This is a genomic window from Bacillus sp. FSL M8-0350 (assembly GCF_038593345.1).
GTDB lineage: Bacteria > Bacillota > Bacilli > Bacillales > Bacillaceae > Bacillus > Bacillus safensis.
On record NZ_CP151985.1, the window covers coordinates 2,470,609 to 2,701,294 of the forward strand.

At 41.7% G+C, this 230,686-nt stretch carries 241 protein-coding genes, 1 tRNA gene, 1 other RNA gene, 2 pseudogenes, 2 riboswitches and 7 other annotated features (1 of these 254 cut by a window edge); of the genes and pseudogenes, 41 read left to right on the top strand and 204 right to left on the bottom strand.

What is annotated here, in order from left to right:
* The first annotated feature begins 454 nt into the window (after positions 1-454).
* Entirely contained in the window at positions 455-934 is a 480-nt protein-coding gene (locus tag NSS80_RS12940; RefSeq protein WP_317221929.1) for a DinB family protein, read from the top strand.
* 22 nt (positions 935-956) lie between these two features.
* Here NSS80_RS12940 and NSS80_RS12945 read toward each other — a convergent pair whose 3' ends face one another.
* The 7 genes from NSS80_RS12945 to NSS80_RS12975 form a co-directional block, all read right to left on the bottom strand.
* Positions 957-1,247, bottom strand: coding sequence for a DUF3986 family protein (locus NSS80_RS12945; RefSeq protein WP_342498324.1), 291 nt, complete (start codon positions 1,245-1,247; stop codon positions 957-959).
* 15 nt (positions 1,248-1,262) lie between these two features.
* Positions 1,263-1,679: a hypothetical protein gene (locus tag NSS80_RS12950; protein ID WP_317221927.1), complete on the bottom strand. Its 417-nt coding sequence runs from the start codon at positions 1,677-1,679 to the stop codon at positions 1,263-1,265.
* 35 nt (positions 1,680-1,714) lie between these two features.
* Positions 1,715-2,140 (bottom strand): NUDIX hydrolase, encoded by a 426-nt coding sequence (locus NSS80_RS12955; RefSeq protein WP_024423061.1) that lies wholly within the window; start codon positions 2,138-2,140, stop codon positions 1,715-1,717.
* A 284-nt stretch (positions 2,141-2,424) separates the two neighbouring features.
* Positions 2,425-2,616, bottom strand: coding sequence for a hypothetical protein (locus NSS80_RS12960; protein WP_034280052.1), 192 nt, complete (start codon positions 2,614-2,616; stop codon positions 2,425-2,427).
* A 107-nt stretch (positions 2,617-2,723) separates the two neighbouring features.
* Positions 2,724-4,127, bottom strand: a complete 1,404-nt coding sequence (locus NSS80_RS12965) for a polysaccharide deacetylase family protein (RefSeq protein WP_046311848.1) — start codon at positions 4,125-4,127, stop codon at positions 2,724-2,726.
* A 159-nt stretch (positions 4,128-4,286) separates the two neighbouring features.
* Positions 4,287-4,841, bottom strand: a complete 555-nt coding sequence (locus tag NSS80_RS12970) for a hypothetical protein (RefSeq protein WP_034280049.1) — start codon at positions 4,839-4,841, stop codon at positions 4,287-4,289.
* Positions 4,842-4,857: 16 nt separating this feature from the next.
* Positions 4,858-5,424, bottom strand: coding sequence for a GNAT family N-acetyltransferase (locus tag NSS80_RS12975; RefSeq protein ID WP_231122780.1), 567 nt, complete (start codon positions 5,422-5,424; stop codon positions 4,858-4,860).
* A 261-nt stretch (positions 5,425-5,685) separates the two neighbouring features.
* Between NSS80_RS12975 and NSS80_RS12980 the strand changes: the two genes are divergently transcribed.
* The 5 genes from NSS80_RS12980 (at position 5,686) to NSS80_RS13000 (ending at position 9,581) form a co-directional block, all read left to right on the top strand.
* On the top strand, positions 5,686-6,012 hold the full coding sequence (locus NSS80_RS12980) for an uberolysin/carnocyclin family circular bacteriocin (RefSeq protein ID WP_342498325.1): 327 nt from the start codon (positions 5,686-5,688) through the stop codon (positions 6,010-6,012).
* A gap of 528 nt (positions 6,013-6,540) precedes the next feature.
* Positions 6,541-7,851 (top strand): hypothetical protein, encoded by a 1,311-nt coding sequence (locus NSS80_RS12985; RefSeq protein ID WP_342498326.1) that lies wholly within the window; start codon positions 6,541-6,543, stop codon positions 7,849-7,851.
* Positions 7,814-8,353, top strand: coding sequence for a stage II sporulation protein M (locus tag NSS80_RS12990; protein WP_241770699.1), 540 nt, complete (start codon positions 7,814-7,816; stop codon positions 8,351-8,353). Before NSS80_RS12985 ends, NSS80_RS12990 begins: the two co-directional genes overlap by 38 nt.
* Positions 8,354-8,374: 21 nt before the next feature.
* Positions 8,375-8,920 (top strand): hypothetical protein, encoded by a 546-nt coding sequence (locus NSS80_RS12995; protein ID WP_034280043.1) that lies wholly within the window; start codon positions 8,375-8,377, stop codon positions 8,918-8,920.
* On the top strand, positions 8,913-9,581 hold the full coding sequence (locus NSS80_RS13000) for an ABC transporter ATP-binding protein (RefSeq protein WP_041118047.1): 669 nt from the start codon (positions 8,913-8,915) through the stop codon (positions 9,579-9,581). The genes NSS80_RS12995 and NSS80_RS13000 overlap by 8 nt, the downstream gene beginning before the upstream one ends.
* A 37-nt stretch (positions 9,582-9,618) precedes the next feature.
* Here NSS80_RS13000 and NSS80_RS13005 read toward each other — a convergent pair whose 3' ends face one another.
* Positions 9,619-9,912 carry a spore coat protein gene (locus NSS80_RS13005; protein ID WP_024423071.1) on the bottom strand — a complete coding sequence of 98 codons (294 nt, stop codon included), beginning with the start codon at positions 9,910-9,912 and terminating at the stop codon, positions 9,619-9,621.
* A gap of 249 nt (positions 9,913-10,161) precedes the next feature.
* Here NSS80_RS13005 and NSS80_RS13010 point away from each other — a divergent pair, with 249 nt between their 5' ends.
* Entirely contained in the window at positions 10,162-10,374 is a 213-nt protein-coding gene (locus tag NSS80_RS13010) for a hypothetical protein (protein ID WP_024427922.1), read from the top strand.
* 40 nt (positions 10,375-10,414) lie between these two features.
* Here the strand turns inward: NSS80_RS13010 and NSS80_RS13015 are convergent, their stop codons facing one another.
* The 4 genes from NSS80_RS13015 to NSS80_RS13030 form a co-directional block, all read right to left on the bottom strand.
* Complete coding sequence (locus tag NSS80_RS13015; protein WP_041118049.1) at positions 10,415-11,755, bottom strand: sugar porter family MFS transporter; 1,341 nt, start codon at positions 11,753-11,755, stop codon at positions 10,415-10,417.
* A gap of 81 nt (positions 11,756-11,836) precedes the next feature.
* On the bottom strand, positions 11,837-13,258 hold the full coding sequence (araA, locus tag NSS80_RS13020; protein WP_317221925.1) for an L-arabinose isomerase: 1,422 nt from the start codon (positions 13,256-13,258) through the stop codon (positions 11,837-11,839).
* A gap of 17 nt (positions 13,259-13,275) precedes the next feature.
* Positions 13,276-13,980, bottom strand: a complete 705-nt coding sequence (locus NSS80_RS13025) for an L-ribulose-5-phosphate 4-epimerase (protein WP_039180113.1) — start codon at positions 13,978-13,980, stop codon at positions 13,276-13,278.
* Positions 13,974-15,599 carry an FGGY-family carbohydrate kinase gene (locus NSS80_RS13030; protein WP_317221924.1) on the bottom strand — a complete coding sequence of 542 codons (1,626 nt, stop codon included), beginning with the start codon at positions 15,597-15,599 and terminating at the stop codon, positions 13,974-13,976. The genes NSS80_RS13025 and NSS80_RS13030 overlap by 7 nt, the downstream gene beginning before the upstream one ends.
* A gap of 273 nt (positions 15,600-15,872) precedes the next feature.
* Between NSS80_RS13030 and NSS80_RS13035 the strand changes: the two genes are divergently transcribed.
* Positions 15,873-16,961 carry a GntR family transcriptional regulator gene (locus tag NSS80_RS13035; RefSeq protein WP_025092855.1) on the top strand — a complete coding sequence of 363 codons (1,089 nt, stop codon included), beginning with the start codon at positions 15,873-15,875 and terminating at the stop codon, positions 16,959-16,961.
* An 18-nt stretch (positions 16,962-16,979) separates the two neighbouring features.
* Here the strand turns inward: NSS80_RS13035 and NSS80_RS13040 are convergent, their stop codons facing one another.
* The 18 genes from NSS80_RS13040 to NSS80_RS13125 all read right to left on the bottom strand — a co-directional run bounded on the left by NSS80_RS13040 (position 16,980) and on the right by NSS80_RS13125 (position 28,269).
* Positions 16,980-17,990, bottom strand: a complete 1,011-nt coding sequence (locus NSS80_RS13040; protein WP_034280022.1) for a serine hydrolase — start codon at positions 17,988-17,990, stop codon at positions 16,980-16,982.
* Between the two features lie 6 nt (positions 17,991-17,996).
* Complete coding sequence (locus tag NSS80_RS13045) at positions 17,997-18,461, bottom strand: MarR family transcriptional regulator (protein ID WP_046311859.1); 465 nt, start codon at positions 18,459-18,461, stop codon at positions 17,997-17,999.
* An 85-nt stretch (positions 18,462-18,546) separates the two neighbouring features.
* Positions 18,547-19,272: a DsbA family oxidoreductase gene (locus tag NSS80_RS13050; RefSeq protein ID WP_034280019.1), complete on the bottom strand. Its 726-nt coding sequence runs from the start codon at positions 19,270-19,272 to the stop codon at positions 18,547-18,549.
* Between the two features lie 140 nt (positions 19,273-19,412).
* On the bottom strand, positions 19,413-19,970 hold the full coding sequence (hxlB, locus tag NSS80_RS13055) for a 6-phospho-3-hexuloisomerase (RefSeq protein ID WP_034280016.1): 558 nt from the start codon (positions 19,968-19,970) through the stop codon (positions 19,413-19,415).
* Positions 19,967-20,599: a 3-hexulose-6-phosphate synthase gene (hxlA, locus tag NSS80_RS13060; RefSeq protein WP_024423080.1), complete on the bottom strand. Its 633-nt coding sequence runs from the start codon at positions 20,597-20,599 to the stop codon at positions 19,967-19,969. The genes hxlB and hxlA overlap by 4 nt, the downstream gene beginning before the upstream one ends.
* A gap of 240 nt (positions 20,600-20,839) precedes the next feature.
* Positions 20,840-21,196: a winged helix-turn-helix transcriptional regulator gene (locus NSS80_RS13065; protein ID WP_029708013.1), complete on the bottom strand. Its 357-nt coding sequence runs from the start codon at positions 21,194-21,196 to the stop codon at positions 20,840-20,842.
* A 77-nt stretch (positions 21,197-21,273) separates the two neighbouring features.
* Positions 21,274-22,143 carry an alpha/beta hydrolase gene (locus tag NSS80_RS13070; RefSeq protein WP_317221923.1) on the bottom strand — a complete coding sequence of 290 codons (870 nt, stop codon included), beginning with the start codon at positions 22,141-22,143 and terminating at the stop codon, positions 21,274-21,276.
* Between the two features lie 58 nt (positions 22,144-22,201).
* Entirely contained in the window at positions 22,202-22,573 is a 372-nt protein-coding gene (locus NSS80_RS13075) for a hypothetical protein (protein WP_317221922.1), read from the bottom strand.
* 18 nt (positions 22,574-22,591) lie between these two features.
* Entirely contained in the window at positions 22,592-22,939 is a 348-nt protein-coding gene (locus tag NSS80_RS13080; RefSeq protein ID WP_098676971.1) for a YxiJ family protein, read from the bottom strand.
* Between the two features lie 191 nt (positions 22,940-23,130).
* Positions 23,131-23,607, bottom strand: a complete 477-nt coding sequence (locus NSS80_RS13085; protein ID WP_317221921.1) for a hypothetical protein — start codon at positions 23,605-23,607, stop codon at positions 23,131-23,133.
* A gap of 162 nt (positions 23,608-23,769) precedes the next feature.
* Complete coding sequence (locus NSS80_RS13090; RefSeq protein WP_098676973.1) at positions 23,770-24,375, bottom strand: hypothetical protein; 606 nt, start codon at positions 24,373-24,375, stop codon at positions 23,770-23,772.
* Positions 24,376-24,418: 43 nt separating this feature from the next.
* Positions 24,419-25,048 carry a hypothetical protein gene (locus tag NSS80_RS13095; RefSeq protein ID WP_098676974.1) on the bottom strand — a complete coding sequence of 210 codons (630 nt, stop codon included), beginning with the start codon at positions 25,046-25,048 and terminating at the stop codon, positions 24,419-24,421.
* A gap of 35 nt (positions 25,049-25,083) precedes the next feature.
* Positions 25,084-25,542 (bottom strand): hypothetical protein, encoded by a 459-nt coding sequence (locus NSS80_RS13100; RefSeq protein ID WP_098676975.1) that lies wholly within the window; start codon positions 25,540-25,542, stop codon positions 25,084-25,086.
* A gap of 356 nt (positions 25,543-25,898) precedes the next feature.
* On the bottom strand, positions 25,899-26,075 hold the full coding sequence (locus tag NSS80_RS13105) for a DNA-binding protein (protein WP_255290958.1): 177 nt from the start codon (positions 26,073-26,075) through the stop codon (positions 25,899-25,901).
* A 57-nt stretch (positions 26,076-26,132) separates the two neighbouring features.
* Positions 26,133-26,468 (bottom strand): hypothetical protein, encoded by a 336-nt coding sequence (locus tag NSS80_RS13110; RefSeq protein ID WP_317221920.1) that lies wholly within the window; start codon positions 26,466-26,468, stop codon positions 26,133-26,135.
* A gap of 66 nt (positions 26,469-26,534) precedes the next feature.
* The gene (locus NSS80_RS13115; RefSeq protein WP_255290960.1) at positions 26,535-26,891 is read right to left on the bottom strand and encodes a hypothetical protein; all 357 of its coding nucleotides are present in this window, start codon (positions 26,889-26,891) and stop codon (positions 26,535-26,537) included.
* A 69-nt stretch (positions 26,892-26,960) separates the two neighbouring features.
* Positions 26,961-27,620 carry a hypothetical protein gene (locus NSS80_RS13120; RefSeq protein ID WP_317221919.1) on the bottom strand — a complete coding sequence of 220 codons (660 nt, stop codon included), beginning with the start codon at positions 27,618-27,620 and terminating at the stop codon, positions 26,961-26,963.
* A gap of 46 nt (positions 27,621-27,666) precedes the next feature.
* Positions 27,667-28,269, bottom strand: a complete 603-nt coding sequence (locus tag NSS80_RS13125; protein WP_317221918.1) for a TetR/AcrR family transcriptional regulator — start codon at positions 28,267-28,269, stop codon at positions 27,667-27,669.
* Between the two features lie 129 nt (positions 28,270-28,398).
* On the opposite strand from NSS80_RS13125, the gene cyoE reads away from it, so the two are divergent.
* Positions 28,399-29,304, top strand: coding sequence for a heme o synthase (gene cyoE / locus NSS80_RS13130; protein WP_317221917.1), 906 nt, complete (start codon positions 28,399-28,401; stop codon positions 29,302-29,304).
* A 55-nt stretch (positions 29,305-29,359) separates the two neighbouring features.
* Here the strand turns inward: cyoE and blaBPU are convergent, their stop codons facing one another.
* A complete protein-coding gene (gene blaBPU / locus NSS80_RS13135; protein WP_317221916.1) occupies positions 29,360-30,148 on the bottom strand; it encodes a BPU family class D beta-lactamase in 789 nt (262 codons plus the stop codon).
* A 125-nt stretch (positions 30,149-30,273) separates the two neighbouring features.
* Positions 30,274-31,437 carry an acyl-CoA dehydrogenase family protein gene (locus tag NSS80_RS13140; protein ID WP_034280002.1) on the bottom strand — a complete coding sequence of 388 codons (1,164 nt, stop codon included), beginning with the start codon at positions 31,435-31,437 and terminating at the stop codon, positions 30,274-30,276.
* Positions 31,438-31,581: 144 nt separating this feature from the next.
* On the opposite strand from NSS80_RS13140, the gene NSS80_RS13145 reads away from it, so the two are divergent.
* The 4 genes from NSS80_RS13145 to NSS80_RS13160 are packed head-to-tail and all read left to right on the top strand — an operon-like array spanning position 31,582 to position 34,624.
* A complete protein-coding gene (locus NSS80_RS13145) occupies positions 31,582-32,346 on the top strand; it encodes an amino acid ABC transporter ATP-binding protein (RefSeq protein WP_034280000.1) in 765 nt (254 codons plus the stop codon).
* On the top strand, positions 32,343-33,203 hold the full coding sequence (locus NSS80_RS13150) for an amino acid ABC transporter substrate-binding protein (RefSeq protein ID WP_024427907.1): 861 nt from the start codon (positions 32,343-32,345) through the stop codon (positions 33,201-33,203). The genes NSS80_RS13145 and NSS80_RS13150 overlap by 4 nt, the downstream gene beginning before the upstream one ends.
* Entirely contained in the window at positions 33,200-33,898 is a 699-nt protein-coding gene (locus tag NSS80_RS13155; RefSeq protein ID WP_025092844.1) for an amino acid ABC transporter permease, read from the top strand. Before NSS80_RS13150 ends, NSS80_RS13155 begins: the two co-directional genes overlap by 4 nt.
* Positions 33,899-33,910: 12 nt before the next feature.
* Positions 33,911-34,624: an amino acid ABC transporter permease gene (locus NSS80_RS13160; RefSeq protein WP_034279995.1), complete on the top strand. Its 714-nt coding sequence runs from the start codon at positions 33,911-33,913 to the stop codon at positions 34,622-34,624.
* 35 nt (positions 34,625-34,659) lie between these two features.
* On the opposite strand, the gene NSS80_RS13165 is transcribed toward NSS80_RS13160, so the two are convergent.
* From NSS80_RS13165 to NSS80_RS13210, 10 genes are all read right to left on the bottom strand, one after another.
* Positions 34,660-35,490 carry a manganese catalase family protein gene (locus NSS80_RS13165; protein WP_041118071.1) on the bottom strand — a complete coding sequence of 277 codons (831 nt, stop codon included), beginning with the start codon at positions 35,488-35,490 and terminating at the stop codon, positions 34,660-34,662.
* A gap of 125 nt (positions 35,491-35,615) precedes the next feature.
* Positions 35,616-36,656 carry a 2,3-butanediol dehydrogenase gene (locus tag NSS80_RS13170; RefSeq protein WP_024427903.1) on the bottom strand — a complete coding sequence of 347 codons (1,041 nt, stop codon included), beginning with the start codon at positions 36,654-36,656 and terminating at the stop codon, positions 35,616-35,618.
* A 70-nt stretch (positions 36,657-36,726) separates the two neighbouring features.
* A complete protein-coding gene (locus NSS80_RS13175) occupies positions 36,727-37,947 on the bottom strand; it encodes an MFS transporter (protein WP_041118073.1) in 1,221 nt (406 codons plus the stop codon).
* A 371-nt stretch (positions 37,948-38,318) separates the two neighbouring features.
* Positions 38,319-39,068 carry an SDR family oxidoreductase gene (locus tag NSS80_RS13180; protein WP_041118155.1) on the bottom strand — a complete coding sequence of 250 codons (750 nt, stop codon included), beginning with the start codon at positions 39,066-39,068 and terminating at the stop codon, positions 38,319-38,321.
* Positions 39,069-39,206: 138 nt separating this feature from the next.
* Positions 39,207-40,328, bottom strand: a complete 1,122-nt coding sequence (locus NSS80_RS13185; RefSeq protein ID WP_041118075.1) for an ABC transporter permease — start codon at positions 40,326-40,328, stop codon at positions 39,207-39,209.
* Positions 40,321-41,487 (bottom strand): ABC transporter permease, encoded by a 1,167-nt coding sequence (locus NSS80_RS13190; RefSeq protein ID WP_041118077.1) that lies wholly within the window; start codon positions 41,485-41,487, stop codon positions 40,321-40,323. Before NSS80_RS13190 ends, NSS80_RS13185 begins: the two co-directional genes overlap by 8 nt.
* Before the next feature lie 19 nt (positions 41,488-41,506).
* Entirely contained in the window at positions 41,507-42,451 is a 945-nt protein-coding gene (locus NSS80_RS13195; protein WP_041118079.1) for an ABC transporter ATP-binding protein, read from the bottom strand.
* Positions 42,452-42,775: 324 nt separating this feature from the next.
* Entirely contained in the window at positions 42,776-43,549 is a 774-nt protein-coding gene (locus NSS80_RS13200) for a class I SAM-dependent methyltransferase (protein WP_041118081.1), read from the bottom strand.
* Positions 43,550-43,647: 98 nt separating this feature from the next.
* On the bottom strand, positions 43,648-44,862 hold the full coding sequence (gene fdhA, locus NSS80_RS13205; protein WP_041118083.1) for a formaldehyde dehydrogenase, glutathione-independent: 1,215 nt from the start codon (positions 44,860-44,862) through the stop codon (positions 43,648-43,650).
* 414 nt (positions 44,863-45,276) lie between these two features.
* Complete coding sequence (locus tag NSS80_RS13210) at positions 45,277-45,879, bottom strand: class I SAM-dependent methyltransferase (RefSeq protein ID WP_034279979.1); 603 nt, start codon at positions 45,877-45,879, stop codon at positions 45,277-45,279.
* A gap of 320 nt (positions 45,880-46,199) precedes the next feature.
* Between NSS80_RS13210 and NSS80_RS13215 the strand changes: the two are divergent.
* Positions 46,200-46,274 (top strand): annotated as a pseudogene (locus tag NSS80_RS13215) (YjcZ family sporulation protein); the annotation flags it as partial.
* Between the two features lie 43 nt (positions 46,275-46,317).
* Here NSS80_RS13215 and NSS80_RS13220 read toward each other — a convergent pair.
* From NSS80_RS13220 to NSS80_RS13250, 7 genes are all read right to left on the bottom strand, one after another.
* A complete protein-coding gene (locus tag NSS80_RS13220) occupies positions 46,318-46,473 on the bottom strand; it encodes a hypothetical protein (protein WP_223251019.1) in 156 nt (51 codons plus the stop codon).
* Between the two features lie 165 nt (positions 46,474-46,638).
* Positions 46,639-46,773 (bottom strand): YrzI family small protein, encoded by a 135-nt coding sequence (locus NSS80_RS13225; protein ID WP_065214597.1) that lies wholly within the window; start codon positions 46,771-46,773, stop codon positions 46,639-46,641.
* A 448-nt stretch (positions 46,774-47,221) separates the two neighbouring features.
* Positions 47,222-47,452 carry a YrhC family protein gene (locus NSS80_RS13230; protein ID WP_034279976.1) on the bottom strand — a complete coding sequence of 77 codons (231 nt, stop codon included), beginning with the start codon at positions 47,450-47,452 and terminating at the stop codon, positions 47,222-47,224.
* A 72-nt stretch (positions 47,453-47,524) separates the two neighbouring features.
* Positions 47,525-48,673 carry a bifunctional cystathionine gamma-lyase/homocysteine desulfhydrase gene (locus NSS80_RS13235; RefSeq protein ID WP_041118085.1) on the bottom strand — a complete coding sequence of 383 codons (1,149 nt, stop codon included), beginning with the start codon at positions 48,671-48,673 and terminating at the stop codon, positions 47,525-47,527.
* Between the two features lies 1 nt (position 48,674).
* Positions 48,675-49,598, bottom strand: coding sequence for a cysteine synthase family protein (locus tag NSS80_RS13240; RefSeq protein WP_041118087.1), 924 nt, complete (start codon positions 49,596-49,598; stop codon positions 48,675-48,677).
* Positions 49,599-49,644: 46 nt separating this feature from the next.
* On the bottom strand, positions 49,645-50,340 hold the full coding sequence (gene mtnN / locus NSS80_RS13245; RefSeq protein ID WP_024423101.1) for a 5'-methylthioadenosine/S-adenosylhomocysteine nucleosidase: 696 nt from the start codon (positions 50,338-50,340) through the stop codon (positions 49,645-49,647).
* A gap of 15 nt (positions 50,341-50,355) precedes the next feature.
* The gene (locus tag NSS80_RS13250; protein WP_024423102.1) at positions 50,356-50,997 is read right to left on the bottom strand and encodes a class I SAM-dependent methyltransferase; all 642 of its coding nucleotides are present in this window, start codon (positions 50,995-50,997) and stop codon (positions 50,356-50,358) included.
* Between the two features lie 186 nt (positions 50,998-51,183).
* Here NSS80_RS13250 and NSS80_RS13255 point away from each other — a divergent pair, with 186 nt between their 5' ends.
* Complete coding sequence (locus NSS80_RS13255) at positions 51,184-51,387, top strand: YrzA family protein (RefSeq protein ID WP_024423103.1); 204 nt, start codon at positions 51,184-51,186, stop codon at positions 51,385-51,387.
* Between the two features lie 37 nt (positions 51,388-51,424).
* Here the strand turns inward: NSS80_RS13255 and NSS80_RS13260 are convergent, their stop codons facing one another.
* The 3 genes from NSS80_RS13260 to greA all read right to left on the bottom strand — a co-directional run bounded on the left by NSS80_RS13260 (position 51,425) and on the right by greA (position 54,424).
* Positions 51,425-52,090 carry a YrrS family protein gene (locus NSS80_RS13260; RefSeq protein WP_025092411.1) on the bottom strand — a complete coding sequence of 222 codons (666 nt, stop codon included), beginning with the start codon at positions 52,088-52,090 and terminating at the stop codon, positions 51,425-51,427.
* Between the two features lie 67 nt (positions 52,091-52,157).
* Positions 52,158-53,900 carry a penicillin-binding protein 2 gene (locus NSS80_RS13265; RefSeq protein ID WP_034279959.1) on the bottom strand — a complete coding sequence of 581 codons (1,743 nt, stop codon included), beginning with the start codon at positions 53,898-53,900 and terminating at the stop codon, positions 52,158-52,160.
* Positions 53,901-53,950: 50 nt separating this feature from the next.
* Positions 53,951-54,424 carry a transcription elongation factor GreA gene (gene greA, locus NSS80_RS13270; protein WP_008358505.1) on the bottom strand — a complete coding sequence of 158 codons (474 nt, stop codon included), beginning with the start codon at positions 54,422-54,424 and terminating at the stop codon, positions 53,951-53,953.
* A 623-nt stretch (positions 54,425-55,047) separates the two neighbouring features.
* On the opposite strand from greA, the gene NSS80_RS13275 reads away from it, so the two are divergent.
* Positions 55,048-55,395: an Ig-like domain-containing protein gene (locus NSS80_RS13275; RefSeq protein WP_041118089.1), complete on the top strand. Its 348-nt coding sequence runs from the start codon at positions 55,048-55,050 to the stop codon at positions 55,393-55,395.
* A 52-nt stretch (positions 55,396-55,447) separates the two neighbouring features.
* Here NSS80_RS13275 and udk read toward each other — a convergent pair whose 3' ends face one another.
* From udk to NSS80_RS13340, 13 genes are all read right to left on the bottom strand, one after another.
* Positions 55,448-56,080 (bottom strand): uridine kinase, encoded by a 633-nt coding sequence (gene udk / locus NSS80_RS13280; RefSeq protein WP_024423106.1) that lies wholly within the window; start codon positions 56,078-56,080, stop codon positions 55,448-55,450.
* Positions 56,081-56,087: 7 nt separating this feature from the next.
* Positions 56,088-57,356: a U32 family peptidase gene (locus tag NSS80_RS13285; RefSeq protein ID WP_024423107.1), complete on the bottom strand. Its 1,269-nt coding sequence runs from the start codon at positions 57,354-57,356 to the stop codon at positions 56,088-56,090.
* A gap of 20 nt (positions 57,357-57,376) precedes the next feature.
* The gene (locus tag NSS80_RS13290) at positions 57,377-58,306 is read right to left on the bottom strand and encodes a peptidase U32 family protein (RefSeq protein WP_317221915.1); all 930 of its coding nucleotides are present in this window, start codon (positions 58,304-58,306) and stop codon (positions 57,377-57,379) included.
* A complete protein-coding gene (locus NSS80_RS13295) occupies positions 58,303-58,968 on the bottom strand; it encodes an O-methyltransferase (protein ID WP_024423109.1) in 666 nt (221 codons plus the stop codon). The genes NSS80_RS13290 and NSS80_RS13295 overlap by 4 nt, the downstream gene beginning before the upstream one ends.
* Positions 58,969-59,179: 211 nt before the next feature.
* Positions 59,180-60,262: an endolytic transglycosylase MltG gene (gene mltG, locus NSS80_RS13300; protein ID WP_041118095.1), complete on the bottom strand. Its 1,083-nt coding sequence runs from the start codon at positions 60,260-60,262 to the stop codon at positions 59,180-59,182.
* Positions 60,263-60,335: 73 nt separating this feature from the next.
* Positions 60,336-61,424, bottom strand: a complete 1,089-nt coding sequence (locus tag NSS80_RS13305; protein ID WP_317221914.1) for an acetyl-CoA C-acyltransferase — start codon at positions 61,422-61,424, stop codon at positions 60,336-60,338.
* Positions 61,412-62,872 carry an acyl-CoA synthetase gene (locus NSS80_RS13310; protein WP_317222535.1) on the bottom strand — a complete coding sequence of 487 codons (1,461 nt, stop codon included), beginning with the start codon at positions 62,870-62,872 and terminating at the stop codon, positions 61,412-61,414. The genes NSS80_RS13305 and NSS80_RS13310 overlap by 13 nt, the downstream gene beginning before the upstream one ends.
* Complete coding sequence (locus NSS80_RS13315; protein WP_041107025.1) at positions 62,872-63,438, bottom strand: biotin transporter BioY; 567 nt, start codon at positions 63,436-63,438, stop codon at positions 62,872-62,874. Before NSS80_RS13315 ends, NSS80_RS13310 begins: the two co-directional genes overlap by 1 nt.
* Positions 63,439-63,592: 154 nt before the next feature.
* Positions 63,593-63,874: a DUF1292 domain-containing protein gene (locus NSS80_RS13320; RefSeq protein ID WP_024423112.1), complete on the bottom strand. Its 282-nt coding sequence runs from the start codon at positions 63,872-63,874 to the stop codon at positions 63,593-63,595.
* Between the two features lie 15 nt (positions 63,875-63,889).
* Entirely contained in the window at positions 63,890-64,306 is a 417-nt protein-coding gene (gene ruvX / locus NSS80_RS13325; RefSeq protein WP_025092420.1) for a Holliday junction resolvase RuvX, read from the bottom strand.
* A 3-nt stretch (positions 64,307-64,309) separates the two neighbouring features.
* On the bottom strand, positions 64,310-64,576 hold the full coding sequence (locus NSS80_RS13330) for an IreB family regulatory phosphoprotein (protein WP_008358522.1): 267 nt from the start codon (positions 64,574-64,576) through the stop codon (positions 64,310-64,312).
* Between the two features lie 89 nt (positions 64,577-64,665).
* Positions 64,666-67,302 carry an alanine--tRNA ligase gene (gene alaS, locus NSS80_RS13335; protein ID WP_317221913.1) on the bottom strand — a complete coding sequence of 879 codons (2,637 nt, stop codon included), beginning with the start codon at positions 67,300-67,302 and terminating at the stop codon, positions 64,666-64,668.
* Positions 67,303-67,382: 80 nt separating this feature from the next.
* Positions 67,383-67,590, bottom strand: a binding site (T-box leader).
* 44 nt (positions 67,591-67,634) lie between these two features.
* Positions 67,635-68,699, bottom strand: a complete 1,065-nt coding sequence (locus NSS80_RS13340; RefSeq protein ID WP_024423115.1) for an AI-2E family transporter — start codon at positions 68,697-68,699, stop codon at positions 67,635-67,637.
* Between the two features lie 230 nt (positions 68,700-68,929).
* On the opposite strand from NSS80_RS13340, the gene NSS80_RS13345 reads away from it, so the two are divergent.
* From NSS80_RS13345 to NSS80_RS13360, 4 genes are all read left to right on the top strand, one after another.
* Positions 68,930-69,658 (top strand): amino acid ABC transporter ATP-binding protein, encoded by a 729-nt coding sequence (locus tag NSS80_RS13345; protein WP_024423116.1) that lies wholly within the window; start codon positions 68,930-68,932, stop codon positions 69,656-69,658.
* A 13-nt stretch (positions 69,659-69,671) separates the two neighbouring features.
* On the top strand, positions 69,672-70,481 hold the full coding sequence (locus NSS80_RS13350; RefSeq protein ID WP_126681537.1) for a transporter substrate-binding domain-containing protein: 810 nt from the start codon (positions 69,672-69,674) through the stop codon (positions 70,479-70,481).
* Positions 70,482-70,558: 77 nt separating this feature from the next.
* Positions 70,559-71,212, top strand: coding sequence for an amino acid ABC transporter permease (locus NSS80_RS13355; RefSeq protein WP_317221912.1), 654 nt, complete (start codon positions 70,559-70,561; stop codon positions 71,210-71,212).
* 15 nt (positions 71,213-71,227) lie between these two features.
* Positions 71,228-71,878 carry an amino acid ABC transporter permease gene (locus tag NSS80_RS13360; protein ID WP_024427867.1) on the top strand — a complete coding sequence of 217 codons (651 nt, stop codon included), beginning with the start codon at positions 71,228-71,230 and terminating at the stop codon, positions 71,876-71,878.
* 103 nt (positions 71,879-71,981) lie between these two features.
* Here NSS80_RS13360 and NSS80_RS13365 read toward each other — a convergent pair whose 3' ends face one another.
* The 8 genes from NSS80_RS13365 to NSS80_RS13400 form a co-directional block, all read right to left on the bottom strand.
* On the bottom strand, positions 71,982-72,113 hold the full coding sequence (locus NSS80_RS13365) for a YrzQ family protein (protein ID WP_003216198.1): 132 nt from the start codon (positions 72,111-72,113) through the stop codon (positions 71,982-71,984).
* A gap of 20 nt (positions 72,114-72,133) precedes the next feature.
* On the bottom strand, positions 72,134-72,325 hold the full coding sequence (locus NSS80_RS13370) for a hypothetical protein (protein ID WP_003216308.1): 192 nt from the start codon (positions 72,323-72,325) through the stop codon (positions 72,134-72,136).
* Between the two features lie 13 nt (positions 72,326-72,338).
* On the bottom strand, positions 72,339-72,857 hold the full coding sequence (locus tag NSS80_RS13375) for a PRC-barrel domain-containing protein (RefSeq protein ID WP_052470355.1): 519 nt from the start codon (positions 72,855-72,857) through the stop codon (positions 72,339-72,341).
* Between the two features lie 73 nt (positions 72,858-72,930).
* On the bottom strand, positions 72,931-75,315 hold the full coding sequence (locus tag NSS80_RS13380) for an ATP-dependent RecD-like DNA helicase (protein WP_317221911.1): 2,385 nt from the start codon (positions 75,313-75,315) through the stop codon (positions 72,931-72,933).
* 19 nt (positions 75,316-75,334) lie between these two features.
* Positions 75,335-75,988 (bottom strand): tetratricopeptide repeat protein, encoded by a 654-nt coding sequence (locus NSS80_RS13385; RefSeq protein ID WP_034279920.1) that lies wholly within the window; start codon positions 75,986-75,988, stop codon positions 75,335-75,337.
* A 59-nt stretch (positions 75,989-76,047) separates the two neighbouring features.
* The gene (gene mnmA / locus NSS80_RS13390) at positions 76,048-77,166 is read right to left on the bottom strand and encodes a tRNA 2-thiouridine(34) synthase MnmA (protein WP_024423123.1); all 1,119 of its coding nucleotides are present in this window, start codon (positions 77,164-77,166) and stop codon (positions 76,048-76,050) included.
* 94 nt (positions 77,167-77,260) lie between these two features.
* Positions 77,261-78,403, bottom strand: coding sequence for a cysteine desulfurase family protein (locus tag NSS80_RS13395; RefSeq protein ID WP_317221910.1), 1,143 nt, complete (start codon positions 78,401-78,403; stop codon positions 77,261-77,263).
* A gap of 18 nt (positions 78,404-78,421) precedes the next feature.
* Positions 78,422-78,841, bottom strand: coding sequence for an Rrf2 family transcriptional regulator (locus NSS80_RS13400; protein WP_024423125.1), 420 nt, complete (start codon positions 78,839-78,841; stop codon positions 78,422-78,424).
* Positions 78,842-79,049: 208 nt separating this feature from the next.
* On the opposite strand from NSS80_RS13400, the gene NSS80_RS13405 reads away from it, so the two are divergent.
* Complete coding sequence (locus NSS80_RS13405) at positions 79,050-80,315, top strand: replication-associated recombination protein A (protein ID WP_317221909.1); 1,266 nt, start codon at positions 79,050-79,052, stop codon at positions 80,313-80,315.
* Positions 80,316-80,348: 33 nt separating this feature from the next.
* Here NSS80_RS13405 and NSS80_RS13410 read toward each other — a convergent pair whose 3' ends face one another.
* From NSS80_RS13410 to NSS80_RS13430, 5 genes are all read right to left on the bottom strand, one after another.
* Positions 80,349-81,113 carry a tRNA threonylcarbamoyladenosine dehydratase gene (locus NSS80_RS13410; RefSeq protein WP_317221908.1) on the bottom strand — a complete coding sequence of 255 codons (765 nt, stop codon included), beginning with the start codon at positions 81,111-81,113 and terminating at the stop codon, positions 80,349-80,351.
* A gap of 92 nt (positions 81,114-81,205) precedes the next feature.
* Positions 81,206-81,386: non-coding RNA, 6S RNA (gene ssrS / locus NSS80_RS13415), on the bottom strand.
* A gap of 76 nt (positions 81,387-81,462) precedes the next feature.
* Positions 81,463-83,241, bottom strand: coding sequence for an aspartate--tRNA ligase (gene aspS / locus NSS80_RS13420; protein WP_139142201.1), 1,779 nt, complete (start codon positions 83,239-83,241; stop codon positions 81,463-81,465).
* An 18-nt stretch (positions 83,242-83,259) separates the two neighbouring features.
* Positions 83,260-84,534: a histidine--tRNA ligase gene (gene hisS / locus NSS80_RS13425; protein ID WP_041115117.1), complete on the bottom strand. Its 1,275-nt coding sequence runs from the start codon at positions 84,532-84,534 to the stop codon at positions 83,260-83,262.
* 73 nt (positions 84,535-84,607) lie between these two features.
* Positions 84,608-84,847, bottom strand: a binding site (T-box leader).
* 58 nt (positions 84,848-84,905) lie between these two features.
* Entirely contained in the window at positions 84,906-85,076 is a 171-nt protein-coding gene (locus tag NSS80_RS13430; RefSeq protein ID WP_003216250.1) for a YrzK family protein, read from the bottom strand.
* A gap of 137 nt (positions 85,077-85,213) precedes the next feature.
* Between NSS80_RS13430 and NSS80_RS13435 the strand changes: the two genes are divergently transcribed.
* On the top strand, positions 85,214-86,794 hold the full coding sequence (locus NSS80_RS13435; protein ID WP_317221907.1) for an SH3 domain-containing protein: 1,581 nt from the start codon (positions 85,214-85,216) through the stop codon (positions 86,792-86,794).
* Between the two features lie 97 nt (positions 86,795-86,891).
* Here the strand turns inward: NSS80_RS13435 and dtd are convergent, their stop codons facing one another.
* The 8 genes from dtd to NSS80_RS13475 form a co-directional block, all read right to left on the bottom strand.
* A complete protein-coding gene (gene dtd, locus NSS80_RS13440; RefSeq protein ID WP_317221906.1) occupies positions 86,892-87,335 on the bottom strand; it encodes a D-aminoacyl-tRNA deacylase in 444 nt (147 codons plus the stop codon).
* Between the two features lie 18 nt (positions 87,336-87,353).
* On the bottom strand, positions 87,354-89,564 hold the full coding sequence (locus tag NSS80_RS13445) for a bifunctional (p)ppGpp synthetase/guanosine-3',5'-bis(diphosphate) 3'-pyrophosphohydrolase (protein ID WP_034279902.1): 2,211 nt from the start codon (positions 89,562-89,564) through the stop codon (positions 87,354-87,356).
* A gap of 141 nt (positions 89,565-89,705) precedes the next feature.
* Complete coding sequence (locus NSS80_RS13450) at positions 89,706-90,218, bottom strand: adenine phosphoribosyltransferase (RefSeq protein ID WP_034279900.1); 513 nt, start codon at positions 90,216-90,218, stop codon at positions 89,706-89,708.
* A gap of 23 nt (positions 90,219-90,241) precedes the next feature.
* Entirely contained in the window at positions 90,242-92,566 is a 2,325-nt protein-coding gene (recJ, locus tag NSS80_RS13455) for a single-stranded-DNA-specific exonuclease RecJ (RefSeq protein WP_217008788.1), read from the bottom strand.
* A gap of 81 nt (positions 92,567-92,647) precedes the next feature.
* Positions 92,648-92,998, bottom strand: a complete 351-nt coding sequence (locus tag NSS80_RS13460; protein WP_034279896.1) for a lipopolysaccharide assembly protein LapA domain-containing protein — start codon at positions 92,996-92,998, stop codon at positions 92,648-92,650.
* 101 nt (positions 92,999-93,099) lie between these two features.
* Positions 93,100-93,588 carry a cation:proton antiporter regulatory subunit gene (locus NSS80_RS13465; RefSeq protein WP_034279894.1) on the bottom strand — a complete coding sequence of 163 codons (489 nt, stop codon included), beginning with the start codon at positions 93,586-93,588 and terminating at the stop codon, positions 93,100-93,102.
* A gap of 170 nt (positions 93,589-93,758) precedes the next feature.
* Positions 93,759-95,987: a protein translocase subunit SecDF gene (secDF, locus tag NSS80_RS13470; RefSeq protein WP_034279892.1), complete on the bottom strand. Its 2,229-nt coding sequence runs from the start codon at positions 95,985-95,987 to the stop codon at positions 93,759-93,761.
* Positions 95,988-96,028: 41 nt separating this feature from the next.
* Positions 96,029-96,325, bottom strand: a complete 297-nt coding sequence (locus NSS80_RS13475) for a post-transcriptional regulator (protein WP_003216788.1) — start codon at positions 96,323-96,325, stop codon at positions 96,029-96,031.
* Positions 96,326-96,441: 116 nt separating this feature from the next.
* Here NSS80_RS13475 and spoVB point away from each other — a divergent pair, with 116 nt between their 5' ends.
* Entirely contained in the window at positions 96,442-97,992 is a 1,551-nt protein-coding gene (gene spoVB, locus NSS80_RS13480; RefSeq protein ID WP_046311918.1) for a stage V sporulation protein B, read from the top strand.
* Position 97,993: 1 nt separating this feature from the next.
* Here spoVB and NSS80_RS13485 read toward each other — a convergent pair whose 3' ends face one another.
* Complete coding sequence (locus NSS80_RS13485) at positions 97,994-98,656, bottom strand: DUF421 domain-containing protein (RefSeq protein WP_034279889.1); 663 nt, start codon at positions 98,654-98,656, stop codon at positions 97,994-97,996.
* Between the two features lie 152 nt (positions 98,657-98,808).
* Here NSS80_RS13485 and NSS80_RS13490 point away from each other — a divergent pair, with 152 nt between their 5' ends.
* Positions 98,809-99,186, top strand: a complete 378-nt coding sequence (locus NSS80_RS13490; RefSeq protein ID WP_034279887.1) for a TIGR04086 family membrane protein — start codon at positions 98,809-98,811, stop codon at positions 99,184-99,186.
* A 49-nt stretch (positions 99,187-99,235) separates the two neighbouring features.
* Here the strand turns inward: NSS80_RS13490 and yajC are convergent, their stop codons facing one another.
* The 7 genes from yajC to NSS80_RS13525 all read right to left on the bottom strand — a co-directional run bounded on the left by yajC (position 99,236) and on the right by NSS80_RS13525 (position 104,253).
* On the bottom strand, positions 99,236-99,502 hold the full coding sequence (gene yajC, locus NSS80_RS13495) for a preprotein translocase subunit YajC (RefSeq protein ID WP_008360993.1): 267 nt from the start codon (positions 99,500-99,502) through the stop codon (positions 99,236-99,238).
* A gap of 47 nt (positions 99,503-99,549) precedes the next feature.
* The gene (gene tgt, locus NSS80_RS13500; RefSeq protein WP_024423141.1) at positions 99,550-100,695 is read right to left on the bottom strand and encodes a tRNA guanosine(34) transglycosylase Tgt; all 1,146 of its coding nucleotides are present in this window, start codon (positions 100,693-100,695) and stop codon (positions 99,550-99,552) included.
* Positions 100,696-100,726: 31 nt separating this feature from the next.
* Positions 100,727-101,755 carry a tRNA preQ1(34) S-adenosylmethionine ribosyltransferase-isomerase QueA gene (gene queA / locus NSS80_RS13505; protein ID WP_034279883.1) on the bottom strand — a complete coding sequence of 343 codons (1,029 nt, stop codon included), beginning with the start codon at positions 101,753-101,755 and terminating at the stop codon, positions 100,727-100,729.
* A gap of 34 nt (positions 101,756-101,789) precedes the next feature.
* Positions 101,790-101,990, bottom strand: a complete 201-nt coding sequence (locus NSS80_RS13510) for a DUF2905 domain-containing protein (RefSeq protein WP_012010741.1) — start codon at positions 101,988-101,990, stop codon at positions 101,790-101,792.
* A complete protein-coding gene (gene ruvB / locus NSS80_RS13515; RefSeq protein WP_024423143.1) occupies positions 101,983-102,987 on the bottom strand; it encodes a Holliday junction branch migration DNA helicase RuvB in 1,005 nt (334 codons plus the stop codon). Before ruvB ends, NSS80_RS13510 begins: the two co-directional genes overlap by 8 nt.
* A gap of 11 nt (positions 102,988-102,998) precedes the next feature.
* The gene (gene ruvA / locus NSS80_RS13520; RefSeq protein WP_024423144.1) at positions 102,999-103,604 is read right to left on the bottom strand and encodes a Holliday junction branch migration protein RuvA; all 606 of its coding nucleotides are present in this window, start codon (positions 103,602-103,604) and stop codon (positions 102,999-103,001) included.
* Between the two features lie 148 nt (positions 103,605-103,752).
* Positions 103,753-104,253: an intercompartmental signaling factor BofC gene (locus tag NSS80_RS13525; RefSeq protein WP_046312308.1), complete on the bottom strand. Its 501-nt coding sequence runs from the start codon at positions 104,251-104,253 to the stop codon at positions 103,753-103,755.
* Positions 104,254-104,492: 239 nt separating this feature from the next.
* Between NSS80_RS13525 and NSS80_RS13530 the strand changes: the two genes are divergently transcribed.
* Positions 104,493-105,137, top strand: a complete 645-nt coding sequence (locus NSS80_RS13530; RefSeq protein WP_034279877.1) for a serine/threonine protein kinase — start codon at positions 104,493-104,495, stop codon at positions 105,135-105,137.
* Between the two features lie 32 nt (positions 105,138-105,169).
* Here NSS80_RS13530 and NSS80_RS13535 read toward each other — a convergent pair whose 3' ends face one another.
* Positions 105,170-105,352, bottom strand: coding sequence for a hypothetical protein (locus tag NSS80_RS13535; RefSeq protein WP_008342761.1), 183 nt, complete (start codon positions 105,350-105,352; stop codon positions 105,170-105,172).
* Between the two features lie 192 nt (positions 105,353-105,544).
* Here NSS80_RS13535 and NSS80_RS13540 point away from each other — a divergent pair, with 192 nt between their 5' ends.
* Positions 105,545-105,691, top strand: a complete 147-nt coding sequence (locus NSS80_RS13540) for a hypothetical protein (protein WP_317221905.1) — start codon at positions 105,545-105,547, stop codon at positions 105,689-105,691.
* A 34-nt stretch (positions 105,692-105,725) separates the two neighbouring features.
* Here NSS80_RS13540 and thiC read toward each other — a convergent pair whose 3' ends face one another.
* Positions 105,726-107,486, bottom strand: coding sequence for a phosphomethylpyrimidine synthase ThiC (gene thiC / locus NSS80_RS13545; RefSeq protein WP_041115103.1), 1,761 nt, complete (start codon positions 107,484-107,486; stop codon positions 105,726-105,728).
* Positions 107,487-107,612: 126 nt separating this feature from the next.
* Positions 107,613-107,721: riboswitch (TPP riboswitch) on the bottom strand.
* 235 nt (positions 107,722-107,956) lie between these two features.
* Between thiC and NSS80_RS13550 the strand changes: the two genes are divergently transcribed.
* Positions 107,957-108,589, top strand: coding sequence for a LysE family transporter (locus NSS80_RS13550; RefSeq protein WP_041115101.1), 633 nt, complete (start codon positions 107,957-107,959; stop codon positions 108,587-108,589).
* A gap of 45 nt (positions 108,590-108,634) precedes the next feature.
* On the opposite strand, the gene NSS80_RS13555 is transcribed toward NSS80_RS13550, so the two are convergent.
* From NSS80_RS13555 to nadB, 5 genes are all read right to left on the bottom strand, one after another.
* Entirely contained in the window at positions 108,635-109,252 is a 618-nt protein-coding gene (locus tag NSS80_RS13555) for a YhcN/YlaJ family sporulation lipoprotein (protein ID WP_034279869.1), read from the bottom strand.
* A 133-nt stretch (positions 109,253-109,385) separates the two neighbouring features.
* Positions 109,386-110,672: a SafA/ExsA family spore coat assembly protein gene (gene safA, locus NSS80_RS13560; protein ID WP_041115099.1), complete on the bottom strand. Its 1,287-nt coding sequence runs from the start codon at positions 110,670-110,672 to the stop codon at positions 109,386-109,388.
* 131 nt (positions 110,673-110,803) lie between these two features.
* A complete protein-coding gene (gene nadA / locus NSS80_RS13565; RefSeq protein WP_041115097.1) occupies positions 110,804-111,913 on the bottom strand; it encodes a quinolinate synthase NadA in 1,110 nt (369 codons plus the stop codon).
* Entirely contained in the window at positions 111,900-112,763 is an 864-nt protein-coding gene (nadC, locus tag NSS80_RS13570) for a carboxylating nicotinate-nucleotide diphosphorylase (RefSeq protein ID WP_041115096.1), read from the bottom strand. Before nadC ends, nadA begins: the two co-directional genes overlap by 14 nt.
* Positions 112,745-114,319: an L-aspartate oxidase gene (gene nadB / locus NSS80_RS13575; protein WP_041115094.1), complete on the bottom strand. Its 1,575-nt coding sequence runs from the start codon at positions 114,317-114,319 to the stop codon at positions 112,745-112,747. Before nadB ends, nadC begins: the two co-directional genes overlap by 19 nt.
* Before the next feature lie 85 nt (positions 114,320-114,404).
* On the opposite strand from nadB, the gene NSS80_RS13580 reads away from it, so the two are divergent.
* The gene (locus tag NSS80_RS13580) at positions 114,405-115,556 is read left to right on the top strand and encodes an IscS subfamily cysteine desulfurase (RefSeq protein WP_041115092.1); all 1,152 of its coding nucleotides are present in this window, start codon (positions 114,405-114,407) and stop codon (positions 115,554-115,556) included.
* A gap of 3 nt (positions 115,557-115,559) precedes the next feature.
* Positions 115,560-116,102 carry a transcription repressor NadR gene (locus NSS80_RS13585; RefSeq protein WP_024423154.1) on the top strand — a complete coding sequence of 181 codons (543 nt, stop codon included), beginning with the start codon at positions 115,560-115,562 and terminating at the stop codon, positions 116,100-116,102.
* A gap of 23 nt (positions 116,103-116,125) precedes the next feature.
* On the opposite strand, the gene pheA is transcribed toward NSS80_RS13585, so the two are convergent.
* From pheA to NSS80_RS13685, 20 genes are all read right to left on the bottom strand, one after another.
* The gene (gene pheA, locus NSS80_RS13590; protein ID WP_024427846.1) at positions 116,126-117,004 is read right to left on the bottom strand and encodes a prephenate dehydratase; all 879 of its coding nucleotides are present in this window, start codon (positions 117,002-117,004) and stop codon (positions 116,126-116,128) included.
* A gap of 18 nt (positions 117,005-117,022) precedes the next feature.
* Positions 117,023-117,466, bottom strand: a complete 444-nt coding sequence (locus NSS80_RS13595) for an ACT domain-containing protein (protein ID WP_008342790.1) — start codon at positions 117,464-117,466, stop codon at positions 117,023-117,025.
* Between the two features lie 55 nt (positions 117,467-117,521).
* Positions 117,522-118,808, bottom strand: coding sequence for a GTPase ObgE (obgE, locus tag NSS80_RS13600; RefSeq protein ID WP_024423156.1), 1,287 nt, complete (start codon positions 118,806-118,808; stop codon positions 117,522-117,524).
* A gap of 21 nt (positions 118,809-118,829) precedes the next feature.
* Positions 118,830-119,423: a sporulation initiation phosphotransferase B gene (locus NSS80_RS13605; RefSeq protein ID WP_024423157.1), complete on the bottom strand. Its 594-nt coding sequence runs from the start codon at positions 119,421-119,423 to the stop codon at positions 118,830-118,832.
* A 256-nt stretch (positions 119,424-119,679) separates the two neighbouring features.
* Positions 119,680-119,964 (bottom strand): 50S ribosomal protein L27, encoded by a 285-nt coding sequence (gene rpmA / locus NSS80_RS13610; RefSeq protein WP_003216586.1) that lies wholly within the window; start codon positions 119,962-119,964, stop codon positions 119,680-119,682.
* Between the two features lie 12 nt (positions 119,965-119,976).
* Complete coding sequence (locus tag NSS80_RS13615; RefSeq protein ID WP_034621123.1) at positions 119,977-120,315, bottom strand: ribosomal-processing cysteine protease Prp; 339 nt, start codon at positions 120,313-120,315, stop codon at positions 119,977-119,979.
* Between the two features lie 14 nt (positions 120,316-120,329).
* Positions 120,330-120,638 (bottom strand): 50S ribosomal protein L21, encoded by a 309-nt coding sequence (gene rplU, locus NSS80_RS13620; RefSeq protein ID WP_003216781.1) that lies wholly within the window; start codon positions 120,636-120,638, stop codon positions 120,330-120,332.
* 12 nt (positions 120,639-120,650) lie between these two features.
* Positions 120,651-120,723: a sequence feature (ribosomal protein L21 leader region), on the bottom strand.
* Positions 120,724-120,789: 66 nt separating this feature from the next.
* Complete coding sequence (locus tag NSS80_RS13625) at positions 120,790-121,659, bottom strand: M50 family metallopeptidase (protein ID WP_024423159.1); 870 nt, start codon at positions 121,657-121,659, stop codon at positions 120,790-120,792.
* Positions 121,652-122,443 (bottom strand): M23 family metallopeptidase, encoded by a 792-nt coding sequence (locus NSS80_RS13630; RefSeq protein WP_041115090.1) that lies wholly within the window; start codon positions 122,441-122,443, stop codon positions 121,652-121,654. Before NSS80_RS13630 ends, NSS80_RS13625 begins: the two co-directional genes overlap by 8 nt.
* Positions 122,444-122,662: 219 nt before the next feature.
* Positions 122,663-123,466, bottom strand: a complete 804-nt coding sequence (gene minD / locus NSS80_RS13635; protein WP_017358134.1) for a septum site-determining protein MinD — start codon at positions 123,464-123,466, stop codon at positions 122,663-122,665.
* A gap of 2 nt (positions 123,467-123,468) precedes the next feature.
* Entirely contained in the window at positions 123,469-124,152 is a 684-nt protein-coding gene (minC, locus tag NSS80_RS13640) for a septum site-determining protein MinC (protein WP_024423161.1), read from the bottom strand.
* Between the two features lie 54 nt (positions 124,153-124,206).
* Positions 124,207-124,725 carry a rod shape-determining protein MreD gene (gene mreD / locus NSS80_RS13645; RefSeq protein ID WP_024423162.1) on the bottom strand — a complete coding sequence of 173 codons (519 nt, stop codon included), beginning with the start codon at positions 124,723-124,725 and terminating at the stop codon, positions 124,207-124,209.
* Positions 124,722-125,621 carry a rod shape-determining protein MreC gene (mreC, locus tag NSS80_RS13650; RefSeq protein WP_048239013.1) on the bottom strand — a complete coding sequence of 300 codons (900 nt, stop codon included), beginning with the start codon at positions 125,619-125,621 and terminating at the stop codon, positions 124,722-124,724. Before mreC ends, mreD begins: the two co-directional genes overlap by 4 nt.
* 27 nt (positions 125,622-125,648) lie before the next feature.
* The gene (locus tag NSS80_RS13655; protein WP_007501538.1) at positions 125,649-126,668 is read right to left on the bottom strand and encodes a rod shape-determining protein; all 1,020 of its coding nucleotides are present in this window, start codon (positions 126,666-126,668) and stop codon (positions 125,649-125,651) included.
* 89 nt (positions 126,669-126,757) lie between these two features.
* Positions 126,758-127,432 (bottom strand): DNA repair protein RadC, encoded by a 675-nt coding sequence (gene radC / locus NSS80_RS13660; protein WP_034280738.1) that lies wholly within the window; start codon positions 127,430-127,432, stop codon positions 126,758-126,760.
* 47 nt (positions 127,433-127,479) lie between these two features.
* Positions 127,480-128,043 carry a Maf family protein gene (locus NSS80_RS13665; RefSeq protein WP_342498327.1) on the bottom strand — a complete coding sequence of 188 codons (564 nt, stop codon included), beginning with the start codon at positions 128,041-128,043 and terminating at the stop codon, positions 127,480-127,482.
* Positions 128,044-128,220: 177 nt separating this feature from the next.
* The gene (locus NSS80_RS13670) at positions 128,221-129,237 is read right to left on the bottom strand and encodes an SPOR domain-containing protein (RefSeq protein ID WP_231122777.1); all 1,017 of its coding nucleotides are present in this window, start codon (positions 129,235-129,237) and stop codon (positions 128,221-128,223) included.
* Between the two features lie 157 nt (positions 129,238-129,394).
* Positions 129,395-130,126 (bottom strand): prepilin peptidase, encoded by a 732-nt coding sequence (locus NSS80_RS13675; protein WP_317221904.1) that lies wholly within the window; start codon positions 130,124-130,126, stop codon positions 129,395-129,397.
* Positions 130,127-130,273: 147 nt separating this feature from the next.
* Complete coding sequence (locus NSS80_RS13680) at positions 130,274-131,578, bottom strand: folylpolyglutamate synthase/dihydrofolate synthase family protein (protein WP_317221903.1); 1,305 nt, start codon at positions 131,576-131,578, stop codon at positions 130,274-130,276.
* Between the two features lie 65 nt (positions 131,579-131,643).
* Entirely contained in the window at positions 131,644-134,286 is a 2,643-nt protein-coding gene (locus tag NSS80_RS13685) for a valine--tRNA ligase (RefSeq protein WP_041115085.1), read from the bottom strand.
* 59 nt (positions 134,287-134,345) lie between these two features.
* Positions 134,346-134,575, bottom strand: a binding site (T-box leader).
* A gap of 168 nt (positions 134,576-134,743) precedes the next feature.
* Here NSS80_RS13685 and NSS80_RS13690 point away from each other — a divergent pair.
* Complete coding sequence (locus NSS80_RS13690) at positions 134,744-134,932, top strand: hypothetical protein (protein WP_342498328.1); 189 nt, start codon at positions 134,744-134,746, stop codon at positions 134,930-134,932.
* Positions 134,933-134,983: 51 nt separating this feature from the next.
* Here the strand turns inward: NSS80_RS13690 and ysxE are convergent, their stop codons facing one another.
* From ysxE to hemA, 8 genes are all read right to left on the bottom strand, one after another.
* Complete coding sequence (gene ysxE, locus NSS80_RS13695; protein WP_034279820.1) at positions 134,984-136,015, bottom strand: spore coat protein YsxE; 1,032 nt, start codon at positions 136,013-136,015, stop codon at positions 134,984-134,986.
* A gap of 37 nt (positions 136,016-136,052) precedes the next feature.
* A complete protein-coding gene (locus NSS80_RS13700) occupies positions 136,053-137,390 on the bottom strand; it encodes a LysM peptidoglycan-binding domain-containing protein (RefSeq protein WP_317221902.1) in 1,338 nt (445 codons plus the stop codon).
* A 136-nt stretch (positions 137,391-137,526) separates the two neighbouring features.
* The gene (gene hemL / locus NSS80_RS13705) at positions 137,527-138,819 is read right to left on the bottom strand and encodes a glutamate-1-semialdehyde 2,1-aminomutase (RefSeq protein ID WP_034279816.1); all 1,293 of its coding nucleotides are present in this window, start codon (positions 138,817-138,819) and stop codon (positions 137,527-137,529) included.
* A 27-nt stretch (positions 138,820-138,846) separates the two neighbouring features.
* Positions 138,847-139,815 carry a porphobilinogen synthase gene (hemB, locus tag NSS80_RS13710; protein WP_029706177.1) on the bottom strand — a complete coding sequence of 323 codons (969 nt, stop codon included), beginning with the start codon at positions 139,813-139,815 and terminating at the stop codon, positions 138,847-138,849.
* On the bottom strand, positions 139,815-140,606 hold the full coding sequence (locus NSS80_RS13715; RefSeq protein WP_120208317.1) for a uroporphyrinogen-III synthase: 792 nt from the start codon (positions 140,604-140,606) through the stop codon (positions 139,815-139,817). Before NSS80_RS13715 ends, hemB begins: the two co-directional genes overlap by 1 nt.
* Positions 140,603-141,535, bottom strand: a complete 933-nt coding sequence (gene hemC, locus NSS80_RS13720; protein WP_024423173.1) for a hydroxymethylbilane synthase — start codon at positions 141,533-141,535, stop codon at positions 140,603-140,605. The genes NSS80_RS13715 and hemC overlap by 4 nt, the downstream gene beginning before the upstream one ends.
* A gap of 37 nt (positions 141,536-141,572) precedes the next feature.
* Positions 141,573-142,403, bottom strand: a complete 831-nt coding sequence (locus NSS80_RS13725; RefSeq protein WP_024423174.1) for a cytochrome c biogenesis protein — start codon at positions 142,401-142,403, stop codon at positions 141,573-141,575.
* Positions 142,404-142,410: 7 nt separating this feature from the next.
* Positions 142,411-143,778 (bottom strand): glutamyl-tRNA reductase, encoded by a 1,368-nt coding sequence (hemA, locus tag NSS80_RS13730; RefSeq protein WP_024427831.1) that lies wholly within the window; start codon positions 143,776-143,778, stop codon positions 142,411-142,413.
* A gap of 242 nt (positions 143,779-144,020) precedes the next feature.
* Between hemA and NSS80_RS13735 the strand changes: the two genes are divergently transcribed.
* A complete protein-coding gene (locus NSS80_RS13735; protein WP_034279808.1) occupies positions 144,021-144,506 on the top strand; it encodes a hypothetical protein in 486 nt (161 codons plus the stop codon).
* Between the two features lie 42 nt (positions 144,507-144,548).
* On the opposite strand, the gene yihA is transcribed toward NSS80_RS13735, so the two are convergent.
* The 14 genes from yihA to ilvE all read right to left on the bottom strand — a co-directional run bounded on the left by yihA (position 144,549) and on the right by ilvE (position 162,895).
* Positions 144,549-145,136, bottom strand: coding sequence for a ribosome biogenesis GTP-binding protein YihA/YsxC (gene yihA, locus NSS80_RS13740; RefSeq protein WP_317221901.1), 588 nt, complete (start codon positions 145,134-145,136; stop codon positions 144,549-144,551).
* A complete protein-coding gene (gene lon / locus NSS80_RS13745; protein WP_317221900.1) occupies positions 145,133-147,457 on the bottom strand; it encodes an endopeptidase La in 2,325 nt (774 codons plus the stop codon). The genes yihA and lon overlap by 4 nt, the downstream gene beginning before the upstream one ends.
* Positions 147,458-147,628: 171 nt before the next feature.
* The gene (lonB, locus tag NSS80_RS13750; protein WP_024423179.1) at positions 147,629-149,290 is read right to left on the bottom strand and encodes an ATP-dependent protease LonB; all 1,662 of its coding nucleotides are present in this window, start codon (positions 149,288-149,290) and stop codon (positions 147,629-147,631) included.
* A gap of 136 nt (positions 149,291-149,426) precedes the next feature.
* Positions 149,427-150,692 carry an ATP-dependent protease ATP-binding subunit ClpX gene (gene clpX / locus NSS80_RS13755; RefSeq protein ID WP_024423180.1) on the bottom strand — a complete coding sequence of 422 codons (1,266 nt, stop codon included), beginning with the start codon at positions 150,690-150,692 and terminating at the stop codon, positions 149,427-149,429.
* A 251-nt stretch (positions 150,693-150,943) separates the two neighbouring features.
* On the bottom strand, positions 150,944-152,218 hold the full coding sequence (gene tig / locus NSS80_RS13760) for a trigger factor (RefSeq protein WP_024423181.1): 1,275 nt from the start codon (positions 152,216-152,218) through the stop codon (positions 150,944-150,946).
* A 240-nt stretch (positions 152,219-152,458) separates the two neighbouring features.
* Positions 152,459-153,466: a DNA damage checkpoint antagonist DdcA gene (gene ddcA, locus NSS80_RS13765; protein WP_317221899.1), complete on the bottom strand. Its 1,008-nt coding sequence runs from the start codon at positions 153,464-153,466 to the stop codon at positions 152,459-152,461.
* A 125-nt stretch (positions 153,467-153,591) separates the two neighbouring features.
* A complete protein-coding gene (leuD, locus tag NSS80_RS13770) occupies positions 153,592-154,191 on the bottom strand; it encodes a 3-isopropylmalate dehydratase small subunit (RefSeq protein WP_034621151.1) in 600 nt (199 codons plus the stop codon).
* Positions 154,192-154,204: 13 nt separating this feature from the next.
* Positions 154,205-155,620, bottom strand: a complete 1,416-nt coding sequence (leuC, locus tag NSS80_RS13775) for a 3-isopropylmalate dehydratase large subunit (RefSeq protein WP_076840341.1) — start codon at positions 155,618-155,620, stop codon at positions 154,205-154,207.
* Between the two features lie 40 nt (positions 155,621-155,660).
* Positions 155,661-156,758, bottom strand: a complete 1,098-nt coding sequence (gene leuB / locus NSS80_RS13780) for a 3-isopropylmalate dehydrogenase (protein ID WP_034621155.1) — start codon at positions 156,756-156,758, stop codon at positions 155,661-155,663.
* 18 nt (positions 156,759-156,776) lie between these two features.
* The gene (locus tag NSS80_RS13785) at positions 156,777-158,330 is read right to left on the bottom strand and encodes a 2-isopropylmalate synthase (protein WP_317221898.1); all 1,554 of its coding nucleotides are present in this window, start codon (positions 158,328-158,330) and stop codon (positions 156,777-156,779) included.
* Entirely contained in the window at positions 158,317-159,345 is a 1,029-nt protein-coding gene (gene ilvC / locus NSS80_RS13790; RefSeq protein WP_024423187.1) for a ketol-acid reductoisomerase, read from the bottom strand. Before ilvC ends, NSS80_RS13785 begins: the two co-directional genes overlap by 14 nt.
* A gap of 18 nt (positions 159,346-159,363) precedes the next feature.
* On the bottom strand, positions 159,364-159,882 hold the full coding sequence (ilvN, locus tag NSS80_RS13795; protein WP_007501584.1) for an acetolactate synthase small subunit: 519 nt from the start codon (positions 159,880-159,882) through the stop codon (positions 159,364-159,366).
* Positions 159,879-161,603, bottom strand: coding sequence for an acetolactate synthase large subunit (gene ilvB / locus NSS80_RS13800; protein WP_025092480.1), 1,725 nt, complete (start codon positions 161,601-161,603; stop codon positions 159,879-159,881). Before ilvB ends, ilvN begins: the two co-directional genes overlap by 4 nt.
* 122 nt (positions 161,604-161,725) lie before the next feature.
* Positions 161,726-161,972: a binding site (T-box leader), on the bottom strand.
* A gap of 8 nt (positions 161,973-161,980) precedes the next feature.
* Positions 161,981-162,895, bottom strand: a complete 915-nt coding sequence (ilvE, locus tag NSS80_RS13805; RefSeq protein ID WP_024427825.1) for a branched-chain-amino-acid transaminase — start codon at positions 162,893-162,895, stop codon at positions 161,981-161,983.
* A 433-nt stretch (positions 162,896-163,328) separates the two neighbouring features.
* Between ilvE and NSS80_RS13810 the strand changes: the two genes are divergently transcribed.
* On the top strand, positions 163,329-164,372 hold the full coding sequence (locus NSS80_RS13810) for a lactonase family protein (RefSeq protein WP_070326429.1): 1,044 nt from the start codon (positions 163,329-163,331) through the stop codon (positions 164,370-164,372).
* 32 nt (positions 164,373-164,404) lie between these two features.
* On the opposite strand, the gene NSS80_RS13815 is transcribed toward NSS80_RS13810, so the two are convergent.
* From NSS80_RS13815 to NSS80_RS13845, 7 genes are all read right to left on the bottom strand, one after another.
* A complete protein-coding gene (locus NSS80_RS13815) occupies positions 164,405-164,824 on the bottom strand; it encodes a YkvA family protein (protein WP_101676803.1) in 420 nt (139 codons plus the stop codon).
* Between the two features lie 95 nt (positions 164,825-164,919).
* Positions 164,920-166,086, bottom strand: coding sequence for a D-alanyl-lipoteichoic acid biosynthesis protein DltD (dltD, locus tag NSS80_RS13820; RefSeq protein ID WP_317221896.1), 1,167 nt, complete (start codon positions 166,084-166,086; stop codon positions 164,920-164,922).
* A complete protein-coding gene (gene dltC / locus NSS80_RS13825; protein ID WP_024423191.1) occupies positions 166,086-166,322 on the bottom strand; it encodes a D-alanine--poly(phosphoribitol) ligase subunit 2 in 237 nt (78 codons plus the stop codon). The genes dltD and dltC overlap by 1 nt, the downstream gene beginning before the upstream one ends.
* A gap of 21 nt (positions 166,323-166,343) precedes the next feature.
* Positions 166,344-167,528 (bottom strand): D-alanyl-lipoteichoic acid biosynthesis protein DltB, encoded by a 1,185-nt coding sequence (gene dltB, locus NSS80_RS13830; RefSeq protein ID WP_046311973.1) that lies wholly within the window; start codon positions 167,526-167,528, stop codon positions 166,344-166,346.
* Positions 167,525-169,030 (bottom strand): D-alanine--poly(phosphoribitol) ligase subunit DltA, encoded by a 1,506-nt coding sequence (gene dltA / locus NSS80_RS13835; RefSeq protein WP_317221895.1) that lies wholly within the window; start codon positions 169,028-169,030, stop codon positions 167,525-167,527. Before dltA ends, dltB begins: the two co-directional genes overlap by 4 nt.
* A gap of 14 nt (positions 169,031-169,044) precedes the next feature.
* A complete protein-coding gene (locus NSS80_RS13840; protein WP_024427820.1) occupies positions 169,045-169,194 on the bottom strand; it encodes a teichoic acid D-Ala incorporation-associated protein DltX in 150 nt (49 codons plus the stop codon).
* A gap of 248 nt (positions 169,195-169,442) precedes the next feature.
* Positions 169,443-170,669 (bottom strand): DUF1668 domain-containing protein, encoded by a 1,227-nt coding sequence (locus tag NSS80_RS13845; RefSeq protein ID WP_317221894.1) that lies wholly within the window; start codon positions 170,667-170,669, stop codon positions 169,443-169,445.
* A 225-nt stretch (positions 170,670-170,894) separates the two neighbouring features.
* Between NSS80_RS13845 and NSS80_RS13850 the strand changes: the two genes are divergently transcribed.
* The 3 genes and pseudogenes from NSS80_RS13850 to NSS80_RS13860 all read left to right on the top strand — a co-directional run bounded on the left by NSS80_RS13850 (position 170,895) and on the right by NSS80_RS13860 (position 172,024).
* Entirely contained in the window at positions 170,895-171,035 is a 141-nt protein-coding gene (locus tag NSS80_RS13850) for a hypothetical protein (protein ID WP_080769767.1), read from the top strand.
* A pseudogene (locus tag NSS80_RS13855) lies at positions 170,975-171,664 on the top strand (polymorphic toxin type 50 domain-containing protein); the annotation flags it as partial. The gene NSS80_RS13850 and the pseudogene NSS80_RS13855, both read left to right, overlap by 61 nt.
* A 21-nt stretch (positions 171,665-171,685) precedes the next feature.
* Positions 171,686-172,024, top strand: a complete 339-nt coding sequence (locus NSS80_RS13860; RefSeq protein ID WP_041115068.1) for a hypothetical protein — start codon at positions 171,686-171,688, stop codon at positions 172,022-172,024.
* 325 nt (positions 172,025-172,349) lie between these two features.
* On the opposite strand, the gene NSS80_RS13865 is transcribed toward NSS80_RS13860, so the two are convergent.
* From NSS80_RS13865 to NSS80_RS13910, 10 genes are all read right to left on the bottom strand, one after another.
* Positions 172,350-172,423, bottom strand: a tRNA-Arg gene (locus NSS80_RS13865).
* A 120-nt stretch (positions 172,424-172,543) separates the two neighbouring features.
* Positions 172,544-173,068, bottom strand: coding sequence for a metallophosphoesterase (locus tag NSS80_RS13870; protein ID WP_041115066.1), 525 nt, complete (start codon positions 173,066-173,068; stop codon positions 172,544-172,546).
* A gap of 14 nt (positions 173,069-173,082) precedes the next feature.
* Complete coding sequence (locus NSS80_RS13875) at positions 173,083-173,685, bottom strand: XTP/dITP diphosphatase (protein WP_162860205.1); 603 nt, start codon at positions 173,683-173,685, stop codon at positions 173,083-173,085.
* A gap of 10 nt (positions 173,686-173,695) precedes the next feature.
* Positions 173,696-174,424 (bottom strand): ribonuclease PH, encoded by a 729-nt coding sequence (rph, locus tag NSS80_RS13880; RefSeq protein ID WP_034621182.1) that lies wholly within the window; start codon positions 174,422-174,424, stop codon positions 173,696-173,698.
* A gap of 151 nt (positions 174,425-174,575) precedes the next feature.
* On the bottom strand, positions 174,576-175,637 hold the full coding sequence (locus tag NSS80_RS13885; protein WP_024423204.1) for a GerMN domain-containing protein: 1,062 nt from the start codon (positions 175,635-175,637) through the stop codon (positions 174,576-174,578).
* 100 nt (positions 175,638-175,737) lie between these two features.
* Entirely contained in the window at positions 175,738-176,553 is an 816-nt protein-coding gene (racE, locus tag NSS80_RS13890) for a glutamate racemase (RefSeq protein WP_024423205.1), read from the bottom strand.
* A gap of 10 nt (positions 176,554-176,563) precedes the next feature.
* Entirely contained in the window at positions 176,564-177,004 is a 441-nt protein-coding gene (locus NSS80_RS13895) for a MarR family transcriptional regulator (protein ID WP_024423206.1), read from the bottom strand.
* A 149-nt stretch (positions 177,005-177,153) separates the two neighbouring features.
* Positions 177,154-177,378 (bottom strand): spore germination transcription factor GerE, encoded by a 225-nt coding sequence (gene gerE, locus NSS80_RS13900; RefSeq protein WP_003184172.1) that lies wholly within the window; start codon positions 177,376-177,378, stop codon positions 177,154-177,156.
* Positions 177,379-177,583: 205 nt separating this feature from the next.
* Positions 177,584-178,900: a citrate:proton symporter gene (locus NSS80_RS13905; RefSeq protein ID WP_252049671.1), complete on the bottom strand. Its 1,317-nt coding sequence runs from the start codon at positions 178,898-178,900 to the stop codon at positions 177,584-177,586.
* A gap of 153 nt (positions 178,901-179,053) precedes the next feature.
* Complete coding sequence (locus NSS80_RS13910; protein WP_024423208.1) at positions 179,054-179,914, bottom strand: LysR family transcriptional regulator; 861 nt, start codon at positions 179,912-179,914, stop codon at positions 179,054-179,056.
* Positions 179,915-180,049: 135 nt separating this feature from the next.
* Here NSS80_RS13910 and NSS80_RS13915 point away from each other — a divergent pair, with 135 nt between their 5' ends.
* On the top strand, positions 180,050-181,180 hold the full coding sequence (locus NSS80_RS13915; RefSeq protein WP_041115065.1) for a PrpF domain-containing protein: 1,131 nt from the start codon (positions 180,050-180,052) through the stop codon (positions 181,178-181,180).
* A gap of 224 nt (positions 181,181-181,404) precedes the next feature.
* Here NSS80_RS13915 and NSS80_RS13920 read toward each other — a convergent pair whose 3' ends face one another.
* From NSS80_RS13920 to NSS80_RS13940, 5 genes are all read right to left on the bottom strand, one after another.
* Positions 181,405-182,124: a biotin--[acetyl-CoA-carboxylase] ligase gene (locus NSS80_RS13920; RefSeq protein WP_317221893.1), complete on the bottom strand. Its 720-nt coding sequence runs from the start codon at positions 182,122-182,124 to the stop codon at positions 181,405-181,407.
* Between the two features lie 78 nt (positions 182,125-182,202).
* On the bottom strand, positions 182,203-182,664 hold the full coding sequence (locus NSS80_RS13925) for a thioesterase family protein (RefSeq protein WP_065214556.1): 462 nt from the start codon (positions 182,662-182,664) through the stop codon (positions 182,203-182,205).
* A gap of 121 nt (positions 182,665-182,785) precedes the next feature.
* A complete protein-coding gene (gene sdhB, locus NSS80_RS13930) occupies positions 182,786-183,550 on the bottom strand; it encodes a succinate dehydrogenase iron-sulfur subunit (RefSeq protein WP_034279749.1) in 765 nt (254 codons plus the stop codon).
* 1 nt (position 183,551) lies between these two features.
* Complete coding sequence (gene sdhA / locus NSS80_RS13935; RefSeq protein WP_034279746.1) at positions 183,552-185,312, bottom strand: succinate dehydrogenase flavoprotein subunit; 1,761 nt, start codon at positions 185,310-185,312, stop codon at positions 183,552-183,554.
* Positions 185,313-185,349: 37 nt separating this feature from the next.
* Positions 185,350-185,958: a succinate dehydrogenase cytochrome b558 subunit gene (locus tag NSS80_RS13940; RefSeq protein WP_024423213.1), complete on the bottom strand. Its 609-nt coding sequence runs from the start codon at positions 185,956-185,958 to the stop codon at positions 185,350-185,352.
* Between the two features lie 283 nt (positions 185,959-186,241).
* Between NSS80_RS13940 and NSS80_RS13945 the strand changes: the two genes are divergently transcribed.
* Complete coding sequence (locus NSS80_RS13945) at positions 186,242-186,685, top strand: YslB family protein (RefSeq protein WP_317221892.1); 444 nt, start codon at positions 186,242-186,244, stop codon at positions 186,683-186,685.
* A gap of 154 nt (positions 186,686-186,839) precedes the next feature.
* Here the strand turns inward: NSS80_RS13945 and NSS80_RS13950 are convergent, their stop codons facing one another.
* The 15 genes from NSS80_RS13950 to zapA form a co-directional block, all read right to left on the bottom strand.
* A complete protein-coding gene (locus tag NSS80_RS13950) occupies positions 186,840-188,075 on the bottom strand; it encodes an aspartate kinase (protein WP_034279740.1) in 1,236 nt (411 codons plus the stop codon).
* Positions 188,076-188,208: 133 nt separating this feature from the next.
* A riboswitch (Lysine riboswitch) is annotated at positions 188,209-188,386 on the bottom strand.
* Positions 188,387-188,447: 61 nt separating this feature from the next.
* Complete coding sequence (gene uvrC / locus NSS80_RS13955; RefSeq protein ID WP_024423216.1) at positions 188,448-190,220, bottom strand: excinuclease ABC subunit UvrC; 1,773 nt, start codon at positions 190,218-190,220, stop codon at positions 188,448-188,450.
* Between the two features lie 139 nt (positions 190,221-190,359).
* Entirely contained in the window at positions 190,360-190,674 is a 315-nt protein-coding gene (gene trxA / locus NSS80_RS13960) for a thioredoxin (protein ID WP_007501629.1), read from the bottom strand.
* A gap of 246 nt (positions 190,675-190,920) precedes the next feature.
* The gene (locus NSS80_RS13965) at positions 190,921-192,399 is read right to left on the bottom strand and encodes an alpha-N-arabinofuranosidase (RefSeq protein ID WP_041115053.1); all 1,479 of its coding nucleotides are present in this window, start codon (positions 192,397-192,399) and stop codon (positions 190,921-190,923) included.
* Between the two features lie 75 nt (positions 192,400-192,474).
* Positions 192,475-193,452 (bottom strand): electron transfer flavoprotein subunit alpha/FixB family protein, encoded by a 978-nt coding sequence (locus NSS80_RS13970; RefSeq protein ID WP_317221891.1) that lies wholly within the window; start codon positions 193,450-193,452, stop codon positions 192,475-192,477.
* Between the two features lie 43 nt (positions 193,453-193,495).
* Positions 193,496-194,269, bottom strand: a complete 774-nt coding sequence (locus NSS80_RS13975) for an electron transfer flavoprotein subunit beta/FixA family protein (protein WP_034279727.1) — start codon at positions 194,267-194,269, stop codon at positions 193,496-193,498.
* Between the two features lie 31 nt (positions 194,270-194,300).
* Complete coding sequence (locus NSS80_RS13980) at positions 194,301-195,080, bottom strand: enoyl-CoA hydratase (protein WP_025092456.1); 780 nt, start codon at positions 195,078-195,080, stop codon at positions 194,301-194,303.
* A 26-nt stretch (positions 195,081-195,106) separates the two neighbouring features.
* Positions 195,107-195,691 carry a TetR/AcrR family transcriptional regulator gene (locus NSS80_RS13985; RefSeq protein ID WP_024427175.1) on the bottom strand — a complete coding sequence of 195 codons (585 nt, stop codon included), beginning with the start codon at positions 195,689-195,691 and terminating at the stop codon, positions 195,107-195,109.
* Between the two features lie 168 nt (positions 195,692-195,859).
* The gene (locus tag NSS80_RS13990; RefSeq protein ID WP_342498329.1) at positions 195,860-197,578 is read right to left on the bottom strand and encodes an AMP-binding protein; all 1,719 of its coding nucleotides are present in this window, start codon (positions 197,576-197,578) and stop codon (positions 195,860-195,862) included.
* Positions 197,579-197,677: 99 nt separating this feature from the next.
* Complete coding sequence (locus tag NSS80_RS13995) at positions 197,678-198,133, bottom strand: immunity 63 family protein (protein WP_034280732.1); 456 nt, start codon at positions 198,131-198,133, stop codon at positions 197,678-197,680.
* A 162-nt stretch (positions 198,134-198,295) separates the two neighbouring features.
* Positions 198,296-198,700, bottom strand: a complete 405-nt coding sequence (locus tag NSS80_RS14000) for a DUF350 domain-containing protein (RefSeq protein WP_008345990.1) — start codon at positions 198,698-198,700, stop codon at positions 198,296-198,298.
* Positions 198,701-198,714: 14 nt separating this feature from the next.
* Positions 198,715-201,072, bottom strand: a complete 2,358-nt coding sequence (locus NSS80_RS14005; RefSeq protein ID WP_041115123.1) for an endonuclease MutS2 — start codon at positions 201,070-201,072, stop codon at positions 198,715-198,717.
* A 21-nt stretch (positions 201,073-201,093) separates the two neighbouring features.
* The gene (polX, locus tag NSS80_RS14010; protein WP_024427178.1) at positions 201,094-202,806 is read right to left on the bottom strand and encodes a DNA polymerase/3'-5' exonuclease PolX; all 1,713 of its coding nucleotides are present in this window, start codon (positions 202,804-202,806) and stop codon (positions 201,094-201,096) included.
* A 114-nt stretch (positions 202,807-202,920) separates the two neighbouring features.
* Complete coding sequence (locus NSS80_RS14015; RefSeq protein ID WP_041115044.1) at positions 202,921-203,454, bottom strand: CvpA family protein; 534 nt, start codon at positions 203,452-203,454, stop codon at positions 202,921-202,923.
* Between the two features lie 7 nt (positions 203,455-203,461).
* Positions 203,462-203,719 carry a cell division protein ZapA gene (gene zapA / locus NSS80_RS14020; protein WP_012010831.1) on the bottom strand — a complete coding sequence of 86 codons (258 nt, stop codon included), beginning with the start codon at positions 203,717-203,719 and terminating at the stop codon, positions 203,462-203,464.
* A 134-nt stretch (positions 203,720-203,853) separates the two neighbouring features.
* Between zapA and rnhC the strand changes: the two genes are divergently transcribed.
* Positions 203,854-204,777, top strand: a complete 924-nt coding sequence (gene rnhC, locus NSS80_RS14025; protein WP_172880854.1) for a ribonuclease HIII — start codon at positions 203,854-203,856, stop codon at positions 204,775-204,777.
* A 37-nt stretch (positions 204,778-204,814) separates the two neighbouring features.
* On the opposite strand, the gene pheT is transcribed toward rnhC, so the two are convergent.
* The 3 genes from pheT to NSS80_RS14040 all read right to left on the bottom strand — a co-directional run bounded on the left by pheT (position 204,815) and on the right by NSS80_RS14040 (position 209,399).
* The gene (pheT, locus tag NSS80_RS14030; protein ID WP_252049683.1) at positions 204,815-207,229 is read right to left on the bottom strand and encodes a phenylalanine--tRNA ligase subunit beta; all 2,415 of its coding nucleotides are present in this window, start codon (positions 207,227-207,229) and stop codon (positions 204,815-204,817) included.
* Between the two features lie 15 nt (positions 207,230-207,244).
* Entirely contained in the window at positions 207,245-208,279 is a 1,035-nt protein-coding gene (pheS, locus tag NSS80_RS14035; RefSeq protein ID WP_024426124.1) for a phenylalanine--tRNA ligase subunit alpha, read from the bottom strand.
* Positions 208,280-208,655: 376 nt separating this feature from the next.
* Positions 208,656-209,399 carry an RNA methyltransferase gene (locus tag NSS80_RS14040; RefSeq protein WP_041115037.1) on the bottom strand — a complete coding sequence of 248 codons (744 nt, stop codon included), beginning with the start codon at positions 209,397-209,399 and terminating at the stop codon, positions 208,656-208,658.
* A 113-nt stretch (positions 209,400-209,512) separates the two neighbouring features.
* Between NSS80_RS14040 and sspI the strand changes: the two genes are divergently transcribed.
* Positions 209,513-209,734, top strand: a complete 222-nt coding sequence (gene sspI, locus NSS80_RS14045; protein ID WP_024425725.1) for a small acid-soluble spore protein SspI — start codon at positions 209,513-209,515, stop codon at positions 209,732-209,734.
* 43 nt (positions 209,735-209,777) lie between these two features.
* Here the strand turns inward: sspI and cstA are convergent, their stop codons facing one another.
* Both cstA and NSS80_RS14055 read right to left on the bottom strand, forming a co-directional pair.
* Entirely contained in the window at positions 209,778-211,574 is a 1,797-nt protein-coding gene (gene cstA / locus NSS80_RS14050; RefSeq protein ID WP_024426126.1) for a carbon starvation protein CstA, read from the bottom strand.
* A gap of 345 nt (positions 211,575-211,919) precedes the next feature.
* Complete coding sequence (locus tag NSS80_RS14055) at positions 211,920-213,008, bottom strand: M42 family metallopeptidase (RefSeq protein WP_024425723.1); 1,089 nt, start codon at positions 213,006-213,008, stop codon at positions 211,920-211,922.
* Between the two features lie 179 nt (positions 213,009-213,187).
* Between NSS80_RS14055 and NSS80_RS14060 the strand changes: the two genes are divergently transcribed.
* Positions 213,188-213,592, top strand: coding sequence for a hypothetical protein (locus NSS80_RS14060; RefSeq protein ID WP_024426127.1), 405 nt, complete (start codon positions 213,188-213,190; stop codon positions 213,590-213,592).
* A gap of 17 nt (positions 213,593-213,609) precedes the next feature.
* Here NSS80_RS14060 and NSS80_RS14065 read toward each other — a convergent pair whose 3' ends face one another.
* The 8 genes from NSS80_RS14065 to NSS80_RS14100 form a co-directional block, all read right to left on the bottom strand.
* On the bottom strand, positions 213,610-213,876 hold the full coding sequence (locus NSS80_RS14065; protein ID WP_024426128.1) for a DUF1294 domain-containing protein: 267 nt from the start codon (positions 213,874-213,876) through the stop codon (positions 213,610-213,612).
* 63 nt (positions 213,877-213,939) lie between these two features.
* On the bottom strand, positions 213,940-214,299 hold the full coding sequence (gene rplT, locus NSS80_RS14070) for a 50S ribosomal protein L20 (RefSeq protein WP_007501659.1): 360 nt from the start codon (positions 214,297-214,299) through the stop codon (positions 213,940-213,942).
* Positions 214,300-214,330: 31 nt separating this feature from the next.
* Positions 214,331-214,531: a 50S ribosomal protein L35 gene (rpmI, locus tag NSS80_RS14075; protein ID WP_003216324.1), complete on the bottom strand. Its 201-nt coding sequence runs from the start codon at positions 214,529-214,531 to the stop codon at positions 214,331-214,333.
* A 24-nt stretch (positions 214,532-214,555) separates the two neighbouring features.
* Positions 214,556-215,071: a translation initiation factor IF-3 gene (infC, locus tag NSS80_RS14080; RefSeq protein ID WP_024425720.1), complete on the bottom strand. Its 516-nt coding sequence runs from the start codon at positions 215,069-215,071 to the stop codon at positions 214,556-214,558.
* A gap of 71 nt (positions 215,072-215,142) precedes the next feature.
* Positions 215,143-215,274 (bottom strand) — a sequence feature (ribosomal protein L20 leader region).
* A 128-nt stretch (positions 215,275-215,402) separates the two neighbouring features.
* Positions 215,403-216,098: an antiholin-like protein LrgB gene (gene lrgB, locus NSS80_RS14085; RefSeq protein ID WP_024425719.1), complete on the bottom strand. Its 696-nt coding sequence runs from the start codon at positions 216,096-216,098 to the stop codon at positions 215,403-215,405.
* Between the two features lie 14 nt (positions 216,099-216,112).
* Entirely contained in the window at positions 216,113-216,556 is a 444-nt protein-coding gene (gene lrgA / locus NSS80_RS14090) for an antiholin-like murein hydrolase modulator LrgA (protein ID WP_024425718.1), read from the bottom strand.
* 137 nt (positions 216,557-216,693) lie between these two features.
* Positions 216,694-217,431 (bottom strand): LytTR family transcriptional regulator DNA-binding domain-containing protein, encoded by a 738-nt coding sequence (locus NSS80_RS14095; RefSeq protein WP_024425717.1) that lies wholly within the window; start codon positions 217,429-217,431, stop codon positions 216,694-216,696.
* A complete protein-coding gene (locus NSS80_RS14100; RefSeq protein ID WP_268421577.1) occupies positions 217,428-219,185 on the bottom strand; it encodes a sensor histidine kinase in 1,758 nt (585 codons plus the stop codon). The genes NSS80_RS14095 and NSS80_RS14100 overlap by 4 nt, the downstream gene beginning before the upstream one ends.
* A 176-nt stretch (positions 219,186-219,361) precedes the next feature.
* Between NSS80_RS14100 and NSS80_RS14105 the strand changes: the two genes are divergently transcribed.
* Entirely contained in the window at positions 219,362-220,141 is a 780-nt protein-coding gene (locus NSS80_RS14105) for an HAD family hydrolase (RefSeq protein ID WP_265192756.1), read from the top strand.
* Positions 220,142-220,197: 56 nt separating this feature from the next.
* Here NSS80_RS14105 and NSS80_RS14110 read toward each other — a convergent pair whose 3' ends face one another.
* The 11 genes from NSS80_RS14110 to coaE all read right to left on the bottom strand — a co-directional run.
* Complete coding sequence (locus NSS80_RS14110) at positions 220,198-221,118, bottom strand: methyl-accepting chemotaxis protein (protein WP_034279678.1); 921 nt, start codon at positions 221,116-221,118, stop codon at positions 220,198-220,200.
* Between the two features lie 157 nt (positions 221,119-221,275).
* The gene (gene thrS, locus NSS80_RS14115; RefSeq protein WP_024426134.1) at positions 221,276-223,216 is read right to left on the bottom strand and encodes a threonine--tRNA ligase; all 1,941 of its coding nucleotides are present in this window, start codon (positions 223,214-223,216) and stop codon (positions 221,276-221,278) included.
* Positions 223,217-223,261: 45 nt separating this feature from the next.
* Positions 223,262-223,509, bottom strand: a binding site (T-box leader).
* A gap of 43 nt (positions 223,510-223,552) precedes the next feature.
* A complete protein-coding gene (gene ytxC / locus NSS80_RS14120; RefSeq protein ID WP_125587149.1) occupies positions 223,553-224,422 on the bottom strand; it encodes a putative sporulation protein YtxC in 870 nt (289 codons plus the stop codon).
* Positions 224,423-224,482: 60 nt separating this feature from the next.
* On the bottom strand, positions 224,483-225,121 hold the full coding sequence (locus tag NSS80_RS14125; protein ID WP_024426136.1) for a TVP38/TMEM64 family protein: 639 nt from the start codon (positions 225,119-225,121) through the stop codon (positions 224,483-224,485).
* Between the two features lie 33 nt (positions 225,122-225,154).
* Positions 225,155-226,084, bottom strand: a complete 930-nt coding sequence (gene dnaI, locus NSS80_RS14130; protein ID WP_034279671.1) for a primosomal protein DnaI — start codon at positions 226,082-226,084, stop codon at positions 225,155-225,157.
* 16 nt (positions 226,085-226,100) lie between these two features.
* On the bottom strand, positions 226,101-227,525 hold the full coding sequence (locus NSS80_RS14135; protein WP_340892024.1) for a replication initiation and membrane attachment family protein: 1,425 nt from the start codon (positions 227,523-227,525) through the stop codon (positions 226,101-226,103).
* Positions 227,526-227,626: 101 nt separating this feature from the next.
* Positions 227,627-228,085, bottom strand: a complete 459-nt coding sequence (nrdR, locus tag NSS80_RS14140; RefSeq protein ID WP_003216720.1) for a transcriptional regulator NrdR — start codon at positions 228,083-228,085, stop codon at positions 227,627-227,629.
* Between the two features lie 4 nt (positions 228,086-228,089).
* Positions 228,090-228,476 (bottom strand): hypothetical protein, encoded by a 387-nt coding sequence (locus NSS80_RS14145; RefSeq protein WP_061109456.1) that lies wholly within the window; start codon positions 228,474-228,476, stop codon positions 228,090-228,092.
* A gap of 183 nt (positions 228,477-228,659) precedes the next feature.
* The gene (gene speD / locus NSS80_RS14150; protein WP_003216492.1) at positions 228,660-229,040 is read right to left on the bottom strand and encodes an adenosylmethionine decarboxylase; all 381 of its coding nucleotides are present in this window, start codon (positions 229,038-229,040) and stop codon (positions 228,660-228,662) included.
* A gap of 235 nt (positions 229,041-229,275) precedes the next feature.
* Complete coding sequence (locus NSS80_RS14155) at positions 229,276-230,298, bottom strand: glyceraldehyde-3-phosphate dehydrogenase (protein ID WP_024425707.1); 1,023 nt, start codon at positions 230,296-230,298, stop codon at positions 229,276-229,278.
* A 172-nt stretch (positions 230,299-230,470) separates the two neighbouring features.
* A protein-coding gene (gene coaE / locus NSS80_RS14160) for a dephospho-CoA kinase (RefSeq protein ID WP_024426138.1) crosses the window boundary here: on the bottom strand, positions 230,471-230,686 show its end. The gene runs 390 nt beyond the window's last position; the window shows 216 of its 606 coding nt (coding positions 391-606); the start codon falls outside the window, past its right edge; its stop codon occupies positions 230,471-230,473.

The following is a 230,686-nucleotide window of genomic DNA, read 5'->3' on the forward strand; positions in this document are numbered from 1 at the left end:
GGCAAGATTTTGATCATGTTCATGAACTAAGACCTGAAGGAAATCAATTCATCATGCCCCACGATATAGAGAGCTGCAGCTTAAAAAAAGTAAATACGAAAAAATAAAATATAATGCTTCGTGTATTCTTGCTAATCAATTTTAAATGTTGTTATTTGATACCTGTCAGAAAACTTAGTATAATCAATATAAGAACAAACATTCGGGGCGTTAGAAGCAAGACGTTTAGTAATTGTAGATAAACTACCACTTACCAAAAAGAACAACTTTCTGCAAGAGACCCTATAAACGTAACAGTTTCAGTTTCCAAGGGCCATGTTATGAAAACAAGGTTGATAGTATGATTGTTTCTAAACTGACACCAGATCATGTACATTGTGTCGTTTAATTCAACAAGAATATCTTTAAGAAATAGCAGTACTTAAACAAACAATTTAACTTTGGAGTGATCATAATGATTAAGTTTTTTGAGTACAACTGGCAGGTTAGAGACGAATGGGTTAACTGGTGTAATCAACTAACGACAGAAGAGTTGTTACAAGACCGCATAGGTGGAGCAGGGAGTATTTTATACACTCTTTTTCACATTATCGATGTTGAATATAGTTGGCTCCGTGGTATTCAGGGTAAAGAAGACGTGGTATTGAATTTTGATGATTACAAGTCTCTGACGAAGGTAAAAACTCTCTCATCTACTTTACGACATGAAATCGTTGAAATTTTAAAGTTTCATTTAGATGAAAAACAAGATCGAATAGTAACAGTTCCTTGGGATGATGAATACACTAAAAATGAAATATTACATCATATAATTGCCCACGAAATTCACCATATCGGTCAACTTTCTGTTTGGGCAAGAGAAAAAGAATTAACACCTGTATCTGCTAATTTTATCGGTAGAAAGTTAAAATCAGTACATTCTTATGAAAAGTAAGGTCAGTTAAAGATCCATTCATTTATTCCACAATGCCATTTTCTTTTAAAAAGCACTCAAATAATTGCTGACCTTTCTCTTCGATTTGAGCATCTTCAATTGAATATTCCCCAATGAATAAGCCTAAATGATTGTATTCCTCATAACTCTTTAAGAGATTCAACCCGTAACTTTTTTGATCAAAAAACAATAACCATCTTCCTGTTTCTAAACTCTTAAAAAACACGCCTTCATAATCACAGCCATGTTCATCATATCCTACATGTAAATGCATACTCTCATCTAAACTATGTATCCTTTCTTCTGTACACACTTTCACCTTACTCCCCTACCTTTTCACATCATGCTGAAAATGAATATTCCTCAACTCGACCCATTCAACAAGATCAGATACCTTTTTTGTCGTCACAAAATGTTGAACGATTTCATACGCCTGATTGCGGTCGACATAGCTGCACGATGGCACATACAATGGTGATCCAGCGACCAAATGCTCGATCGTTTCAATTTTTTCTACCTTTTGAAAAGGGACTAAAAAATCTGGATATCTGATGATAAAGAATCCATACGGTTCAGTATAAAAGAAAACTAGACTTTCACTTTCCCACTCTTCCTCTATCTCAATGGAAGATTCTCCGTTTCCTTGTTTCCAATACTCTTCACCCTCCTGAAAGAAAATCCTCTTCATGAATTCTTCTCCCGGATTTTCTACTGGAGCTCCTGTGGGGCCGTAGTATAAAAACATCAATATCGCTCCTTCATGTCTATATCAATTTGGATTTAACCAATTGTTCTATTTCCCTCAAAATCATAAAAGGCTTGTGTTTGTTGGTTTAATTTTAGCATGTGATATAGCTTTGGGTTTAGCTTTTGAAAGGTTTGAGTGCTGACCCATTTTACTTCTTCAATATCCTGATCCGGATCTAGAATGTTCATCTCTCCCCCGATCATTTCCGCAAAGAACGTAATGATAAGCGCATGATGTTTTTTATCTTGAAAGAACGCTTCTCGAACCGAATGAAGTTCATTTACTTTGACAACATACCCTGTCTCTTCTTTCACTTCACGGATGACAGCCTGCTGCAGGTGTTCACCTTTTTCCACAGCACCGCCCGGGAGTTCCCAATATCCCTTTACATTCTTGACTGTTAATAGATTTTCTTCCTCATCATAAATAATAGCTGAAACCACGTCTACTCGTTTCAAATGAATCCCCCTCAACATTCTCCATTCACATCAATTGCCGGATATATGACACGAACTGTTCATTTTAGACATTCTTATTATACTGTTTTAGTAGTCAGCGATTGGAGGCCAGAGCATGTGGATGATCAACATTTTACTTATTGTACTCACAAGATTTACAAGAAATATCGTTTCTCTTTTGAGACAACTCAAAGCGTCAAACGAGAAAATCATTCAACTGTTAGAACATCAAAAACCGAAAAAAACACCTCACGCAACCGGAGGTGTTTACAATAGGAGAAATCTTATCGTTTTTCATCAAACAACATATATCTAATTCGCCGAATATAATGAAGCGCAATATGACCGAGACATAAAATAAGCCCAATCATCGCAAGGATATAGATGGGCAGCATCAAACCAGGTACATAGTTTACGACAAATCCCAAACTAAACGCTGTCAGCATATATATGCTGATCAACCTCATCAATACCATTCGAAGCCCTCCCTTTCTACAATCACTTTAACATATTTTCCCTTCATTCTCATAATTGGCTTTAAAAAAGATGCGAATCCATTAAGACTTGCATCTTTTTTACGTATTCAATTCACCTTTTTCGCCCGGGCTTCCTTCCACTGCTCAAGCTCCGAGACTGTTAGTAATTGAAATCCTTGTTTGGTCAATTCTTTGATGATCGTGACAGCTGCGTTTGCAGAGGTGTCATAGATGTCGTGCATTAAGACGGTTTCTCCGCTAGACGCATGTGTAAGAATGTAGTTGGCGACGTATTGGCTGTTGCGATATTTCCAGTCTTCAGGATCTACGTCCCAAAGTGTGACTTTCATGTTGACAGCCGCGTTGATCTGACTGTTTGTTCCACCATATGGCGGTCTAAAGTGAGTCGGTGTGAACCCGCCTGCTTTTTCAATGATTTGCTGTGTATCTTCTACTTGTTTGATAGCTTGTTTTAATGGCAGTCTTGTGAGTAAAGGGTGGTTATAGGAATGATTTCCGATTTCATTTCCACCTTTTCTGATTTCACCCAGCATATCAGGATAATATTGAACCCTGCTTCCTAATACAAAAAATGTCGCATGTCCTTTGTTTTCTTTTAAAGCTGTTAAGATTTTTGAGGTCGTTGATGGATTTGGTCCATCATCAAATGTAAGGGCAATGGCTTTTTGATTTGGGTTGAATACTCCCTGTTTTGGCAGTTTTACGATCTTTCTTTTTGCGATCGGTTCTTTTTTCTCGTTTTTGTTCTTTTCTTTATTGATGTATTCTGGCTTTAACATGCCTTTAAGCAGTGTTTTCTTAATCGCCAGCTCTTGAGGGCCTTGTTTGTCTGGTGCAATTTGCCCTGCTGGGAAGTAGAATTCAATAAAACGATCTTTGATGGCAAAATACTGATAATGCTCTGCTTTAGGAGACGTTCCTTGTTTGAGCAAATGCTCGTTTTCAGCAAGAGAGCGATCTTTTTTCAACTCCTCAAATGTCATTTGAGACAGTTTTTGCAGACTTTTTTTCTTTGATAAAAATAGATCATCAATTGATAAAAACTGCTGTTTCTTGAAATCAAAATTGAATATCTTCGTTTCATGTGCGCCTTTTACTCCGCCTTTCCATTCATATGTATTGAATTTGATCGCAGCAGTTTGTTTGGCATAATGAGTAATCTCGTAATCTATGTTTAATTCGTATCGATGATCTTCATCGACATCACTTGCTTCACTAAACGATGTTTTGAATTTGTCCAGCGCTGTTTCTGCAAATCTTTTCATCTCTTGATCTAGCTTTTTTTGATGAAACACAGGATAGTTCACAGCATATCTCAAGTATCTCCCGTCATTCACGAGGGTCACAATTTCAACTTCTTTATAGCTCGCATCTGGTTCTACCTTCTTCTTCTCTGTCCCGCTTGCCTGCTGATTATGATAAAACGCAGCGATTCCGATGATCATCGCAAGTCCGCATAGGACGAGACTGACTTTCCATTTCATTGACACAATGATTCTCCTCTCGTGATGCCGTCATGCCTGAATGACGTGTGTTTGTAGGATAGACTTTGCATGCACCCTTTTTAGTTTGCAAATCACATAACTGTCACATTTTCGACACATTTTTAGAGAGGAATAAAAAAAGGACTTGATTTCTCAGTCCTTTGATTACTTTTGCATATATAGTTGAAATAATTTCGTTTCTTCATCAATGGAACGCGCTCGATCAAATGCCGCTCTGACCGTCTTTGTATTGTTCATGAGCTCGTACAGCATGGTCAGCACAAAAATAAATGCTGCATTCCCATCGATGTAATCGTCCGGTGCCGTATAAGATGTAGCTCCTGACTCTAAGAAAGCATCTGCTAAATTTTTCTCTCCTAGTGTGCAGCCTGTAGAGATGACATGAACTCCTTTTAAGGAGGCATACCGCTTGATTTCATCCACTCCAAAGGCAGTATCTCTAGGCTCCTCATCTTCGTAAACATCTTCCCCTAATTCAGGCATGATAAATGCTCCTTCTTCACCGTGAAACGATAAAAGAAGGTAATCTATTTCACCTCTAGCTCTACCAGATAACACATGAATCAGATCATTCGGTCTTCCGATCCAATGCATATCGACTTTCACGCCGAAGTTTTCAAGTGCTGCACGCAGGGCAAAAGATTCCAGCTCACTATTGGGTCCTGCTGCTAATATGATACGCATGGCCTGTTGATCCACTTCTATCTCCTCCAGACTATGATAAAAATAAAACCATTTTTTCCTCATCTGCATATGTATCAGCCCATTTTAGCGCTTTTTCTTCGACAGCGTACGACTCAAATCCAACGGAGCGATAGAGGCGCTTGGCTGAGTGATTAGTTGTCACCACTGATAAATACATTTGCTCGATATCCTGCCGTTCTCGCGCAAAGGAAAGAGCTTTTGTCATCAAGGCCTGGCCTGCTCCTTCTCCGCGGGCACTAGGTGTTACATACATCGCTGTCAGATTCGCTCGGTGCTTTAACTTCTGCAAGGTTTCTTGGATGAGCGTGACTGCCCCCACAAGCTGCCCTTGATGAAAAGCGCCAAAAGTCCACATAGATTGGGCCGAATCAAAACGCGCTTTATATTTGTCCTTTGTATTGATTTGCTCTTCCTCATAGCTCATCGCAAAACCCTCTGGATTTAATCGCAGGGCTTCTAGTCTGAGTGCTGCATATTCTTCAGCATCATCTGGTGTTAACAATCGAATATTCAGAAAACCGCCTCCAAAAGAATGATGGATACTTCCAATTTTATCTTGAAAGAAGATTTTGATCAAAGGATATTGGTCCCTCTGCACATATCTCTTTACCTATATGCAAATTAGACTCGCTTTCCCACCTGTAAAAACAAGGTATTTCAGATCATGTTTACGTGTTTTATTCTAGCAAAAACGATTCTTTTCTCACTTATCTTTTCACCTTTTTTATATTAATCTATAACTAATTCATGAAAAAAATGAAAAAAAAGGATTGCGATAAACTAAAAGATATCTTAAGATAAAATAGTAATAAAAATACAAAAAAGGGAGGAATTTGATATGACAGAAACAAGAAATGAAATCAAACTACATGTTCTTTTTGGTGCTTTAGCAGTAGGATTCCTTATGCTAGCTCTTTTTTCCTTCTCGCTACAAATGCTGCCCGTTGCTGATCTAGCAAAAGAATTTGGTATTCCAGGCAGTGTTGCAGCTGTTGTTCTGAACGTGGTTGAAGCGGGCGGGGCTGTTACAACAATTGTCTCCATTTTAACTGCTGTAGGATCAGGTGGTCTTTCTCTCATTGCAGCGGCTGGTAAAGAGACAATTCGTCAGTACCTTAAAAACGAAATTAAGAAAAACGGCCGTAAAGCTGTTATTGCTTGGTAATTCAATTTTATGACCCAATAGAAGGAGACTTTGTTCTCCTTCTATTTAAATTTTTATGCAGGTGAGAAGATGTTATATCCATTATTATCACTACTTCTATCAATTAGAATGAAACAACAATATTCAAATCTAGCTCAGTTTATAATACGCAGGGTTTCATTTTTCAAATCGTTTTCTTCTAAACAATACATATTATTTTCTTGCATTCTTGATACTTTATTCGGATGCCTGATTGTATTCGTTATTTATTCATATCTTTACTCTTCGGTCTATCAAATAGAATGGGAAAGTGCTTTTGTGATATTTTTGTTCCTTTTCTCTATTGTCAAAGGAATTGAATCTTATAGAAGAACGCATATTCTTCCTTTTGAAGAGTTAATACAGCTTGCACCTGTTTCCGCGAGACGCCTTTTTCAAACGCTTTTATTTTCAGAGTTGGTATGGCTTCTATTTACGAGCTTGAGTACTTATTTGATTTATTTTCTCTTTCAATATTTCATTGCTCAAACACATGACTGGATATTTTGGTTGAAGCATCTCAATGTTTTATTGACAGGCTTCTTACTTTTTATCGTCAGCAATAAGATATTTGGTGCTTACATCTATAACATTGTCGTAAAAAAAATTGGGATCATTCGTGTTCTTTTTTTCGCAAGCATCTCTTTACTTTTCTTCTTATTCGGAAGGGTTCTAATATCGAACGTTGTTTTCCCTTTTTATCACACCTTCCGACAACTTTTTCAATCAATTTCTTCGCTTGCAGAAGATGCGTTTTGGATTACACTTTCAAACAACTTGGTGTCTTTATATCAGAATAATCTTCAGCAAATCCATCATGCTTTATTTTCACAGGATTCGGTATTTCTACAATTTCTAGCGCTTTTTACTTCACCTGTCACATTTTTCGTGGTGATATTAGCTGCAACACTCGTCATGAAGACTCCTGTTCGCTGGATTCCGACTGGGAAAGAGCATGATCAAAGCTCAAAACATTTTAGAGATTTATATTATTGGTACTTTCAAGCACTTGATAAAATTCAGGGCTCGCTGTTTCAAAAGAATATGTTGATTCAAAAAGACCTTAAGGTGTTAAAAGAAAAAAGGTGGCTGCTGTCTAAAGAGTTTTTTAATTATATGTTCATGTCATATGAAGCCTTCTTCTATGTCGGGGTTATGACAGGTTTGATCTCGCTTATTGATCATCAAGCTTTGCAAATTCAGATATTATTCACATTAAATGTGATGATTTTAGCTAATCAAACATATGAAATGAGAATGCTGACCCCTTCTATATTCTCTTTGAGTGCTGAAAAAAAGAATATTTGGCTCTATGAGCTTTCTCAAACATCTCTTATGCAGTTTTTCTTATCAAAAATCCAGTTATTTTATTGTTTATTTTCTATACCATCACTCTTTCTACTTTTCATTAATCTATCAATCATAAGTGTATATCACCTTTTTGATGTTCAGATGCTCATTCAATTGGTGGCATTGGGGATTGGCTTTTACATTTTTCCATTGATTCAGCTGTATTTGTTTCCATTCACAACAAAATTCAATTTTATTCACGAGCATGAAATAGGGACAACCAATGAAGAAATAGAAGTTATCGATAAAGGACAGGCCTTTGCAAGGAATTTTCTCGTGTTGCCTTTCATGTACTATATGATCTTGACCTCTTTTCTACCTATTTTGCAGCATTCTACAAGTCTCATAAGCATTCTGTTTGCTTTATATTTTGTGATCGTTTCAGTGATTTGCTGGGTGTTATGCCGCAAGACCATCTATAAAGGGATTGAATATGTTGAAAAAAATAAGATGTTTTATATCGGAGAATAGACTGATTCTACGCCTCGGTTACCTCTACGCTGCTATCTTTATTGCAGCTGTGCTAATCGGAAGCCTTCTTCCTTATGATCAGATTCCTTATCTTAAAAAGGATGAAGAGATGTTTTTTCTATCTATTTTCTTAAACAATTTACAAGTTGGAATGGCGATATTAGGAATTGGAGCTTTTACAGGCGGCATCATGTCTGCAGGCATTCTTTTTTACAACGGCTACATTATCGGCAAACTCGTTCAGTATTTGATTGTCAATCACGAAGCGAAGCAGCTATTCACAGGACTCCTGCCTCATGCTTTCGTAGAAGTCCTTGGATTAATTCTGTTTTCAATCGTCAGCTCTTATCCTTTTATTTATCTCTATCGATTTATAAAAGGAGAAACAATTGAATTAAAAAAACTGACCCTAACTGTGCTTCAATTGATTTTTGCAGCAGCCATTCTTTTATTCATGGCATCTCTTTTAGAGCAATACGTTAGCCATGTACATCTACCATAGAAGAAAGGAGAATGTGGTTCCATGGAGCTACTTCTACGTCCTAAGCAATTTTTCAATCAGAATCAATCGATTAAAACCATTGTAGGCCTTGTCTTACTATCATTATTTGTGTCGACTGTCTTTTTAACATTTTTTATTATTGATTTGTTAGTAGATGAACCTTTATCCACTGGGAAACAACTTGCCAGCATTGTTTTTATCTTTTTGCTGACAATCCCGCTTTATTTCATTTTAAATTTTCTCAGTACTGTCCTAACTTCTATTTATATGTATTTTTTTCATAAAGCTTTTATTCTACGCAAAATGTATCTTGTTATTTTGGTTTATAATGCATTTCTTTTATTAGTGAATAGTGCAGCGATCTATTGTGTGATGGTGTTACAATTAGATCACTATTTTCTCTTGATTCAAATAGTTTCCTTCTTATTCAACTTATATCTTTTACGGATCCTTTATGATGGAATTATTTACTATGCTGAAGGATCAAAAAAAGCTGCCTTAGCAACTGTGATCTTGTATATGCTTGTGACGACTGCGTTTGTTATTGGAGGATTCATCAATGGCTAAACTTCAAGTGTCTCAGCTATCTTTTCGCTATGAAACAACAGAAGAGAATTCTCCCCTTCTCGATCATGTGTCATTTGATCTGAAAGAAAGTGATCGAGCTTGTATTATTGGAAAGAACGGCAGCGGTAAATCGACACTTTTAAAGATCATCGCAGGTCTGCTTCCTTCAGCATCAGAAACGATTTTACTTAACGAGCAGCATCACCCTGGAACCGCTCAATATAAAAGTCTGGTAGCATACATCCCAGATAAACCTTTAGTCTATGATGCGCTCACTGGTTTCGAGCATATGGAGCTTATCCAGTCTTTATGGAAAATGAAAAAGTCGGAAAAGGTTTTATACAAAGACACCTTTCTATCGCTTTGTGATACATTTGATTTAACTCATGCCCTAAAAATGCCTGTCAAACAATATTCATTGGGCATGAGATATAAACTTTTCTTTAATTGTATGGTGGCAAGATCTCCAGAGCTGATCATTCTTGACGAGCCTTTTACCTCTCTTGATGAAGCCTCTCAAATACAATCGATTTCTTTATTAAAAAAAGAGTTCTCTCATCGATGTGTTTTATTTACAAGCCATCAGCGCTACCTTTATTCAGAGTTAGGAAATCGTTTCTTCCAGCTGGATCAGGGACAATTAAATGAAATGGAGCATTAGACATACAAAAGGCATCCCATAAAAGGATGCCCCTTCATTACCACTTACAGCGCTTCACCGGACGGCAGCAAGGGTTTTTAATATCACTGCCGCAATCGTATTCTTCTACAATATACTCGTTGTGAGTCGATTCAGTGACCGGATAGTAGTTTTCGATTCTTTTGATGTTTTTATTGACGTTTGTGATATGCGTTGGATGAATTTTTCTGATCGTTTGTTCATTCGTTCTTGTGTTGACAATTTGACGTGTGGGGAAAACAACCGTTTCGTCTCCTCCTTGGTTTCCTCTGCGAGGTCCAAAGAAGAAATCATCTAATCGATTTCGGCTCATCTTAACACCCCTTCAAGTTGTCTTTCACTTACACTCTATCGTATGTCAGAAGCACCTTTCGTGATTAGATGCATGTCTATTTTTAAAAAAATCCACTTTCTATCTATTTTTCTCTTTCTTTACAAAAGGACAATTTTAACATATTATACAAATGATATCTTAGGAAGACAGGTCATCCATGAAAACAAAACATCAGCTCTTTTTATTCAATGAATTTTTCCACTCATTATCAAATAAGAGGTGAACGATATGATCAACACGACACAGCCATTCGAACGAAACAAGCTAGACATTGCACTTGAACTAACTCAATTACATCTGAATCAATATCAAACAAACCATCCTGATCAGCTGAGTGAAATTTACGCGAAATATTACGCACTGCTTGAAGTGCTGGATTTGTCTTCCTATGATCAATTGATTGATTTACTGCCAAATGAGCTCAAACAGACGCTTGAGTAAAAAACCATCTACCCACATGGGATAGATGGTTTTCTTAAATTTATACACGTGCAGCCATATCGGTTTCGATTTGCTCTAAACTTCTTCCCTTTGTCTCGACTAGCACAAAACGGGTGAATAACAGCCCGATTAAGCAGATGACTCCGAATGAGGAGAAAATGACCCCAAAGCTGAATTGATCAGCCAAAATAGGGAAAACGAGTCCAACTGCTAACGATCCGGTCCAGTTAAAGGCAGAAGAGATACCTGCTCCGATGCCTCTGACAGAAAGCGGGAAGATTTCGCCGATGATGATCCAAGTGATCGGTGCCCACGAGAAGGCATAGCACAAAATAAAGCAGCAAAGTGAAATCAATGTCACCCAGTTTAAAATTCCTTCACTAACGCCAAGTGCCCCTAATGCGGCTGGAGCAAAGAAAGAAAGGGCCATGCCCGATCCCCCTACGGTGAGAATCGTTCGGCGGTCGAAGCGGTCAACAAATTGTAAAAAGATCACGGTCGTGACGACGAAAATGACACCGACAATGACTGTAAAACCTGCGGCGACCTGCGGCGCAAGACCTACATTCCGAGCGATACTCGTTGCATAATAGACAATGGAGTTCGCGCCTTGAATTTGCTGAAGGGTTGCCATTCCAACCCCAATGAAAAGAGCCATTCGGAATTTCTTTTGAAACAATTCACGAATTCCCGAGCGTTCTTCTTTGGCGACTTCTAAAATTTCCTGCATTTCTGATTCGATTTCTTCACGGGAAGAACGCAGTGATCCTAATACTTCCCGTGCTTTATGAGCCATTCCGTGTTTAATCAAATATCTCGGAGATTCAGGGAGCTTCAGCATCCCAATATAAAGCACGATCGCAAATAAAGCGGCACTTCCCAGCATCCAGCGCCAGCTGTCCGGGATGGGTTCAAACACAAACGCGACAATATAACTGAGCAATAGACCAGTGACAATCATGAGCTGATTGAGTCCAGATAATTTCCCGCGGATTTTAGCAGGAGCGATTTCAGACATATAAGCCGGAACCAAAGATGAGGCTGTTCCTACTGCTGTCCCTAAAAAGATTCGAGCGATGGTGAGTGAAATCTCTTCTGGTGCAATAGCTGATCCGATAGCCCCGACAAAAAAGATAACGGATGAGACCAAAATGAGTTTTCTGCGGCCAAATTTATCCCCTAAGAGACCGCTTAAGATGGAGCCAATGATGGCCCCGCCCATTAATGAAGAGACAACGATTCCAAGCCATAATGGGCTGAGCTGAAATTCTTCCTGAATATGTCCTTCCGCCCCTGCAATAATACCAATATCATATCCAAATAAGATGCCTGCAAAGGACCCGAAAAAGAAGATAAATTTGCTTGACACTTTTTTCTCCAAGTGGATGACCCCCTCACTTAATTAACCGCTTTCATTTCACCCGGTGCTTCTACTGTAACCAGTAGAAGACCTTTCCCCCTTCTATAAAACCACATATTCTGCATTGACTAGCTTTGCAAAGTGAACAATTTGATCAACCTTTAAATTGAGAGACACGACTGTATGATGGCCCCCGCCTTCTTTAATCCATGCTTTGACGCCATCCTGAAAATTCGGTTTGATTTTCCACAATACACGCGCAACTGGTAAATGAGGTGCTGCTTCCTCTGGCTCAAAGGCTTCGACTTCTTGTATGAGCCATTTGAAATGTGTTCCAAAATCCGCTATAGAGACAACGACACCCTCGCCTGCTTTTCCATCAAACACAAGACGTGCTGGATCTTCCCGGTTTCCAATTCCAAGTGGAGACACGACAATGACAGGTTTTGTATGGGCGAGCGCTGGATCTACTTCCAGCATATGAGATTGCAGCACTGCTTCCTCTCCAGACGTCATTTCATATGTGTAGTCCTCCATAAAACCAGTGGATTGATGATGGCTCATCACTTTTAATAAGCGGTCCAGTGCGGCCGTTTTCCAATCACCTTCCCCAGCAAAGCCGTAGCCCTTTGCCATCAGTCGCTGTACCGCAAGTCCAGGCAGCTGCTTCATCCCATGTAAATCTTCAAAGTTTGTTGTAAAGGCATGATAGCCGCCTTCATCTAAGAAACGTTTGATGGCGATCTCATATCGCGCCTGCACCTTGACACTTTTTTCCCACTCTTCAACTGAATACGTTCCATAATTCACATCATATTGCGTTAAATACTCAGCAAATAATGCATCTACCTCTTCGTCATCTACTGCATTTACATATTCGACGAGATCGCCTATTCCAAAGTAGTCAACGGTCCATCCTAATTGAATCTGTGCTTCGATTTTATCGCCTTCTGTCACAGCCACATGCCGCATGTTGTCACCAAACCGGGCTACTTTGATGTGAAAGCTCTCATGATAGGCAGCCGCAACATCCATCCAATCCGCAATTTGCTGCTGCACTTCCGGCTTTGACCAATGACCGGTCACAATTTGGTTTTGTTTATTTAAACGTGCATTAATATAGCCATATTCTCTGTCTCCATGTGCGGATTGGTGGAGATTCATATAGTCCATGTCGATCGTGTCCCACGGAATCTTTTCATAATATTGTGTGACAAGGTGCAAAAGAGGCTTTTGCAAAAGGCTAGTGCCGCGTATCCACATTTTTGCTGGAGAAAATGTATGCATCCACGTCATCACACCGACAACTTCATCGCGATAATTGACCTCTTTCATAAGCTGTGTGATTTGATCAGCGCTGACAGCCAGGTTTTGCAAGATCACGGGATAAGGAAGTAAACCGCTCTCATTTAAAGCATCCGTCATCTTTTGTGCATCTGCTTTTACTTTTTGCAGTGCTTCATCACCATATAAATGCTGTGACCCAACGATAAACCAAAATTCTTTTTTCTGACTTGTTAACATAGATATCCCTCTTTTCTTTATCTTGAAGGTTTTTGTCCGTAATACGCATGCTTTCCATGTTTTCTTAAGTAATGTTTATCTAAAATTCGCTGCGGTAATGGCTCCGCAAATTCGTTCAATTGCTTGGCAAAAAGGTTCATCTTGGCGACTTCATCTAAAATCACACTGTTTGTGACCGCACTTTTTGCATCTTTCCCCCACGTAAACGGCCCATGACCTTGAAGCAAGACACCCGGCACCGCCATCACATCTAGGTTTCTTTTCTCAAACGTTTCGATGATCAGCCGGCCCGTTTCTACCTCATAACCGCGATTGACTTCTTCTTCTGTTAGAAAACGAGCGCACGGAACGGCTCCGTAAAATGTATCGGCATGCGTTGTGCCCATTGCTGGTAAATCAAGACCTGCCTGCGCCCAAACGGTTGCCCACATAGAATGGCTATGTGAAATGCCGCCAATTTCCTCAAAGTGTTTGTAAAGAACTGCATGTGTAGCTGTATCTGACGAAGGGCTGAATTCCCCTTCCACTACTTCACCGTCAAAGTTCACAACGACCATGTCTTTTGCTGATAGCTGGTCATACGCTATGCCGCTCGGCTTAATCACAAACAAACCACTGTCACGATCACATGCACTGACATTACCCCATGTAAATTTCACAAGTCCGTATTTTGGCAAATCTAAATTTGCTTGATACACTTCTTCTTTTAAGCGATCTAGCATACCGTCGTCACTCCTTTCGTTGGCATGAGATGTGCTACCGCCGCTTCTTCAATCGCAAGCCCATTTTGATAGCGCTTTAAAAATTCGTTAAAACCTTTGACATCGAGTGGATCGGGCTCCATGAGCTCTTCTGATGTATGGGCAAATACGCGATGGGTGAGAAATTCAGCCAATGTTTGCTGCTGATGATGGACCATATATGAAGCAAGGACAGCCATCCCAAACGCACCGCCTTCTCCCGCTGTTGAAACAACTGATACAGGTGTATTCAGCGCTGCGGCAACCATTTTTTGTCCAACGAGCGGTGTTTTAAATAATCCCCCATGCCCTAGTAAGCGGTCAATCACTACATGTTCCTGTTCCTTTAATCGGTCCATGCCTATTTTCATAGCACCAAAAGCAGAGAACAAATGGGTGCGCATGAAATTAGCAAGGTTAAAGCGGCTTTCAGGAGACCTGACAAAAAGAGGTCTTCCTTCTGGCAGTTTCGTAATATTTTCACCAGAGTAATAGCCATAGCTTAAGAGTCCGCCGCCATCTCGATCTGCTTCTAAAGCTTGCTGCAATAAGGATTCGTATAACCTTTCTGACTCCACTTGCAGGCCAAGTGCTTCAAATGCCTCTCTGAATATATTCATCCAAGCGTTTAGGTCACTTGTACAGTTATTCGCATGAACCATGGCAACTGGCAGTCCATCCGGCGTCGTGACAAGATCCACTTCTGGATACACACCTTTTAGATCCTGCTCCAGCACAATCATGGCAAAAACCGACGTCCCAACAGAAATATTCCCGGTCCGTCTTTCTACACTGTTTGTCGCCACCATTCCCGTTCCAGCGTCACCTTCCGGCGGGCAAAATGGAATGCCTGGCTGCAAATGTTTTCCTTGATCCAAAATGGCTGCTCCTGCTGCCGTTAACACGCCAGCCTCCTCACCTGCTAAATAAACACGCGGCAGAAGATGACGAAGCTTCCACGGATAGCCTTTTTCTGCAATCAATGCTTCAAATTGCTGGAGCATTTCTTCATTGTAGTCCTTCGTTTGTTCGTCAATTGGGAACATCCCTGACGCATCGCCAATACCAATGGCCTGCTTTCCGGTTAACAGCCAGTGAATATATCCTGACAAAGTGGTCATATATTCTAATCGGGATAGATGTTTTTCATCTTCTAATACCGCTTGATACAAATGGGCAATGCTCCATCTTTCTGGAATATGAAATTGAAATACGTCTGTCAGCTTTTGACTCGCCTCGATGGTCGTTCCGTTCCGCCATGTTCGGAACGGAACGAGAACCTCTCCTGTATGATCACATGCCACATAGCCATGCATCATCGCTGATACCCCGATTGAGCCAATGGTTTGAATGGTCACACCATACTTTTGCTCGGCCTGTTCTTTCATCTCTCGATACGCCACTTGCAGACCTGTAATGATATCAATTAAGTTGTACGTCCATATTCCATCTTGGAGAAAACTTTCCCATTCATATGCACCTCGTGCAATTGGCTGAAATTCCTCATCTATTAAAATCGCTTTAATTCGTGTTGAACCAAATTCAATGCCTAAAGATGTCCGTCCTTCTTTCAAGGCTTTGGCCGTCTCTTTGTGATCCACTCTACGTTCACCCCCATTTTTGATAGCGGTTTCAATTTTCTTTTTCTAGATTCATTGATTCTCTGGTACAATCACAATATAATATTTGTACGTACATATGTCAATAATAAATATAGTTGTACATACATAATGCGACAAAAACTTTCATTTTTTCTGAAGGGGTCATAACAGAAAAGGGAAGCGCCTGTTTTTGATCCGACAACCATGTTAAAATATGTCCATACAATTTCTTCTCAATCCGAGTAGATGATCAACTGAGAAAGAAGTGAAACGATGAAAAAGAAGTACCAGATCATTATTGATGATATAAAAAGCAAAATACTCACAGGGGATTATCGGATCGGTGAGCGTATTCCAACCGAATCAAGCCTGCAAGACATGTATCAAGTAAGCAGACATACAGTTCGAAAAGCCATTTTGGAATTGTCCAGCGAAGGATTTTTGCGCAGCGAAAAAGGTTCAGGCACATTTGTGACCAATCAATATCAAACAAAACCTGCGGGACATGCACATATGAAAACGATTGGTGTCATTACAACATACATATCCGATTACATTTTTCCTTCTATCATTCGAGGCATTGAAAGCCGTTTAAACGAAGAGAACTATTCTTTATTACTGGCAAGCACAAATAACGATGTTGAGCAGGAGAAAAAAGCGCTGGAAATGATGCTGTCGTTTGGTGTGGACGGACTTATCGTCGAGCCGACGAAAAGCAATTTATATAACCCAAACATCTCGTACTATTTATCCTTTAAAGAACAGGATGTACCGCTCATTATGATCAATGCCTATTATGAGCAGTTAGAGGTTCCTTTTCTCTGTTTGGATGATGTAAAATCCAGCTATTTAGCCACAAAAGAGCTGATCACCTCTGGACATCAGCAAATTGGGCTTATTTCAAAAACAGATGATTTACAGGGAAAATATCGGATGAAGGGCTATATTCAGGCGCTAGGTGAAGCGAAGCTTAATTTCCTGCCTGAGCATGTGCTTTTTTTCGATACAGAATCGAAGCAGCATTTAGGGGAGCAAATTTCCACATTCCTGATGGCGCACAGACATGAGCTGACTGCCCTTGTTTGCTATAACGATGAGGTGGGTTTAGAAGTAGCCAATGTATGCAGCGAAATCGGGCTGTCCATTCCAGATGATCTCTCGATTATTGGACAGGATAATTCATATATCGCCCAGAAAAATGCCCATGTGAAGCTGACAACACTGACCCATCCTCAGGAGCAAATGGGCCGTGATGCAGCAGACTGGATGATTAAAAAAGTACAAGGGAAAAAGAATCTCCCTGATCAAACGTTTTACGAGCCTGAATTGGTTCCAGGTGAAACGATCAAACGAATAAAATGAGCCCCTACTCCAAGTGGCTCATTTTATTTTAGATTCCAGCATATCCAGCAGATCATACGCTATACGATCGGGAGAGTCTTGCGTGATTCGATTACGGTAGTTGGATAAAACGACCACGCCTGTTTTTGAATGCGGGCGGAAGCCCATGAAACTGGAGAATCCAGACGTCGCCCCATTATGGCAAATGAGTCCTGTGTCATCGATGACCCAGCCGAGTCCCATTGACATGTTCCTGCCCATATCCCGTCTTGGTTCATGCGTGATTTTCCAAAAAGAATCCGCATCTGCGTGTAGATGGCTAGAGAGAAATGACAATAAATCTGTGATGGTCGAGCGAATAGCGCCAGCTCCTTGATAGTCAAGCATATGAAGCGGCGGAACCTCTTTTCCATTTTCCCGATGCCCTAAGATCATCTTTGCTTCTACATTATCCTTAATCGTAATAAAGGTACTTGATAGATGAAGCTCATCCACGATATATTCCATCAATAGCTGTTCATATGTTTTGTGACGAGACCAGCCCATGATTAAACCAAGCAGACCCATACCCACATTGGAATAACGAGATGGAAAGCTTTTTGGCTGATTCCACTTTTTCGAATTTAACAGTTTCATTAATTCATCGAGTGAATACTGACAGAACATATCTCTTCTCACTTTAGGAAGGAAGCATAGCTGCAAATCTCTAAGAAGACGATGCGGAGGAAGACCAGACGTATGGGTTGCCAGCTGCTCTATTTGAATGGGGTGATTCTTTCGAATGTGAGGACAATACAGAGAAATCGAATTATCGAGTTTCATCTGCCCTTTTTGCATCATGCTTGCCAATATACTTGTCGTAAAGACTTTTGAAATCGAGCCAATCTCAAAAATGACATCCTCTGGCTGCACTCGCTTTTGTATAGGGTGATCCCCGAAATGAAAGACATGCGTTTCCCCTTGATGAATCAGTCCGATCACAAGCAGCGCCTCCTTCTTTTTCTCTGTATAAGAGGAAGCGATTCTCTGTACTTCTTGTTTGAGCGTCATTCATTCTCATCCTTTCTCTTCGTTTTGATGTGGGATCAATTGATCAAGCTTTTCATAAATCGATGTCAATGTGGATATCTCATCGAAGGATAATGCTGAATAATATTTTTCAATAATCGCAAGCTCTACCTTTCGCATATTCTCAAGGTACGTTTTTGCCTTCTCAGAAAGTTCAACATGCAATTCCCTCCGGTTATTCGGGTTAATGCTGCGGCGAATCCATTCTTTTTTTTCAAGCGTGTTTAACAATTGACTCACTGCACTTTGAGTGATGCCTAATTGCTGGGCAATTTGAATAGGAGAACTTCCCCCTTTCTGCTCAATAAAATTCAGTACAATATGCTGCTTATCGGTTAACTCATCTACAAATAATTCTTCAAACTCTAATCGGAGCTTTTGATGGATGCGGGCTTCGATATTGTTTAGCTCTTGAATCATAGCTGTTTTGGATGTCACTTTTATCACCTTCATAATTAAGATATCTTAAGTATAAAGCAACCTTTATATTAAAACAAGAAAAAATCCCCATCTTTTTAGAAAGATAGGGAACTTGCTATTACGCTTCTTCTTTAGGAGTAGGCACCGCACATACGCCATCTGCACATGCTGCTTCAAATGAATTGGCAGACGCTTTTTCTGCTTGAGCTGCTTCCTCTGTCCAAGCTGTTTCAAGTGCGCGCAGGAACGTATCGGCCGGCTGCGCACCTGCAACTGAATACTTGTCATTGATCAAGAAAAACGGAACAGCATTGATACCAAGCTGTCTCGCTTCTTGTTCATCTTTTCGGACATGATCGGTAAATGCTTCGCTGCCCAAAACTTGCTGTACTTCCTTCTCATCAAGACCTGCTTTTTCTGCAATTTGTAAAAGGGTTTGACGATCACCAACATGCTTTCCATCTGTAAAATATGCTTGAAACAGTTCTCCCATGACAAAATCGCCTTTCCCCATTTGACCAGCATATTGCGCCAATCGATGGGCATCAAAGGTGTTGGTCAACACGAGCGGATCAAATTGAAAATCGATCCCTTTCTCTTTGCCGGCCTGCTTCACCTGCTCATTCATCGCCATGGCCTGGCTGCGGCTCATGCCATATTTTTTGACGAGCATATCATGAACGTCATGATCGACTTGAGCAGGTGCGTGGGGATCAAGCTCAAAGCTTTTAAACTCTATCTCTACCTGGTCCTTCTCTGGGAATTGTTCTAGCGCTGTTTCCAGCTGTTTTTTTCCTATATAACAAAAAGGACAGGCGATATCTGACCAAATTTGTACTTTCATGTTCATCTTCCTTCCGTGCTTGCACTTTTTCTTTAACGATGTAACTATTATAGTTACATCAAATCGGTTATGTCAAGATTCTGGGCTTGATTGAAATGAAAAAGCCTCTCCTTTTAAGAAAGGAAAGGCGTTGAAAATGACTATTCTAAATTTGCATGGTGACCGTACATTGTATGTGTATCGAGCTCTTTCATTTCCATTAACCGCAAAATGACCCCATCGTAAGTCAAAAGAAGCAGCTGCTCAAATAGTGAACCCATTGGCTGAATGGTATGATGACTTCCTTCCTGTTGATCCTTCGGTGCACCTGACAATAAGATGACTTCATCCGATAGATCAGCTAAAGGTGACTCAGCAGAAAGCGTGAACGCTGCCACTTTTCCGCCAATTGCTTTTGCCTTTTTTGCAAGGACAAGCAAAGACTCTGTGCGACCAGAGCCGCTCCCCACAATCAAGAGATCCTTTTTGGTAAAAGAAGGCGTATTCGTTTCTCCAATGACATAAGCCTTGACGCCAATATGCGTAAGTCTCATCGCAAACGATTTTCCCATCAAACCAGACCTGCCTGCACCTGCCACAAAGACTTTTTGTGCAGATAAAATACTTGTGACCAGGCGCTCTGCTTGTTCGTCTTGAATGGCTGGCGAATGCTCAGAAAGCTCATTTAAAATGGCCTTCACATAGTCGCTGGTCTTCATGATTGTGCGATCAGCTGCTTCATTTGTGCCGCTACTTCTGCTTTATTGTCCTGGCTTGCGATACCGCCGCCGACAATGATTAAATCAGGGTTTAATTTCACGACTTCAGGTAACGTATCAAGCTTAATTCCGCCTGCAATCGCTGTTTTTGCCTGCTTGACGACTTGTTTAATTGTCATAAGGTCAGCAAATGAGTTTTGACCAACCGCTTGCAGGTCATAGCCTGTATGCACACAAATATAATCGACTCCAAGCGCATCCAGCTCTTTTGCACGGCCTGCGATATCTTTGATGCCAATCATATCAACTAAAATTTGTTTTCCTCTTGCTTTTGCTTCTTTCACCGCTCCTTGAATGGACATATCTTCTGCCGCTGCAAGAATGGTGACGATATCTGCTCCTGCTTCGGAGGCCTGCTGCACTTCATAGCCGGCAGCATCCATAATTTTCAGATCAGCGAGTACACGTAAATTCGGAAAAGCCTGCTTGACTTCTTTTACAGCACGAAGCCCTTCGTTAATCACAACAGGTGTCCCAATTTCGACCACATCAATGGATGCTTCTACTTCTTTGATCAGCTCAATTGCCTCTGGTATATTTACTAAATCTAATGCTAATTGTAATTTCATCAACTTTCACTCCCGTTTTTTCATCTCATCTTCAAGAGCTCCGCGGATGATGCATCTTGAACGATGAAATGAGTATAACAACAGGATGGACGCAATCCAAGTACGCACTTTTTTTTTACATACTATACTTTTCCGCATATGGTTACAAAAAAGATACTGTCTTTTGGCCAGTATCTCAGCGTAAAGACAAAGGGCTAAAATAAAGTTATTTTAGCCCTTTGCCTACAATCGGTCATCTTTCTATTTATCATCTTTTAAAAAATTACTGTCGAGATACTGTTTTCCCCAATCATACATCGCCTCTAAAATCGGCATTAAGCTTTCTCCTAGTTCTGTGAGAGAATACTCAACCTTTGGCGGGACGACAGGATAAACCTCCCGGTGCACAATGTGATCTTCCTCTAATTCTCTTAGCTGATTGACAAGCATTCTTTGCGTAATCCCAGGCATTAACGACTTTAACTCACCAAAACGTTTTGTCCCTTCTCTGCCAAGGTGCCATAAAATCAGCATTTTCCACTTACCGCCGATAATATTCAGCGTCAGCTCTTTTTCGCAATTGAATACTTTATTTTCCATTCGTGATGACAACAACATACACTCCTTTAATTTCAAACCATTTACGCTTTATCATATACTGCGGCAAAATGAATTGCCCAAGCATACGGTCTTCGTTATTGATTTTGTTTTTTGACAAAAGCCATCACAGCCTCTGTCATTTTTTGTGCTTCTTTTGGCGCTCTGTCTGATCCAAACCATTTGTTCAGATCACTATGGCTTAACGTATGAACCCGAAAAACAAACCGAGAGCCTTTATCATGATTTAGTTTTTCTGCAAATCGGTACACCTCAGGATTTTCCCAGCCCGTGACCAAATAGACAGGAGGTACATTCGCTTGATTCATATAAGTGACAGGTGATGCCTTTGTCCAATTTTTCTCTTGTTTGCCAAAGACTTTTTTGTACGATGGGATGGCTTGTATAAATTGATTGAGGTTTAACGGCCCATCTAAAATCACGATGGAATTAATCGCTTTTGGCGACAGCCCCACACGTTTTAAGTAGGTCGAATCTGTGGCAACCAGCGCCGTCAAATGACCGCCCGCTGAGTGACCCATGACATTGATTTTTGATGAATCAATTTGATATTCATCCGCATGATCCTTTACCCATTTAATGGCGTTTGCTGTATCATCTGCCATCTGCTCATAGTTGGCATCAGGGTGAAGCCTGTAATTCATTGAAACAAACACATACCCTTGACCAGTAAAATAATCAGCCTTTGAAGCGACTCTATTCTTATCGCCACCTGTCCAGCCGCCGCCATGGAGATAGATCATCACAGGATGCTTCTTCTTTTTGTCTTCATCTTTGCCCTTTGGCATGTACATATCGAGTGTTTGCTGTTTGTTTTGTGTGTCTGCATAATGGATATTGGTTGTCGGCTTAGGCTGGTTGAAACGGAACACAAAGAATGCGCATACCAATAAGCCAGCGATGACAACTACAAATAAGAGCCATTTCAAGATTCGATTCAAAGTCATTGCACCTTTCTGTGTTGGGATGGGGAAGCATATTTAGGCATATGTTGGCAGACTATCACTATTCATTTGATATTACTTGTATGACTCGAACCGTTTCACAATAAAAAGAAAAATATTGTTCTTCAAAGTCTTCGACAAAGTAATTCAAATTTTCCCAGCCCCTATCTAAAAGCTGAATGTCCAAGAAAAGATAGTCATCGTTTGTTAACTCCAAATCTTTGATTTGAACAGAAGAGACATTGGTGAATTTCAGATGAATGTCTGCTTGTAGATTCGGGGATTCATATGGGATGTGCAGAACAATACAATTGATCAAGTCGTAATGTTCATTATACTCTTTAAAGTAGTGGAATTCATTGATTTGCTTTAGATGACTGATATCGAAATCAGGGATTTGCTTCTGGATTTTTCCATCAAGAAACCATGTCATTGTTTGTCCTCCAAGACGTTATTGTATAAATGCAATGATTCGTTTTCTTGTTTCTTCATGGTATTGAACGTAGGAATGCAATAAAGGATACGATTCAAGGATATGTTGAAACGATTTGATTTGAGGGGATTGCTCTCCAAATGACTGACGTAACACGTTTAACTGTTTTTTCGGTATTCGTTTATGAACAACCACATAACTCAAACTGCCTGCAACAAGTGAAAAAAATAAATAAAAATCATCTGAGGGCATACCAGTTTCTTCTTCAAAAGAGACGATATCATCTGGATAAGTGGAATCTAACAAGTATTGATAGCGCTGCTTCAAATCATTGATTAAGCCTTGTTTATCTTGGCTGAACTTCATGGACCTTTCCCCTTTCTCTCATTGTTTCTCAATTCTCATTTAGACTTTTATGTTAAATAGAAAATTTGCATTTGCATCAGATTCTTCAAGTATTTCATTGTTCAAATGCCATATCCCATGAGGATGGTAACTGCATTAGATTCATCTTTCTAAACTACTAAACATCACATTCATTCTCCTAACGAATCATGTCACGGAGTTTGTATATATTCTTCAAATGATATAAAGTCCGCTTTTTTTCGAAATACGCTTAAGATTTTCTGATCTCCTGTAAAAATAACATCTGTCGAATCAAAAAAACCGATTTCAAACACAGCTTGAGGAATAACGGGTGTATAATTCATGTTCCAATATCGTTCATTATCTTCAATTTGAGGTATTGAACTGATATTCAAATGATCTACATGACGAGGCAATGCGGTCAAAACAGCGAATATAAATGAATAAGAATAGTCATTTAAGAATTTTTTGAAATGTTCACCTTTCAGAAATAAAAAATCCGTATAATCTGGCATTACTTCTGAATGGAATTGATTTTTACGATCATGAAGCATTGTGAGTGTCACATCGCTTATGACCCAGTTGTAGTCTTCTACGTTTAAATTGATTTTCTTTATTAACTCATTTGCTTCGAATAAATCTTTTTCTTTTGCTAATACGATTCTCATTACTTGCTCCACCTCATCAATTTAAAACATTAGACTACTAATTTAAAAATATTCTACAGTATCAAAGTCTGACCATAATTTCCAGTCAGTATTTGTGTTTATATTTACAATGAATAACCTTATCTTGAAATACACAGAACATGTAGATATATGTAAAATTTATTATTTAGTTTTATAATTTCGAATCAGTTCTTTTTTAAAATCATCAGGAAGTTTTTGATTCGGAAATACAACTGAAATCCAACCTAATACAACCTCATCTAAAGTTCTCCACGTTTTTAACAATTGTTTATTCATATGTTCTAATTGATGAATCGCTAATACTCCTATTTCATAACCTCTTTCGCCATAAATGATCCATTTCGCAGAAGGGGAAAACCATACCACACGTGAAGCAATATCCATCATGCTATCATTTACACTCTCTATCGGATAATCCGTTAAGAGATCAAGGTAATCACTTGGTGTGAGGTTTAACGGGATTTTCACCCAAGGATAATAACCAAAATCATGATAATAATCATCCATCGTCTTCTGCTCATCTAATACTGCCATTAGTATATATTTATCTCTGTGGCTCAAAGCTAAATCTCTTAGTGTCTCCCAGCTATCGTCTGATAACAACCAATGAAACTCTTCGAATAAGTAATAAGGTGTTTTTGTTTTCAACACTTGATCAGGGAATGTCTTTGTACTGTGAACGAGCGTATGTATAAACGATTGAACATGTTCAAATTCTTTTGGATCGGATATAAACAAATTTTTCACTTTATGCTCCTTTCATATCTTTGGGTGAGTCTATCATCAGTCATCATTGCTTGTAACATGACGCATAATGAGATAGCATTTGAGTGAAATAGTCATTAAATGTTTTTTGATCCTTCAATATTAGTTCTAGCCAATTTGCTAAAACAGGGTGGTTTAGTGGCTTCCACTCTTCTTTTAATAACCTATTTTTCACAGAATCTTTTGTTGACACCATACCTATGATACAAATTTCCATATCTCTATCTCCCCAAATCGCCCACTGTAAAGAATGAGATAACCAGACCACTATGTTCGAATTCGTGATTATATCATCCGCTATGGAACCTTTTGGGTGCGTCCATAGTGCATTTACATAGTCCTCATTTGAAATGTTCACACTCGTTTTCAGCCAATTATAATAACCAAATTCCTTCAAATAGTATTCGGTTGGATCTGGTTGAAGGACTGCAGTCAAAAATTCTCTATCTAGTGTAACATTTGATAACTCTTTTATTGTTGGTAAAATATCATCACTCAATGCCCAATCAAACTCTTGAAACAAAAAACAATCAAAATTCTTACAGAAGACTTGTTGTGGCAGCGTTTTATTTTGGTCAAACACATTGTCCACTAAATTATGATAGGATTTGAATTCTTTTTCTGAACGAATAAATAAGTCTTCAAGCCGTTTCAAACAACTACCTCCACTCTTGTTGAACTAATAGTTTTTTAATTCTTCCTCTTGAATACGACGACTCCATATGGATTGTAAAACAAATCATATTCAGGATAAAAATCATATTCAATAAGATCTAACTTTAATTGCTGGCCTTCATCATAGATAACCTTTTCTTCTAAAGTTTCTCTTTTTTCTTGAATAGATTTGTTTATCCAATTTAAAAAGTGCAGCTCTATTTCGTCAGCATGAAACCCTTCAAACATCATTTCAGGCTCTCCAAATTGTTGAAAACCACTGGTGACATACACAACATCACTTTCTTGAACAATAGAAGTCATATATTGATAAGTGTTGAACTCTTCAATTAAACTTAGCCATGACTTCTTCATAAAAGAACGACCTGATGATTCAACTTTTATTGCAATGCCATCAATCTTTAGTAAATCCGTAGTAAATTGTACAAGAGCGTTTATTTCTTCTAAGGATTCAGTCATCCCAATGATATACAAGCATGTTTGATGCTTATTTATTTGTTTAAGTTTTTCTAAATTGAAGTTCTTTTGGAAGGAAAGTCTCGCTTAACTGATCAATATGATCAACTACTTCAAGGTCGTAATAAGTTCCAGTTAGTTTATGTATGATTCGATTTAACAAATATATAATCATTCAATTCTTCAAGTTCTTTTAAATGATGTGACCAAAATCATGGAATTGCGATTACTGTTTCAGGCATAAAATTCACTCCTTTTATTTAGATTGAGGCTCAACCATAAGAAAATAACAAGGTGATCTATAGGAACTATTTGTATTTTTCTAACCAGTCATTCAAATCATCTACAGAATGTAAGTAAGAATTGGATGAATCTTACAAATCAATTCCACTCAAAAGAACCAACATATCCCAAACTTGATCATCATCTATTTCTGGATCGTCTGCAGAAACGTAATTTTCAGCCCAATCAGAAACTTGTTCTCTGGTGATCATCCCCTTTAAGACTTTTCGTATTTTATGTAAACAGTCTAGCATTTTTGGTTCGTCCATTAATTACACCATTCCTATATAAGTTTTTCTCAAAACTTACTTCACGCTGTAAACTGCTTATATTTTATATTTGATAATATCCTCCATTGACATCCCTTTAAAATATAAAGAAAGAATGCTTAAAATAGTGTATTCACCAAGTATACCAATCGGGTTAAATATCATTTTAGCCGTTTTTGGGTCAGCAACCTCTAAGTCCATAACAGGTGCAATGGAACCTTCTTTTCCCTCGCTTACGTAATAATTTTCATCTCTATATGTCACGAATTTCAGATTTTGAAGATCCTCTTCTTTTATAAAATCTTTATTTATTTTTGTGATGACTTTCCATGAACCACTTAAAAAGCCTGTCAAACCTGTACTTGCAACAAATAGCCCATTCTCTTTTTTCATCAATTGTTTTAACTCTCTTTTTTCAATTCTTTATCAACAAACAAATCATAGTATTGGATTAAAATTTCATTCATATTGATTTCTTCCCTCACCTGAAATGATCAAAGCATAGCTCAATTTTCCAACTTCTTTTAATGGGAGTTCAATAATAGCTCCCGGTTCTATTTTACCTAAAGTTTTTGCTTTTTTAGTTGTTACTTTAATATCCGTTACTTCTTTCTCATTTAAATCATCAAAATAGTGACTGCCTCCATTGTTTAGGACTGTCATGATTGTCAAAAGCATCTCATCAATCGTTGGCTTTCTTTCCAAATGTTCCTCAGTCATTTCATAAAATTGTTCGATCGCTTCTTCAAAAATATCTAATCCATCATCACCAATCATGATATTCTTTTTCTTATGTTCTTCTTCCCAAAAACCCATTTGAAAGCACACTCCTTATTTATGTTTTCTAGATTTCGACAAGTAATATGCTAGTCTCATTTTGCTTTATTATGATAACCGTATACTTGTGTAAACTGTTTTATTTGCACGTTTGAAAAGTGCCACTTCATTATCCGTTAACCATTTAAGCTCTCTCATGTGATACGAAATGTCTTCTAAGTAGGTATCGGTTTCAGCAATTAATTTTTTATCTAAGATATTTCTTTTATTGTCTTCAACTACAAGATAAAGAGTAAACTGCTTTAAATCTAATTCAATCAGAGGATATGCTTTCTTTGTTTTATCAGGACTTAATTTTGTTTGTTTTCCTTTTATCTCCGCTTTATATTCCTTTTCTTTCATTTTTTGAAATGCCGCTTTGATTAGCTGACTGTCCCAATTTTTTAATTCAGACAAATATAGCATCGCTTTTTCCAAAGTACCTGCTAAAAACATTTTCTTATTTGTTGCATTTTCAAAATCACTGTAACAAAAGGGAACTTCTAGCTCGTACGTATTTTTTAAAAATAAGATGTCAGGTTCATTTTTAGAAGTATTAATTAATTTGTAGTCTCTAAAAGAGCCACATATAAAAACAACGGCTTCACAATCTTTCGTTTGAATTCTTTTCCCTAATTCCCACAAAAACATTTCTGTCATACAAAGGGATTGGCTAGCTAAGTTCCCACGATCATCATCTGATATTAATTGGATATATTTCAAATACACTTCTTATCATCCTCCTTGCCACATTCAAACTGAGGAACCTCAATTTCTATTTAAAGGGAATTATTCTTTTTAAGGATTTTTCTAACAAATCATGTGGTATATGGTCTTGACTAATAAAATGAAATATTGATATACCATTTTCCAATGAAAGAATTGTCCATGCTATTTCTTCGGATGAAAGAGTAGATGTAAGGTTCTCTTTTTTTATTAAATTCTCAATGGATTGAGAGATTTGTTTTACCGATTGTAGAATCATATTTGACCACTGACACCTTACTTCCTCATTTCTCATTGAATACAAAAGAAATTCCATATTTAGCAGGCTCCACGTCCGATTTCCTTCACGTCTTTGAATAGACTGTTGATTCATTTTTTCAGGAAAGTGCATAAGGGAAGGCTGTTCTGCTAATAAAGCATTGATTTTTTCTACATGTAATTGCATTTGTTGTTCCAATAGAGCCAAAAAGATCTCTGCCTTTGAACGAAAATGCGCATAAAAGGCCCCTTTGCTAAATCCCGCATTTTCTGCCAATTTATCAATGGAGACCCCATGAAAACCATACTTGGCGAAATTCTCAACTGCAGAATTTATGAGTAATTTCCGTGTTTCATCTTTCCTTTCACTTTGCGTTTTTCTTTGTCTAATCATTCCTTTACCTCCTTATCTTGACAATCATACCATATAGAATTAATATACCAATTAGTATATAAATTCAACAAGGTATATATTTTGTTGTACAGCATAAACAATTAATCGCTATTGAAAAGGAGCAAAACAATGCGAAAGATGGGGAAAAAAATTCACAAAACCAAAATGGACATAATAGCTCAAACAGTTAAATCAGGAATTATTACTTCAAATTTAATCCCAATGTGTGCTGGCTTAACCTTGGCATTATACACTTATCAAATTGATATCCTTCATAAATCTATTGAGATACTATTTGCATTTGCAGGTTCAATATTATTAATTGGTGCTGCTGGAGCTTTAAACAATTTGTATGATAGGGACATAGATTCCGTGATGAATAGAACAAAAAACAGACCTACTGTTACAGGAGAAGTCAATCTTAAAAAAGTTCTATGGCTTAGTATCTTAATGTCTATTTTAGGATTGTTTTTTTTAGCATTTACAACCTATCTAGCAGCTATTATAGGATTGATTGGTTTACTTTTTTATATTTTCCCTTATACAATGTGGAGTAAAAGAAATACCGTTTACAACACGGAAATTGGTAGCATTTCTGGAGCAATGCCGCCTCTCATTGGTTGGACGGCTATTTCACCAGACATCTCACACCCAGTTATTCTGGGGTTGTTTTTTATTACAATTATTTGGCAGATGCCGCATTTTTATTCAATAGCTATTAGAAAGCAGAATGAATACAAGGCAGCAAATATTCCCATGTTACCTGTTGTAAAAGGAATGAAAAGAACATACTTGCAAACGAATCTTTATATCTTAGCAATTACCTTAAGCAGTTTTCTTTTCCGCTCTTTAAGCATCGGGCTTGTGCTTGTGTCTTTTTTTCTAGGCCTTATATGGATTTGTTTAAGTATTGTTGGTTACAAGCGAATGAATTCCGATAAGTGGGCATCATTTATGTTTGTCTATTCACTAATTTATATGACAACTCTTTATTCAACTATCATTATCTATACTCTTACTCGCCAAATTTTTTGATTTATTAAAACCTTAGTTGTGTAGATAACCATAAAAAATTCATATAAAAAGCACCCTAAACGGATGCTTCAATCAAATGATATTTTTTCAAAATACGATAGGTAATTTCTTTTGCTTCTAGACCGGTGCCTTCGATATTTGTGGCGAAAATGTAGGTTTTGTTTTCATGTTTGATGAAGCCTGCGTACCAGCCGATGCCTGAGCCGGAGCCTGTTTTTCCGTATAGGGTGGCATGTTTCTCTTCTTCTTGGATCATCATTCGTTTGACCTTTCTCATGACAGACAGGTCAAATGGAAGACTTTCTTCATATAACTGTTTAAGGAAATGGACTTGTTCTACTGGAGAAATTTTCAACGAACTACTTAACCAAAATTGATCGATTCCGCCAGATGTGTCTTCATTCCCATAATGAATGGCTTTCACCCAATGATTCATGCGTTCTTCTCCGATGTCACGCGCCATGGCTTGATAGTACCAGACGACTGAATCTCTCATGCCAGAGCCCAGTGTATGATCCTTATTCCAGTTATCAATCTCTCTTTTCACTCCGTCCCAATATTTGATGTCGTATTCATCTCTCACTGCGCCTGTTTGGAGTCCGATGAGGGCATTTGCCACTTTAAATGTCGATTGTGGGGCAAATCGCTCGTTCGCTCTTTTTTTGTTATACACCCATGGCGATTTTTCTTTTACTTCTTGGATGACAAATGTGCCTTCTCGGTCTTTCATGAATTCATCTACTGACCACGCTGGAGATGTTCCCTCACTTGATGAAGGCTGGCCGATACAAAATGCCATCAGCATGATGGTGCAAAACAGCCATTTCATATGCTTTTTCTTCAAAAAAATCGCTCCTTTTCCTATGATTTGTATCGATTGTAGCATGCCTGAGTGATGAGACATAAGGTACGCTTGTCCTCTTTTCTGCCAAATAAAAAAAGCCGGTTTCATCCGGCTTTTTGATCATATTAGCTTTCTTTTTTCTCTTCAATGGCCTGCTTCGCAATTTTTGAAATCGTCATATCATCCATTGGCGGGTTATGGAGCCCAGCCCGGATATCTCGATAGTAACGCTGAAGCGGACAGCCAAGGCTCAAGCTTTTTGCACCGACTAAACGCATGGCTTTATCGACCACTTGCAGACTATGATTAACGACTGTATGCTTCACAGCACCGAATTCATTGATTAACAGCTCTCTTTTCTCAGGCTTTTCATACAATGTTGTCGTTGAATAGATGACGTGGCGTGCTTGCTTTAGTAGTAAATCAATTTCGCCAATCAGTGTTTGGACATTCGGCAGGTCACTAATCGTTCCGCTGATACTGTTCGGTGAATGTGTGATGGCATACTGTACAGCATAGTCTCTTGCCGCTTGTGCAATTCCTAAATAGCAGGAAGGAATATGGGCGATCCAAGGGTTTAACGTACCGCCCCGAGGTCCTTTTTGCACTTCAACAAGCATATCATCTGATACCACAACTTGATCTAAGATTAAATCATGGCTTTCTGTTCCTCTCATGCCGACAACATCCCATGTTTCTTCTATAGAAACACCTTCTGTGTCACGGTGAATTAAGAAGAATCCCATCGCCTCTTTTTCTTCGATCCATACGCCGACTAAAAAGTATGTGAGAGCTGGTGACATTGTTGTGAAAATTTTACGTCCATTGATCACCCAGCGATCACCTGATTTCATCGCTGTTGTCCCAGGCTTGCCGCCTCTTGTTGGGCTGCCTGTCTGCGCCTCACTCACAGCGCGGTTGACAAGGGCGCCCTTCTTCACTTCTTCCGCAAAGAATTGCAGCTGCTTCTCATTCCATAGTTTCTTTTCATAAATTTCACCAACAACTCCTTGGTGCCACCCAATCGATAAGGCAGTCGCTCCGTCCATGCTGCCAAGCGTTTCTTGAAATAGAACCATATCTGTTACAGATTGACCCCCGCCTCCATATTCAGCGGGAAGAGACAGGGCTGTATATCCCATGTTTACTAATGATTCGATATTCTGTTTAGGAAAATAAGCGCCTTCATCATGTTTTTTTGCGTTTTGTTCAATCGTTTCACGAAGAGATTCCAGCTGATTAAGCCATGTTTTTTGAAAATCGGTATCGACAAATAATGCTTTAGACAAAACGTATCCAACTCCTCTGTTTCTCACAATCTATGATATCTCATTTTTCCAATCGGAATGAATAAAACACACTTTACTTATAGGATTTAATGTGTTAAATTTTATCAATATTAAGTACATCTGTCAAAGGAACGTGATGCTTTTATGATCTCAGCTACTAATCTACATAAATCTTATGGGCAGACCCATGTGTTAAAAGGCATTGATTTCACCGTACAAGAAGGTGAAGTGGTCGCAATTATTGGACCGAGCGGATCAGGAAAAACAACACTTCTCCGCAGTTTAAACAGCCTCGACATTCCAGACAAAGGAGAGCTGACTGTTGGAGAAGCCACGATTCAATTTGAACGATATCATAAAAAAGATCTTTTAAAACTAAGGCAGCAATCTTCCATGGTGTTTCAACATTATCACTTGTTTCAAAATAAACGAGCACTTGAAAATATTACAGAGGGATTGATTGTGTCCCAAAACATGTCTAAAAAAGAAGCTGAAAAGGTTGGAGAGCAATTTTTAGCGCGGATTGGACTGCTTCATAAAAAGGATGCATTTCCGAGTGAATTATCTGGCGGTCAGCAGCAGCGGATTGGAATTGCCCGCGCTCTTGCGATGAATCCTGCGGTGCTTTTGTTTGATGAACCAACGTCCGCACTTGACCCAGAGATGGTCGGAGAAATCCTTGAAATGATCAAAGATATTGCGAGCCAAGGGATGACGATGGTCATTGTGACGCATGAAATTTCGTTTGCAAAGGACGTAGCGGATACCGTGATCTTTATGGCAGATGGAGAAATCGTTGAAAAAGGCTCCCCAGAAGACGTCCTCATGAAGCCTAAGCATGAACGAACGAAACAATTTTTATCTAGGATTCATCGCGGAATGTGGCAAGGATCGGAGGAAGACATATGAAGCAAAAGACAGCATTCATGACAGCTGGTGTCCTTCTGATTCTCCTCTCCCTGATTGGCTGCAGCAGTGTGAAAACAACAACAGATGATGGAAAACAAATTGTGAAAGTCGCACTGAGTGCAGAGGTCAATCCACCCTTTTTAGCCACAAATGACCGAAACGAACCGATTGGCTATAACATTGATTATTTAAATGAAGTGGAAAAAAGACTTCCACACATACATTTTGATTACATCTTTGGCGAGGAAGAATCCAATTTAATTGGTGTTGGCGCAGGGAAGTTTGAAATGGCAGCTAATTGGTTTTTCAGTAACCCTGAACGCGAAAAACGGTTTCTTTACCCTCAAGTTCCATACGGCTATTCGATGACAGGATTAATTGTGAATGAATCAAACCGGGATATTCAATCGCTTGATGATATGACATCAAAAAAGCTCGCTCCTGTCAGTCCCAGCGGCGGATTGCGTTCCATATTAAATCAATATAATGAAGAACATGATCCAGATATTCCGCTGACAACCATTGAAAGCCCTTCAAATGAACTCAACTTAAAGCGCGTTGAAAGCGGACGGTCTGATGCGGCTTTTATGAATATTTCGACCTTCGATACCATACAAAAGCATCTCAACCTAAAGGTCAAAGTTGGCGGCATTGTGTCAAAGGAGCCGATTTATCTTGTCTTACAGCCGAGTGAGAAGCAGCTTGCAGCAGATTTGGACCGGGTCACACAAGAGATGATTGATGATGGAACACTACCTAAGCTTGCGAAAAAGTGGTTTGGGGTTGATTTCTTTCAAGATATTGACTACATCTCAGAGCAAGGCTATCAATATGAAGAAAGGAAGGAAGCGTCATGACGTTTACAGCTGGAGATTGGCTGCGAATCTTTTTACAGGTGCTTGAACGCCTGCCACTCACTTTTCTCATTATTGCGGTGTCATTGTTTTTCGCCATCATAATAGGGCTCTTATTTGCATGCATTCGTATAAAACAAATCCCAGTGCTGAAGCAATTGGCTGTTATCTATTTATCTTTTACACGAAGTACGCCATTAATTGTTCAGTTATTCTTAATTTATTTTGGACTTCCTCAGCTTTTACTTGTGGCAGGAATTCAAATCAATCATTGGGATCGTGTGTTATTTGTGATGATGACGTTCTCTTTACATACGGGGGCTTATTTATCTGAAGTTTTTCGCAGTGCGTATTCGTCTGTTGGGAAGGATCAGCTGGAAGCCGCCTACATTGTGGGGATGACAGATACACAGGCCTTGATCAGGATCATTATCCCGCAGGCCTTTCTCATTGCCCTGCCAAACCTCGGAAATTACACCATTGATCTTGTGAAAGACACGGCGATTGCCTTTACGATCGGACTCATCGATATTATGGGACAGGTGAAGATCATCTTAGGAAATAACTATGGAATCGGCATGTTTGAAGTGTATGTGATCATTGCGATTGTGTACTGGCTCATTTGTATGAGCATTGAACTAGTCACCATGCTGCTTGAAAAGAAATTTGTAAAAGGCCGTACCAGTCTGTCACGTTAAGGAGGCGATTTGATGCAAACCATTGATATTCCATTTGCGATTGACCAAGTACCACATATTCTAAAAGGTGTTCCTTTCACCTTATTAATTGCTCTTGTTTCCATGGCTGTGAGTCTTGTGATCGGATCTGTTTTTGCTTTCATTCGCCTCTTTCGCATCCCTGTACTCAGACAGCTCGTTACGCTATACGTCTCCTTTTTTAGAGGAACGCCGCTTATTGTTCAACTGTTCGCTTTCTTTTATGGGCTCCCTTTTCTTCTAACCAGTATGAGCGGCACATTCGGACTGACCTTTCATCCGGATATGGTCTCCCCTTTAGCTGTGGCTCTTATTACCTTCAGCCTGCATTCAGCCGCTCATTTAACAGAGGTGGTCCGAAGTGCACTTCTGGCAGTAGACAAAGGGCAGCTTGAAGCGGCAAAAATTGTAGGCATGACCACACGTCAGGCGATGATACGCATTATTTTGCCGCAGGCATTTGTTGTGGCCTTACCAAACCTAGGCAATCAGCTCGTTCAGTTATTAAAAGCGACATCTCTTGCGTTTACAATTGGGGTACTCGAAATCATGGGTATTTCCCGGATCATTGCAAATGACGGCTATCAGTTTTTAGAAACTTATCTCGTCTCTGCTTTGATCTATTGGCTGCTGAGCATTGTCTTTGAATTAGCCTTTGCATTATTAGAGAAACGTGTCAGTGTATACGGAAGAACTCTCGGACGTTAAAAAGTCGATCAGGCACAAAAACCTGATCGACTTTTTTATTCACCCTTTTTTGGTGTGTTAAATAGTTCTTTTGGTGCGGGTTTGAGCTTTGGTGCAGAGCCGAATACGACAGGTGCAGAAATATATCTGAACTCTCCTTTTCCATCCATGCTGCGGCCATGTGCCCATCTGCCTTGCTTACTTTCTTCCCCTCTTGAGAAGTTAAACAAGTCATAGGATACTTGCTGTTTTTCTAGTGAACGAGGGAAGGTGGTTGGTACGACGACATCTCCTTCTCGCTCTTCTAATTCTTTAATTGCGGCAATCCACATATTTTGATGATATGTATCACGAGCAATGAGGAAGGAGAGCATATCTTTGACGCCGCGGTCATCTGTCATTTCGTAAAGTCTTGTGACCTGAAGGCGGCCCTGGGCCTCTGCATTTAAATTGGCTCTGAAATCCGCCATTAAATTTCCGCTTGAAATGATGTATTTGGCATTCCACGGGTATCCTTGACTATCCGCTGCCATTGCCCCTAAACCTGCAACAATCGCATGCTGCGGGTTCATTCCGCCCATGACAGCTGCAAGTGCAGGATCACTTTGGTACGCCTCTTCTTGTTCCTTAACTGGTGCATTATCAAGTAAACGCGCAATCATCGTTGCCAGCATTTCGACATGACCAATTTCCTCTGTTCCCACGTCAAATAATAAATCCCTATATTTTTGATCTGCCCGGCAATTAAAGCCTTGAAATAAATATTGCATCATCACGCTGATTTCACCATATTGACCGCCTAATACTTCTTGTAATTTCTTTGCATACACCGGATCAGGCTTTGAGGGCTTTGCTTCATATTGCAATTCTTTGATGTGATAAAACATGATGTCATCTCCCTTATCATTAAACATCTTTTCAATTATCACTATTCAACCGCAGCTCTCTTTATGAAAATGATATGAATACATAAAAAAGAGAATGGCTTATGCCATCCTCTTTTTTATCTTACTTATTCAGCACTGACTAAAATTTTCACTTGATCTTTTTCATTGATTAATGCATGGAAGCCATCCTCGATCACATCGTCCAGCTTGATTTTTTTCGTGACGAGTGTGTCTGCAGAGAAATAGCCTTTTCTCATTAAGTTTAATACAGATGGGAATACGTCTCTGTAGCCGATAATTCCTTTTACTGTACGTTCTTTAATGACAATGTCATTCGGCATAATTTCCGCGCCTTTTTCCCAAATGCTTACAATCACTGTTTCGCCTGAAATTCTAGTTGATTGGATTGCTTGCTTCAATACAACAGGTACACCTGTCACTTCAAAAGAAACATCGACGCCACCGTTTGTACGGCGAGCAATTTCTTGAACAACATCTTCATACTGAGATGGATCAACAATGATCGCTCCAAGCTCTTTTGCTTTCACTTGGCGCTCTTTTGATAATTCAACTGCATAAATATCAGTAGCACCAGCTGCTTTTAATGCTTCAATGACAAGTAAACCGATTGGTCCGCAGCCAAACACAGCCGCTGTATCCCCAGCTTGTACTTTACTAGAACGAACCGCATATAAAGCAACTGCAGAAGGCTCGACAAGCGCGCCTTGCTCATATGAGATTTCGTCTGGTAATAAATGAAGTAATTCTTCATCGACTGATACATATTCAGAGAATCCACCGCCGCCTCCGGCAAGCCCTAAAAAGCCCATGTTTTCATCTAAGTTATAAGCACCTTGATGTCCGTGAGTTGCAAAAATAGGTTCAACAACCACTCGGTCGCCTACTTTGTAATTGCTCACGCCTTCTCCTACTTCAACAACTTCACCAGAGAACTCGTGTCCCAGTGTAACGGGTGCTTTTTCTTTTGTAAGTGGATGAGGTTCATTCACAGGAATGAAGATCGGTCCGCCTAAATATTCATGTAAATCACTACCGCAAATGCCGCACCATTTTACTTTCAGTTTCACTTTTCCTGGAGCAACTGTTGGTTCATCAATTTCCTCTAGTCGAATGTCCTTTTGATCGTGCCAGCGTAGTGCTTTCATTTGTAAGACTCCTTTTCTCATCAATTTAATTAACTTACTTAAATAATGATAACATAATTTTTTTAATTTTCTAAGTAGGATGCACTATTTTTTTGGCAGTCAATGGACGAAAGATGACAAAACATAGCAATAGACAGATAAGAAGCATACATAGACACCCGATGATGACGGAAATTCTGATCGATAGAATATGAGCGAGTCCGCCGAATATTCCTGTCATGGTCATCGTCAGAATGGCTTCAACCAAAGCATAAAAGCTGGCTACCCTCCCCATCACCTCTACGGGGATATTTGTTTGATAGAACGTCATAAAACCTGTATTCGCAAATGCTAAAAAGAAGGCTAATATAAAAAATCCACCGGCGGCTGCAACTAGACTGCTGGAAAATGCATAAATAAGATAGCCAAACGCCACAAACAAACTGCCGATTCCAAGCATCAGCGAAACTGACAGCCTTTCGACAATGACCGAATTAAGACTTGCCCCTGCGATAATACCCGCTCCAGCTATACTGACAAGAAGGCCATATTGTGTATCAGTCAGCATCAATACTTCTTTTGCAAAGGCTGTTTCAAGTGAGTCTATGGCCGTAGGAAGGACCGATATCGCGGCACTAAATAATAAATATACCGTCATGATCTGGCGTGACGTCAGACTAAAACGCAGAACAAGCTTTGCATCTTCTTTTAACATTGAAAGGGAAAACGCCTTTTGGCCAGCATCTGTTTTGACCAAATTCGGTAAACACATCGTTAACAAAGCAGATATCAAGAGGCAGATCGCATTTACATAAATTGAAAGCACAGGAGTCCCGATGAGAAAGAGCAGACCTGCTGCCGCGGGCCCAAGTAAAAATCCCCCGGATTGTAATAAAGAGCGAATGGCATTAAACCGTTTTCGGTTATCCGCCGGGATTAGTCCTGTCATATACACCATCGACGCTGGATGAAACATCGCTTGTGCCATCTGTATGAAAAACACCATGACATATAGGATGATCAGATGTCCTGAGAATAAGGCAAAAGGGATGCATGCAATGAGCAGAGCACGGGTAATATCTAAACTGATCATCACATTCCGCTGATTCAGCCTGTCAATCAAACTGCCGGACCAGCTATTGGTCAAAAGAGCAGCAGCCGGTCTTAGTAAATAAACTGCTGTTACAGCAAGTACAGAGCCCGTTTCTTGAAAAATAAGCAGATGGAGGGCAATCATATAAATCCATTCTCCTATGTTCGCGATCCCGATGGCTCCAAGCAAAATACTCATATCCCGCCAATGTTTTTTCATCATGGTCCCCCCTATTTGTCATAAAAAAATCCCGCCCCCAAGACATGTCTGTCTTGAGGACGGGATTTACTCCGCGTTGCCACCTCAGTTCATTCATCTGTTGCCAGATGAACCTTAGCGGGTGATCATTCACCCTTCTCTGTAACGGGAGAAGTTCGCTGCACCACCATCCGAGGGAATCCGGTGCAGAGCTAAGAGGCTTGGTTCCATCATGCTTCCCAGCTCCTTCTCAGCTTGACGGAGTTCTCTGTGTGGGGCAGCTATGATGTACTCTTCTCTATTTGCGCTGTGTCTTTTTTTCATCACGATCTTCAGCTGAATTGTTACATATTGTACTGCGCCTCGATCAAAGCGTCAATATTTTTTTCATGTTAATCCGCATAAATCATTTTTCTAGTCATGCCGCCATCAACAACCAAATCTGTGCCGGTCACAAATTGATTGTCTTCATCTGTTAAATAAAAACAGGCTTTCACAATATCCTTTGGCGTACCCACTCGATTGGAAAGATGCTGCTGATGGTCAATTTCTCGAAGACTTTTCTCATCCTTCGTTTCAATCCATCCAGGGGAAATGCTATTCACCGTAATGTGATCCTGACTAAAAGAAACCGCCAAGGCATGAGTAAGCGCGGAAATGCCGCCTTTTGATGCAGCATATGCTTCCGTATGGGGCTCTGACATGGTCGCACGGGTAGATGAAATGTTCACAATGGAACCGCCGTTTGGATTCTCTTTGATATAACGTGCTGCTTCTCTAGCGCATAAAAAAGTCCCTCTTACATTTGTATGCAGCACATGATCCCACTCATCGACCGTTAACTCATAAGGCGATACTGTGCACATGACGCCAGCATTGTTGATGAGAATATCAATCGTTTTGCAGTGCTCCGCAGCAAACGACATTAAGCGCTGAATATCCTTCTCCTGTTTCACATCCGTTTTAATGAAATAAACTTCATAGGACTCCTTTCTCAGCTGCTCCTCCAAACGCTTCCCCTTCTCTTCATCTATATCCGCAAGCACCACACGCGCCCCTTCTTTTGCATAACCGCAGGCGATCGCTTCACCAATACCATTGGCTGCGCCTGTGATGATGACGGTTTTATGTTGAAAATTCATCATTCATCCAATCCTTTCTCCATGAGATGTTGTCGTCTATCATATCATTTTGAGGAGTACGCATGAATAAAAAACCCTCTATCGCAATTGAGAGCCATAGAGGGTTTTTAAAAACTAAAATGAAACGAAGAAAAGTGATTAATAGGATCTAATATTTTTCAAACCAATCACCATAAAAACAATCGTAAAAGCTGCTAAAACTGTTATGTCTAATAATAAGATTGATTGGTTGACCGTACCACTCATGATCTCACCAAAACCAGACATCATCCACGTTTGCGGTATAGCCAAAGAGACCTTCTTCATAATGTCTGGAACGATATCTAAAGGCCAATAAATACCACCCAGCATACACGATCCTACGATAACAATTGCACTAAATACTTCAGATTGCTTTTTTGTATGAGATAAGGTGGCAATCATAAAACCTAAACTCACGACTAGCCCTATAACAAATGATCCAAACACTAGAATATGAATTACGTTGCCTAAGTACACATGAAAGAACACAGATAGGACAGTCAAAAGAACACCCAGTTGTATCCATCCAAGGAGGAAATAAGCCACTAAATAGCCCAGAAGCACATATATTTTATGAATTGGACTCGAAAGCAATCTTTGCCATGTATAATCTTTATATTCCAAATGAATAGATGACACAGAGCTTGAAATCGCAAACATCATAAACATAATGGTAAAGCCAAGCGGTATTAAATTTGGTTGCTGGCTTGCTTGATCATCTTGATTTTTTTCAATCAATAAAATGGTGCCAGATTCATTTAACTTGTTCAATGCATTAGAGAGAGAAACACTTTTCTGCTCTTTCACACCCTGATTGATTTGATAAATGATGGTAGCTGTCTCTTTTAAATAAGGAGATAAGACTGCATATTCTTCAGTTTTCTTATAAACTGTCACATCAAAAATTTCTTTATTTTCTTTTAGATGGGACTTTAATTGGTTTGCGACTTTCACAGACGCCACTACCTTTTCTTCAGATACTAAATCTTTTGCGTCTCTTTCAGTCGCCTTTACCCAGAGAAATTTGGTGTTTTTTTCGAGAATTTGAAAAATTTCTTGATCCAGTTTCCCTTGACTAGGCTCTAGAATAAAAGCAACTGTAGGTTTCTTTGAATCAGATGCGGTACTGCCAAAGATAAAACTAAATACGATTGGCATAACAAATAAAAAAATGAGGGTCAATGGGGACTTTAATGTTTCTTTTAACTTTAACGTTATAATGGCTAATATTTTATGCATAACGATGCTTCCTTTCAAAAGACATTCTTAATAAAGCAATGATGAAGAAAGCTAGTCCCATCCCACAGCTAAGTAATAATCCGCTTTGAATTTCACTAAAATCAGCACCTGCCATACTTTTCAAAAACATTTGAAGTGCAAGAGAATTAGGTAAAAAATAGCTGATATCAATTACCCATTGCGGGAATAAGTATAAGGGCACCATACTCCCACCTAAAGCAGCTAACACTTGAGTTCCTAAAATCCCCACACTGTTAAACGTTTTTTCTCTATTGATAAAAGAACCAATCAGCACCCCGAAACCCGCAGCATTTAATATAAAACTACATCCGATCATAACAACAGTAAAAGGCTCTCCCCAGTTCACCTTAAAGACAAAACTAGTAAATAAAATAATGACCGCAAGTTGAATCATACTCATCAAAACAATACCTAATAACTTCCCAACGATGTAACTAGTATTGCTTAATTTTGATACAATCAGCCTTTTATAAACATCTTCCTCTTTTTCCTCTATCATACTTCCAACCAGAAAAACAACAGTCATTAATAAAAAAAGCACACTCATCCCGCCTGCGTAGTATTGGAAGGATGTAATCGGATGGCTGTTGATATGAATATTTCTCTCGTTCACCAGGTCTTTTTTCAGTTGATCAGACACGATCTCCACTTCTTTACCTTGATTCAGCGGCACCAGAATACGATTCATATGATAATTTTGAAAGAATTGCAAAACCACATTTTCCAGAACCATTTCCTGTAAGTTTGAATTAGGTCCTTTCAAAATATTCAATTGCACATGATCATGATTCAATAGGCTTTTTTCAAAATTCGGCTTGATGATTATCCCCATTGTAATGTCTCTACTATTTAAATCTTTCTCTAGCTGATTTTTCGAGGTGACCTTCACATCAAATATGTCACTTAGTTCACTCTTAGACACTGTTGAAAGAAACATTTTACTTGTAGCGGACTTATCTTGATCTGTTATTCCTACTCGAAATGAATTGATCCTGATTTCACTATCTTTCTGCATGTTATCTCCAAATGCTGCACCTAAAATAGCAATTAATATGATAGGCATAAAAAAAAGTGTAAAAAAGCTTTTCTTATCCCTAAAAAACAATAATAGATCTTTCAGTACAACCCAAATGCTCATATGCTCACCTCCAGACAGCCTAATCCCTCAATTTTTTACTAGTTAAATATAAAAAAACATTTTCTAAGTTTGGTTCTACGATTTCTGCTGAAATAATTTGAACATTTAATGCAGTCACACCTTGAATGAGACGACTTAATAGCTGCTGAGGATGTTGATCAAATATTTTAATTTGATTTCCATGAATCACGATTTCCTTTAACGGATCTTCATCATTTATGTATTGGCAAACACGATCTATTTCGCTCTGTCCATGTTCACGTTTAATAGTAAAAATAATTTCCCTTTGATTGCCGACAAGCTCACTTAATTCATGTTGATCCCCCATTGCAATGATGGATCCGTGGTCCAAAATAGCCATTCTTTCACATAAATATTCGACTTCTTCCATGTAATGACTAGTATATATAATTGTCATCCCTTCATTATTTAACATTTTTACTGTTTCTAGTATGTGATTTCTTGATTGTGGATCTATACCTACAGTCGGTTCATCCATGATTAATAGTTTCGGTTGATGCAAAATCGAGCATCCGATATTCACTCTTCTTTTCATTCCTCCAGAGAATACTTTCACTTTGTCATTTGCTCTATCTTCAAGACCAATTAACTGAAGTGTTTCTTGTACTCTGCTTTTTAACTCCTTTCCTTTGAGTCCGTACATTCTCCCCCAAAATATTAAATTTTCTTTTGCTGTCAAATGTAAATATAACGCGATCTCTTGCGGGACAATACCAATCATTTGCTGTGCTCTCTTTGTTTCTTTGTTTAAATCTAAACCTTCAATCGTTACAGAGCCGCTAGTTGCTCGGATAAGCCCTGTCAAGATGCCAATTAATGTGGATTTGCCAGCACTATTCGGTCCCAATAGACCAAATGATTCTCCTTTTTTTAAGTGAAAGGTTACCCCTTTTAATACCTGCTGATTCTCATAATTTTTCTTAATGTCATGTACTTTTAGCAACCTATCTCTCTCCTCTATTCTGTCTATCGTTCTCTCACATAAGATCCCTTATAATAAATATCATCCAATCAAATCTTAATATATAGTAAAAAAATCTACTAAAGACGTATATTTCCAATCTTTTCATTTTAACATGTTACGGAATGCAGGAGAATAGTACAGGCTTTTTTAAATCTTGAAAACAAAAAACTTACAAGGTGTTCTTGTAAGTTTTTTAATCAATTTATGCGGATCAAATACATTTTCGGTCATATTACAGCACAGGAGTGTCACCCTTCACAAATGTTTGAGTCTGTTTTTTCCAGCAAAGTTTAATCAACATTTTTATTCTTTCCTGAAAAGAGCAATCCAGTCATCCACCTCTATTGATTCTATCTGATCCTCTGTCATGTTCAATCTATAATATTGCTTTATTTTCTCGTTAGCATCTAACATGTATTTTGTAACGATCTCTTCTTCCTTTAAAGTTTTCGTTGTTCGCTTGACCCATTCTTGAAAAGGGTAACGTTTTTTTCGTTCCATTGATCTTACTTCTTTTATTCCCTCTTTATAAAACAATTCCCGCCATTGTTCTGTAGATAGACAGGACACATGACTTGGGTCTCTCAATCTTTCCAGCTCATTGATAAATAGTGCAAGCTCTTCATCATTTGGCGAAACATTATCAATAAAGAAAAACAGACCATTTGGCTTTAATACGCGAGATGCCTCTTTGGCAAACTGTTGAGGGTGCGGGAAATGGTGTGCTGCAATTCGGCATGTGACCACATCAAATGTGCCATCTAAAAAAGGAAGGCTTTCTGCATCCGCTACTACATAAAAAATTTGGGGATACGCTTTTAAATGAAGTGATGTATGAGAAAGCATCTCTTTCGTTAAATCCGTCGCAAATACTTGATTCACATATGGAGCCAATGCTTTTGCGGTATGCCCGCCACCAGTTGCTATATCGAGGACGATCCAGCTTTCTTTTGGAGCTGTCCATTCAACGATTAGATCCAGGTCTGCTCCCTTTGCATGAGTTTGACTCGTCACATACTTTTCTGCATTTCTCCCAAATTGTTCTACAACCCTTCTTTTGGCTTGATCTGAATTCATCTAATTCCTCCCCTTTGAAATGGATTTGTATAGTCTATGTGATTTTCCACAATAAAGAGCCGTCCCATTTTATTGAGCGGCTCCTTTCATGTTAAAAATTATCGAGAAAGCATCCCGTGCGGGTCAATGACAAATTTCTTCGCCACACCCGAATCAAAGTCACTATATCCTTTAGGGGCTTGATCAAGGTCAATGACGGTCGCATTGACGGCTTTAGCGATCTGTGCTCTGCCGCTTAAAATGGATTTCATTAGACTGCGATGATATTGCATAACAGGGGTTTGACCTGTCACAAAGGTATGAGCTTTCGCCCAGCCAAGTCCAATTCGCACTTTCAGAGAACCGACTTTTGCATCGGCATCCACTGCTCCTGGATCTTCTGTGACATAAAGCCCTGGAATTCCAAGCTTGCCGCCAACTTTGGTAATATCCATAATCGTATTTAAAACAGTTGCTGGTGCTTCTCCCTGGTCTCCATGACCTGAAGCTTCAAAGCCGACACAATCGACGGCACAATCAACTTCTGGCTCCCCTAAAATATTCGTGATTTGTTCGCCGATTCGATCATGTTTTCGTAGATTGATCGTCTCACAGCCGAAGCTTCTTGCCTGTTCCAGTCTTTGCTCATTCAGATCTCCAACAATCACAGCAGATGCGCCAAGAAGCTGAGCCGAATGTGCTGCTGCAAGACCTACCGGCCCAGCACCTGCAATATATACGGTCGAACCAGGCTTTACTCCAGCCGTATAAGCACCATGAAAACCTGTCGGGAAAATATCGGAAAGCATCGTGAGATCAAGTATTTTTTCCATCGCTTGATCTTTGTCTGGAAATTTGAGCAGCTGAAAATCTGCATATGGAACCATGACATACTCGGATTGGCCGCCAACCCATCCGCCCATATCTACATATCCATAGGCAGAGCCTGGGCGGTCCGGGTTTACATTTAAGCACACATGGGTTTTTTGTTCCTTACACATGACGCAGCGTCCGCAGGCAATATTAAACGGAACGGACACGAGGTCCCCTTTTTGAATAAACTCCACATCTCGCCCAACTTCCACGACTTCACCTGTAATTTCATGACCAAGGACAAGCCCTTCAGGTGCAGTCGTACGCCCTCTCACCATGTGCTGATCACTTCCGCAAATATTCGTCGTCACTACTTTTAAAATGACGCCATGCTCACATTTACGCCCCACATTGGCTTTAGGTACACCCGGGCCGTCTTTTAAGACCAAATCAGGGTATTCAATATCCTCAACTGCTACTTTTCCTGCTCCTTTATAAACGACACCTTTGTTTCCCGACATGATTTCATTCCTCCCTTTTGTTTAAAAATGAAGTCTCTACAATTTTCTCTATTTCTTAAGCAATTTCCTTCTTCAAACAGCACATTATGTGAAAAAGAAGGAGGCACATGTCTATGTGAGAAAGAAAAATGTGTCTTCCAGCGAAATAAAAAAGAAAATATTGAAAAAAAAGCTAAACTTTTGCAGAACGGTGTCGATATAAGAAATAAGCCAGACAGGTATCCTTAATCGACAAACAAATTCCTTATATATACTATCATTCCTTACACACCTGGCTGGCGCCTATATCACATACAAAAGGCTCTTCATAAGAAGAGCCTTTTTTTATTTTTACATTCGATTGCAGGCAAAGGGGCTCCTCTGACAAAGAGCCTCTTTTTTGAGTGCTTGTTCATTACCTGGGAAATATTTTCATCATTTTAAGGCTTTGATACAAATGTATGTATCATAGTGATAAACCGAGACTTCTCTAAAGTGATATGCTGAAAACAGGCGGCTGATCTCTTCTTCACTGTACGATGAAAAAGATGTTGACCGTTTTTGTTCGTTGATCAGCTCCTGCTTTTGGAAGGATAAAAATACTTCTCCATCCACTTGAAGGACGCGGTACACTTCCTTCATGACTTGCTCAATATCCTTCAAGTAATAGATCGTCTGCACCGTAAATAATTTATTGAATGATCTGTCTTCAAAAGGTAATTGCTCAGCCTTACCAAGCGTAATAACGGCTTTGTCCTGTTCCGCAAGCTTCTTATGTTTTCTTTTTGCATATTTAATCATATGACGAGAGGCATCCACTCCATATACTTTTCCGCGGTCAAGTTTTTCAGCTACCTTTGATAAGGTGATGCCTCTTCCAGTCCCAATTTCTAAAATTCGGTCATTTTCTTGTATATTTAAGAGTTGAAGCGTCCATTCATTGATATTATGATGATTTTTTTCCATATAGCGGGCAACCCATTTTGAGAACAAGCCTTTTGGTTCCCTCATTTGTTTTCCAATCCAGCTTTGAATCAATGTTAACACCTGCTTTTCACCAGTAAATAAACTATTTACAAATTTTCTTACTTTTCATATCGGCTCTCACCTAACAAAAATTAAGACCTAGTCCTAATTTATTTGTCTTTTATAAGACGCTCCTTTTCAGAAAATGTTTCGCAGAAAGTGAAAATTATTTTTTAACCTGAATAGGCGTTTTCATTATTTGTGCTCAGATTGATTTCGTTTTCTGCATGAGCTGCATAATTTATAAATGTATCTTGATTAGATAAAGGTGGTGCTAGATTATGGGCTTTGGCGGTTATTCTGGAGGCTACTGCGGTGGCTACGGTGGCGGTTTTGCAGGCGGATTCGCATTGCTTGTTGTACTGTTCATTTTGTTGATCATCATTGGTGCAAGCTGGATTTGCTAACGTAAAAGGAGCAGGAAACGTCATGGTTTCCTGCTCCTTTTCTTTAATACCAATAAGTCCGGTACTGATACATATAACGTCTGAGCATTTCCTCTTGCTCTCTTTGCATGCGGTATGGATTGCCGTATCCGTGCTTTAAGGAATGCGGAATAGATGCATACCCGTGCCCCACAGACGGAAATCTCATATATGGTGACATCGACATTCATTGATCACCTCACAATCACCTTTTACGGTATCATATGTGCAGGTGATCAATGTGGAGCGTGTCTAAACCTGGTCCTTCTCCATCGTATAACAATCAAGCATGGCAAGCATCATAAACATGTCTATCTCCTCCTTTTCACATTTTTCATTTCCTGTTTTAGTTCATATACTTTAGTTGTTTCTGTTTCATTTCTTCATAAATTGTTTCGACTTCTTGTTCGTAAAGTACGGTCTCAATGTCCTTGTATTTCCGCTTAATCGTCAAAGTAATAAAAAATAAATGGATTGTCATATACGCTCACCTCCCTTCAGTTCGCAGCACGCGAAATAGCCCGCAGATCTTCTTTATCAGTTGACCTGCGGGCACACAAAAATGCAGATCAAAAGACAGTGTCTTCCAACCTGCAATGGATGATACGTGTGAAATCCTCGTTTACTTAAACAGTTTTGAAGCGTGCACCGTATAAGGCAAAGGAAGGACACGAACTCTTCCACAGGCTGATGACATGATGAAATTGTTGGTTGAATTGATCACAAGTAGATACGAATAACATATTCTTCAGCCTCCTTTACGTTTTTTTAAATTACTTTGTAAGTATATCCAGCAAGCACCATTTTGTAAACCTGTTTTTAGTCATATAGGTGATTTTTGTGTTTTTGACTAAATTTCTACAGTTATTCTTGTCCGATTATCCAATACAATAAAAAAAGCCTCCTCAGGCAAATGAGGAGGTTTCGAATTAATCTTCATCTAATTCTTGCAGTTTCTTTTGAAAGAAAATCGCACGTTTAACACAAACAAAAGCTGCTAATAAGAAAACACAATCTATTCCCATCATCAGCATTTTTGGAGATGCTTCGATGTGCTGGTTCGGTAAGATCGTACCAATATATAAAAAGGTGCTGACAGCAAGCAAAATAAAAGCGTACTGCTTGTAATCTGTCACTAAATCACTCCACTTTTTCTTCACTTGTTTCACCTTCCAGTTATCAATGTCTATTCATAGCTTAACATAGTGAGAGAAAGCGAGGAGCATGTAAATCTATCCATTCGCCAGTGCGCTTAGTCCTTGCTTGATATCATGTAGTAAATCATCCACATCTTCAATTCCGACGGAAATACGAATTAAACCATCTGTGATGCCAAGCTCCTCCCGGCGGTCTTTTGGAATGGACGCATGGGTCATCCGGGCAGGGACAGAAATTAAGCTTTCAACCGCTCCAAGGCTTTCTGCGATTGTAAACAGCTTAAGCTGGCTTAAAAATACATCGACATGTTCTTCTTTTCCAATATCAAAAGAGATCATGCCGCCGAAGCCGGATGCTTGTGTTTTCGCAAGTTCATGTCCAGGGTGAGTATCGAGACCTGGATAATAAACACGTGTGACGGCTGCATGTTGTTCTAAAAACTCAGCGATTTTCTGTGCATTTTGTTGATGTGCTTCCATTCTTAGTCCAAGCGTTTTCATCCCTCTCATGAGAAGCCATGAATCCTGCGGTCCAAGAATTCCGCCTGTCGAGTTTTGAACAAAGTGCAGTTCTTCTCCAAGTTCTTTTGTCGCTGTGACGACAAGCCCGCCTACAACATCACTATGGCCGCCTAAATATTTAGTCGCACTGTGCAAGACAATGTCTGCGCCATATTCAATCGGCTTTTGGAAATACGGTGTGAAAAATGTATTGTCGACAATCATCAAGATGTTGGCTTCTTTTGTCAATTCGCTGATGGCTTTTAGATCCGTCATTTTGAGTAAAGGATTGGTTGGTGATTCAATGTAAACGGCTTTTGTTTCAGGTAAAATGGCTTTTTTCACTGCTTCAGGATCACTTGTGTCAACAAAGGTTGCAGTAATGCCAATGCGGTTTAGCACCTTTGTGATGACGCGGTAGGTTCCGCCGTACACGTCATCTGTCAGCACAATATGATCTCCGCTGTTAAACAGCATCATCACAGCCGTAATGGCTGCCATCCCTGAACCAAATGCGTAGCCGCTTGCTCCTCCTTCAAGATCACGAATGACTGTTTCCAGGGCAGTTCTTGTTGGATTTGCTGTTCTGGAGTATTCATACCCCGTATGTTCGCCTGCTTTCGGCTGCTTATAAGTACTTACTTGGTAAATCGGCACAGACACAGCGCCTGTTCTTTCATCACCCGTTGTTCCGCTGTGAATCATCATTGTTTTTGGTTTCATGCTATTTTCCTCCCTCATAAATTCCTTTACTTAAATATCGCTCACTGCTGTCAGGAAAAATGGTGACAATGACTGTCCCAGGTGCTGCTTTCTTTGCTTCCTCTAAAGCGGCATATAAAGCGGAACCAGAAGAGCTGCCGATGAGAATACCTTCTTTTTCAGCTGCTTCTTTCACCATTTGAAACGCATCATCATCACTGACAGTGTAAATCTCATCAAATAAAGCCTGCTCCATATAATCTGGGATAAATTCAAGGCCAATTCCTTCCGTTCTATGCGGACCCGGGTCCCCTCCATTTAAAATTGATCCTTCAGGCTCCACAACCACTGTTTTTAACGACTGATTCTGCTCTTTAAAATAGGCGGCACAACCTTGAAAAGTTCCGCCAGATCCTGCTCCCGCCACGAATACATCGATATTCCCTTTTAAGTCGGACCATAATTCGGGACCGAGCGTTCTGTAGTAAGTCAATGGATTTACTTGGTTTTTAAATTGTAAAACACAATAGGCATTGTCAAGGCTTGCCTCTAATTCAAGGGCTCGATCAATCGCACCTTTCATGCCTTCTTTTCTCGGCGTATGAATAATCTCTGCACCGAGCGCCTTCATCAGTTGTTGTTTTTCTTGACTAAAATGTTCTGGTACACAAAAAATGGTCTGCAATTGATGCTTTCTTGCACTTAGGGCAAGCCCAATTCCTGTGTTTCCAGCAGTTGCTTCAATAATAGTTCCGCCTGGACGCAGTTTGCCAGATGCTAATGCTTCTCTGATGAGCATGTCACCTAAACGATCCTTAATACTTCCACCTGGATTCATCATCTCAAGCTTTGCATACACCTCAACGCCTTCTGGGACGCCAATCCCTGACAGCTTTAAAAGCGGTGTGCGGCCAATTAATTCAGTAATATCCTTTATGACAGCCATATGATTCCCTTCCTTTGCATGGAAAAGAAGGGGGAAACCCCTTCTTTTATTGTGTTTGCTTTATCATACGCAAGACAAGGTCGGTTGAGTGAATCGCTGCTTGCTCAAGGAATTGATCAAAGGAGATGTTGGATTCTTTCCCTGCTATATCTGATAGCGCACGAACGACAACAAATGGCGTACCAAAGAGCTGGCAGACCTGTGCAACGGCTGCGGCTTCCATTTCCACCGCATATAGCTCTGGAAACTTCTCTCTCACAAACGCTACACGATCCGGATCATTCATAAACGAATCTCCTGTTGCAATCGTTCCTTTTGCCACTTGAATATGATCAATTTCTAAAGCAGATTCTTCTGCCAGCTTCACAAGCTTTTCATCTGCAATGAAAGCAGCTGGAAGTCCCGGCACTTGTCCATATTCGTAATCAAAGATGGTCACATCTACATCATGATGTCTCACATCAGTAGAGATGACAATATCACCTACATTTAATGAGTGGTGAAAACCGCCAGCAGATCCTGTATTGATCACATAATCTGGCTGAAAGCGGTCAAGCAGTAATGTTGTGCTGACCGCTGCATTTACTTTTCCAATCCCTGATTTTAATAAAATCACTTCTTTATCTTCATAAACACCTGTTGTAAATTCACACCCAGCGATGTTTTCTTGTGTAGCATTTTTTAGTTGATCTCTTAAAATCGTCACTTCTTCTTCCATTGCACCTATAACTGCGATTTTCAAATCAAAAACATCCTTTCATTCCCTTTTCTTCGCTTCTACGATCCAAACAAAATCATTCATTTGATGAAAGGACGTGCTAAAACCTTCTTCTTCAAAGATTTGCTTTAACACATCAATGGATGGATAATATTCCGTTTCTAAATCCTCTGCAAGCTGATCGAACCCTGCGGCTCTCGCTTTGTCGATCTGAGCTTGATGTGCTGCTTGATTTTGAAACATTGTATCAGCAAAAACTATTTTACCATCTGAGTGAAGGATGTTGCTATAGGTGTGAATGGCTTGTTTTTTTTCTTCATCCGTTAAATGGTGGAATGCATATGAACTGACGATCGTATCTGGCTCAAAAGGCGGCGCTGGAAATGATAAAAAATCCCCATCATGAAATAGATCTGGCAGTCCTTTTTGAAGAGCCGCTTTCTTCATGGCATCTGATGGTTCAACACCAAACACGTTTTTATCAGCTGCAAGGAGCAGCGCTGTTAGATTCCCCGTACCGCTTCCAAACTCAAGAACATTTTGGCCTGAAAGGCGGACAATCTCTTTTAAAATAGCCGGATACCGGCGAAACACTTCTTTATACTGCTCGTCATGACCACTTACCGTGTCGTCATAAGAGTCAGCCCAATGATCAAATAAAGAAAGAAATTCACGTCCCATTTTCTTTCCCTCCACTTTATCTATTTATTCCTATGCGTATAGTATGTTTTATTCCGTCGAACAGTTCCTATCCTACCACAACTTCTGTTTCTTTCCTACTAAAAAATACTGGGAGAGACAGAAAAACATTTGCCCTTCTGAAGGAGAGAGATTAAGATGAATGAAGAGTATAGAGAGGTGAATCAAATGGATTTTCAGCTGGATTTTTTAAAGGATAAAATAGAATTTTTTGAAGCAACATCTTTAAAAGAACTTGAACAAAAGATCCAAAAACAAATTGAACATAATCAGGCGATTCTGCTGACTGTTCATTCTGTCAGTCATCAAACGACTGTGATCGATGAGCGGATTTTGTATACAGCAGTTGTTCATTTTAAAGCAAATGTTTAAACAAAAAAGATAGCAGATCTGCTATCTTTTTTCGTGTTTATCTTAATTTTTCAACCTTCACAGGTTTCCAGCCTTTTTCATCTACCCACGTAATTTCCACGCGGTAGCGTTCACCTGTTGATTTATCACGGATGGTTCCTTTTGCATCTTGAGGACCTCCGTTATTTCCTAACCAAAGAACGGTCATTTGATCTTCTGAAATTCCTGTCGCATAGGACATGGCTTTGATCATTTCTTTCCAGTCTTTTGAGCTGGAATCATAGGTTGCTGTATGTGAACCGGATTGCTCTGTTCCTACAGGCTCCCAGTCATCATTTTCGTATGTTTTGTCTACATCACTCGTTTTGCCGCCATCTGTTTCTTTGGCGTCTTTTAACGCATCTTTATTAGGTTTTTCTTCATCATCTGTCTTCTTCGTTTCGTCGTCTTGATCAGATGAATCATCTTTTTTTGCATCTGAATCATCGGATGTGTCTTTCTTTGGATCTTTCACATCTTCTTGTGAGTTTTGTTTATTTTCACTTGTTGCAGGTGCCGTTTTTGATGGCGCATCCGCTACATCAGGATCTTTCGGCTTATTAAAAATTAACAAACTCGATGCGACAACCAAAATAAGCACCACAACGATACCAATTAATATGTTAAGCACCATATTTGCCTTTCTGCGCTTATCACGATGTTCAAATCGAGAATTTCTACTCAAAATCTCTGCACTCCTTTGCCTCTGTTCCCTAAGTCGTTACTATTCTAACATGTCATGAAGGGATGTTCTATGTCTGTTTCTTTTCAATTTCATTGACCTTTTTTACAATATCATAAAACGCATCATTTGTCTTAGCCCGGCCACTTGTCTCATCAAGGTGAACAACAACAAGGGCGTATTTTGGTTTTTCTACCGGAAAGTATCCAGCAAACCACTTATGATAAAGCGGATTCCCCTTTTTGTCTTGACTGCCGGTTTGGGCAGTACCTGATTTTCCCGCTACATCGTATGGCAAATCTTGAAACCTTCTTCCGGTTCCCTTGTCAGAGGTCACCACCTGCCTTAAGAATTTTTGCAGCTTTTGAGCTGTATAGCGGTCTATGCTGCCCCCTTCAGGCCGTTTGTTTTGAAAGGACAGCATCGTTGTTCCGTTTTGATACAGCACTTTTTCTGCGATTTTCACTTCTTTTCGTTCTCCTCCTCTTGCGATCGCAGCCATCATATTCGCGATTTGCAGAGGTGTCGTTTTCACATTTTTTTGTCCTATTGCGGTTTGTGCAATGGCTTTTTTGACATGCTTGTCTCTTTTATCTCCCCACACACTGCCTGTTTCTTCACGATCAAACTGTTTGAAGTGCTGCTTATGATAGACATCCCCTTCCCAGCCAGCTCGATCTATGAGTCCAAGCTTTGCAGCCGTCTTTTCAATGATTTGATCATCTGTTTGAATGAGCTTTTCAGCAAGTGCCGCAAAGGTATAATTGCAGCTCTGCGAGAAACTGTCCGTCAGATTCAGCACTTCCTGTTTTCCTTCAGGCTCTCCATATAAATTCTTTCGACAGTCATACATGGTTTGTGGCTGGTCAAGGTTTTTTTCGATTGCTGCGGCAAGTACAGCTGTTTTAAAGACAGAGCCTGGAGCAATCGCTGTCAGCATGTAATTTCTTGCCTCATGCCGGTTTTTGCTTGTGACATTTGGGGTACTTGCCATTGCCAGTACACTGCTGCTTTCAATGTCGAGCAGAACGGCACCGCCTTTTTCAACGCCTTGGTCTTTGAGCACCTTCTCCATTTCAGCCTGCATGTCTTCATCTATCGTTGTCTGTACCTGAAGTGGATAAAAGGAATGAGCTTCTGCTGTATATTTGACGTCCATACCGAACAAAGGGTTTCCCCTTCCGTCCACATGATATAACAATTTTGTGTCTTGTTCGGGTAATAGAAATTCGTCAAAGGTGCTTTCCAGCCCAAATGTGCCGATTTCAGTACGTATGGAAAGCTCTTTTTTGTCAGGATAACGCTTTCTGAGTAGTTCTGGATTTTCGCTTGTGAAACCTAATGTGTGGAGGGCAAGTCTTTTTTTGTCCTTCTCTTTCATATATACGCCGTACACACCTGAATATTTCATATCATTGATGTCTTTCAGTTTTTTTTTCGTGATGTCATCTTTTAAAATGAGAGGTTTTTTCGTTTCTGTTAACTGTTTTTTGAGTTCATCCTCTTCCATCTCAAGAATAGAGGCGGTTTGCTGTAAGCGTGGAAGATCATATTGCAGGAAAGGAAATAAGATAACCGCAGGCTGTTCTTTTGTAAGAAGTGCTTGGCCGTTTCGATCTAAAAACTCACCGCGACCGTCTGAAATAACGACTTCTTCTGTTCGCTGTTTAACACTTTCTTGTATTAAATTGATATCAAGCTTTGAAAACGATTCTGTGAAGAACAGCTGAATTTCTGCCAGTCTCATCAGAAGACCGAGCAATAGTATAAAAATAATCGCACCTGTCCATTGAATTCTTCTTTTTTTGCGCATAAAAACACCTCGTCCCTATTGTGGACGAGGTGTTTACCTGATAAACGTGATTATGAAATTTTTACAATTTGGACGAACATTTCTCCGCCAGGTGTTTGAACGGTTACTTTGTCATCTACTTGTTTACCTAAAAGGCTTTTTGCAATAGGTGAATCGTTTGAAATCTTGCCTTCGAACGGATCAGCTTCTGCACTTCCAACAATTGTGTAAGACTCTTCTTCCCCGTCTGGTAATTCAACGAATGTCACCGTTTTACCAAGTGAAACCACATTTGAGTTTCCTTCATCTTCGATAATTTTAGCATTACGAATCATATTATCAAGCGTTGTAATACGGCCTTCTACAAACGCCTGCTCTTCTTTAGCAGAATCATATTCCGAGTTTTCAGAGAGGTCTCCAAAACTTCTAGCGATTTTAATACGCTCTACAACCTCTTTACGTTTAACCGTTTTCAAATATTCAAGCTCTTCTTCTAATTTACGTTTTCCTTCTTCTGTCATTGGAAATACTTTCTCTTGTGCCATGAATCATTCACTCCTTCTATTAATCCTCATCATACAAACTTTCTGCACGTGAGTGACGACTGAAATATACAAGAATGAGGACATGTTCAGGCCCTCATTCCTTCTGTACCATATTCGTAAAAGTCCATCTTACATGGCGTCCCTTTTAGATGCAACTATTATGCCTTTTATTAGACAGGACCACTCGCAGCGGTCTAAAATCGCACAAACTGTGGAAAGGCACAGGAAGCTCCTGTACCTCGTTCGGCCATTTCGATCATATGTAGAAGAATAGCTTATCCATTCTCCATCTTCCAATACATAATATGGTCAGTGTACGATATGTCTATGCTATATTATTACAAAATTGCATTTTGATCAAGAATTGTTTGAAAATTTGTGATGATTTGTTTGTCGTTTTTTTAATATACTTTTTCAACTTCATTCTTTCGCTATGTGGTAGTGATTTCTCCATCTCTTCTTTTCTTCATTGTTTTCTTATCATATCAAACCCTTAAGATTTTTTCCGAGAATGCTGCTTTAATAAATGTTCACACACAATTAACAAATATTAACAAGGAAATATTTGGTTTTTGTTGAATTTTATCAATGCAAGACCAAATACATGCTAGGGAGTGTTTTAAATGAACATGAAGAAAACAATTGTTTCAGTTCTATCCATCTCTACCTTATCTTTTTCACTAATGGGCATGGCTTCCGCCAAAGAAACAGCGGATTTCACAGTCAATTATAGTTCTTCTGGATTTCAAACTTTAGATGTGATTTCGATTCAAGATTACAGTGTATCTTTAAGAGTTGGTGAGCAATACTCGGTCTATAATTCTGCAGCTACACGTTATTGGACAGATAAACAGAGTGTAGCTTCTGTTAGCTCTAATGGAATAGTGACCGCTCATTCACCTGGCAAAGCCACTATCACTCTTTATAAAGGGACGTCTGTCTTAGGACAAGTTTTCGTGACTGTTTATTAATATGATGCTGAAAAGACCTTTACAATGTAAAGGTCTTTTTCTTCTCCACCATTTACTCTGCTCGGTTTTGAAGAATCGTTTGAATTTTTGTCACCATTAAGTCGATCGCCACATGGTTTTGGCCGCCTTCTGGGATGATGATATCGGCGTATCGTTTCGTTGGTTCAATGAATTGATTATGCATCGGTCTGACAACAGATACATATTGTTCAATCACAGAATCGATCGACCGGCCTCTTTCCTTCGTATCGCGTAAAATACGGCGGATGATGCGAAGGTCTGCATCTGTATCAACATACAGTTTAATATCCATTAAATCTCTCAAACGTTCGTCTTCGAGCGCAAAGATACCTTCAACGATAATGACATCCTTCGGCTCAACATGAACCGTCTCTTCTGAACGTGTGTTTAGTTTAAAATCATATATTGGTTTTTCAATGGATTCATACCTTAAGAGCTGTTCCAAATGCTCAAACATCAGGTCATTGTCGAATGCAAGCGGATGATCATAGTTCGTGAGCAGGCGCTCTTCAAATGGCATATGACTTTGATTTTTGTAATATAAATCTTGCTGAAGCATGAGGATGGAATGTCCTTTAAATTTTTCATAGATCGAATTGGTGACGCTCGTTTTACCTGAACCCGAGCCGCCAGCAATACCAATGACAACTGGTTTACTCCTCATGTGGCTGTTATTTCCCCTTTCTCATCATGTTGCTAGGGTATACTTTTTGATCAAGCTTGAATTTGACGATTTGCAGCGGATGACGAGCAGCATCTAGTTCATTTCCTTTTTCATCCCAAATCGTTTCAATTTTGCATGTGAAATTCTCAATTTCTGGTCCGAAGAATTCGACTTCGTCGCCTTGCTTAAAGAAGTTACGCTGCTGCAATGTCACGATTTGTTCTTTTTCATCATAATGAAGAACAAGACCTGCGAAATCAAATGTCGTTTTCTTTCCATGGATGCCAAACATTTGTTCATCTGTTCCTGGTACGCCTTCGAAAAAGGCTGGTGCTGTGTCACGGTTTGCACATTTATCTAATTCATCTAACCATTCCTGCTGAATGACAAAATTGTCTGGATCTGCACAATACGCATCAATGACTTTGCGGTATACACTTACAACAGTGGCAACATAATGAATGGATTTCATCCGTCCCTCGATTTTTAAGCTGTCAATTCCCATTTCGATCATTTGAGGAATGGATTCAACAAGCTTCAAATCTTTTGGACTCATTGCAAATGGCGCATCTTCCTCACCAAATAAAGGCGCTTCCTCAGACCCTTCTAGTTTATAAAGATCATAATCCCAGCGGCAGGACTGGCAGCAGCCTCCGCGGTTAGAATCTCTTGCCGTCATATGGTTACTGAGCACGCAGCGGCCAGAGTATGCGATACACATCGCACCGTGAATGAATGTTTCGATTTCAATATCGACCTTTTCTTTCATTTCTCTAATTTCTAGCGCACTAGTTTCACGTGCGAGCACCACACGCTCAAGCCCTTCTTCCTTCCAAAACTGAACAGCTTTCCAATTTGAAAGAGATTGCTGTGTGCTTAAATGGACTTCAAGCTTCGGTGCAACACGTTTACATGTTTCAATGATCAGTGGATCAGCTACAATAATGCCTGCTACTCCAGCGCCTTCAATCCCTTGAAGGTATTCCTCCAGCCCGTCCATGTTTTCATTGTGGGCAAAGATATTCGTTGTCACATAAATACGTGCGCCATATTTGTTTGCAAATGCGACGCCTTCTGCCATTTCTTCAATTGAAAAGTTATCTGCATTTGAGCGAAGTCCAAATTCTTTCCCGCCAATAAAGACAGCGTCAGCTCCGTAATGTACAGCAATTTTCAGCTTTTCCAAGTTCCCTGCGGGTGCAAGCAGTTCTGGTTTTTTTGTAATGACACGTTTCCCATCAATCATTTCAGAAATACCATCTTTCAATAATGCCATTTCCTCTGCCTCCTCTTATATTAATAAACCGTTTCTTTAAAGAAGAATCCTGTATCAATCGAACGATTCACTGGCTGAATCTCTTCAATCCGCTTCACCCAGTCTTCTTTCTGATCTTCATACGCGTCTTTGTCAGTCGTTAGTAAATCAATTGCTTTTCTATAAAGTGATGTCACCTCTGTCATATAAGAAAGTGACTTTAAAATTCCGTCAATTTTAAATGAGTCAATGCCTGCGTCAACAAACTCTTCTAATTCGTCAATCATACACACATCATTTGGACTCATAATATGTGTCCCGTTTGCATCCTCGAAAATAGGGTATTTGTTTTGACGTTCTTTGTCATGCAGGAATAGCCCTTCCTCCATATTTCTGCCTACGACGTCCATTTGTTTGCCCTGGTATTCAAAGTAGTTGCCGATGAGCGTACGTTTCGATTGAAACATACATGTCATGCCATGGACTTGAATTTCAATCTCCACCTCAGCATTTTCTTTGATGTCAATCACACTGTCCATATTCAGCTCTTTTGCAAGAACAGCACGCGATGCGCCTTTTCTGCCCCAGTAGTTACAAGTGTAATAGTTGGTCCCAGTCGTTTCTGTACTCCAGTGAAGATTCAGGCTCACCCCTGTTTCCTTTGCCGCCATGATCACGGCTGGGTCTCCAAAGACGACGCCGTCCACGCTTAATGAATCGAGAAAGGTTAAATAATCTCCAAGCAGCTGCACGCGGTCATTATGAAAAATCGCATTCATCGCCACATACACTTTTTTGTGATGGGCATGTGCAAGTTCTACCGTTTGTTTCACATCTTCTCTTGAAAACTCACCTGCAAGACGAATACCGTATGTTTGTTCGCCTATTAAGAATGCATCAGCCCCTGCCTCAATTAATGGCAGTACATCTGACACGCTGCTTGGCGTCACAAGCAATTCTGGTTTCTTCATGATTGGTCACCTCTTTTTGTACTAATGGCGATCCCGTCTCCAACGGGAATAATGCACGTTTGGAAATCCGGGTTTGACATGAGCCATTGATTGTATCGATCAATTTTTCCAATTAATTGTTTTTTTCGTTTATCTTCAATTTCTTCTTCATAATTTGTCGCCACTAAGCCTTTGAATAATACATTGTCTGTAATGATCATTCCGTCATGAGCGAGCATCGGTTCAAACAGCTCAAAAAAACGCTTGTACTGCCCTTTTGCAGCATCAATAAAAATCACGTCATAGGGCGCCATCGTTTGGACCGTTTTAGCCGATTCCATCGCATCACCAAAAAACACGTGTATTCTTTCTTTTAACTTTAATTCCTCAATGTTCCGCGTCGCTTCTTCATAGCGCTTTGCATTGCGCTCAATCGTATAAATCTCAGCATCTGGAAGAGCTGTTGCCATTCGAATTGCTGAATAGCCAATCGCTGTCCCGACCTCAAGAATTTTCTTCGGCTGTTTCATCGAAAGCAGCTGCAATAAAAGCTCGATGCTCACCTTTTCCATAATTGGTACATGATGCTCTTTTGCATAGATCTCTAATTGAGCGATTGCATCAGGACTTGGGTGAATTAAATGTTCAATATAATCATTTATTCGATCATCTTCGATAGTCATTATTTGTCTAGCTCCTTCATGACCTGAAAAAGAAGAGTCCTGCCTATTGCAGCTCTCTTTCTCGTCAATCTTTCGTTCATCTAAGTAAAAACAACCCGATATATTTTACCACAAAGAAGTGGCAATTGCGAACCTATAAAATGGAGATTCCAACGAAAAAAACTGCAGGCAATCTCGTATTGTCTACAGTCTTTTTCGATTCACTTGTCCATTAATTGCTGCCTGTGATGTATTTCGCTTTTGCTTTATTATGCTCATTTAACGTTTTCGTAAATACGACCTCTCCATTTTTCTTCGCAAGGAAGTAAACGTAATCCGTTTTCTCTGGATGCAGTGCGGCTTTCCAAGAAGATTCACCAGCATTTGCAATAGGTCCAGGCGGCAGCCCTTTGTTGTTATACGTGTTATAAGGAGATTTCACTTTTAGGTCTTTGTAATACACGCGGGATTTATGCTCACCAAGTGCATAAAGAACGGTTGGATCAGTTTGAAGCGGCATGTCCTTTTTCAACCGGTTATAGAATACACTTGAGATTTTTGCCCGATCTGTCTTTTCTGTTGCTTCCATTTCAATCAGTGATGCCATCGTTAACACATCATGTATGGACATGTTTCTCTTTTTCATGTCTTTTTCATACGTTTTCACGTATTGATCTGTTTGTTTAATCATCGTTTCAATGATCGTTTCGAGCGATTCATCCTCACGATAAAATGGATACGTAGCAGGGAATAAATAACCCTCCAACGGATGTTTCACCTGTTTTCCATTCACCTGTGATGTCACGGTTTTCGGATATTTTTTCATTAGTGTTTGAATAAAATCAGGATCATCCAGCTTCGCTTCAACTTCCTTCGCTGAAAAATTCGTCTGATTTGCAATAATGGCTGCAATATCAGACAGCTGTCTTCCCTCTGGAATCACAAGCTGAAAGGCGTAATCTGTCCCGCCAGATGTCAGCTTTTTGATCAGCGTGTCTGCGTCCATTGTTTGTTTTAAATGAAAATATCCCGCTTTAAAGCCGGACGCCTTTTTGTATTTTGCATAATAAGTAAAAATCGCGTCATTCGAAATGAGCCCATTATCTTTTAAAATGCCTGCAATTTCGCGGACAGATGTCCCATTTGGAATATGAATATTAATGGTTTGTTTACTTTTTTGATCGACCGGTCCGAGTGCTGATTTAACATATAAAAAGCCTGATAATGCTGCAATGATGATGACAGCAAGGACAGATAACAGGACGATCCCCATTTTTCTTTTGAAGAATGGTCGTTTCTTTTGTTCTGAAAACATGCATGGCCCTCCTCACATCTAGCTTTTATAGTACATGATTCGACGGAGTTCGGCAATTCCTTGCTTATGCATGTCATGACAGAACTTGACATAACACGGCTAAACCAATGCCGCCACCACTTCCAATAGCAGCCATGACATAGCTTCCATTCGGTAAGGCGCGCCTTTCATAAAATAATCTCACCATCATAGCAGCTCCTGACGCGCTGTAAGGATGCCCAAGGCAAAGTGCACCGCCTCTTCTATTGATCCGGTCATATGGTATCCCCAGCGTCCGGGCAATAAGTGCAGCTTTCAGCGCAAACGCTTCATTGATTTCAAATAACGCCACTTCCTCTGCCTTGATGTTCTCTTGATGTAAAAGCTTCTTGATCGCATCAATTGGTGAAGCAGCTGGAAAATGAGGATGTATCGCTGTCACAGCACTTCCGGCATACCGTAGCATCACCTTATATCCACTTGCTTCCGCTAGCGATCTTTCCATCACAGCGACGGCGGCTGCTCCGTCTGCTTCCTTACAGCTATTGGCGGCGGTCACAGTTCCTTTTCCCGGTAAAAATACAGGCTTTGCCCGCTTGATCAGCTTTGCCATTGGTCTTATTTTAGCAGCCGCTTCATCTATGTTCATCCCGTCAATCGAAACGATTTCTTCTGAATATGTACCATGTGTGAATGCTGCTAAACTTCTTTCCCAGCTTAAAAGGGCATAGTCATCTTGTTCTTTTCTCGTGACAGAAAATGCCGACGCGGTCAGCTCTGCTGCTTCTCCCATATGCGGATCTCCTATCCGCTCCGGTGAAAAGCGTGCTCTCTCTTTCATTGGTGAGCTGGAAATGCTCTCAGTCCCGCCAGCGATATACATCGTGCCCTCCCCCGATTGAACCATGACGCAAGCTGTTCGGATCGCTTCAAGACCCGAGGCACACTGCCTGTCAATTGTCATACCGGGAACGTGTAAAGGAAGACCTGCTTCTAATGAGGACAGACGGGCCATATTTCCACCGCCTCCGACGACATTGCCTAATATGACGTCATCCGGCGTCCTCATCTGAGACAAATGCCGAATAAGGGGAGCGGCTAATTGCTCTGGGCGATAATTTTTCAGCATCCCATTTTTATCACCGAAGGGTGTTCGTTTTGCTTCTACGATCACTGCTTGCATGACAATTGCTCCTCCGCCCACTTTTTTATGCTCGCGCGGGCTATTTTTCCGCCGGATGTTTCAATCATTTGATCAATCACAAGCCATTTTTTTGGTACCTTGTAGGCCGCCAGTTTTTCTTTAACAGCTTGTCGAACCGCCTTTATTTGCGGCTCTTGCTCCAGTATGGCAACAGGGATTTCACCCCAATATGGGTCAGGAACGCCAACCACAATCGACCGTTTGACCTCTGGCTGTTCATTTAGCACACGCTCAATTTCCTCTGGGAAAATATTCAGTCCTCCATAGACAATCATGCCATTCTCACGACCGCTCATATACAGATAACCGTCTTCATCCAGCCATCCCATATCGTAAACTGTCAGCCACTCCTCCGGCGGTTTCTGCTCATGCAAGTAACCTGAAAACGTCATTGGGCTCTTCACATAAATCCTCCCTGTTTCATTTGGCTGGCAGACAGATTGATCGGGCCGCCTTACTTCTACTTGAATGGAGGAAAAAGGCTGTCCAACAGAAGAAGGTTTTTGCAAAAAGTCATTTGAAGACAAATAAGAGACAAAACTTAACTCTGATGTGCCATAAAAATCAAAAAAAGTGACATGTGGATAGTTGGTGACGAGCTGTTCTTTTGAAGAGATGCTCCAATCTGCTCCCGATGACATGACAAGAAGCGGATTGTCTTCTCTAAAAGCTTCGATTTGCAGTAACGTTTCTGTCATTGTTGGGACAGTATACATTACGGTGATATCACCTGTCTCTAAGGCTTTCTTCGCTTTTACTGGCACAAATTTTTCTAAAAGCGTCACTGTGCCGCCAAAGTATAATGTACTGATGGCACCATATAAAAAGTGAGAGGATAAAAGTGTACCTAATATAAGAGCATGATCTTGATGAGTGATTCCAAATGAAGCGGTGGTCATTCGAAAGCTCTCGATCCAAGACTGCTGACGCCTAATAAAGGCTTTCGGTGAGCCTGTTGATCCTGACGTAAATCCCATATAAAAGACAGGATCCTTCTCGGTATCGCAGCTGTTATCTGGACTGTCTGTGAGAAGGCTCATTCTTTCCTTCCATTCAGATAAAGAAATAATCGGTATGTCTACGCTGCTTTGTTCAAATCTTTTCATCAATCGATCCTCTATAATGGCGAGATCCGCCTCACTTAACAAGAGCTTTTCAACACATTCTTCATGACTCCATCTCGGATCAAGCGGAACGGCTGTCCACCCTGCACAAGCAGCGCCCGCAAATATTTGCAAAAAAGAAGCACCATTTGATAATAAAAAAGCGATTCTTTTTTGCTGATGAGCCGTTCCTTGTAACCACTGTGCTGATCTCTGTACACGTTCGTACCAATCTTGATATGTAATGCTTTCTTGCTCATCTATGATGGCAATCTGATCTGGTTTCATTTCTGCATGTACTGCATAGCTTTCCGTTATTCTGATCAAACCGCACGCCTCCCTTTATGCAGATCCCTTTTTCGATATGACATGGCCTGTATGATTTTGACCGTAAAGACAGCACACATTCCCGCTTTGATGAGATCACCTGGAAGATAAATCAAACTAAGGAAAGCGGCCTGCGACACCTTAATATGCATCATCATGGCTTGAAAGGGGATGCCGCACATATATAAAATCACAATACTGCAAACCGCATAGATCACAAAAAGACGCAGTGCGGTTACTTTTTTCAGCCGGTTCACCCATAAGCTGATCATGAAGGCAGCAACAGGATAAGCAAGAAGAAAACCACCGCTTGGACCAAAGAAGACCCCTATCCCGCCTCTCCCGCCTGACAAAAGAGGTGCGCCTGCTGCCACAACCAAAAGAAAAAGACATAAACTGATCAGTGCTTGTTTTGGCTTTAACAGCCCCCCAGCAAGCAAAAGACCTGCGGTTTGCAATGTAATCGGTACAGGTGTAAATGTAAGTAAAATCGGCGGGATCAAGCCTAACATCCCGATGACCGCTGTCATTAACGCTATTTGCATCATATCTTGTATTTTCAATCTCCATGCCCCTCACTCAATTTATTGTTAAAAACAGAGTAAAAGGTACAATTCATTATGTCAACATAAAATAAAATTAAGTTAACATATTGATCGTAAAAAAAGACCTGTGAAGAAAGATCAAGAAGATCTGTTCACAGGCCTTTTATTTGTTCTATTCTTCGTCTTCTTGATCTAAGAACGTATTTAACGTTTCTTCAATCATGTCCCATTCTTCATCTGTTTCAATCGGCTCTAGCTCGCCATCTTCACCGTCTTCATTCGGTGTAAAGCTTGATGCATGAATTTCAATTTCCTCATTGTCTTGTTCAGAAATTGGGTAGTAAAGGACATACGATTTGTTAAAATGGTCGCTTTCAAAAGTAAATAGTACTTCGCAAAGCTGTTCATTTCCATTATCATCAACGATTGTAATTTGCTTTTCTCCGTGTTCCATTTGATTCACCTCATTTTAATTTAAGCTGTCTAAATATCCTTGCAGGATCATGACAGCCGCCATTTTATCAATGACTTTTTTACGCTTTTGTCTGCTCACATCTGCAGAGATGAGCATTTTTTCCGCTGCCATTGTTGACAGACGCTCGTCCCAAAGCACAACAGGAACATTGTACGTGTTTTCTAGCACTTTCGCAAATGATTGGCTGGCTTCGCCTCTAGGACCGACCGTACCGTTCATATTTTTTGGAAAGCCAAGTACAATTTTATCCGCTCCGTATTCCGCTATGATCTCAGACAGGCGGCTGAGACCAAAGTCTCCGCCTGCTTCATCAATTTTAATTGTTTCAACCCCTTGCGCTGTCCATCCCATTTCATCACTGATCGCAACACCAAGGGTTTTCGTGCCTAAATCTAAGCCCAAAATTCTCATGTTTTACGCCTCTTTATGTGTCTCTAAGTACGATTTAACCAATTCCTCAATTAATTCGTCTCGTTCTAGTTTACGAATTAGGTTGCGTGCATCCTGATGTCTTGGAATATAAGCAGGGTCGCCTGACAGCAAGTATCCGACAATTTGATTGATCGGGTTGTATCCTTTTTCTTGGAGTGCGTCATGAACTGTAATGAGCACTTCATTCACATTGGTTTCAGCTGAATCATCAGAGAAGTTAAACTTCATTGTCTTATCAAATGAACTCACTGCTTCTTGCACCTCTCTTCCAACATTCTACTAGCAAGCTTTTTTCTAACCGCTCATCTAATACCATTATTCTACACTACATTGCCTGATTATAAAACGGATTTGACAGATTCTTCGACAGTTGCCAGTGCTTCTTCAAGCTTTTCTGGTTGTTTTCCGCCTGCTTGTGCCATGTCTGGACGTCCGCCTCCGCCTCCGCCGCAGATTTCAGCTGCCTGCTTCACAAGCTTCCCTGCATGCAGACCTTTTTCGATCACGTCTTTTGTTACTCCTGCTGAAATGTTTACTTTTCCGTTTTGAACGGCTCCCAGGACGATGACAGCTGATCCTAATTTAGCTTTTAAGTCATCAACCATTGTTCTTAAATGGTTCATGTCTTTAGCATTTACTTTTTCAGTTAATACTTTCACTCCGCCAACTTCTGTCACTTTCTCTAAAATAGAGCCAGCTTCTGCTTGGCTTAATTTCGCAAGGAGAGATTCGTTTTCTCTTTGAGCCTCTTTTAAATCTGCCTGTAATGAAGCAATCCGTTTTGGTACATCCTTCGTATTTGACTTCAGCTCACTTGCTGCCTGTTCTAAAATCGCCAGCTGGTCATTTAATTCTTCATAAGCGCCTTTACCAGTCACAGCTTCAATACGGCGTGTTCCAGCACCAATACCCGACTCAGATGCAATTTTAAACAAACCGATTTCCGCAGTGTTTTGCACGTGACAGCCGCCGCATAGCTCGATGCTGTAATCGCCCACTTGGACAACACGGACAATATCGCCATACTTCTCGCCAAAGAGCGCCATTGCACCCATTTCTTTTGCTTCAGCAATTGGTTTCAGGTCAATGGCAACAGAGATGCCTTCCCAAATTTTTTCGTTGACGATTTTTTCAATTTGAGACAATTCTTCTTTCGTCACTTGTCCAAAGTGAGAGAAATCAAAGCGAAGTCTGTTTTCATTTACCAATGAACCTGCTTGGTTTACGTGGCTTCCTAATACATCTTTGAGCGCCTGATGCAGAAGGTGTGTCGCTGTATGGTTTTTGACAATCCCTTTTCGAAGAGCTGATTCCACTTCAGCAGTGACCTCGAGACCTTTTTGAGCCGTACCGCTTACAACGACTCCTTCATGGACATGCTGACCGTTTGGCGCTTTTTTCACATCTTTGATCTCAATGATGGCTTCTGCACTTTTTAGTGTTCCTTTATCCGCTACTTGTCCGCCGCTTTCCGCATAGAAAGGTGTTTCATCTAACAAGATTTGCACCGTGTCTCCTTCATGTGCTTCCGAGACAATTTCACCATTTTGAAGCAATTCGATAATGCGAGTATCCGCAGTTAAATTTTCGTAGCCAACAAAGGTACTTTCCACTTTAATATCGCCTAATGCGCCGCCTTGAACCTGCATACTGCCGACATCTTGTCTCGCATTTCTTGCCCGTTCACGCTGCTTCTCCATTTCCGCTTGAAAGCCTTCTCGATCAACTGTCATGTTCTCATCTTCTGCATATTCTTCTGTCAGCTCGACAGGGAATCCATACGTGTCATACAGCTTAAATACATCTTCACCTGAAATCTGTGAGCTTCCTTTGTCTCTTTCTTTTTTAATCACTTCTGACAAAATAGCTAACCCTTCGTTCAGTGTTTCGTGGAAACGTTCCTCTTCGTTTTTGATGACTTTCGCAATAAATTCTTCTTTTGCTTGTACATCTGGGTAGAAATCCTTCATGATCTCAGCAACAACTGGCACTAGATCATACATAAACGGACGGTGGATATGGATCGTTTTTGCATAACGCACAGCGCGGCGCAGCAAACGTCTTAATACATATCCGCGGCCTTCATTGGAAGGAAGTGCTCCGTCACTTACAGCAAAGGCAACTGTCCGGATGTGGTCAGCAATGACTTTGAATGCTGTATCCTTTTCCTTTGTTTCGCCATAGCTTTCTCCAGAAATGGTCTCAACTGCACGAATAATTGGCATAAATAGGTCTGTATCGAAGTTCGTTGGCACATTTTGAATGACAGATACCATTCGTTCAAGGCCCATCCCTGTATCAATGTTTTTCTTCGGCAGTGGGGTGTATGATCCATCTGGATTATGGTTGAATTCAGAGAACACGAGATTCCATACTTCTAGATAACGCTCGTTTTCTCCGCCTGGATATAGTTCTGGATCGTTCATATCGTCACCGTATGATTCACCGCGGTCATAGAAAATTTCTGTATTCGGTCCGCTTGGGCCCTCGCCAATATCCCAGAAGTTGCCTTCAAGACGGATAATACGTTCTTCAGGCACACCAATTTTATCTCTCCAAAGGATATATGCTTCTTCGTCCTCTGGATGGACTGTCACAGATAACAAATTCGGATCAAAGCCAATCCACTCTTCACTTGTGAGGAATTCCCACGCCCATTCAATGGCCTCTTCTTTAAAATAATCACCAATAGAGAAGTTGCCAAGCATTTCAAAGAACGTGTGATGACGTGCTGTCTTCCCTACATTTTCAATATCATTCGTACGAATCGATTTCTGCGCGTTGCAAATACGCGGATTGTCAGGTACAACGCGGCCATCAAAGTATTTTTTTAATGTTGCCACCCCACTGTTGATCCATAAAAGTGTCGGATCGTCATGCGGTACAAGTGACGCACTCGGTTCTACAGCATGTCCTTTTTCTTTAAAAAAGTCTAAAAACATTTGACGTACTTGAGCTGAAGTTAAAGTTTTCATTCAAAAATCCTCCCTTATCATTCATCAATCTCCACACAAACGAAAAAACATCCCGCCCTATGCAAGCACAAAACGACTTACACAGGGACGAGATGTTCTCGCGGTACCACCCTGATTATAGACAAATTCGTCTATCACCTTCACATCCGATAACGCCGGAAGAGAGCGGCAGTGTTTATCTGCACTCGGGACTAGCTTCCGTTAAAGGTCTGATAAGGCTTTTCTCAGCAAATAAAGCCTCTCTCTGCAACAGCTTTTTAACGTACTCGGGTCCGTCATTGAATTTCAATATGTATGAATCGAAATTATTATAGACAACTCGGCTCGTCTTGTCAATGAACGCTTCGTCTCATCAGGATATATTGCACAATGATCACCCTGATAATCGCAGCTGCTGGTACAGCTAAAATCATCCCAATTAAGCCAAACAGCTCCCCTCCTGCAAGCAAGACAAGCATAATGACGACAGGATGCATATGAAGACTTCGTCCTACAATGATCGGGCTGAGGACATTGCTCTCTAAAAATTGCAGCACCGCTACTGTGATCAATACGATGATGACCGATTTCACCGAAATGGTAAACGCAATAAAGATGGCAGGCACTGCGCCAATTATCGGTCCAAAATACGGAATCACGTTCGTTGCTCCTATCAGCATGCCAAGAACGAGCGGATACGGGATATGAAAAAGCCAAAGCACAATGGCTGCTGCACCCCCGATTAAAGAACAGACAAGCAGCTGCCCTCGAATATAATCACCAAGCGATTCATCCACTGCTTTCACAAAGGCATGCCCCCTCTTCCTAAATGACGGCGGCGTTAAATACCATGCCGCCCGTTTCATCGTATTCATGTCTTTTACCATATAAAAAACAAGAAAAGGGATGAGTGCTGCAACTAATGCGTAATCAAATAAAACTTTACAGCTAAGAATCATCCGCTCAGCGCTATTGGCTGCATATGTCTCCGATTGAACAATGAAGCGGTCCAAGCGGTCATGAAGTCCGTCAGGCCAGTGGCTCGTATGATGATGAATATGTGACAAAGCGCCATTATACGTTTCAGCGATGACAGGAATTTGTTCTGACAGCTCATTTAACTGTGCGATCATAACAGGCGCTCCTTTATATACCGCAAAACCAATCCCGCCAAAAAACAGGACATAGATGAGTAAGAGACTGACTGTTCTCGGCAGCCCTCGTGCATGCAGTCTTTCAACAATCGGATAAAGCAGATAAGAAATAAAAATAGCGATGAGAAGCGGAATGAGAACCGCCTTCAGCAATAAAAAAACAGGCATCCATAACTCGTCGAGCTGCAGTAAAATGAGCAAGGATGCAAGGACAAGCAGGACCCCTGCAGCATATATTAGAAATTGGATCGGACGTTTCTTCACCTTTTTCACCTCTTTTCTTATTGTTTAACCATCTTCTGCAATTATCCACGTAAATAAAATTTGTCCTAACTTTGTTAAAAATGAATACACATGAAACATACAGCTCCATCCAAAGTCACTGTTTGCTGTAAAATCTCGTCAGAAAATATTCCATCATTTACTTCTTTTTACACAAGTTGTGCTAGAATCCACTTTAGCTTTAGCCAATGAAACACAAGAGGAGGTTCTTCATGATCACATTCGAAGAAGTCAACAAGCATTATGGCCAGTTCCATGTACTTAAGGACATTAACCTACATATTCAAAAAGGGGAGGTTGTTGTGATCATCGGTCCTTCAGGGTCTGGTAAAAGCACGATGCTCAGGTGTATCAATCGTCTTGAAAGCATTGATGCGGGAAAAGTTCTCGTCAACCAAGTGTCTGTTCAGCATCCGAAGACCAACATCAATCTTGTCAGGCAAAATATCGGAATGGTCTTTCAGCATTTTCACCTCTATCCGCATAAGACGGTGCTTGAAAACATTATGCTTGCGCCGATGAAGGTCAAAAAAGTGAGCAAAGAAGAAGCAAAGGAAACAGCTGAATTTTATTTAAATAAAGTCGGCATTCCTGAAAAGGCAGACACCTACCCTTCACGACTCTCGGGCGGACAGCAGCAGCGCGTTGCCATTGCAAGAGGGCTTGCGATGAAGCCAGAGGTGATGCTTTTCGACGAACCGACATCTGCACTTGATCCAGAGATGATCGGCGAGGTATTAGATGTGATGAAGCAGCTGGCTCGTGAAGGCATGACCATGGTTGTCGTCACACATGAGATGGGCTTTGCCCGCGAAGTGGCTGACCGTATTGTCTTTATTGATGAAGGCAGAATTCTTGAAGAATCAACACCGGCTGCATTTTATGAAAAACCGCAAGAGAAACGTGCTCAATTATTTTTAAGCCGTATATTAAATCACTAGGGGGAATGGTTTGATGAAAAAAATGAAACGCTTTGGCCTGCTGCTCTTTATGACTTGCTGCATCGCCGCTTTGGCTGCTTGTGGATCTACTGAAAAAGGCTCAACTGATGCAAAACAAGGAAGTTCTTTAGAAACCATTAAGAAAGACAAAAAAATCATTTTCGGTGTAAAAAATGACACACGTTTATTCGGTTTAAAAAATCCGAGCAGCGGTGATATTGAAGGATTTGATATTGACATTGCAAAAGCCATTACAAAGGAAATACTTGGCGATGAAGGAAAAGCAGAATTTAAGGAAGTGACATCTAAAACAAGAATTCCTTTGCTTCAAAAAGGGGATATCCATGCGATTGTTGCGACCATGACAATTACAGAAGAGCGTAAAAAAGAAGTCAATTTCTCAGATGTATACTTTGAAGCAGGACAATCACTGCTTGTGAAAAAAGGAAGCGACATTCAATCCATTGATGATCTTAAAAAAGGAACGAAGGTGCTGGCCGTGAAAGGCTCCACTTCTTCTCAAAATATCCGTGAGAAAGCACCTGAAGCATCCGTATTAGAATTTGAGAACTATCAGGAGGCTTTTACAGCATTAAAATCAAATCAAGGGCAAGTGCTGACAACTGATAATGCGATCTTATTTGGTATGGCAGATGAGGATTCAAATTACGAAGTGGTCGGCGGCACCTTTACAGATGAGCCTTATGGCATTGCTGTGAAAAAAGGAGATCAAGAATTAACAGATGCGATCAATAAAGCCTTAAAAACGTTAAAAGACAATGGAGAGTATGACAAGATTCTTAAAAAATGGATCAAAGAATAGCATTTGATTCGTCAAGATCAATGCCTCAGGTGAGCCGCTCCTTGGCTCCCCTGTTGATCAGGAAGGAAGTGAACTGATTGCTGCGGTTTTCCATTCTCACTGAAAACGTTCATCTTTATTTAGAAGGCTTTAAATATACCATTGGTGCAAGTGTCATTGCTCTGATTGGAAGCTTTTTGATCGGTACACTCATTGCCATTATGAGAATTGCGCCACTCAGGCCGCTCAACTGGTTAGGGACGGCTTACGTGGAATTTATTCGGAATATTCCGTTATTATTGATCACCTTTGTTTTCTTCTTTGGTTTACCAGTGCTGGGTATAGTAGCAGATGGTTTGACTGCTGGAACGATCGCTCTTGCCATTTATACGTCTGCCTTTATTGCTGAAGCCATTCGTGCAGGGATACAAGCTGTGCCGCTTGGACAAATGGAAGCAGCCCGTGCTTCAGGTCTGTCATATGGCGGGACGATGCGGTATATCATTTTGCCGCAGGCGATTAAAATCGTCATTCCCCCTCTTGGGAATCAATTTATTAACCTTGTCAAAAACTCCTCTATTTTAGGTGTCATTGCAGGGTTTGATCTTATGTATCAGGGAGACCTCATTGCGTCTAGAACATTTGTGACGTTTGATGTCTACATCTTTGTCGCCATGTTCTATCTGCTATTAACCATTCCGCTCAGTCTAGGTGTTGGTTATTTAGAAAGAAGATTAGCAAGAAGCCACTAGAAAGGAGGAAACATCATGGATTTTATAGGTGCCTACCAGCCTGATCATCTCGCCTTTTTACTTGAAGGATTTGCTGTCACCTTAAAAGTGGCTTTTATTTCCATCATTTTGAGCTTTATCATTGGATTAGTCGTTGGCACATTGCGGTTCGCTCAAATTCCGGTTTTATCCAAAGTGCTTGCGGTTGTTGTAGAAACCATTCGGAACCTGCCGCTTTTACTGATCATCTTTTTCACATATTTTGCATTGCCTGAAATCGGCATCAAGCTGAGCATCACAGCCTCTGCTATTGCAGCTTTAACCGTGTTTGAATCTGCGATGCTGTCAGAAATTATTCGGAGCGGCCTTAAATCAATTGATAAGGGTCAGATCGAAGCAGCCAGGTCTTCTGGTTTAACCTATATTCAAACATTGAAAATGATTATTATGCCGCAGGCTCTGCGCCGAATGGTGCCGCCAATTGTCAGTCAATTCATATCCCTTTTAAAAGATACGTCGCTTGCTGTTGTCATTGCGCTTCCAGAATTATTACATCACGCACAAATATTAAATGGGCAAAGCCAATCCTATTTACTGCCGATATTCCTATTGGCAGCTATGATGTATTTTGTCGTCAATTTCAGCTTATCTATTCTTGCAAGACGATTAGAATACAGGCAGGCATAAAATGAACATCCGCTCTTGACGTATGCCTCAGCGTATAGACCGGTTTGCGATCACGCTGAAAAAAACAAAGGGCTAAAATGAAGATCATTTTAGCCCTTTTTGTTTACATCATTCTCATAACACGTTTTCTTAGCTTTTTCATATCCCGCTTTGATGGCATATCATATCGGCTTGCAAAGTGATATGCGAGTGCACCTGCACCAAGCGTTAATAGTGAAGAAGTCATTTTGCCCATTCGAAATTCCCCCTTAACACTTATAATTGAATTGAACGTTCATCGTCACTAAACAGATCATCTAAGCTGCTTAGTGTCCCGTCTTCCTCCACTTGGTGTGTAGATATTTTGCCTTTCGACAGTGTCAATTCAATAAAACAGCCCCAGCAATAATATTGATTGACCCCAATTTTTCCGATGTCTTTACATTTGCAATTTGGGCAAATGAGCATAATCAGCACCTCTTTACGTTCGGTTTAGAACCAGTGCTTCCTTTTGAACGTTCATCAAGGTTCCGGCAGCCTGCAGCTGTTTCCGAATCCCTGATAGCTCTGTAAAGAAGCCGTCCGAGAGTTCATATGCTACGATTGTGCCCGAATTTGAGCAAAAGTATACATCTTCCAAAATGCCTAAATTTTCACCATCAGGCGACTGCATCATTTTCTTTTTTAATTTTGAAAATAACAAGAATGGAGCAGTGGAATCCATGCCCACTCCCTCCTGACAGCTCACATACAAACCTTTATCTGTCAGCTGATCAAAAGCAGAGAATGGAACGAGTGCACAGTCTTTCTTTTTCCCCTCTAACACATATCCTCCGCAGCTGCCTCCGGCTAAAAAGCAAATATCTTTTATGGAACCAAGTGATTGGGACAGCTCATCTGTATAGATCGTCATTCCTTCAAGTTCTCGGCATGTTCTCAAAATGTGCTCAACCACCTTTTGCGGAACAGTCTTATCGTGTGCGTTTGCTTCATGACTCATACGAAGAAATGGCTTCCATGAACAGAATGGGAGAAGTTCTTTTCATACTAAAAGGCTTCCATATGGAAGCCTTCTACTCATGCATAAAATCAAATGGAGTGATTCCCTCCATGCCAATATTTGCGTCATGTACGCTAAACGGAAGCTCTTTTTGGAGCGCTTCAAGTTCTGCATCCATGATTTGTTCGGTTTGCACTAGCCGCATCGTTAAGGACGTTTGTCTAAGGGAATCCTCATTGTTTTTCACGCCCCACTCCAGCGCTGATTCCTCGCCGCACAGTATTAAAAACTTTTTACTGCGTGTAATGGCTGTGTACAGCAGATTCCGCCGAAGCATTCGGTAATAGCTTCTCACGACTGGCAGCACAACAATTGGGAATTCACTTCCTTGTGATTTGTGAATGGAGCAGCAATAAGCATGGGTAAATTGATGAAAATCCTTTTTTGTAAAGGTGATTTCATTCCCATCAAAGGAGATCACGGCCATGTCTTCTTTTTCTGTATTTTCTTTTGCATAAAAAATCGAGACAATTTCGCCGATATCGCCGTTAAAAATGTTGTTCTCCGGCTGATTCACAAGCTGAAGCACCTTATCACCTGTCCGGTACACCACATCACCAAACTGGATTTCTCTGCCTTTTGGTTTTTTAGGATTCAAAATGTGCTGCAGCATTTTGTTGAGCTCATTGATGCCTGCTTTTCCTTTATACATTGGTGCGAGCACTTGAATGTCCTTTGCCGAAAATCCTTTTTGAGCAGCATTGCTGACAACTTTCTCAATGACTTCTTTCATTTGATCAGCTGAACACCGAATGAAGGACCGATCCTTTGAGCGTGCAGTAATATCCTTTGGCAGCACACCATTTTTCATATCATGTGCCAGTTCAACAATGGTTGAGCCGTCTGCCTGCCGGTAAATATCTGTCAGGGTAACAGCCGGCACGGCTTTTGAGGCAAGCAAATCCCGTAAAACTTGACCTGGTCCGACAGATGGCAGCTGATGTTCATCTCCTACCATAATCACTTGGATATGATCAGGAATCGCTTTAAACAAATGATTCGCCAGCCAAATATCCAGCATACTTGATTCATCAATGATGACAAGCTTTCCTTCAATCGGCTGTTCCTCATCATGCGAGAAGCCCTCCGAACCGTTCCAGCCTAGCAGCCGGTGAATGGTGACAGCTGGAAGCCCTGTTGATTCTGTCATCCGTTTAGCCGCCCGTCCAGTTGGTGCCGCAAGCACAAATGGGAAGGATTCATCTTTTTTATAATCACTCGGATCAAGAGAAACACCGTGAAGATCACTGTAAAGCTCGACAATTCCTTTAATGACCGTCGTCTTCCCTGTTCCAGGCCCGCCTGTTAAAAGCAGCATCGGGGACATGAGTGCCTTTTGAATCGCTTCCTTTTGTGTCGGTGCATATTGGACGCCTAACCGCTCCTCCAGCTCACCAAGTGCTAGCAGGAATTCTGATTCAGGAAATTGATCTGCATATTCTGTTTGGGAGACGATTTTCTGAATGCGTTTGGCGACACTTTGCTCTGCATAAAATAAGGATGGATGATAGCAGCGGTCGTCTTCAATGATCATTTCTTTTCCTTCGCCAAGTGCAATGATCTGATTGGCAACATCCATTTCAGTCACTTTGTAATCATTGCCTGTTTGGTTGAGCAGCTTGCGGGTTTCGACGATCAAATCTTTCGTTTGTATGTACGTATGACCGTCCTGTAGACTGGCTGTCTCCACTGTATATAGCAAGGCGGCGCGAATCCGCTCTGGGTCATTACCTGAGATGCCTGTTCTAGCACCAAGCTCATCCGCCTTAATAAATCCGATTCCCTCGACATCCTTGACAAGCTGATAGGGATTTTCCTCGATTTTCTGCAGCGTTTCACTCTCATACACTTGGTAAATCTTCATGCTGAGCTGCGGACCAAAGCCATACTGATTCAGGCTGATCATGATTTGTTCCAGCCCTTGATGCTCCTGAAGCGCTGCGGCCAGCTTATCCGCCTTCTTTTTTGATAAGCGCGGTACATCATACAAAACAGCTGGGTCACGCATAATCTTATGGAGCGTCTGATTGCCAAGCTTCCCGACGATTTCTTCAGCCGTCTTTTTCCCTATCCCCTCAAATAAATCACTTGAAAGATAATGTATGATTCCTTGCTTCGTTGTTGGTACTTCCTTTTGAAAATGAGTGGCCTGAAACTGTTCACCAAATTTCGGATGGCTTGTCACTTTGCCATAAAAGGTGTAGGTTTCCTCCTCATGAAGTGCTGGGAAGTAGCCTGTGACAGATGCTGTTTTTTCCTCTAAGTTTTCCGATGTTTCAATGACTTTTACCTTTAACACCGAGTATAAATTACTTTCATTATGGAAAATAACGGCTTGAATGGTCCCCTTTAAAAACGGTTCGTCCTCAAGCTTCATTTGATCTGGATGTTCCTGCACAGGTCTTCCCTCCTTCCATCTATTCTGCCTCTTGAATCAGCTTTTGCGCATGTAGTGCCAGCATATGGTCAGGCTGCACGTCAATGGCTTTACCCAGCATCTCAAGTGCTTCGTCTTTTTTCTCTAAGTACGCATACGCAACACCTAAATTATAAAAGGCATCTGCATGCTGCGGATCACGCGTGATGACTTCACTAAAAGTTGTCACCGCTTCTTCCAGCATGTGTTCATTGGCTAAGCACATGCCAAATTGGAATCTTGCTTCATTATCTTCTTCATTTAGTTCAACGGCACGCTGAAGATACGGCATCGCAAGCTTTGGCTGCTCTAATTTGATGAGCGTCTGCCCGAGCATATAAAACAAATCACTATTTTCCATGCCGGCTTTTAGTGCTTGTTCAAAGTAGTCTTTTGCTTTCATAAAGTCTTCTTTTAACGTATACACATTTCCTGCTCCATAATAGGCTGCAGCTGCGGTATGATCAAGTTCAATTGCTTTCTGAAAAAAGTTTAAAGCGCGTTCAAATTCATTGATACTTGAAAGTAAGTTCGCAAAGTTAATATATGGAACCGGGTCCTTCGGGCTTTCTTCGATCGCTTTTGTAAAAGCTTCAGCTGCTTTTTCGATATTCCCTTGATTCAAGGCTTCTATGCCGATTTCGTTATAATTCATTCGCTCTCTCATCCTTTCATTAAAAAACCTCAACAGCGACGTTGAGGTTTTGAAACATGCTACACATACGACAGCTTTTGACCATCTTTGAAGACATCGTCAATTGTACCGCCGCCAAGACATTCGTCGCCATCATAAAAAACAACCGCTTGTCCCGGGGTAACAGCACGAACAGGTTCATCAAAGATAACCATCGCTTCTTGCTCACCTGTCATTTTGACCTTCACATGGTGATCTTCTTGACGGTATCTGAATTTTGCTGTGCAAGTTAATTCACCGTTTTCTCCGACAATATGAGGACGAGTCCAGCTGATATTAACAGCTGAAATGCTTTCAGAGTATAAAAGTGGATTGTGGAAGCCTTGTTCAACAAACAAGATGTTTTTCTCCAAGTCTTTTCCAACAACAAACCAAGGATCACCGCTGCCGCCAATGCCAAGTCCTTGGCGCTGACCGATCGTGTAATACATCAGTCCATCGTGCTCCCCTTTTACTTCTCCGTCCATTGTCTGCATCACACCAGGCTGTGCAGGCAAATATTGACTGAGGAACGTTTTAAAGTTTCTTTCTCCAATAAAGCAGATACCTGTTGAATCTTTTTTCGCTGCTGTTGCGAGCTCTGCTTCTTTTGCCAATTCACGAACCCTTTTTTTCTCTAAATCACCGATTGGGAACATGACTTTATCAAGTTGTTCCTGTGTCAGCTGATTTAAGAAATACGTTTGGTCTTTGTTTGCATCAAGACCTCGCAGCATTTTGACTTCATCACCAGTTCGATCAACACGAGCATAGTGTCCTGTTGCCAAATAATCCGCACCAAGTGAAAGTGCATGCTCAAGGAATGCCTTGAACTTAATTTCTTTGTTACACATGACATCTGGGTTTGGCGTTCTGCCCGCTTTATATTCATCAAGGAAATATTGAAACACTTTGTCCCAATATTGCTTCTCGAAATTCACTGCATAATAAGGGATTCCAATTTGGTTACATACGCGGATGACATCCTCATAGTCTTCCGTTGCTGTGCAAACACCATTTTCATCGGTGTCATCCCAATTTTTCATAAATATGCCGATGACATCATAGCCTTGCTCCTTTAACATAAGAGCGGCAACTGATGAATCGACTCCTCCGGACATACCGACCACAACTCTTGTATCTTCTGGTCTTTTTGTCATCTTCATCAACTCCAATTTCAATGAAACAACATGCGCGTTTCGTTCTTCAGGTGCTTCGCTGTTTCATTTTTCACACACGAACAAAAGGAAGCATTTATTTGGCTAGGCGTTTGACAACAGCCGCTATCTTATGTGCCGCCTGCTTCACATGATCCTCTTCATTCCCAAGACCGAAGCTTATTCTGACTGAGGATGTCAGCTCTTTTGCTTCTTCGCCATACATGGCGCTTAACACGTGCGAAGGAAGGACAGATCCAGCCGTACATGCCGATCCGCTTGAAACAGCAATTCCTTCCATATCTAAATTCACAAGTAGCGATTCAATGGAGACGCCCGGGAAATGAACATTTAAAATGTGCGGCAATGTCTCTTTCGAATGTCCATTGATAGAGAAATTGAGAGATTCCTCTTCGAATACTTGCAGCATGGTTTCTTTGAGCTTACCATAATGCATCGCTTTTTCTCTTCTATTTTGCTTCGTTAATTGAACAGCTTCTGCAAGCCCAACAATTCCTGCCACATTTTCAGTGCCGGCACGGCGCTTTCTTTCTTGTTCGCCTCCGAATATTTGCGGAGAAAGTTTCACGCCTTCGTTTACATATAAAAAACCTGTTCCCATCGGACCATTCAGCTTATGGCCAGAAGCAGATAAAAGATCAATATGGAGATCTGCTGTATCAATGGGCACTGTGCCAAACGCCTGCACTGCGTCTGTATGAAAATGAGCAGTGTGATCACGCAGAAGTTCGCCAATGGCTTTGATTGGCTGAATCACACCTGTTTCATTATTGCCGTACATGACGGTCACAAGAATCGTATCATCTCTCAATGCTTGATTTAATTGATCAAGATGAATCAATCCCGTTTCGTCCACATCTAAATATGTCACTTCAAATCCTAGTTTTTCTAGGCGTTCACATGTATGCAGCACCGCATGATGCTCTGTTTTCACTGTGATGATATGTTTTCCTTCATGCTGTCTTGCCATGGCAACACCTGTAATTGCCAGGTTGTCCGCCTCGGTTCCACCGCTTGTGAGGATGATCTCCTGCGGTTTACAGTGTAATTCTCCTGCAATGACTTCTCTTGCTTCATCGAGCCACTTTCTTGCCTCGCGCCCATATGAATGAATACTAGAGGGATTGCCAAATATCTCTGTAAAGTACGGCATCATCTTGTCCACAATACGCTGATCCATCGGCGTTGTGGCCGCATGATCTAAATAGATTCGTTCCATTTCCGGTACACCTCTGATCTAAATATAGAACATATACGAGTCTTGATCCCCGTCATCTGTGTAGCTTGCCAAGTCTTCAAGAGTTGTATTGTCTAGTACGTCTTTTACTGCATCACGAATACGAATCCATAGTTCACGCTTTGCTGGTTCTTCGTTTTCGATGACTTCAACAGGACTAATGGGTCCTTCTAATACACGAATAATATCACCTGCTGTGATCTCGTTTGGTTCATGTGCAAGAACATAGCCGCCATACGCTCCGCGGATACTTTTTACAAGACGGGCATTGCGGAGTGGTGATACAAGCTGCTCTAAATAATGCTCAGACAAATCATTGTTTTGAGCGATTGATTTTAATGATGTAGGGCCTTCGCCATGTTTTTTGGCTAATTCGATCATGATCGTCAGACCATATCTGCCTTTAGTTGATATTTTCAAGTTAAACACCTCTGCGTTTTCTATTCTATGTCATCAATTATTTTTCTGATTTCATATACGCTGATATATAGACCAAAAGCAATTATATCATACTTTCAGCCAACTTTCATTTACGGGTTCTGAGCATGATAGAAGGGCGAATCCCTTTTCTATTTGAAGAAATTTCGGTACTCTATACAAACAAGACATTGCTATAGGAGAGATAATTATGAAACCTTTAGCGTACCGGATGCGCCCAAGTCATATTGAAGACATTATTGGGCAGGAGCATCTTGTTGGAGAAGGTCAAATTATTAGGCGAATGGTCGAGGCAAAACATTTATCCTCGATGATTTTATATGGACCGCCGGGCATCGGCAAAACATCGATTGCAACCGCGATTGCTGGCAGTACAAGCATTGCTTTTCGAACGCTGAATGCGGTCATTCATAACAAAAAGGATATGGAAGCTGTTGCCGCTGAAGCGAAAATGAGCGGCCAGGTGATCCTTATTTTAGACGAAGTCCACCGGCTTGATAAAGGAAAGCAGGATTTTCTTCTTCCTTATTTAGAAAATGGCATGATCATTTTAATTGGGGCAACAACGGCTAATCCCTATCATGCGATCAATCCTGCCATTCGAAGCCGGACACAAATATTCGAGCTGAAGCCGCTTGAAACAGAGCAAATCAAAGCTGCGTTAACAAGAGCCTTACAGGATGAACATCGCGGGCTTGGCGGCTATAAGGTGACAGTGGACGATGAAGCGATGAATCATTTTGCCAATGGATGCGGAGGAGACGTGCGTTCTGCTTTAAATGCACTCGAACTCGCTGTCTTATCGACAAAAGCTGATGAGACAGGGCATATCACAATCACTCTTGCCGCAGCAGAAGAATGTTTACAAAAAAAGAGCTTCTCACATGACAAGAATGGTGATGCTCATTATGATGTCCTCTCGGCTTTTCAAAAATCCATTAGGGGATCTGATACAGATGCGGCGCTGCATTACCTTGCCAGACTGATCGAAGCAGGAGACCTTGAAAGCATTACAAGGAGATTACTCGTGATGGCTTACGAGGACATTGGCTTAGCCAGTCCGCAGGCTGGCCCCCGCGTATTAAGCGCAGTACAAACAGCAGAAAGAGTCGGCTTCCCAGAAGCACGGATTCCCCTGGCGAACGCAGTGATTGAGCTGTGTCTTTCTCCTAAGTCTAATTCGGCATATAAGGCGATTGATGCGGCACTTGGTGACATTCGTACAGGGAAAATTGGAGAAGTTCCAGTTCATTTAAAAGATGCTCACTACAAAGGCGCCACAGCACTCGGAAGAGGCGTCGATTACTTATACCCGCATGATTACGAAAACGGCTGGGTGAAGCAGCAATATTTACCTGATCCGCTGAAAAACAAGCAATACTATGTACCGAAACAAACCGGAAAATTTGAAGGTGCATTGAAACAGGTCTATGAAAATTTAAAACGCCAGAAATAAAAAAAGCCCCCTGCATATTAGCAGGCGGGCTGTTTATTTATCCTTCACACGTGTAATTGGAATATCTTTTAAAAGCTTCATAATGACATGACCACCCATGATCAGCCCGGCAACAGACGGAACGAATGCATTGGATGATGGCGGCATTTGTGCCTTGCGAATCTTCGCTTCATCATTTCCAACTTCTTTTCTGACATCTTCACGAATAACAATCGGACTTTCATCAGAGAAAATGACTTCAATTCCTTTACAAATCCCTTCCTTACGCAGACGTGTTCTCACAACTTTTGCAATAGGATCGGTATGCGTTTTTGAAATATCATCAATTTTGAAGCGTGTCGGATCTGTTTTGTTCGCAGCTCCCATACTTGAAATGATGTTCACACCTCGTTTCAGACACTCTTTCATTAAATGAATTTTATAGTGAATGGTATCTGAGGCATCAATGACATAATCAAGCGGATACTCAAAAAATTGCTCGTATGTTTCCTCTGTATAAAACATCTTCAGCGCAACAACTTCACAATCTGGATTAATATCAGCGATTCTCGCCTGCATTAAGTCAACCTTTGGCTGGCCAACTGTTGATAGCAATGCTGGAAGCTGACGATTTACATTTGTAATATCAATATCATCTTTATCAACAAGAACAATACGGCCAACGCCTGAACGAGCGAGTGCCTCTACTGCGAATGAACCAACGCCGCCCACACCAAGCACTGCAACTGTACTGTTTTTTAGTATATTTAAGCCTTCCTTGCCAATGGCAAGCTCGTTTCTTGAAAACTGATGTAACAAGTGCCTCACTCCACCTTTATTTAAAATGAATCGAAAGAATCATATCATATTCAGACTTCTCCGTCATCCTTCTCTAAAAGAAAAAAACACAAAAAAGTCCCGATGACGCCGCCAGCATTTCCTTCGTTTTGAACCCCGCACCATGCAGGTGGGTGCTTTCTTCCTGACTTTATAAGTCCTCTAAAGAGGCATTTATGCAGAAAGGAAAGGCAAGCTCCCGTATAAAAAAATGTTCGGTCAAAACTAGGTAACCACCGTACGTATCAGGACTTTATTTATTATTGATGAAAGCATATCATAGGCATATTTCTTTTTCAAGCGTTTACATACCTATAAACATGCGTCTATTTTACTGTTTTACTTTTGTTTTAATCGCTAAACTCAGCTCATCAAGCTGCGCCTCGCTTACATGGCCAGGGGCATCTGTAAGAACGCAGCTCGCACTTGCCGTTTTTGGGAATGCAATCGTATCTCTTAAGTTAGAGCGGCCTGCAAGCAGCATCACTAAACGGTCAAGACCCAGCGCGATTCCGCCATGCGGAGGAACACCATGCTCAAACGCATCCAGCAGGAAGCCAAATTGTTCGTAAGCTTCTTCTTTTGAAAAACCAAGTAAGCCAAACATCTTTTCTTGAATGTCCTTTTCGAAAATACGAATAGAACCTCCGCCAAGCTCGTAGCCATTCAGCACAAGATCGTAAGCCTGTGCCTTCATGTCTTCCGGGCTTGTTTCAATTAATTCAAGATCCTCGCGAACTGGCATTGTGAATGGATGATGGGCAGCATAGAAGCGGCCTTCTTCTTCATCTTTTTCAAGCAGCGGCCAATCGACAACCCATAAGAAATTGAATACAGACTCATCGATCAGTCCAAGCTCTTTACCAAGTTTTAAGCGAAGTGCACCAAGCGCATCATGGACAACAGACGTCTTATCTGCAACAAAAAGTAAAAGGTCGCCTTCTTCAACTTGCAGCTGTTCTTTTAATTCAGCTTGCTTTGCTTCATCAAAGAATTTAGCGATCGGCCCTTTTAATTCAGTCCCTTCTGCTTTTAGCCAAGCTAGACCTTTTGCACCGTAGTTCGCTGCAAATGCACCAAGTGCATCAATGTCTTTTCTTGAGTAGTTCGCTGCAGCCCCTTTGACATTGATGGCTTTCACAGACCCACCATTTTTCACAGCTCCGCTAAACACTTTGAAATCGGAGTCTTTTACCGTGTCTGAAATGTTCACTAGCTTCATCTCAAAGCGTGTATCCGGCTTATCAGATCCATAAGAATTCATCGCTTCATCGTATGTCATACGAGGTAATGGCAATGTAAGGTCTACTCCTTTGACATCTTTCATCACCTTCGCCATCATCTCTTCAGCAAGCGTCATGATATCCTCTTGACTCATAAAGGACATTTCAATATCGACTTGTGTAAATTCCGGCTGACGGTCAGCACGCAAGTCTTCATCTCTAAAACAGCGGGCAATTTGATAATAACGGTCCATCCCAGAAACCATCAGCAATTGTTTAAATAATTGCGGAGACTGAGGCAGTGCATAAAATTCTCCCTCGTGTACACGACTTGGAACAAGATAGTCACGCGCACCTTCTGGAGTACTTTTCGTTAAAATTGGTGTTTCAATGTCTAGAAAGCCGTTGTCGTCTAAGAAATGGCGGAATGCTTTTGTGACTTCATGTCGCATTTTCATTGTTTCAAACATTGCAGGGCGGCGAAGATCCAGGTAACGATATTTTAAACGAACATCTTCTGATACCTCATCTGCTTGATCTGAAATCACAAAAGGAGGAGTCTTCGCTTCATTTAAAACGGTGACCGTTTCGACTTGAATTTCAATTTTGCCCGTTTTTAAATTTGGATTGATCGTTGCTTCTTCTCTTGCAACAACCGTTCCTTTAATATCAAGGACATATTCATTACGAATTGATTCTGCTGTCTCAAGCGCCTCTTTTGATAAGTCTGGATTGAAGACAACTTGTACAATCCCTGTACGGTCGCGCAAATCAATAAAGATTAATCCGCCTAGGTCACGCCTTTTTTGAACCCATCCTTTTAATACAACTGACTGACCGATTTGGTTTTCTGTTACTTCTCCACAATAAAAAGTTCTACCAAACACAAACATTCCACTCCTTCTTTACGCTTTCTGGTGGGCCTTCAACATTTGAATCAGCTCATCAAGCTTCACTTCAATTTGTTCACCCGTTGTCGTATCTTTCACATTCACAATTTGCTGCGCAAGCTCATCTTCACCAAGAACTGCAATAAATTTGGCTTTTAATCGATCAGCCGCTTTAAATTGTCCTTTTAGTTTCTTCCCTGTATAGTCCATTTCACTTGAGATACCTTCTTTTCTCAGACGGTTTAATAATGAAACAGAATAATCCTTCGCTTCATCTCCGAGAGCAGCAATGTATAGATCAATACCATCTTGCAGAGGAAGCTCAATTCCTTCAGCATCGATCGCAGATAAGAAACGCTCAATACTCATCGCAAATCCGATCCCTGGTGATTCAGGACCGCCAATTCCTTCAACGAGCCCATCATAACGGCCGCCGCCGGCTAATGTTGTAATCGCACCAAAGCCTTCTGCATTACTCATGATCTCAAATGCTGTGTGATTGTAGTAATCAAGACCGCGTACTAAATTTGGATCAACGACATACTCAATGCCTATATCCGATAAGTATTGTTTAACCTTTTCAAAATAAGTCCGCGATTCTTCATTTAAGAAATCTTGAATGGATGGAGCTGTTGCCATCAATTCATGATCACGATCCTTTTTACAATCAAGAATACGAAGCGGATTTTGATGTAAACGCGTTTGACAGTCGTGACAGAATTCCTCAATTCTTGGTTCAAAGTGCTTGACCAGTGCTGTGCGGTAGTCTGCACGGCTCTCTTTGTCACCAAGGCTGTTAATGACGAGCTTTAAGTTAGAAAGACCTGCTTTCTCATACACACTCATCGCAAGCGAAATGACCTCAGCATCAATGGCAGGATCTTTGGAACCAATCGCTTCTATCCCAAATTGATAAAATTGACGATATCTTCCTGTTTGCGGACGTTCATAGCGGAACATTGGTCCGATGTAATACAGCTTTGTTGGCTGAGCAGGCTGTGCAAACAATTTATTTTCAACATAAGAACGGACGGTTGAAGCTGTTCCCTCTGGACGAAGTGTGATGCTGCGTCCTTTTTTATCTTCAAATGTGTACATCTCTTTTTGAACGATATCAGTTGATTCGCCTACTCCCCGTGCAAACAGCTCAGTATGCTCAAAAATCGGTGTGCGGATTTCTTTGTATTGAAAGGCTGCACATGTATCTCTCGCAATTTGTTCAACATACTGCCAGCGTTCTGACTCTCCAGGTAAAATATCCTGTGTGCCTCTTGGAATATTAAAACTCATTTTTCGTCCTCCTACGACCATCATTCATTTTTTATGTGGACATATAAAAAACCCCCGCCTCTACTATGTGTATAGTAGGGACGAGAGTTATACCCGTGGTGCCACCCTAGTTGGAACATGATCCAGCCATGTTCCCGCTCAAATCCTTAACGCAGATTCACGTTCTCCGCCTATTGACTCATTTTTAGAGCGTTCAGCAGGAAACCTACAGAGTGTTCTTTCGTGATAAATGCCATGCGGATTCGCTTTCAGCCTAAGGCGATTCCTCTCTGCTCACGCAATTTACCCTACTATTCTCTATCATCAGTTCCACATTTTAAATTTTCAAGTGTGTTGATTTATATTATAATAAGGTCGGTGCTGCCACTCTGTCAACCCTTGCCGTGCCTCTTTTTCTTTTCCAGCTCTTCTTTTGACGTACATCCGTATTCAGATGCGGTCTCTTCAAGGAAGCCTGGCTGATCCATTTCGTCGTGCTGCCAGCGGTCGATATCACGATGTCCATTATATTGCACTCGTCCTAATTTTCTGCTTAATCTCATGTTTGTACATCCTTTTATCACATTTTTATTTAGTATAAACAGATTGATTCATTTTTATTAGCGAAACTGCAAGGAATTCATCCACTACATAACGAATTAACATTCATCGGTTTTACAAGGGAGGGGAAAACACCGTTTTGAATCTGAAAAAACACAATCAAATGATGATGCTGCTTACTTGTTTTGTTCTCATCGCGAGTTCTTTGCCTATGACACATGCTACAGCACAAACAGATCAAGCTGTGGTCGCAACTGATGAAATCAATGTGAGGACGGGCCCTGGTTTAAGCTATGGAATCGCAGCTGTTGTAAAACGCGGCGAAAGTTATCCCATTCTCACTGAACAAGGAGAATGGGTGCAGATCCAATTATCAAACGGACAAAAAGGCTGGGTCGTCTCATGGCTGATTACCACATCATCCGGCGCTCAAAAATCCGCGAAGCCAAAGGCGCAAGGTCAAAGCACGGCTGGAGGCAGTACAATTACATCAACAGCTTCCGACCTTCGCATCCGGACAGGCCCTGGGACTTCCTATCAAGTGATTGGTACTTTCCCGCAAGGTGCTACCGCTAAAAAGCTCGAGACAAGCGGCGAATGGACGAAAATTTCGTATAAACAAGCAAAAGGCTGGGTTCACTCTGATTATGTTTCAGGGGGGCAGAAAACTTCTCAATCAAGCTCCGGCGAGTCCTCTCGCTCTAACCAGACAGGCACAGTTGGCGTATCGAGCTTGAATGTAAGGCAATCGGCCGCACCAAATGCACAAGTCGTCGCTTCACTTGCCCGCAACACACAGATCACCATTTTGCGAGAGCAGAACGGCTGGTATGAAATTGAGGGGAAAGGCGTAAAAGGCTGGGTTGCAAGCTATTACATTGTCACAGGCAAAGGAGCAGGCTCTGCACCTGAAAAGAGTTCATCCTCTTCGGCTTCTGAACAAAAAGCGTACATTGTCTATGATGGCACCAATATTCGAAAAAGCGCTTCTACCTCTGCTGGGATTGCAGAAAGAGCAACAAAAGGAGCTGCCTATCAAATTGTTCGCACGCAAGGTGACTGGTACGAGGTGACACTATCAAACGGCGGAACTGGCTATGTGGCGAGCTGGGTCGTTCAAACGAAGAAAAATAGCAGCGACGCGCCAAGACCTCAGCACGATTCATCGTCTGGAACTGGTTCTTTAAAAGGGAAAACGATTGTTCTTGATCCTGGTCATGGCGGAAAAGACAGCGGCACAATTGGCGCAGACGGTGCTTTTGAAAAGAACATCACCATCAAAACCGCCAATTTACTGGCAGGCAAATTAAGGGCTTCTGGTGCAAATGTATATTTAACAAGAAGTGATGATACCTTTATCAGCCTTCAATCAAGGGTGGCAACATCTCATTACCGAAATGCAGATGCATTTATTAGTCTTCATTATGATAGTTTTATGGATCAAAGTGTTAGAGGAAGTACAGCGTATTATTATCAAGCAGCAAAAGATCAGCAATTAGCGTCAAGCGTTCATTCAGAAGTCGCAAAACGCTCTCAAATCCCTGATAAGGGTGTCAAATTCGGAGATTACTTTGTTTTAAGAGAAAACAAACGCCCTTCCCTTTTATATGAACTCGGGTATTTAAGCAATCCTCAGGAGGAAGCGATCATTTATAGCGCCTCTTACCAAGAACGAGTCACAGAAGGAATGACTGAAGGATTAAAACAATATTTCCGTTAAAAAGAAAGAGGCCGCTGCGCCTCTTTTTTGTTTATCCGCAAAAGAAAAAGACTCTAAACAAACTCCCGCACGAGTTCATCTACAGTCTAAAGAGAATCTATTCTTTGCTGTCTATCAAGATCGTGACTGGTCCTGAATTGGTCAATGTCACGTCCATCATCGCACCAAAACGGCCAGTTTCGACATGGATGCCTTTTTCTCTAAGGGTTTTATTGAAACATTCATAAAGCGAGTTGGCTGCATCCGGCTTGGCGGCTTTCATAAAATTCGGCCGTCTGCCCTTTCTCGTATCACCATATAGGGTAAATTGTGATACAGACAGAACGCTTCCTTTTATGTCCAATAATGAACGATTCATTTTCCCATTTTCATCTTCAAAAATACGTAAATGTGCAAGCTTTTCAGCTAAGTAAAGTACATCTTCTTCTGTATCTTCGTGTGTGACACCAACAAGCACCATATATCCTTCGTTGATGGCACCTGTGATCTCTTCTTCTACCTTCACAGATGCATTTGTCACACGCTGCACAACAAGCCTCATAGACGATATACTTCCTTTCTAATTCATGAATCGGCGAACAGAGTAAATGTCTTTGATTTGTTTAATGCGTTCGACCACTTTGTGCAAGTGATTAATATTTTGGATAAAGATCGCCATATGGATCGTCGCCACTTTGTTACGATCAGACTTCCCAGAAACAGAGGAGATGTTCGTTTTGGTTTCGTTGACTGCTTGAAGCACCTCATTGAGTAAGCCGCGTCTATCATATCCTAATATTTCAATTTCCACATTGTATTCTTTACGGTTTTGAGCAGGCTGCTCATGCTCCCACTCGACGGGAATTAACCGCTCCTGCGCTTCTCCTGTCTTCACGTTCGGACAGTCGTCGCGGTGAACAGATACGCCTCGGCCCTTCGTAATAAAACCGACAATGCTATCGCCAGGAACAGGATTACAGCACTTAGATAAGCGGACAAGCAGGTTATCAATTCCTTTGACCCTTACGCCAGCTTCCCGTTTTTTCCCGTGATACGTCTTTGGCTCCACCGTCACTTCTTGAACGGTTTTCTCTTGCTCTTCTTGATCTCTTTGTTTTCTTTCTTTTTCCGTTAAACGATTGGCGACCTGCAGTGCAGTAATGCCGTTATATCCGACTGCTGCATACATGTCCTCTTCGTTTGAAAAATTAAATTTGTCAGCCACTTTTTGCAGGTTTTCAGCGGTCAGAATGTCTTTGACATCAAACTCAAGGTTTTTGATCTCTTTCTCCACGAGCTCTCGGCCTTTTTCGACATTTTCTTCACGGCGCTGTTTTTTGAAAAACTGTCTGATCTTGTGCTTCGCTTGGGAGGTTTGGGCAAGCTTGACCCAATCCTGACTTGGCCCGTAGCTGTGCTTTGATGTCAGAATTTCAATAATGTCACCTGTTTTTAGTTTGTGATCGAGTGTGACCATCTTGCCATTGACCTTGGCACCGATCGTTTTATTCCCAATTTCCGAGTGAATCCGGTAAGAGAAATCAATTGGAACTGAGCCCGACGGCAGTTCAATGACGTCTCCTTTTGGAGTAAACACAAACACCATATCAGAGAAAAGATCAATCTTTAACGACTCCATAAATTCTTCTGCATCTGTGGATTCGTTTTGAAATTCAAGAATTTCTCTAAACCAAGAGAGCTTCTTCTGGAAGACCGCTTCTTCCGTTGATTCTGCTGACTCTTTACCTTCTTTGTATGCCCAGTGTGCCGCAATCCCGTATTCTGCGATTTCATGCATTTCCACTGTACGGATCTGAACTTCAAGCGGATCGCCTTTTGGTCCAATCACCGTTGTATGAAGAGACTGGTACATGTTCGGCTTTGGCATCGCGATATAATCCTTAAACCTGCCTGGCATCGGCTTCCAGCATGTATGGATAATCCCGAGCACAGCATAACAGTCTTTAATGCTGTCAACCAAAATACGAACGGCAAGCAGATCATAAATTTCATTAAACTGCTTATTTTGCAAGACCATTTTGCGATAAATACTATAAATATGTTTTGGTCTGCCGGAAAATTCAGCCTTGATGTTCACCTCAGACACGCGGTCTTTCACTTCATTGACGACCTCGTCCAAGTATTCCTCACGTTCCGCTCGTTTGCGCTTCATCAGATTCACAATCCGGTAATATTGCTGCGGATTTAAATAGCGGAGTGCTGTATCTTCAAGCTCCCACTTAATCTTTGAAATCCCTAATCTGTGCGCAAGCGGTGCAAAGATTTCAAGTGTTTCATTTGAAATTCTCCGCTGCTTTTCCTGCGGAAGATGCTTGAGCGTTCTCATATTATGAAGACGGTCTGCCAGCTTAATCAAGATCACGCGGATATCCTGCGCCATTGCAACAAACATTTTCCGATGGTTTTCGGCCTGCTGTTCTTCTTGTGATTTATATTTAATCTTCCCGAGCTTTGTGACACCATCAACAAGCATTGCTACTTCCTCGTTAAAATGCTCTTTTAAATCCTGTAATGTCACATCTGTATCCTCAACTACATCGTGCAGGAAACCGCCTGCAATGGTTGATGGGTCCATTTCAAGATCAACAAGAATGCCCGCCACTTGAATTGGATGGATAATATAGGGCTCACCAGATTTCCGGTATTGCTCCTTGTGTGCATTTTCAGCATATTCATATGCTCGCTCTATAAATTGAATATGTTCAGCGGACAGGTATTCTCTTGCTTTGTCAATGACCTGCTGCGCCGTTAAAACTTGTTCGTTCGCCATGGAATCACCTTTTTAAATGAAAACTGTATTGTAGTTTATTATCAAGAAAAATTCGATAGATGTAAAGAGAAGAAGTCCGCTAAAAGATTTTTGATAGGAAAAAAGCACCCTTCTTACTGAGTGCTTTTTACGAAAACTCCATTAGTATTGCATTAACGTCATGATGTCGTAGCCGTCAAGCTTCTTTCTGCCGTCCAGATACGTCAGTTCAATCAAAAATGCAATCCCTGCCACAACGCCGCCTAATTCCTCTACAAGCTTAATGGACGCTTCAATTGTTCCACCAGTCGCAAGTAAGTCATCTGTAATCAGGACACGCTGACCAGGACGAATCGCATCTTTATGAATCGTTAATACATCTTTACCATATTCCAAGCCGTAATCGACTTTAACGACTTCACGAGGAAGCTTTCCTTCTTTACGAACCGGTGCAAAACCTACACCAAGTGCGTATGCTACAGGGCAGCCAATAATGAATCCACGCGCTTCAGGTCCAACAATGAGATCAATGTCTCTTTCCTTCGCGTAATCAACGATTTGATCCGTTGCATAACGGTACACTTCGCCTTTATCCATTAACGTTGTAATATCTTTAAATTGTACACCTTCCTTTGGGTAGTCAGGTACAACTGTCACATATTGTTTTAAATCCATCTTTTCCTTTTCCTCCTCGTACGTCAAAGCACAGGTGAGACTTCGCTCATCATGCTATTCAGCCATTCCTTCAGCTCTTTAGCTGAGGAATATGTTAGTGTTTGATCGAGTTCCATCAATCGTTGTTTTGCTGTATAGGATGCTGATGCCGTTAAATCTTTTTTAGGGGCATCAAGTACTATTGACAGCACACCATTCTCTATTTTAACAAAACCGAGTTCAAAAAACACCTTTGTCATAAAAATGATTGTATCTTTTGTCCAGCCTCTATGTTTGGCAAGGTCCATTCCTTGTTCTTTGATAGGAAAACTTCCCCGTTTAAACAAGAACCCATAAAACCATTTGAATTGGTCACGGCTTGGGAAAGAGGACATAAAATGATCTTCTTTTCTTTGAAAAACCGTATAAATTCTGGCAGGCTTTTGATTTTCTAAAAGCTGCTTCAGCAATTGCTCATCTGCGGGAACATCCGCAAAGACCACATATTTGCCCTGTACATCAAACGTTGATACATTTTCTGCATGAACATGATGAATGGGGATATCGACGTCCTGTTTTGTTGCTTCATCAAAACAGACAACCAAAGATTTTTCTGAATCAAGTGTCGAGACTTTCTTCTCCCAATCCTTTTTCCCGCGCAGATCAAACAGCTGCCATTCATCAACTCGTGCATCTTTTAGCATCAGCTGGGGCTTCTTCCGGTTATTCCATTCATTGACGGACATTTCTCCAATCACGGAAATGCGGCTTCCTGGAACAATTTCTTCTTTTAATTTCCCTTGGTGAAAACCGACACAGTCAAGCAGCTTGTCTTCGTCTTTCAGAGACATTTTAATATGGTTGTGATTTGCCCCAATCGTTCGGATATCTTCAAGCTTCGCATCTTCAATCATAATGAACGGTTTTGGGTTTGACATACCGAATGGTGACAGCATCCCCGCTTCCTCAATCGCTTCAACCGTCAATTCGTCTACCTTGCACACGGCATCGACCCGCTGTATTGGAATAAAATCTTCTTCCGTCAATGTTTCATTTGCATATTGATTTAATCTTTCCCTTAGTAAAGCGACATCATCCGCTCGAAGTGTCATCCCTGCTGCCATCGGGTGCCCCCCGAAATGCGGCAGGATGTCGCGGCATTTGCTTAGATGGAAAAACAGATCGAAGCCAGGAATACTCCGGGCTGATCCTTTTGCCATTTGCGTCTCTTCATCTATTCCAAGCACAATCGCCGGACGAGAAAAAGTATCCGTCAATTTAGAGGCAACAATTCCGACAACGCCCGGATTCCAGCCAGCTTTCGCTACAACGATCGCAGACTGGTCATCAGGCGTTTCTTCCACCATTTGAATGGCTTCTTCTGTGATCGTACTGACAATCTTTTGACGTTCTTTATTCAGTTCCTGTACAAAACGAGCGAGCTCTTCTGCTTCATCCTTATCCTCAGTCATCAGAAGATGAACGGCAGGATCTGCCTGTTCAATTCGTCCTACAGCATTTAGCCTTGGCGCAATTTGAAAGCCGACCGTTTCCTCATTGGCTTCTTCTAGAGTGGCTCCCGCTTCTTTCAATAACGCTTTCAGCCCCGGTCTATTCGACTGCCGAAGCTGCACAAGGCCTTTTTTGGCGAGCCACCTATTCTCATCATGAAGCGGTACAAGATCCGCAATTGTCCCGATTGCTGCAAGATCTAACAGCTGAACTGGCAGCTTCCCAAGAAGTGCATGCGCCACTTTAAACGCGACACCTACACCAGCAAGTTCTTTAAAGGGATACTCACAGCCAGGCTGCTTAGGATGGACAATAGCAAGTGCCTCAGGCAGCTCCTCACTTGGTTCATGGTGATCTGTAATGATTAGGTCTAACCCTATTTCTTTTGCAATACGTGCTTCATTTACAGCAGCAATGCCTGTATCGACCGTGATGACAAGCGATGCTCCTTGCTCCTTGATATATCGAAATGCCTGTTCATTAGGCCCATAGCCTTCTTTAAATCGATCTGGAATATAAAAGTCTACTATCGCAGACCGCTCTTTTAATGTATGTAAAAGTACAGACGTACTTGTCACACCATCTGCATCATAGTCTCCGAAGATCACAATCGATTCCTGCTCTTCGATCGCTTTGTTGATGCGCTCTACTGCTTCTTTCATTCCTTTTAATAGAAATGGATCATGAAATTCGGCTTTTTGATCAAATAAAAAAGACCTCGCCTCTTCTACTTCTTCAAGTCCTCTTTTTACGAGAAGCGATGCAGTCAGCGCTGAAATATTCAGATTTTCAGAGAGTGATTTCACTTTTTCTTCGCTTGGATGTTCATATTCCCAGCGCATTTTGGATAATAACATAAATTCACCCCTCAACCACACTATTATACTAGAGTGGCCTGAGGGGTTTCAATTTTTATTTTATGAAATTGTGCTGGAAGATTATTTTTCCTTCCGGTCAAATGATGCTGGCTGTTCTTTTAAAGGCGTGACATGAGATTTCTTTTGAAGATCTCTGTCTGCCTTTTTCGTCGCCGCAGCAGGTGCAGCGGCTGCACGCTCAGCTTTTAATGCTTTTAGTTCACGTTTCAGTTTCACAATTTGGAAGATCCCTGCAAATGCCACAATCAGCCCGCCCATTAAAACTGAACCGATAATGACAAGGATCAGCGGCCATTCAGCCGTTCCAAATAAGTAGTGTACCTCGACAGGCCGTACATTAATCACGGCAAATACTGAGACAATTAATACGAAAATAAATGCGAGTATGATGGTCCATTGTTGTTTGTTCATCTACATATCCCCCAAGCTTTTTCTTTTATTCTTCCCTTTTCGCTGCCTTTTTTAAACACCGAAAGAAAGCAGTGGAAGAAAACCTATCAGCATGGGCATCATCAGCTGCTGAGTTTTTCTTTAATCAGATTCTTTAATTCTTTTCTTTCTCCAGAAATGACAAGGGTATCCCCTTCTTCGATGATGGTATCTGGTCCTGGATTTAAAATCTTCTCATGTGATTTTCTCACAATGGCGATGACTGTTACTTGATAGTTTTGGCGAACATTGAGGTCACCGATGCTTCTTTGAACAGCTGGTGCATTCTTTTCAATTTTAAACCATTCAATCACCAGTTCATCAATGGCTACCTCTACGGTTTCAAGCGCTTTCGGCTTATAGACCATGCCGCCTAAAATAGCCGCAATTTGTCTTGCTTCTTCATCGTTTAGCAGGATGCCAGAAATCGTTTCTTCATGGTCGTCCTCATGAAAATGATACATTTCTCTTCTGCCGTCATCATGTGTAATGATGGCAAGCTTCTCATTATTTCTTGTGATCATTTCGGCTTTATGACCGATACCTGGCAGTTCAGTTTCCCGAACCTTCATAACAGCCCCTCCAATGAATAAAGCCAAATGCCTAAACAGACACTTGCTTTCTATACTGGTCTAAACGTAAGTCATTATAGCAAAAGACCATTTTAAGATCAATGAAACCCGAAATGTTTTTTCCGAAAAAACAGATAGAAAAAGACTGCCAAAAAGGCAGTCTTTCTAGATTAAATATCTTGATCTGTATCAATCTTAGCTGGTTTTTTCAGCTCACGGCCTTTCCACATCAGCCAAATTTGTGCCGCGATATAAAGGGATGAGTACACCCCTGTTAATAAGCCGACAAGTAAGGCGATGGAGAAGTTTGTAATCGACGCTGATCCGAAGATAAGCAGTGCGACAACAACGACAAGTACAGTCAGCACCGTGTTGACAGATCGCGTAAAGGTTTGCTGTAAGCTTAAGTTCACAATGTACGATAGATCTTCAATGGTTTTCGGTTTACGTTTCTTCATTTGCTCACGAACCCTGTCGAAGGTAACGATCGTGTCGTTGATCGAGTACCCAATGACCGTGAGGATCGCGGCAATGAAGGTGACATCCACCTCTAAGCGCGTGATACTAAAGAAGGCGACAATAAAGAATGCATCGTACAGCAGTGAGATAATCGCCGCAATCGCCATCTTATACTCAAAACGGACGGATACATATAAAATGATCCCAATGGAAGCAATGATGACGGCATATAGCGCATTACGGGCAAGTTCTTTTCCGACAGTCGGTGATACTGTACTTACATTCGGCTCAGTGCCGTATTTATCTTTGAAGTAATCCTTCACTTCAGCGATTTTTTCTTTGTTCGGCACCCCGACAAATCGAGCAGCTGCCTGATTTTCTTTTTGCCCCGACAGCACAACACTGTCTGCTTCAAGACCAAGCTTTTTAAAGTCTTGCTCTACTTGTGCAGTTGTCAGCTTGTGATCGCTTTGAACATCAATTCTCGTTCCACTAGCAAAGTCAATACCAGCATTGAGCTTGAAGATCGAAAGGACGATGATTCCCGCAATAGTAACAGCTATGGAGAAAATCATAAAGCCTTTACGTTTGCTGACGAAATCCCATTTATCAAATGGCGTTTTCGGTTCGGTATTTTCTGTTGTTTCGTGGATACTCATGATGTCTTTTTTGCGGACACCAAACCAGCCTTTTTTGCGGTCGAGCGCACGGCTTTCTACAAGCAGTCCAAGAAGGAATCTTGATAGGAATACAGCCGTGATAAAGCTTGTTAAAATCGAGAGGATGAGCATTGTTGCAAATCCTTTTACAGAGCTTGTCCCGAAGAAGAACAGCACTCCGCCGGCAATAATACTTGTTAAGTTTGCATCAAAGATGGTCGCAAATGATCTGCGGTTCCCTGACCTGAAAGCAGAACGGACAGATTTGCCGAGCTTCAGCTCTTCTTTGATCCGCTCATAAGTAATAATGTTGGCATCAACAGCCATCCCTACCCCTAGAATAAGTGCGGCAATTCCAGGCAGTGTCATGACCGCGCCCATCCAGTCAAACACTTGCAGCGTAATGTAGATATAGGCTGAGAGTGTGATGACAGCTATAAGACCAGGTAATCGGTAATAAAGCAGCATGAATAAGAAGATAAATGCGATTCCTACAATTCCTGCGAACACTGTTTCGTTCAGTGCTTGTTCACCAAACTGTGCACTCACAGATGTGGAATATTTTTCTGTTAATTTTACTGGCAATGCCCCGGCATTTAAAATACTTGCGAGGTCTTTTGCCTCTTGGACAGTAAATTTCCCTTCAATTTGTACGTCACTGCTGTTAATCTCTTGATTCACATTTGGTGCAGATACATACTTGTGGTTTGATTTTGAGACTTCTTTTTTGAAGGAATCTCCTTTGTGATAATCAAGCCAAATGACAAGCTGGTTATTCGGCGCCATCGCCGCTACTTTTCTTGTGACGTCACCAAATTTTTTCGCATCCTTTAGTTTAACCGTCACAATTGGCTCATTCGTTTGACTGAATGTTTGTTTTGCACTGTTTTCGACTAGGTCAGCCCCGTTAAGAAGTTCTTTATCATTCGTATCTCTGAAGGATAGCTGTGCTTCAGTGGAAAGAATCTCCCTAGCTCTGTTTTGATCTTTTACCCCTGCAAGCTGCACACGGATACGATTATTGCCTTCAATCGAGATGTTCGGCTCACTTACACCTAGCACATTGGCTCTTCGGTTTAAAGCCTCCACTGTACTAACGAGAACACTATTTGTGATCTTGTCCTCTTTTTTCACTGGATGTACATCATACAGGACTTCAAATCCACCCTGCAAATCCAGCCCTAGCGTCATATCTTTCGCAACAGGCTTTGTCAGTAAGCCCACGCCAGTTCCGATTAACAGAACCACTAAGAAAAACGCAAGAATGCGCCCTTTTTTCATTATGTATTTCCTCCTTAAACACCTGAATCCATTAAGATGGCTTATTTCAACAGTTCATCAAGCATATTCTTGCCATCTTCACTGTCCAAAAAAGCAGACGTTTTAAACGACTGAACGGTTGCATAGTTCATAAATTCGCCTATTTTCACAGATAAAATATCTGCAACCATTTCATGAATCGGATACTCTTGTTTTTTCTTCCACTTCTTATTCTCTAAGTATGACCATAATTCCTCTAAATCTACATCTTTATAGCCCAAAACGATGAATTCTTCAAGCTTACTGAACAGAAAAGGCTTTAAATGGTCTTTGTATATAGCAGCTGGGTGTTGTGTCATTGCGTAGCTCCCCCTTTTCAGTTTTTTATCGAGAGACTTGTCATGCTTGGACGATATACACGCATATCTTATTGTATATGATTCTATGTCGTTTGAGAAGGCAGGTGATCTGTGATTTGACGAAGCAAACGTTTTTAAAGGGGACCATTATTTTAATTTTAGCAGGTTTTATCACGAGAATATTGGGTTTTGTCAATCGAATTGTCATTGCGAGGTTCATTGGCGAAGAAGGGGTCGGGCTTTATATGATGGCTGCACCTACCTTTTTTCTCGCCGTGACGCTCACACAATTCGGACTGCCTGTCGCCATTAGTAAGCTTGTCGCAGAAGCAGAAGCCCGGGGTGACAAACAGAAAACAAAACGTATTCTGGTCATGTCCCTTGCGATAACAGGAACACTCAGCCTGATATTCACGCCGCTCTTTTTATGGTTTGCGCCCATCATGGCAGAAAATATGCTAACTGATCCTAGAACGGTCTATCCACTGCTTGCCATTACACCCGTCGTTCCAGTCATCGCCATTTCCAGTGTGTTAAGAGGCTATTTCCAGGGCAGACAGCAGATGAGCCCGCTTGCGATGTCTCAAGTTCTGGAGCAGGTCGCAAGAATTTCACTAGTGGCAGTATGTACAACGGCTTTCCTTCCTTACGGGATTGAATATGCGGCAGCAGGTGCGATGATTTCATCTGTGATTGGAGAGATGATTTCACTTGCTTACTTACTGATCGCCTTCCGCTATAAAAAGACGATTCGTATTCGAAAACGATTTTTTAAGGCGATTCATGACGGGAAGGACACGTTTAAACAGCTGATGAGCATTGCCCTGCCAACAACAGGCAGCCGTTTTATCGGGAATATTTCGTGGTTTTTAGAGCCGATTGTTGTCGCGCAAAGTCTTGCCATTGCTGGTTATGCAGCTGTAGAGGCGACAAGGCAGTACGGGGAGTTGACTGGTCTTGCCCTGACCCTTTTGACACTGCCTAGTTTTATTACGTATTCACTCTCCACTGCATTAGTTCCGGCGATCAGTGAAGGAATGGAGCAGAACAAACGTAAAACGGTCGAATACCGGCTGAAGCAGGCGATGCGCCTTTGTTTACTCAGCGGAGGCATTTCATGTATTATTCTTTTCGTTTACGCAGAAGATTTAACACTCTTTATGTATGGTTCATCGCACGCGGCCATTTATGTGAAATTCATGGCGCCATTTTTCCTTCTTTATTATTTTCAAGGGCCCCTTCAAGCCGTGCTTCAAGCACTCAATTTAGCTGGTGCGGCGATGACCAACAGCCTGATAGGTGCAATTGTGAAAACAGGGATGATTTTTGTCCTTGCTTCCCAGCCTGGCTTTGGCATTATGGGCGCAGCACTTGCGATCTTAATCGGCATCATCCTTGTCACGCTGCTCCATGCGGCAACTGTCGGAAAGGTGCTGCCTATTCATTTACCATTAAAGGAATATGGACTATGCGTCCTTGTGATTATCGGTACAGGGGCTGTCAGCCTCTGGCTGAAATCTCAAGTAGACGGACTCTTTTCTGCTCCTATTGAACTTGTGACGCTCATTTTTGTTACGTGCACGCTCTATGTCATTCTATTAATCTGCCTAGGGCTAGTGAAACGAGAAGAGCTGCGCCGCATCCCGTTCATTGGGAAGCTGTTTTAGCTCATCTCTTTTTGATCACTTCATCTTTCAAATCAATATAAAATGTTTTTTGATTAAAGCTGCAGTAAGAGATTTGATCGATATCATGATAGCCTCTTTTAGCAAGCTCATCTTTCAGCCACTGTTCATTTTGATTGATTTGCTTAAGGTGGTCATGCTGCACGACACCGTCCGCAACAAGTGGAAGCTCAAGCGCTGCATGTTTGCGCTTGTTTTCTTTTTCGACAACGGCGAGCTTTCCAGACGGCTCTAAAATGGCGTAAGAGACATCCTGAATGCTGTCGATGTTATTTTCTCTTAATTGAATGAGAAGGTCATCAAAATTGTATCGCTGTTTTCTCATTGCACCCTCGTCTATTTTCCCATTGATGATGAGCAGGGCCGGTTTGCCGTCAAGAAAGCGCCGGACGCCTTGGAATTTCAATGAGAGGTAAGCAAGTGTGATTTGAATGAAGGTTAACAGCAGGATTGGCCATACCGTATGTAACATGTGATCCTCTACTTCTTCTATGGCGAGAACCGCAATTTCTGCGATCATCATAAAAATGACTAGATCTAAAATGCTCAGCTCGCCAATTTCCCTTTTGCCCATTAAGCGAAATATAAACCAAATAAGAAAATATAAAATGATGGTTCTCATGGAAATGATCAAGATATCCTGCATGTGATGTAAACCCTCCTTCTCCAACATAGCTTGTGTCAAAACACTTTATTTATGTAGAAAAGAAACGTCTGAAACATGTCTATTTTTTCTTCACTGTGAATACATTTTAGTAAAAGACAAGCTTCGTTCAATTGGAGAGGAGACGAATCTACATGCAGGAAACGAAACATATTGGAAAAGGCATTTTATCCGGCTTAATTGCCATTTTTGTCGTGATGGTTGTCACAAGTTTACTTGTGTCGCTCATGCTTACATTCACAAGTATGCAGGAAACATCATTTAAATGGATGATTATGATTTTGTCCTTTGCTGCCCTTTTATTAGGAGGCATCATTTCTGGAGGGAAAGCAAAGGAGCGTGGCTGGCTGATTGGTGCGGTCACGTCTATCATTTTTTCCCTCACTGTATTTCTATTTCAATATTTGGGATTTGGAAAAACGTTTTCACCAGAGCAGTTTATCTATCATGGAGCATTTTTAGGCATTTGTATGCTGGGGGGAATGATTGGCGTCAATCTTCGAGGCAAATAAAAAAAGAGCGGTTATATCGCTCTTTTTTTTATGGCTATGTATCAGAGGATTAGCCTTTGTCAGCTAATTCTCTAATAGCACGACGATCGAAAGTTAAACGGTTGTTTTCGCTTGTTTTGATGACCACTTTTGATTCATCAATTGAGTCGATTTCACCGTGTAAACCACCGATTGTGACGATTTTATCGCCTTTTGATAAAGATTGCTGCATCTGACGCACAGCTTTCTGTTGCTTTTGCTGTGGACGGATTAACAAGAAGTAAAGCACAGCAAACATGACAACAATCATAATGATTGAACCCATACCACCATCCATTCTATTTCACCCCTTTCTAAAGCATTGTAAAGCCTTTCGTTTATGCGTTAAAAGTTTTTCGCATTCGGTTTGTTAAAGCCGTAACGCTCAAAAAACTCTTCTTTAAAATCACCTAAACGATCCTCACGGATAGCTTCTCTCACTTGCTCCATTAATTTTAACAGAAAATGAAGATTATGATAAGTTGTTAATCGAATTCCGAACGTTTCATTTGTTCTGATGAGATGTCTAATATAGGCACGTGTATAGTTTTTACATGTATAGCAGTCACAGTTTTCATCGATTGGTCTAAAGTCACGCTCATATTTTGCATTTTTCACAACAAGACGGCCTTCACTTGTCATCAAGGTGCCGTTTCTTGCAATTCGCGTCGGCAGTACGCAGTCAAACATATCTACACCGCGAATGGCGCCGTCTATTAAGGAGTCTGGTGAGCCGACACCCATTAGGTACCTCGGCTTGTCTGCCGGTAAAAATGGTGTTGTGAACTCTAGTACACGATTCATCACATCTTTTGGTTCCCCTACAGATAAGCCTCCGATGGCGTAACCTGGGAAATCAAGTGAAACAAGGTCTTTTGCACTTTGTTTTCGAAGCTCTTCGTATTCTCCGCCTTGGACAATCCCAAACAGCCCTTGATCCTCAGGACGCTGGTGCGCTGTTAGACAGCGCTCTGCCCATCTGCTTGTCCGCTCCACAGAACGTTTCATATAATCGTACTCTGCAGGATACGGCGGGCATTCATCAAATGCCATCATAATATCAGAGCCAAGTGCATTTTGGATGTCCATTGCTTTTTCAGGAGATAGGAACAGCTTGTCTCCGTTTAAATGATTACGGAAGTGAACGCCTTCTTCTTCAATTTTTCTAAATTCACTCAATGAAAAAACTTGGAATCCGCCTGAATCTGTTAGGATTGCTCGATCCCAGTTCATAAATTTGTGCAGACCGCCTGCTTCCTTTACGATATCGTGACCTGGACGGAGCCATAGGTGGTACGTATTGCTTAAGATGATGCCTGCATCCATAGCCTTTAATTCTTCAGGCGCCATTGTTTTGACTGTAGCCAGTGTACCTACTGGCATAAATACAGGTGTTTCAAAGGAGCCGTGCGGTGTATGAACGCGGCCAAGACGTGCACCTGTCTGTTTACATGATTTAATGAACTCATAACGTATCGGTAATTGCGACAAAAATGAGCCCTCCTGTCTTTGTTGTATGATGTTATTGAATCAGCATGGCATCGCCAAAGCTGAAGAATCGGTATTCCTCTTTAACAGCCTCATTGTACGCTTTAAGTACGTGCTCTCGTCCAGCTAATGCGCTGACAAGCATAATTAACGAGGATTTTGGCAGATGGAAATTCGTGATCATGCCGTCAATTGCCTTGAATGTGTAGCCAGGGTAAATAAAGATCGACGTCCAGCCGCTTGAGGCTTTGAACTCACCATCATGTGCACTTGCAATGGTTTCAAGCGTTCTTGTTGACGTTGTGCCGACTGAAATAATCCGCCCGCCTTCCTTGCGAATGCGGTTAAGCTCATCAGCTGTTTCTTCATTCATTTCATAAAACTCTGCGTGCATTTCGTGTTCTTCAATACGTTCTGCACTTACCGGACGAAATGTGCCAAGCCCTACGTGCAGCGTAATGAAAGCAATGTGTACACCTTTCGCTTTCAGCGCATCCAGCAGCTCGGTTGTAAAGTGGAGACCGGCAGTTGGCGCAGCAGCGGAGCCAACCTCTTTTGAATAAACGGTTTGATAGCGTTCACGGTCGTCAAGCTGCTCTTTAATATATGGAGGCAGCGGCATTTCACCAAGGGATTCAAGCACTTCATAAAAAATGCCTGTATATTGAAACTCGACTTTTCTTCCGCCATGTTCCATTTCCTCTGTGCATACTGCTTTGAGCCGTCCATCACCAAACGTGATAACCGTCCCTTTTTTCACCCGTTTGGCTGGTTTGACAAGTGTTTCCCAGTTGTCTCCCTCTTCTTGTTTCAATAGAAGCAGCTCTACTTTGGCACCTGTATCCTCTTTCATACCAAACAGACGTGCAGGCAGAACGCGCGTATTGTTTAGAACGAGACAATCACCCTTTTGAAAATAATTGATGATTTGTGAGAATGTATCATGTGTAATCGCACCCGTTTGTTTGTTTAAGACCATCAGTCTTGATGCATCTCTTTTTTCAAGCGGCACTTGTGCAATCAATCTTTCTGGTAAATCAAAATCAAATAGTTCTAGCTTCATTTCCTTCACCTATTCTGTAGTTAACTAGTTAACGTTATTTCATCCGTCCAAAGATATTAAGTAATATGGTTAGTACGATGCTAATGACAATGCATGTAATGACAGGAAAAAAGAACGTTACATTCCCTTTTTTCACAAAAATATCACCTGGAAGCTTACCAACCAATTGAAATACTAATCCTGCGGCAAAAAGGACACCACCTAAAATCATTAATATTTTAGGGAATTCAGTCACGAATCGGAACCTCCATTTGAAAATGTTCATACGCTTCTCTTGTGACGACCCGCCCTCTTGGTGTTCTTTGCAGGAAACCAATTTGCAGTAAGTACGGTTCGTACACATCTTCAATCGTATGTGATTCTTCTCCAATTGTTGCTGAGATCGTATCAAGCCCAACAGGACCGCCTCTAAATTTTTCGATCATACTTAAAAGCAGCTTATGGTCTATATGATCAAGGCCAAGCCTGTCGACTTGAAGACGCTCTAGGGCATCTTCCGCAATATCCTGCGTAATGGCATGATTCCCAAGCACCTGCGCAAAATCTCTTACTCTTCTGAGCAAACGATTGGCAACCCTCGGTGTTCCCCGGGAACGTCTCGCAATCTCTTCAGCAGAGCGAATATCGATCCCAATCTCAAACAGCTCGGCTGTTCTTGCCACAATGTGAGCCAAATCTCTTTGTTCATAGTATTCCAATCTTGCATGTACCCCAAACCTATCACGAAGCGGCGCTGTTAACAGCCCGACACGGGTTGTTGCACCTACAAGCGTAAATGGCGGTAAATCAAGCCGTACAGAGCGTGCTGTATCTCCTTTTCCAATGACAATATCTAAACAAAAGTCCTCCATTGCTGGGTACAGCACTTCTTCAATTGAGCGCTGCAAGCGGTGAATTTCATCAATAAACAATACATCACCTGGCTCAAGAGATGTTAAGATGGCCGCCAAATCACCAGGACGTTCAATCGCTGGTCCTGACGTTGTACGCAGCTGAACATTCATTTCATTGGCAATGATCGACGCAAGCGTTGTTTTCCCAAGTCCAGGAGGTCCATATAAAAGGACGTGATCAAGCGTTTCCTGCCTCATGCGGGCAGCTTCAATAAATACGCTGAGGTTATCCTTTACTTTTTGCTGACCGATATATTGGCTAAGTGTCTGTGGCCGCAGACTTTGCTCAATGGCTGATTCATGGTTGTCTGCTTCAGTTGAGACGAGCCGTTCATCCATGAGACATCACCCTATTTCAACATTTTTTGTAAAGCTTTTTTCACATATTGATCGGTTGTGAGATTCTTTTCTTCTTTTAATAATGGAAGAACCTTTTTGATTTCACGATCACCGTATCCAAGGACACTTAAGGCTTCAAGCGCTTCATCTAATGCAGTTTGCTGCGTTTCGACCTGAATGTGGTCCTCGTGATTAAATAAGTTGCCAATCATCTCTGGCACCACATCTGCAAGTTTGCCTTTTAGATCCAGAATGATTTGGCGTGCTGTTTTTTTGCCCACACCAGGGAATTTAATCAGGAACGCTTCATCTTCACGTTCTATCGCTGAAATGACAGCGCCAGGATCCCCGGAAGCAAGAATGGCGAGTGCGCCCTTTGGCCCAATTCCTGTGACATTTAACAGTTTTGTGAACAGCGCTTTTTCTTCTCGTGTTTGAAAACCGTATAACGAAAAGGCGTCTTCCTTTATGTAATGATACGTATAAATCGTTTCTTGTTTATTTACTCGATAGATAAACGGGTTTGGGGTATAGACTTGATATCCCACTCCGCCGTTTTCAATGACAACATATTGCGGGCACACATAATCAATGGTCCCTTTTACAAACTCTATCACCGTTTTCACCTCTTTGACTGTTCTTCATTGTAACATAAATCGAAGAGAAAACCGCAATAAAAGTTAACATACGTTCGCTCAGTACATTTTTATGATGAAACCACGAAAAACAGCTTGCGGCCTTCACACCAGCAAGCTGTTACACGCTTTAAAACGATACTTCATTTCGATAAGGCTTCATGACTTCAAGCACATGCTCAAATTCATCCTTTGTTCGAAAAGGAATGCCTTGCTCAAGCTGCTTTTCCACATGACTTTCTAAACGGGACGTATCAATTTGAAAAAAGAGATGAATAGGCTCCGCCCAGCCGTCAGGCCTTCCATGAAACGTAGAAATCACACCGTCCTCTGATAATCCGATATATCCATTTGCTTTACTTAATGGAGAGATATCATCAATTTGCTTTCTAAAAAGGGCAAAATCCTCTTTTTGTTCTACGAGCGTCCAGCCTTTATACTGCGCCCAGAATGTGTCTTTGTCTTCTAATGATGCCCGGTGTCTTTCAATACTCACATCGCCGTCTAGATAGACTTTTTCAAGCTGGACGGTAATAGAGTTTGACTGCTTTTGCAAGTGTTCTTTCCCTTCCATATCCGCAGCAAAAAAAAGCACACTTGTCATGATAAGTCCTGTAACGAAACATTTCATCTTCACTTTCACTATTTACACCTCTTTAGAACATGAGATCGATGCATGACATATGTAGTTTGACCCATTTTTCTAAACATTAACCAAATCGATCATTCAAATGTATGGTAAGAGTCTTTCGTTGTATCCTTCATTCGTAAATGTTATGTTTTATACAATCCATTGCTTTATCGAATGACACGGTTTTTTCATCATTCGTTTTTCAGCCGCATAAACTGAAACCAAAGAAGGTGAAGTCAATGTCAGATGTCAAAAGATTAGCCGAATCGATTCAATATCATGAAGAGAAACGTTTTCATAAGCTTGCCTATAAACCGGCAGAGCTTGAACTGTGCGGCAAAGGAAGAAGTGCCTATGTCTTTTTATACAAAAAAGACGGCAAGAAAATGGCACTAAAAGTTTTTTTCCCTTCTTATCAGCATATTGCCCGCAAAGAGGCTGCCATTTACGAAAAACTTTCTGGTTCGTCTTACTACCCTGAGATTTATGAGTCTGGGGATCAGTATATTTTAATGGAATATATTAAAGGCTACACATTCTATGAATGCCTTACAAAAGGAATTCCTATTAAAAAACAAATGATTGAACAAGTCGATGATGCGCTGGAGGAAGCGCGCGAGAAAGGATTGAATCCTTCTGATATTCATCTGCGCAATTTGATCTTAACAAAAGAAGGACGGATCAGGGTCATTGACGTTGCCAGATTCACGCAAACGAAAGCATGTCATCAATGGGATGATTTAAAAGCCGCTTATGCCTATTACCAAAAACCTTTTTTCCCTAAAAAAGCACCGCGTCTGTGGCTTGAAGTCATTGCATATTTGTATAAAAAGAACTGGCTGTCCCGCGGGCAGCTTAATAATCGAAATGATTTTTCTGCATAATGAAAGCCGCTCTCTTTGAGCGGCTTTCTGCGTTATTCTGTTTCTACATGGATACTATTGACGTTTAATAGGTTAATGATTTCATTATTCAGCTTAAACCAATGATTGGCTTCTTCAATTTTTTTATACACATCATAGGTAGCTGGACGTTTGAGCTCGAAATCAAGCACTTCCCCATTGTTCATATGAAATGTTACCTTAAATACTTTCATCATAAAGATCACCTTCCACTCTTCTTGTTCGCTAATCAAATAGATCAGCTCTTTTCATTCATTCTCTATTCAACTCGTTTCCCCTCCTTGTTTCCATTCAAACCCAAGAAGTTTAAATTTTGTTTAAATTCACACAACATATCTATCTCTCAGATCTGCAAAGAAGTATATTGATTAAAAAGGAGGCTGTCCTTAATGAAACAGAAAAAGAAACGAACATCTCCCGAAAAACAAACAGTCTTTTTTCATTTAACAGATGCTCTCATTCCAAGTGTGGACATGATGGCATATGCAGCAAAGGCATTTTTTTACCTTTTAAGAAAAGCCTTTTCAGCCGTTTGATAAAACCCCGCACAGCATCGTGCGAGGTTCTTTTTTAGGGCTGATAAATTTGACTTCCCTGACTGACAAACTCCTTCGCCTTCTTTTCCATCTCTCTTTTCACTTCTTCAGATTGATTGCGGATATCATGAGAAATTTTCATACTGCAAAACTTCGGTCCGCACATCGAGCAAAAGTGAGCGGTCTTAGCGCCTTCGGCAGGCAATGTTTCATCATGGAACGCCAAGGCTCTTTCTGGATCAAGTGACAGGTTGAATTGGTCCCGCCATCTAAATTCAAACCTCGCTTTCGATAAAGCATCATCGCGCTTTTGAGCAGCAGGATGTCCTTTTGCTAGATCAGCGGCATGTGCCGCAATTTTATAGGCGATCACGCCTTCTCTCACATCTTCTTTGTTCGGCAGACCTAAATGCTCTTTTGGTGTTACATAGCACAGCATGGCTGTTCCGTACCAGCCGATCATGGCCGCACCGATTGCGGATGTAATGTGATCATAGCCCGGCGCGATATCTGTTGTAAGAGGCCCTAACGTATAAAATGGTGCTTCCTTGCAAATGTCCATTTGCTTGTCCACATTCTCTTTGATTTTATCCATTGGGACATGTCCGGGCCCTTCAATCATTACCTGCACATCATGTTTCCAAGCGATCTCTGTTAATTCACCTAACGTTTCCAGCTCTGCAAACTGCGCCTCATCATTGGCATCAGCAATCGAGCCTGGTCTAAGTCCATCTCCAAGTGAAAAGGCGATATCATATTTTTTCATAATTTCACAAATGTCTTCGAAGTGAGTGTAGAGGAAATTCTCTTGATGATGAGCAAGACACCATCTTGCCATAATTGCACCGCCTCTTGAAACAATTCCAGTCACCCGATCGACTGTAAGCGGAATATATCTTAACAGCACGCCCGCATGAATTGTGAAATAATCTACACCTTGTTCTGCTTGTTCAATTAATGTGTCCCTGTACACGTCCCACGTCAAATCTTCTGCGACTCCATTCACTTTTTCAAGGGCCTGATAGATAGGAACGGTTCCTACTGGGACTGGGCAATTCCGAATGATCCATTCTCTCGTTGTATGAATATCCTTTCCAGTAGACAGATCCATCATTGTATCTGCCCCCCATCTGATCGCCCATGTCATTTTTTCAACCTCTTCATCAATGGATGACGTGACAGCTGAATTACCAATATTCGCATTGATTTTGACATGAAAATTCCTTCCGATAATCATTGGTTCACTTTCTGGATGGTTAATATTCGAAGGAATGACGGCTCTTCCGCTCGCTACTTCCTCTCTAACGAACTCAGGGCTTAGCTCTTCTCTTATTGCGATAAACTCCATTTCAGGCGTAATGATGCCTTTTTTGGCATAATGCATTTGCGTCACGCGCGCTCCTTGTTTCGCGCGGAGCGGCTTATGATGAAAATCAGTTTGGACAGAATGGAAGGACTCCTTCTCCCTTGAACGATATCCGTTATCTTCCGGTTTTACATAACGCCCTTCATAGCTTTCTGTATCTCCTCTTTCTTCAATCCATGCTGCCCTAAGACGCTTTAATCCCTTTGTGACGTCAATATGAACGTTCTCATCAGTGTACGGTCCACTCGTATCGTATACACGGACTGGTTCATTTTTTATGCCGCCCGCCTCTGTCACAGTATGTGAGAGCGCAATCTCTCTTTTCGGCACTAAGATATCGGGCCTTGATCCTTTCTCATACACCTTTCGGCTGCCGTCAAAGCTGGATAATAATGATTGGTTGGATGGGACACTTTTCTTTTCCTTCATTTGCTGTTCTCTCCTTTTCTTCTTGTCACCCGACAGGATGGAATCAGCACCAGCAAAAAACCAGGCTCTATTGAAAGAACCTGGTTTCGTCGTCAGAAATAAACATGCATATCATTGATAGGATACATGCATCATCTTCAACTTCCCCACGCTGGTACGAGCCAGATCAGGTCCAAAGGGTTAAGAAGCTTATGCTACTCTCTCAGCCCATTTACGGGCACCCCTAGTCACTTTTATTGATTTCCACATCAGTGTAGCATAGAGACATCATGAAAAAAAGAGAATTCAGGAAAATAGTTCCTTTCCCCTACAAGCTTTATGGAGTATATTGATATACAGATTTCTATACATGATCTGTCTCTCTCATTTCAATTAAATCTGAAATAATCGTTGATCCTTTTCTCCTATTATGTATAATTAATCTAAACGGAGAATTTTTATACAATTTATTCAAAGGAAGTTCTAGTCGATTGCAAACATTTCTCACATTTATCGTCGTAGGATTCTCAATTGCTCTGCCTGTTGGAGCGATCACGGTTGAAATGACAAAACAGGGACTCAAAAACGGATTCTTTCATGGTTTAACTGTCGGAGCAGGCGGTATGACCATAGACTTATTACTTATCTTGGCTTTATATGCTGGATTTGCTCAGTTTTTATCTTTGCCGTTTGTTCAAATCCCGCTCTGGCTGATCGGAGCTGTATTTTTAATGATTCTCGCATACGACTCCATTAAACACGCGGATCAAGATATCCATTTAGCAGGAGAAAAGGTCAATAAATCATTCGCAAAAACATATCGAAACGGCTTGCTCGTGGCGGTATCTCCTGGAAATCTTGTGTTCTGGGTTTCTGTTTTTGGTGCTGTACTTGCGGATGCGTATACAAAAACAGATTCATCTGAATTTATGCTGGCTGCCGGCGGTATCTTGGCAGGGATTTTCCTTCATGACATCGGTCTTCTCACACTTGTATCGTTAACAAGAAAAGTGATGAATCGGACGATGATCAAGTGGACATCCATTATTGCTGGTATTTTATTACTAGGGTTTGGCTGTTATTTCTTTTACGAATTTTATATAGGCATCAAGGTTTATTTTTAAGAAAAGGCTAAAGTTCGTGATGAACTTTAGCCTTTTTGTGTCAAACTATCGGGTCATGCCTGTTTGGCCTGTTTCAAATTGCGTTCTTCTCATGTCTCTAAAGCGAGTGAATGCACCTTCATCTTTTATGACTTGGACTGCTCTTCCATCCGCATAACGAGTCGCTGCTTCTTCTACTTGTGATACGCCTTCTGACGTCAGGCGGCCATCTGATTTAATGGCAATATACACATTCTCATCCGTCACCATGACTTGAGAGTCTGCCACGTGATTCATTTTATTGACGCGGTTGGCAATTTTTCTTGAACGCTGAATGTTCTCTTGTTTATCATAGCCTGAGAACGACATTTGGTTATGATAGTTCATATCTCCATGACTGTAGCGTCCATCTCCACCTGTGAGAGGCATTCGATCATCCGTTTGAGGACGTGTACGGTAATCAACATTTGTTGTATTTCTCCCGTTCATTCCCTCCATAAGTTCAGAAACTGGTCCTTGATGATCTTGGTTGTTGTCTTCCGCTCGTTGATTTGAATGATAACCAACCGGCTGGCCTGATTGATTATGACGTGTATCGACACCTGCGTTATTATTTGCACCACATGCCGTTAAACCAATAGGAAGAAGCACTAATGCGATTGTTTTTTGCCATTTTTGTCTCAAACGAAAAACCCCCTGTACAAATTCAATCTCATGAGCGCGAAACAGGCTCTGTTTTAGCATGTACAGTTAGGAAAAAAATCAAGCTGTCAGTTATAAACAAAAAAAGGAACGATTGAGATCGTTCCTTCTGTCATTAATCTTCTTCCTCTTCCTCCGGCCTTGCAAAAACGGATTGACCTGGATATGGCTGCATATAAGGCTGAGCTGGATAAGCCCCCATTTGGCCATAAGGAACAGGATTCGGATCATGTCCTGGCCAAGGCTGATGATGCTTCATGCCATCATCGCATCCGCAGTCTCCCTTTCCATATGCTGGATTTGAAACATTTGGATAAAACCCTTGATTTGCGTTAGCATTTGCGTTGGCGTTTGAATGCATATGGTGATGCCAGTGATGTCCGTCGTTTGCATGGTGCTCATGATTCTCTCCGTAGTAAGCTGGCGCTTGATACGCAGGATAATACGGATGAGCCGGGTATGGATATGGCATCATATGATGATGATAATATGGCTGGATTGGATAACATAGGCCTGATCCCGGTAAAATTGGCGATGCCGGCACCATTTGCTGCGGATATGGATACATCGCCGGCATGTAATGACCATAACCAAAATAAGGATCATATGGTTCATGATGATGGTGCTGATGATGATGCTCGTTATTTTCAGCCACTCCCCCTACCGCTGCCCCTCCCATATTTGGCATTTGCGGGAAGTTAGGAAGGTTCGGATAATTGCCATGCTCCATGTCTTTTCCCTCCTCTTTTTGATGCGGAATATGAATAAACGGATCATACCCCTTCGCCACTTCTTCTTTTAGATGACCTTTATTTTCATGATGAAAATGGTCCTTGTTATCTTTATGTTCCTTATTTTCATGATGAAAATGATCCTTGTGGTCTATATGTTCCTTATTTTCATGATGAAAATGATCCTTGTTATCTTTATGGTCTTTATTTTCGTGATGAAAATGATCCTTGTGATCCTTTTTGTGATGAACGTGATCTTTTTTCTCATGATGATCTTTTTTGGGAGGAGGCGTGAATGGCTGATAGAGATTGGTCTGATAATAGTTCACATCGACTTGCGGAAAAACTGGCTGCTCGATCTTTGGCACTGGCGGTACATATGGTACCGGTTCATTTGGCTTTTCCTTCGGTTTCGTATCTTGCACTTGCACAACATCTTTTGGCTTTTCTTTCACATACGGATGTTCTTTCGTTTTTGGCATTTCTTTTGCTTTGTGATGATCTGTTTTCACAGGAACACCACTAGATGGAATTTTAATCTTCATACCCGGCATGATCAAATCAGGATTACTGAGCTGTGAATTTAGTTTTTTCAATTCTTGAAAGTCGACTCCGTATTTCTTTGAAATTTTCCAAAGGGAGTCTCCTTTTTGCACAATATGAATTTTCAACGTTTTCCCCTCCTATGCAAAACGTGAACGTAACGGTTATGTCAGAAGTACAATATGTTTCAACATAAATTTATGCCTATTTACAAGCCGATATGATAAAAACTTGTTTTCTGATAAGAGGGGCTGATTCATTATTTAATGGTGAGCATTTTCTTGAGTGCAAGCAATGCGTCTTTCGTGATGTCTTCATTGACCTGTATCAACCCGGCCGGCTGACCCTTCTCAATGCTTTCAAGTGACCATAACAAATGAGGCAGATCAATCCGGTTCATAGTCAAACATGGACACATATCTGGGTTAAGGGATTCAATTTGTTTATCTGGGTGCTGCGCTATGATCCGTTTGACTAAATTCATCTCTGTTCCAATCGCCCATTTGCTTCCTGCTGGTGCCTGTTTGATCGTATCAATAATAAATTTCGTTGAACCTGCTAGGTCAGAAGCCCTTACGACCTCATGCGTGCATTCAGGATGGACAAGAATTTGAATGTCACGGTCTTTTTTTCTCATTTTTTCTATATTCTGAACGGTAAACTTCTCGTGTACGGAGCAATGGCCTTTCCATAAAATCATCTTAATACGAGAAAGCGGCTGATCGGTGATGAGCTTTTCTTCTATCTGATCCCACACAGCCATTTCTTCTAGCGGAATACCTAAATCAAAAGCCGTATTACGCCCTAGATGCTGATCAGGGAGAAACAGAATCCGCTCTTTTTGTGTCAGTGCCCACTCGAGTACTTTTTTAGCGTTTGACGAAGTAACAGTCGCCCCGCCATGCTTGCCGACAAATGCTTTAATATCTGCTGTTGAATTGACGTACGTAAGCGGAAGTATTGTATCCCCAAACAGATCAGTGAGCTGCTCCCATGCTCTGTCTGTTTGTTTCATGTTCGCCATATCTGCCATTGAACAGCCCGCCCTCATATCTGGCAAAACGACGCTTTGATTCTTGTTTGACAGCATATCTGCCGTTTCTGCCATAAAGTGAACACCGCAGAACACAATGTATTCAGCCTCGTGATTGTCGGCAGCTATTTGTGCCAGCTGCAATGAATCTCCTGTTGCATCTGCAAATTCGATGACCTCATCCTTTTGATAATGGTGGCCCGGTATAAAAAGCTTTGAGCCAAAAGCCCGCTTAATTTCTAACACTCGCTGCTTCATCTCATCTTCAGAGCGGTGTTTATATTCATCTGGCATCATGACTGCATGTTGATTGGCTAATACATTAAGCATGGACATGAGTTGTTCCCCCTTTATGACTGAATTCCATATTCATACTAAAATCAAATGCTGGAGCAGAATGTGTCAGAAAGCCAAGTGAAATAAGGTCGACTCCTGTGCCCCTGTAGCTTGGCAATGTCTCTAGCGTGATGCCTCCTGAAGCCTCTGTCAGAATGGACTCTGGCGTCATTTGTTTAAAACGTTTTACTTCGTCCGGAGAGCAGTTATCAAACATAATGACATCCGCTTTTGCATCAATGGCTTCTATAAGCTGCGTTTCTGATTCAATTTCCACTTCAATTTTCACCATATGACCGGCATATGCTCTTGCTTTCTCTACAGCTTCACGGATAGAACCGCATGCCGCGATATGATTATCTTTAATCATCACCCCATCCGATAAGCCAAAGCGATGATTCTTTCCACCGCCTGTCTTTACTGCGTATTTTTCTAACATACGCAGGCCGGGTGTCGTTTTTCTCGTATCACAAATCGTAATAGACGGGTCAGCTAATCTGCGGACCGCCTCATGTGTTAAGGTGGCGATACCTGTCATTCGCTGCAAAAGATTTAAAATGACCCTCTCTCCCTTTAATAAGTCGTTGACTGGGCCCTTTATTTTCGCCAGTACAGCGCCTGAATGAATCCAATCACCTTCTTGAAAATACAGCTCCGTTTGAATCTGTTCATTCAACAGGCCGTACCCTAGATCAATCACTTGTGATCCTGCCAATACACCAGATTGTTTCGCAATGATAAAAGCTGTTCCCTTCTTGTCTCCAAAGATGGCATCTGCTGATACATCTCCAAAGCCAATATCTTCTGTAAAAAAATGAGTGAGCATTTGTTTTAACTGTAAACGTTCCATTTGGCACCGATCCTTTCATTTTTCATGATATGAATTTGACCTTTTTCATGAACAATCTGCCTGCCCTGCCACAACGCGTCGCTCCGCTCTGGATAATCCATTCGATAATGGCCGCCTCTGCTTTCTGTACGGAGTAATGCAGATTTAGCAAGGCAAACCGCCAATGCCCATTGATTGCTTAATTCGATCTGTTCATTTGTGATATCCTTCACATTAATTTGCTGAAAATTGACACGTTGTAACGAATGGAGTAAAGTCTGCAAGCCCTTTTCATCTCTCACAATGGCCGCAAATGTAGTCATCCATTGTCTCAGCTGAGTTGTTGAAATCATTGGAACCATCCATATTTCTTGAATGGAAAAAGGTGGACTTGTTTCTTTCTGTTTAGGCAGTTGTTCAATTCTCTGTGCCGCTTTGCTGCCTAACACGAGACCTTCCAGAAGAGAATTACTCGCCAATCGATTCGCACCGTGTAAGCCAGTGCAGGCCGCTTCTCCAATGGCAAATAGCGCTGGAACAGTCGTTTCTCCATATTCATTGACGCTGATGCCGCCCATTAAAAAGTGCATACCGGGGGAAATTGGCAGCCTGCCGCTTTCCATATCAACGCCTGCACGCTGGCACATCTGAGCTATGGCCGGAAAACGAGCTGAAAAATGCGGGATATCATGGATGTTAAGATACAATTGATGACCTAATTGCTGCTCATGAAAAATAGTTCTAGCGACCACATCTCTAGGTGCTAAATCAGCTTGTGGGTGAATACCTTTCATGATCCGCCTGCCTGTTTCATCTTCTAAATAAGCTCCCTCTCCCCGTACTGCCTCTGAAATGAGGCCAACTACTTTTCCAGCGATTGTTAAAAGAGTTGGATGGAATTGAACAAATTCGAGATCCACTAATTGTGCCCCGGCTCGATAGGCCATCATCAGTCCGTCTCCTGTGATAGAAGGATCATTTGTGTTTGTCTCATACAGGGAGCCGCAGCCGCCAGTTGATAAAACAACGGCATCTGCGGTCATCGTATGTACGTGTCCTGTCTCGTCTTTCCATACAACACCCGTACATGTCCCTTCATGAATCAATAGATCAATGACATGATGATATTCGTATAAATGAATATGTGAGCCGAGCTGACTTTTCATAAACTGTACAAGGGTTTTACCTGATTGATCTCCTCCTGCATGCAAGATGCGATGAGTGGTATGTGCTCCCTCTTTGCCTAATTGCGGCTCTCCTGCCTCATCTTGATCAAATGGACAGCCTTCTGCTACGAGCTGCTCCACAAGGTGTTTTCCAAGTCTCACGATTTCTTGTACGGTTCTTTCATCATTGTGATCACAGCCGGCAGCTAGTGTATCTTGCACATGCTGCTCAGCTGAATCATGTGCTGAAAAGGCAGCAGCGATTCCTCCTTGAGCCAGCATGGAATTACTAGATGAACATTGTTTTTTTGTCATCATGATGACCTGGCAGCTTTTCGAAATGGTTTTTGCAAAGGAAAGCGCTGCAATGCCTGATCCCACCACAATAACTTTTTTGATTGATGACACCATTGCCCCTCCTGTCATTTACACCTGTCTTGACACATATCATTACACAACACTAAAATAAATACAAGAAAAAATTTTCACACGGGAGATGGATGGGTTGGTTTATTTAGATTACGCAGCTTCTACACCTGTTTCAGAGGAAGCGCTGCATGTTTTTGAGCAGCTAAGCAAAAATTTCTACGGAAATGCAAGCAGCCTTCATGATGCTGGGGGAAAAGCAAATGACATATTGACTTACAGCAGACAATCACTCGCTGCCATGATCGAGGGTGAACTGGATGGGATCTATTTTACAAGCGGTGGAACTGAATCCAATCTCCTTGCGATTCAATCGATCATCAATGGACTGCCAGCACATCAACAGCATGTCATCACAACTTCGGTTGAGCATCCTTCTGTTCATTATGCAGTTAGCAGCTTAGAGCGTCTTGGCATAAAAGTCACGATCATTGAACCGAATCAGGATGGAATCATAACAAAGGACATTCTCAAAAAAGCATTATTGCCTGAAACAGGACTAGTATCTATTCAGCATGCTAATTCAGAAACAGGAATTATCCAGCCGCTTGCTGAATTAGCGCCTCTTTTAAAAGAAAGGAACATTCTTTTTCATACAGATGCTGTGCAAACATTTGGAAAGATTCGTGTGTCCATCAAAGAACTTGGAGTCGATGCTGTGTCCATCTCAAGTCATAAAGTGTATGCTCCTAAAGGCGCTGGTGCCGTTTATATGGGCGCTCATGTTCCTTGGAAACCTTTATATACAGGAGCAGTTCAGGAAAATGGCTTACGTCCAGGGACAGTAAACGTTCCATGTATCGGTGCTTTTGCTGCCGCAAGTGAACAAGCGATGCTTAGGCTGGATGAACAGCAAAAATTAGATAAGCAGCTGCGTGATTATTTTCTTCAGCAATTAAAAATAAGACAGCTGCCAGTTCGTACACTTCAGGACAATGACAATCGCCGCACGCTTCCTCATATTATTGGTTGTTTTTTTGAAGGGTTTGAAGGACAATATGTAATGTTAGCATGTAACCGGCATGGGATTTGTCTATCTACTGGAAGCGCATGTGCTTCCGGTTATCACCATCCTTCCCCTGCTGTGAAGGCATTGCGTGTATCAGATCGTGATGCCCTACAATTTATTCGACTATCATTTGGATATCAGTCATCAAAAGATGACATCGATCAGCTTTTGCATACATTTGAGCATTTGCAAAAGGAGAAGAAGGGAGCTTAGGACGTGGAGCAAGAGAGGAAACTCATTGGCGAAGAAAGAAGAAACGCCATTTTAGAGTGGCTGAAAGAAACAGACACACCGCTTACTGGAAGCTTTTTAGCTAAAAAGGCGGCTGTCTCTCGGCAAGTCATTGTACAAGATATTTCATTATTAAAAGCAAAAAACGAACCCATTATTGCCACAAGCCAAGGCTATGTGTATATGGCAGCGCAGCATGCGCCAGAAAGAGAAATTGAACAAATCATCGCCTGCAAACATGATCCTGCTCGTACAGAAGAGGAACTGACCTTGATTGTTGACTTTGGAGTGACGGTGAAAGATGTGATCATTGAGCATCCTGTTTATGGTGAACTAACGGCCTCTATTCGCGTCAGCACACGGAAACAAGTCGCTGATTTTGTCCATCATATTTCTAACACCGGCGCGTCCTACTTGTCAGAACTAACAGACGGCGTGCACCTGCATACTCTCACTTCTTACAGCCAAAAGCAGCTTGACCAAGCCATTCAAGCGCTGGATGATGCTGGGTTTTTAATAAAAGATTAAAAAAATAGTGTCCTCACGGGACACTATTTTTCATTCGTTAATTCATATGTTTGATAGCTGCCAAGCAGCTTGACCTCACAGCCAATCGCTTCTAATTCTTGAATCGCACCAGGGACGAGGACATCATCCATTTCTTTTTCAATGTCAATAATAAATAAATAATGTCCAAGACCTGTTTTTGTCGGACGAGATTCAATTTTTGACAAGTTAAGATTCCGCCAAGAAAAAGCAGACAGCACGCGGTGCAATGCGCCTGATTGATCATCCTTAGGCAGACTGACCACAATGGTCGTTTTTGGCTTTGATGAGAAACCAGAATTCATTGGGAACGATGCGTTAGGATCTTTATGTAAAATCACAAAGCGTGTATGGTTGTGCGGATAATCATGGATGTCTTTTTTTGCAATCGCCAAACCATACGTTTTTGCGGCAATTTCATTGGCAATAGCCCCGACAGCTTCATCTGGATGCTCACTGATGTATTTTGCTGCATAGCCTGTTGATTCCACTGGCCGATGAGGAATATGAGGGTACTGCTTTTTCAGAAATTGATGACACTGGGCAATCGCGTGAGGATGCGATTGAATGACATCTAACGTCTCCCAGCTCTCCGCTCTTGATGGGTGGACAAGCAAATGCTGCCGAATTGGTGCTGTCATCTCCCCCACAATGGACAGCGCTTCTTCATGAATTAAATAATCAATCGTTAAGTTCACAGAGCCTTCGAGTGCATTTTCAAGTGGAACGACCGCCAAATCGACTTCGCCTTTTGACACAGCATCCATACATTGCGGAATCGTTGCATAGGCACGCTGCACCGCATCTTTTGGAAAACAAGAGCATACGGCCAAATGAGTAAATGTTGCCTCTGGTCCAAAATAACCTACAGTTAATTGCTTCATCTGCTATGATCTCTCCTTTTACGCCCCAGAACCTAGAATTTCGACTTTTTCGACAAATTCAAGCTTTCTTAATTGATTCATGACGGTGTTGATATCATCTGCCATACCAGCTGTACTAATTGATAAGGTGACATTCGCTCTTCCTTGCAGCGGAATCGTTTGGTGAATGGATAACACATTACAGCCAGAGTCAGCCACAATTTGAAGCAGTCTTGATAAAGCCCCAGACCGGTCCTCAAGGTGGAAAAACAATGTGATGATCTGCTCTTTCACCATTGTATAAAATGGAAAAACAGCATCTCGGTATTTATAAAAAGCACTGCGGCTTAAATCCGCTTTTTGAACAGCATCGGCAACTGAATCCGCTTTTTTGCGATCGAGAAGCTTTTTGACTTCAAGCGTTTTTCGCATCGCATCTGGAAGTACATCCTCTCTTACTAAATAGAACGTTTCTTCTTTCACCTGTTTTCTCCCCTTTTAAAAACGGGAGAGCCCATGGTCTGGACCCTCCTTTTGATCAATCAATAAATTCGAATTCAAATTCAAGCAGACGAATGATGTCGCCATCTTTTGCTCCACGCTCACGCAAGGCATCATCGACACCCATTCCACGCAGCTGTCTAGAGAATCGTTTAACAGATTCATCTCTTGAGAAGTCTGTCATCTTAAACAGACGCTCAAGTGCTTTACCCGTTAAGACAAATGTGCCATCAGGATCTCTAGAGATCTCAAATGGTGCATCGCCTTCATCAAACCTGTACATCACGCGGTTATCCGACAGCTCCTCTTCATTATAGAGCGGGAATTCCGGTGTTGTTTCAAGCTGATTGGCGATTTCAAATAAGAGCTCACGTAGCCCTTCTCTTGTGATCGCACTAATCGGGAACACTTTATAGTCATCCGTTAATTTTTCTTTAAATGCCTCTAGATTGTCAGCTGCATCTGGCATGTCCATTTTGTTCGCAACAATGATTTGCGGACGCTCTGTCAATCTCATATTGTACTGCTCAAGCTCTTCATTAATCGTCACGTAGTCTTCGTATGGGTCACGCCCTTCAAGTCCAGACATATCAATGACATGGACAATGACACGTGTACGCTCAATATGACGTAAAAATTGATGACCTAAGCCAACGCCTTCGTGCGCTCCTTCGATCAGTCCTGGCAGATCCGCCATAACAAAGCTTCGGTTATCGTCTGTTTCAACAACCCCGAGGTTCGGTACAAGCGTTGTAAAATGATAATCCGCAATTTTTGGTTTCGCAGAAGAGACAATCGAGAGCAGCGTTGACTTCCCGACACTTGGGAAACCAACAAGTCCAACATCTGCAAGTACTTTTAATTCTAAGATGACGTCACGTTCTTTACCTGGCTCACCGTTTTCAGACAGCTGTGGTGCAGGGTTTGCTGGTGTTGCGAAGCGTGAATTCCCACGTCCGCCACGTCCGCCTTTGGCAATTACAGCCCGCTGCCCATGCTCTGTCAAGTCAGCTAGTACTTGTTCCGTCTCTGCATCTGTCACAACCGTACCCGGCGGAACTTTGACAATCATTTCTTCCGCATTTCGGCCATGCTGGTTTTTACTCATTCCGTGCTCGCCGCGGTCAGCCTTGAAATGGCGCTTATAACGAAAGTCCATTAACGTTCTAAGTCCTTCGTCTACTTCAAATACAACATCTGCACCATTTCCGCCGTCGCCGCCTGCTGGGCCGCCCTTTGGTACATATTTTTCACGACGGAACGCCACCATACCGTTTCCGCCGTCACCGCCTTTAACATACACTTTAACCTGATCTACAAACATAACTTCCTCCGTTTCTCTGCATCACATATCTCGTTCTTGCCTCAAACAAAGCTCAATCATGGACTCATGAGGCGTCACATGAAATTGCGTTATACTCATACATGGATAGTTTGCGTCATGAAACGCATTTAACGCATCCAAACTTGTTAATTTTCCTTTGAAATCAAAATATAAGATCACATCATTTTCTTCATGATCTGTTTGGAAAGTGACCGTTAAATGATTTTCAGTTTTTTGGCAAACTGATTGATCGAATATCGAAAACAACTCCTGTGATACCGTTAGCAGCTGCGATTCATATGCTGATAAGTCTCGGGTTTCACCAAGCACTTCATATTCTAAGGTGATAAAATGCGACTCCCAATTAAATGTTAGAAAGTAATAGGCCAATTGGGGAATTTTTAAATTTGAGAGTTTGGATTCATGCTGTGCTTCAATGACCATTTCTTCTATAATTTCAAACACGCGGTCATATTTTTCTAATGTCAAGTTGCCTTTGATCAGCTGTAATTTATTCATCCAGTCGTGTCTTGAACGACTGAGCAGATAGATCAATTCATTTGTTAATGCAACGTGAGTTAATTTTTCATTTTCTTTACTTGGTATCTCTTCCATTATCGCACTCCCAATCGTTTGGTCTCTCTTTTAGGAGTCTTATCATCAATATGTCTCCCTGAATTATAACAGAGAAGACAGCATAGAAAAACACTAGTTATGTGAGGAAAGGTTGTTTTTTCTGATCGTATAGGAGAAAATGAGGCAAAGTCAGCAAACGTTCTTTGATATTTATGGAGTGCATCTTCTTTTATCATCTTCGGTACTGCTTGTAAAAAGTGAAAAAACTCCAGTCAATGACCGGAGTTTTTAGCAATTATTGTGCCGCAGGATATACGCTCACTTTTTTACGGTCACGACCGAAACGTTCGAATTTAACTGTTCCGTCGATTTTAGCGAAAAGAGTGTCGTCGCCTCCGCGTCCAACGTTTTCACCTGGATAGATTTTCGTTCCACGTTGACGATAAAGGATAGAACCACCAGTTACGAATTGACCATCAGCACGTTTAGCGCCTAAACGTTTAGACTCAGAGTCACGTCCGTTCTTTGTAGAACCTACCCCTTTTTTAGATGCGAAAAATTGAAGATCTAATCTAAGCATGAAGTTCACCTCCTATTTTTTTGTTGATATTCTCACATAATCGTGATAATCTCGTTCAATTGTCTCTAAGGAAACGACCATGCCTTCTAAAAGCAGCTGGGCTTTTTCAAAGGATACTGGATCTGTATCAGCCGGCAGTTCAAAAGAGAAGTAGCCGCCATCTTCACCAATATCAAGCAGTGGGTCCAATCCTGTCAGTGCAATAATTGAATTGACTGAGCCAAAAACAACAGCAGATACACCTGCACAAACGAGATCCTGACCTTTTTCAGCAAACTCGGCATGTCCAGTCATCTGAAAAGACGTAATGCTTTCATCTGCTGAAGACCGAGTAATGGTTGCTTTGATCATATCACTCACACGCCTTAAGCGTTGATTTTTTCGATAACAACTTTAGTGTAAGGTTGACGATGACCTTGTTTCTTGTGGTTGTTTTTCTTCGGTTTGTACTTGAACACAGTAATTTTCTTACCGCGACCTTGTTTTTCAACTTTAGCCGTTACTGTTGCTCCAGCAACTGAAGGGTTACCCACTTTGACAGTGTCTCCGCCGACAAACAATACGTTTTCGAAAGTTACTGTTTCACCTGCTTCAGCAGCTAGTTTTTCAACATAAACAGTTTGACCTTCTTCAACTTTTACTTGTTTACCACCAGTTTCGATAATTGCGTACATCTCTGCACCTCCTAATAAACTCAGACTCGCCGAATACAGGGGGCCATAGGCACTTTACACCTGCTCCGCGCGGTTGTAGCACGGGTGCTACATATCCATAACATTAAAAAATATATCAAACTAGACGCAGAATGTCAATGTATTTTCACTATTAGTACGGTAAAAGAAGCTCTTCCATTGAGGAGGTGGTTCTGCGATCTGAAAAATACGCATGGAGCAGTTCATTTTCATCAAGCTGGCTCATCTTCACGCCATCTCTTTCAATAATAATCGGATGCTTGCAGCCCCTTTGAAATCGTGCCATCACTTCGTATACTTTTTCCTCTGCACTTGCTCTCAGCGGAATCAGTTTTTCTACCTTCTGCTCTTTTTTACCGTAATACCGTTCTAGTAAGAAGCGAACCCTGACGTAATGCCGCTGCCTGTGTTCCATCACGAGTGAATAAGCTAAAAAAGTAAGCAGCACCCAGCCATTGAATTGCAGCGGTGCAAATAAAAGTAACCCTCCTGTCAATAGACCGAAAAAGACAAGTGAGCCTTTTATTGCTAGGGCATGTGCACGTTGGAAAGGGTAAAAAACAGATAAGAGCAAAAAGAATAATTTTCCGCCATCAAGCGGCCAAACGGGCAAAAGATTCACAAGGAAAATCGCCATATTATAAAAGGTAAACATCGTAAAGACGTCGTGCGAGATAAGAGAAGCCTCCATGAAAAGCCATGCCATGAGCTGGAGCGGTACATGCTGAAGCGGCCCGCACAAAATGACCGCCAGCTCTTCTTTTAACGGACGGTTCCCATGTTCCTCTACTTCCACCGTTCCGCCAAATGGCAGTAAAAAAATCCGCCGAATGCGCCAATGATAATAGCAGGCAGCCGCTGCATGTCCAAGTTCATGGACACAGACAATCACGAGCAGACAAAGCAGCGGCTTGATTTGACCTGACAGAATCGCAAACGCCATCACAATCCACAGCAGCGGATGGATGTGAATTTTCGTCAGCATGAGCAGCCATCTATTCAAAGGTCATCACCTGAATAGGATCGATAAATTGTTCATTTTGCTTAATAGCAAAGTAATACGTGCCCTTCCCTTGATCATCAAGCGAAATCTGGCCAATTTTTTCACCCTTATCGACAAAATCGTATAAGGCCACATCGGCTTTCTTTAATTGACCGTACCAGCTATAGCTGTTATCTGCATGCTGCACTACAACGGTAAGCCCTGTATCGCTTTGCTTTTTCACCTCGACCACATAGCCTTCCTTCATACTATCAATGGCTTCAGCGGATGTCTCCACTTTGACACCTGCTCCATTTTGCGTAAAGGATTCCTGCACTTTACCAGAGGCAGGAACAGCTAGTTCTTGATTCGCTTGTACGTCCTTTTGGCCATCTTTTTTCTCTGTTAAAAAAGCCAGCGGATGTCCAACTGTTTTTTCAAACCAGCGGTTAGCAGCAGCAAATTGAAAATCTTGCTCAAAAGTCTGAGTAATCATCGGCTTCAGCTGCTGAAACGGACCTGTCTGACCTTTAAATGAAATGGCTGCAATCAAAACAAGGGACGCTGATAATAAGCATTTAAGCACAAAGGTATTCGGGTTAAATAAGGGATGACGATATTTCTTTGGCTGATGGGACGCCGGTTCATAGGAGGTCGAGCCAGAATGCTTTTCTTCCTCTGTCATCATAACCCATGGCGGGATATCTTCTTTTTTCTTGAAAGCCGTCTTCTTAGGGGGAGCAGCTGGCTGCATCATTTTGCGGCGCTGTGCGATTTTCTTTCGGTACTCGTCCACTCTTTTCATGAGATCACCCTTTACATACAAACAGTTTGTACATTTTATGTGACAACCCCATCTGATATGCAACAAAAAGACCGATTCTCATCGAATCGGCCTCAGCGTGCAGACAAACCCTCGCATTCGGTGTCAGGTCTGCGCTCCGGTACTCACGAATGTCAAATTCGCTTCGCAAAGGTAGCCGTCTTTCCTAGACTGCAAAGGTTTTCTATCACGGTTCAGTGATTATGCTCTTACACCAAAAAATGCTTTGAGCTTTGCAAACATTCCCTTGTTTTCTTCTTCAAAAGATTGAAGCGGAACAGATTCGCCTAGTACCCGGCGGGCAATATTGCGATAGGCAATCGATACTTTGTTTTTAGCATCCATAACAATTGGTTCACCATTGTTTGAAGCCTTAATCACATCATCATCATCTGCTACAATGCCAAGTAGATCAATCGATAAGTGATGTACCACTTCATCTACATCCATTGAATCGCCATTTTTCGCCATGTGTGTACGAATACGATTGACAATCAAACGAGGCGGTTCGATATCTTCTTGTTCTAACAAACCGATGATTCGGTCCGCATCTCTCACAGCTGAGATTTCAGGCGTCGTCACGACAATGGCCTTGTCTGCACCGGATACAGCATTTTTAAAGCCTTGCTCAATTCCAGCAGGGCAGTCAATAACAACATAATCAAAGTCTTGTTTCAATGATTGAATTAATTCTTTGATCTGTTCCGGCTCTACAGCCGTTTTATCACTTGTTTGAGCAGCAGGTAAAAGATACAAAAGATCCTCGAAACGCTTATCTTTTACAAGCGCTTGATGAATTTTGCATCTTCCTTCTACTACATCGACTAGATCATAAATAATGCGGTTTTCTAGCCCCATCACGACATCCAGATTCCGAAGGCCGATATCGGTATCAACTAGACACACTTTTTTCCCTTGAATTGCTAGTGCTGTGCCTAAGTTTGCAGATGTTGTTGTTTTGCCAACGCCGCCTTTTCCTGAGGTAATCACAATAGCCTCGCCCAATTTCACATTCCTCCCTCAAGCCTTGTCAGATTAGGTCTTATATGAGCCAATTGCTGCAGGCGTTCAATGATCATATTGCCATCTATATCTAAATAAGCACATTCCATTTCATTTCCATCTTCTTTTTGGTCTGGCGCGCGGTTAAAAACTTGTGCGATGCGAAGCTGTGTTGGAATCATATGAGATGCCGCAATAACAGCCTGTTTGTTGCCATTACATCCAGCATGCGCCACACCTTTTAAAGCGCCAAGCACAAAAATATTTCCTCCTGCGCGAATCGTTCCGCCAGGATTGACATCTCCTATTAATAAAAGATCTCCTTCGACATGCAGCACCTGTCCAGAGCGTACAATTTTTGCTACAGAAGTAATTTCAGCCTCTGCTTTTAATCGTCTCGCCTCTTCAGTTGACATGACTTCACTTTCAATGGAGTGGATGACGAGATGTTCATTTTCAGACACCGCTTCAGTCAAACGCGTCTCCTGATCCTCTGTTAAATACCGAAAACCAAGCTTAATATGCACATTGACCTTATGTCCTTCTCTTCCATCTGTATATTGCTCAAGTAATAGAACCTCTCGCAAGCCGGAAAGAAGGTCATCAAACGAACAGTCATCATTTAACTGTAATGTTAATCCGTTTTTTGTACCTTTTATCGTCACATATTGCTGTTTTTGAGTTTTCAAGATGCTCACCTCAACAACATACTCATTTCGCCGTAATTGAACAAACTCCTGCTTTTATTCGTCGATCAGTCCTTGTTTCACGTGGGTGAAAAAGAGCCTAAACGGCACAACAAGTATGAGAGACGCAGCAGTATTTAAAAGAATCGTTGGAATAAAGCGTTCGATGACATACGTATTAAACGGCATAATCCCTGGTTGAATTGTCGCTTGAACGCCGTATACATAAAACTCCATCACGGAAACAGCAATAATCGACAGAAAGACAACGACTAACATATTCGTTTGCAGAACTTTAAAGGCTTTTGCTAACAAATAGCAAAGCGCCCCAAAGCCAAACATATGAACACCAAGTATGCCTGTATATGAAATATCATATAAAAGTCCAAAGATAAATCCGTAAATCACACCATATTTTTGATTCACAAAAGCAGTCATAAATACAAGTGCGAGTAAAATGAAATGAGGAGCTAAAATTTGATTCTCTGAAACAAATGGGAGCTTCACTAAATCAACAAAAATGCTGTCAAATACGAAGATAAACAACATGACGAAAGCAAGAAGGACACGTTTCACGAGCCTTCCTCCTTCGTCAATTCAGATGCATCTGCTGTACTTGTGCTGCGATTCACCACAATCACACGGTCTAAATTGTTGAGTTCAGCCGCTGGTTCTACGTAAATGATCTTTGTCAGGCCGTAATGGTCTGGCTCGATTTCACTTACCTTACCAATCGTTAAGCCTTGCGGGAATACGCCCCCTGCTCCAGATGTTTCAACAAGATCTCCTTTTTTGACATCCCCATCTGCATCGGATTTCAGAATATTCATAGTCAGCATTTTTTTCTTGCTGTCATAACCGTTAATGATTCCATTGAGTTCTTCTTTGCCCTTTTTCGCAAAAATTTTCGTTGAAATTCTATTATTTTGGTCAGTAGAGCTTAGCAATCTTACAGTCGAAGTAAAATTGTTGAGCTTATCACTTTCAATTTTCCCAATTAACGCACCACTCTCATTTGTGACCGCCATATCTTTGTCCACGCCTTGTTTTTTCCCTTTATCAATCATCACAAAGCTATCCCAAAGAGATGGGTTTCTTGCGATAACAGTTGAGAGAATTGGCGTGTAGTCACGAATAGAGTTCACATAGCCAAGCTGTTTGCGAAGCTTTTTGTTCTCATCTTCTAGTTCTTGAAGTTTCGCCTCATATTGGGTTTGTCCATCAAGTTTTTTTCGAAGACGCTCGTTTTCATCATATGTGTTCTTTAAATCTTGTACGTTCCCATAAATACCGGCAATAAATTGTGATGGTTTATGAAAGACACCTTGAAAAAAGCCTGTCGTATCCCCCACTAATTTTTCCGGCCATGAAGCACCTCTGCCGCTTTTCACTGAAAAACCAATCATGGCCACCAGTACGATGACACAGACAAGGAGCAACATTAATCTTTTATTCATAAAAAACTGCGGCATGTCTTACACCTCTTTAATTACGACCGATTATCGATTATCTTTTGATTTTCCTTTGAACAAATGAATATGTTCTAGTGCTTTCCCTGTTCCGATTGCCACACAGTCAAGCGGGTCTTCTGCAATAATGACTGGCATTTTCGTTTCATCACTAATGACTTTGTCAAGATTACGAAGCAATGCACCGCCTCCTGTTAAAACAATTCCGCGGTCCATAATATCTGCTGCCAGCTCAGGCGGGGTTTTTTCAAGAGTCATTTTCACTGCATCGACAATTGTTTCCACCGTATCGCGAAGCGCTTTGGCAATCTCTTCTGCCGTAATAGAGATTGTTTTTGGCAGACCTGTTAAAAGGTCACGGCCGCGAATGTCCATCTCATCATGTACATCAGGCTGCGCAGAACCGATTTCCATTTTAATCGCTTCTGACGTACGATCACCGATCATTAGGTTATACGTTTTACGGATGTAGCTGCTGATCGCATCATCCATCTCATCTCCTGCCACGCGGATTGATTGTGATGTCACAATGCCGCCAAGAGAAATAATCGCTACCTCTGTTGTACCGCCGCCAATGTCCACAACCATACTTCCTGTTGGCTCCCATACAGGCAGGTTAGCACCGATTGCCGCAGCAAATGGCTCTTCAATTGGGTATGCGTCACGTGCACCAGCTTGTCTTGTTGCATCAATGACTGCACGCTCTTCTACAGCTGTAATACCAGATGGTACACATACCATGACGTAAGGTTTACGAGCAAAAAGCCCTTTGCCTTTTAATGCTTGATTAATGTAATATTTCATCATTGTTGCTGTCGTCTCGTAATCTGCAATGACTCCGTCTTTCATTGGGCGTAATGCCACAACATTACCAGGTGTACGGCCAATCATGTTTCTAGCATCATTTCCGACTGCCACTATAGACTTCGTATCAGTTTCCAAGGCTACGACCGAAGGTTCTCTCACAACAATGCCTTTTCCTTTAATAAAAACAAGCGTATTCGCTGTTCCAAGATCTATTCCAAGGTCTTTTGTACCAATTCCAAACATATGTATGTATCTTCCTTTCTTAAACCAAAATTCCCTTAGGGAAAAACTCATAAACTCTATTATATCGTAAAACATTGAAAAAAAAAGTGTTACAAATACCCTTTTTCCTTCAAACTCACAAATTTTTGATCACCTATGACAAGATGATCAAGCAGCTGTATTCCAATCAGCTTTCCACATTCAAAAAGTCGCTGTGTGACTTCAATATCTTCCCTGCTCGGCGTCGGGTCTCCAGATGGATGGTTGTGCACACATATAAATGAAGCAGCCGAACGTTTAAACGCCTCTTTGAAAATTTCACGCGGGTGAACGATGGATGAGTTCAAACTTCCAATAAACACAGTATGTTTATGAAGAACTTGATTTTTTGAATTGAGATAAAGACAAACGAAATTCTCCTGTTGTAAAAACCTCATATCTTCCATCACATATTTTGCCCCATCCTCTGGTGTGCGGATCACATAGCGGTTGTCCGTCGTTTGATGGTGTAATCTAGTGCCGAGTTCTAAAGCAGCTAATAGAGAGACCGCCTTCGCCTTTCCAACTCCTCGAATCTTCGACATTTCTTCAATTGAGGCTTCTCTTACAGAGCGAAGACCGCCAAATGTTTGCAGAAGTCTTGCAGAAATTTGGAGAACTGATTCCTTTTTTGTGCCTGTCCTTAAAAGAATCGCAACAAGTTCATGGTTTGACAGACTGCCGGGACCATATTTCATAAATCGTTCTCTCGGCTTTTCATCTTGAGGAAAATGCTTTAGCAACATAGGGAAATCGTTCATGATGCCCACTCCTTTTAGATTCCTTCCTGTCATCAAAAAGGGGTGATTCCAAATGTTTCGAGCACTCTAACTGTAATAGGGAGACCGACAACGGAAAAATAATCACCATCTATTTTTTGAACAAACAGTGCGCCTTTTCCTTGAATGCCATAGCTTCCCGCTTTATCAAGCGGTTCTCCCGTTTCGATATAGCGGTCTATTTCATTTTGCGTAAGTGTCCAAAACGTCACTTCTGTTTGTTCATAAAATGTTTCTTTTCTATTCTCTGATTGAATCGTGACACCCGTCAAGACTTGATGTGTCTTTCCTGACAATAATTGAAGCATTGATGCCGCTTCTTCCTTGTCTTTTGGTTTCCCAAGACATTTGCCGTCAATTGCAACAATCGTATCTGCACCAATAATCACAGCTTCGGGATATAATCTTTGAATATCACTTGCTTTTTGTTCTGCCAACCATTGGACGTTCTCTGCAGGAGAAAAGTTTCGATTTATTTCTTCTTTTAATTGACTTGCTTGAATGTCATAAGAAAACCCTGCTAGATCAAGCAATTCTTTTCTTCTAGGGGATTGAGATGCGAGAATCAATTGGTTCATGTTTGTTCATCCTTTCAGGGTTTAGCCTAAGAAGTAAGATACCCATTCATCCTATCAAATGTACATCTTACCGACAATTTACGAAAATTCATTTTTCATGTTTCTTCATCATTATGTTGGATGCAAAAGAAAAAAACTAGTCATTTTTTGACTAGTTTGGTTTTATAAAATATGATTTTACGTATTTAATTGATCAAGCAGTGCCTGCTGAGATTTCCACCCGTTTTCAGCAGTAGGTTCATTTAACAGCTGCACCGCTTTCAGCAAACTGCTTTTAGCTGGTGCGTCCGTTGTTTTGGCACTTTCAAGCTCAGAGATCAGCTGCGCAACGTCCTTTTGATCCACATCATCCCCTGCAATGACCTTAGAGGATAAAACAGATGCCTTTTCTATTAAACTAGTCAGCTCCTCCGGTACTTGAAATGAGAGCTCCTTGCCTCCCCACGCCTCAAAGTGCTGATCAATCAGCTTCTTCCCAACAGCGCTTGTCATGCCCTGTTCTGTCGCAAGCCCGGCAATAACATAATAGCCATCATCCATTGAGACCTTTTTCCCCGCGTATCCTGCTTCTTTTAAACTGCCAACTAATTCATCTGCTCCTTTTTCAGAGGAAAACTTTCCAGCCTGTACAACATATGTTGAAAAGCTGCCAGAGGCGCTTTTTTCATCTTTATTCTCTTTTGATTCATCAGCAGTATCTGCTGGCGGCGCATCCCCGCCCGCTTTCATCGATGATTGATTTCCGGATGCTGAAACGCTGATATCTCCCCCTGATGGATTCTGAGTACCATCTTGACTTAGGCTAAGTGCAAACACACCTAGGCCTGTCCCAAGAACCACTGCAAACACAATCGTTGTCATCACTCTCTTAAACGGGCCGCGGTTTTTACCGAACTTCTGATCAAAGGAGCCTTTTTTCTTTTGATAAGGTGTGACGACCTTTGGATCAGAATGATAAATATGATCAGCTGCATCATCCCACTGGAAATCTTCTTCTTTCGGTTTAGCCGGTTCTTCCTCGGAAGCAGCTGTCTCCAGTTCTGACTGCCTTTTTTCCTCCCAATTCGAAAACGTCACTTGATCATCCTCTTGTTGTTTTGGCGGCTGATGGTCATCTTCATGAAGCATTTCTTCTTTGCCATTAATATTGACTTTTAACCCTTGTTTTTTTGCCTGCCTTTTTTTCACTGTCATTCCCCGCTTTCTGACATTGTTTGTAAGAAAGACCTTTTTGTCCAATGAATCAGCGCGAATGTAACCCGTCCTTCTTTCTGTTTCACACTTTAACATAGCGGATAAAAAAAAGAACAAGACTTTTGTCGGCAGGAAAAAAAAGTGTTCGCCAATTTTTTCAACCGGTCGTCCCGGTGAATGGGAGCATGACATGAGCTCCATAGAGATACAGCCAAAAAGAAAAAGAGATCGCAGGAACAAAGGGAAATGGCTCATCTAATCGAAAGGAAAAAACCTTCGCATAGACGATTCCAGCAATACACGAGAGGAAAAGAATGAGAAGGAATGGCTTGAATCCTAAGCAAAATGCAATTACTCCGAACAGCTTGACATCAGCTCCGCCTATGCTATTTGGCTTGAGACGATCTAAACTATAAAACAAGAGAAAGCAAAAAAGAAGCGAAGCCGCTCCTTCCCACCAAATAAGAAGAGGTTCAAGCGTGCGGTATATGACGAAAAGAGGGAAAAAGAAGAGAAACAGCTCGTTTGGCACCCTCATATAAAGGAGATCGCTCACGACAGCAATCACAAATAAACTACAAAGAATCACAAGAAAAAGACCTTCAAACGAAATACCAGCGATTCTATACATGAGCAAAAAAAGACTGCCTGACAGCAGCTCAATCAGTGGATATAGCAAAGACAGCCGAGTGCCGCAATGTTTACAAGCCCCCCTCAATAATGCATACGAAACTAGCGGAATCATCTCGCGCAAGGAAAGCGGCTGTTTACAGGCTGTGCAGTGAGAACGAGGAAAAAGAATAGACCGCTTCAGTGGCAGCCTTTCACCAACTAGATGAAAGAACGACCCCATGGTGATGCCTGCAAGAAACACAAAAATGCCTATCATATATTGTGACCCCTTCCGAGAATAAGATAGACCAGATTTTACCACGACCGTATTCATTGAGCACATAGCGAAAATATGATTTTACTTCCCTTCTGCGTATCAAAAGAAAAAAACGCAAGAGGCATTGAAGCCATTTGCGTTTTTTTGTTACCCGATCATACGCTTTCGTATATCTGAAATAAAATAAAGAGAGCCTGTCACAAGAATCACCGCTGAAGGATCATCACTTTTTTTCTGAATGAACTCAAGCACTGTACGAGGGTCATCATCATAAGACTTTGCGTCTAACTGACTGCATACATAAAGCTTTTCAGCTGATTCGGCTCTTGGAAAATCAAATGAAACAAAATGGATAGAAGAACTAACGGCTTCAAGCTTTTGAATCATTTGCTTGTACGGCTTATCTTTTAAAGCACTAAAACATATATGCACCTGTTTACTAGAAAAATGAGCTTGTACCGTTTCAATTAAACGGTCGATCCCTTCTTCATTATGAGCACCGTCTAAATACACTGGAGGATGATCTTTGACTTTTTCAAACCTTCCAGCCCAAACTGCCTGCCGAATGCCTTCATATATTTGCTCTTCTGTCACGCTAATATAGCCTTCTTGCTCCAGCCATTCAATGAGTAAAACAGCAAGGGAAGCATTTTGCCTTTGATGCGTTCCAATTAATCCTGTTTCAAGCTGAGGATACTGCCTTTTTGATGTGCGTAACGTGAAACGTTCACCTGTTTCTGTCGGCTGCTGCTCATCAAAGCTGCAAGTATCTTGTAAGGAAATACATTCGGCATTCTTTTCTTTTGCTGTGTTTTGAATGACAGCAAGAGCTTCTGGCTGGTGGACTGCCGTAATCATTGGAATACCCTCTTTGATAATACCCGCTTTTTCAGCTGCAATCTGTTCAAGTGTGTCACCTAAAATGGCCATATGATCATGACCAATCGACGTAATCGCTGTTAAGATTGGCACAGCAATATTTGTAGAATCAAGCCTTCCGCCAAGCCCGGTTTCCAAGAGGACAAAGTCTACTTGGTGCACATGAGCAAAATAAGCAAATGCACATGCTGTAATGATTTCAAATTCTGTTGCTGCGCCAAGCTCTGTTTGATCTAATTCATCAACAAAAGGCTTGATTTCATTCACCAAACTCAGCCATTCTTCATCCTCTATAGGCGCTCCGTTCACGCTGATTCTTTCATTGAACGTTAGTATAAACGGAGAGGTGAAGGTTCCGACTGAATAGCCGGCTTCCTGTAAAACAGAACGTGTAAACGCAATGGTTGATCCTTTGCCATTTGTACCTGCAACATGTACTGCTTTTATGCTTTGTTCCGGATTTCCTAGTCTGTTCATCAGCCATTTCATTCGTTCAAGACCCGGTTTTACGCCAAAGGCCAGTCTGCTGTGAATCCACTCAATTGCTTCATGGTAGTTTGTAAACAATGTCATCTCTCATTTCATACGAAATTTTCAAAAAAGACGACTCCATTTCATTAGGAGCCGTCTTTTCACTCTTATGCTTTCAGCTCTTCAATACGCTTTTGAACAGCTTCGCGTTTTGCGACATAATCACGTTCTTTCGCACGCTCTTCTTCTACGACACTTTCAGGCGCTTTTTTCATAAAGCCTTCATTGCCAAGCTTTTTCTGAACTCGTTCCACTTCTTTTGTCAGTTTATTAAGCTCTTTTTGCAGACGAGCAATTTCTTCATCTAAGTTGATTAAGCCTTCAAGCGGCAGAATGAGTTCTGCTCCAGAAATGACAGCCGTCATCGCTTTATCACTAGCTGGGACATCTGTGCCAATTTCAAGAACACTTGGGTTCGTGAAGCGCTCAATATATGAACGATTTTTCTCTAAACGTTCTTGAACATCAGACGTAGATGCTTTAATGTAAAGCTCAACTTGTTTGCTCATTGGCGTGTTCACTTCACTGCGAATGTTACGAACAGAACGAATGAGTTCAACAAGCAGCTTCATATCAGCAGAAGCTTGTTCGTTGGAAAGCTCCGGCTTCACTTCAGGCCATGCCGCTACAGTAATAGACTCACCTTCATGCGGTAGATGCTGCCAGATTTCTTCTGTTAAGAACGGCATAAACGGATGTAAAAGTCTCATTGTTTGATCTAATACATACGCAAGGATCGAACGAGTCGTTTTCTTTGCTGCTTCGTCTTCACCATAAAGCGGAAGCTTCGCCATTTCAATGTACCAATCACAGAAATCATCCCAAATGAAGTTGTATAAATGTCTGCCCACTTCACCGAATTCATACTTGTCAGCAAGCTGTGTGACACTTTCAATTGTTTCATTTAAGCGTGTTAAAATCCATTGATCAGCAACTGATTTTTCTCCTGATAAATCAAGCTCATCATACGTTAAACCATCCATATTCATTAAAGCAAAACGGGATGCGTTCCAAATTTTGTTCGCAAAGTTCCAAGTGGATTCAACCTTTTCAAAGCTAAAACGAAGATCCTGGCCTGGTGAGCTTCCAGTCGCTAAGAAATATCTTAATGAATCCGCACCGTATTTGTCGATGACCTCCATTGGATCAATTCCGTTGCCAAGCGACTTACTCATTTTACGTCCTTGTTCGTCGCGGATGAGCCCATGAATGAGGACATCTTTAAACGGTTTTTCTCCTGTGAATTCAAGACCTTGGAAGATCATGCGGGATACCCAGAAGAAAATGATGTCATAGCCTGTTACAAGCAGATTGGTTGGGTAGTAGCGCTTGAAGTCTTCACTGTCTGCATCTGGCCAGCCCATTGTAGAAAACGGCCACAGCGCTGAACTAAACCATGTATCAAGTACATCGTTATCCTGTTCCCAGTTCTCAATATCTTCTGGTGCTTCAAGCCCAACGTATACTTCTTTCGTTTCTTTATGATACCAAGCCGGAATGCGGTGTCCCCACCATAGCTGACGAGAAATACACCAGTCACGGATATTTTCCATCCAATGTAAATATGTCTTCTCAAATCGGTCTGGAACAAATTGAACTTGGTCGTCCCCTTTTTGCAGATGAATGGCTTCGTCTGCCAGCGGCTGCATTTTCACAAACCATTGTGTCGATAAATACGGTTCAACGACAGCTCCACTTCGCTCACTATGACCAACTGAATGCATGTGGTCTTCAATTTTGAACAAAATGCCTTCCTCTTGTAAATCCTTCACAAGCTGTTTGCGGCATTCGAAGCGGTCCATTCCTTTGTATTGCAGGGCATTCGCATTCATTGTGCCATCTTCATTCATGACAAGAATACGCTCTAGCCCATGGCGGTTTCCAAGCTCAAAGTCATTCGGGTCATGAGCTGGTGTAATTTTCACAGCACCTGAGCCAAACTCCATATCGACATAATCATCACCGACGATTGGGATTTCACGGCCTGTAATTGGTAAAACCACTGTTTTTCCAATCAAATGCTGATAGCGTTCGTCATCAGGGTGTACGGCTACGGCTGTATCTCCCAGCATAGTTTCAGGTCTTGTTGTCGCAATTTCAATTGAACCTGTTCCATCTGAAAGCGGATATCTCAAGTGATAAAACGCACCTTGAACATCCTTATAAATCACTTCAATATCAGAAAGTGCCGTTTTCGTTGCTGGATCCCAGTTAATGATGTACTCTCCGCGATAAATAAGCCCTTTTTCATACAATTGAACAAACACTTGGCGAACGGCTTTATTCAGACCTTCATCTAAAGTAAAACGTTCACGGGAGTAATCGAGGCCAAGTCCCATTTTCGCCCACTGGCTGCGAATAAAATCTGCATATTCTTCTTTCCACTTCCACGTTTCTTCCACAAATTTCTCCCGGCCAAGGTCATACCGGCTTACGCCTTCTTCGCGAAGCTTTGCCTCGACTTTTGCTTGAGTCGCAATACCGGCATGATCCATACCCGGAAGCCAAAGAACGTCATAGCCCTGCATCCGTTTCATACGTGTCACGATGTCTTGGAGTGTAGAATCCCATGCATGCCCAAGGTGCAGTTTTCCTGTCACGTTTGGTGGAGGAATGACGACTGTATATGGATCTTTCGTTTTGTCATTTTGTGCTTCGAAGAATTTCCCTTCAAGCCAGTACGTATAGCGGTCTTTTTCAATCGCATTCGGATCGTACTTTGTTGGCATTTCTTGATTATTTGTTCCCATTTGTGTAACCTCCACATTTTTTCGGCTGATGAAACATAAAAAAAGCCTTTCCATCCTTATAAAAGGACGAAAAAGCTTTTTCGCGGTACCACCTTTTTTCATGAGACACATACACGTGTCCCATACACTCTAAAGGATAACGGGGTTCTCCCGAATTTCTCTACTTGTTCATTCAAGAAATTAAGCTCACAGGCGACCTTCCAAACAAGTACATCCTAGGAAACCTTTCAGCTCTTGGCTTCCCTCTCTTTAGGGTCTTGCTCGTACTCTTCCTGATCCACGCTTACGATATATCACGTTCATCAGCACATACTCATCTTTTATTAATATTACTAAATGCCTTTTGTTTTCGTCAATCATCTTTTCCGCTTTTCTTCTTCTTTATACAAATTGGGCAGGCACCCTTCGCCCTTTTGCCCATATGATAATAACAAAATGAAGAAGGAGGGCGTTTGATTTGAAGAAGATCAATCCTTACACACTTCCCCCCTGGCTGAGACAAATTCGGGCAGTTGCTTCCCAAGTCGTTCTCCCTATTGCTATATTTCAAGGATTTCGTACGATCATTTTCCCTACGACATTTGACGTCCTCATTCTAGGTATTCTTATTTTTCTCGCCTTTGCCTTTCATCTTGATTGGTTTTAAAAACTCATCATTATGTACCTGCACATATAAAACCAACGCAGTATAACCTCGTCATTCCGCCGATGACGAGGCACTTTGTTCTTCTTCAAGCCGTCTAGCCTGCTCAATCTCGTGAATCTTCATGACGGTCGGCTCTGAATTTTTCATCTGCCAATACGCTCTTAACAGCTGCTGGCAGCTTTCCATTTCATCCTGCCCGCCTGCTTCATAGGCTTTTACCGTATCAAACAGACCTTGCGGATAAGCGAGGTAGCTTAGGAATAAATGCAGTTCTTCCTCCCGAAGAGGGTTTCCTTTTTGGTACGTATAAAACAAGGAAGTGCATTCAGGACAAGACGTGGGATAGGTTTTGAATGTCCGAAAGTAAAAGGTCAGAAGATCATAAATGGGGGCGGCTTTTTTAGACCGCTCAAAATTGGTGAAATGTCCTGTCCCTACATCATTATACAAAAAGTGATGGATCGATAGCTGTCCATGATTTAGCACAACACGCGTTGTCTCTTTGTCTGTCATTTCTTCATGCCAATCTTCTAAACGTTCAAGCGCAAATTCACTGGCAGACATCGCCTCTGAAAAATACATAGCAGCGGCCAGCTCAAATGGCGACATATACCACGTTTGTTCTGCCCGCTCTATGAATCGTTCATACATGTCTTTCTCTGTTTCCCATTTGGTCTTGATTTGTGTGTAATGTGCTTCTATCTCTTGCGCTGTGATATCCATCATGACTTCAGTCCGCTTATGAAGTCTTGCAATCTCTTGAAATAAATATTCATGCTTATCGTCCTGCTCTTCTCTCTTTTCATTCGTCAGCCACGGCATCAAATAGTATGCATACCGGCTTTCCCGATGACTTGAGAAAAAGGAACCGCTCTTCGTCCGATAAATCGGCACAAAGGAGCGATAGCCCTTTGATTCCAGTTCAAGCATTTGTTCTGTAAATTGCATATGCCGGCTGGCTTTTACTCGTTTCAGAGCAAATACACCCTGCTTTGTATAGACCTTGATGACAGCAGGACTGACAGGTTCAATATATTCAGCCTCAAGCCCGTATTCGTATAAGACAGATTGGATTTCATCCACGTTCACTCACCACATTTTCTCGGTCAGTCATCGCTTGCTATGCATTGCTTTTTTGATATTCAGGAATATAAAGAATCTGCCCTTCCTCAAGCTCCGCATCCATCGATAATGAGTTTGTGCGAAGAAGCTGCTGCACATTCAACTGATATCTCTCACAAATACGATCGACCGTATCTTCTTGCTGCACTATACATATTTTCATGCGGGAAAAATCTTCCTCCTCCTGCTTAGCGAACAGCTTTGTTAAATAAAGAGAGTTCTCACTGCCAGACGTTTCTCTCACGTCTTCTTCAAGCTCCTCTTCTTCTTGAGCTGACTCATATATTTTAGGTGCTTCCCGTTCATATAAGCGCCCGAGCTGATATTCATCATCGTGCGCCTCATGCTCAGGTTCCACTTGATCAGCAGGTGTTTCAAAAGCCGGATACGACTGTACCGTTTCTTCCTGCTCTTCAGCAGCTTCCGGATCCTTTCTCACTTCCACTTCAAAGAACGGATCTTCTCGGTCCTCTTCTTCTAAAAGCTTTGGCGGTTCAAAAAATGGCGGTTCCTGCACCTGAGCTTCAGGAATAGATCGATAGCCAGACGCCACCGCTTCTTCTTGGTTATTAGGCTGTTCCAGCTCTTCTTGTTCTTCTAATTCTTCCGTTTCTTCGGGCGTTTCTTCGGGCGTTTCCGCTACCTCCCTCACCAGCTCTATCTTAATTTCTTCTTCCTCTTCTTGTTCTTCTTGTTCTTCTTGTTCTTCCTGTACTTCCTGTTCCTCTTGCTCCGCGCGCGTGTCATGTTGGAATACAGGCTGAATCTCATCATGCTCACGTTCTTCGCTTTGCAGCTCTTCTTGTTCTTCTTGTTCCGGCTGCAACTGATAATCGTAGACCATATCGCCATAATCCTCTTCAGGACGATGGACAAATTCATATGGCTCCTCTACAGGCGCTTCAGGCGTTTCCTCGTCTAACAAGCCCTCAATGGCTAAATCAGCCTGAATGGTGAGCAAACGATTCTCTGTCAGCTGGTAATCAAACGCATCAATAAACACAAACACATCATTTAAATGACTAATTTTGTTCTTCGGAATGGTGATATCGACTGGAAATTGATGCAGAAGCTCCGCCGTTCCGTCTTCTCTGACCTTTACCTCATCTGCTTCCCTGTATGTTGGAAAGGAACTCAATTCACCCAATAGCTCCTCTTGATTTATGTTGTATTCTCCTGTTAGCTCGAGTGAACCTCTAATGGAAACATAATCATTCACTTCTTGAACGAGAATGTCAGGGTCGAGAGAAATTGACAGCAGCTCACTGACTTCCTGTCCGCTTTTGAAATAAATGGATTCTTCTACCGAAAACTGTAATCGATTGTTTTGAGACAAGTCGGTGTCCTCCTTTCATCTAATCCTTAAAAAATAAAATTAGATGTCAATACAGTTGTATGAGGGAGGGAGTGAAAATATGATTGGTTTTCTCCAATGCAAAAAAGCCGATATGTCTCCATATCGGCCTTTTGTTTTATCGACGTAGTTTTTGAAAAACCTTTTCCACTGTCTCAATTGTATATTCGATGTCTTCATCTGTATGAGCTGTTGACAGGAATAGTCCTTCAAATTGAGAAGGCGGGAGGAAAATGCCGTGATCGGCCATTTCCTTGTAAAATTCAGCGAATAAAGCAAGATCAGCTGTTTTCGCTTTGTCATAATTGATCACTTCTTCATTTGTAAAGAAGAATCCGATCATGGAACCCGCACGGTTAAACGTTAATGGAATTCCGTATGCTTTTGCCGCTTTCGAAATGCCTTCTTCTAAACGGTCACCTTTTCGTTTAAATTCTTCATAAGACTCAGGTGTCAACTGTTTTAGAGTTTCTAAGCCTGCTGTCATCGCAAGAGGGTTACCAGATAACGTTCCTGCTTGATAAATTGGACCACTTGGCGCAATTTGTCTCATAATATCCGCTCTTCCGCCATAAGCACCGACCGGAAGACCGCCTCCAATCACTTTACCAAGGCACGTCAGATCAGGTGTGATGCCAAAATAGCCTTGCGCGCAGTGATAATCCACACGGAAGCCTGTCATGACCTCATCAAAAATAAGTAATGATCCATATTGCTCCGTGATGTCTCTCAGCCCTTGCAAGAAACCTTCTTGCGGAGGGACAACCCCCATATTTCCTGCAACCGGTTCTACAATGACACCCGCGATATCGTCTCCAAATTCTTGAAAAGCAACTTGAATGCTTTCTAAATCATTGTACGGTACTGTGATTGTGTTGCTTGCAGTCCCTTCAGGAACACCAGGACTATCCGGCAGTCCAAGCGTCGCCACTCCAGAACCCGCTTTGATGAGCAAAGAATCACCGTGGCCATGATAGCAGCCTTCAAATTTCACAATTTTATTTCTGCCTGTAAAACCGCGAGCTAGACGAAGTGCACTCATCGTCGCCTCTGTACCAGAGCTGACCATACGAATAACTTCGATGGAAGGAACCCGTTCTGATACAAGCTTAGCTAATTCATTTTCAACTAACGTAGAAGCACCGAAGCTTGTCCCATTTTCCGCTACTCGCTGAATGCTTTTAACGACACGGTCATTTGTATGTCCTAAAATAAGCGGTCCCCATGATAAGACATAATCGATGTATTCATTCCCATCAATATCATAGATCTTGGCACCTTTGCCTCGTTCCATAAAAATCGGGTCTGTGTTGACTGATTTAAATGCACGTACAGGGCTGTTGACACCACCAGGCATTAAATGCTGTGCTTCTTCAAATGCTTGCTTTGATTTTTCATAGCTACGTCCCATTTCAACGTCCTCCTGTCTATCCGTTCTTTATTCTGAGAGCCATTTTGCTGCATCTTTTGCATGATACGTAATGATGAGTTCTGCTCCTGCACGTTTCATGCTTGTCAGCATTTCAAGAACAAGCTCTTTTTCAGAAATCCAGCCATTTTGAGCAGCGGCTTTCACCATCGCATACTCTCCGCTCACATTATAAGCAACAACAGGGAGTGTAAATTCATTTTTCACATCACGCATAATGTCTAAGTAAGAAAGAGATGGTTTAACAATCAAGAAGTCAGCTCCCTCTTCTACATCAGATTGCGCTTCTCTTAGAGCCTCTAAACGGTTTGCAGGGTCCATTTGATATGTTTTACGATCTCCAAACTGCGGTGTACTATGTGCTGCATCACGGAACGGACCGTAAAAAGCACTTGCATATTTCACCGCATATGACATGACAGGTACATGAATAAAGCCTGCTTCATCAAGTGCCTCACGAATGGCAACAACAAATCCGTCCATCATATTTGAAGGCGCGATGATATCTGCACCTGCACGCGCTTGGCTGACAGCAGTTTTCGCTAATAGCTGAAGAGATTCATCATTTAAAATTTCTCCATCTTCAACGATTCCGCAATGCCCGTGATCTGTATATTGGCATAAGCAAGTGTCTGCAATGACCACGAGCTCTGGGAAATGTTTTTTGATCTCAAGCGTTGCCCTTTGAACAATGCCATGGTCGTGATACGCCTCACTGCCTACATGATCTTTATGATCCGGCACACCAAATACAATGATCGATTTGATGCCAAGATCAACAAGCTCTTGAACTTCTTCTTTCACAAGGTCTACAGAAATGTGATATACACCCGGCATTGAAGAGACTTCTTTTCGTACATTTTCTCCCTCTACAAAAAAGATCGGGTAAATGAAATCAGATGGTCTTAAAAAGGTTTCTCTGACTAATTCTCTCATTCCTGCGCTTGTCCGCAATCTGCGGTGTCTGTTAAATTTCATCAATGGTTCAACTTCCTTTCAGATAAACGGCACATTAAATCTAGCATTCCGTCTATCGTATAAGTATCTGGGGTTTCAGAAGAAATCCCGTATTGAAGCAGTGCCTCTTTTGTCAGAGGACCGATCGTCACAAAACAGGTGTCAGATGCAGCCAGCATCGCTGCGTCTGGTTCCATCACATGCATAAAAGAATGAACAGTGGATGAGCTCGTAAATGTAATAAAATCAAATGATTGCTTTGTCATTGCCGATTTAAGTGCAGCAATTCCTTCCTCATCCTTGACTGTTTCATATAAAATCCATTCTTTTACTTCTATGCCGAGCGGAACGAGGGTCTCTTTCACCACATCTCGTGACAGATGCCCTTTTGCTACAAACACACGCTCTCCTGGGCGTACATGATCAAGTAATGCATCTGCCAGCTCTTCCGCTATAAATCGTTCTGGCACCACATCCACCTTCAAGCCGTGCTGCTCAAGATAGGCAGAGGTTTTCTCTCCTACAGCAGCGACTTTCAAATGGGTTAAGCTCTTATGTAAATGATGGTCTTTTATGTAATTCAGAAAAAAAGACGCACCATTCACACTCGTGAAAACAAGCCAGTGGCTATTTTGTAAGTCCTTTAAAAAGGCCTGCGCTTTTTCTTTTGTGAGCGTAGGCTCAAACCGAATAAGAGAGGTTAAAACCGCATGGCCGTTCAGCGCTTCGATCTTTTGCTGAAACACGCCCGCTTGACGTTCATTTCGAGTGACAAGCACCGTCTGTCCGTGAAGCGATTTGCCTATGCTCATTGAGACAGATCCTTTTTCACCTTGTCGATCAAATCCTTTGCTCCCTTATCGGCCATCTGCTTCGCACACGCTGTTCCTATGGCTTCAGGGTCAGTGCCTGTGACGGTTTCTCGAATAATCGTGTGCCCATCAGCAGATGCAACAAGACCTGTTAGTTCAATTTCATTATGCTCATTCATCGTTGCATAGCCGGCGATCGGCACCTGACAGCTTCCATCCATTTGTTTGAGGAAGGCTCTTTCTGCGAGGACCGTTTTCTTCGTATATTCATTCGTAAATTGGGCGAGAAGCTTAAGCAGCTCTTCATCATCCCCGCGGCACTCAATCGACAGCGCGCCTTGTCCAACGGCAGGAAGGCACGTCTCAGGAGATAAGAATTCCGACACGACCTCTTTGCTCCATCCCATTCTAGACAGACCGGCGGCCGCTAGAATAATGGCATCATACTCTTCATTTTTCAGCTTTTCCAATCTTGTATCAATGTTTCCTCGAATCCATTTAATCTCAAGATCTGGTCTCTCCTGAAGAAGCTGGGCGCTGCGCCGTAAGCTGCTCGTTCCCACAATTGCGCCCTTAGGCAGTTCGCTGAGACTCAGATGATCCTTTGAAATAAGTGCATCCCGCACATCTTCACGCTCAGGAATACAGCCAATCACTAAACCTTCCGGAAGAGCAGCCGGCATATCCTTCATGCTGTGCACCGCCATATCGATGTCATGATTCAGCATCGCCTGCTCGATCTCTTTAACAAACAGTCCTTTTCCGCCAACCTTAGATAAGGTCACATCTAAAATTTGATCACCCTTTGTCACAATTTCTTTTATTTCAAAAGAATAAGAAGGGTTTAGTTCAGACAGCTTTTGAATGACCCATTTTGTTTGTGTAATTGCCAGCTTACTTCGTCTAGAACCTACTTTAATTGTACGCAATACGTCTTCCTCCCGACAATGCCTTTAAGACTCATCATTATTGAAACCAATGAAAGGTTGATAAGCTACCAAGCAGAAAATAATTGATCATCAGCACAAGAAATGAAGCGACATTCCATAGTGCCACGATTTTGCCCTGCATATTTCTCACCAATCTGATATATAAGTAAAAGCCGTATAAAAACAGCATAATAAACGAACCAAGCACCTTTGCATCTGTCCAGTACAACGTATCATACGAAATATATGCCCAAATGATGCCAAGAATTAAACTAAGCAAGAGCATTGGCACACCAATAATGTTTAATACGTACGCCATATGATCGAGCTTTGATAAGTCTTCAATTCTCAGAAGCCATTTTCCCCATTTTTTCTTTTTCAGTAAACGATATTGAAAGAGATAAAGCAGTGAAAACGCAAATGAAAGTGAAAAGGCACCGTAGGATAAAATCGCCATCGTAATATGAATCACGAGCAGTTCACTCGTGAGCTTCCCCGTTAGTTCTGCTGAATGGAGGTCAGATGGTGTAAAGGTGTGAATCGCCATCATGGAAAAACCGATCACATTTGTAAAAAAGACAATAAATTCAACGCGCAATACCTTTGTGAGGACAAGAGAAAGTGTCACAAGCACCCACGTATAAAAATATAACCCCTCTGCTACATTCAACACAGGGAATCGGTCTGTTTCCATCATAATATAGAACATGTAGACTGTTTGCAGCAGCCAGACAATAGAAAGCAACCAGAAAGCCATTTTTCCAGCCTTCCGGTTGTGTTGAAGAAAATCTATGAAATAGAACAAGACACTTAGTGCATAGATTAAGATCGTCGCTTCATTGAGTCTCGCTACAATGGATTCCATCATCGCTTAATCACTCACTGGCAACTGTAGCAAAGCCTTGTGCCATATTTGGTTTGAACAGCTGAAATGATCCTTGCTCCACCTGCATTGGCTCGACCTTTTGCTCTTCATCTTCAACCTGTAAATCAAAGATTTCTTTAAAGAGTAAAAGCTTTTCCTCTGCATTCGGCTCCGCGGCAATTTCTTTTGCCTTTAAGATAGGATCTTTCAACATTTGGTTGATGATGCTTTTCGTATGTTTATTTAACAGCTTCATTTCACGGTTTGTGAGGTTTGGAAGCTTCCGCTCAATACTCTGCATCGTATCGGCTTGAATTGTGAGTGCCTTTTCTCTAAGTGCAGAAATGACCGGAACAACACCTAACGTATTCAGCCATTGCTTAAATTCCACAATTTCTGCTTCAATCAGGAGCTCGACCTGCTCAGCCACTGCACGGCGCTCTTTTAAGTTGGCAGCCACGATGCCTTCAAGGTCATCAATGTCATACAAAAAAGCACCTTCTACTTCAGAAATAGCTGGATCTAAATCACGGGGTACAGCAATATCCACCATAAATAGAGGTCTGCCCTTCCGTTTTTTATTCGCACTTTCGACCATTTCTTTTGTAATGACAAATTGTTTCGCTCCCGTTGAGCTGATTAAAATGTCTGCTTCGGATAATGTTTTTTCTAATTGGTTTAAGCTCTTAGGCTCTCCTGAAAAACGACCCGCCAATTCCTTTGCCTTCTCAAACGTTCGGTTGATGACCGTTACTTGGCCGATTCCTTGACCTTGAAGGTTTTGAGCCGCCAGTTCGCCCATTTTGCCCGCACCAAGAATCAGGACATGCTTATCAGAAAGACGTCCAAAGATTTTTTTGGCAAGCTCAACAGCTGCATAGCTGACAGATACGGCGTTAGACGCAATATCTGTTTCCGCATGAGAGCGTTTTGCAACGGTTACCGCCTGTTTAAATAAATAATTGAAAACGGTACCAATGGTCTTCTCCTCTTGAGCTACTTTAAAGCTGGAGCGTACTTGACCGAGTATTTGCGTTTCACCAATGACCATGGAATCAAGTCCACAGGCCACACGGAATAAATGCTCAACCGCTCCATCGTTTTCATAGAACTTCAAATATGGAGAGACATCTTCCTTTTCTAAACCGAACCAATCGGCTAAAAATCTTTTTATATAAAACCGTCCAGTATGAAGCTGATCTACTACTGCGTAGATCTCTGTTCGATTACATGTTGAGATGACGATATTCTCTAGAATGCTTTTTTCTTCTTTAAGCTTGGACATCGCTGTTCCGAGCTCACTCGGTTCAAAGCTCAGCTGTTCCCGTATCTCAACAGGGGCTGTTTTATAATCTAAACCCACAACAAGAATATGCATAACTTCAGCTTGCACCCCCAACGCCCTGTCTAATTTATAATAATTACAATATAGAATTTATTATTTATAATGATTATAACATATATTCATTTTTAACTGGATAAAAATTGTGAACAGATTTCAAAAATGTTGTGATATAGTAGAAAAATGTTCGACACTGTTTATGCCATATCATCACTTCAAGCAATTTACCAGATTTGGCGCGTGCGGACAAATGATCTGCTTAAAAGAAGGTGACATCTTTGAAGAAGAAATCCATTTTGCTGCCGCTTACTTTACTGGCTGTAGCGCTATATGCCATTCTCTCAGGAGGTCAATTTGACATTTGGAAGGATCAAGAGAAATGGTATACACTTGTACTGCTTTTTGGTCTCGCTTTTTTATATCAAGGAAAGAAGGAGCAAGAAAGCGCTCATGTGTTTATCGGTATGCTTATGACAGGCCTTTCGCTACACTTTATTCTACAGCCTAAATTGGACCACTGGCCAGACACATTTACAATGATTGTATTCATCGTAGGACTTGCACTCTTTGTGAAATCATCTCAGAAAAAAGAATATCGTATTGAAAGTGTTGTGCTGATCGCACTCGGTCTGTTCCTTTATTTCTTTCAGCAAATTACAAAACAGCTAAGTTCCCTTTCGATTCCTACTTCTGGCTTTGAATTGTACTGGCCTTATGTACTGATTGCTGTCAGTCTCCTCTTATTATTTTTAAAAAGGAAATAACTTATACAATAAAAAAGCATCTGCTCATGGCAGATGCTTTTTTTAGCCGTTTACTTTCGCAAGGATCGCATTCCAGGCTTCGTCTTTTCCCTTTTTTGTTTCAGAAGAGAATAAGATGAGTTCATCTGATGGGTCAATGTCGAGCGTCTGTTTGACGACTTTCGCATGTTTTTCCCATTTGCCTTTTGGAATTTTATCCGCTTTTGTTGCGATGACGATCACGGGAACTCCGTAATATTTAAGGAATTCATACATGTTCACATCGTCTACTGATGGCTTATGGCGCAGATCCACAATTTGGACAACTGCTTTTAATTCTTCACGCATTGTAATATACGTTTCGATCATTCTACCCCAGGCTTCGCGCTCTGTTTTTGATACTTTGGCAAAGCCGTAGCCCGGAACGTCCACAAAATGGAGCATATCATTAATAATGTAGAAATTAAGCGTCTGGGTCTTACCTGGTTTAGAAGACGTACGCGCTAAATTTTTACGATTAATCAATGAGTTGATGAACGAGGACTTTCCAACATTTGATCGTCCAGCAAGCGCGATTTCAGGCAGCCCGCCGCTCGGGTACTGCCCTGGTTTCACCGCACTAATGACGATATCTGATTTTGTTACTTTCATCTTCCCTCTCCTACCAACGCTTTCTCAAGCACCTCATCTAAATGTGAGACCGGAATAAAGGTTAGTCCTTCTCTCACACTTTCAGGAATATCATCAATATCCTTCTCATTGTCCTTTGGAAGAATAATGGTTTTCAATCCTGCACGATGTGCGCCTAATGCTTTTTCTTTTAGTCCGCCAATCGGAAGCACTCTTCCTCTTAACGTTATCTCTCCTGTCATACCAACCTCTTTTGACACAGGACGTCCTGTGAGTGCTGATACAAGAGCCGTCGCAATGGTGATACCAGCTGATGGCCCGTCCTTTGGAACCGCACCCTCTGGAACATGGATATGAATATCGTGCTTTTCATTAAAATTAGGATCAATGTTCAGTTCATCTGCTTTGGATCGAATATAACTGAATGCTGCCTGTGCAGATTCTCTCATGACATCACCTAGCTTACCTGTTAACAAGAGCTTGCCTTTACCAGGCGAGAGTGATACCTCAATTGATAAAGTGTCTCCGCCAACAGTCGTATACGCAAGTCCTGTGACAACCCCCACTTGGTCTGTCGTTTCAGCCTGACCATAACGGTAAAGTCTTTTTCCGAGAAATTCAGATAAGTTCTTTTCCGTCACTGTGATGCGTTTGCGGTCTTCAGCCACAATCGCTTTTGCCGCTTTCCGGCAAATGGCCGCAAGCTGACGCTCTAATCCACGAACACCCGCTTCTCTTGTGTAATAGCGAATCGTATCATAAATCGCGGCTTCACGAAGCTGCAAGTTCCCTTTCTTTAATCCGTGCTCCTTTAGCTGCTTCGGCAGAAGATGGTCTTTCACAATCTCTGCTTTTTCAACCTCTGTATACCCTGCAATCGTGATAATCTCCATTCTATCACGAAGTGGACCTGGAATGGTTGCTAAATTGTTGGCAGTGGCAATAAATAACACCTGCGATAAATCAAATGTCTCTTCAATATAGTGATCGCTAAAGTTGTGATTTTGCTCAGGGTCCAGCACTTCAAGCATCGCAGAAGACGGATCACCTCTAAAATCAGAGGACATCTTATCGATTTCATCTAAAAGAAACACTGGATTCATAGTGCCTGCCTTACTCATCCCGCGAATGATACGGCCTGGCATCGCCCCTACATATGTTCTTCTATGTCCACGAATCTCAGATTCATCACGCACACCGCCAAGAGAGATACGGATAAACTTTCGGTCAAGTGATTTAGCAATCGATTTGGCAAGTGACGTTTTCCCTACCCCAGGAGGTCCTGCTAAGCAAAGAATCGGTCCTTTTAATGAATTGGTCAGCTTCTGTACAGCAAGGTATTCAAGCACACGTTCTTTGACTTTCTCCAGCCCATGATGCTCATCATCTAAAATTTCACTTGCAAGCTTTAAATCTAGACGATCTTCTGTATAGATGCCCCATGGGAGATTGATCAGCCAATCAATATAATTTCGAATGACAGAGCTCTCCGCAGAGCTTGAAGGAATTTTTTCGTAACGGTTCAATTCTTTTAACGCCGTTTCACGAACAGAATCCGGCATGCTGGACTCTTCAATTTTAGACATTAATGAACTGACTTCGCCTGTTTTTCCTTCCTTGTCTCCAAGCTCCTTTTGAATGGCTTTCATTTGTTCACGCAAATAATATTCTTTTTGCGTTCGTTCCATTGAACGTTTGACGCGCTGGCCAATTTTCTTTTCAATTTCCAGCACTTCTTTTTCATTGTGGATTAAGCTGATGACACGATTCAGACGTTTTTTGACATCCACTGTTTCCAGTACTTCTTGCTTGTCCTTTAATTTGAGCGGCAGGTGAGAAGCGACGATATCTGCCATTCTCCCCGGTTCTTCAATATCCGTCACCGTTGCATATGTTTCAGCTGATATTTTTTTTGAAATTTTTATGTACTGATCAAAGTGATCTAACAAAGTGCGCATGAGTGCTTCTGCTTCTGCGTCCTTTAATTCTTTTTCTGCCAATTCTTTAATATCGACGGACGTATAGTCCTCAAGCTCCACGTATGATTCGATCTGTGCTCGATTTAAGCCTTCAACGAGTACACGAATCGTTCCATTCGGCAGCTTCAGCATTTGTTTGATTTTTGTGTAGGTGCCGACTTTGAAAATTTCCTCTTCACCTGGTTCATCTATTGAAATTTCCCGCTGTGTTGCTAGAAAAATCATATGATCGTTCATCATCGCCTGTTCTAATGCTTGAACAGACTTCTCGCGTCCAACGTCCAAATGCAAGACCATTGTTGGATAAACAAGCAAGCCTCGCAATGGAAGGAGCGGAACATTCTTTTTGATTTCATCTGCCATGTTGATTGACACCTCCGTCACTAGTATGAATCATTATAATATACCTGTTTCAGTCTTGTACAATGTAAAAGACTTGAGAAATGATGATCTTACCGTAGTATACCCTTTCTTTTTATCTTGAAAAAGAAAAAAAGATCTATTTCACTAAAAAATCCCCATATGTGATGGGGATTAAACAGATTTTCTTTTCATTTCCTCTTCTAGTCCATCTTTCTTCTCGTCTGGCGGGTTGACCAAACACTGATCCAGCACCTCTTGGAAGTGCTTCACAGGCACAATGGTGACCCCTTCAATCTCTTTTAAGATCGACTGCTGGTTGTCATAAGGAATAATCACGGTTGTGGCACCGGCCTGCTTCGCCGCCTTAATCTTTGGTATCACACCGCCGATCGGCTTCACCTGACCCTGCAATCCGATTTCACCTGTCATCGCTGTCAGATGATCAATCGGGATTTGATGAATGGCAGAGAAAATCGCCGCCGCCATGGCAATCCCAGCAGACGGTCCATCAATAGGGGCACCGCCTGGAAAATTAATATGGATGTCATATTCATTTGTCCGTATGCCCAAGTTTCTCAGCACTGTTAATACATTTTCAACTGATCCTTTAGCCATACTTTTTCGTCTAATGGATTTCGATTGACTGCCAATGCTTTCTTCTTCTGCAATGCCTGTAATGTTGATACTTCCTTTTTCGAGTGCCTTACATATATTCACTTCAATCTCGAGCAAGGCACCGCTGTTTGGTCCGTAGACTGCCAGACCATTCACTACACCGACTTTTGGCTTTTCCGGTACTTTTTGTTCATATCTTGGTGTCAGCTGGCTTGAGTGAATGACCCACTCGACATCGGCGATCGTGATGTCTTTTCGATTTTCTGTGACGGCCATTCCAGCGGCGATCTGCACCATATTGACTGCTTCACGGCCATTTTTCACATAAGAGGTTAACAGGTTCAGCCCTTCATCACATAATTCCTTTTGGATTTTCTGGACAGCCTTAGCAGCGACAATTTTCAGTTCATGCTGGTCAAGGTCCTTAAAGAAAATTTCCAAACACCTCGATCGAATCGCTGGTGGAATTTCTTCAGGTGTTCTTGTCGTGGCACCTATCAATCGAAAATCAGCCGGAAGTCCATTTTGAAAAATGTCATGAATGTGATTCGGAATTTGAGTGTTTTCCTCACTGTAGTAGGCACTGTCTAAAAATACTTTCCGATCTTCAAGGACTTTCAGCATTTTGTTCATTTGAATCGGATGCAGTTCCCCAATTTCATCGATAAACAGAACCCCGCCATGCGCATGCGTAACGGCTCCTTGTTTTGGCTGCGGAATGCCTGCCTGTCCCATCGCTCCCGCCCCTTGGTAAATCGGGTCATGCACGGAACCAATGAGCGGGTCTGCGATGCCCCGTTCATCGAACCTTGCGGTTGTGGCATCGAGCTCTACAAATACCGCATCTTTCTTAAACGGTGAATCAGCATGACGTTTCGCTTCTTCCATGACAAGACGGGCAGCAGCTGTTTTCCCAACCCCCGGGGGTCCGTAGACAATGACATGCTGAGGATTCGGTCCGCACAGCGCTGCTTTTAGAGCACGAATGCCGTCTTCCTGCCCTACAATATCTTGAAACCCCTTTGGCCGGACTCTCTCTGATAAAGGCTCACTCAGCTTGATTGACCGCATCTTTCTGAGTGCTTCCATTTCTTTTTTTGATTCTTTATCTATCGTCACCTTTTGTGTGCGCTGATTTCGCAGTAAGTTCCAAAAGTACAGCCCGATGACGATACCAAAGAACAGCTGTATAAATAATACGATTCCTGTCCAGCTCAATCGGTGCTCCCTCCTTCATCTATCGTATGTATTGGTTTCTGTCTGCTAGTATTTCCTAGAGCTGGACGGAATAAACACGTCTTCGACGATAAATAAAAAACTCCTGAATCAAAATGATTCAGGAGCGAGACTTCTCTTATGCAGATGTTTTAGTATCTTTGTTGACGACTGTGCCATCCTTTAACACAAGACGCGGCGGCTCACCATCAGCAACCGTTGCACCAGTGATGACACATTTTTCAATATCATCACGAGATGGAAGGTCAAACATGACATCAAGCATGATGCCTTCAATGATCGAGCGAAGACCACGAGCTCCTGTTTTACGCTCAATTGCCTTTTTCGCAATTTCGCTAAGAGCATCTTCTTCAAATTCAAGCTCTACATCGTCAAGCTCAAGCATTTTTGTATATTGCTTAACAAGCGCATTTTTAGGCTTCGTCAAGATTTCTACAAGTGCTTTTTCATCTAACGGCTCTAGGCTTGCAATAACCGGCAGACGACCGATGAATTCTGGAATTAAACCGAAGCGAAGCAAGTCTTCTGGCAGTACTTTTGATAGAAGGACTTCTTTTTCAAGATCTTCGACTTTATTTTCCGCACCGAATCCAATTACTTTTTGACCTAAGCGGCGTTTGATGATTTGCTCAATCCCGTCAAAGGCTCCTCCACAAATGAAGAGGATGTTCGTCGTATCAATTTGAATGAATTCTTGATGCGGATGCTTACGTCCACCTTGAGGCGGTACACTAGCGACTGTTCCTTCAAGAATTTTCAAAAGGGCTTGCTGGACGCCTTCCCCAGATACATCGCGAGTGATAGAAGGGTTTTCTGATTTTCTTGCTACTTTATCGATCTCATCGATGTAGATAATGCCTTTTTCCGCTTTTTCTACATCATAATCCGCTGCCTGGATCAGCTTTAGTAAAATATTCTCTACGTCTTCACCAACATAACCCGCTTCAGTTAATGATGTTGCATCTGCGATCGCAAATGGAACATTTAAAATACGTGCAAGTGTTTGAGCAAGTAATGTTTTACCGCTTCCTGTTGGTCCAATCATAGAAATATTACTTTTCGAAAGCTCAACATCATCAATCTTGCTGTTGGAATTGATCCGTTTGTAGTGGTTATACACAGCTACAGCTAAGGATTTTTTCGCATTGTCTTGTCCGATGACATATTCATCAAGAATCTCCCGAATTTCATGAGGCTTCGGAACATCCTTGAATTCAACTTCTTCCTCTGTGCCGAGCTCTTCTTCAACTATTTCCGTGCAAAGCTCGATACATTCATCACATATATATACACCAGGTCCTGCGACCAGTTTACGCACTTGATCTTGCGTTTTTCCGCAAAACGAGCATTTTAATTGACCTTTTTCCTCGTTGAATTTAAACATTCTTTCACCCCTTATTCTTCTTCACTTGCCTGTAGCTAACAGTCAGCTACCTTTCTGGGTCCAGTATGTATGCATTTTACCATACTTTCCTAAAAGACGGTAACGATGTGTTTCTAACACTGCACATTGAGATATGTATGACAGAAAGATGCGACTTACACTATCGTTTCCAAAAGAAGCGATGATAAGTCAAAAATTGTACAAAACAAGGCACGAGTCACTCGCGCCCTGTTTTATTATTATGCACCATATTAACGGTTTTCTACAAGAAAATCAATTGCTTTACGAACTTTTAGATCTTCTTTCATTGCTTCAGTAGATCCGATCGCTTGTTTGATATTTTCAATTGGCATGTTGTATGCTTCAGCCATTTTTGAAAGTTCTTCTTCCACTTCTTCGTCAGACACTTGTAAGTTTTCTGCAGCAGCAATTGCTTCAAGTGTTAGGTTAGATTTTACGCGTTTAGCAGCATCTTCTTTCATTTGCTCTTTCAGCGCATCTTCATCTTGTCCAGAGAATTGGAAGTAAAGCTCAAGGTTCATTCCTTGCATTTGAAGACGTTGTTCGAATTCTTTCATCATGCGGTCTAGCTCAGTGTCAACCATCGCTTGTGGGATGTCAACTTCCGCATTTTCAGAAGCTTTCGCAACTAGCTCTTCACGAAGTTTTCCTTCTGCTTCGTTTTCTTTTGCTTCTTCAAGACGTTTCTTCGTTTTTTCAGTTAACTCAGCAAGCGTTTCTACTTCTTCATCAACATCTTTAGCGAACTCATCGTCAAGTGCTGGAAGTTCTTTTGCTTTGATTTCATGAATTTTCACTTTGAATACAGCTGGTTTACCTGCAAGGTCTTCAGCATGGTATTCTTCTGGGAATGTAACTTCTACGTCTTTTTCAGCGCCAGCTTCAAGACCAACTAATTGCTCTTCGAAACCAGGGATGAATGAACCAGAACCTACTTCAAGAGAGTAGTTCTCAGCTTTTCCGCCTTCGAATGCTTCTCCATCAACGAATCCTTCGAAATCAAGAACAACTGTATCGCCGTTTTCGATTGCGCCTTCTTCTTTGACAACAAGCTCAGCTTGACGGTTTTGCATGCCTTTAAGCTCTTCTTGTACATCTTCATCAGTAACAGCTGTGTCGTCTTTTTCTACGTTAAGACCTTTGTAGTCACCAAGTTTTACTTCAGGCTTCACTGTTACTTTTGCGGTGAAGATTAAGTTTTCGCCTTTTTCGATTTTCTCAACATCGATTTCAGGGCGGTCAACTGGCTCGATACCAGCTTCGTCGATTGCTTTTGGATATTCAACCGGAAGAAGAATATCTAATGCATCTTGATAAAGAGATTCTACACCAAAACGCTGCTCGAAAAGACCACGTGGTACTTTCCCTTTACGGAATCCAGGGATCGATACTTGCTTAACCACTTTCTTAAATGCATCATCAAGTGCTTTGTTAAATGTTTCAGCGTCAACTTCTACAGTTAGTACGCCTTCGTTACCTTCTTGTTTTTCCCATTTTACTGACATGTGTGTTTCCCTCCAAAAATCTATTCAGATTGTGCGTTGCTCCATTCTAAAGCATCATAAAGACTTCGTCCAATCAAAAACCACGCACTCCGCTAAGAAGCTTGCATTATGTATACAACATTTGACTTGATTATACATATCGTCTTTCAACCGTTGGAATCTGACAACTGCACTATATATGCACAAATACAACCATTATATTATAACATAACAAGTCCGTCTTTCAACTAAATCGACAAATTACAAATAAGAAATTTCTTCAATATCTTTCAGCATTGTGCAAGCTTCTCTCAGCTCTCGTTCGTTAAATTCATACAATAGATGCAATTCTTGGAGTTCAATCTCAATCCCATGCATTTCATAGCCGACTTTATGAAGTGCCGCTGCCCAAAGACTAGGATCTGTGTATTTAGGAAGAAATGGATACAGCACAAATAAGTGCCGGCGCCATAACTCTTCCACGGCTTGGTAAAGGGTCGGATTCTCATTGCCAAGCGTGTCATCAAGCATACGAAGGACTTGCTGAAGAAGCGGCATCTGCTCTGGCTTTACAGCCTCAGAAGGAATAAGGGTTAAAGAATCACCGAATTTTGTCACATGAACCGGTTTTGCCACATCATGCTCTGCCAGAAGCTGCAGGATCATTGATTTGACCAAAGGGTTCCCATCAGGATTTTGTAAGATGGTATTTAATAGACCCATATGCGGTGTAATATTCCGGTCTTTCAATGAATGAATGAACTGGACCTGTTCTTCCGGACGCTTCAGCATATCATCTATGTTGACCTCACTTCCGGCGTCCTCATCTTCATCTAAAATCTCTTCAGGTGATTCGATCATTTTTCTGCTAAATTCGAGCAGCTTGTAAAAATGCTCCGCGCTTTCTGCCGGAAGGTGGTTTTCCTCGAGCACAGCCTCAATCGTCTGTTTGACTTCTTCATATTCTTTCAGCTGAATGAGGATCGTCATATACACTTGGAGCACAGTGAAATAGTGGCCATATCCTTCATGCAGCATTTTTTCACAAACACGCTTTGCATCCTGCAGCTCACCCAGCTCCAGAAAACAAATGGCCATTCCAAGGTGAATATCGGATTCTTCATCGTCATCGTACGATTTAGCTTCTGAAAACAAGTGAAGCGCCTCTTGATACTGTTTATCTTTTAATGCTGCCATTCCTTTTTCAATCAGTCTTTCTTTCAGACCAGGAAACAAAATGACATTATCTTTCTTCTTGTCATGCTTCATGCTTACGTTCCTTTCGGGCGCATATTTTTTATCAGTTTACCAACGAAGATTAGTAAACACAAGTAACGAGAGGTTTTCATGCAAAAAAGAAGCCGTCACACCTCGGGCGGACAGCTTCTAGTTGCTTAAGCGCGCAGCCAGCTGCTGCGCTTTTCTTCAAATGCTTGAATGTCATCTTCTAGAAGTAATGTTAATGAAATCTCATCATAACCATTTAGGAGCATTTCTCTCCAGTGAGGGTCGACTTGAAAAGGGGTGATATTCCCTTCATGATCTTCTATCTGCTGTTTTTCAAGATCAACCGTCATCTCATACCCTTTGTTCTCATATGACGCAGCGAAGGTTTTCCACACATCATAATCAAGGCGAATCGGAAGCATCCCATTTTTAAAGCAGTTTTGATGAAATATATCTGCGAATGATGGTGCGATGACAATTTTAAAGCCATAATCATCAAGCGCCCAAGGAGCATGTTCCCTAGATGATCCGCAGCCAAAGTTCTCCCCTGCGATCAAAATGGATGCTCCTTCATAGACCGGCTGATTTAGTTCGAAATCTGGATTTGGGCTGCCATCGGCTAAATAACGCCAGTCGAAAAAGGCAAAGCGGCCATATCCTGTTCGTTCGATTCTTTTTAAAAATTGCTTCGGAATAATTTGATCTGTATCTACATTGATACGGTTAAGCACAGCGGCTTTTCCTTTATGAGTGACTAAAGGCTCCATCTATGACAACTCCTTACACGACTGTTTTCTCTTGATTAAACTTCCTGACATCGACAAAGCGGCCATGTATCGCAGCCATTGCAGCCATTGCCGGGCTGACAAGATGTGTTCTCGCACCCTTCCCTTGACGCCCTTCAAAGTTACGGTTTGATGTGGACGCGCAGCGTTCGCCCTCCGGTACCACATCGTTATTCATACTAAGGCACATACTGCAGCCTGATTCTCTCCATTCAAATCCTGCTTCAAGGAAGATTTCATGAAGACCTTCTTTTTCTGCTTGCAATTTGACACTTTGAGAGCCAGGCACCACAATCGCTCTGACATGATCTGCTACTTTTTGTCCTTCAATCATAGAAGCAGCTTGACGTAAATCAGTCATTCTTGAGTTCGTACATGAGCCGATAAAGACATGCTCAATCGTAATATCTTCTATACGCTGATGCGGATGGACACCCATGTATTCATAAGCACGAATCGCTTCTTTTTGATCATCTTCTTGTGCAAAGTCCTCAGGTCCTGGGATTGATGCATCCACAGGCAGTACCATTCCTGGGTTAATTCCCCACGTAACCATTGGTGAAATCTGATTTCCATCTAACACAATGGTTTTATCGTAGGTTGCACCTGGATCTGTTTTAAGTTCTTCCCATTCTTTAATAGCTGCTTCGAAGTCTTCACCCTGCGGTGCATATTTGCGGCCGCGGCAATATTCGAAGGTGACTTCATCAGGTGCAATCAATCCTGCTCTTGCGCCTGCTTCAATTGACATATTACAAACGGTCATCCGCTCATCCATCGTCATGTTTCTGAATACTTCCCCAGTGTATTCAATGACATAACCTGAGCCGAACTTCACGCCGTGCGCACCAATGACGGCTAAAATGACATCTTTGGCGGTTACCCCTTTTTGAAGCTTTCCGTCTACTCTAATTTCTAGCGTTTTCGGACGCTGCTGCCAAAGTGTTTGTGTAGAAAGTACATGTTCAACCTCACTAGTACCGATCCCAAAGGCAAGTGCACCAAACGCGCCGTGAGTTGATGTATGACTATCTCCACAAACGATTGTTTTCCCCGGAAGTGTCAATCCAAGCTCAGGTCCAACGACATGGACGATTCCTTGGTCAACACTGTGAAGGTCAGCAAGACGAACGCCAAATTCCGCACAGTTGCGCTCTAAGGCACTCACTTGCTTTTTAGCAATCTCATCTTTGATCACAAATCGATTCACAGTTGGGATGTTATGATCCATCGTCGCAAACGTGTTTTGAGGTCTTCTCACCTTGCGCCCTTTTTGTCTTAATCCTTCAAATGCTTGAGGTGATGTCACTTCATGCACCAAGTGCAGATCAATATATAAAAGGTCTGGTTTTCCCTCGCCGCTTTTGACTACATGCTGATCCCATATTTTTTCGATGATTGTTCGAGGCATAACCCTTTTCCTCCCTCTACCTAATTCCACAAGATTCTATTTACACAATGGTTTGCACGCGCTGCTTGAGTGCGTCTACAACCGCATTAGTGATTTCTTCAGTCGTTTGATAAGTTCCCTCTTTTGCTGCTAAATCTTTTGTTCGTTTGCCAGAGGCAAGAACAGCTTCGACAGCTTCTTCTATTGCAGCCGCTTCTTCTTCTAATGAAAAGGATGTTCTAAGCAAGCTTGCTGCTGATAAAATGGTTGCCAGAGGGTTTGCAACGTTTTGCCCCGCAATATCGGGTGCTGAACCATGAATTGGCTCATATAAATGAAGGCCAGTGCTTGATAAACTAGCAGATGGCAGCATGCCGAGTGATCCAGTAATCATAGAAGCTTCATCGCTTAAAATATCACCGAACATATTCTCCGTCACAATGACATCAAATTGAGCGGGCTTGTAAATCAGCTGCATGGCAGCATTATCGACGAGCATATGCTCAAATTCAACTTCTGGATATTGGGCAGCAACTTCTTCTACCGCATCCCGCCATAGTTTACTAGAAGCAAGGACATTCGCTTTATCCACAGACGTCACTTTTTTCCGTCTTGTTAAGGCCATGTCGAACGCTTCTTTTAATACGCGGACAATTTCTTCCTTTGTATAAAGGAGCGTATCAACGGCAGCTTCTTTTCCTTCATCATCCGTATAGCGTTCGCTTGGTTCACCAAAATAGAGACCGCCTGTTAATTCACGAACGATGACGAAATCGACTCCGTTAATGTGATCCTGTTTTAACGGAGATGCCTCGCTTAAGCTATCGAACACCTTTACAGGGCGGATGTTGGCAAATAAGTCCAGCTGTTTACGAATGGCGAGCAGGCCTTTTTCTGGACGGAGCTCTGGCGGGTTTTGATCCCACTTTGGTCCGCCGACTGCTCCTAATAAAATCGCATCAGCGTTTTTGCATACATCTACTGTTTCCTTTGGAAGCGGGTTGTTTTTTTCATCTATTGCGATACCGCCAATGAGCGCAGTTTCGAATTCGAATTCGTGCTTAAATTGAGCCGCTGTCTCTTGAAGGACTGCGACTGCAGATGTCACGACTTCCGGTCCGATTCCATCGCCGGGCAAAAGTGCAATTTTCTTTTTCATGAGAACCTTCCTCCTTTCCTATGAGATCGCGTGATGTTTCTCGATTTCAATCAGATTTGATTTGAAGATTAAATGTCTGTTCACCGCATTGACATAAGCTTTCGCAGATGCTTCAAGTACATCTTGCGCTACACCGCGTCCTGCTGTTTCTTTTCCTTCTATTGAAACAGTGACATATACTTCTGCTAGTGCATCTCTGCCTTTTCCATTTGATTGAATGCGGTAGTCCAGCAAATGAATTCTTTCTTCCATACAGCGCTCAAGCGTGTTGTACACAGCCTCTACACTGCCTGCACCTGTAGCTGCTTCTTGAATGACTTCCTGTGTTTCTTGATTTTTCAGAGAAACTGTTGCTGTTGGCATTTGTTCTGTTCCATAGTGCACTTGCAGACTTTCAAATTCATAGCCAATTTTTCGGTCTGCTACTTTTTCTTCTAATATAATAGAGATCAAATCATCATCTGTAATTTCTTTCTTCTTCTCTGTCAAGTTCTTGAAAGTCTCAAAAAATTTATTGATTTCGTCTTCCGTTAGTTTAAAGCCTAGTGTTTTCATGCGGTCTTTAAACGCGTGTCTTCCGGAGTGTTTTCCAAGGACAAGCACATCTGTTGTCACGCCGACAAGCTCTGGAGAAATAATTTCATAGGTTGTTTTTTCTTTGAGGAAACCATCTTGGTGAATACCTGATTCATGTGCAAATGCGTTGTTTCCAACGACTGCTTTATTACGCGGCACAATCATTCCTGAGTATTTGCTCACTACATCACTTGTACGCTTAATTTCATTCAATTGAATCGTTGATTCCACCTGGTAAAAGTCTTTTCGAATATGAAGAGCTACTGCAATTTCTTCTAACGCGGCATTTCCAGCGCGCTCGCCAATTCCGTTGACAGCCGTTTCAATTTGATCTGCTCCATTTTCAATGGCAGCAAGTGAGTTTGCTACAGCCATTCCTAAATCATCGTGACAGTGAGCGGACAAGTTAACGCGGTGGATATTTGGAACGTGTTCCTTCATATATTTAAAGATGTTTCCGTACTCTTTTGGCGCTAGGTATCCTACTGTATCTGGCAAGTTAATGACACTCGCCCCAGCGTCAATGACCTTTTCTACAATTTCTGCCAAGAAAGCAAGATCTGTACGGCACGCATCTTCTGCTGACCATTGGACAACTGGAAAACGTTCTTTCGCATATTTCACCATTGCGACAGCCTGTTCTACGACTTCTTCACGTGTTTTCTTTAGTTTATGCTTCAGGTGAATGTCAGAAGTGGCAATAAAGACATGAAGCCTTGGCTCCACTCCATCTTTTAATGCTTCCCATGCAGCATCAATGTCACCTTTCACACATCGTGCAAGACCAGCAACAGAACAGTTTTTAATCGTTCTTGCAATTTCTTGTACGCCTAAGAAATCCCCTCGGGATGAAGCGGGAAATCCCGCTTCAATGATATTAACCCCAAGGCGCTCAAGCTGCTTTGCAATGATTAGCTTTTCTTGTGCATTTAAGTTCACTCCTGGTGATTGCTCTCCATCCCGAAGTGTTGTGTCAAAAAAATTAATTTTCCGCACCGACGCTCACCGCTTCCTTTTTCTTTCCTTGTTTAACGAAAGGCATCATTTCACGAAGCTTTCTACCAACGATTTCAATTTGGTGCTCATTTTCATTTGCATTGATCGCATTGAAACGTGGACGATTCACTTGGTTTTCAACAATCCATTCTTTTGCAAATGTTCCGTTTTGGATATCAGTCAAAACAGCTTTCATTGACTCTTTTACTTTTGCATCCACAACGCGTGGTCCTGATACGAAGTCACCCCATTGTGCTGTATCAGAAATTGAATATCTCATGCCTTCTAAACCTTCTTCATACATAAGGTCAACGATCAATTTCAGTTCATGCAGACACTCGAAGTATGCAAGCTCTGGCTGATAACCAGCTTCTGTTAACGTTTCGAATCCTGCTTTTACTAGTGAAGTAAGACCTCCACAAAGAACTGCCTGCTCACCGAATAGATCCGTTTCTGTTTCTTCTTTAAATGTTGTTTCAAGAACGCCCGCTCTTGCTCCGCCGATCGCTTTTGCATAAGCAAGTGCTTTGTCTTTCGCTTGGCCAGATACATCTTGATAGATAGCAAATAGGGCAGGTACACCAGCGCCTTGCTCATATGTTCTTCTCACAAGATGTCCTGGACCTTTTGGAGCTACAAGATACACGTCTACGTCACTTGGAGGAACAATTTGATGGAAGTGAACGTTGAATCCGTGTGCGAATACAAGTGAGTTGCCAGCTTCTAATTGATCTTTGATTTCTTCATCATATACTTTCTTTTGCTGCTCATCTGGAAGTAGTACCATGACTACGTCTGCTTGTGCTGCTGCTTCTTTTACTGTGAACACTTGATGGCCGTCTTCTTGTGCTTTTGTATAAGATCCGCCTTTTCTCACGCCGACAATAACATCTACGCCACTTTCTTTTAAGTTCAACGCATGTGCATGACCTTGTGAACCGTAACCAATGATTGCTACCTTTTGACCATTTAATACGTTTTCTTGAATATCACCGTTATAATATACTTTTACCATTTGACTCTCTCCTTTTGTTTAGACAATTGAAATTGTTTTATTTGTTTGCGGCTTTTGCTGATTATCTCTCGCAAAGGCCGTGGTGCCAGTTCTGGCGACTTCTTTAATGCCGTATGGCTTAAGTAATTCAATGAGTGCTTCAATTTTTGAAGACTCACCTGTCACCTGAATGACGACACTCTCTCTGCTTACATCTACAATAGAAGCTCTAAAAGGTTCAATGACCCCTGTGATCTCCATTCTTGATGCTGGTGCAGATACGACTTTTATCAAAGCCAGCTCTCGCTGAACGATTGATTGGTTTGTAATGTCTGTTACTTTCAGAACATCGATTTGTTTGTTCAGCTGTTTTGTCAGCTGTTCGATGTCTTTCTCCTGGTCTACATGGACGACGAACGTGATGCGTGATACATCTTGAATCTCAGAATGGCCGACCGTAATGCTTTCAATGTTGTAGTGTCTTTTAGTAAAGAGGCCTGTGATTCTGTTCAGTACGCCTGATCGATTTAATACAGTCAACACAATAATTCTTTTCAAGGTTTCACCCCCACCATCTCATGAAGTCCTTTCCCCGGTGCTACCATCGGGAATACTTTTTCATCTCTCGCTACATTGACATCGATGAAAACAGGCTCTCTAGAGGTTAAGGCTTCTTCAAGCTTTTCTTTCGCCTCTTCGTCTGATGAGATTCTGATTCCTTTAATGCCATAAGCTTCAGATAATTTGACGAAGTCTGGCTGCTCTGAAAATTTAGAATGTGAGTAGCGTTCTTCGTAGAAAATTTCTTGCCATTGTCTTACCATTCCAAGGCTGTGATTATTGAGTACAATCACTTTGACTGGAAGGTTCAGCTCACGGATAACGGCAAGTTCTTGCAGGGTCATTTGGAAACCTCCGTCTCCTAAAATTGCCACAACAGTTGCCTCTTGATCAGCCAGCTGAGCGCCGATGGCTGCTGGTAATCCGAAGCCCATTGTGCCAAGACCTCCAGATGTGACCCACTTATCTGCATTTTCAAATGGATAGAACTGCGCCGCCCACATTTGATGCTGTCCGACATCAGTTGCGACAATGGCTTCACCTTTTGTGAATTGATGAATGTATTCAATCAGCTTTTGAGGCTTAAAGCCTTCTGCTTCGTTTTCAACGTACCAGAGTGGATATTCTTCCTTCCACTGATCTAATTGATTTTTCCATTCGTCTGATTCCCCTTGCTTCCCGTCCTGCTTGATCAGCTCTTCAAGAACGAGCTTACTGTCTCCAACAACCGGGATATGGGTATGAATGTTCTTGCCGATTTCCGCTGGGTCGATGTCAATATGAGCCACCTTCGCATGTTTCGCAAAATGATTAAGGTTGCCTGTTACCCTGTCATCAAATCTTGCTCCGATTGAAATGAGCAGGTCACATTGATGAAGAGCCATGTTCGCTGCATATGTGCCATGCATACCAGCCATCCCTAGGAAAAGAGGATGCTTTGCCGGGAATCCGCCAAGTCCAAGCAATGTATGAGCGACTGGGATTTGCTGCTGCTCTACATACTGTCTTAATTCTTCAGATGCTTTGCCATGAAGTACGCCGGCTCCTGCTAGAATGACTGGTTTCTTCGCTCTGCTGACAGCTTCTACTAATTTGCGAATTTGCAAATAGTTCGGCTCTACTTTTGGCTGATAACCAGGTAAATCAATTGGCTGATCATATTCAAACGTTCCTTCAATGCCTGCGACATCTTTTGGAATATCAATCAAGACTGGACCAGGTCTGCCTGTTGTTGCGATATGGAACGCCTCTTTAATGACACCCGGTAATTCCTCTGGATTTCTTACCTGATAGCTGTGCTTTGTAATTGGCATTGTGATGCCGAGTACATCAGCTTCTTGGAAAGCATCCGATCCAATGACTGACGTTGCCACCTGCCCTGTGAATACAACAAGGGGAAGTGAATCAATCATCGCATCTGCAATTCCTGTCACAAGATTTGTCGCTCCCGGCCCTGATGTGGCAATGACAACACCCGGTTTACCAGATACTCTTGCATATCCTTCTGCTGCGTGAATCGCTCCCTGCTCATGTCTTGGCAGGACATGAAATAAACCAGAATCGTAAATTTTATCGTAGATTGGCAAAACCGCTCCGCCCGGATAGCCGAAAATGACTTCTACTTTTTCTCTTTTGAGTGCTTCAATTAACATGAGTGCACCGTTCATCGTTTGTGGTGCTTTTGATTTTTCCGTCTCCATTTGTACATTTGTCCCCATTTGATTTCCTCCTCTTTGTCTTGCTTCAGTCAAGTCCTTTCACCCTTTTCTATTCAAGATAGAGATATGAGACCATATAAAAAAGCCTTCTCACCCCACAATGACACTACTTTTCACTAGGTCAAAGGGGCGAAAAAGCTTTGTTTTTCGCGGTACCACCCTTGTTCACGGCAAACCCTGCTGCCGTCTCATGGACATCTTTCGTCCATTTTGGTAACGAGTGAGCAATGTCACTCGGTCTGCCCTACTATCATTTCAAGCAGACACTCAGAGGTGAGTTCACTTTAGAAAGTAACACCGGTTTCCAGCTAGCACCGGCTCTCTGTAGATACTGACTCTAAAGCTACTAGTCCTCTTCAACGTTTATCGATATCTATTTAGCTTGCATGAATGTTTTCATCTGCAAAAACGACTTTTTCTCCTTCTTCAACCACTCGCTTGCGGAATTGTTCAAGAAGTTTGTTTGTGTGGAACCCAGGTTTCCCTTCACCGATTGTACGGCCGTCAACTTTTACAACGGCGATGACTTCGGCTGCGGTTCCTGTTAGAAATACTTCTTCAGCTGTATACACATCGTGTCTTGTGAATGGTTCTTCTTTCACTTCGTAGCCTAAGTCTTCTGCAATCTCCATGATGGCATTTCTTGTGATGCCTTCAAGTGCGCCGATATAACCTGGCGGTGTATAAAGCTTGCCTTTTTTATAAATAAACACGTTGTCTGCAGAACCTTCCGCCACGTACCCTTGATCGTTCAGCATCAGCGCTTCACTCACACCGGCCATATGGGCTTCGATTCGGACAAGAATGTTATTCAAATAGTTTAATGATTTTACTTTTGGGCTAAGGACATCTGGACGATTTCGTCTTGTTGGAACCGTCACAATATCAATACCCGTTTCATATAGGTGCTTTGGAAAAATGGCCAGCGGCTCTACAATGATCACTGTGTTGGCTCTCCCGCAGTTGTTAGGGTCTAAACCAAGATCACCCGCTCCTCTTGAGACGACAAGGCGGATATAGGCATCCTTTAGGCCGTTCCTTTCAACTGTATGAATCATTTTTTCCGTGAGTTCCTCAAGTGAATATGGAATGTTCAGCATAATGGATCTGGCGGAATCATACAGGCGGTCTAAATGTTCTTTCATTCGAAAGATATTTCCGTTATATACGCGAATCCCTTCGAAAACACCGTCGCCATATAAGAAGCCATGATCGTAAACTGAAATTTTCGCATCCTCTTTTTTCACGAGTTCATCGTTTAAAAAGATCCACTGTTCCTTTTGGTCTTCCATTTTCAGTGAGCACCCTCTCTTTCAAACAAAAAGTAGTTGAATTTTCAGACACTTTATATTGAAGTGTCTCTCGCTTGCACTGCGTGTTTGTTTAGCTTTTGTTGAACCCATCTTACGCCGCTTTCCATACAGTGTCAACAGCATTTTTAAAATTATTAGACAATTTAGACTAATCAAAATTAAATGTATACGCTTACACCTTTGCTAGACAAGGAATGAAAAAACTTAAAATTTTTTGTATTTTTTCTTCAATTTATTTACTTTACATGAACGCTTTTCTTTTGAGAAAACTTTTGTGATATTTTTTCACATGATTTTTGATGAATATTGTGAGATTTCAATGACTTCGTTTTTTCTTTTGACATGCCTTTCTAAAGCGTTTTCCTATGAATTTATGATAGAATGAGAGCATCTAATAGAAGGAGGGCAATACATGGCTAACATCAGAGGTTATATTGGTACGTATACAAAGGCAGACAGTAAAGGTGTTTATACGTTTACATTAAATACGGACAAGCAGCAGATTGAGCAAGTAGAAGTCGCTGCTGAACTTGAAAATCCTACATATTTAACCGTGTCAGAGGATCAAAAGTTTGTTTATGCTGTTGTGAAAAAGGGCTCACAGGGTGGCCTTGCTGCGTATCAAATTGATTCAACGACAGGCAGACTTCACTTCATCAACCAAGAGCTTGCCGATGGAGCTTCTCCTTGCCACGTCAGCGTGGACAGTCAAACGAAAACGGCGTATACAGCGAATTATCATAAAGGGACAGCAGAGATGTATGAAATCGATGCTGAAACTGGCTCAGTGATCCGCACGCTCTCACAGGCGCAGCATGAAGGAACTGGCCCTAACGAAGATCGTCAGGAAAAACCGCACACTCACTTTATGGGTCTCACGCCAGATGAACAATTTGCAGTAGCTGTTGACCTTGGAACAGATGGAATTTATACGTATAAGAAAGAAGACGGCAAACTTGAGCTTGCTCATACATTTGAAACAAAGCCTGGCAGCGGACCTCGTCATATCACATTCCACCCAACGAAACCTGTGGCATATGTAATGACAGAGCTAAGCTCCGAGGTCATTGTGCTTCGTTACTTTGAAGATGGTCATTTTGAAGAGATCCAAACAATCGCGACCATTCCAAGCGATTTTACAGAGAACAATCAAGGCAGTGCCATTCATGTCTCTTCAGACGGACAATTTGTTTATGCAGGAAATCGCGGTCATGATAGCATTGCGATTTTTAAAGCAGATGATGACGGCCAATTAAGCCTAGTCGAGATTGCTTCTTCTGAAGGAAACTGGCCTAGAGATTTTGTGCTTGATCCAACAGAAGAATTCCTCGTCGGTTCAAACCAAGAATCTAGCAATCTTGTGTTATACAAACGCGACAAAGAAACAGGACGTCTCACTGTCTTACAATCAGACATTACCGTCCCTCATCCAGTTTGCGTGAAATTTTTAGGGTAAAGAAAAAAGCCTCCAATAACGGAGGCTTTTCTTTATGCAGACGGCATACCGCCATCCTCAAGCTTTTGATCAATCAGAGACGTATCCGTTTTTTCACCGAACCATTTTGACAGCCTGTCTTTTGCTTTCCCTTTCACATCATCATCAATGTACATTGCTACTTGAAGCAGAGCAAATGTGATGGCTCCTAAATCATCTGTGTAGCCGACGCCAATCAATGTATCCGGAATGAGATCAAGTGGAAGGATAAAATAGCCGAGTGCTCCAATAATCAAGGTCTTTGCTTTGACCGGCACTTCGGGTTTTTGCAATGTATAGTAAAGTAATAGCACAGTATAGACAAGAGAGACACCAGCTTTTTGTGCCGTCTTTTTTAGCTTTTCCCAAAAGGCATGATCATTAAAATGCTTCTTCGAACGCTTTAATAGTTCTTTTTTCTCAGAACGATTCATCATATCGCCTCCATCTACAGCATAGCCCTTTTCCCTCAGTTATACAAGATATCCGCTGATTCGACAAACAAAAAGCAGCAGAAAGCTGCTGCATTCTACTGCTCTTTGTAAAACTTTTCAATTGCCTTATCGATGTACACCCATCCTTTATAAGACACATGAATCGTATCTTTAAAGAAATATGGATCGTACTCATGCTTAGTCAAATCCGCGACTTCATACCCATTATCTCGAATTTGACGATTGATTTTTTCATAATAACCTGTACGGCCTTCTTTCGGAAAACCGGTGTAATCATACCACTTTCCGTTGACAGGAATCGTCACAAACAAAGGCTTCGCCCCTGCCTGTTTTAAAATATCCAGCATGATTTGAAAATCTTTGTATTCTGGTGATTCGGCATAAGAATGACCTTCACGGGAATCCTTCATCTTTTTCATAATCGGTTTCAGCTTGTGGTCAAACAGTTTTTGGTTAATATAAAACGGGTTGTCCCCTGCTCTTTTCGCACCAAAAATGCTCGCTTCTTTTTCAAGCTCAGCCCATGTTTTTCCTTTGACTGAAGGAGACGGTTGAAGCTTGCGCTCATGCCCCGATCCAATCGTATAGTACAGGTCTTTCTTTTGAAGCATACCATAATACATTTTCGCAATAGGAGAAATCGCGCCATAAGCGAACTTGTTCCCAGATAGCTCTGCTTTAAAAAGCTCTGTAATCACCATGTCGTTTTTGACTGCTTTAAACTTCATGATTCTTTTGATCAGCTCTTTTTTCACAGTTGGATCAATTTCTTTATTATAGGCGAGATTCAGCGCTTGAAGCGCTGAATAGTTAGGTGCAAAGTGATTCTCGTCAGATCCCCATTTCACAAACCACTGCGGAGACACGATAAATACAAGCTTCTTCCCTTTTAATTCATCCATATGCGCTGCGAAGTTCATCGCATGAATTAATGATTGCGATCCACCTTTTCCAATAAGATAAGGTGTAAACCCTTGAGGATTCTCATGAAAGAAATTCGAAGGGTGATATGGATCAAAACGTGATAGTTCAGAAGATCCATAGATCGGCAAATAAGTTGGATCTTTTAGCATTTCATCTTGTAAATAGAGCCCTTGAAACATCCCTGGATCTAATTCTGTGGCTGACTTTTGTAATTTGTCTTTTGGGATCAGGTGTGAGAGCCATGCATTTGGTACAAGAAGAACACCAATGAATAGAACAGCCGCTAAAATAAGCGGCCCAAAAAAACGCTTTTTCATTACTTCATCTCTGCCAGCTGCTCAGCAATATGATTCGGCGTATCCCACACATCACGATCGAATTCTGTAATCGGAACAGTGATTCCGAGTTGACTTTCAATTGCCATAAGCAGTTCTACTGTACCAAATGAATCAAGAAGACCTTCTTCAAAAATCGCAATCTCTGGATTTTCTTTCACAACGTCATCCTGACAAACCTCTGCAATAATACCGTATACTTGATTTTTAAATTCCATAATTTTCTACTCCCTTAATCATTAATGATGAAATGGTTTTCCTGAAAAAATATAAAATCCGAAACAAATCACATGGAATGTAATAATGATCGACACAACCATTGTGACCTTATTATCCGGCCACCACTTGTGCTTTTTATTCCATTTCTCAAATAAATTGTAACCGGACATGACAACTGCATGATAAAGTCCGTAAATAATATATTGAAGGGCAAGACCATGCCAAGCACCCATCAATAGAAAGAGGACAAAGTACCCAATATTTGATACAGCCATTCGGTTCTTGATCCACTTCTTTTTAGTCATAAAGAACACAAATCTCATAAACACGTAGTCTCTGAACCAGAAGGACAGGGACATGTGCCAGCGATTCCAGAAGTCTTTAATGTTTCGGCTGATAAACGGTTTATTAAAGTTCTCTGGTGATTTAATCCCCATAATATAACTCACACCTACAGCAAATGCTGTATATCCAGCAAAGTCAAAGAACAAATACATGCTGTAAGCATACATATATGTTAACTGCTGAACAAAGTGACTGCTGCTAATGTGATGGATATTCATCAGAATATATGTGTGAATCAGATAGCCAATAATGAACTTATATAAGAAGCCAATAAAAATTTTATGAATACCGGCATATAGAAGATCACTGTATGCTTCTTTTTCAGGCGGCGTATCCATATCCTTTTCAAATCGGCGGTAACGGTCAATCGGACCTGATGAAATCGTCGGGAAAAAGACAATGAAATAGACCAAACGGTGAATCGGAATTTTCTTCTTAATCAAGCCGTCTCTTGTCTCGATAATTAACTGAACACCTTTAAATGTTAAGTATGAGATTCCCAAAAAGCTCAGCCAGTTCATTGGCGCCGGCTGGTGCGGCTGATGAGTTAAAAAGAACGGTAAAATCTTTGACAGCACAAGCGGCAAAATAGATGCCACCACTGCTGCATAGAAAACAGATGCCTGATTCGCCTTTAACCGATATGCAAGGTACAGGCGGATGATGAAGACTTGCCACACCGTGAACAAGAAGAGCAGCAGCGCGCCATGAGCATCCTTTGAGAAAATAAGTGCCAGCGCCACCACCGTTGCAAACATGTTGTAGCCCTGCATTCTTTTGCCGCGAAGACCAAGAATGATCGTCGGCAAAAGAAGAATACCAATTAGAATGAAGAAAAAGAATGAACTAAACGGAATCATAGAAGAACCTCTTTCGCGATTCTCTTACGGTCAATCTTCCCGTTTGGCGTCATGTACAGCTGCTCAAGATACACAAATTTTCTTGGAATCATGTACGCTGGCAGTGAATCCGCCATTTCCTTCTTAATCGCACTTGTCAGCTGATACTCTTTTTCAAATGAATGAGCTGCTGGAACAATCGCTGCAATCAAGTACTCGACATGACCGTTTGGCTGGAATGGCACAATCACACAAGCATTGACATAGGTTGTCTCGCTCACATGATACTCAATTTCTTCAAGCTCCATCCGATATCCATGAAGCTTAATTTGATAGTCGAGACGGCCATGGCACGTAATTAATCCATCCTGCGCCATACCTGCGTCACCTGTACGGTAAGCAGGGCGTCCCTCGTATTCAAAGAACACTTTATCCGTTAAGGCTTGTTCACCTAAGTAGCCTCTCGTGACGCTTGGCCCCACGATGACAATTTCCCCTTTTTCACCATCAGGAAGTGTCTTGCCTTCTTCATCTAAAATGACGATGTCTGTATCAGGTTTGGCATAGCCGACTGGTAAAGAATCGTGCTGATCAAGAATCGCCTGCGTGACTTCAATCGATGTGATCGCAACAGTTGCTTCAGTTGGACCATACGTATTAAAGACCTGCGCCTTTGGAAAACGTTCAAGAAGTGCACTTGCTACAGCTACAGGAAGCGCCTCACCGCAGAACAAGAAAACTTTCAGCTCAGGTAAAAGCTCCCCTGTAAAGGAAGGGTCCATTAAGCACATTTGCACAAAAGAAGGTGTTGATGTCCACACTTCAACGTCAGATTGACCAAGTGCTGCAAACATATCCTTTGGCTTATTGACGAGATCTTTTACTAAACAGTAAAGCGTGCCGCCTGATTGAAGCGCTGGATAAAGATCCATCACTGATAAGTCAAAAGAAAATGGTGCTTGATTTAAGAATGTGCGTCCCTCACCAATTGGGAAGTCACGGCACATCCAATCTGTAAAGCTTTCTAAATTATTGGCAGTTACCTGAACGCCTTTCGGTTTTCCTGTACTGCCAGAGGTATAAATAATGTAGAAAACATCATCTTGTTGAACCCACTGCGTGGATGGCGGTGCTTCTTTTTCAAGTGCTAAAAGCGATGCCGCACTCTTCACTTCAATGTGCTCTTCTACATCTAATACATTCTGCTCATTTGCACAAATCAATAGATTGGCTTTTGAGCTTTCAATAATTGAAACGATACGCTCGACAGGTATTGAGATATCGACCGGAATATACGGTCTGCCTGATTTCACACTGCCTAAGAAAGAAATCAGCATCTCTGGCTCCATATGACCGTATACAATGACAGGTGCACTGCCAGCTGCGACTGCATCGATCGCACCAGCCATTTGGTCTGATAAATGCCAAAGCTCATCATATGTGATCGACGCATGTTGAGAAACAAATGCTGGCTGTGTTGGTTTTGTTTGCTGGTATTCATGAATCGTTTGTAATAGTTTCATAATTTAATCTCCAATTAAAAATCGTTGTAAATGAATGATCCCGTATTTGCTGTGTGGAATCCGTAAATAAAGAACAATAATAGCAAAATAAGTAAGTAAAAGCTTGTATATCCTATCCATTTTACAGACTTATTTTCTGATAGCTTTTTGAATAGCATATTGATAACCTCTTTTCTTTTGACACTTATAGAGACGCATGACTCATTCAAAGAGTTTCATATCAAACCATAAAATTTTTAAGAAATACTAAAAAAATGTCGAACCTTGGAACGTCTCTTTTGAGCAAAGCTGTCTTATTGTAACAAAGATTTAATGTATTTGAAATGAAATTCGATCTTAAATTTGCCTTAAAATTGCTGAAAGCTGTCGAACTAACGCAAAAGCCATCTAGTCGGACTAGATGGCTTTGATGTCATTTACTTTTATATTTATTGACTTCGAACATGAGAATGTTTTTGAACACAACATAATCCTTTTTACTTTCAAATGGACCTTTGTTGTTGTCATGCTCATCAATTTCATAAAAACCTGGTCCTTCTCCGGCATCACGTTTTTTGTACCAGGATAGGAAAGCGTTGACTTCTTTCATGGAAAGGTCATACTCTTTCTGTAAGCCATTGACCATTGTGATGATGAGAAGGGCATCGCCGTCTTCATCGGTTGTATCGTCTTTAGGCGGTGTGGTTGGTTCTGGATCTTTGTCACCAGGTGTTTCTGTGTTGTTTGGGAATTGCAGGTCTTTTAAAGATAAAGAGATGACGGATTTGTAGTTTTGATCTGCAATCTCTGTATAATTCACATTATAATCTCGACCGCCAATAACGTATAAAGTATCGTCAATAATGACAGAGGAAGCACCTATACGAGGATTGTGATAAGGTACATCAACACCTATAATTTCTTCTTTATTAGCATCATAAATATTTAATTTTCTAGTTGAAGAGGCAGGAAATATCATATTTCCTTTATAAGTAACGCCAGTTAAATAACCTGAAAGATTTTTTTTCTTAAATGACCAAACTCCTTTGTTTGTGTCATACTCAAAAACTTGGCGATTATCGTTCTGTCCAATGATATAAAACTTCTCTTTTAAAACTAAACCTGTTGCACCCTCTGTTTTTACATTTAGAGGAGCTTCCTCTTTCCATGTTTGACTGGTTAGATCATAACTAAAAAATTCTTTACCGCCTAGTACATAAATTTTATTTCCAATAACACCCGCTTGAACGTTATAAGAGCCTTTTGATTTGCTGATAAAGGGAATATCAGGTAGTTTTTCCCATTCATCTTTTTTTGTATCATACACTTCGAACTTATTATAAGTAAAACCCGTATGTTTTCCAGCAAGGACATAAATTTTTGAACCTACTACTACTGATGCTGCTCCCCCTCTTCCAGTTGGTATATTATTTTTTTTAGTCCATTTATTTATAGATGGATCATATTCTAACGTTTCTTTGTCCGCATTAAACCCACCAATTACATAAATTTTCCCATCTACAGCATTAGCTACAGCTCCCACTCTTGCTGTTGGCAAATCAGCTAATTGATTCCACTCATCCTTAGCCGCATGTACCATTTGAATTGACTGCGTGAATGAAAGAATTACTAGTAACATCATGACGATCCATTTTTTCAAAAATAACACTCCCTTTTCATTATCTTACTTCTTCATTATCGGAGTGTTTTTAAATTTTTATAGAATAATTGATCTTTTTAAGGAGAAATTAATAGTAAAAAAGCATTAGAAAGGGCCTTACTAAAGAGAGCCTCTTAAAATAGTAAGTTCAATCAGAAACTGCCTGAGACTATAATCAGAGAACAATTTTAAAAAACCCATGGCTTTGCGATAAAAGATTTTTATATGGAGTGTCACATTCCCTTTTTGCAATTCTTTCAGATTGTCATTGAAGAGTACAGCAGTGCGCTAAAAAAGACAAAACAGTTGAAGTTATTCGAGATGGAATGCTATATCGGTTACGAATATCGGATCAAAACAAAGTGAATATTGAAAGCATCACAAAAATTTCTGATGTGAAAACGGGTGAACAAACCTCAAACATCTTAAATACAGCGGTTGAATTTACAGGAATAAATGATGCCATTCGAGTCATCACAGGGAGAGACCCTGTCACAGGTGACAAAGTTGCTGACATGGACCGTCTAGTATCAAGCTTGTACATGATACCAGGAGCTAAAATCGCTAAAGTTGGAAAATACGCATTTAAAATAATGAAAGGAGATAAAGCAGCCAAGAAGATTGTCAAAACACCTTCCTTCGGCAAACATTCCGTACCAAAAGGTCCGTATCGTGAAGTAAATGGTTTCCCGGCAAAAGTAAAACCAGGAGCTCAAGAGAAACATATTCCTGATACACCTAACTATAAACAGGAGATAGCTAATGGTAAAACAAAGAGTATCTTCTTTGGAGATAATAAAAAAGCACAAAAATTGCTTGATAAACATGCAGGTACTGGTGATATGTTAAAAACAAAAAATAAAGAAAGAGTGGATTTTGGTCAAGTCATAGGAGAGCATTACAATACAGAGACCAATAAGTATGAAGAGACTACAAGAGGCATTATACATTATAGTAAAAACGGCGCTCACATCGTGCCTTCACAACCATCCTAAATATGAGAAAAGAGGATTGACATGGAACCTGATTCTTTATTTAAAACATTATCAAAATACAAAAATAGAGACCTTAAATTGGAATATGAAAATGGATTAAGGCTAATCGGTAGAACTGATACATTTTTTGAAACTGATAACGGTCTAGAAGATGATGACATCAATTATAAAGAATATTACGCTACAGTCTTTCAAGTAAATAAGATTTTATCTCCTCCCCTTATTAATGAAAAAGACAGTTTATATACTTGGTTAATTGAGGGAAACACTTTGTTTGAGATTTCTCTTTATGAAGATACACCAAGTGCAGTTTATATAGCAGATGGCCCAAAAATATGGGAATTGGACAGTGATGAATAACTAAGAAAAGCCCCTTCAAATTAGAAGGGCTTTTCATTTGTTTCTGTTTTAAATATATCTAGTCGCTACCTTCAAATATAACTCTATTTTTCAATTTATACATTTTTGATTTTGATCCATTTACGTTCATAGTCATTGAAGAAGCTGACCAAAAATCAGCCACTCATTTTGATAGCTTCCTTGATACAAAAACAGGGAACGGAAATACTTAAAAATAAACCCGCTCCCAAAACCATGTTTTGAAGCGAGTTGCGAACTAATGTTTCAATGAACAAAAAAGCCTGAAACCCTTGATAAGAAAGGGTTTCAGGCTTTTAAAATAGTACGTCCCAGGAGAGATTCGAACTCCCGACCGACGGCTTAGAAGGCCGTTGCTCTATCCTGCTGAGCTACTGGGACATGTTGTTATGTAGTGTGCTTTGGTGTATTACCTCAGCGACAAGATTTATTATATTACTATTGTTCTTTAAAGTCAACGGTTTTTCGAAAGTTTTTTCATAAGGGGCAAATGCTGCACCCTTATGAAATACCTTCCAATGTGACAGTGTTTTCGAGGTCTTGTATTGCAAGACCTTCGTCCGTGAAAAACTGTACGTTTGCTTCGCTTCCATCTAGTGTCAGTATAGCATAGCTGCGCTCTTTTCGCACTCTTGGCAAGTGCACGCTGCCTGGGTTAATGAGGAGTTTTCCTCTTAGCAGTTCACTGCCTGGAATGTGCGAGTGGCCAAAGCAGATAATGTCTGCGCCCAGCTCTTCTGCACGGTAGTAGACTTGAAGCAAGGATTGTTTGATGCCATGCAGATGTCCGTGAGTGAGAAATAGTTTTCCGCCTCCATCAAGTGGGAGCAGGAGCTCTTCTTCAAAATCGCCCATAAAGTCACAATTTCCTTTGACGACTTTGTATCCTTCAAGTGCTGGGTGGTTCGTTTCGAGTTCTGAATCTCCGCAGTGAATCATCATGTCAACTTCAGCCGCATGCCGTTTGGCAATGGTTTGAAGTTCGTCTGTGAGTCCATGACTGTCACTAATGATGAGTATCTTCATGGCTTCATTCCCCCTTATTCATTTGCGTCTAGCAGTGATGAAAGCTTTTGAAGCGCGACCGCTCGATGGCTGATCTTGTTTTTCTCCTCTGGTGATAATTCGGCCATCGTCTGGTCTTTGTCTTTGACGATGAAAATTGGGTCGTATCCGAAGCCATTTTCGCCGATAGGTTTTTCAGCGATGAAGCCTTCTACTGATCCTTCTACCGTCTTTGTTTCTTTTCCCGGTATGCTGACAGCAAGGGCACATCTGAATCTGGCTGTGCGGTCTTCTTTTTCAATGCCTTGAAGTTCGCTCAGCACTTTTTCCACATTCTCCGCATCGTCTTTATGCTCACCTGCGTATCTCGCTGAATACACGCCAGGTTTTCCGCCCAGATAATCAATCGACAGACCGGAATCGTCTGCAATGACCATTTCACCTGCTTTGGCTTGAATGGCCTCAGCTTTGATGATGGCATTTTCTTCGAAGGTTTGTCCTGTTTCTTCAATTTCTTCAGTAAAGCCAATGTCTGCTAGTGTTTTGACCGTGAATCCTTTTGGCTCAAGAATGGCTTTGAATTCTTTCGCTTTGCCCGCATTGTGCGTTGCAATGATGGCTGTTTTCATCCTGATCAAACCCTTCTCTTTATTCGATGACTTCTCCTGTTACTGCTTTTTGCTTTTTGATTAATTCTTTGATGCCCTTTTCGGCTAAATCAAGCAGTCCGTTTAGCTGTTCTCTTGAGAATGTCGCTTCTTCGCCTGTTCCTTGAAGTTCAACAAAGCGACCAGCGCCTGTCATGATGACATTCATATCTACTTCAGCAGAAGAATCTTCTTCATAGTTTAAATCTAACAGAAGACCTTGCTGAGAATCAATTCCGACGGATATCGCCGCTAAATAATCAGTAATCGGGTTTTCTTTGATGACTCCTTCAGCTCGTAGCTTTTGAATCGCAAGTGTCATGGCAACAAAAGCACCTGTGATGGATGCTGTGCGTGTGCCGCCGTCTGCTTGAATAACATCACAATCAATCCAAATCGTGCGTTCGCCAAGCTTTTCTAAGTCAACGACTGCGCGGAGTGCTCGTCCAATTAAACGCTGGATCTCCATCGTACGTCCTGTGACTTTTCCTTTAGATGATTCTCTTATCGTTCTTTGTGCAGTTGCTCTTGGAAGCATGCTATATTCTGCTGTGATCCAGCCTTTTCCTTCTCCTCTTAAAAAAGGAGGTACGCGGTCTTCGATCGATGCGTTACAAATCACCTTCGTATTTCCCGCTGAGATTAAGACAGAGCCTTCTGGGTGCGTGATGTAGCCTGCCTCTATTTCAATTTTTCTCAATTCGTCATATTGTCTTTCATCTAATCTCATGTTTTACCTCCGTTACGATATACATTCCTCGCGAGTGCCAGCGGGGTTCTCCTACTAACTTTGACAACCTCAGCTCGTTCTAATCGCTTGGAATAAAAAAGAGGCAGCGAATATGCATGCCTCTTTTTCTCCATTATATCAATGTGTGACGTTAAAAACTACCTGTATTCACTTGTTCTGGTCGTGAAACCGGCTTTGTGAGCTCTGCTCCTTTTTCGTTCACAAGCTCAGCCTTGCCGTTCACCTTGACAGATACGCTTTTGACGTCCGGCAGCTCGGTTAATGTGAGCACAATGCTATCAAGAACTTTTTGTGAAATGACCTTTTTCTTTTCATCCGCACTGCCAAAAATAGATTCGTTGAAATCAAGTGTCACATGGCCATCTTTTACTTTTGGTACATCATTCAGCTTCACATCTTGATCAAAGTCTGTAAGCAGATGGCTTTTTTTGCTTGGTCCAGAGACGAGCTCATCAATTGCTGCTGTAATCGGATCATCCTCGTCTTTTGGCGCTCTTTTGGTCACCGGAACGTAGTACGTCTGTTCATCAGATTCAGCTAAATAGTAAACCGTCACTGGCTTTGTCGCTGTCATATCAGCAGCAGCCTCGTGCTGGATATTAATACCGTCTTCTCTGCTTAAATCATCTGAGATAGGTGTACCGTTCACAGGCATTTCTTTTAGTTCATGTCCATTCATCTTCAATTTGACTTTGGCTATGGAATCAAACTGAGTTAACGTCCAAGTGACAGATTGCAAAATGCGCTGCTCGTCTTCTTTTTTATAGTTTTTAAATTCATTTGAAAAATCGACAACCGCCGTTCCGTCTTTAATATCGACAGATACGCGCGTATCCGCTGGCAGCACTGCTCTGAAGCCATTCGGCATTAAGTTAGAAATAGGCCCCCCGTCCACGAGATATTCAAGAGTTTGTTTGGCACTTCCTTCATTTTTCGGCAGTGGAATGGATTGAGAGACGACATACCCGTTTTTATCAATTAAATATAATTCTCTCATGACCGTATCTGCCTGCTTCTCTTCTTTTCCTTCTTTGGCTGTTTGTTTATCTTCTTTATTTTCTTTCACATATGTGACGTTTTGTGGTGGATCAATCTCTGTTTTCGCTTGGTCTGTTTGAAACAATCCGCATCCTGACAAAAGCATGGCTGACGCGATACACGTAACAGCTGCTGTAGATCCTTTTTTCAGCATACTTCACCCTCCTCTAGTAGTTTGTACTACTATGTATACGAGCTCCCCCAGAGGATTAGACCCTTTTCATAAAAAATAACCCACTTCAAATAGAAGCGGGTTATTGCTGGTAGATGTGTTCAAGTGACACGGTCTCGACCTTCCCTGGCAGGTAGCCAAACCAGTCACGAGCGATGTTTTGAAAATTTTGCTGCTGCCCTGTTGTGTAAAATGTATGGACAGGCGTTTCTTTAGAGGTATTTAACAGCCCTTTATATGAAAGAATCGTACTTGCTTCTCTCGCTGTCTCATCTCCTGATGAAATGATGCTGACATCACTGCCCATAAAGCGCTGAATCGGCTCTTTTAAAATCGGATAGTGTGTGCAGCCAAGAATAAGAGTGTCAATTCCTGTTTCTTTCATCGGTTCAAGGGAATCTTTGACCACTGCCTCTGCTGTCTGATCTAAAAACGTACCGCTTTCCACAAATGGGACAAGGAGCGGACACGCCAGACTTTGAACCGTTAGACCTGCTTTTAGGGACAGCAGCGCTTCTTTGTATGCCTCGCTTTTGATCGTATTGATTGTGCCAATAACGCCAATATGCTGGTTGTTTGTCACCTTGATCGCTGTACGGGCACCAGGCTGAATGACGCCAATAACCGGAATATCAAGCGTTGCTTTAATTTCATCCAGTGCGATCGCCGTTGCTGTGTTGCATGCAATGACGAGCATTTTAATATGGTGGTGTTTTAGTAAGTAGTGTGCCATTTCCCACGTATATTGAAGAACTTCTTCTTCTTTCCGCGGGCCATATGGACATCGTTTTGTATCGCCTACATAAATAATTTTTTCTTTTGGCAGTTGTCTCATGATTTCCTTTGCAACGGTTAAACCGCCGACGCCGGAATCAATGACGCCGATTGGTTGATCCAACAAAATCGCCTCATTTTCTTTTCATTTGCTGCTGTAGTTTCGTTAAGGATTGGTTGAAAACGATGGCTTCTTCTTCTGAGAAAGCCCCTAGAAGTTCACTGACGTATTCTTGGCGTTTAGCAATCACTTCTTGAATGATCCGCTCGCCTTCAGGCAATAAATGAATGCGAACCACGCGGCGATCAGATGGATCTTTCACCCGTTCGACAAGTTCACTTTTTTCCATTCTATCAATTAAATCAGTGGTTGTGCTGCAAGCCAAGTACATCTTTTGTGACAGCTCGCCTATTGTCATATCTCCGAATTCATAAAGCCACTGAAGCCCGATGAATTGTGGAGGTGTAATCGTATATTGATTGAGGATTTCTCTGCCTTTTTGCTTAATAATTGCGGCAATGTGGCGTAATGATTTTTCAATCTCTGCAACATGGCCTGATTCATTCGTTTCCATTTTATTGATACCTCACTATAGCATCTCACTTTGATTAAAACGTATATGTCTATTTTCCTCGTTTTTTAAAGAAAATGCAAGAAGAGACTCATGGAAACCATATAGAAATAACCGGTTCCTCCCCAATATGGAAGGAAAACCGGCTGACTTTAGAGCTCTAGCTCACCCATACGCAGAAGCTCGACTACGGCCTGTGAACGGCCTTTGACTCCTAGCTTTTGCATGGCATTCGAAATGTGATTTCGAACAGTCTTTTCGCTAATAAAAAGCTCGCTTGCAATTTCTTTTGTTGTTTTATCTTGGACGAGCAATTCGAATACTTCTCTTTCTCTTTTGGTTAATAGCGGCTTGGATTGAAACTCTTTCTCCTTCAAGTATTGTAACCCTCCTTGCTAAGGTGAGAGCTCTAGTCTCTATAGAATGGGATTCTGTATAGTCGAGATATCATATGCCGGGTGCCTGAGGTAGGTGACGTTAAAATCAAGAAATCCCGCATATCAGCGTCCAATTTCTGCGCTTTCCTCCACGCAAAAAAGGACGAGTCTCCTCCCCGAGACATCGTCCTTTTTTGCGTGGTATTTAAAAGATTGAAATGGCGCCTGTTAACAATGCAATAAGTGTTGTAAAAAGGGCAGTTAACACGGTCCATAGCAGTGCATATTTTTGCAAATCACCAATATCTCTGTTCAGCATACTGACAAGCAGCAGTGTTGAAGCTACAAGCGGACTCAGTAAGTGAACAGGCTGCCCTATGATAGAGGCACGTGCAATTTCCACCGGATCAATCCCATAAGCTGCGCCGGCTTCAGCCAAGATTGGCAGCACTCCGAAATAGTAAGCATCGTTTGAGAGCACAAATGTAAATGGCATACTCGTCAAAGCAACAATCAGCGGGAAAAATGAGCTGTAGGAATCCGGAATCATGTAAATGACCAAATTGGCAATGGACTCAACCATTTTTGTTCCAGAAAAAATCCCTGTGAAAATCCCTGCTGCAAATACAAGTGTGATAACCGTTAATGCGTTTCCTGCATGAGATAAAATTCGCTCGCGCTGATCTTCAACCTTTGGATAGTTGATCATCAGAGCGATGACAAATCCAATTAAGAAGAGTACAGGAATTGGGATGATATCCATGACGAGAGTGACCATGACAGCAATTGTTAAGAAGAAGTTAATCCAAATCAGATTCGGTCTCTTGATATCGGCTACTCCATCTTCAATTGACGCAGCCAATTCAGGAGAAATGGACGGCTCTTCTTTGTACTGAATCTCTGCAATCCCAATCCGTTTTCTTTCTTTTTTCCCAAGTACATAAGCAGTAAAAAGTATAAAAAGACCGCCTCCAACCATCGTTGGGAGTAATGGAATGAAAAATTCGCCTGCATCTAATCCAAGCGCCGCGATTGCACGAGTAGCTGGACCGCCCCATGGCGTCATTCCGCTCATAATTCCTAATGATAATAATGAAATTGTTCCTAAAATTAATGGGTTCATCCCAATTCTTAAGAAAAGTGGCAGCATAGCTGATACGGTAATCATGTACGTTGTTGTTCCATCACCATCTAATGCAACAAGCATAGACAAAATCGCTACCCCAAAAGCAATTTTGACAGGATCACCTTTTACAATACGTAGAATGAGTTTAATCAGAGGATCAAACAATCCAGCATCCAGCATGACACCGAAGAATAAAATCGCAAATAACAATAAAGCAGCTGATGGTGCAACAGTTTTCAGTCCATCAAGCATCATGTCCCCTAACCCTTTGTTAAAGCCGCCGATCAATGCAAATATGATAGGTACAACGGTTAGAGCCACCACCGGATGCATACGTTTTGTCATAATGAGAAATGTAAATGTCAAGACCATCAAGATCCCTAAAATAGCTAGCACTTTATATCCCTCCATCCTCTTCTTTACATGATCTGCAAGCGCCCCCTTGCACTTGCGATCTATATGTTAGCGCTTTCTATTTCAAGGATATAATAGCTTTTTTTATAATGAAAATATCGATTTTTTCGTATATTCAATAAATTTCTTTTATAATCAACCTTGCTGATTTCTTAAAAACTCAATGAACGCTTTCACCACAGACAAATGAAGTGAGTCTGGCTGGTACATGAGCCATGTATCTCTTAAAACAGGCTGTCCATCTTTATACGAAAGTCCTTTTACAAATAACTCATCACTTGGTCTGAGGCAAATTTCTGGGACAATGGCATAGCCTAAACCATGCTTCACCATCTCTTTTGATGTATCCTGACGGTCTGTCTCCATCGTGACAAGCGGAGGCATTGTGAATGTTTCCTGCCACCATCTGTTAATCAGCCGTTTTAATGAACTGTCTGTATGATAGTCAATGAGCGGCAGATTCGGGAGATCCTTTAGCTGAATTTCTGATTTTGAAATAATGCAAAGACGCTCTTTATCGAGCAAAAAACGCTCTCCATTCCAGTCATAATCACCTCTTAAAATCCCTAAATGCACACTTGATGTTCCTAATAAATCCATTACCTTTGTGCTCCAGCCTGTGTTGACCATAAATTGAACATGTGGATACTGCTTAGAAAATTCTTTTAATATTTCTGGCAGTTTATACTGGGCAAAGTTACTTGAGACCCCTAACCGGATCGTTCCTTTGACCTTTTTTTGCATATTGAGCATGCCATCTTTCGTTTGCTGCAGCTGTTTGAGCATGTCATTTGCGTATTTAGCCAAGTATTCGCCCTCTGATGTAAATTCAATTCCTCGTTTTCTTTTAAAGAAAAGTTTCATATCAAACTCCTCTTCAAGCTGTTTCAATCGATAGCTTAAGGCAGGCTGAGAGACAAATAATTTTTCTGCCGCTTTTGTGATGTTCTTTTCTTCATAAAGTACCTTTAAAAACCGCCAATCTTTTTCATCCATTGTATGCCCTCCTTTTTTACTAATTATAAAATATTTTTATTGATTTCTCTTAAAATAATGTATTTAACTTATTTCTTATTATACTTTACCATTTTGGTTAGATAAACAGTTAATTAAAAATTGAGGGTGAGAGTCATGAGAAAAGTTCCAATCACAATCATGCGAGGCGGTACAAGCAAAGGAGTATTCATTCACGCTGACAATGCACCATATGAACACGATGAGCTCGAGGCATTTCTATTAGACATTATGGGCAGTCCTGACCGGCTGCAGGTCGATGGGATCGGCGGCGGTAATTCTTTAACAAGTAAAGTGGCCATTATCGATAAAGCCACACGCCCGGATGTGGATGTGAACTATACATTTGCACAGGTCAGTATTAATGAGAGATATGTCGACTTTAAAGGAAACTGCGGGAACATCTCATCAGCCGTTGGACCATATGCGATCATTAAAGGACTTGTTCAAGCAGTTGAGCCCATTACGACTGTACGTATCCTCAATACCAATACAAATAAAGTCATTACGGCAGAGGTCGAAGTTGAAAATGGGGAAGTAAAATTTGAAGGACAGGCAGAAATTCCAGGCGTAAAAGGAACTGGTTCTCCTATTTATTTATCCTTTGAGAAACCTGAAGGCGCTGTCACAGGTAAAACCTTTCCGACTGGAAACAAAATTGATACGATTCAAACGAAGTTTGGGGAAATTCCAATCTCGATCGTTGACATTGCAAATCCAATTGCCTTTATTCGTGCCAAAGATATTCAATTAAAAGGAACTGAATTGCCTGAAGAGTTTACAGACGAATTACTGGATGATTTAGAAGATATTCGTTCTCTCGCTGCTGAAATGTGTCATTTTGCACCAAAAGAAATGGCCACATTACAGTCTCCAGCTGTTCCAAAGCTTGCGCTCATTAGCGAGCCTGCTGATTATGTAGATACAAATGGAATCTTGAGACGAGCAGAAGATATGGACATCATCGTTCGTATGCTATCGATGCAACGACCGCACCAAGCACTTGCCATTACTGGTTCTGTCTGTGTAACGGCCAGCTGTTTCTTGGATGAAACGCTTCCTTCTCAGCTGTTCCAAGGTCAAGATGACACCCTTCGTATTGGGCATCCTGCCGGGATTATGCAAACGGAAATTGACATCTCTCAAAACAGAGTCAAAGTCATTCGAACTGCAAGAGAAATTCTAGACGGAGTTGTTTTCACAAAACAAGACTATGTGATTCAGCCTCATATTAAAAGAGAAGCTTAAAGCAGACGAGAACATCGTCTGCTCAGATTGTTGACAAAGGGCTAAAAGGGTTTTCTTTTAGCCCTTTGTCTTCTATTCAGCGTGATAGAAAACCTTTGAAGTCTAGGAAGGACGAGCACAGGAGCGGAGCGAATGTGACATTCGTGAGCACCGGAGCGCAGACCTGACAACGAATGCGAGGGTTTGTCTACACGCTGAGCAGACGAGAATATCGTCTGCTTTTTTTAATGCTGTAGCGGTGCATCGATATCTCCGGCCGAATGAGCTTTTATTTGCCCTTTCTCATCTTTGAGCTGGAGATGACCGTAGCGGTTGACTCCGCAGCAAATGCCCTCTTCCCATGTTTGTTTTTCACGGTCTAACGAGATCCGCAGCGGTTTATGAAGACGATATAACCGTTTGTTATAGAGGGAAGTGAGTGCTTCAAACCCTTCATTCTTCCAGCGTGTATGATATTTTTCAAAAGCGGCGGCAAGTTCCTTCACAAGCTGATCGGCTTTTACCTCTGTAAGCTCTGATAGGCAAATGGTTTTGTACGGAACATGCTCCGGCTTTGTCTTCACATTGATGCCAACCCCGATATAAATGGCGGTACGGTCCGCTTCAATCAATGTGCCTGATACCTTTGCTTCATTGATGAGAATATCATTTGGCCATTTGATCGCCAGCTGATCCTCAGCCCTCATGAGAGGTTTGAGAACATCGTAGATCGCTAGTGCCGTCAGCGGAGCAATCGTTGACTGGGTGGAGAGTTCTTCTGGCGGCAAAACTGTCATGGTCACAGCGACATTCCCTGCAGGCGTTTCCCACGGTCTGCCTAGCCTGCCTCTTCCTTCTGTCTGCTGATGTGCATAGACAGCAAATGAAGGTTTTTCTCCTAGCTGAATGAGCCTTTTCGCTTCATTATTTGTACTATCAATGGTGTCATATTGAAAAATCTTCATGTGTTCTCCTTTTGTTTCTTCTTGATATGATCCTTTTATTATACCAAATGAAGCTTACACGATGATGAGGGCTCTATATTATTTATTTCGTTGAGCTTGAAATGTCTCTTTTTCTTCCTCTGTAAATGGGACAGGTGCGCCTGTTTCTTTATTAATTTGCACCATGGTGACTGAGCCGGTAAAGCATGGTTCCTGCTGCTCGTTTTCTCCTAAATAATGAAGGATAAGTGAGCTTGATCCGACTTTTTCCGGCTTTACATACACACGAAGCCGCTCCCCAATCTCCACCTGTTTGATGTAATCACATTGCAGGTTTGCCACGACTGTAATCGTCTCTTTCACACGTTTCATTCGTTTATCCACAATTCCTGTTTTTTGAAAAAAGGCAATCCGTGCTTCTTCAAAATATACAAAAGGGGTGACATTGTTCATATGGCCAAACATATCCGTTTCTGAAAAACGGACAGTCGTTTCGACATAAAATCGAAAGGATGCTCTCCATTCTTCAAACGGTTCTTCAATATATGACGGAAGTCTCACTTCATCATCTCCTTATTCATCAATAAACGCCTCTCCCATATTGGAAGAGGCGTTTATTTTGTGTTCCATCCAGCCTCTTGTAAACACTCATCATGATTGGCAAAGAGGACTGAATGTGATGTTATTCTGCGTGATCGCTTCCGAAGAAGTTACGGAAAGCTTGTAATGTTGTATCTCGGTTAAGTGCTGCAATTGACGTTGTCAGCGGGATTCCTTTCGGACAAGCCTGCACACAGTTTTGAGAGTTCCCGCAGTTCGCAAGACCGCCGTCTCCCATAATTTCTTCTAGACGGTCTGACTTATTCATCGCACCTGTCGGATGTGCGTTAAATAGACGAACTTGCGAAAGCGGTGCAGGGCCCATAAAGGAAGACTTATCATTCACGTTTGGACAAGCTTCAAGGCAGACACCACATGTCATACATTTAGAAAGCTCATACGCCCATTGACGTTTTTTCTCAGGCATTCTTGGTCCAGGTCCAAGATCATATGTGCCATCGATCGGCACCCATGCTTTTACTTTTTTCAAGGAGTTGAACATGCGGCTTCTATCAACCTGCAAGTCTCTCACGACCGGGAATGTCTTCATCGGCTGAAGACGGATCGGCTGATCTAACTTGTCAATCAAGGCTGTACATGACTGGCGCGGTTTTCCATTAATGACCATAGAACAAGCTCCGCACACCTCTTCAAGACAGTTCATGTCCCAGTTGATCGCCGTTGTTTTTTCACCTTGTTTATTGACCGGGTTACGTCTAATTTCCATGAGTGCGGAAATGACGTTCATATTTGGGCGGTAAGGGATTTCGAATTCCTCATCATAAGGCTTTCCATCTGCTGTATCTTGACGTGTGATTATGAATTGAATTGTGTTTTTTTCACTCATCTTATTTCTCCACCTTTTTCTTCGAGTAATCTCGTTTACGAGGTGCAATTAACGATACATCGACGTCCTCATAGTGGAATGCAGGCTTTTGATTTTTCCCTTTGAACGTAGCCATCGTTGTTTTAAGGAATTCTTCATCGTTTCTTTCTGGGAATTCCGGTTTATAGTGTGCGCCTCGGCTTTCATTCCGGTTATAAGCCCCGATCGTAATGACTCTTGCCAGCTGAAGCATGTTGTCAAGCTGACGCGTGAAGGCAGCGCCTTGGTTGCTCCATGATGCGGTATCATTGATGTTGATCTTCTTGTAGCGCTCCATTAGTTCTTCGATCTTCTGATCTGTTTTTAAGAGTTTGTCATTGTAACGAACCACTGTCACGTTATCCGTCATCCATTCTCCAAGCTCTTTATGAAGCACGTACGCATTTTCTGTTCCGTCCATGCTGAGGATGTTGTCCCATTTCTCCTGCTCTTTCTTCACGGCGCTGTCAAATAGTGCAGAAGAAAGGTCTTCCGCAGATTTTTCAAGACCGCTAATGTACTTCACCGCATTTGGTCCAGCGACCATTCCGCCGTAAATTGCAGAAAGAAGTGAGTTTGCACCAAGTCTGTTTCCGCCGTGCATTGAGTAATCACATTCTCCGGCAGCGAATAGACCTTTGATATTCGTCATTTGATCATAATCGACCCATAATCCGCCCATTGAGTAATGAACAGCTGGGAAGATTTTCATCGGCAGCTTACGCGGGTCGTCACCCATGAATTTTTCATAGATTTCAATGATTCCGCCAAGCTTAATATCAAGCTCTTTTGGATCTTTGTGAGAAAGATCGAGATATACCATGTTCTCTCCGTTGATGCCAAGCTTTTGCTCGACACATACGTCAAAGATTTCACGCGTTGCAATGTCACGCGGTACAAGGTTCCCGTATGCTGGGTATTTTTCTTCAAGGAAGTACCAAGGCTTCCCGTCTTTATACGTCCAAACACGTCCGCCTTCACCACGAGCCGATTCACTCATGAGACGAAGCTTGTCATCTCCTGGGATCGCTGTCGGGTGAATTTGAATGAATTCTCCATTTGCATAATGCGCACCTTGCTGATAGACGATGGACGCAGCAGATCCAGTGTTAATCATGGAGTTCGTTGATTTACCGAACACGATTCCAGGACCGCCTGTTGCCATGATGACTGCATCTGAACGGAAGGATTCAATTTCCATTGTCGTCAAGTTCTGCGCGACAATCCCGCGGCACACTTCCTCGTCGTCTAAAACAGCGCCAAGGAATTCCCAGCCTTCATATTTCGTGACAAGTCCTGCTACTTCATAGCGGCGAACCTGCTCATCCAGTGCGTATAATAGCTGCTGGCCTGTTGTAGCTCCAGCAAACGCTGTACGGTGGTGCTGTGTTCCCCCGAAACGGCGGAAGTCCAATAATCCCTCTGGTGTTCTATTAAACATAACACCCATACGATCAAGTAAATGGATAATGGACGGCGCTGCTTCACACATTGCCTTTACTGGCGGCTGGTTGGCTAAGAAATCTCCGCCGTATACCGTGTCATCAAAATGCTCATAAGGTGAATCCCCTTCACCTTTTGTATTAACCGCTCCGTTGATTCCGCCCTGTGCACATACAGAATGCGAACGTTTCACAGGTACGATTGAAAATAGTTGAACAGCTGTTCCCGCTTCTGCTGCTTTAATAGTTGCCATGAGACCAGCTAAGCCGCCTCCGACAACGATGATGCTAGAATTACTCATTGTAGCCCCTCTCCCTCTTCTACTAATCTATTTCCTCTTAAACAAAAGCGAAAATTGCTCTTAGCCCTACATATGAAAGCGCTATAAATATACCTAATGTCACATATGTGGAGATTCGTTGTGAGCGTGGTGAAACGGTAATTCCCCAGCTGACAGCAAATGACCACAAGCCATTAGCAAAGTGGAAAATAGTAGATAAAACGCCGACAATATAGAAGCCTAGCATAAATGGAGAGCTTAAAATATTCGCCATCATGTCATAGTTGACTTCAGCTCCAAGCTGAGCTTGAATTCGTGTTTCCCATACGTGCCAAGAGACAAAAATCAATGTGATAATACCTGAAATCCTTTGCAGTCTGAACAGCCAGTTTCTTAAGTAACTGAAGCGAGACGTGTTGTTTTGTGCCGTAAAGGCTATGTACACCCCATAAACAGCATGATAGATCAGTGGTAAGAAAATCACGAACAGCTCAAGTGCATATCTGAAAGGAAGCTGTTCCATAAAGTGTGCAGCTTTGTTAAACGCCTCAGGTCCATTCGTCGCAAAGTGGTTAACCACTAAGTGCTGTATTAAAAATAGACCGACCGGAATGACGCCAAGCAAAGAATGCAATCTCCGATAAAAAAATTCTTTGTTCCCCGACATTACTTTACCCCCTAGTAAAAAAAGTGCAATTGCTTGAAAATTGTCTTACCCCCGCTTCTTTCAATTGTAAGCACTTTATTCAAATTTATTGACAATTTCATTTTACTCCTATGTCAAAAAAGCGTCAAGAAACCGCGTACATAAATTAAAATTTTCCGAAATTTAAAAGTTTTAAATCAAAATTCGTTTTACTACAATAAGAATTTCTTAGACTTCAGGGAAAACTCTGTCATCATATGCCCACATAAGCTATAATAAATTGTTGAAAGAGGGGAGCCGTACAATGAATAAATTCGAATCTAACTTAGAACAGCTAAAAGAAATTGAAGTCAATGGATTTGCCTACGAGCTGATACGCGAAGTTCTGCTGCCTGATATTCTTGGTCAGGACCATTCATCTATGATGTATTTTGCGGGTAAACTGCTTGCTCGTAAATTTCCTCAAGAGTCATGGGAGAAGATCCCCGAATTTTTCCATGATGCCGGATGGGGGACTCTCACAATGGTCCATTCGAAAAAACAGGAAATTGAGTTTGAGCTCGAAGGTCCACTAGTATCAAATCGACTCATCTATCAAAAGGAGCCATGCTTTCAGATGGAAGCGGGTTTTATTGCTGAACAAATTCAGCTTCTGAATGAGCACGTGGCTGAATCCTATGAACAAGTGAAAAAGCGTGCTGAGAAAGTCATTTTAACCGTTAAATGGGATTTAAGAGACCCTAGCTAATACTCTTGATAAAAGGCGCGGACTTCAGGTCACGCCTTTTTTATATGTCTACATCTATCATAGCATACTTAATGAATGGGTTTACGCCCGTTTCAGCCGACTCCATATAGAAAAAAGAGGCGACCCTCTTTCATGAGAGCACCTCTTTACCTTTTTAAGAATGAGCTGCGGCGCTCACCTTTGATAAATCAAACGCATCATGCAGCGCTTCAACCGCTTTGACCATATCATCACGGCCGACCACTGTTGAGACTTTGATTTCAGACGTACTGACCATTTTCACTTGAATGTCTTTTTGCGCTAACACAGCAAACATTTCAGCAGCTACGCCTGGGTTTGAGACCATCCCAGATCCCACAATGGATACTTTCGCTAATTTGCTTTCTGTCTCAATCTGCTCGTAGCCAAGCGCCCCTTTATATTCTTCTAATACTTCAACTGTTTTGGACAAATCATCCGTTTTGACAGAGAAAGAGATCGACGTCTGATTGGTGCTTGTGACAGACTGAATGATGATATCAACATTGATATTCTGTTTCGCAAGCGTCGTAAAAATGGTCGATAATGTTGTTAAACCGCTTGAAAGTCCGCACACTGTCACACGTGTAATCTGATCTTCAAATGCAATGCCTCTGACGACTAAATTTTGTTCCATGGATGATTCCTCCTCAATTAACGTACCCGATTCATTTTCAATACTAGAACGGACTTCTAGCGGGACTTGATAATTTTTCGCAAATTCAACAGCTCTTGGATGCAGAACGCCAGCTCCTAAATTAGCCAGCTCAAGCATCTCATCGTATGAAATGCCTGCAAGTTTCCGCGCAGATGGTACATAACGCGGATCTGTTGTAAACACTCCTGGTACATCTGTGTAAATATCACATTTATCAGCTTTTAGTGCGGCAGCCAGTGCCACAGCAGTCGTATCTGATCCGCCGCGGCCAAGTGTTGTGATATGTAAGTCATCTGCAATTCCTTGGAAGCCTGCCACAACAACAACTTTCCCCGCACTTAATTCCTCTTTTATTCTTGATTCATCAATGTCCACGATTCTTGCATTTCCGTGTACATGCTCTGTTTTCATACCAGCCTGCCAGCCTGTAAAGGAAATGGCATCATAACCTCTTCTTTGGAGCGCCATCGCTAATAATGAAATGGTCACCTGCTCACCAGTTGCGAGCAGCATATCCATCTCTCTTTTGCTTGGATCGTCTGTGAGTTCTTTCGCTAAGTCTACTAGAACATCCGTTGATTTGCCCATCGCTGATACAACCACAACCACATCATGTCCTGCCTCGCGTTCAGCGATCACTCTCTCTGCGGCATTGCGAATTTTTTCTGCCGACCCAACGGAAGTTCCGCCAAATTTTTGTACAATTAGTCCCATGTCTACCACCCTTTTTCAAAAGTTCACGTGTGAGAGAAGAGGCAGCTTTGGAGACTGTCCGCTCACTGCAAATAAAAAAGCAATGAGAGAACAAATCTCCCATTGCTTTAAAATCATCATTAAACGATGCAAACAATGAGATAGCCCTCCAAGAAATGAATTCTTGACAGCCCTACATTTCTTCAATGTACAGCCAGCGAATAAAATGAGTGGATTTTATTCACTTCGGCGACGCTCCCCTTTCAGCCCTCTTCTTAGATCCCATCGATCTCCGAAGGCTTACTCTTGAAGTTCGCACCTCTATCTTCAACAAACAACACGTTCATTTATTAAATTAGTCACATCTTAACAGACTTTCGGTAAAAGTACAATCTATTTTTTTAATGCTTCCATTAAAAGTTCAGCCGTCTGTTTCGGAATGCCAGCCTCCTGAAAGTCTTGGATAGAGGCTTCTTTCATCTTTTTCACAGAGCCAAAATGTTTGAGGAGCTGTTTTTTACGTTTCTCTCCGATACCTGGTACATCGTCTAAAATAGACTGGAATGCATTTTTTCCGCGCAGCTGCCGGTGAAAGCTAATGGCGAACCGGTGCACTTCATCTTGAATGCGCTGCAATAAGTAAAAAGCCTGGCTATTCCGCTCCAGCGCAACAATTTCAAGTGTATCTCCCATCATGAGATTTGAAGTCCGGTGTTTTTCATCTTTTACAAGACCTGCGACTGGGACAGACAGATTCAATTCATTTTCAAGCACATCGATGGCTGCGTTGATCTGTCCTTTCCCTCCGTCAATTAAAATTAAATCTGGCAGCGGCAGTTCATCCTTTAACACGCGGGTATATCGTCTTCTAATGACCTCACGCATGGATGCATAATCATCTGGCCCTGAGACAGTTTTAATTTTGTATTTTCGGTATTCCTTTTTATAGGGCTTCCCGTCCTGAAAGACGACCATGGCAGAAACCGGGTCTGCCCCTTGAATATTTGAGTTATCAAATGCCTCGATTCTGTATGGCATATAAATATTAAGTGCATCCCCGAGCTGTTTCACCGCACCAATTGTCCGCTCTTCATCACGCTCAATGAGCGAAAATTTTTCTTTTAAGGCGATTTTGGCATTTTGATGGGCAAGTAAAAGTAAATCCTTTTTCTTTCCTTTTTTCGGCTGGTGAACGTTCGTCTCAAGCAATTGCTCAATCATCTCTTGATCGACACTGTCAGGCACCAGAATTTCCTTCGGCAGAAAATGGTTGTTCTTTTCATAAAATTGCCCCATAAACGTGAGGAACTCTTCCTCAGGGTCCTGATACATTGGAAACAGGCTGACATCACGTTCAATCAATTTCCCCTGTCTGATGAAGAAAACTTGGACACACATCCAGCCTTTATCATAGGCATAGGCAAAGACATCTCGATCTGATAAATCACTCATCGTCATTTTCTGTTTTTCCATCGTTGAGTCAATATATGCGATTTGGTCTCTTAGTTCCTTTGCCCGTTCAAACTCTAAATTTTCAGCAGCTTCCTGCATCTTTTCGGTGAGTTCTTTTTTGATTTGCTGATGTCCTCCGTTTAGAAACCTTGTGATTTCATCCACGAGCTGCTTATTCGTTTCTTCGGAAATGTCATACACACATGGCGCAAGACATTGTCCAAGATGATAATAAAGACAGACGCGGTCAGGAAGGGTGGCGCATTTTCTCAGTGGATATAAGCGGTCGAGCAGCTTTTTCGTTTCTCGAGCTGCTTGTACGTTTGGGTATGGACCGAAATATTTCCCTTTGTCCTTTTTTACATTGCGGGTGACGATCAGCTTGGGATGGCGTTCATTCGTAATTTTTATAAATGGATACGTCTTGTCATCCTTGAGCATAACATTGTATTTCGGGTCATATTTTTTGATTAAATTCAGCTCTAAAATGAGCGCCTCGATATTAGAAGAGGTGACAATGTATTCAAAGTCTTCAATTTCACTGACAAGCCGCTGCGTTTTGGCGTCATGTGATCCAGTGAAATAAGAGCGCACCCTATTTTTTAAAACCTTTGCCTTTCCCACATAAATGATCGTATTTTGTCTATCTTTCATTAAGTAACAGCCTGGTTGATCCGGCAGGACTGACAGCTTTTCTTTGATTAGTTTGTTCATCTTTTCATCCGTCCTTGTTTTCCTCTTTCACTCCTTCTAGTGTATCACGAACATTTGTTTTATACCATGTTGAAAGAAAAGCGGCTCTCGTCTTTACGAGAACCGCTTCAATGATTATGCCGCTTGGACATAGATCGGTTTATAGATGTTTGTTGACAAGCTCAGCAAGTGCTTCTTTTGGTTTGAAACCGACAGAAGTTTCTACAACTTCACCGTCTTTTAAAACAAGAAGTGTTGGGATACTCATAACGCCGTATTTACCAGCAGTTTCTTGGTTATCGTCTACATCAATTTTTACAATTTTCATTTTGTCGCCCATTTCTTGATCAAGTTCTTCAAGAACTGGAGCAATCATTTTACAAGGTCCACACCATGGTGCCCAAAAGTCTGCAAGAACAACACCTTCTGCAGTTTCTTGTGAAAATGTTGCGTCAGTAGCTTTTACGATTGCCATTATTCATTCCTCCAATGTAAATTATGCTTTTTAGTATAGCATCTACCAATGTGACTTGCGAATGAAATGCTTACGAATCATTTTTTAGGAAATGAATTAAAAAACAAACCGTATAATCGCACCAATAACAACAATCGCACCGATGATCATAAGAATGGTTCTAAGCATATGACATGACACCCTTTCCGCTTCATTTACAATGTATGATGCCCCAACATTCTTCTCATCAAACATCGAAATATGCAATTAAGCGAGGTCGACAGTTATCATGACCACTGACATTGGCGGCAGCTCCACCGTTAATTCTCCGGACTTTACAGCCATTTGCTCAAAGTCTTTTGGCTGAACAGAATGAGGATCATCGAATGTATTATGGGCATTCATGCGATCAGCCGTCAGTACACGTCCAGTGACTTTCGTTTGTTCTTCAATCCCTGCAATGGCAAGGGATATCTCTGTTTGTTCATGCGGATTCAAGTGACAGTAGCTAATATGCATCTTCCCTGATGAACGCGAGGCTGACACACTGACCTGAGGAATTTTTTCACCTCTTCGTTCATACGGCGGTGAAACGAACTCCACTTCAAGCGCTTCTTCCTCTTGATGCACTTGAAACATGTGAAATACATGATACGTAGGTGTCAGAAGCATCTTTTCATCCTTTGTTAATACCATCGCTTGCAGCACATTGACCGTCTGAGCAATATTTGCCATATGAATCCGCTCGCAATGGCGATGAAAAATATGAAAATGGAGGGCGGCCACAAGGGCGTCTCTTAGTGTGTTTTGCTGATATAAAAACCCAGGATTTGTCCCTGGCTCTGGGTCATACCATGTCCCCCATTCATCAATAATCATCCCGATTCGCTTGTCTGGGTCATAACGATCCATGATTTCTCCATGGTCTTCGACAAGCCGTTCCATCTCATAGGCCTTTTTCAGCGTGATAAACCATTCATCCTCATCGAATTCAGTCGCTGATCCTTTCTTCTCCCATGTACCCGGTACGGTGTAATAATGTAAACTGAGCCCATCCATCCACGGTGCGGCCCGCTCCATCAATACTTTCGTCCAATTCACGTCATTAGAGTTCGCGCCGCAGGCGATTTTATAAATACGCTGCCCTGCAAACTCTCTTACGTACGTTTGATAGCGTTTATATAAATCTGCATAGTATTCAGGCGTCATATTCCCGCCGCAGCCCCAGCTTTCATTGCCTACACCAACATAGGTCAGCTTCCAAGGTTCTTGTTTTCCATTTTTAATGCGCCAATCTGACATAGGTGTCCCTTTTGGAAATGTCATGTATTCGACCCAATCGGCTAATTCTTGAACAGACCCGCTTCCCACATTGCCGCAAATGTAAGGTTCACATTCAAGCAGCTCACACAATGCCATAAATTCATGCGTACCAAATGCATTGGATTCAACCGTACCACCCCAATGGGTATTGACCATTGGCTTTCGTTCACTCAGCTCACCTACACCATTTGCCCAATGATACTCGTCTGCGAAGCAGCCCCCCGGCCATCTCAGCACCGGAATATGTAATGCTTGAAGGGCCTTCAGTACATCGGTACGAATCCCTTCAATATGATCAATCTCTGAGTCTTTTCCTACCCAAATCCCGTCATAAATTCCTCTTCCTAAATGCTCCTGAAAATGCCCATAAATGTGTTTAGAAATGCGTCCAATCACGTCATTGACTTTTACTGTCCCCTTCACTTGTCAACCGCTCCTTTTCTTCTTGATCACATACAAAAAAACCCAGAATACCTAGGCATTCTGAGTGTATGAGCGTTACGAGTGGATATTCATCTTTTTTAACTCTTCATTCAAAAGCGGTACCACTTCAAACAAGTCACCAACAATTCCATAATCGGCGATTTTGAAGATTTCCGCTTCTGGGTCTTTGTTGATGGCCACAATGACTTTACTGTTAGACATTCCCGCTAAATGCTGAATCGCTCCTGATATCCCGCATGCAATATAAAGATCAGGTGTGACGACTTTTCCCGTTTGACCAATTTGCAGGGCATAATCACAATAATCAGCGTCACAGGCTCCGCGCGAAGCTCCGACTGCTGCCCCCAGCGTCTCAGCGAGTTCATTCAGCGGTTCAAAGCCTTCCTTGCTCTTAACCCCGCGCCCTCCAGCAACAATGACCTTTGCTTCTGATAAATCTACACCTTCTGACGTTTTTTTAATGACTTCCTTCACGATCGTCCGAAGGTTTTGAATGTCGACAGAAACTGGTGTGACTTCTCCGCCTCGTGACGTATCCCGCTCAAGTGGTGCCACGTTATTTGGCCGGATGGTTGCTAGAAGCAGACGGTCTGTCGAAATGACTTTTTCGAAGGCTTTTCCAGAGTAAATCGGTCTAGTGAAAACAAGATGTTCACCGGTAACGCTTACATCAATCGCATCTGAAATCAAGCCAGTCTGGAGACGTGCGGCTATTTTCGGCGACAAGTCTTTTCCGATAGATGTATGGCCAAAGAGCACAGCATCTGGATCAACCTGATCTAATATGGCTTGAAGCGCCTGCGCAAAACCATCTGACGTATAATATGAAAGGTGCGGATGCTCCACAATCATGACATGATCCGCTCCATAGTAAAGCAGTTCATCTGCTAGGCTTTTGACGTCATCCCCTATTAACACGCCAATGACCTCGCCGCTCTCTGCCACTTTGTGAGCGGCAGCAATGGCTTCAAATGTCACATTTCTTAATTTACCGTCACGACTTTCTCCAAGTACAACAACTTTTTTACTCATCTTCAAGCTCCCCCTTGTTCTCGTGATATCGTAAAGTGGATGTTTAGATGACTTTTGCTTCATTTCTGAGTAGATCTGTCAGTTCTTTGACTTGATCCTGAAGCTCGCCGCTCAGCACCTTGCCACCCTCTTTTTTCTCCGGTAAGAAACGTTCAATTGTTTTGATTTTATATGGTACATCGTCTTCATCCAGATCTAAATCATCAAGTTCCAATTCTTCTAAAGGCTTTTTCTTTGCCTTCATAATGCCTGGTAATGATGGATAGCGAGGCTCATTGAGTCCTTGCTGAGCTGTGACGACAAGCGGGAGTTCGGCAGAAATGACTTCCACATCCCCCTCTGCATCTCGTTCAATCGCCGCAGAGCCGCCGTCAATTTGAATACTTGTTATCGTAGTCACATATGAAAAACCGAGTAATTCAGCAAGACGCGGGGCTACCTGTCCAGAGCCGCCGTCAATTGCTACATTCCCTGCTAAGATCAAGGAAGCCTCTTTGTCTTTTAAATAGTGATAAAGAATGGTAGAAGCTGAATATTGGTCCCACTCTTCTAAGTCATCTTCGACGTTTAACAAGACAGCTTGATCACAGCCCATAGCAAGCGCTGTTCTCAGCTGTTTCTCTGCATCCTCACCGCCAACTGTCACAACGGTCACTTCTCCCCCGTGCTCATCGCGAAGCTGAATGGCTTCTTCAATGGCATACTCGTCATAAGGATTAATAATGAACTCTGCTCCATCTTCTTGAATTGCACCAGACTGAATCGAAATTTTCTCTTCCGTGTCAAACGTACGCTTCATCAAAACAAATATATTCATTTATTTCTCCCCCTTGTGTCGTACTTATCCCTTATTCCCCTTTAAAATTCGGTTTGCGCTTTTCAATAAAGGCCTGGATGCCTTCTTTGGCGTCATTTGATTGGAAAACCTCACCAAATTTTTTGGCTTCCAGCTTCATTCCGCCGTCATATGAATACAGTTTTGTGGCGTTCAATAAATCAAGCACATATTCAAGTGATTTAGGGCTTTTCGCGGCAAATTTCCCCGCAAGTGTTTTGGCCGCTTCGAGCGCTTCTTCCTCTGTTTCTGCCAGCTTTGTAACAAGGCCGCACGTAAATGCTTCTTCACCTGTAATCGGTTCAGCTGTTCCCATCATTTCAAGTGCTTTAGCAGAACCAACGTAGCGCGGGAGACGCTGCGTGCCGCCGAATCCTGGAATAATGCCAAGGTTTAGTTCTGGCAGTCCAAGCTTTGCATCTTTTGTTGCGATTCGGATATCACAAGACATAGCAAGCTCAAGGCCCCCGCCTAATGCTGCTCCGTGAATCGAGGCAATGACTGGCTTTGGACACTGTTCAATCCGTTCAAAGACTTGCTGTCCTCTATCAGCGAGGCTTGCATAATCAGACTCTTCCTGTAAAGTCGTAAATTCTTTAATATCAGCACCTGCTGAGAAGAATCTGCCTTCTCCGTGGATCACAATCGCTCTTACTTCTTCATTCTGTTCGAGCTTATCGAACATGTCATTAAGCTCAGTGAGCAGCTGAGAGGATAAGGCATTTGCAGGCGGGTTCTGAATCGTGATGAGCGCTGTCTGTCCTTCATGATGTAAGCTGAGTATTTTTTCCATGTCAATCATCCTTTTTCACATTGTCTTTAGGATTGATGTATTCCGTTTAACAGCAGATCATGTACACTTTCTGCGAGTGCAGGCAGATCATATTTTTGATCATTCATGACCCATGTTGTTGCGGTTTCATCAATCGTCCCAAATACCATTTGTCTTGCTAAGCGGACATCTAAATTTTGTCTGAATTCTCCTGTTTTCTTTCCTTCTGTTAAAATCGACTCGAGCATATTTAAATACCCTTTTAGCACCTCATTGATTTTTTGCCGCAGCTCAAGGTTTGACTGCCTGAGTTCAAGCTGTGTCACAAGAGCCAAATGATGATTTTGCGCCAGCATGCGAAAATGCTCCTCGATCAACAGTAGAAGCTTTTCTTTTGCAGACGGCTTCTTTTGAATATCTGTCTCCATCCGTTCGATGAATTGTCCCATTTTTTCTTTGAACAATGAGATGAGAATATCCTCTTTGTTTTTGAAATAAAGATAAATGGTTCCGTCTGCCACCCCTGCTTGTTTCGCAATCTTTGAAACTTGTGATTGATGATAGCCGTTCTCCGCAATCACCACAACTGCAGCATCAATAATTTGCATGTACTTCGGTCTTTTCTGCTTCAATGTGCTTCGTCCCTTTCTAAATTGAATGAGCATTCATTCATAACTTTATGTTAAAAAGAAACGGGTGATTTGTCAAGTGATCTTCTTCTTTCTTTTCAACCTTTATCATACCAGAGCAGACGGTCATCATTCAAATCATCCGGCCGCTCGACCGGATGATGAAGGTCGTTATTTCTTCAATTGATCGACAGGTGTCTCAGATGATGAAGCTTGCTTTCTTTTTTCTTCTTCAATTAATACTCTGCGCAAAATTTTTCCGACAGCCGTTTTAGGCAGTGATTCTTTAAATTCATACACGCGCGGTACTTTAAATGAAGCAATTCTCGTTCTGACAAAGCGATCGAGTTCATCCTCTGTTAAATAAGCATCCTTTTTCGGCACAACAAACGCTTTTACTGTTTCTCCTCTATAAGGATCTGGTATGCCTGCGACAACGGCTTCTTGTACAAGCTCATGCTCATAAAGGGCTTCTTCGACCTCTCTTGGGTAAATATTATAACCGCTCGCAATAATGACATCTTTTTTCCGGTCACCGATATAGAAAAAACCGTCCTCATCCATATACCCAATATCTCCAGTGAAAAACCATCCGTCCCTTAATACAGCTGCTGTCTCCTCTGGCTGATTCCAATAGCCTTTCATAATTTGCGGCCCTTTGACGATAATTTCTCCGTGCTCATACGGCTCTTTAAGGCCACCCGTTTCCTCGCAATAAATGCCTGCGTCTGTCCCAGGCCACGGACAGCCAATGCTGCCTGTTTTGTTCGCTCCCCATAAAAAGTTAGAATGGGTCACTGGCGAAGTTTCTGAAAGACCATACCCCTCAACTAAACGCCCTCCTGTTAATTTCTCAAAGCTCTGTTTGACTTCAACAGGAAGAGCCGCCGAGCCGCTTAAACATGCAGTGATGGACGACAGATTATACTTTTCAATGTTCGGATGATGCAGCAAGGCAATATACATGGTGGGTGCACCTGGAAAGAGCGTCGGTTTCTGTTTTTCAATCGTTTTGAGGGTATCAGCTGCGTCAAATCGCGGAAGGAGAATCATTGAATGCCCTTCTTTCACAGCAAGGTTTAATACGGTCGTCATTCCGTATACATGAAAAAACGGAATGATGCCAAGGATTCGTTCTTTTCCTCTTGTCGTTTTATACATCCAAGAAGCGCACATTTCAGTATTCGCTAAAATATTTTCATGCGTCAGCATGACCCCTTTTGGTAAACCAGTCGTTCCGCCTGTATATTGCAAAACAGCGACATCCTCTTTCGGTTCAAAGGCAAGCGCCGGAATCTGTTCTTCTGACGATTCTTTCATAATTTGTGAGAAGTGATGAATGGTCTCGCTTTTCTCTACTTGGATGACCATTTTATTTTTTCTTTTTTGGACGATAGGAAACAGAATGTTTTTCGGAAATGGTAAATAATCCTGTAGTTTGGTGATGATCAAGTGCTCCATACTTGTCAGCGCTTTCATTTTATAGGCCTTTGGATACAATAAATCCAGTGTAATCAGCACTTTTGAGCCGCTGTCCCCCATTTGATATGCCAGTTCTTTCTCCGTATAAAGCGGGTTCGTTTGAACAACGATGCCGCCTGCAATTAAAACAGCATAATAAGAAATGACAGATTGAGGACAGTTTGGCAGCATGATTGCTACTCTGTCGCCTTTTTTCACGCCAATTTTCATCAGGTGACCAGCTAGTTTCAATGCTTCTTCCTGGAGCTGTTCATAGGTGATGTTTTTTCCTAGAAAATGAATGGCTGTATGCTCAGGTGCAGCCTCTGCGGAGCTGAATAAGTAAGATTGTAACGTCTCATTTGGAATGGTGAGTTCGTGGGGAATTTGATTCGGGTAATGCAGAAGCCAACGTTTATCTGACTGCATAAAACCCCTCCTTCCTGAACTTTCGTACTATTTTATTATAGCAAACTTTTCCTTAAGGCAGTTTTCTTTTTTCAAATAGAGCTTGGTTCCATGGCATCTTTACTTCTTTGCCGGTGTTTCGATCGATGCTCTTTTTCCTTCATGATGCCACTGTTCATATAATCCACCAATTGCACGAAATGACTCATTTACTCTCTCCACGATCTGTTGATGGATACTCGGGTCATTAGGTAAATGCGTCTGGATGTTGTCGACTTGATACTGCCTCATCATATCTATGTAGACTGTAAGAAAGATTGTGTCTTCTAAAATCCAGTAAATGACTTCATCCGCCGCTTTTGTTCTTTTATGCAGCATTTGGATTCCTCGTTCATATTGAATAAGAATATAGCCACTCGGATCGATTTGAATATAAGGGCTCAAATCATCAAAAAATCCAGTCGTTTGAAATGGACGTGCAATATACGGTTCGTATATGTCTCTTGGCAGGGAAGTCATTTGGAGACAAGTATCAATTCGCTTTATGAGTTCGTCTTTTTGCAGAATTTGCTTCATGTGATTCACCGCCTTCTGGTGAGATAAAAGCTGCCAAGGAATCCCTGACAGCTTTCTCACTTTGTCTTCTTCATTTCACAGGAACATGTAAACGGCACCAATGACCGCAAAAGTGCAGGCAACTACGATTAATACTTTTGCTAGCTTTTCCATGTCGTCTCCTTAAATGCCGGCTGCTACTACATAAGACAGCCCAACTGAAATAATGAGTGAAATAAACCCGACCGCTCTATTATCATTCTCAATTTCTTTGTCTACTTTAAATCGTGGTGTTAAAAATTCAAAAATGAAATAGCTGACAAGCAGCATCACAAAGCCGTATACGCCCCATCCAATCATTTGCAGAAGGGAATTGTGCTGTGCGATAGAATGCTGAAACACATTCGCAATCCCAAAGATCTTTCCGCCTGTTGCCATGGCAACAGCTAAGTTCCCCCGCTGGATCTCTTCCCAGTTTTTATAGGAGGTAACGAGTTCAAAAATGGTTAGAAATAAGACAAGACATAGGACGGCCACGCTGTAATAGGCGGCAATTTCCACAAGTTCATTTTCCCAAAAGGCTTTCATGCGTTTTCTCCTTTTTACTTTAATTCGACGATGGTAACGCCTGATCCTCCCTCGCCTTGTTCCCCAAAACGAGCATTTTTCACACTTCGGTGCTGTTTCAGTAATTCCTGAACCCCTTTTCTAAGGGCGCCAGTTCCTTTTCCGTGAATGATTGACACACGCGGATAACCAGCTAAGACAGCATCATCTAAATATTTCTCGACTCTGCTTAAGGCATTTTCATAACGCTCTCCCCTTAAGTCAAGTTCAAGCGATACATGATAGTCTTTTCCTTTGACTGCCGTAATGGCTTTCTCCTGCTTAAATTCAGGTGCTGATTTGATAAATTCCATGTCTTTTTCTTTTACTTTCATTTTCAGAATGCCCATTTGGACACTCCATTCTTTGTCACCTGTTTGTTCAAGCAGCGTTCCTTTTTGCCCGAAGGTGAGCACTTTCACTTCGTCGCCTGATTTTAGCTGTCTTGCTGCTTTTTTCACCGGCTCTGGCTTTTTCTTCCGGTCAAACTCAGGGACTGCTTCTTCAAGACGCTTTCTCGCATCGATGAGTTCATGTTCTTTGAATGAGCGATGCTCATTTTTTATCGACCGAAGCTCTTGAATAATATCTTCTGCTTCTTTTGAGGCTTGTTCAATTTTTTCTGCCGCTTTTTGTTCAGCTTCTTCTAGCAGTTTGTCCTTTTGCTCATTCCATTCAAGAATTTGTCTCTGCAATTCTTTATGAAGCTTTTCTGCTTCTTTTCTATAGATTTCTGTCTCATGCAGCTCTTCTTCTGCTTGTTTCTTGCTGTCTTCTAATGAAGCAATCATTTGGTCTACTTCATTATGTTCGGCATGCATATCCGCTTTTGCGCGGTCAATGAGGTGATCTGGCAATCCAAGACGTTTAGAAATTTCAAATGCATTACTTCGTCCGGGCACACCGATGAGCAAGCGGTACGTTGGTGATAAGGTTTCAATGTCAAACTCCACACTCGCATTTGTGACACCTTCTCGGTTATACCCGTAAGCCTTCAGCTCAGGATAGTGAGTCGTTGCAATGACGCGTGCATTTGTTTGATGCACTTCATCTAAGATACTCATGGCCAGCGCGGCACCTTCAGCAGGGTCTGTTCCTGCCCCTAATTCATCAAATAACACGAGTGAGTTAGATGTCAAATTCTTTAAGATATCCACAATATTGACCATATGAGATGAGAATGTACTCAAGCTTTGCTCAATCGACTGTTCATCTCCAATATCAGCAAAGACTTGGTCAAATACCGCCACTTCTGATCCTTCTTCAACTGGAATATGAAGGCCTGACTGCGTCATCAGCGTAAGAAGACCAAGCGTTTTTAAGGTAACTGTCTTACCCCCTGTATTTGGGCCAGTAATGACGATGGTTGAAAAATCTTTGCCGAGCTCAATGTCATTTGCCACAACCTGATCCCTAGGCAATAGAGGATGTCTTGCCCGCTTTAAATAAATCTCCCCTTGATCGTTCACAGCAGGCTTTGTGGCTTTTTCTGCCTTTGCATATTTTGCTTTAGCAAAAATAAAATCTAACGTCTGAAGCTCCTTTACATTGTGAAGCAGTTCCTCAATGTGTTCTGACACACTCTCTGTCAGCATTTGCAGGATCTTTTCGACCTCTTGTTTTTCTTTTAAACGGGTTTGCTGCAAGGTGTTATTTAAATCCACGACCACTTGCGGCTCGATAAAAAGGGTTGCCCCAGATGATGACTGATCGTGAACAATTCCGCCGTAATTCGAGCGGTACTCCTGCTTTACCGGAATCACAAACCGATCATTACGAATGGTGACAATCGTGTCTGACAGCATTTTTGAAGCAGATTGTGAGCGAATCATGGATTCTAATTTATCTCGAACTTTTGATTCAAGTGAACGTAATTGTATGCGCAATGAACGAAGTGCCGGGGTGGCATGGTCGAGAACTTCTCCATTATCACCAATACAGCTTTCGATTTCTTTTCTGACTTCAGGCAGTAAAATCAGTGTCTCTGCATATGTATGAAGTCGTGGTATGTCTACACCATCTTCATACATGGACTTGAGAAATTGCTTCATATTCTTCACAGCATATAATAGTCCTGCAATTTCCATGAGCTCAGACGGGCTTAATGTACTGCCGATTTCTGCCCGTTTGACCCCGCGTCTAATATCCGTCAGCCCGCCAAATGGCGCCGATCCCTTTAAGCGGATAACATCCTGTGCTTCTGCTACCTCTTCCAGCAAATGCTGAATGGTTTCTATATCCGTCAGCGGCGTTAAATCCTGCGCTCTTTCTTTTCCTAATGAGGATGCGGTATAGGACATGACTTTTTCTTTTACTTTATGAAATTCTAATGATGCTAACACTTTTTGTTGCAGCATGGTCCAGCCTCCTAACGACTACCTGTCACGCGTTAAAAACTTTTTGATCTCGTTTAGAGAAAAAGTATTCACGACATTTGCTTTTGGTGTCCAGCCTTTTCTTGCAGCTGTTACACCAACTTCCATATGATCCAGCATGGCGATATTGTGTGCATCTGTATTGATCATGATGTTTACACCTGCTTCGTTTGCTTTCATTAAATGCTCTGTTCTCAAATCAAGTCTTGACGGGTTGCTGTTGAGCTCTAGTGCAGTTCCCGTTTTCTTCGCAAGCTCTATAAGCTGATCTATATTTAAGGCATAGCCGTCCCGTCTGCCGATCAAACGGCCTGTTGGATGTGCAATTAAATCCACATGCTGATTCCGCAGCGCATTTTCAAGGCGTTCCATTATGACTTCCTCTGGCTGAGAAAAGCTCGAATGGATAGACGCAATCACAAAATCCATGTCTGATAAAAAGTCATCATCATAATCTAATGATCCATCCGGGAGAATATCCATTTCGACCCCTTTGAAAATGTGAAAATGCTCGAATTCTTGATTCAGCTTGTCAATTTCTTTTGCTTGCAGACGTAAACGTTCTTTTGTTAAACCGTTTGCTACTTTTAAATATTGCGAGTGGTCTGTAATCGCCATGTATTCATAGCCTTTTGCGATACATGCCTCTGCCATTTCGCGAATAGAAAATGCGCCGTCACTCCAAGTCGAGTGCATATGAAGGTCGCCTTTAATATCTTTTAACTCTACAAATTGCATACTTTCTTTATACGTATCAATCTCCGCTCCGGTTTCACGAATTTCTGGCGGAATGAGCGGAAGTTCAAAATGCGCATAAAAAGCGGCCTCGTCTTCAAACGTTTTGACTTCTCCAGTTTCAATTGTTTCTACACCATATTCACTAATACGCTCTCCGCGTTCCTTCGCCAGCTGGCGCATGCGAATATTGTGATCTTTTGAGCCGGTGAAATGATGCAGTGTTGTGGCAAATTGATCTGTTGTCACAAGCCGGAAGTCTACACTGATCTCAAAATCAAGGGCAAGAATGACAGATACCTTCGTATCACCGCTTGCGATAACGTCTTTGACATCATCGAGTGCAACGAGCTGCTCTCTGACTTGTTCAGGATCGCTGGTTGCAATGATATAATCTAGATCTTTGACAGTTTCCCGTGCACGTCTTAAACTGCCAGCTCTTGAAAAACGAAGAATACCCTTCATCTGTTCAAGCGCATGATCAATCCGCTCTGCCACATCTAATGCAAAGCCAATTGGCAGTCGTTCTGGCTGCTTTCCGGCCTCCTCAAGAGCAGCGAGAATCTTTTCTTCTGTTTTTTTACCGAAGCCTGCAAGCGCTTGTACTTTTTCTGCTTCACATGCTTCCTTTAATGACTGTGCATCATGGACTCCAAGCTCTTGGTAAAGCTTAGCAATCTTCTTCCCGCCAAGTCCTTGCAATTTTAAGAGCGGGACAAGTCCTTCAGGCACTTCCTTTTTTAATTGTTCGAGTGTTTCTGATTGTCCTTTTTCGATATACTCTGTGATCACAGCAAAGGTTCCTTTTCCAATGCCGGGTAATGCTAATAGATCATCTATTTGAGAAAGGCTGCGGTCGTCTTGTTCCAGTGCCGCTGCTGCTTTACGAAAGGCAGAAATTTTAAAAGGATTATCTCCTTTTAGTTCCATATATACTGCAATTGTTTCAAGAAGTTTGATAATATCTTTTTTATTCATCTCTCATCCTCCAGCCGCTTTGGCATCTTCCTATATAAATATACAAACTTTCCCTTCATCCTACAACTTTCTGTCATGGAATGAGAAAAAACTTCTCCAGGAAAGGAGAAGTTTTTAAACTCCATACGTCGACCATAGGTCTTTGACAAGACCGGACAGGTAAGGGGTGTTGTTTACGATCACATCTGCTAACATTGATTTGCTCATCATTGTTTGCAGCGCATCTACTGGAAGTAATGCAGCGACAAACAATAGAATAAACACAAATAAATAGGTTTCAAGAAATCCTAAAACACCGCCAAGCAGTTTGTTCACCTGTTTAATCACAGGTATACTTGCAATGGTTGTGAGCAATCCGCCAATGATGGCGAGCAGGATTTTGGTCAAGATAAACAGAATGATAAACGCAATGGTATTATAATAAGCTGTTTCTAGATTCCCGCTAAAGAAAGCGAGCTGCGGTTGACTGCCGCTAAAATTAGGTGCAGGAATCCACGTAAGCTGTGGTGCCAGTGACTGATAAAACATGGACGCCACTAAGATAGAAACAACAAAGCTGATCAATTTAATAAATTGAAGAATAAACCCGCGTTTTAGACCGACAAGCGTTCCCATAAGAAGCAAAAACAAAATGATGATATCGATCACGGTAATTTCATTCCTTTTCTTTTAGCTGAATCTCTAATTTTTCGTATTGCTCTTTTAATTTCAAGTAGTCGTGGACGACATTGACTGCTGTCAGTACAGCTAATTTGTTTATATCAAGGTATGGATTTTTTTCATTTATTTCTCTCATTTTATCATCAACAATTGACGCAACATGCCGCATATGCATCTTCGTTTCTTGACCGATGATCGTATAGGACTGTCCGTATATCTCAACTGTTGTTTTCGTTTTACCGCCGTCAGACAACGTTTCTCCTCCATTCCACGAGAATCCTAGTCTTTATCATAACATGTTTAGACATTGAATGGAAAGACGAGCCCTTACCTGTTATGGTACACTTTAGAAATCAATGATATCAAGGTAAAAAGGAGTTATCCACTGTGCCCCAATCCGTTTTAAAAGCAACATCAGAAGACCTCAAAAAAATGAAGAGCGCGTATGCGCACCATTTAACAGACACTTTGCCGCCAGGCGCCCTCTTTCAAGCAAAAGTCCCTGGCTGTACGATTACAGCTTATCGATCTGGAAAAGTGCTCTTTCAAGGACAAAAGGCAGAAGCTGAAGCCAGTCAATTCAGCCATTTACAAGCAGCTGATACGAAAAGTCAAAAATCACCTGCTGTCACAAAATACAGTCCGCCGCCAGGCATTGCTTCCATGTCGGTCGTCGGTTCAGATGAAGTAGGTACAGGTGATTATTTTGGACCGATCACAGTCTGTGCGGCCTATGTTGATGCCAGCCAGCTTGCTTTAATGAAAGAGCTTGGCGTAAAAGACTCAAAAGGATTAAAGGATCCGCAAATTATCAACATTGCCAAGGATCTCATCAAAACCATTCCGTTCAGTCTTCTCGTTCTCCGAAATGAAAAGTACAATACAATGCAGGAAAAGGGCATGAGTCAAGGAAAAATGAAAGCACTGCTTCATAACCAAGTCATCACCTCTGTGCTAGAAAAACTCGACGGAAAGCAGCCTGAGGCCATTTTGATTGACCAATTTGCAGAACCAGGCATTTATTTCAAGCATCTTGCCGGGAAAAAAATTATTCGGGAGCGGACGTATTTTAGTACAAAAGCAGAAGGCATCCATTTGTCAGTCGCTGCAGCTTCCATTATCGCAAGGTATGCCTTTTTAATTGAAATGGACAAATTATCACAGGCTGCAGGCTTTGATATCCCAAAAGGAGCAGGTCCTCATGTGGACAAGGCCGCCGCAAAGCTCATCAAGCTGCATGGTGAAGATGCTTTACGTCAATTTACAAAGCTGCATTTTGCCAACACACAAAAAGCGAAAAAAATGCTATGAAAAAAGCTAGGGCCCATGAGGCCATAGCTTTTTTTCTTTAACCGCGTAAGACGGCTTGATACGTATCTTCTAGTGCTTTCAATACTTTTGTATGAACAGCTGTGACTTCTTCCTCGGTCAACGTTTGTTCAGGGTTTAAATATTGAAGTGAGAATGCAACAGATTTTTTGCCTTCTTCCATATGTTCCCCTTCGTATACATCAAATACAGATAGGTCTGTGAGTAATTGACCGCCTGCTTCATAGATCACACGCTCCAGCTGTCCGCTTGAGATATGCTGATCGACAACAAGTGCAATATCTCTTGTCACAGCAGGGAATCTCGGAATCGCTGTATATTTCATATCCTTCGTTTCAGATGTCATCACATCTGTTAAATCAAACTCGAACACATACGTTTCTTTTAAATCCAATTCTTTTTCAACGACTGGATGCAGTGCGGCAACAAAGCCAATGACTTGACCATTTAAGTGAACATCTGCTGTTCGCCCTGGGTGAAGACCCTCACGCTCTGCTTGAACATATGTGATTTGGTCTGACACACCAAGCTTTTCAAACAATCCTTCAGCAATTCCTTTCGCTACATAAAAGTCGACAGCTTTTTTCTCGCCCTGCCAAAGATTTTTATGCCATAAGCCTGTCAGCGCACCAGCGACATGTTCTTTTTCCACTGGTTTTGCCCCTTCAGCTTCTGCTAAGAAAACAGAGCCCGTTTCATAAAATCCGAATGAATCAGCTTGTCTTGCCAAGTTATATGCTACAGAATCAAGTAAGTTTGGCAGAAGACTTTGTCTTAGCACACTGCGTTCCTCACTCATTGGCAGAGAAAGTCTCGTTTCATAAGCTGGATGCAGGGCAAAAGCTGTGGACTTATGCTGATTCGTCAATGAATACGTAATCGCTTGAGAAAGTCCTGCGCCCTCTAAGAAACGTCTTACCTTTCTGCGCTTTACTTGGTATGGTGTGAGACCGCCAACGGTGCCGGCTGTCGCAGGCAGTGTAGATGGAATATTATCGTAGCCGTATAATCTTGCGACTTCTTCAATGAGGTCTTCTTCAATCGTAATATCCATTCTGCGGGAAGGAACTGTTACGACAAGAACATCATTTGATTCGCCCACTGTAAAGCCTAATTTGTTGAAAATCTGAATCATATCTTCTTTTGAAATGCTCATTCCAAGCACCTTGTTCACACGCTCAGTTGAGACGTGAATGACATTCATACTTGCTTCAAGGTGATTTTCCTCAACTGTACCACTTAGCACTTCACCGCCTGCATACATACTGATCAATTGAGCTGCTCTTTCTGCTGCCGGCTTCGTACGCTGCGGATCGAGCCCTTTTTCAAATCGTGTGCTTGATTCACTGCGAAGCCCTAAGTCTCTAGATGCTTGACGGACTGTTTGACCGTTGAAATATGCCGCTTCTAAAAGAATCGTCGTTGTCTCATCACGCACCTCTGATTCAAAGCCGCCCATGACGCCAGCTACCGCGTGCGCTTTCGTTCCATTCGTGATGACAAGATGCTTTGATGATAATGTACGCTCTTGCTCATCGAGTGTTTGAATGATTTCGCTGTCAGACGCTTTACGTACAACCACCTGCTTTGAACCAAAGCGGTCATAATCAAAGGCATGAAGCGGCTGGCCGTATTCAAGCAGTACAAAGTTTGTAATATCCACGACGTTGTTAATTGGACGGATGCCTGCATTCATCAATCTTGTTTGCATCCAAAGCGGTGCTGGTCCAATCTTTACATTTTTAATGATCTTCGCTGCATAAAGTGGATTCGCTTCTTGATCCTCAATTTTAACAGAAATATAGTCTGCTGCTTTTTCGGAAGAAGTGTCATGTGCTGTATCAGGAAGCTTGATGTCTCTCCCTAAAATGGCAGCAACCTCATAAGCGACACCCAGCATATTCAGGGCATCGGCACGGTTTGGTGTTAAGCCAAGCTCAAGTACCGCATCATCTAATTGAAGTGCTTGGAGGGCATCATCCCCTGGTTTCACGTCATTCGGGAAAACAAAAATCCCTTCTGCATATTCCTTTGGTACGAGCTTGCTCTCTACGCCTAATTCTTGCAGAGAACAAATCATGCCATGAGACTCTTCACCGCGAAGTTTTGCTTTTTTAATTTTAAAGTTGCCAGGAAGGACTGCGCCAACCGTTGCAACGGCCACATACTGTCCTTTCTCCACATTCGGCGCCCCGCAAATAATTTGCACCGGTGCGTCTTGGCCGATATCAACAAGACATTTGTTTAATTTATCCGCATTCGGATGCTGTTCACGCTCAATAACGTGTCCAACGACAACTCCTTTGATGCCTTCGCCTTTATATTCAACGGCTTCCACTTCAATTCCGCTTCTTGTGATTTTTTCTGCTAATTCAGCCGGCTTGATGCCTTCTAAATCGACATAGTCTTCTAACCATTTATATGAAACAAACATGTTGATTTCCTCCTCTTAGTCCTGCTTGAATTGCTTTGTGAATCTAATGTCATTTGTGTAGAAATGGCGAATATCATCAATGCCGTATTTCAGCATTGCAATCCGTTCCACACCCATTCCAAAAGCAAAGCCTTGGTAAGTTTCTGGATCAAATCCGCTCATTTTCAGGACATTCGGATGAACCATTCCTGCACCTAAAATCTCAATCCAGCCTGTTCCTTTACATACAGAGCAGCCCTTCCCGCCGCATTTAAAGCAAGACACATCGACTTCGACAGATGGTTCTGTGAATGGGAAAAAGCTTGGACGTAGTCTAATTTCACGATCTTCCCCAAACATTTTTCTTGCGACTGTCTCCAGCGTTCCTTTTAGATCACTCATGCTAATATTGTGATCGACGACAAGCCCTTCAATTTGCATAAATTGATGTGAATGAGTCGCGTCATCACTGTCACGTCTATATACTTTCCCAGGACAGATGATCTTCACAGGACCTTGTCCTTTATATTTCTCAAGTGTACGTGCTTGTACTGGTGATGTTTGTGTTCTCATCAGTGTATCTTCGGTAATATAGAAACTGTCCTGCATATCACGTGCCGGATGCTCCTTTGGAAGATTCAATGCTTCAAAGTTATAATAATCTGTTTCCACTTCAGGACCTTCCTCAACGGTATAGCCCATTCCGATAAATAAATCTTCAATATCTTCGACAACTATCGTTAATGGATGTCTTGCTCCCATTTTGATTGGACTTGCCGGCAAAGTAACATCGATCGTTTGAGAGGCAAGTTTTTTCTTCACTTCTTCTGCTTCCAGCTGTTCATTTTTTTCAGCAATGGCATTAGCAATCTGCTCTCTTACTTCGTTTGCGAGTGCCCCCATTTTCGGTCTTTCTTCTGCGGAAAGCTTGCCCATTCCGCGAAGTACTTCTGTAATCGGTCCTTTTTTCCCTAAATATTGAACACGAATGTCATTGACTTCTTTGAGGGAGCTGGCTGCTTCAACCTTTGCTATCGCCTCTGTTTCAAGCTGTTTTAACGTTTCTTGCATGAGTGTGATCCTCCTTTTGATATACAAAACCGCTCGGATAAACGGCTGTTTGATCGTTTGAAGACAATAAAAAAACTCGTTCCTCCATAAAAGAAGGGACGAGTTGTGGTCGCGGTACCACCCTTGTTAAGCACAAATGCATGTGCGAATAAGCTTCATTGACATAACGGAATCAAACGAATCCGGTTCACCTTTACGCAAAACCTGCGGTCCCGGTGACAACTCCAGAGGTGAATTCCTGTTTCAGCATTCCTTAAATGCACTTTCAGTCTACGATGCATTCTCCCTAAAAGGCCGCTTCTTGAAACAATCTTCCTCTATCATGGTTTTTAAAATATTAGTTTTATTATAGTGAAAATAAACGCATGTTGCAACATTATCCACGCAAATGATAAACAAGAACAGCGGCTGCAACAGCTACATTTAATGATTCTGCCTGCCCATACATTGGTACATATAAATTTTGATCTGTCATTTGCAGAATGTCTGGATCAATACCTGCTCCTTCATTTCCAACAATTAATGCAAACGGACCTTCTGCTGTTACGCTTTTATACTCTTTCGCATCATTTAAGGCACTTCCGTATACAGGTATGCCTCGTTCTTTCAGCTCCGTGATCGCCTGTTGAAGGGTTTGCTTTAAGATAGGCAGGTGAAAATGAGACCCTTGTGCCGAACGGAGCGTTTTTCCGTTAAACGCATCAACTGTTCCTTCTCCTAAGATCACGGCATCAAGACCAGCGGCATCTGCTGTTCGAATGAGTGTGCCTAAATTCCCCGGGTCCTGCACTGCGTCTAATAAAAGAAGCCGTTCAACCTTCTTTTCTTCAAAAACAGGAACTGTACAGACTGCGGCAATGTGCTGAGGCGTTTCTGTTTCTGTCATGGCAGAAAAGGCCTCTTCGCTCAGTTCATAAAGCTCAATGTCAGGCTGGATATGAGAAGGAAGCATATCGGGCGAGGTGACCATTAATGCCTTCACGATCCCGCTCTTTAATGCTTCTTCGACTAAGTGTATTCCCTCAACGAGAAACAGCCCCGTTTTCGTTCGTTCTTTTTTCGTATGGAGCTTCTTCCACTGTTTAATGTTTGTGTTTTTAGCTGATTCTATATATTTCAAGCGACGTTAACTCCTTTAATTATCATGAATTTATTATATCTCATGCACACTACATAATAAACCTGTCTTTGAGACAGAATAGGGCTATTACCATCAAAAAAGGAGTGTGGGCAATGGATTTTAATTTAAGAGGCGCAGTCATTCAAAACATTACTGGCCATAATCAAGAACAGCTTGAACATACGATTTTAGATGCTATTCAAAGCGGCGAGGAAAAAATGCTGCCAGGCCTTGGCGTGTTGTTCGAAGTGCTATGGCAAGAAGCATCAGAAAACGAGAAAAATGAAATCCTTGAAACATTAGAACAAGGCTTAAAGCCTCAGCAGCAGCAATAAAAAGAAGCCGGTTTGCTTATAAAAGCAAGCCGGCCTTTTTCATTTAGCCAGTGATAGGCGTTTCCATTCGAAGCGCTGGATCACGCCAGATTTCGACCCATTTTTTTATCGCAAACACAATAATCACAAAACCTAAGATCAGCATGATGATCGACAGCACCGCATTCAGCACGCTGTAACCGGATGCTTCAGGATTGAGATAGACATTTGCTACCATCCAATAGCCTGCATAATTCACCGTCACATATAAGTAAGCAAGCGGAATTAAACAAGTCAGCATATATCGCCTTTTATCTGCAATTTTTAATACAACGGTTGCCCCAATGATCAACCCAACCGAGGCCATTAACTGATTTGAAACCCCAAACAGCGCCCAAATAGATCCGATGTCCCCTGAGTAAAGTAAGTATCCCCACATAAAACAAGCAAGCGCACTTGCAAACACCGAACCAGGTACCCAGTCAGTTCGTTTAAGCGGTTTATATGCTTCACCTAAAAAGTCTTGAATCAAATAGCGTGCCACACGTGTCCCCGCATCAATAGCAGTTAAAATAAAGACAGCCTCAAACATAATGACGAACTGGAAGAAGTAAGAAGCCAAATGACTAAAGAACGGAATCCCCGTAAAGATATACGCCATCCCTACCGCTAATGTTACGGCACCACCCGTTCTTCCTTCTAAGTCGAGGCCGATTTCCTTACTCAGCTGCGGAAGGTTTTCGACACTCATACCGAGTGTACGGAACACTTCTGGCGTACTGTTTATCGCAAAATAATCCCCTGGATGCAGGGCAGTAGCCGCAATTAAAGCCATAATCCCAACTAAGCATTCCACAAGCATTGCGCCAAACGCAACAGGCTTCATATCACTCCATCGGTCCAGCATCTTAGGTGTTGTCCCTGAACCAACAAATGCGTGGAAACCAGAAATGGCACCGCAAGCAATGGTAATCGAAATAAATGGCCAGACAGGACCAGCTAATACAGGTCCTCCTCCATTCACAAACTCTGTAAACGCCGGGAATTGAATGGACGGATTCACGACAAAGATTCCGGCAATCAGCGCAATGAATACACCAATTTTCATAAAACTACTTAAATAGTCCCTCGGTGCAAGCAGCAGCCAAACTGGCAGAGCCGCAGCAAAAAAGGCATAGATCGGCAGGGCAAGAGCAAGCGTTTTTGTATCAAGGGTTAAAAAATCACCTAGTTCCGTTCCTTGAATATTTGGCCCAAGGAATACACCAAACATCAGCAAAATAAATCCCGCAGATGTCGCCAGCTTTAAATTGCCTGTTTTTTTATAATACAGACCAACCCCCATTGCAATCGGAATCGTGATTCCAACTGCAAATGTCCCCCAAGGGTTACGTTCTAAAGCATGAAGCACAACCATAGACAAACCTGCCATTGTGATGGTAATAATAAACAGCATCGCAAGCCCTGTACAAAACCCGGCAACAGGTCCCAGCTCTTCCTTCGCTACCTCTGATAATGATTTCCCCTTTTTTCGCATCGACGCAAATAAGACGACTAGATCATGTACAGCTCCGCCTATGACTGCACCAATTAAAAGCCAAAGGAGACCAGGTAAATATCCAAATTGAGCGGCTAAAATCGGACCCACTAACGGGCCAGCAGCTGCAATCGCAGCAAAGTGATGCCCAAATGTGACCCATTTATTTGTCGGCACATAATCTTTCCCGTCCTCTAGTGTGTGAGCCGGTGTAGGATGATCATCTGTGACCTTTAATACCTTGACCATCATAAATGTGCCATAAAGACGATAGGCAATCGCTAAAATACACATAGATCCTATTACAATTGTAACCGCATTCATTTAACCATCCCCTTTGTATAAACAATTTGTTACAAATATAACATAAATTGATTGATTTTTCTTTCTTTAAAAACCAAGTTGACAAATAAGAATAATATGTTTATTCTTAAGGTAGCTTCACCTACTTCCATAAACTCTCTTTTGACAGGGCATTCTATGGCTCTGTCCTTTTTATTGCTTTCATCTTACAAAAATAAACGCTCGATCACATGTGCCTTATTCACTAGGAAACATTCTCCTCTTTTACTGAAAATAGTTCTTTTGACTCACTTTGAACACACCGTTCATTTCCTGGGAAATTCAATAAAAAAGCCTTTCCCCTGTACTGAGGAAAGGCTTTCTTACTTAAGAACCGTACGTAATCTGTTCAACGGTTTTTTGATCAAGTCTTTTGATCACTTCTGTTAAAAGCTTCACTGCATTTTCATAATCATCTCGGTGAATCATTGCGGCATGGGTATGAATATATCTGCTCGGAATTCCGATAGATAGTGATGGAACACCATGGCCTGTTAAATGAATACCGCCAGCATCTGTCCCGCCGCCAGGCATTGAGTCATATTGATAAGGAATGTTCAGTTCATCAGCTGTTTGGACAACAAAATCACGAAGCCCTTTATGAGAGACCATTGAAGCATCAAATACAACAATCGTTGGGCCTTTGCCAAGTTTGCTAGTTGCTTCTTTCTCAGTGATGCCCGGTGTATCTCCTGCTACACCTACATCAATGGCAAATCCAATATCAGGCTGAATCGTAGCCGCTGCTGTTTTAGCTCCGCGCAGGCCTACTTCCTCTTGGACAGTTGCGACGCTGTAAGCAATATTCTCATGCTGAGCATTGTGCAAATTTTTCATGACATCAATGGCGACTGCACAGCCAATGCGGTTGTCCCATGCTTTTGCAAGGAGCATTTTTTCATCATTCATGACTGTAAACTCAAAGTAAGGAACGATTTGATCTCCAGGCAGCACGCCCCACTCCATTGCCTGTTCCTTGCTTGACGCCCCAATATCAATAAACATATCCGTAATCTCAATTGACTTTTTACGAGCTTCAGGTGACAAGACGTGTGGTGGCTTTGAACCAATTACCCCTGTGATCTCTCCCTTTTTCGTCACAATGGTGACACGCTGGGCGAGCATGACTTGTGACCACCAGCCGCCGACTGTTTGAAAACGAATGTAGCCTTTGTCATCAATTTTTGTCACCATGAATCCTACTTCATCTAAGTGACCAGCGAGCATAATTTTAGGTCCGTTAGCGTTTCCTTCCTTTTTAGCGATCAAGCTGCCAAGGCGGTCTGTAGAGACTTCATCTGCATATGATTCTATGTATGTCTGCATGACTTTTTTGACATCACGTTCATTTCCTGGAATCCCTTTTGCATCCGTTAGGTCTTTCAGCATAGTTAATGTTTGATCGAGCTTTGTCATTCCATTTATCCTCCTTTATCTTCATGGTGCATTCTTATTATACAAAACCTCTTTCGTTCAATACGATCTTTTTATGAATATTTTTTCGTTTTACGAAATATTTTTTTAAAAAAAGTTGAAACCTTTTGGCGTTTTCATTCGTAGTACATCAGATAACGGTATTGGAGGTGCATCCTGTCATGTTTGTAATCCTCATGAGACTAGCTCTTGTTGCACTGCTTGTCTACATCTTCTACATGGCGGTAAAATTCTTCTCAAATCCGAGAAGAAAGCTGAAACAAGCACAATTAAAAGAAGGCTTTTATTTTATGGACGAACAGCAAAATGCGCGCAAAAATTTTAATTTCGTCTATAAAGGTGTCTTGTTTGAAGGGGAGAAGCATGTTCCTTCTAAGGATCATCCTCTGTTTGTCCACTCCATTTACGTTTGGACGGAGTCACCTGAGAAGCTGAGTGAATTTACATTAGAAGACTTTGAAAAACTGGAGGAAAACATTATCGAGCGTTATCCTCAAACAAAAATTGATTGGGATCAGCCTATTAAAAAAATCAAACAAAAAAAAGGAGCAGACACGCCGTCCTAATGGCGTCTGCTCCTTTTTCAAATAACTTGGATATATCCCAATAGAATCAACTGCAAAATAATTAATACAGGCATGCCGATTTGAAAGGCGGGATGCTTTGTTTTATGCCGGAAATACTGCATTCCTAGATACGATCCGGCAGCGCCAAAAAGAACCGCAGCACTCCATAAATGCGCCTCTGAAATTCTCCATTTATGTGCTTTGGCCCGGCGTTTGTCCTCACCCATGAGAAAAAAGCCGTAGCCATTCACTAAAATAAGCAGCAGGATCAAAGCCATATTCATTCATTTCACCTCACATGATGAGAAAAAAAGATCACCCCTCGAAGGAATGATCTTTTATAAAACTTACTTGTCTAGTTGTGCTTTTGCAGCATCAGCAAGCTGATTGAATGCATTTAGGTCATTCACAGCAAGGTCAGCAAGCATTTTGCGGTTTACTTCGATACCAGAAAGCTTTAAGCCATGCATTAAACGGCTGTAAGAAAGACCGTTCATACGAGCTGCAGCGTTGATACGAGTGATCCATAGTTTACGGAAGTCACGTTTTTTCTGACGACGGTCACGGAAAGCGTAGTTTCCAGATTTCATCACCTGTTGGTTTGCTACTTTGTATAATCTATGTTTTGAACCGAAATAACCTTTTGCTAATTTAAGAACCTTTTTACGACGCTGACGCGACACAGTTCCGCCTTTTACTCTTGGCATTGTAATTCCCTCCTATGATTCCTATTCCAAATTACTTGATGTTTGCAAGTTGTTGTTTGATACGTTTGAAATCTCCAGCACTTACGATTGCGCTCTTACGCAATTTACGTTTTTGCTTTGTAGATTTGTTAGCGAACAAGTGACTTGTGTACGCATGAGAACGTTTAAGTTTACCAGAACCTGTTTTTTTGAAACGTTTAGCAGATCCGCGGTGAGTTTTCATTTTTGGCATTGGATGTTTCCTCCCTCTGTTACTTTACTTTTCGACTTTTGGTGCAAGCATGAGGAACATGCTGCGTCCGTCCATCTTAGGTTTTGTTTCTACTGTTGCTACTTCAGCGCAAGCTTCAGAGAAACGGTCTAACACGCGCTGTCCGATTTCTTTATGCGTAATCGCACGGCCTTTAAAACGGATAGAAGCTTTCACTTTATCTCCCTTTTCAAGGAATTTGATTGCATTACGGAGCTTCGTGTTAAAATCATGTTCATCGATTGTCGGGCTCAACCGAACTTCTTTTAAGCTAATGATTTTTTGATTCTTACGTGCCTCTTTTTCCTTCTTCTGCTGTTCGAATCGGAACTTACCATAGTCCATGATTCGGCAAACAGGTGGTTTTGCATTTGCAGCAACTAACACAAGGTCAAGATTAGCTTTAGCAGCAATTTCCAGAGCTTCCTGGCGGGTTTTAATCCCAAGCTGATCGCCATTTTGTCCGATCAAACGAACTTCACGCGCACGAATACCTTCATTAACTAATTGATCTTTGCTAATAGTGAGCCACCTCCATGAGATTTTGAATTGAGTTCACAATTCATTTTGACCATTTCGTTGTATGTTTTACAGGCAAACAAAAAGTGTGGGCATATAAAACACCCACACTGCGAACATTTGCATGAAAAAATAAATGTACGGTCAACCTGTCAACTACAAACATGTGTCAATCAGGTGAGAAGCGGGTGCTTCTGCTTGTGATATCTATTCAATTCGTTAACTATTCTACACAATTTTCATTAGTCCGTCAAGTAACCGAACTCTTGAAACAACTTTTTCAGTTTAACATGATGAGACGAATTGGGCAAGACTTTTTCACACCATGACGGCATCAAAGAATCAACTGCATAAAGATTGGGATGACGATAACGGTCACAACTCCTACGACTACAACGGCGATACTTGCCATCGCTGCTTCTACTTCTCCCATCTCAATTCCAACAGAAACCCCAAGCGCATGTCCTGAAGTACCAAGTGCAAGACCTTTTGCCACTGGGTTTTTAATGCGAAACAATTTTAAGAAGAAAGCACCTAGTGCATAGACAATGACTGCGTTAAATATGACCGCAAAGGCTGTGATATCTGCGATTCCGCCAATATCCTTTGCAATTGGAAGAGCAATCGCTGTTGTCGCTGCTTGTGGAAGCATGCTTTTCATCACAGCCGCATCTAAATGAATTCCTTTTGCTACGAGATATACGATCGTAATAGAACAAAGTGAACCTACAAAAATAGCAGATAAAATTTGCCACCAATATTTTTTAAGCAAGGCTCGCTGCTTATAAAGCGGGATAGCGAAAGCAATCGTGGCAGGCTCTAAGAAAAATTTGATAATCTTGCCGCCCTCATTATAATCTGCGTAGGAAAAACCGCCAACTTTCAAAAATAAAATGCCTAGTACCATCGCCACAAACAGCGGGGTGAACAAGAAAAAGCCTTTTGATTTTTTAAATAAGAATGTCCCTATTCCAAAAGCGACCAATGAGACGACAATGCCAAAATAAGGGCTCATCGTACTTGTACCCATTTTGCATCTCTCCTTTAATGCGTACTTGAAGCTGGTTTATTTGAATGAGAAGGAGCAGATTTACTCTCCTTTGTCTCTTTACGTTTCTGCGGTCTTTCTGATAATTGCATGAGAAGCTGCGAAAACAGCCCTGTCGCTGCAAGTAGCATAATGGTTGCAATGATAATGACACCGACGACTTGCACACCTACTTCTTGCATGACACCTAATGATTGAATAACGGAGATCCCAGAGGGAACAAATAGAAAGCTAATGAGTCCTGTCAATGATGTACCTAATTGCTCCACCTGCTCTAGTTTGACGATTTTCGTTGTTAACAAAACAAATAATAGAACCAAACCAATGACGGATGCGGGCATCGGAATCGGTAAATACATTGAAATGAGATTAGAAACGAACATTACGGTTGCAAAAATAAATGCTTGAGATAGAAATCCATATACTTTCGTGGCACTCATGCCCCTTCACCTCTTTCTTCGACTGCCCTCAGTATAGGGCATGAAATAAATGAATGAAGCGTTTACAATAAAACTCGCTGGATTCAATGACTGAAATGCAAAAAACGAGTATTGAAATACAAACAAAAAAAGCCCACCTACTCTAGCAGGAGCGACTTCTTTAATTCTTTCGCATATGTACGGCTGACAGGAATGATGGAACCGTCTGTCATATGCAGATTATACGTCGAATTAAACCACGGCTGTACTTCTTTCATATGAGAGGTATTCACGATATAGCTGCGATGAACCCTCATAAAGTATGCCTCAGGAAGTTTCTTTTCAATGACCACAAGCGGTTCTGAGACCTCATACATGTGATTCTTTGTTTTCACGACCTTTTTCCCCTCGCTGAGTCCTACATACATGATCTCTTCAACTTGCAGGATCACAATTGAGTCATCGACTGAGATCGCTAATTTTTGCTGGCGGGGCGCTTTCTCATCTGACAGCTGGTGCTCTTGCGTCTCAACAGATTTCCATTTTTTAAACTTCTGGATGGTCTGGAGCAGCCGCTCTTCATCAAATGGTTTTGTTAAGTAATCAAGCGCACTTACCTCAAACGCCTTCAGCGCATATTGATCAAAGGCTGTCGCAAATACAACCGCTGGCGGATCAGACATCCGGTTGAGCCTTTTGGCAATATCAAATCCGTTCTCACCAGATAAATCAATGTCTAAAAAGAGCAGATCCGGCTTATGGTCGACCATCCGGTCAAAAGCAGATTCTATATTTTCTGCTTCCTCTATTTGAACATCCTCTTTCGTTCTTCGTAATAAGTATTTTAATTCATCTCTTGCTAACACTTCATCATCTACGATTAATACTTTCATCAACGAGAATCATCCTTTTTTACATAGTCCATCGGAATGCGAAATGAGATGTCAGTGCCTTGGTCACTATGAATGGATAAAGCGGCTTGTCTGCCAAAAATTCCTCTTAACCGCTGATCTAAATTAAAAAGGGCCGTCCCTGTTCCTTCTAGTGATTTGACAGGCGCTTTTAATAGCTGAGCCATCTTATCATCTTCAATCCCCTGTCCATTATCTGTCACTTTCATATAAACATGCCCATCTTTCATCAAAGCGGATACGATGACTTCACAATTCGTTTGATGTTTAGGAAAAGCATGTCTCACTGCGTTTTCAACAAGCACCTGAAGCACAAAGGGCGGAATCATCACCTGCTCCAGCTCCTTTTCAATTTGAAAGGTCACATGGTACTTATTTGGAAACCTTGCTTGTTCGAGTGATAAATATGCCTCCACATGCTGAATCTCTTTATGCATTGGAATCAGCAGCTGGCGGGCACCTTGCATATTTGAACGAAAATAAATACTTAGCTGCAGCAGCAGCTTCCTTGCCATCTCCACATTGGTTCTGCATAAAACAGAGATGGTATTAATGGCGTTAAATAAAAAGTGCGGGTTCACTTGTGCTTGAAGTGCTTTAATTTCTGCATCTTTTAGCAGGCGGCTTTGAGTTTCCGCCTCCCCAAGCTCAAGCTGTGTGGAAAACAGCATCGCCAAACCTTCTGCAAGCTCCTCTTCCACCCTGCTTAATCCGACCGGAGAATTGAAATACATTTTTAACGTTCCAATCGTTTGACCGTTAGAAGTGAGCGGCAGCACGATTGCGGCTTCAAGAGGGCAATGAGCGACTGAACAATTGATTTCGTCCTTCGAATGTGCCTTCATAATCTTGCCGCTCATCAATACTTGTTTCGACAGCCCCGTAATCAGGCTTTTAGATGGAATATGATGATCTGCTCCATCTCCGACATGCGCTAAAATCTTTTCTGTGTCTGTTAAGGAGACCGCATCTGTTTCAGTCAATCGATGAATGATCTCCGCCACACTTTTACATGACTGTTCATTTAACCCTTGGCGGAAAAAAGGCAGTGTTTGATCGGCGATCGAAAATACTCGATGTGTCTGCATCGCTTTTGCCTGCTCTTCTTGCCGAATGACTGACTGTAAAATAGATAAAAAGATAAAGCTGCCGATTCCATTCACAAAGATCATCGGCAAAGCGATGATACTGACAAGCCCCCATGCATCCGCAAATGGCCTTGCAAACAGAAGGATAATGATCATCTGCAATGATTCCATCGCTACACCAAAAAGAGCTGCTTGGCGAGGTGTGACCATTCGATTCCTCCGCTTAAATCTGCTGCCGACATAGCCTGCAATGACACCCGCTAAAATGGAAGAAATCGCACAGCTGAGCGCGGTGCTTCCTCCTAGGGAATAACGATGGATTCCAGCTAAAAGCCCTGCGCCAATCCCTACAAACGGCCCCCCGATCAAACCACCCATTTCGATCCCCATAATTCTCGTATTGGCGATAGAGCTTGACGAGCCGAGATGATAAGAAAACTCATGATTCATGACAATTTGCTGCTGGATTTCAATACCTGTGTAATTGCTGATAATACTAAAAGAAGCAAAAATGAAGACAAGGATTGCCTTTTTCCGAAACCCTTGATTATGTAGCAATAGATTGCGAAAGCCCTTCACATGAGCAAGCACAAATCCTAAAATAACGATGATCCCCACACGCTCGATCATCATGATAATTAAATGAAGCAAACCGGCCACCTCAAATGATGTATGTCATATCTACTGTCTTTCTATTCTATCATGTGCGGTCAATGATCAAAGATCTCTCAAATCTTTTCTTTATTGGCCCCTTCTTCTATTGTAAAATGAACTTGAGCCTGTCACTTGCAGTTGAAGGTAACACATACATAACAAGGGAGAAGATCATGAAAGCCGTATTTTTCGATTTAGATGATACTTTGCTTTGGGACGAAAAAAGCATTCATACAACTTTTCAAGAAACTTGCCGGGAAGCGGAAAAGAAATATGGACTTGATCCAGAATCGTTTGAACAGATTGTACGTGAAGAAGCAAGAAAGCTGTACTCTTCCTATGAAACATATGATTATACTGTCATGATCGGCATTAATCCTTTCGAAGGACTGTGGTCGAATTTTAGTGAACCGATTAGCGAAGGCTTTCAAAAGCTGAACGCCCTAGCACCAGAGTATCGCAAAAACGCTTGGACCAATGGCTTAAAAACAGCGGGAATTGACGATGAGGCATTTGGTCAATATTTGGCTGATTTCTTTGCAGCTGAACGCAGAAAACGCCCCTATGTCTATGAAGAAACATACCCTGTTTTAAACCGCCTGAAAGGCAGCTACGAATTGCTCCTTTTAACAAACGGAGATCCTAGCCTTCAAAAGGAAAAACTGGCAGGTGTTCCTGAGCTTGCCCCTTATTTTAACGAAATCGTGATTTCAGGAGATTACGGAAAAGGCAAACCCGATCCTGGTATCTTTGAGCACTGCCTTCAGCTGTTAAACCTAACAAAAGACGAAGTGATCATGGTTGGAGATAATCCGAAAACAGATATTCTCGGCGCATCTCGCGCTGGCATCCAAACCGTTTGGATCAATCGCCATGGCAAGAAAAACGAAACAGATGTGACGCCTGATTATGAAATCAAAGACTTACATGAATTGTTTGATATATTAAAATAGAACAAAAAAACACCCTTCTCCTGACGACGAGATTGGGTGTTTTTGTAGTCTTAGAGCTATATGATTGCCGCTAGACTTTGCGCTTGCCGGTCTAAGCCGCGTGCTGCTTCTCCTACAATGATGAATTCCTCACTTGCCTGCTTTACAAGATCCCGGTTAGTAAACACGGTTGTCTTTGCCCGGCTTGTTCCGCTGCTGACTTTCTCTACTTCTGCATGAATCGCCTTCACGTATTGATCTACCTTGACGATCGCTTCTTTTGAATTTGTCGCTAGCTTTCGAATTTCTGCTGCCACTACACTAAAGCCATTTCCATAGGAACCCGCATGTGCCGCTTCTATTGCCGCATTTAAGGCGAGCAGCTGGGTTTGTGAAGAAATGCTGTTAATGCTTGCAGCAATGGAGCTGATGGACTCTACCTGCTCGGTTAATCCTTTTAGCAAGCTCATATTTTGATCGGTTTCGTTTGCTATATGATCAAAGGAGGCATTGACACTTTGACTATGCTGAATGCCAACTTCTGCTCGTTCCATTAATTTTGCAGACATCTCCTTTAAGTCTTCTACGACTTGCTTCATTGTATGTTCTCTCTCCGTAATATCTGTCGCCACTTTCACAACACCTACTACAGTTCCTTCTTCATCTCGAACAGGTGAATATGTCGCTTCAAGCCATAAGCTGCTGCCGTTTTTCGTGATCCGCTGCACTTTTTCTTGAAAAACTTGACCTTCTCTCAAACGCTTCCAAAACATGTGATAGCTTGTGTGTTCTGTAATGTGCGGAGGACAGAGCTGTCTATGTTGAAGACCGATCATCTCTTCTTTAGAATATCCCATGGCTTTTGCAAAAATATCGTTCACCCATAGAACTTCACCTGTCACATTAAATTCAATCATTGCCAGCGAGTGCTCTAATGCACGAAGAACAGCTGATTGCTCCAATACATGTGACGATAAATTGTTTGTTGTTTGCATCATCGCTTTCATTCCCCCAATTTGTCTCGAACCAATAGTACATACTTACCCTTACTTTTGTACTATCTAAACGTCTCTTTTTAGGAATTGGATCACTAGTGGAGGTGTTTTCCAAAAAGAAAAAAGCCAGTGACCTAAAGAGAATCACTGGCTTTGCTTATTATTTCTTTGCTTCTGCTACTGCATGTTTCACAAAGGCTTCAAGATCCATTGTTTCTGAATCTTGTTCCCCGTACTTTCTTACATTGACAGCGCCATTTTCTGCTTCTTGATCTCCGACGACAAGCATGTACGGAATCTTTTGCATTTGCGCTTCTCTAATTTTGTACCCAATTTTTTCATCGCGGCTGTCAAGCTCTACACGAAGACCTTCAAGCTGCAAACGTTCTTGTACTTTTTTCGCATAGTCTAAATGAACAGACGGTGAAACTGGGATGACTTGGAATTGTACAGGTGCCAGCCATGTTGGAAGGGCTCCTTTGTATTCTTCAATTAAGAAGGCAACGAAACGTTCCATTGTAGAAACAACGCCTCTATGAATTACGACTGGACGATGGTGCTTTCCATCTTCTCCGATATATGTGAGATCAAAGCGTTCTGGAAGTAAGAAATCAAGCTGTACAGTGGATAATGTCTCTTCTTTTCCAAGAGCTGTCTTTACTTGTACATCAAGCTTCGGCCCATAAAATGCCGCTTCGCCTTCTGCTTCATAGTAGTCGTGACCAAGCTCGTCCATTGCATCCTTCAGCATCGATTGTGCTTTATTCCACATCGCATCGTCATCGAAATACTTCTCAGTATCTTCCGGATCACGGTAAGATAAGCGGAATGTGTAGTCATTCAAGCCAAAGTCTTGATACACTTCTTCAATTAAGCGAACTGTACGGATGAACTCGTCTTTGATTTGATCTGGACGAACAAAGATGTGTGCATCGTTTAATGTCATACCGCGAACACGCTGAAGGCCGGATAAGGCACCTGACATTTCATAGCGGTGCATTGTACCAAGCTCTGCAATACGAATTGGCAATTCGCGATAGCTGTGCGGCTCGTTTTTGTAAATCATCATATGGTGCGGACAGTTCATCGGACGAAGAACAAGATCTTCGTTGTCCATTTCCATTACTGGGAACATGTCTTCTTGATAATGCGCCCAATGTCCTGATGTTTTATACAATTCAACACTTGCAAGAACTGGTGTGTACACATGTTCATAGCCAAGACGCACTTCTTTATCGACAATGTAACGCTCAATGACGCGGCGGATTGTAGCGCCTTTTGGCAGCCAAAGCGGAAGTCCTTGACCAACCTTTTGGGAATTCGCAAACAGTTTCAGCTCTTTTCCAAGCTTACGGTGATCGCGCTCTTTCGCTTCTTCCAGCAGACGTAAGTGCTCATTTAAATCTTCTTTGCTGAAGAAAGCTGTTCCGTAAATACGCTGAAGCATTTGGTTGTTACTGTCACCTCTCCAGTATGCACCGGCAAGGCTTAACAATTTAAACTCTTTGATTTTCCCTGTAGACGGCAAGTGAATCCCGCGGCAGAGGTCAAAGAATTCACCCTGCTCATAAATTGTCACAGCTTCACCTTCTGGAATCGCCTCTAACAGTTCAAGCTTCAATTCATCACCAATCGCTTCAAAGCGTTTTTTCGCTTCTTCTCTTGATACTTCAATTCGCTCAATTGGCAGATTGCTGTTAATGATTTTCTTCATTTCTTTTTCAATCTTTGGTAAGTCTTCAGGTGTGATGGCAACATCGATGTCTACATCGTAGTAGAAGCCATTTTCGATGACAGGACCTACGCCAAACTGAACGTGATGCTCTTTTCCATACAGACGTTTGATCGCCTGCGCTAGCAAATGAGCTGTGCTGTGGCGCATAATGTCGAGTGCTTCTTCACTTTTATCTGTGATGATCTCGATTGTTCCACTTTCTAATAGCGGCGTACGCAGATCTATTTCTTTACCGTTCAATTTACCGGCAAGTGCTTTTTTCTTTAGGCCCGGGCTAATTGATGCCGCGATGTCTTCTGTTGTAGCTGTTTTGTCAAACTCCTTGACTGCTCCATCTGGAAATGTAAGTTGAATTTGTTCTGACATCTCTGGTCACTCCTTTTTTTGGCAATATAAAAACCCCGCCCCCTGGAAAGGGACGAGGTTGAATAAACGGAATCGTGGTTCCACCCTTTTTCCCGTATTTGCATCTTGCTTTTTCATAAGCAAATACGGCTTGCGGTTCGATAACGGGAATTCCCGTCAGCCATTACTAAAAAGTTCACAGCTGATGTTCAAAGGTGGTAAAGCAAATGGTCCTCTGCTAGGAAGCTTTCAGCCGCGGCTTCCCTCTCTTTAAGCGGGTGTTCATTTGTTCATGTCCTTATCAATACGGTCTCTGTATGAAGTTACACCGTATTATAAAACGTTTTTTCGTGAAAATCAAGAAAGCTTTTCACTTTTCTTGTTGAAATGAGCATGTACAAATTGAACATTCTGCTCTTGGAATGAATGAGACGGGAACACCTCGACCCTTTCTTGAAAAATATTTTGAATGGTTTGCACCATCGAGTGACCTGTATCATTTGTAAATAGGTCAATTTTTTGCGGTGCAATGGAGACAAGCGGTGCAATCAGCTGCGAATCAATATACATTGGATGCTCTCTTACAAACTGTCTGTCTATGTATTGTTTTTGATCACGCTCAGAAGCGTAGCGAAATTCCCAAATCACCAGGCGTTCCTGATGCACAACATGTACTTTTTCGAGCCTAGGCTCTCTTGCCATCACATAGTCTCGAAGCGATTGAATGAAGTTTTGATACTCTTGCTCCATTTTGTATTCTTCAATGGACACTTCAACATAGTTCTTCAGCCTTCGGTCATACTCTGACAGCCTAAATGTCATAAATGAACCAATTGAAAAAACGCCTTGCTGTAAAGAAATCGCCTCAAGCTCCTTTTTTAAAAGGGCTTCTCTTGACGGGTCTTGCTGAATGCCGGGAATATCATCTAAATCCCCGTTCATGATACTGTGTGCGATGGAAAGAATTTGGTGCTGCTCTTCAGGATCTTTAAACAAATAGGTGTTTTCAAGGATGCTGCGCATGCGCTCATTTTCTTTGCATTCCAAAAAAAAGTGAACCAATAATGGCCGCACAATGTGCTCAAGTGCTTCTTCGGATTCCTTCGCCTCTATGAGAAGCCGGTCTTTCCCTTGTTGAATTGACATGTGATGCCGACTGTCTAAGTGTTCAGCAAGATGTAAAAAAGCGGCGGTATCATATTCATCTTCAAAGATTATTTCAAGCATGTTTGTCCCCCCTAACGACATCTGTTACATATATATGGGGGGAACATAAAAAATAGACGCCTAAAATAAATCAGGCATCTTTCTTTTTAAAATGAGTGGAACAGAGATAAAGATCAAATAAATCAAACAAACAACCACTAAGGCGGCATAATTGCCGCTGACAAAGCTTGAGCCGAGAACATTTAACGCAATTGTCCCCGGTATTAAGCCTAAAAAGGTGGCTGTCACAAATGCACGATAATTTGCACGTGAAGCAGCTGCCGCATAGCTGACAAAATCAAAGTGAATCGGTGCAATACGCAATAACAAAATATAAAGAAATCCATGCTCCTGAATGCGGGACGTCACCGCTTTCAGCTTCCGGCTGTTTGATTCCGTTTCCTTCTTTTTTGCTCGAAAGGTTGAAGCAATCATGAAGGAGCCTGTTGCCCCGGCTGTCGCTCCAATGAGGGCATAAATCGTCCCAAGGACACTGCCGAATGCCAAACCCGCCGCAAGCGAAAAGACCGTAATCGGGACGAGAACAAACGGGCGGAAAAGAGATAAGAAAAGAAAAACAAAGGGAGCCAGCATTCCAAATTGAAGCACCCAATTCTTCACATCTTTCGGCGCCAGCTGAAGATGCTGTTTATTCAGCCACCACAGCGCAGCAGCAAGAATGCCAATCACAAGAAAAAGCAGCCATTTTCTTTTGTTCATTTCAATTGCTCCTCCTTCAGGTGACATACGCTTTTATAAATGACGGCGGTTTTCTCCTTCGAGCAAGACAGGCTCTGCTAAATAGAGAATCCGTTCCATTAAACGAGCGGCTTTGACCTCTTCCTTTTCCCCCCGCTGTGAGTACGTAAAGTGATGCTTCAGCTCATTTGGTGAGAAATTAGAAGAGAAAAATGTCGGCAGCTGTTCTGCCATACGGTATTGTAAGATCGTACCGAGCAGTTCATCCCGCACCCAGCTTGTCATCGATTCTGCCCCAATATCATCAAGCATTAAAATAGGAGTGGATTTAACCATATTCAGCTTTTCTTCTAGCGTATGATCAGCTAATGAATTTTTTAACTCTCTTACAAATTCAGGCACGTAAACAAGGAGAGATGGGTACTCTTTTTCCGCTAGCTGCTGCGCAATAGCTGCTAGTATATACGTTTTTCCTACTCCAAACTTTCCGTGTAAATACAAGCCTTTTCCTTTTCCAGTCTCATCATAGCTTTGGAGGAATTGACCTACTTTTTGAATGACCTCTTGTCTTCCCACAACGTTCAGATCAGCGAACGTCGCTTGAAGGACATTTTGCGGAATATACATGCTTTTCATCAGCTCTTGCTGTTTTTTCTGTCTATCGAGCCGCAGCTTGACCAGGCAAGGGGAATATTCAATATCAATACTCTGACCTTTGATCACAAGCTTCGGGTGATACCCATCTAAAATGGCATTGACGTTTTCGTCATCTAAGCAGTAAGAGCAGCCCTTCGACTGCTGCACATATTCAAAGAGCCGGTTCAAGCTGCGATTGATCATGTCTTCATGTATCTCTTCTTGATGCTTCTGTAAAAATGCCTTCACATCTTCATCAGACAACACACTTTCTTTAATCTGATTGTATCTCACGCGAAAATCTACTCGTCCTTTTAGCTGTTCAAATGAACGACCGATCGGTTTCATCCCAACTCACCTCACCTTAATGTGCATTGTACTTTTTCATATTTTTAAACTGATCTAACAGTTTTTCTTTTTCTCGTTCAAGGTCTTCTGTAGACAGATTGTCCGTTTGCTCTTTTGCCGGCTGTTCTTTTGTTTCGGTTTCTTTCATCCAGTCAGGCAGTTTCTCTTCCCGGACGACTTTTCCTGAACCATATGGGCTGCGCTGCTTTTTCTGTTGCGCCCACTCTGTCATTTGTCTGTTCTCTTCTTTGGCAATTTTCATGGCCGCAGCAACGGTTTTGATTTTCTTTCTCACCCAATGAGAAGCGATTTTTTGCATATATGCTTTCGACAGCTTCATATCTGTTTTGAGTAATGTATAGTAGATGAGAACATTCATGACACCTGGCTCTAGCTGCTGCTCGATCATGATATCTTCGACAATTCTTAAGTCGGCATATGTTGGCTCAATGCCATCTGCCATGTCTTTTAGCAGCTCCCTAGGCGAAATATGATCCAGCTTTTCAATCAATTTTGCATCTGGAGTATCTGCCGCCTGCGTCTTTGAAGCATCTTGGCGCAAGTGTCTTGGCTGTTTTTGATCAATCAGCTTTGGCTGTTCGCCTCTGTATTCAATTTGGTACCAGTCTCTTGCTGCTTTTCTCAGCTCTTCTGTTGAGATCATTTGATCCGAACCGCATGCACCTGCTACAATATTTTGCATTTGAAGCGGGGTGATGCCGTATACAACAGCTAACTTCTTAATTGTTTCTTTTACCTGCTTTGTCAAAGCCTTTCTTGGAATCATCATGTCAGACATACCGGCTAATAATAGATCGAAATCAAAGGATTCGTCCGAGAGCGGTGCCGGCTGACTCGATCCAACGGTCACATATTCATAGCCTTGATCAAGCGATGACGCCTGATGAATTTCTTCTGTCATCTTGCGCTCGCCTGGCTGCAATACGTGAAACACTTCTTCAAATGACCGTGAAATGTTCTTTGCTTCTGCAGGAACACCCGGATAAGAGAAATAATCACGCAGCTGCATATATTTTGCTTTTTCTACACGATGGTACAGCAGGACATTCAGCATACCATCTTGGAAAAACTCATCTGGTCTTAGCGGCGGTACAAGCTCATATGTAAACAGTCTGCCTTCTTCCGTTTCCTGTTCATATGTGCGGAGTAAGCCGATCGCTTCAAGCTTTAAACGTTCCTCAAAAATATCATTTAAATTCGTTTGCAGCATGACCATGAGCTGCCGATGAGGTGCAGGTTTCCCCCACATACGATTTTGTTCCAGCTCTCCCCACAGCGTCATGTATAAGCTGAAAGCGGACATGCCAATAAGCGGCTGATATAAAAGAGTGATGAGCTGTCTATCGATGTCACCGAGCAATGAAGCGCTTTTGACGACATACGGATCGACGGCTAGCACTTCCTTCCAATGCTCTGTCATATGCTGATCCTCCCCATGAATTGCGATTGTTTCCATTGTACACTCTTTTTGCGTTTTACGCTTTACGCAGGAAAAAGAGCATGAAGAATCTCCAGCTCTTTTTAGCGTTCTTTCTTTAATAGGTCTTTTAATTCATCAATAAAGACATTGATGTCTTTAAACTGCCGGTAAACCGAGGCAAACCTGACGTATGACACTTCATCAATTTTCGCCAGCTCGTCCATGACCATTTCACCTACAAGCTCGCTTTTCACCTCTGACATGCCTTGATTGCGCAGTTCTTTTTCAATATTAAAGCAGACATCCTCCAGCTGCTTTAAAGCGACAGGACGCTTTTCACACGCTTTGATGAGTCCTCTCAGCATTTTTTCGCGGCTGAATTCTTCTCGAATTCCTTCTTTTTTCACCACAATCAGCGGTAATTCTTCTAATTTTTCAAACGTCGTAAAGCGATATTGGCAGCTTTCGCACTCTCTTCTGCGACGGATGGATTTCCCTTCATCTACTGGTCTTGAATCAAGCACCCTTGTGCCAAGGTGCTGACATGTGGGACATTTCATTTCATCAGCTCCGATCTATTCTTGGAAGTTGTTTGTCTAGTTCATCATAAAGGGACAGAACGGTCTTTTGACTATAGCCGAAATCTGTTGGCAGGGCCGTTTCTGTTGTTACATTAAAATCGACAGCTGTTTCAAAAGGACGAATTGAAATGACAGTCGCCACGAGAAAGGCTTTTTTCGGCAATCGTATGTTTGCGCTGATTTCACCTCGTTCTGCTGAAACAGATGTCACTTGATAAGAATCGCTTTGGGAAAGAATGGTTTCCACCGCTTGAAAAACTTGTGCATTCGTCGATTTGTAGTAATGGCTTTTCAGTTCTGACACTGGATGCTCGTCAGATGTTTCTGTATGGTTTGACATGAACCGTTTAAACTTTTGTCTTAAAGTCATACACGTATCCCCTTTGCCATAATGCCTCTTTCTTTATTTTATAAAAAAAACCTTTGTTTTCCTAGAACAAAAGTATAGACAAGCTGGGGAATGTTGGATTTTTTATTAAATAAATATAAAAAGGAGCATAACACAAAGGCATTCAATGCTTTTGGCCAGCTCCCATTGCTATCTTTTTTATGTTTACAGTGCTTTGGCTTGTGCCTGTTTTACTTGTACAGGTCCCATGCCTCGAGGAATTTCGATGTTTTCTCTTGTTTCAGCACCTAATTCATCTCCGATATGATCTGCTGCAATATTCGGATCTAGGTCACCGCAAGTATAAACATCTATGCTCGCATAACCATGTTCAGGAAAGCTGTGAATTGTCAGATGAGATTCAGAAATAATGACAACTCCACTTACTCCTTGAGGTGCAAATTTGTGAAAAGCAACCTCTCTTACCTCAGCTCCTGATTTCAAAGCTGCATTTACAAACGTTTTTTCAATAAAATCCATGTCGTTCAGTTTATCACAGTCGCATCCCCATAGCTCGGAGATAACGTGACGTCCGATTGTTTCCATCATGGACCCCCCTTTAAACAAGAATGAAAGAGTGAAGTTCTAAGCAGCCGGACCGGACATATACCACGGGGGAAAGTTAGTCCTAAGAGGTCCTAACCCTTTAAGTATACCCGAATGAGTCTGCGAACAAGAAGTTCACGAAAAATAGTATACTTTGTTTAGACCCATTTTGCAAGCTGTGTTTTTAGTGGGATTTTCTCTCATTTCTTGAAAAGGGACGATCGTCTTCTTCATTTCAAACAGCAGACAGCTCTTTCATCTGTGCGCCGACAAACTTTACAAGGTCAACCACTCGGCATGAATAACCCCATTCATTGTCATACCATGCAAGAACTTTCACTTTTCTCCCTTCCATTACCATCGTTGTCAGTCCATCAACAACTGCTGAATAAGGGTTTGTGTTAAAGTCCGTAGAGACAAGCGGCTCATCTGTGTAATCTAAAATACCGGCAAGAGATGTTTTAGATGCATTCGAGAAGGCTGCATTGACTTCTTCTGCTGTCACATCTTTTTTCAAGTCAACGACAAGATCAACCATCGACACATTGGAAACTGGTACGCGAAGTGCAAGTCCATGTAATTTCCCTTTCATGTGCGGAAGCACTAAAGAAAGCGCTTTAGCGGCACCCGTCGTAGTTGGAATAATGGACTGAGCACATGCTCTCGCCCGGCGCAGATCCTTATGCGGGTTATCGATATTTTTTTGATCATTTGTATAAGCATGAACCGTTGTCATTAAACCATTGTCGATGCCAAATTCATCATCTAACAGTTTCACAACTGGTGCTAAACAGTTTGTTGTACAAGATGCGTTTGAAATAATGACGTGCTTTTCAGGATCAAGATCATCCTCATTGACACCCATCACAATCGTAATGTCTTCATTTTTACCTGGAGCTGTTAGAACGACTTTTTTCGCTCCGGCATCTATATGGCCCATCGCTTGATCTTTTGAATTAAATTTACCTGTTGCTTCAATGACGATATCAATCCCAAGCTCTCCCCATGGAAGCTGCTTTGGGTCTCTATTATTAAGCAAAAGAACTCTTTTGCCATTCACAATCAAGGCGTCATCTTCTGCTGTCACATCACATTCGTAACGTCCATGATTTGTATCATATTTAATTAAATGTGCTAGCGTTTCGGCAGGATAGCTTGCGTTCACCGCTACAATTTGAATTTGATCATCAAGCATTGCTTTTCTGAAGACCATGCGTCCAATTCTGCCAAACCCATTGATCGCTGCTTTTACCTTCATGAACAGGTCACTCCTCTATTATGTGTTATACTCAATAAATTTATTTATGAAATTAGTATATCACATTAGAATGTAATTGCCAGTATATAAACGTATATTTTCTAAAAAGGGCTGTTCTTTTCAAAGGAAATCAGAATAAAGCATAAAAAAAGAAGAGTACGTGTATGTACTCTTACTTATCTGTATGTTCCCATTCATTTAATATGTTCTGCAATTGCTTTCTAATAAACGCGAGATCTTGTGTGTTCTCTATCACGCGGTCTGCTTTTTTACATTTCTCCTCAAGAGGCTGCTGAGAGTGAATACGATTCAGCGCTTCTTCCTCGCTGAGGTCATTTCGATTCATGAGCCGCGACAGCTGCAATTCGGGCGTTGTATACACCACAAT

Coding starts and splice junctions, on each gene's coding strand:
- NSS80_RS13000 (WP_041118047.1), top strand. CDS start 8,913: ATGGCTAAACTTCAAGTGTCTCAGCTATCTTTTCGCTATGAAACAACA.
- NSS80_RS13465 (WP_034279894.1), bottom strand. CDS start 93,588: ATGAAGGTTCGGGAAACTGAACTGCCAGGTATCGGTCATAAAGCCGAA.
- NSS80_RS13085 (WP_317221921.1), bottom strand. CDS start 23,607: ATGAGAATCGTATTAGCAAAAGAAAAAGATTTATTCGAAGCAAATGAG.
- hemB (WP_029706177.1), bottom strand. CDS start 139,815: ATGAAATTTAACAGACACCGCAGATTGCGGACAAGCGCAGGAATGAGA.
- NSS80_RS13655 (WP_007501538.1), bottom strand. CDS start 126,668: ATGTTTGGAATTGGTACAAAAGACCTTGGAATAGATCTTGGAACAGCG.
- speD (WP_003216492.1), bottom strand. CDS start 229,040: ATGGAAACAATCGGACGTCACGTTATCTCCGAGCTATGGGGATGCGAC.
- NSS80_RS13045 (WP_046311859.1), bottom strand. CDS start 18,461: ATGAAGGTGATAAAAGTGACATCCAAAACAGCTATGATTCAAGAGCTA.
- NSS80_RS13255 (WP_024423103.1), top strand. CDS start 51,184: ATGGATTTTCAGCTGGATTTTTTAAAGGATAAAATAGAATTTTTTGAA.
- leuB (WP_034621155.1), bottom strand. CDS start 156,758: ATGAAAAAGAAAATTGCACTTTTGCCCGGCGATGGAATCGGACCGGAA.
- rpmA (WP_003216586.1), bottom strand. CDS start 119,964: ATGCTTAGATTAGATCTTCAATTTTTCGCATCTAAAAAAGGGGTAGGT.
- greA (WP_008358505.1), bottom strand. CDS start 54,424: ATGGCACAAGAGAAAGTATTTCCAATGACAGAAGAAGGAAAACGTAAA.
- NSS80_RS14055 (WP_024425723.1), bottom strand. CDS start 213,008: ATGACAAAGCTCGATCAAACATTAACTATGCTGAAAGACCTAACGGAT.
- queA (WP_034279883.1), bottom strand. CDS start 101,755: ATGAAGCTAGAACTATTTGATTTTGATTTACCAGAAAGATTGATTGCA.
- NSS80_RS13225 (WP_065214597.1), bottom strand. CDS start 46,773: ATGACAATCCATTTATTTTTTATTACTTTGACGATTAAGCGGAAATAC.
- NSS80_RS13630 (WP_041115090.1), bottom strand. CDS start 122,443: ATGAAAAGAGTGGACGAGTACCGAAAGAAAATCGCACAGCGCCGCAAA.
- NSS80_RS13375 (WP_052470355.1), bottom strand. CDS start 72,857: ATGAGTCATGAAGCAAACGCACACGATAAGACTGTTCCGCAAAAGGTG.
- NSS80_RS13025 (WP_039180113.1), bottom strand. CDS start 13,980: ATGCTAGATCGCTTAAAAGAAGAAGTGTATCAAGCAAATTTAGATTTG.
- pheA (WP_024427846.1), bottom strand. CDS start 117,004: ATGAAGCAATTAACTGTAGGTTATTTTGGACCAGAGGCAACATTTACT.
- NSS80_RS13365 (WP_003216198.1), bottom strand. CDS start 72,113: ATGGGCAAAATGACTTCTTCACTATTAACGCTTGGTGCAGGTGCACTC.
- NSS80_RS13050 (WP_034280019.1), bottom strand. CDS start 19,272: ATGAAAGTACAAATTTGGTCAGATATCGCCTGTCCTTTTTGTTATATA.
- sdhB (WP_034279749.1), bottom strand. CDS start 183,550: ATGAGTGAAAAAAACACAATTCAATTCATAATCACACGTCAAGATACA.
- NSS80_RS13065 (WP_029708013.1), bottom strand. CDS start 21,196: ATGTTGTTGTCATCACGAATGGAAAATAAAGTATTCAATTGCGAAAAA.
- NSS80_RS13350 (WP_126681537.1), top strand. CDS start 69,672: ATGAAAAAAATGAAACGCTTTGGCCTGCTGCTCTTTATGACTTGCTGC.
- NSS80_RS13475 (WP_003216788.1), bottom strand. CDS start 96,325: ATGACACAACACCCAGCTGCTATATACAAAGACCATTTAAAGCCTTTT.
- leuC (WP_076840341.1), bottom strand. CDS start 155,620: ATGCCTCGAACAATCATCGAAAAAATATGGGATCAGCATGTAGTCAAA.
- NSS80_RS13115 (WP_255290960.1), bottom strand. CDS start 26,891: ATGGGTTTTTGGGAAGAAGAACATAAGAAAAAGAATATCATGATTGGT.
- NSS80_RS12995 (WP_034280043.1), top strand. CDS start 8,375: ATGGAGCTACTTCTACGTCCTAAGCAATTTTTCAATCAGAATCAATCG.
- NSS80_RS13145 (WP_034280000.1), top strand. CDS start 31,582: ATGATCTCAGCTACTAATCTACATAAATCTTATGGGCAGACCCATGTG.
- sspI (WP_024425725.1), top strand. CDS start 209,513: ATGGATTTTAATTTAAGAGGCGCAGTCATTCAAAACATTACTGGCCAT.
- ytxC (WP_125587149.1), bottom strand. CDS start 224,422: ATGCTTGAAATAATCTTTGAAGATGAATATGATACCGCCGCTTTTTTA.
- rplU (WP_003216781.1), bottom strand. CDS start 120,638: ATGTACGCAATTATCGAAACTGGTGGTAAACAAGTAAAAGTTGAAGAA.
- nadC (WP_041115096.1), bottom strand. CDS start 112,763: ATGGAACGTTTACAGTTAAAACAAATGCTCACTCATTTTTTTACAGAA.
- NSS80_RS13540 (WP_317221905.1), top strand. CDS start 105,545: ATGAAACAGAAAAAGAAACGAACATCTCCCGAAAAACAAACAGTCTTT.
- NSS80_RS13265 (WP_034279959.1), bottom strand. CDS start 53,900: ATGCGCAAAAAAAGAAGAATTCAATGGACAGGTGCGATTATTTTTATA.
- NSS80_RS13165 (WP_041118071.1), bottom strand. CDS start 35,490: ATGTTTTATCACATCAAAGAATTGCAATATGAAGCAAAGCCCTCAAAG.
- hisS (WP_041115117.1), bottom strand. CDS start 84,534: ATGAGTTTTAATATTCCAAGAGGCACACAGGATATTTTACCTGGAGAG.
- NSS80_RS13235 (WP_041118085.1), bottom strand. CDS start 48,673: ATGAAACCAAAAACAATGATGATTCACAGCGGAACAACGGGTGATGAA.
- lrgA (WP_024425718.1), bottom strand. CDS start 216,556: ATGAGTGCCACGAAAGTATATGGATTTCTATCTCAAGCATTTATTTTT.
- NSS80_RS13915 (WP_041115065.1), top strand. CDS start 180,050: ATGAGAAAAGTTCCAATCACAATCATGCGAGGCGGTACAAGCAAAGGA.
- NSS80_RS13190 (WP_041118077.1), bottom strand. CDS start 41,487: ATGAGCATTTGGGTTGTACTGAAAGATCTATTATTGTTTTTTAGGGAT.
- NSS80_RS13070 (WP_317221923.1), bottom strand. CDS start 22,143: ATGACTTTGAATCGAATCTTGAAATGGCTCTTATTTGTAGTTGTCATC.
- NSS80_RS12940 (WP_317221929.1), top strand. CDS start 455: ATGATTAAGTTTTTTGAGTACAACTGGCAGGTTAGAGACGAATGGGTT.
- NSS80_RS14000 (WP_008345990.1), bottom strand. CDS start 198,700: ATGAAAGCCTTTTGGGAAAATGAACTTGTGGAAATTGCCGCCTATTAC.
- nrdR (WP_003216720.1), bottom strand. CDS start 228,085: ATGAAATGTCCCACATGTCAGCACCTTGGCACAAGGGTGCTTGATTCA.
- hxlA (WP_024423080.1), bottom strand. CDS start 20,599: ATGAAATTACAATTAGCATTAGATTTAGTAAATATACCAGAGGCAATT.
- hxlB (WP_034280016.1), bottom strand. CDS start 19,970: ATGAAGACCAGCGACTATGTGAAGGCCATTTTAAATGAGCTTTCTGAG.
- NSS80_RS13295 (WP_024423109.1), bottom strand. CDS start 58,968: ATGACTATCGAAGATGATCGAATAAATGATTATATTGAACATTTAATT.
- NSS80_RS13725 (WP_024423174.1), bottom strand. CDS start 142,403: ATGATGGAATCCATTGTAGCGAGACTCAATGAAGCGACGATCTTAATC.
- NSS80_RS13995 (WP_034280732.1), bottom strand. CDS start 198,133: ATGAAGCAAATTCTGCAAAAAGACGAACTCATAAAGCGAATTGATACT.
- NSS80_RS13275 (WP_041118089.1), top strand. CDS start 55,048: ATGAACATGAAGAAAACAATTGTTTCAGTTCTATCCATCTCTACCTTA.
- NSS80_RS13040 (WP_034280022.1), bottom strand. CDS start 17,990: ATGACGCTCAAACAAGAAGTACAGAGAATCGCTTCCTCTTATACAGAG.
- recJ (WP_217008788.1), bottom strand. CDS start 92,566: ATGTTATTATCCAAAATGCGCTGGGAATATGAACATCCAAGCGAAGAA.
- NSS80_RS14135 (WP_340892024.1), bottom strand. CDS start 227,525: ATGACAGAGCATTGGAAGGAAGTGCTAGCCGTCGATCCGTATGTCGTC.
- pheS (WP_024426124.1), bottom strand. CDS start 208,279: ATGCAAGAAACGTTAAAACAGCTTGAAACAGAGGCGATAGCAAAGGTT.
- NSS80_RS14060 (WP_024426127.1), top strand. CDS start 213,188: ATGTTTGTAATCCTCATGAGACTAGCTCTTGTTGCACTGCTTGTCTAC.
- NSS80_RS13180 (WP_041118155.1), bottom strand. CDS start 39,068: ATGAATTTTCAACATAAAACCGTCATCATCACAGGCGCAGCCAATGGT.
- NSS80_RS13535 (WP_008342761.1), bottom strand. CDS start 105,352: ATGATGAAAGTATTTAAGGTAACATTTCATATGAACAATGGGGAAGTG.
- NSS80_RS13685 (WP_041115085.1), bottom strand. CDS start 134,286: ATGGGAACAAATAATCAAGAAATGCCAACAAAGTACGATCCGAATGCG.
- pheT (WP_252049683.1), bottom strand. CDS start 207,229: ATGTTTGTTTCATATAAATGGTTAGAAGACTATGTCGATTTAGAAGGC.
- rph (WP_034621182.1), bottom strand. CDS start 174,424: ATGAGATTAGATGAAAGACAATATGACGAATTGAGAAAAATTGAAATA.
- NSS80_RS12960 (WP_034280052.1), bottom strand. CDS start 2,616: ATGGTATTGATGAGGTTGATCAGCATATATATGCTGACAGCGTTTAGT.
- NSS80_RS13110 (WP_317221920.1), bottom strand. CDS start 26,468: ATGAAAAAAGAGAATGGGCTATTTGTTGCAAGTACAGGTTTGACAGGC.
- NSS80_RS13445 (WP_034279902.1), bottom strand. CDS start 89,564: ATGGCGAACGAACAAGTTTTAACGGCGCAGCAGGTCATTGACAAAGCA.
- NSS80_RS13320 (WP_024423112.1), bottom strand. CDS start 63,874: ATGGAACACGGAGAAAAGCAAATTACAATCGTTGATGATAATGGAAAT.
- NSS80_RS13530 (WP_034279877.1), top strand. CDS start 104,493: ATGTCAGATGTCAAAAGATTAGCCGAATCGATTCAATATCATGAAGAG.
- NSS80_RS13250 (WP_024423102.1), bottom strand. CDS start 50,997: ATGGGACGTGAATTTCTTTCTTTATTTGATCATTGGGCTGACTCTTAT.
- alaS (WP_317221913.1), bottom strand. CDS start 67,302: ATGAAAACTTTAACTTCAGCTCAAGTACGTCAAATGTTTTTAGACTTT.
- lrgB (WP_024425719.1), bottom strand. CDS start 216,098: ATGGGTACAAGTACGATGAGCCCTTATTTTGGCATTGTCGTCTCATTG.
- NSS80_RS13870 (WP_041115066.1), bottom strand. CDS start 173,068: ATGAAGATACTCATCATTAGTGACAGTCATGGACTCACAGACGAACTT.
- NSS80_RS13490 (WP_034279887.1), top strand. CDS start 98,809: ATGCAGGAAACGAAACATATTGGAAAAGGCATTTTATCCGGCTTAATT.
- udk (WP_024423106.1), bottom strand. CDS start 56,080: ATGAGGAGTAAACCAGTTGTCATTGGTATTGCTGGCGGCTCGGGTTCA.
- NSS80_RS13580 (WP_041115092.1), top strand. CDS start 114,405: ATGGATGGGTTGGTTTATTTAGATTACGCAGCTTCTACACCTGTTTCA.
- NSS80_RS13220 (WP_223251019.1), bottom strand. CDS start 46,473: ATGTCACCATATATGAGATTTCCGTCTGTGGGGCACGGGTATGCATCT.
- ilvE (WP_024427825.1), bottom strand. CDS start 162,895: ATGGAAGACCAAAAGGAACAGTGGATCTTTTTAAACGATGAACTCGTG.
- NSS80_RS13345 (WP_024423116.1), top strand. CDS start 68,930: ATGATCACATTCGAAGAAGTCAACAAGCATTATGGCCAGTTCCATGTA.
- NSS80_RS13980 (WP_025092456.1), bottom strand. CDS start 195,080: ATGGAAAAAATACTCAGCTTACATCATGAAGGACAGACAGCGCTCATC.
- uvrC (WP_024423216.1), bottom strand. CDS start 190,220: ATGAACAAACTAATCAAAGAAAAGCTGTCAGTCCTGCCGGATCAACCA.
- secDF (WP_034279892.1), bottom strand. CDS start 95,987: ATGAAAAAAGGGCGCATTCTTGCGTTTTTCTTAGTGGTTCTGTTAATC.
- NSS80_RS13430 (WP_003216250.1), bottom strand. CDS start 85,076: ATGAGATTAAGCAGAAAATTAGGACGAGTGCAATATAATGGACATCGT.
- NSS80_RS13945 (WP_317221892.1), top strand. CDS start 186,242: ATGAATAAATTCGAATCTAACTTAGAACAGCTAAAAGAAATTGAAGTC.
- NSS80_RS13370 (WP_003216308.1), bottom strand. CDS start 72,325: ATGCTCATTTGCCCAAATTGCAAATGTAAAGACATCGGAAAAATTGGG.
- NSS80_RS13460 (WP_034279896.1), bottom strand. CDS start 92,998: ATGAACAAACAACAATGGACCATCATACTCGCATTTATTTTCGTATTA.
- NSS80_RS13160 (WP_034279995.1), top strand. CDS start 33,911: ATGCAAACCATTGATATTCCATTTGCGATTGACCAAGTACCACATATT.
- NSS80_RS13125 (WP_317221918.1), bottom strand. CDS start 28,269: ATGATTAGACAAAGAAAAACGCAAAGTGAAAGGAAAGATGAAACACGG.
- NSS80_RS13405 (WP_317221909.1), top strand. CDS start 79,050: ATGAAACCTTTAGCGTACCGGATGCGCCCAAGTCATATTGAAGACATT.
- NSS80_RS13920 (WP_317221893.1), bottom strand. CDS start 182,124: ATGAAGATTTTTCAATATGACACCATTGATAGTACAAATAATGAAGCG.
- NSS80_RS13605 (WP_024423157.1), bottom strand. CDS start 119,423: ATGGAAGAGATACCAAGTAAAGAAAATGAAAAATTAACTCACGTTGCA.
- NSS80_RS13675 (WP_317221904.1), bottom strand. CDS start 130,126: ATGATAGGCATTTTTGTGTTTCTTGCAGGCATCACCATGGGGTCGTTC.
- NSS80_RS13975 (WP_034279727.1), bottom strand. CDS start 194,269: ATGAATATATTTGTTTTGATGAAGCGTACGTTTGACACGGAAGAGAAA.
- nadA (WP_041115097.1), bottom strand. CDS start 111,913: ATGTCCATGCTTAATGTATTAGCCAATCAACATGCAGTCATGATGCCA.
- NSS80_RS13200 (WP_041118081.1), bottom strand. CDS start 43,549: ATGAATTCAGATCAAGCCAAAAGAAGGGTTGTAGAACAATTTGGGAGA.
- thiC (WP_041115103.1), bottom strand. CDS start 107,486: ATGAAGGAAAAGAAAAGTGTCCCATCCAACCAATCATTATTATCCAGC.
- NSS80_RS13150 (WP_024427907.1), top strand. CDS start 32,343: ATGAAGCAAAAGACAGCATTCATGACAGCTGGTGTCCTTCTGATTCTC.
- cyoE (WP_317221917.1), top strand. CDS start 28,399: ATGCGAAAGATGGGGAAAAAAATTCACAAAACCAAAATGGACATAATA.
- lon (WP_317221900.1), bottom strand. CDS start 147,457: ATGGCAGATGAAATCAAAAAGAATGTTCCGCTCCTTCCATTGCGAGGC.
- NSS80_RS13910 (WP_024423208.1), bottom strand. CDS start 179,914: ATGGATGAAAAAGATTGGCGGTTTTTAAAGGTACTTTATGAAGAAAAG.
- araA (WP_317221925.1), bottom strand. CDS start 13,258: ATGTTAACAAGTCAGAAAAAAGAATTTTGGTTTATCGTTGGGTCACAG.
- NSS80_RS13175 (WP_041118073.1), bottom strand. CDS start 37,947: ATGAAAAAACATTGGCGGGATATGAGTATTTTGCTTGGAGCCATCGGG.
- dnaI (WP_034279671.1), bottom strand. CDS start 226,084: ATGAAACCGATCGGTCGTTCATTTGAACAGCTAAAAGGACGAGTAGAT.
- ruvX (WP_025092420.1), bottom strand. CDS start 64,306: ATGAGAATTTTGGGCTTAGATTTAGGCACGAAAACCCTTGGTGTTGCG.
- NSS80_RS13240 (WP_041118087.1), bottom strand. CDS start 49,598: ATGGCTGTCATAAAGGATATTACTGAATTAATTGGCCGCACACCGCTT.
- NSS80_RS13010 (WP_024427922.1), top strand. CDS start 10,162: ATGATCAACACGACACAGCCATTCGAACGAAACAAGCTAGACATTGCA.
- NSS80_RS13990 (WP_342498329.1), bottom strand. CDS start 197,578: ATGCAGTCAGATAAACGTTGGCTTCTGCATTACCCGAATCAAATTCCC.
- NSS80_RS14065 (WP_024426128.1), bottom strand. CDS start 213,876: ATGAATATGGCTTTGATCCTGCTGCTTATTTTAGTGAATGGCTACGGC.
- NSS80_RS13170 (WP_024427903.1), bottom strand. CDS start 36,656: ATGAAAGCACTACGCTGGCACGATCAAAAGGACATTCGACTAGAGGAA.
- trxA (WP_007501629.1), bottom strand. CDS start 190,674: ATGGCAATCGTAAAAGCTACTGACGCAACATTTTCACAAGAAACTGCA.
- NSS80_RS13305 (WP_317221914.1), bottom strand. CDS start 61,424: ATGCAAGCAGTGATCGTAGAAGCAAAACGAACACCCTTCGGTGATAAA.
- NSS80_RS14155 (WP_024425707.1), bottom strand. CDS start 230,298: ATGAAGGTAAAAGCAGCGATCAATGGGTTTGGCAGAATTGGACGCATG.
- NSS80_RS12980 (WP_342498325.1), top strand. CDS start 5,686: ATGACAGAAACAAGAAATGAAATCAAACTACATGTTCTTTTTGGTGCT.
- dtd (WP_317221906.1), bottom strand. CDS start 87,335: ATGAGGCTTGTTGTGCAGCGTGTGACAAATGCATCTGTGAAGGTAGAA.
- NSS80_RS13615 (WP_034621123.1), bottom strand. CDS start 120,315: ATGATCAAAGCAACCATTACTCGGTCTTCAGCAGATGAAAGCATTACG.
- dltC (WP_024423191.1), bottom strand. CDS start 166,322: ATGGAATTTAAAAATCAAGTATACGGTATTATTGCAGAGGTTTGTCAG.
- NSS80_RS13285 (WP_024423107.1), bottom strand. CDS start 57,356: ATGGCATTATTGAAAGATGGTATTTCTGAAATGATTGATGGGAAACGT.
- NSS80_RS13395 (WP_317221910.1), bottom strand. CDS start 78,403: ATGGAACGAATCTATTTAGATCATGCGGCCACAACGCCGATGGATCAG.
- ilvB (WP_025092480.1), bottom strand. CDS start 161,603: ATGGGGACAAATGTACAAATGGAGACGGAAAAATCAAAAGCACCACAA.
- NSS80_RS13715 (WP_120208317.1), bottom strand. CDS start 140,606: ATGAGCATAGGCAAATCGCTTCACGGACAGACGGTGCTTGTCACTCGA.
- dltD (WP_317221896.1), bottom strand. CDS start 166,086: ATGAAAAAGCGTTTTTTTGGGCCGCTTATTTTAGCGGCTGTTCTATTC.
- hemA (WP_024427831.1), bottom strand. CDS start 143,778: ATGCATATTCTTGTTGTGGGTTTAGATTATAAAACAGCCCCTGTTGAG.
- ruvB (WP_024423143.1), bottom strand. CDS start 102,987: ATGGATGAACGGCTCGTCTCAACTGAAGCAGACAACCATGAATCAGCC.
- rpmI (WP_003216324.1), bottom strand. CDS start 214,531: ATGCCAAAAATGAAAACTCACCGCGGATCTGCTAAACGTTTCAAAAAA.
- NSS80_RS13895 (WP_024423206.1), bottom strand. CDS start 177,004: ATGGAAACGAATGAATCAGGCCATGTTGCAGAGATTGAAAAATCATTA.
- NSS80_RS13525 (WP_046312308.1), bottom strand. CDS start 104,253: ATGAAATGTTTCGTTACAGGACTTATCATGACAAGTGTGCTTTTTTTT.
- polX (WP_024427178.1), bottom strand. CDS start 202,806: ATGAATAAAAAAGATATTATCAAACTTCTTGAAACAATTGCAGTATAT.
- NSS80_RS13450 (WP_034279900.1), bottom strand. CDS start 90,218: ATGGATTTAAAACAATATGTGACAGTTGTACCTGACTACCCAAAGGAA.
- nadB (WP_041115094.1), bottom strand. CDS start 114,319: ATGGTGTCATCAATCAAAAAAGTTATTGTGGTGGGATCAGGCATTGCA.
- hemL (WP_034279816.1), bottom strand. CDS start 138,819: ATGGGACGTAGCTATGAAAAATCAAAGCAAGCATTTGAAGAAGCACAG.
- dltA (WP_317221895.1), bottom strand. CDS start 169,030: ATGAAACTATTACAAACGATTCATGAATACCAGCAAACAAAACCAACA.
- NSS80_RS13860 (WP_041115068.1), top strand. CDS start 171,686: ATGGAACCTGATTCTTTATTTAAAACATTATCAAAATACAAAAATAGA.
- NSS80_RS13485 (WP_034279889.1), bottom strand. CDS start 98,656: ATGCAGGATATCTTGATCATTTCCATGAGAACCATCATTTTATATTTT.
- mltG (WP_041118095.1), bottom strand. CDS start 60,262: ATGTTTTCAGAACAAAAGAAACGACCATTCTTCAAAAGAAAAATGGGG.
- thrS (WP_024426134.1), bottom strand. CDS start 223,216: ATGTCAGAACAAATTCAACTTACATTTCCAGATGGAGCAGTCAAGGAG.
- NSS80_RS14110 (WP_034279678.1), bottom strand. CDS start 221,118: ATGATGCAAACAACAAACAATTTATCGTCACATGTATTGGAGCAATCA.
- leuD (WP_034621151.1), bottom strand. CDS start 154,191: ATGGAGCCTTTAGTCACTCATAAAGGAAAAGCCGCTGTGCTTAACCGT.
- tig (WP_024423181.1), bottom strand. CDS start 152,218: ATGTCAGTAAAATGGGAAAAACAAGAAGGTAACGAAGGCGTACTAACT.
- NSS80_RS13670 (WP_231122777.1), bottom strand. CDS start 129,237: ATGACAGTGAAAAAAAGGCAGGCAAAAAAACAAGGGTTAAAAGTCAAT.
- ddcA (WP_317221899.1), bottom strand. CDS start 153,466: ATGAAGCATGACAAGAAGAAAGATAATGTCATTTTGTTTCCTGGTCTG.
- yihA (WP_317221901.1), bottom strand. CDS start 145,136: ATGAAAGTAACAAAATCAGATATCGTCATTAGTGCGGTGAAACCAGGG.
- NSS80_RS13080 (WP_098676971.1), bottom strand. CDS start 22,939: ATGAAGTTCAGCCAAGATAAACAAGGCTTAATCAATGATTTGAAGCAG.
- NSS80_RS13850 (WP_080769767.1), top strand. CDS start 170,895: ATGGAGTGTCACATTCCCTTTTTGCAATTCTTTCAGATTGTCATTGAA.
- NSS80_RS13815 (WP_101676803.1), bottom strand. CDS start 164,824: ATGAATCGTTCTGAGAAAAAAGAACTATTAAAGCGTTCGAAGAAGCAT.
- NSS80_RS13075 (WP_317221922.1), bottom strand. CDS start 22,573: ATGACATGGTTTCTTGATGGAAAAATCCAGAAGCAAATCCCTGATTTC.
- NSS80_RS13950 (WP_034279740.1), bottom strand. CDS start 188,075: ATGGGACTAATTGTACAAAAATTTGGCGGAACTTCCGTTGGGTCGGCA.
- NSS80_RS12990 (WP_241770699.1), top strand. CDS start 7,814: ATGTTGAAAAAAATAAGATGTTTTATATCGGAGAATAGACTGATTCTA.
- yajC (WP_008360993.1), bottom strand. CDS start 99,502: ATGGATGGTGGTATGGGTTCAATCATTATGATTGTTGTCATGTTTGCT.
- obgE (WP_024423156.1), bottom strand. CDS start 118,808: ATGTTTGTAGATCAGGTTAAAGTGTATGTTAAAGGCGGTGACGGCGGA.
- NSS80_RS13035 (WP_025092855.1), top strand. CDS start 15,873: ATGAAAAAGAAGTACCAGATCATTATTGATGATATAAAAAGCAAAATA.
- ilvC (WP_024423187.1), bottom strand. CDS start 159,345: ATGGTAAAAGTATATTATAACGGTGATATTCAAGAAAACGTATTAAAT.
- rplT (WP_007501659.1), bottom strand. CDS start 214,299: ATGCCAAGAGTAAAAGGCGGAACTGTGTCGCGTCAGCGTCGTAAAAAG.
- NSS80_RS12950 (WP_317221927.1), bottom strand. CDS start 1,679: ATGTTTTTATACTACGGCCCCACAGGAGCTCCAGTAGAAAATCCGGGA.
- fdhA (WP_041118083.1), bottom strand. CDS start 44,862: ATGTCGGGAAACAAAGGTGTCGTTTATAAAGGAGCAGGAAAAGTAGCA.
- NSS80_RS13360 (WP_024427867.1), top strand. CDS start 71,228: ATGGATTTTATAGGTGCCTACCAGCCTGATCATCTCGCCTTTTTACTT.
- NSS80_RS13810 (WP_070326429.1), top strand. CDS start 163,329: ATGGCTAACATCAGAGGTTATATTGGTACGTATACAAAGGCAGACAGT.
- NSS80_RS14125 (WP_024426136.1), bottom strand. CDS start 225,121: ATGAACAAAAGAAAATGGCTGCTTTTTCTTGTGATTGGCATTCTTGCT.
- mreC (WP_048239013.1), bottom strand. CDS start 125,621: ATGCCGCAGTTTTTTATGAATAAAAGATTAATGTTGCTCCTTGTCTGT.
- radC (WP_034280738.1), bottom strand. CDS start 127,432: ATGTTGCTAAAGCATTTTCCTCAAGATGAAAAGCCGAGAGAACGATTT.
- dltB (WP_046311973.1), bottom strand. CDS start 167,528: ATGATTCCGTTTAGTTCATTCTTTTTCTTCATTCTAATTGGTATTCTT.
- NSS80_RS13155 (WP_025092844.1), top strand. CDS start 33,200: ATGACGTTTACAGCTGGAGATTGGCTGCGAATCTTTTTACAGGTGCTT.
- mnmA (WP_024423123.1), bottom strand. CDS start 77,166: ATGACAAAAAGACCAGAAGATACAAGAGTTGTGGTCGGTATGTCCGGA.
- NSS80_RS13385 (WP_034279920.1), bottom strand. CDS start 75,988: ATGAATTATAACGAAATCGGCATAGAAGCCTTGAATCAAGGGAATATC.
- NSS80_RS13185 (WP_041118075.1), bottom strand. CDS start 40,328: ATGCATAAAATATTAGCCATTATAACGTTAAAGTTAAAAGAAACATTA.
- NSS80_RS14105 (WP_265192756.1), top strand. CDS start 219,362: ATGAAAGCCGTATTTTTCGATTTAGATGATACTTTGCTTTGGGACGAA.
- clpX (WP_024423180.1), bottom strand. CDS start 150,692: ATGTTTAAATTCAACGAGGAAAAAGGTCAATTAAAATGCTCGTTTTGC.
- NSS80_RS13005 (WP_024423071.1), bottom strand. CDS start 9,912: ATGAGCCGAAATCGATTAGATGATTTCTTCTTTGGACCTCGCAGAGGA.
- sdhA (WP_034279746.1), bottom strand. CDS start 185,312: ATGAGTAATTCTAGCATCATCGTTGTCGGAGGCGGCTTAGCTGGTCTC.
- cstA (WP_024426126.1), bottom strand. CDS start 211,574: ATGAATGCGGTTACAATTGTAATAGGATCTATGTGTATTTTAGCGATT.
- NSS80_RS13665 (WP_342498327.1), bottom strand. CDS start 128,043: ATGAACCAATTGATTCTCGCATCTCAATCCCCTAGAAGAAAAGAATTG.
- NSS80_RS13970 (WP_317221891.1), bottom strand. CDS start 193,452: ATGAGTAAAAAAGTTGTTGTACTTGGAGAAAGTCGTGACGGTAAATTA.
- NSS80_RS14145 (WP_061109456.1), bottom strand. CDS start 228,476: ATGACTTTAAGACAAAAGTTTAAACGGTTCATGTCAAACCATACAGAA.
- NSS80_RS13290 (WP_317221915.1), bottom strand. CDS start 58,306: ATGAAGAAACCAGAATTGCTTGTGACGCCAAGCAGCGTGTCAGATGTA.
- NSS80_RS13885 (WP_024423204.1), bottom strand. CDS start 175,637: ATGCTGAAAAAAGGATCTACAGCAGCTGTTACGTGTATCGCGTCAGCC.
- NSS80_RS13940 (WP_024423213.1), bottom strand. CDS start 185,958: ATGTCGGGGAACAAAGAATTTTTTTATCGGAGATTGCATTCTTTGCTT.
- NSS80_RS13105 (WP_255290958.1), bottom strand. CDS start 26,075: ATGGACGAACCAAAAATGCTAGACTGTTTACATAAAATACGAAAAGTC.
- NSS80_RS13680 (WP_317221903.1), bottom strand. CDS start 131,578: ATGACATTGTTTACAAACTACCATGAAGCAATTGAGTGGATTCACAGC.